At 74.6% G+C, this 225,992-nt stretch carries 128 protein-coding genes and 3 pseudogenes; 65 read left to right on the top strand and 66 right to left on the bottom strand.

The window, feature by feature from the left end; translation table 11 throughout:
• Window positions 1–135 precede the first annotated feature (135 nt).
• From ABZ836_RS13580 to ABZ836_RS13545, 8 genes are all read right to left on the bottom strand, one after another.
• Entirely contained in the window at window positions 136–1,749 is a 1,614-nt protein-coding gene (locus ABZ836_RS13580) for a FadD3 family acyl-CoA ligase (protein ID WP_356136137.1), read from the bottom strand.
• A 269-nt stretch (window positions 1,750–2,018) separates the two neighbouring features.
• The gene (locus tag ABZ836_RS13575) at window positions 2,019–2,804 is read right to left on the bottom strand and encodes a 2-keto-4-pentenoate hydratase (protein WP_361141904.1); all 786 of its coding nucleotides are present in this window, start codon (window positions 2,802–2,804) and stop codon (window positions 2,019–2,021) included.
• A 21-nt stretch (window positions 2,805–2,825) separates the two neighbouring features.
• The gene (locus tag ABZ836_RS13570; RefSeq protein ID WP_356136133.1) at window positions 2,826–3,656 is read right to left on the bottom strand and encodes a MaoC/PaaZ C-terminal domain-containing protein; all 831 of its coding nucleotides are present in this window, start codon (window positions 3,654–3,656) and stop codon (window positions 2,826–2,828) included.
• A gap of 112 nt (window positions 3,657–3,768) precedes the next feature.
• Window positions 3,769–4,542 (bottom strand): SDR family oxidoreductase, encoded by a 774-nt coding sequence (locus ABZ836_RS13565; RefSeq protein WP_361141902.1) that lies wholly within the window; start codon window positions 4,540–4,542, stop codon window positions 3,769–3,771.
• A gap of 135 nt (window positions 4,543–4,677) precedes the next feature.
• Window positions 4,678–5,730, bottom strand: coding sequence for a 4-hydroxy-2-oxovalerate aldolase (dmpG, locus tag ABZ836_RS13560; protein WP_361141900.1), 1,053 nt, complete (start codon window positions 5,728–5,730; stop codon window positions 4,678–4,680).
• A 27-nt stretch (window positions 5,731–5,757) separates the two neighbouring features.
• On the bottom strand, window positions 5,758–6,666 hold the full coding sequence (locus ABZ836_RS13555) for an acetaldehyde dehydrogenase (acetylating) (protein WP_356136127.1): 909 nt from the start codon (window positions 6,664–6,666) through the stop codon (window positions 5,758–5,760).
• Between the two features lie 50 nt (window positions 6,667–6,716).
• Window positions 6,717–7,754, bottom strand: a complete 1,038-nt coding sequence (locus ABZ836_RS13550) for a ferredoxin--NADP reductase (protein WP_356136125.1) — start codon at window positions 7,752–7,754, stop codon at window positions 6,717–6,719.
• A gap of 298 nt (window positions 7,755–8,052) precedes the next feature.
• The gene (locus tag ABZ836_RS13545; protein ID WP_356136123.1) at window positions 8,053–8,922 is read right to left on the bottom strand and encodes an alpha/beta fold hydrolase; all 870 of its coding nucleotides are present in this window, start codon (window positions 8,920–8,922) and stop codon (window positions 8,053–8,055) included.
• A 1,477-nt stretch (window positions 8,923–10,399) separates the two neighbouring features.
• Between ABZ836_RS13545 and ABZ836_RS13540 the strand changes: the two are divergent.
• Window positions 10,400–10,696, top strand: a pseudogene (locus ABZ836_RS13540) (IS630 family transposase); the annotation flags it as partial.
• A 390-nt stretch (window positions 10,697–11,086) separates the two neighbouring features.
• Here ABZ836_RS13540 and ABZ836_RS13535 read toward each other — a convergent pair.
• From ABZ836_RS13535 to ABZ836_RS13480, 12 genes are all read right to left on the bottom strand, one after another.
• On the bottom strand, window positions 11,087–11,602 hold the full coding sequence (locus tag ABZ836_RS13535; protein WP_361141897.1) for a hypothetical protein: 516 nt from the start codon (window positions 11,600–11,602) through the stop codon (window positions 11,087–11,089).
• Between the two features lie 122 nt (window positions 11,603–11,724).
• Entirely contained in the window at window positions 11,725–13,875 is a 2,151-nt protein-coding gene (locus ABZ836_RS13530) for a DNA/RNA non-specific endonuclease (RefSeq protein WP_361141895.1), read from the bottom strand.
• Entirely contained in the window at window positions 13,872–15,332 is a 1,461-nt protein-coding gene (locus ABZ836_RS13525; protein WP_361141893.1) for a PrsW family intramembrane metalloprotease, read from the bottom strand. The genes ABZ836_RS13530 and ABZ836_RS13525 overlap by 4 nt, the downstream gene beginning before the upstream one ends.
• 29 nt (window positions 15,333–15,361) lie before the next feature.
• Complete coding sequence (locus tag ABZ836_RS13520; RefSeq protein ID WP_361141891.1) at window positions 15,362–16,294, bottom strand: hypothetical protein; 933 nt, start codon at window positions 16,292–16,294, stop codon at window positions 15,362–15,364.
• Window positions 16,295–16,561: 267 nt separating this feature from the next.
• Window positions 16,562–16,906, bottom strand: coding sequence for a hypothetical protein (locus ABZ836_RS13515; protein ID WP_356136115.1), 345 nt, complete (start codon window positions 16,904–16,906; stop codon window positions 16,562–16,564).
• 614 nt (window positions 16,907–17,520) lie between these two features.
• Window positions 17,521–18,636, bottom strand: coding sequence for a tryptophan dimethylallyltransferase family protein (locus ABZ836_RS13510; protein ID WP_361141889.1), 1,116 nt, complete (start codon window positions 18,634–18,636; stop codon window positions 17,521–17,523).
• 218 nt (window positions 18,637–18,854) lie between these two features.
• Window positions 18,855–20,213, bottom strand: a complete 1,359-nt coding sequence (locus tag ABZ836_RS13505; protein ID WP_356136113.1) for a cytochrome P450 — start codon at window positions 20,211–20,213, stop codon at window positions 18,855–18,857.
• A gap of 1 nt (window position 20,214) precedes the next feature.
• Window positions 20,215–20,814: an ATP/GTP-binding protein gene (locus ABZ836_RS13500; protein ID WP_356136111.1), complete on the bottom strand. Its 600-nt coding sequence runs from the start codon at window positions 20,812–20,814 to the stop codon at window positions 20,215–20,217.
• Entirely contained in the window at window positions 20,789–21,166 is a 378-nt protein-coding gene (locus ABZ836_RS13495; protein WP_356136109.1) for a DUF742 domain-containing protein, read from the bottom strand. The genes ABZ836_RS13500 and ABZ836_RS13495 overlap by 26 nt, the downstream gene beginning before the upstream one ends.
• Window positions 21,163–21,564 (bottom strand): roadblock/LC7 domain-containing protein, encoded by a 402-nt coding sequence (locus ABZ836_RS13490; RefSeq protein WP_356136107.1) that lies wholly within the window; start codon window positions 21,562–21,564, stop codon window positions 21,163–21,165. The genes ABZ836_RS13495 and ABZ836_RS13490 overlap by 4 nt, the downstream gene beginning before the upstream one ends.
• Entirely contained in the window at window positions 21,561–22,793 is a 1,233-nt protein-coding gene (locus tag ABZ836_RS13485) for an ATP-binding protein (RefSeq protein WP_361141886.1), read from the bottom strand. The genes ABZ836_RS13490 and ABZ836_RS13485 overlap by 4 nt, the downstream gene beginning before the upstream one ends.
• Window positions 22,794–23,123: 330 nt before the next feature.
• Complete coding sequence (locus tag ABZ836_RS13480; protein WP_361141884.1) at window positions 23,124–24,455, bottom strand: NAD(P)-binding domain-containing protein; 1,332 nt, start codon at window positions 24,453–24,455, stop codon at window positions 23,124–23,126.
• 365 nt (window positions 24,456–24,820) lie between these two features.
• On the opposite strand from ABZ836_RS13480, the gene ABZ836_RS13475 reads away from it, so the two are divergent.
• Window positions 24,821–27,208 carry a SpoIIE family protein phosphatase gene (locus ABZ836_RS13475; protein ID WP_361141882.1) on the top strand — a complete coding sequence of 796 codons (2,388 nt, stop codon included), beginning with the start codon at window positions 24,821–24,823 and terminating at the stop codon, window positions 27,206–27,208.
• A gap of 147 nt (window positions 27,209–27,355) precedes the next feature.
• On the opposite strand, the gene ABZ836_RS13470 is transcribed toward ABZ836_RS13475, so the two are convergent.
• The 11 genes and pseudogenes from ABZ836_RS13470 to ABZ836_RS13420 all read right to left on the bottom strand — a co-directional run bounded on the left by ABZ836_RS13470 (window position 27,356) and on the right by ABZ836_RS13420 (window position 37,679).
• Complete coding sequence (locus ABZ836_RS13470; protein WP_356136141.1) at window positions 27,356–29,665, bottom strand: FtsX-like permease family protein; 2,310 nt, start codon at window positions 29,663–29,665, stop codon at window positions 27,356–27,358.
• Between the two features lie 98 nt (window positions 29,666–29,763).
• Window positions 29,764–30,453, bottom strand: a complete 690-nt coding sequence (locus ABZ836_RS13465) for an ABC transporter ATP-binding protein (RefSeq protein ID WP_361141880.1) — start codon at window positions 30,451–30,453, stop codon at window positions 29,764–29,766.
• Window positions 30,450–30,974, bottom strand: a complete 525-nt coding sequence (locus ABZ836_RS13460) for a PadR family transcriptional regulator (RefSeq protein ID WP_356136139.1) — start codon at window positions 30,972–30,974, stop codon at window positions 30,450–30,452. The genes ABZ836_RS13465 and ABZ836_RS13460 overlap by 4 nt, the downstream gene beginning before the upstream one ends.
• Before the next feature lie 159 nt (window positions 30,975–31,133).
• Window positions 31,134–31,442 (bottom strand): annotated as a pseudogene (locus tag ABZ836_RS13455) (hypothetical protein); the annotation flags it as partial.
• A gap of 24 nt (window positions 31,443–31,466) precedes the next feature.
• Complete coding sequence (locus tag ABZ836_RS13450; RefSeq protein ID WP_356136097.1) at window positions 31,467–31,823, bottom strand: beta/gamma crystallin domain-containing protein; 357 nt, start codon at window positions 31,821–31,823, stop codon at window positions 31,467–31,469.
• A 156-nt stretch (window positions 31,824–31,979) separates the two neighbouring features.
• Window positions 31,980–32,672 carry an urea ABC transporter ATP-binding subunit UrtE gene (gene urtE / locus ABZ836_RS13445; protein ID WP_356136095.1) on the bottom strand — a complete coding sequence of 231 codons (693 nt, stop codon included), beginning with the start codon at window positions 32,670–32,672 and terminating at the stop codon, window positions 31,980–31,982.
• Window positions 32,673–32,677: 5 nt separating this feature from the next.
• Window positions 32,678–33,487, bottom strand: a complete 810-nt coding sequence (gene urtD / locus ABZ836_RS13440) for an urea ABC transporter ATP-binding protein UrtD (protein WP_361141878.1) — start codon at window positions 33,485–33,487, stop codon at window positions 32,678–32,680.
• Complete coding sequence (urtC, locus tag ABZ836_RS13435) at window positions 33,484–34,665, bottom strand: urea ABC transporter permease subunit UrtC (RefSeq protein ID WP_361141876.1); 1,182 nt, start codon at window positions 34,663–34,665, stop codon at window positions 33,484–33,486. The genes urtD and urtC overlap by 4 nt, the downstream gene beginning before the upstream one ends.
• Window positions 34,662–35,546, bottom strand: a complete 885-nt coding sequence (gene urtB / locus ABZ836_RS13430; protein WP_361141874.1) for an urea ABC transporter permease subunit UrtB — start codon at window positions 35,544–35,546, stop codon at window positions 34,662–34,664. Before urtB ends, urtC begins: the two co-directional genes overlap by 4 nt.
• Window positions 35,547–35,616: 70 nt before the next feature.
• Window positions 35,617–36,870 (bottom strand): urea ABC transporter substrate-binding protein, encoded by a 1,254-nt coding sequence (gene urtA, locus ABZ836_RS13425; RefSeq protein WP_361141872.1) that lies wholly within the window; start codon window positions 36,868–36,870, stop codon window positions 35,617–35,619.
• 356 nt (window positions 36,871–37,226) lie between these two features.
• Complete coding sequence (locus tag ABZ836_RS13420; protein ID WP_356136085.1) at window positions 37,227–37,679, bottom strand: VOC family protein; 453 nt, start codon at window positions 37,677–37,679, stop codon at window positions 37,227–37,229.
• Between the two features lie 263 nt (window positions 37,680–37,942).
• Here ABZ836_RS13420 and ABZ836_RS13415 point away from each other — a divergent pair, with 263 nt between their 5' ends.
• The 4 genes from ABZ836_RS13415 (at window position 37,943) to ABZ836_RS13400 (ending at window position 54,247) form a co-directional block, all read left to right on the top strand.
• Complete coding sequence (locus tag ABZ836_RS13415) at window positions 37,943–44,236, top strand: amino acid adenylation domain-containing protein (RefSeq protein ID WP_361141870.1); 6,294 nt, start codon at window positions 37,943–37,945, stop codon at window positions 44,234–44,236.
• Window positions 44,237–44,343: 107 nt separating this feature from the next.
• Window positions 44,344–51,732 (top strand): amino acid adenylation domain-containing protein, encoded by a 7,389-nt coding sequence (locus ABZ836_RS13410; protein ID WP_361141868.1) that lies wholly within the window; start codon window positions 44,344–44,346, stop codon window positions 51,730–51,732.
• Window positions 51,729–52,958 (top strand): cytochrome P450, encoded by a 1,230-nt coding sequence (locus ABZ836_RS13405; protein ID WP_361141866.1) that lies wholly within the window; start codon window positions 51,729–51,731, stop codon window positions 52,956–52,958. Before ABZ836_RS13410 ends, ABZ836_RS13405 begins: the two co-directional genes overlap by 4 nt.
• Window positions 52,959–52,999: 41 nt before the next feature.
• Window positions 53,000–54,247, top strand: a complete 1,248-nt coding sequence (locus ABZ836_RS13400) for an MFS transporter (protein ID WP_356136079.1) — start codon at window positions 53,000–53,002, stop codon at window positions 54,245–54,247.
• A 15-nt stretch (window positions 54,248–54,262) separates the two neighbouring features.
• Here the strand turns inward: ABZ836_RS13400 and ABZ836_RS13395 are convergent, their stop codons facing one another.
• The 3 genes from ABZ836_RS13395 to ABZ836_RS13385 all read right to left on the bottom strand — a co-directional run bounded on the left by ABZ836_RS13395 (window position 54,263) and on the right by ABZ836_RS13385 (window position 60,970).
• Window positions 54,263–57,178 carry an AAA family ATPase gene (locus ABZ836_RS13395; protein ID WP_361141864.1) on the bottom strand — a complete coding sequence of 972 codons (2,916 nt, stop codon included), beginning with the start codon at window positions 57,176–57,178 and terminating at the stop codon, window positions 54,263–54,265.
• A gap of 285 nt (window positions 57,179–57,463) precedes the next feature.
• Window positions 57,464–57,679 carry a hypothetical protein gene (locus ABZ836_RS13390; RefSeq protein WP_356136075.1) on the bottom strand — a complete coding sequence of 72 codons (216 nt, stop codon included), beginning with the start codon at window positions 57,677–57,679 and terminating at the stop codon, window positions 57,464–57,466.
• 159 nt (window positions 57,680–57,838) lie between these two features.
• Window positions 57,839–60,970 (bottom strand): type 2 lanthipeptide synthetase LanM family protein, encoded by a 3,132-nt coding sequence (locus ABZ836_RS13385; protein WP_361141862.1) that lies wholly within the window; start codon window positions 60,968–60,970, stop codon window positions 57,839–57,841.
• Window positions 60,971–61,418: 448 nt separating this feature from the next.
• Here ABZ836_RS13385 and ABZ836_RS13380 point away from each other — a divergent pair, with 448 nt between their 5' ends.
• Complete coding sequence (locus ABZ836_RS13380; RefSeq protein ID WP_356136071.1) at window positions 61,419–62,033, top strand: LuxR C-terminal-related transcriptional regulator; 615 nt, start codon at window positions 61,419–61,421, stop codon at window positions 62,031–62,033.
• Window positions 62,030–62,680, top strand: a complete 651-nt coding sequence (locus ABZ836_RS13375) for a response regulator transcription factor (RefSeq protein WP_361141860.1) — start codon at window positions 62,030–62,032, stop codon at window positions 62,678–62,680. Before ABZ836_RS13380 ends, ABZ836_RS13375 begins: the two co-directional genes overlap by 4 nt.
• A 414-nt stretch (window positions 62,681–63,094) precedes the next feature.
• Here the strand turns inward: ABZ836_RS13375 and ABZ836_RS13370 are convergent, their stop codons facing one another.
• The 3 genes from ABZ836_RS13370 to ABZ836_RS13360 form a co-directional block, all read right to left on the bottom strand.
• Window positions 63,095–63,829: a peptidase E gene (locus ABZ836_RS13370; RefSeq protein ID WP_361141858.1), complete on the bottom strand. Its 735-nt coding sequence runs from the start codon at window positions 63,827–63,829 to the stop codon at window positions 63,095–63,097.
• 244 nt (window positions 63,830–64,073) lie between these two features.
• A complete protein-coding gene (locus tag ABZ836_RS13365) occupies window positions 64,074–64,796 on the bottom strand; it encodes a 4'-phosphopantetheinyl transferase superfamily protein (protein ID WP_356136065.1) in 723 nt (240 codons plus the stop codon).
• Between the two features lie 172 nt (window positions 64,797–64,968).
• Window positions 64,969–65,220 carry an MbtH family NRPS accessory protein gene (locus tag ABZ836_RS13360; protein ID WP_356136063.1) on the bottom strand — a complete coding sequence of 84 codons (252 nt, stop codon included), beginning with the start codon at window positions 65,218–65,220 and terminating at the stop codon, window positions 64,969–64,971.
• 257 nt (window positions 65,221–65,477) lie between these two features.
• On the opposite strand from ABZ836_RS13360, the gene ABZ836_RS13355 reads away from it, so the two are divergent.
• The 5 genes from ABZ836_RS13355 to ABZ836_RS13335 all read left to right on the top strand — a co-directional run bounded on the left by ABZ836_RS13355 (window position 65,478) and on the right by ABZ836_RS13335 (window position 73,193).
• Window positions 65,478–67,799 (top strand): lantibiotic dehydratase, encoded by a 2,322-nt coding sequence (locus ABZ836_RS13355; protein WP_361141855.1) that lies wholly within the window; start codon window positions 65,478–65,480, stop codon window positions 67,797–67,799.
• Window positions 67,799–69,397, top strand: coding sequence for an amino acid adenylation domain-containing protein (locus tag ABZ836_RS13350; protein ID WP_361141853.1), 1,599 nt, complete (start codon window positions 67,799–67,801; stop codon window positions 69,395–69,397). The genes ABZ836_RS13355 and ABZ836_RS13350 overlap by 1 nt, the downstream gene beginning before the upstream one ends.
• Window positions 69,394–70,443 carry a pyridoxal-phosphate dependent enzyme gene (locus ABZ836_RS13345; RefSeq protein ID WP_361141851.1) on the top strand — a complete coding sequence of 350 codons (1,050 nt, stop codon included), beginning with the start codon at window positions 69,394–69,396 and terminating at the stop codon, window positions 70,441–70,443. The genes ABZ836_RS13350 and ABZ836_RS13345 overlap by 4 nt, the downstream gene beginning before the upstream one ends.
• Window positions 70,440–70,697: an acyl carrier protein gene (locus ABZ836_RS13340; protein ID WP_356136055.1), complete on the top strand. Its 258-nt coding sequence runs from the start codon at window positions 70,440–70,442 to the stop codon at window positions 70,695–70,697. Before ABZ836_RS13345 ends, ABZ836_RS13340 begins: the two co-directional genes overlap by 4 nt.
• Window positions 70,698–70,907: 210 nt before the next feature.
• Window positions 70,908–73,193, top strand: coding sequence for a lantibiotic dehydratase (locus ABZ836_RS13335; RefSeq protein ID WP_361141849.1), 2,286 nt, complete (start codon window positions 70,908–70,910; stop codon window positions 73,191–73,193).
• 115 nt (window positions 73,194–73,308) lie between these two features.
• Here the strand turns inward: ABZ836_RS13335 and ABZ836_RS13330 are convergent, their stop codons facing one another.
• Both ABZ836_RS13330 and ABZ836_RS13325 read right to left on the bottom strand, forming a co-directional pair.
• A complete protein-coding gene (locus ABZ836_RS13330; RefSeq protein ID WP_361141847.1) occupies window positions 73,309–75,111 on the bottom strand; it encodes a stealth family protein in 1,803 nt (600 codons plus the stop codon).
• A 315-nt stretch (window positions 75,112–75,426) separates the two neighbouring features.
• The gene (locus tag ABZ836_RS13325) at window positions 75,427–75,744 is read right to left on the bottom strand and encodes a hypothetical protein (protein ID WP_356136049.1); all 318 of its coding nucleotides are present in this window, start codon (window positions 75,742–75,744) and stop codon (window positions 75,427–75,429) included.
• 616 nt (window positions 75,745–76,360) lie between these two features.
• Between ABZ836_RS13325 and ABZ836_RS13320 the strand changes: the two genes are divergently transcribed.
• From ABZ836_RS13320 to ABZ836_RS13280, 9 genes are all read left to right on the top strand, one after another.
• Window positions 76,361–78,928, top strand: coding sequence for a hypothetical protein (locus ABZ836_RS13320; RefSeq protein ID WP_361141845.1), 2,568 nt, complete (start codon window positions 76,361–76,363; stop codon window positions 78,926–78,928).
• Window positions 78,925–82,872, top strand: coding sequence for a DUF6603 domain-containing protein (locus ABZ836_RS13315; RefSeq protein WP_361141844.1), 3,948 nt, complete (start codon window positions 78,925–78,927; stop codon window positions 82,870–82,872). The genes ABZ836_RS13320 and ABZ836_RS13315 overlap by 4 nt, the downstream gene beginning before the upstream one ends.
• Window positions 82,869–88,127: a hypothetical protein gene (locus ABZ836_RS13310; protein WP_361141842.1), complete on the top strand. Its 5,259-nt coding sequence runs from the start codon at window positions 82,869–82,871 to the stop codon at window positions 88,125–88,127. Before ABZ836_RS13315 ends, ABZ836_RS13310 begins: the two co-directional genes overlap by 4 nt.
• A 311-nt stretch (window positions 88,128–88,438) precedes the next feature.
• On the top strand, window positions 88,439–93,304 hold the full coding sequence (locus ABZ836_RS13305; RefSeq protein WP_361141840.1) for a hypothetical protein: 4,866 nt from the start codon (window positions 88,439–88,441) through the stop codon (window positions 93,302–93,304).
• Between the two features lie 89 nt (window positions 93,305–93,393).
• A complete protein-coding gene (locus ABZ836_RS13300; protein ID WP_361141838.1) occupies window positions 93,394–95,061 on the top strand; it encodes a hypothetical protein in 1,668 nt (555 codons plus the stop codon).
• A gap of 138 nt (window positions 95,062–95,199) precedes the next feature.
• Complete coding sequence (locus tag ABZ836_RS13295; protein ID WP_361141836.1) at window positions 95,200–96,030, top strand: DUF4097 family beta strand repeat-containing protein; 831 nt, start codon at window positions 95,200–95,202, stop codon at window positions 96,028–96,030.
• Window positions 96,031–96,084: 54 nt separating this feature from the next.
• A complete protein-coding gene (locus ABZ836_RS13290) occupies window positions 96,085–97,725 on the top strand; it encodes an ABC-F family ATP-binding cassette domain-containing protein (protein WP_361141834.1) in 1,641 nt (546 codons plus the stop codon).
• A gap of 333 nt (window positions 97,726–98,058) precedes the next feature.
• Window positions 98,059–100,932, top strand: coding sequence for a lectin (locus ABZ836_RS13285; protein WP_361141832.1), 2,874 nt, complete (start codon window positions 98,059–98,061; stop codon window positions 100,930–100,932).
• A gap of 31 nt (window positions 100,933–100,963) precedes the next feature.
• The gene (locus ABZ836_RS13280) at window positions 100,964–102,736 is read left to right on the top strand and encodes a lectin (RefSeq protein ID WP_356136030.1); all 1,773 of its coding nucleotides are present in this window, start codon (window positions 100,964–100,966) and stop codon (window positions 102,734–102,736) included.
• Window positions 102,737–102,811: 75 nt separating this feature from the next.
• On the opposite strand, the gene ABZ836_RS13275 is transcribed toward ABZ836_RS13280, so the two are convergent.
• The 4 genes from ABZ836_RS13275 to ABZ836_RS13260 form a co-directional block, all read right to left on the bottom strand.
• Entirely contained in the window at window positions 102,812–103,498 is a 687-nt protein-coding gene (locus ABZ836_RS13275) for a transglycosylase SLT domain-containing protein (protein WP_356136028.1), read from the bottom strand.
• A gap of 352 nt (window positions 103,499–103,850) precedes the next feature.
• Window positions 103,851–104,822 carry a polyphosphate kinase 2 gene (gene ppk2, locus ABZ836_RS13270; RefSeq protein WP_356136026.1) on the bottom strand — a complete coding sequence of 324 codons (972 nt, stop codon included), beginning with the start codon at window positions 104,820–104,822 and terminating at the stop codon, window positions 103,851–103,853.
• A 27-nt stretch (window positions 104,823–104,849) separates the two neighbouring features.
• A complete protein-coding gene (locus ABZ836_RS13265; protein WP_356136024.1) occupies window positions 104,850–105,092 on the bottom strand; it encodes a DUF6411 family protein in 243 nt (80 codons plus the stop codon).
• A gap of 192 nt (window positions 105,093–105,284) precedes the next feature.
• Window positions 105,285–105,908, bottom strand: coding sequence for a helix-turn-helix domain-containing protein (locus tag ABZ836_RS13260; RefSeq protein WP_356136022.1), 624 nt, complete (start codon window positions 105,906–105,908; stop codon window positions 105,285–105,287).
• 312 nt (window positions 105,909–106,220) lie between these two features.
• Here ABZ836_RS13260 and ABZ836_RS13255 point away from each other — a divergent pair, with 312 nt between their 5' ends.
• Both ABZ836_RS13255 and ABZ836_RS13250 read left to right on the top strand, forming a co-directional pair.
• On the top strand, window positions 106,221–107,429 hold the full coding sequence (locus tag ABZ836_RS13255; RefSeq protein ID WP_356136020.1) for an acetyl-CoA C-acetyltransferase: 1,209 nt from the start codon (window positions 106,221–106,223) through the stop codon (window positions 107,427–107,429).
• A 58-nt stretch (window positions 107,430–107,487) separates the two neighbouring features.
• Window positions 107,488–109,653, top strand: a complete 2,166-nt coding sequence (locus tag ABZ836_RS13250) for a 3-hydroxyacyl-CoA dehydrogenase NAD-binding domain-containing protein (RefSeq protein WP_356136018.1) — start codon at window positions 107,488–107,490, stop codon at window positions 109,651–109,653.
• On the opposite strand, the gene ABZ836_RS13245 is transcribed toward ABZ836_RS13250, so the two are convergent.
• Window positions 109,644–110,372, bottom strand: a complete 729-nt coding sequence (locus tag ABZ836_RS13245; RefSeq protein WP_356136017.1) for a helix-turn-helix domain-containing protein — start codon at window positions 110,370–110,372, stop codon at window positions 109,644–109,646. The two genes, ABZ836_RS13250 and ABZ836_RS13245, sit on opposite strands and share 10 nt — an antisense overlap.
• 199 nt (window positions 110,373–110,571) lie before the next feature.
• Between ABZ836_RS13245 and ABZ836_RS13240 the strand changes: the two genes are divergently transcribed.
• The 4 genes from ABZ836_RS13240 to ABZ836_RS13225 all read left to right on the top strand — a co-directional run bounded on the left by ABZ836_RS13240 (window position 110,572) and on the right by ABZ836_RS13225 (window position 116,217).
• Complete coding sequence (locus ABZ836_RS13240) at window positions 110,572–111,801, top strand: oxygenase MpaB family protein (RefSeq protein ID WP_361141828.1); 1,230 nt, start codon at window positions 110,572–110,574, stop codon at window positions 111,799–111,801.
• A 120-nt stretch (window positions 111,802–111,921) separates the two neighbouring features.
• On the top strand, window positions 111,922–113,145 hold the full coding sequence (locus tag ABZ836_RS13235) for an oxygenase MpaB family protein (protein ID WP_356136013.1): 1,224 nt from the start codon (window positions 111,922–111,924) through the stop codon (window positions 113,143–113,145).
• Window positions 113,146–113,321: 176 nt separating this feature from the next.
• Window positions 113,322–115,628 carry a molybdopterin cofactor-binding domain-containing protein gene (locus tag ABZ836_RS13230; RefSeq protein WP_361141826.1) on the top strand — a complete coding sequence of 769 codons (2,307 nt, stop codon included), beginning with the start codon at window positions 113,322–113,324 and terminating at the stop codon, window positions 115,626–115,628.
• Window positions 115,629–115,740: 112 nt separating this feature from the next.
• On the top strand, window positions 115,741–116,217 hold the full coding sequence (locus ABZ836_RS13225; RefSeq protein WP_356136009.1) for a (2Fe-2S)-binding protein: 477 nt from the start codon (window positions 115,741–115,743) through the stop codon (window positions 116,215–116,217).
• A 51-nt stretch (window positions 116,218–116,268) separates the two neighbouring features.
• On the opposite strand, the gene ABZ836_RS13220 is transcribed toward ABZ836_RS13225, so the two are convergent.
• The 3 genes from ABZ836_RS13220 to ABZ836_RS13210 form a co-directional block, all read right to left on the bottom strand.
• Window positions 116,269–116,772, bottom strand: coding sequence for an N-acetyltransferase (locus ABZ836_RS13220; protein ID WP_356136007.1), 504 nt, complete (start codon window positions 116,770–116,772; stop codon window positions 116,269–116,271).
• Window positions 116,773–117,005: 233 nt separating this feature from the next.
• Entirely contained in the window at window positions 117,006–118,130 is a 1,125-nt protein-coding gene (locus ABZ836_RS13215; protein ID WP_356136005.1) for an acyl-CoA desaturase, read from the bottom strand.
• 7 nt (window positions 118,131–118,137) lie between these two features.
• Window positions 118,138–119,193, bottom strand: a complete 1,056-nt coding sequence (locus tag ABZ836_RS13210) for a ferredoxin reductase (protein ID WP_356136003.1) — start codon at window positions 119,191–119,193, stop codon at window positions 118,138–118,140.
• Between the two features lie 86 nt (window positions 119,194–119,279).
• Between ABZ836_RS13210 and ABZ836_RS13205 the strand changes: the two genes are divergently transcribed.
• From ABZ836_RS13205 to ABZ836_RS13170, 8 genes are all read left to right on the top strand, one after another.
• Window positions 119,280–120,419 carry a helix-turn-helix domain-containing protein gene (locus ABZ836_RS13205; RefSeq protein ID WP_356136001.1) on the top strand — a complete coding sequence of 380 codons (1,140 nt, stop codon included), beginning with the start codon at window positions 119,280–119,282 and terminating at the stop codon, window positions 120,417–120,419.
• A gap of 962 nt (window positions 120,420–121,381) precedes the next feature.
• Window positions 121,382–122,641, top strand: coding sequence for a cytochrome P450 (locus ABZ836_RS13200; protein WP_361141823.1), 1,260 nt, complete (start codon window positions 121,382–121,384; stop codon window positions 122,639–122,641).
• Window positions 122,642–122,867: 226 nt separating this feature from the next.
• Window positions 122,868–124,295, top strand: coding sequence for a serine hydrolase domain-containing protein (locus tag ABZ836_RS13195; protein WP_361141821.1), 1,428 nt, complete (start codon window positions 122,868–122,870; stop codon window positions 124,293–124,295).
• A gap of 361 nt (window positions 124,296–124,656) precedes the next feature.
• Entirely contained in the window at window positions 124,657–143,535 is an 18,879-nt protein-coding gene (locus ABZ836_RS13190; protein ID WP_361141819.1) for a non-ribosomal peptide synthase/polyketide synthase, read from the top strand.
• A gap of 14 nt (window positions 143,536–143,549) precedes the next feature.
• The gene (locus ABZ836_RS13185) at window positions 143,550–163,913 is read left to right on the top strand and encodes a non-ribosomal peptide synthase/polyketide synthase (protein WP_361141817.1); all 20,364 of its coding nucleotides are present in this window, start codon (window positions 143,550–143,552) and stop codon (window positions 163,911–163,913) included.
• A gap of 115 nt (window positions 163,914–164,028) precedes the next feature.
• A complete protein-coding gene (locus tag ABZ836_RS13180; RefSeq protein ID WP_356138127.1) occupies window positions 164,029–164,232 on the top strand; it encodes an MbtH family NRPS accessory protein in 204 nt (67 codons plus the stop codon).
• Window positions 164,233–164,355: 123 nt separating this feature from the next.
• Entirely contained in the window at window positions 164,356–164,886 is a 531-nt protein-coding gene (locus tag ABZ836_RS13175) for a GNAT family N-acetyltransferase (protein WP_361141815.1), read from the top strand.
• Complete coding sequence (locus ABZ836_RS13170; RefSeq protein ID WP_361141813.1) at window positions 164,883–165,734, top strand: alpha/beta fold hydrolase; 852 nt, start codon at window positions 164,883–164,885, stop codon at window positions 165,732–165,734. The genes ABZ836_RS13175 and ABZ836_RS13170 overlap by 4 nt, the downstream gene beginning before the upstream one ends.
• On the opposite strand, the gene ABZ836_RS13165 is transcribed toward ABZ836_RS13170, so the two are convergent.
• Complete coding sequence (locus ABZ836_RS13165) at window positions 165,715–166,512, bottom strand: VOC family protein (RefSeq protein WP_361141811.1); 798 nt, start codon at window positions 166,510–166,512, stop codon at window positions 165,715–165,717. The two genes, ABZ836_RS13170 and ABZ836_RS13165, sit on opposite strands and share 20 nt — an antisense overlap.
• A 100-nt stretch (window positions 166,513–166,612) precedes the next feature.
• Window positions 166,613–169,483, bottom strand: a complete 2,871-nt coding sequence (locus ABZ836_RS13160; RefSeq protein ID WP_361141809.1) for a glycoside hydrolase family 3 C-terminal domain-containing protein — start codon at window positions 169,481–169,483, stop codon at window positions 166,613–166,615.
• A gap of 360 nt (window positions 169,484–169,843) precedes the next feature.
• Between ABZ836_RS13160 and ABZ836_RS13155 the strand changes: the two genes are divergently transcribed.
• The 6 genes from ABZ836_RS13155 to ABZ836_RS13130 all read left to right on the top strand — a co-directional run bounded on the left by ABZ836_RS13155 (window position 169,844) and on the right by ABZ836_RS13130 (window position 178,362).
• Window positions 169,844–171,535: an extracellular solute-binding protein gene (locus ABZ836_RS13155; protein ID WP_356138137.1), complete on the top strand. Its 1,692-nt coding sequence runs from the start codon at window positions 169,844–169,846 to the stop codon at window positions 171,533–171,535.
• Window positions 171,536–171,561: 26 nt separating this feature from the next.
• Complete coding sequence (locus ABZ836_RS13150; RefSeq protein ID WP_361141807.1) at window positions 171,562–172,617, top strand: ABC transporter permease subunit; 1,056 nt, start codon at window positions 171,562–171,564, stop codon at window positions 172,615–172,617.
• On the top strand, window positions 172,614–173,567 hold the full coding sequence (locus tag ABZ836_RS13145) for a carbohydrate ABC transporter permease (protein ID WP_356138141.1): 954 nt from the start codon (window positions 172,614–172,616) through the stop codon (window positions 173,565–173,567). The genes ABZ836_RS13150 and ABZ836_RS13145 overlap by 4 nt, the downstream gene beginning before the upstream one ends.
• 173 nt (window positions 173,568–173,740) lie before the next feature.
• Entirely contained in the window at window positions 173,741–175,726 is a 1,986-nt protein-coding gene (locus tag ABZ836_RS13140; RefSeq protein ID WP_361141912.1) for a beta-galactosidase, read from the top strand.
• Window positions 175,723–178,011, top strand: coding sequence for a glycoside hydrolase N-terminal domain-containing protein (locus ABZ836_RS13135; protein WP_361141805.1), 2,289 nt, complete (start codon window positions 175,723–175,725; stop codon window positions 178,009–178,011). The genes ABZ836_RS13140 and ABZ836_RS13135 overlap by 4 nt, the downstream gene beginning before the upstream one ends.
• A 219-nt stretch (window positions 178,012–178,230) precedes the next feature.
• Window positions 178,231–178,362 carry a hypothetical protein gene (locus ABZ836_RS13130; RefSeq protein WP_361141803.1) on the top strand — a complete coding sequence of 44 codons (132 nt, stop codon included), beginning with the start codon at window positions 178,231–178,233 and terminating at the stop codon, window positions 178,360–178,362.
• Between the two features lie 12 nt (window positions 178,363–178,374).
• Here the strand turns inward: ABZ836_RS13130 and ABZ836_RS13125 are convergent, their stop codons facing one another.
• Window positions 178,375–180,420, bottom strand: coding sequence for a glycoside hydrolase family 31 protein (locus ABZ836_RS13125; RefSeq protein ID WP_356131631.1), 2,046 nt, complete (start codon window positions 180,418–180,420; stop codon window positions 178,375–178,377).
• Window positions 180,421–180,532: 112 nt separating this feature from the next.
• A complete protein-coding gene (locus tag ABZ836_RS13120) occupies window positions 180,533–181,645 on the bottom strand; it encodes a LacI family DNA-binding transcriptional regulator (RefSeq protein ID WP_361141801.1) in 1,113 nt (370 codons plus the stop codon).
• Window positions 181,646–182,274: 629 nt separating this feature from the next.
• Here ABZ836_RS13120 and ABZ836_RS13115 point away from each other — a divergent pair.
• A complete protein-coding gene (locus tag ABZ836_RS13115) occupies window positions 182,275–184,926 on the top strand; it encodes a cellulose binding domain-containing protein (protein ID WP_361141910.1) in 2,652 nt (883 codons plus the stop codon).
• Between the two features lie 93 nt (window positions 184,927–185,019).
• Here the strand turns inward: ABZ836_RS13115 and ABZ836_RS13110 are convergent, their stop codons facing one another.
• Window positions 185,020–185,433, bottom strand: coding sequence for an organic hydroperoxide resistance protein (locus ABZ836_RS13110; RefSeq protein ID WP_356131637.1), 414 nt, complete (start codon window positions 185,431–185,433; stop codon window positions 185,020–185,022).
• Window positions 185,434–185,541: 108 nt separating this feature from the next.
• Here ABZ836_RS13110 and ABZ836_RS13105 point away from each other — a divergent pair, with 108 nt between their 5' ends.
• From ABZ836_RS13105 to ABZ836_RS13095, 3 genes are all read left to right on the top strand, one after another.
• Window positions 185,542–186,033 (top strand): MarR family transcriptional regulator, encoded by a 492-nt coding sequence (locus tag ABZ836_RS13105; RefSeq protein ID WP_356131640.1) that lies wholly within the window; start codon window positions 185,542–185,544, stop codon window positions 186,031–186,033.
• 122 nt (window positions 186,034–186,155) lie between these two features.
• On the top strand, window positions 186,156–186,311 hold the full coding sequence (locus ABZ836_RS13100; protein ID WP_361141799.1) for a hypothetical protein: 156 nt from the start codon (window positions 186,156–186,158) through the stop codon (window positions 186,309–186,311).
• Window positions 186,312–186,439: 128 nt separating this feature from the next.
• Complete coding sequence (locus ABZ836_RS13095) at window positions 186,440–187,381, top strand: glutathione S-transferase C-terminal domain-containing protein (protein ID WP_361141797.1); 942 nt, start codon at window positions 186,440–186,442, stop codon at window positions 187,379–187,381.
• A gap of 63 nt (window positions 187,382–187,444) precedes the next feature.
• Here the strand turns inward: ABZ836_RS13095 and ABZ836_RS13090 are convergent, their stop codons facing one another.
• Together ABZ836_RS13090 and ABZ836_RS13085 are read right to left on the bottom strand one after the other, a co-directional pair.
• Window positions 187,445–189,403, bottom strand: coding sequence for an FAD/NAD(P)-binding protein (locus tag ABZ836_RS13090; protein ID WP_361141795.1), 1,959 nt, complete (start codon window positions 189,401–189,403; stop codon window positions 187,445–187,447).
• Window positions 189,400–190,404, bottom strand: coding sequence for an amino acid ABC transporter permease (locus ABZ836_RS13085; protein ID WP_361141793.1), 1,005 nt, complete (start codon window positions 190,402–190,404; stop codon window positions 189,400–189,402). Before ABZ836_RS13085 ends, ABZ836_RS13090 begins: the two co-directional genes overlap by 4 nt.
• A 639-nt stretch (window positions 190,405–191,043) precedes the next feature.
• Here ABZ836_RS13085 and ABZ836_RS13080 point away from each other — a divergent pair.
• The 5 genes from ABZ836_RS13080 to ABZ836_RS13060 all read left to right on the top strand — a co-directional run bounded on the left by ABZ836_RS13080 (window position 191,044) and on the right by ABZ836_RS13060 (window position 197,271).
• Complete coding sequence (locus tag ABZ836_RS13080; RefSeq protein WP_361141791.1) at window positions 191,044–192,015, top strand: ABC transporter substrate-binding protein; 972 nt, start codon at window positions 191,044–191,046, stop codon at window positions 192,013–192,015.
• 38 nt (window positions 192,016–192,053) lie between these two features.
• The gene (locus ABZ836_RS13075) at window positions 192,054–192,869 is read left to right on the top strand and encodes an amino acid ABC transporter ATP-binding protein (RefSeq protein ID WP_361141789.1); all 816 of its coding nucleotides are present in this window, start codon (window positions 192,054–192,056) and stop codon (window positions 192,867–192,869) included.
• Between the two features lie 97 nt (window positions 192,870–192,966).
• Entirely contained in the window at window positions 192,967–194,229 is a 1,263-nt protein-coding gene (locus tag ABZ836_RS13070; protein ID WP_356131658.1) for an LLM class flavin-dependent oxidoreductase, read from the top strand.
• Window positions 194,226–195,650 carry an NtaA/DmoA family FMN-dependent monooxygenase gene (locus tag ABZ836_RS13065; RefSeq protein WP_361141786.1) on the top strand — a complete coding sequence of 475 codons (1,425 nt, stop codon included), beginning with the start codon at window positions 194,226–194,228 and terminating at the stop codon, window positions 195,648–195,650. The genes ABZ836_RS13070 and ABZ836_RS13065 overlap by 4 nt, the downstream gene beginning before the upstream one ends.
• A gap of 58 nt (window positions 195,651–195,708) precedes the next feature.
• Complete coding sequence (locus tag ABZ836_RS13060) at window positions 195,709–197,271, top strand: amino acid permease (RefSeq protein WP_356131664.1); 1,563 nt, start codon at window positions 195,709–195,711, stop codon at window positions 197,269–197,271.
• 89 nt (window positions 197,272–197,360) lie between these two features.
• On the opposite strand, the gene ABZ836_RS13055 is transcribed toward ABZ836_RS13060, so the two are convergent.
• Window positions 197,361–198,032: a lytic polysaccharide monooxygenase gene (locus tag ABZ836_RS13055; protein ID WP_361141784.1), complete on the bottom strand. Its 672-nt coding sequence runs from the start codon at window positions 198,030–198,032 to the stop codon at window positions 197,361–197,363.
• Between the two features lie 222 nt (window positions 198,033–198,254).
• On the opposite strand from ABZ836_RS13055, the gene ABZ836_RS13050 reads away from it, so the two are divergent.
• Window positions 198,255–198,731, top strand: a complete 477-nt coding sequence (locus ABZ836_RS13050) for an Appr-1-p processing protein (RefSeq protein ID WP_356131670.1) — start codon at window positions 198,255–198,257, stop codon at window positions 198,729–198,731.
• Between the two features lie 16 nt (window positions 198,732–198,747).
• On the opposite strand, the gene ABZ836_RS13045 is transcribed toward ABZ836_RS13050, so the two are convergent.
• The 3 genes from ABZ836_RS13045 to ABZ836_RS13035 form a co-directional block, all read right to left on the bottom strand.
• Window positions 198,748–199,416 carry a class I SAM-dependent methyltransferase gene (locus ABZ836_RS13045; RefSeq protein WP_361141782.1) on the bottom strand — a complete coding sequence of 223 codons (669 nt, stop codon included), beginning with the start codon at window positions 199,414–199,416 and terminating at the stop codon, window positions 198,748–198,750.
• Between the two features lie 26 nt (window positions 199,417–199,442).
• The gene (locus ABZ836_RS13040; RefSeq protein ID WP_361141780.1) at window positions 199,443–200,321 is read right to left on the bottom strand and encodes a fructosamine kinase family protein; all 879 of its coding nucleotides are present in this window, start codon (window positions 200,319–200,321) and stop codon (window positions 199,443–199,445) included.
• An 89-nt stretch (window positions 200,322–200,410) separates the two neighbouring features.
• On the bottom strand, window positions 200,411–201,652 hold the full coding sequence (locus ABZ836_RS13035; RefSeq protein WP_361141908.1) for an MFS transporter: 1,242 nt from the start codon (window positions 201,650–201,652) through the stop codon (window positions 200,411–200,413).
• Window positions 201,653–201,869: 217 nt separating this feature from the next.
• Here ABZ836_RS13035 and ABZ836_RS13030 point away from each other — a divergent pair, with 217 nt between their 5' ends.
• Together ABZ836_RS13030 and ABZ836_RS13025 are read left to right on the top strand one after the other, a co-directional pair.
• Window positions 201,870–202,523 (top strand): ThuA domain-containing protein, encoded by a 654-nt coding sequence (locus ABZ836_RS13030; protein WP_356131679.1) that lies wholly within the window; start codon window positions 201,870–201,872, stop codon window positions 202,521–202,523.
• A 114-nt stretch (window positions 202,524–202,637) separates the two neighbouring features.
• Window positions 202,638–203,576 carry a DUF72 domain-containing protein gene (locus tag ABZ836_RS13025; protein ID WP_356131681.1) on the top strand — a complete coding sequence of 313 codons (939 nt, stop codon included), beginning with the start codon at window positions 202,638–202,640 and terminating at the stop codon, window positions 203,574–203,576.
• Here the strand turns inward: ABZ836_RS13025 and fahA are convergent.
• Genes fahA through ABZ836_RS13010 form a run of 3 tightly spaced genes read right to left on the bottom strand, consistent with a single transcriptional unit; the run spans window position 203,545 to window position 206,841 of the window.
• A complete protein-coding gene (fahA, locus tag ABZ836_RS13020) occupies window positions 203,545–204,747 on the bottom strand; it encodes a fumarylacetoacetase (protein ID WP_361141778.1) in 1,203 nt (400 codons plus the stop codon). The genes ABZ836_RS13025 and fahA overlap by 32 nt on opposite strands.
• Before the next feature lie 25 nt (window positions 204,748–204,772).
• Entirely contained in the window at window positions 204,773–205,645 is an 873-nt protein-coding gene (locus ABZ836_RS13015) for a hypothetical protein (RefSeq protein WP_361141776.1), read from the bottom strand.
• Window positions 205,642–206,841, bottom strand: a complete 1,200-nt coding sequence (locus tag ABZ836_RS13010) for a cupin domain-containing protein (RefSeq protein ID WP_356131690.1) — start codon at window positions 206,839–206,841, stop codon at window positions 205,642–205,644. The genes ABZ836_RS13015 and ABZ836_RS13010 overlap by 4 nt, the downstream gene beginning before the upstream one ends.
• 267 nt (window positions 206,842–207,108) lie before the next feature.
• On the opposite strand from ABZ836_RS13010, the gene ABZ836_RS13005 reads away from it, so the two are divergent.
• On the top strand, window positions 207,109–207,795 hold the full coding sequence (locus ABZ836_RS13005) for an IclR family transcriptional regulator (protein ID WP_361141774.1): 687 nt from the start codon (window positions 207,109–207,111) through the stop codon (window positions 207,793–207,795).
• Window positions 207,796–207,901: 106 nt separating this feature from the next.
• Here ABZ836_RS13005 and ABZ836_RS13000 read toward each other — a convergent pair whose 3' ends face one another.
• From ABZ836_RS13000 to ABZ836_RS12990, 3 genes are read right to left on the bottom strand one after another with little or no spacing between them, the layout of a single operon-like run.
• Entirely contained in the window at window positions 207,902–209,398 is a 1,497-nt protein-coding gene (locus ABZ836_RS13000; protein ID WP_356131696.1) for a tripartite tricarboxylate transporter permease, read from the bottom strand.
• 1 nt (window position 209,399) lies between these two features.
• Window positions 209,400–209,981, bottom strand: a complete 582-nt coding sequence (locus ABZ836_RS12995) for a tripartite tricarboxylate transporter TctB family protein (RefSeq protein WP_356131699.1) — start codon at window positions 209,979–209,981, stop codon at window positions 209,400–209,402.
• Window positions 209,978–210,961, bottom strand: a complete 984-nt coding sequence (locus ABZ836_RS12990) for a tripartite tricarboxylate transporter substrate binding protein (protein WP_356132185.1) — start codon at window positions 210,959–210,961, stop codon at window positions 209,978–209,980. Before ABZ836_RS12990 ends, ABZ836_RS12995 begins: the two co-directional genes overlap by 4 nt.
• Window positions 210,962–211,351: 390 nt before the next feature.
• On the opposite strand from ABZ836_RS12990, the gene ABZ836_RS12985 reads away from it, so the two are divergent.
• The 3 genes from ABZ836_RS12985 to ABZ836_RS12975 all read left to right on the top strand — a co-directional run bounded on the left by ABZ836_RS12985 (window position 211,352) and on the right by ABZ836_RS12975 (window position 215,768).
• The gene (locus tag ABZ836_RS12985) at window positions 211,352–213,001 is read left to right on the top strand and encodes an ATP-binding protein (protein ID WP_356131702.1); all 1,650 of its coding nucleotides are present in this window, start codon (window positions 211,352–211,354) and stop codon (window positions 212,999–213,001) included.
• Window positions 212,998–213,771, top strand: a complete 774-nt coding sequence (locus ABZ836_RS12980) for a response regulator (protein ID WP_361141771.1) — start codon at window positions 212,998–213,000, stop codon at window positions 213,769–213,771. The genes ABZ836_RS12985 and ABZ836_RS12980 overlap by 4 nt, the downstream gene beginning before the upstream one ends.
• Before the next feature lie 77 nt (window positions 213,772–213,848).
• Window positions 213,849–215,768: an FAD-binding oxidoreductase gene (locus ABZ836_RS12975; protein ID WP_361141769.1), complete on the top strand. Its 1,920-nt coding sequence runs from the start codon at window positions 213,849–213,851 to the stop codon at window positions 215,766–215,768.
• A 125-nt stretch (window positions 215,769–215,893) separates the two neighbouring features.
• Here ABZ836_RS12975 and ABZ836_RS12970 read toward each other — a convergent pair whose 3' ends face one another.
• Window positions 215,894–216,364, bottom strand: a complete 471-nt coding sequence (locus ABZ836_RS12970) for a DoxX family protein (protein ID WP_361141767.1) — start codon at window positions 216,362–216,364, stop codon at window positions 215,894–215,896.
• Window positions 216,365–217,082: 718 nt separating this feature from the next.
• Here ABZ836_RS12970 and ABZ836_RS12965 point away from each other — a divergent pair.
• The 4 genes from ABZ836_RS12965 (at window position 217,083) to ABZ836_RS12950 (ending at window position 222,731) form a co-directional block, all read left to right on the top strand.
• Window positions 217,083–219,584 (top strand): glycoside hydrolase family 2 protein, encoded by a 2,502-nt coding sequence (locus tag ABZ836_RS12965; protein WP_361141765.1) that lies wholly within the window; start codon window positions 217,083–217,085, stop codon window positions 219,582–219,584.
• Window positions 219,581–220,630: a LacI family DNA-binding transcriptional regulator gene (locus ABZ836_RS12960; protein WP_356131716.1), complete on the top strand. Its 1,050-nt coding sequence runs from the start codon at window positions 219,581–219,583 to the stop codon at window positions 220,628–220,630. Before ABZ836_RS12965 ends, ABZ836_RS12960 begins: the two co-directional genes overlap by 4 nt.
• A gap of 20 nt (window positions 220,631–220,650) precedes the next feature.
• Complete coding sequence (locus ABZ836_RS12955; RefSeq protein ID WP_356131719.1) at window positions 220,651–221,382, top strand: peptidase E; 732 nt, start codon at window positions 220,651–220,653, stop codon at window positions 221,380–221,382.
• A 95-nt stretch (window positions 221,383–221,477) separates the two neighbouring features.
• Window positions 221,478–222,731 carry an MFS transporter gene (locus ABZ836_RS12950; RefSeq protein ID WP_361141763.1) on the top strand — a complete coding sequence of 418 codons (1,254 nt, stop codon included), beginning with the start codon at window positions 221,478–221,480 and terminating at the stop codon, window positions 222,729–222,731.
• Between the two features lie 57 nt (window positions 222,732–222,788).
• On the opposite strand, the gene ABZ836_RS12945 is transcribed toward ABZ836_RS12950, so the two are convergent.
• Window positions 222,789–223,622 (bottom strand): pentapeptide repeat-containing protein, encoded by an 834-nt coding sequence (locus ABZ836_RS12945; protein WP_361141906.1) that lies wholly within the window; start codon window positions 223,620–223,622, stop codon window positions 222,789–222,791.
• A 461-nt stretch (window positions 223,623–224,083) separates the two neighbouring features.
• Here ABZ836_RS12945 and ABZ836_RS12940 point away from each other — a divergent pair, with 461 nt between their 5' ends.
• The 3 genes and pseudogenes from ABZ836_RS12940 to ABZ836_RS12930 all read left to right on the top strand — a co-directional run.
• Window positions 224,084–224,179: a putative leader peptide gene (locus tag ABZ836_RS12940; RefSeq protein ID WP_356131724.1), complete on the top strand. Its 96-nt coding sequence runs from the start codon at window positions 224,084–224,086 to the stop codon at window positions 224,177–224,179.
• A gap of 291 nt (window positions 224,180–224,470) precedes the next feature.
• Complete coding sequence (locus ABZ836_RS12935; protein ID WP_361141761.1) at window positions 224,471–225,880, top strand: sulfatase-like hydrolase/transferase; 1,410 nt, start codon at window positions 224,471–224,473, stop codon at window positions 225,878–225,880.
• 17 nt (window positions 225,881–225,897) lie between these two features.
• Window positions 225,898–225,992: pseudogene (locus ABZ836_RS12930) on the top strand (5'-methylthioadenosine phosphorylase); the annotation flags it as partial.

Here is a 225,992-nt window from a genome sequence, read left to right as displayed (position 1 = left end):
GTCGGCGGGTTCAACGTCTACCCGGCGGAGGTCGAACAGGTGCTGGCCGACCACGACGCCGTGGCCGGGCCACGCGCGTGTCACCGGGGGCGCTCGGACCGGATCGTTCTCCGCCGTCGGGCGGGGCGCGGTTCGTCAGCCGGCCGGCAGCGCCGCCTTGTCGATCTTGCCGGAGGCGTTGCGGGGGAGTTCGTCAAGGACGACCACCTCGCGGGGGACCTTGAAGTTGGCGAGCCGGTCACGGCACCAGCCGACCAGGGCGTCCGGGTCGGCCCCGGCGCCCGGCCGGGCCGTCACGTACGCCCGCCCGACCTCACCGAGCCGCGCGTCCGGGACCCCGACCACGGCGGCCTCGGCCACGGCGTCGTGGTCGGCCAGCACCTGTTCGACCTCCGCCGGGTAGACGTTGAACCCGCCGACCACGAACATGTCCTTGGAGCGGCCGGTGACCACCAGGTTGCCGCGCTCGTCGAGATGGCCGATGTCGCCGGTGGCCAGCCAGCCGTCCGCGTCGACGGCCGCCGCGCTCGCCCCCGGATCGTCCAGGTAGCCGAGCATCACGTTGTAGCCGCGGACCATGATCTCGCCGTCCTGCCCGGCGGCCGGCTCACGGCCGCCCGCGTCGGCGATCCTCACCTCCACGCCGTCGATGGGGCGCCCCGCGGTCAGCGCCACGGTCTCCGCGTCGTCGGACGCCGAGCAGACGGTGACCGTGCCGCAGCACTCGGTCAGTCCGTAGGCGGTGAGCACCTCGGGGAACAACTCGGCCCGCATACGGCGGACCAGGGAGACCGGCACCACGGCGGCCCCCGTCACCGCCAGGCGCAGGGACGACAGGTCGAAGCGCGTCCGGTCGGGGGCGTCCAGGAGCTCGGTGTAGACGGTGGGCGGGCCGGGCAGGACGGTGATCCGCTCGGACTGGACGGTGCGCAGGACCCGCCGCACGTCGAACACCGGGTGCAGCACCATGGTGGCGCCCCGCAGCAGGCAGGCGAGCACGCCGGCCTTGTAGCCGAAGCAGTGGAACAGCGGATTGACGATCAGGTAGCGGTCGCCGCCGGTGAGCCCGGTCCGCCCGGTCCAGCCCCGGTAGGTGGCGAGGTTCTGCCGGTGCGTGGTCAGGGCGCCCTTGGGCCGGCCCGTGGTGCCCGAGGTGAAGAGCAGGTCGGACGGGTCGTCGGGGCGCACCGAGGTGGTGCGGTGGGCGGCCTCGGCATCCGGCCGGCGGGCGCCGAGGGCGAGGAAGTCGTCCCACGACAGGGTGCCGGGGCGATCGGCGCCGTCGAGCGTCACCACCCGGGTCAGGAGGGGAAGGGACGGCACCGGACACCGGTCCTGCACGGACGACCGGCTTCCCTGGTGCTCGCCGTCCCCGCCCAGCATGGCCAGGTAGTCCTTGCCGAGGAAGCCGTTCTCGACGAACAGCAGCCGGACCGCCCCGCGTTCCAGCAGCCAGCGCGCCTCACCGCCCTTGTAGCGCGTGTTCACGGGGACCAGCACCGCCCCGGCCGAGGCGACGGCGAAGGCGGCCACCACCCAGCGGTGGCTGTTGGGAGCCCACACCGCGACCCGGTCGCCGGGGCGCACTCCCAGCTCGATCAACGACTTCACCGCCGCCATGACCCGTTCGCGCAACTGCGTCCAGGTCAGCCGGACGCCGCCGTCCACCAGCGCCTCCCGGCCGGGGAAACGGTCCGCGGCGAGGTCCAGGGCTGCGGGGATCGTCAATGGGGGCTGGGTGTCGCTCATCTGGTCTCCGGGAGGGACGGTGCGCGGGGTGGGTACGGGGCGAAGAGGGGAGGCGAACGGCGCGCGAGGGCCGCGCCGTTCGCCGGTCGGAGGGCCGGCGGCAGTGGCTGCCGGGACGCGACCGCGGGACGTGCCGCGCCGCCGGAGCTCACTCGTCCCGCCGGTGGTGGTGTGACGATTCAGCAGACCCCGTCGGCGGCGGCGGGAGCGAGTACCGTCCCACTCACCGGTACGACGGGACGGTCGATGACCTCGCCCGGGGCGGACGCTCAGACGAAGACGGCCGACACGGATCCGAGCCCTGCGAACTCGGCGCGGAACTCGTCCCCCGGCCCCACGTCCACCGCACGGGTGCACGATCCCGGCAGCACCACGTGACCGGCTTCCAACCGCACCCCGTAGGAGGCCACCTTGCGGGCCAGCCAGGCGACCGCCTCGGTCGGATCGCCCAGCACGGCGCCGGTGTTGCCGCGGGCGACCTCCTCGCCGCCCTGACGGAGCACGACGGCGATGTCGGCCGGATCGAGCTCGGCGGGACTCACCCGGGCCGCCCCGAGGATCACGCCCGCCGACGAGGCGTTGTCGGCGATGGTGTCGGCGAGCCCGATCCGCCAGTCCTTGATCCGGCTGTCGATGAGCTCGATGCTCGGCACGAGGTACTCGGTGGCGGCGAGGACGTCCGCCGTGGTGCAGCCCTCGCCGGGCAGGCCGCGGCCCAGCACGTACCCGATCTCGACCTCGATCCGGGGCCGGCAGTACCTGCCGACCTCGACGGGCACTTCCTCGGGCAGCACCATGTCCGAGAGCAGATGGCCGTAGTCGGGTTCGTCGACGCCCATCATCTGCTGCATGACCTTCGAGGACAGGCCGACCTTGTGCCCTCGGACCGTGACGCCGTCACGCAACTGCCGTCGGATGTTGAGCAGCTGGATCTCGTACGCGTCGGTGACGTCGATGCCGGGGTACAGATCGGTCAGCGGGTCGACCGGCGCCCGGTCGAGCTGTGCTGCCCGGAGCAGGTCGGCGGCCTCAGCGCGCTGCGCGGGGTCGAGCATCAGGGTTCTCCTCATGGTCGTTCAGGGGTGTGCGAGGGCGTTCGGAGCACCGGGGGCGAAGCGGGCGTGGCCGCCGGAGAGCACCGCGCGGCCGTCCTGGCAGGACGCCTCGAAACGGACGCCCGCACGGTTCTCGCTCCAGCCCCGCAGGGAGAGCCGGTCGCCGGGAAAGACCGGCGCGGCGAACCGGGCCTCCAGTTCCAGCAGGTCCGCGGGGTGCCTGCCGAGGGTGTCCGCCAGCGGCAGCAGGGCGGCGGCGAGGGTGCACAGCCCGTGCAGGAAGGGACGGGGCATGCCCGCCGCCTCGGCGGCAGCCGGGTCGATGTGCATGGCGTGCCGGTCGCCGAGCAGCCGGTAGAGGGCCGCCTGCCGGGCATGCGTGACCACGGCCGCCGTGTGCTCGGCGGGCCGGTCCGGGCGGCGTGGCGCGGACGGTCCGCGGTCGCCGCCGAAGCCGCCGCGGCCCGGGGCGAAGAGGGACCAGGACGCCGTGAAGAGTTCGCTGGACACCTCCACCTCGAAGACGGCCGCAGAGCCCTTGTCCCAGACCTCGGCGACCCGCGCGGACATCGTCAGTTCACCCGAGGCCGGCAAGGGTCCACGGACCACCAGCCGCTGGCCGCCGTGCACGGCGGTGGTGGTGTCGAAGGCGCCGAGCCCGCCGAGCGCGTCGGGCGCCCACTGGGCCAGGGTCAGCGCGAAGGTGGGGAGCACGCGCAGGCGCTCCTCGTACACGAGATCCAGCCGGTCGGCGGCCGCGCCGACCGCGAGGGCGTACAGGATCGCGTCGCGTTCGCTGTAGGAGACCGTGCGGGTGCCCAGGTCGTGGCCACGCCAGGGGGATGCGTTCATGGGTTCGGCTCCAAGGATCGGACCGCTGATGTGGATGCCGGTGCCGTGGTCGGTCGTCCCGGGCCTTGGCGGGGGACGACCGGCACCGGGGGGACGGGCCCGCGGCGGGCCGTCAGTCGAAGTTGGCCTGACCGCCGTCGAGCGGGACCGTGGCGCCGGTGAGATATCGGGCGTCCGGGCCGCACAGCATCACCACGGCCCGCCCGATGTCCTGCTCGCAGTCGCCGACGTAGCCCAGCGGGATGGTGGCGCAGAACTCAGCGGCTTCCTCGGGGAACTCCTCCTGCCACTTCGCGTAACCGGGCGACATGGCGTGCGGGGCGATGGAGTTGACCCGGATCCCGTCGGGGCCCCACTCGTGGGCCGCGGCCCGGGTCAGTGAGCGGAGGGCGGACTTCGCCGCCGCGTAGGCGCCGTAGGTGCTCAGGTCCCAGCGGACCATGACCGAGGTGACCAGGTTGACGACCGAGCCGGCGCCGCTCCGCTTGAGGTACGGGTGGGCGGCCTTCATCAGCGCGAAGGCCGCGAACGGCCCGCTCGTGAAGCCCAGGCGGAACTGCTCGTCGTCCATCGACAGCAGCGGGCCGAAGCTCCCCGTGTAGGCGTTGTTGACCAGGATGTCCAGGCCGCCGAAGCGTTCGGCGACGGCCTCGACCACACCGGGCAGGCGGTGCGTCTCCACCAGGTCCACGACGAACGGCTCCGCGGCGGCCCCTCGGGCGCGCAGCACCTCGCAGGTCCTCTCCAGCTTGGTCGCCGTCCGTCCCAGGACGGCGACCGAGGCGCCCTCGGAGGCGAGGGCGAGTGCGATGCCCTGGCCCACGCCCTGCCCCGCGCCGGTGACGAGCGCCACCTTGCCTTCGAGGCCGGTTCCCGCATGTCCCATGTCGTTCCTCCTCCAGCTCGGCCGCGGCAGGCGGTCGTCGGTGATCGCCTCCTCCGCGGTGACACAGATACGGCCGCGGTCCGGTCCGCGCACTCGCGGTCCGTCCCGTTCCGCGCGACGGTCATCCCGCTCCGCCTACTTCCGCGGGGCGGCCCCGGCGGCGGTGCGGTCCCTGGCCGCGAGGCCCACGGCGATCTCGATGAGCTGGTCCTCCTGGCCGCCGACGAGCTTGCGTCGCCCCGCCTCCAGCAGGATCTCGGCGCCGGACACCCCGTACTTGTCGGCCTGGCGGGCGGCGTGCTTCAGGAAGCTGGAGTACACGCCGGCGTAGCCCATGGTCAGTGACATGCGGTCGAGCAGGCATTCGCCGTCCATCACGGGGCGGACCACGTCCTCCGCGGCATCGATGATCTTCAGTACTTCGATTCCGGTGCGTATGCCCAGGCGTTCGGCGACGGCGGCGAACGCCTCCACGGGCGTGTTGCCCGCACCCGCGCCGAACCGGCGGGTCGACCCGTCGATCTGGGTCGCCCCGGCGCGCACGGCGAGCACCGAGTTGGCCACGCCCAGGCCCAGGTTCTCGTGGCCGTGAAAGCCGACCTGGGCGTCGTCGCCGAGCTCGGCGACCAGGGCGGCGACGCGGTCGCTCGTCTCCTCCATGACGAGGGCGCCGGCGGAGTCGACGACGTAGACGCACTGGCAGCCGGCGTCGGCCATGATGCGGGCCTGCCGGGCCAGCTCCTCGGGCGGTCGGCTGTGCGACATCATCAGGAACCCGACCGTCTCCAGGCCCAGTTCGCGGGCGAGACCGAAGTGCTGGACTGCGATGTCGGCCTCGGTGCAGTGGGTGGCGATCCGGCAGATCGAGGCGCCGTTGTCGGCCGCCTCGCGGATGTCGTCCTGAAGGCCGAGGCCGGGCAGCATCAGGAAGGCGATCCTCGCCCGACGGGCGGTCCTCACCGCGGCCTTGATGAGCTCCTGTTCGGGGGTGTGGCTGAAGCCGTAGTTGAACGAGGACCCGCCGAGGCCGTCGCCGTGCGTGACCTCGATGACGGGCACGCCCGCCTGGTCGAGGGCCGCCACGACCGAGGTGACGTGGTCGACGGTGAACCGGTGCTGCTTGGCGTGCGAACCGTCGCGGAGGGACGAGTCGGTGACGCGGACGTCCAGGTCGGTGCTGAAGGACATGACGGGTGTACTCCTGGTGAGCGGGGATCAGGTGCCGGTACGGCGGGCGGCGATCCGCCGGGCGAAGCCCTCGCCGACCTTGGTGGCGGCGGCGGTCATGATGTCGAGGTTGCCGGAGTACGGGGGCAGGAAGTCGCCCGCCCCCTCGACCTCGAGGAACACGGCCACGCGGGCGAGTCCGCCGGTGACCGCGCTCGGCTCGTCGAACTGCGGCTCCGTGCGCAGCCGGTAACCGGGCACGTAGGCGGCCACCTCGGCGACCGTCTCGTGGACCGACGCGGTGACGGCGGCGCGGTCGGCGTCGGCGGGGATCGCGCAGAAGACGGTGTCCTGCATGAGCATCGGGGGTTCGGCCGGGTTGAGGATGATGATGGCCTTGCCCTTGGCGGCGCCGCCGATGGTCTCGATGCCCCGGCCGGTGGTGCGGGTGAACTCGTCGATGTTGGCGCGGGTGCCGGGTCCGGCGGACGGCGAGGCGACGCTGGCGACGATCTCCGCGTAGGGCACCTCGGTGACCCGGGAGACGGCGTGCACGATCGGGATGGTCGCCTGTCCGCCGCACGTGATGAGCGAGACGTTCGGCGCGTCCAGGTGCTCGCCGAGGTTGACCGCGGGCACCACGGCGGGGCCGACGGCGGCCGGGGTCAGGTCGATGGCCTGGATGCCCAGGGCGGCGTACTTGGGGGCGTTGGACCGGTGGACGTACGCGGAGGTGGCCTCGAAGACCAGGTCCGGGCGCTCGACACCGGAAAGCAGCGGGTCGACGCCGTCGGCGCTGGTGTGCAGCCCGTGGTCGGCTGCACGCTTGAGGCCCGGGCTGTCCACGTCGATGCCGACCATCCAGCGCGGCTCGATCTCCCGCGAGCGCAGGAGTTTGTACATCAGGTCGGTGCCGATGTTGCCGGAACCGACGATCGCGGCGGTCGCCTTGGTCACTTGTCGAACCTCATCCGGGTCGGGGAGTGAAGGGAGGGGGCAGGGGGCGGTCAGCCGTCGTAGGTGACCTTGAGCCGGTCGCTGACCGGTCGCGCCTGGCAGGCGAGGACTATCCCGTCGGCGAGGTCCTGTGCGTCCAGGACCTCGTTGCGCTCCATGACCACCTCGCCCTCCACGAGGACGCAAGCGCAGGCGCTGCAGGCGCCTTCCCGGCAGGAGTACGGAGCGTCGACTCCCGCCCGCAGGAGGACGTCGAGAAGGGATTCCGTGCGAGGCCAACGGACGGTCCGGCTCACCCCGTCCAGCTCCACCTCGGCGGTGCTGACGGGCCCCGTGGTGTCCGGTCCGGGCCCGTCGGCCGGCGGCGCGAACGGGTCGCCGGTGAGGGAGGTGAACCGCTCGACCGTGATCCGGTGCGGCGGCACACCCAGGTCGGTGAGCGCGCCCGCGGTCAGGTCCATGAAGGGACCCGGCCCGCAGACGAAGACGGTTCGGGCGGCGTACGGTCCGGCGAGGGCACGCAGGCCGGATGCCGTGGGCCGGCCCTGGAGGGACTCCAGCCAGTGCAGCACGGTGAGCCGGTCGCCGTGTTCCCGAGCCAGGGCGGCCAGTTCGTCCCGGAAGATCACGGATCGCTCGTCGCGGTTGGCGTAGACGAGGGTGACCGCGCCGCTGCCGGCGTGCAGGGCGGAGGCGAGGATCGACATGACCGGTGTGATGCCGCTGCCGGCCGCGAGCAGCAGGAAGTCGTCGTCGAGCGAGTCGGGTGTGAAGGCGCCCGCGGGACGCAGCACTTCAAGAGTGTCACCCTCTGCCACGTTGTCGCAGATCCAGTGGGACGCGTAGCCCCCGGCCGTGCGCTTGACCGTGATCTTCGGCAGCTCGTCGCGTACCGGGGAGCTGCAGAGCGAGTAGCACCGTGCCACCGAGCTGTCCCGGTCGGAGGGTATGCGGAGCGTGAGGAACTGCCCCGGCCGGTAGGCGAAGGCCGCCCGGTCCTCCTCGGCGGGCTCCAGCACCAGCGAGTGCGCGTCGTCCGTCTCCCGGATCACCTTCGCGACCCGTACGGTCAGGGGTCCGGCGTTCACGAGGCACCTCCGGGGAGTGACGGGAGTACGGGTGACGGGAGCGTGACGAGCACGGTGGAGGGGGCGAGGACGGTGCGGGACACGGCGTGTTCGTCCGCCGCCGCGGACGCGGTGACGCTCGGGTCCGCAGCCCGGGTGGAGACGGATCGACGCACGGCTGTCGTGGCCCCGGGCGCGCACGGTGGGGCTGCAGCAGTCCCGGACGCCGCCGAGGACGCCGGTGCGCCGCCGTGCTTAGCCACCTTCTCGTTTACGACGGAGGCGGGCTCCTTGCCCCGGACCTGCCGAACCGCGGGGCTCACGCCTCGTCCTCGCGCGTCAGGAAGGCGAGGACGGTGCTCTCCCAGGCGGCCTTCTGCTCGATCATCACCCAGTGCCCGCAGTCGGGGAAGACGTGCAGTTCCGCGTCCGGGATGGTGCGCATCGGCAGGATCGCCATGTCGACAGGGCTGACCCGGTCGTCACGGCCCCAGGTGAGCAGGGTCTTCGCCCGCAGTCGGTGCAGCATCGCCCAGTAGGGCGCCTCGTCGGAGGCCGCAGCCGCGGCGGCCTGCGCCGCGAAGGCCTCGCTGCCGTACATCCGGCGGGCGGCGGCGAGCGTCTCGGGATCCGTCGCCTGGGCCCAGCGCTCCTCGACGAGATCCTCGGTCACCAGCGACGGGTCGTACACCATGGAGTGCAGCCAGCGCACCAGGGCCTCGGGGGAGGGGTTGTCGGTGAACTCGGTGAGCAGCTTGATGCCTTCGCCCGGCCCCGGACTGAACACGTTGGGGCCGACGCCGCCGATCGTCACCAGGCGCCGGACCCGGTCCGGCTGCTCCAGCGCGAACCGGGCGCCGATGATGCCGCCCATGGAGTTGCCGATGACATCGACCTGCCGCAGCCCGAGCCCGTCGAGGAACCGGGTCACTGCCGAGGCCGCGGTCACCATGGGGTGGCCGTCGACCGGGTCGCTGACCCCGAACCCCGGGAACTCCAGCACCAGACAACGGAAGTGTTCTGCGAACGTTCCCAGGTTGCCTCGGAAGTTGCGCCAGCCGGTCACTCCTGGTCCCGATCCGTGCAGCAGCAGCAAGGGCGGGCCGTCGCCGGCCTCGTGGTAGCGCAGAACGCCGTGCTCGGTGGGGAGTTCGCGCAGTGTGGAGTCGTGGCTCAGCTCCGTCATCATCCCTGCCCTTGTTTCGACTTCGTTGACCGACGGTTTCCGGGACGGCCGCCGGGTGCGGGCGGCCACGGGAGACGTGATCGATTCCTGGACGGTAGCCCGGGTGGAGGTGCCGGGCGGCGGGTGTCCCGGTCAGTGGGAGGCGGGCGGCGCCGCACACGAAGCCGCTGTGCGGCGCAGTGTCGGTGAGGGAACGGGGACGGTGCCCACGTGCGTGTCCAAGGTGAGGAAGCGGTGGCGCGGACCACTTAGGGGTGGCTGACGGCGGCACGGTGATGGCGCGTACTGGTTCAGAACAACTGCACATGGCTTGGCCAGGAGTGTTATCGAGTGGCAAGCCCGCCTGGCGGTACTCGTTGACGAGGCCGCCGACGGTCTGTTTGCGCTGGATCCGGGGCGTGGGAAGAGGTATGACGTCGGGGTCGTCGAGCGGTGCGAGACGCCATGAGCTTCCTTGCCGACCGGCGCAGGGAAACCGCTATGCCTACGCCGGGGACGATCCCATCAACAACATCGACCCCGCCGGACGCTCCTTCCTCAACGACTTTGCCGGTTTCCTGGACGACTCCACTGACCGGATGGGAGCCGCAATCGGGTGCACGTCCGGGATCGCCGCTGCAGCAGAAACGGGAGCCATAGCGTACGCACTGCGGTTGGCGTGGAGCCGTTGCGGGTTGCAACAACGCCGAAATCCGCACCTACGGGTAGCAGGCAAGAGCATCGCAGTAAGATTAGTGAATTCCTGGGCCAGGACACCTCTCCGCTGGCCCAGCAACCCGCTGGCGGCGAAATGCCACTCATCGCATTCGGGGCCGTGGGTATGAGATGTGGATCGATTCTGGAAATCTTCGTCATGTCGGCCCGACGGAAGATTCGCTCCTGACTGCTACTCCGGACTTCACGGCCATGGTGCGACGGTCACCGGGTACCCCGTAGTGCTTCGCGACGGCTTCACTGGTATTGACCTGCGACGTCTGTGAGCGGTCGGACTGTTCGCTCGTGCTCGTTGACAAGGCCAGCGACGGCTCGTCAGCGCTGCGCGGCTGCAGGGAAGGACGCCACGTCCGGGTGATCACGAGGCGCCGCAGTCAGCTGTGTACGAGCTGTCCTTGAGCGGCCACGAGCGGATCGTTGGCGGGCGACTACTGAGGCTGAACTCGTAAGGTCGCGTTCGGCTGACCGGCTGCCGCTCTGTGCGAAGTCGCCAAAGGGCCGGCCGCCCGTGGCTGGGAGGACCAGCGCTGGACACTGGGCCGGATCAAGACGGTGATCGGTCGGCGCTTCCACGTGGCCTACACCGTCCAGGGCGTGCGCAAGCTCCTGGTCCGCAACGGTTGGTCGTGCCAGGTCCCCGCCCCCGGGCCCTGGAGCGGGACGACGAGGCCGTCGCAGTCTGGGCCAAGGAGGTCTGGCCCTGCGCGGAAGACTCGCGGCGGCCCGTGGAGCCTGGCTCGTCTTCGAAGACGAAGCCGGCTTCTCCATGACGCCGCCGCACGCGAAAACGCGGTCCCGGCGAGGCCGCACCCCGGTGGTGCGCGTCCGCGGCCGCTCCCGCAGACGCATCTCCATCGCCGCGCTGACCTGCTACATACCCGGCCAGAGATTGCGACTGATCTACCGGCCCCGCCGCGACGACGGCAACCGCGACGGACGCAAGAGCTTCTCCTGGCGCGACTACTGCGACCTGCTCATCGCAGCCCACACCCGGCTCGGCGGACCGATCGTCCTCGTCTGGGACAACCTCAACGTCCACAAGGCAGCAGCGCTGCGGGAGTTCGGGGATACGCCGGTGACCTCACTGTGCGTTCTCGCGAGTGAGCTGGAGGATCAGCTTCTTGAACGCTGTCTTGGTGGCGGTCGTCCCGTGCGGGCGTGCTGAGCGCTGTAGTCCAGGTGCGGCGATTAACCCGCGGTGCCACGCCAGTAGGGTCCCGGGGGCGACCGGGAAGACGTCGCGCCAGCGGCGCCACGGCATCAGGCTGGAGAGCGAAGCCAGCCAGAACCGGTCTGCGGACTCGTAGCGGACCGCACCGGTGATCTGACGGCGCGGCAGCACAGTGTCGTGGCGGAGCACGAGCAACTCCGCGTCCTTGGCGGTGCCCGCGGCGGAGCAGCACTCCGGGGACGGACAGCAGCTCGCGAGTCGTCCTGTGGAGCTTCGTAGGGATCACGGTGGACGGGCAGCATGCGCCCCCTCCATCACCTCTTCGGCCTCCTCCAGCGCGTCGGTGGCCACCTGGTGCAGTTCCGGGCCCAGCATCGCGACGGACTCCCGGAGGAAGACGACGACCGCTTCGGATGAATCCGCGAGTTGAGGGATCAGGTAGCAGACCTCGCGGAAGAGGTCGGCGTCCGTGCCGTCGGCCTGCCTCAGCAGGTGGGGGAGCACGGAGAGGATCTCGTGCCTGCAATACCCCGCGACGTCCACGCTGCCGTCCTCCGACGCCGCTCGCGCAAGCGTGTTCCTGGCGTTCAGGACGGATTCGAGGAGGCTCACCGCCTCCGGTGTCACAGGTGTCCCGGAGGTCTCAGGGGCGCGCTGTAGATGGTGTTTTCCGGCCGCGCCCCCTTCCGGACGAGATAATCCCCGCACCAGGTCTTCCGCGCAGAAGTCACCGGCTCCGGTCTTCTTGAGACCCACCGCGACCTCCCCGGTGCGGATGTCGACGCCCGCCGACCCCATGGCGTATTCCTGATCTCGGTACCGGACATCGTTTCGCGCATCTCGTCGAGCTTGTCCGAGAGGGCCTGGTTCGCCTTGGCCGACGCCTCGTCGTAGGTGAGCCGAGGCAACGCTGAAAGAGTTCAGTGTCGGAACGGTTCCACCCGGATCACCCTCCAATCGTGCGGCCGGACGCGTCCGAAGCCGTCTTCCGGGAGATTCACGAAGGCCCTGGGTGGCTGGCGCACTCCCTCGACAAGGTAGGTGACGAGCATTCCGCTCGGGGTGCGGGAGACCCGGGAGTTGCCGAGTGTGTCGTAGTAGGGAAGCTCGACCGTCATGGAGATCTTCTCGCCGCCACGCTTCATTCGCCTGTCCAGCTCGTATTCGAAACGGCCCCAATTTTCGAACGCCGTCCTTTCCACCCGCGCGTGATTCAGGCCATCCAGCATGGCAACAATGTTTATTTTTTCGCCCGGGCCACCGAATATTTTTGCGAAGATGTGCCCTCCCACAAACTTCACCTTCAAGAACTCGCCCTTTCGCTCATCTGTCTCTGCATTTTTCGCCACCTTATGGCGACTTGCGCCATGGCGCTCCAGAGCGCCGGTGGCGAGGACGGTCCTCCCCGCTTCGTCGGTGATGTAGGTGAAGCGGTCGTTCACGTGGTAGATGCAATTGGGGCGAGGCTCCTGCAGTTCCGGATTCGGTTGACTTTTCCCCCGTGTGGCGCTCTGCTGAATTCTGTGTCCGGACAGCGTCCAGATCTCCACGATGTTCCCGAGCCCGTCGGTACGATAGGTGGCTTGGTAGGTGGCGCCGTTCTGGTGTTCGTGTGTGACCACGTAGTCGGTGTTCGGCTCCTTCACGCTGTTCTGGAACGCGAAGCGATGCCCCATGGGCAGTCGGCCTGGGACAGTGCGCACCCTGGTCCGGGTCGCCTCGGGGCGCTCGGGTGGCCCTGGGGAGATGAGCGCCTTGGCCCTGGCGGTGGAGAGGGCGGAGCCACTGGGCGTTGCCTGGCCGGCGAGCCCCCGGGCGTCGAGGAAGCGACGTGCCTCCATGGCCCCGGAAGCGGCCCGCTGGACCCGGCCGGCGGCATGGAGAGCTTCGAAGCTCATTTCATGGGTGCGAAGAGCCACCCGGCGGCTGCGTGCAAGGCTGAAGGACTGGCGCCTGCCGGTCGGCGACGGCAGAAGGTGGGAAACCTGGTCGGCGATCCGGGTGAACTCGTTCGCCGCCAACTTCATTTCCGGAGCTGCTAATTTGCCGAGGGCGGAATGCAGGACTCTGTGGCTGCGCAGCGTCATCGCATTGGCGTGCCTCACCAATTCCTCGGCCGCTTGCTCGAGATCGGTCGACGGCGTTCCAGCCGCTTGGTGGTTCTGTGCTGCCTGATTGACCCTGAAGGCGACCTCGTGTGCGCGCGCGGCCGCATCACGCGCTGCCCGGAATGCAGCTATCCAGTTTCCTCTTTTCACCTGCTCTGCCGCCTGCACCGCCCGGAGTGCGATATGCACCAATGTCAGACGATCGTGCGCAGAGGAGGCCAAGGTGATTGCTTGCGTCGCTTTCTGGACAGCATCATTCAGGGTGTCAGCCGCCGACTGTGCGGTGGACTGAAAGTCCGTAGGGTTGCCGGCCACCTCGAGGGCGGCCCGGAGAAGGCTCTGATGCTCCGTTTCCGCCTGCCTGAACGACTGCTGCCCCTCGTTCAGCTTGCTCTCGGCTGCGGCAAGGTCCTGACGTGCCGAGTCCAGAACGACGGCGACATGCGCCTGCGTCCCCGCCCGGGCGAGTGCGGCGTTCGCACGGGTGTAGTACTTCTGTGTCGCACTGATGGCCTGCCGAGCGTCGTTCACGACCTGTTGGGCCTCATGACGGGGGGCCGCCATGAGGGTGACCACTTGCTCCGCGGCCTTGGAGGCTTCCTCCACCCGTCCCTGACCGCTGCGCTCGACGACTCGTGCGGCCGCTTCTTGCAGCGCCTCCCCGAGGGCGGGCCCTTCGCTCTGCGGTTGCTTCAGGGCGTCGACGTACGTGGCGAGCTCCGACGGAGTCATCACACCGCTGGTGACGCCACGCACAGCCATGACCAGGGCGGTGATGGCGACGCCGGTGGCTATCGTCGCTGCTCCACCGACAGCCGCGGCGGCGCCGCAGCTGCCCGCCGGTGACGGGGTCGCGCTGTCATAGCTGACGCCGCAGGCCACAGCGCTGTCAGCCAGAAGGAGCAGGAATGCAAGCGTACTGGCGAGCGCGGTCGCCGCTCGGGTCACGACGGTTCTGATCACGTCAGCGCCTCCGCGGATCGCTGCTGGGGACCTTCGAGAAGCTGATCGTCCTTCAGCGCGAGGATGTGAAGGCGCAGGGTAGGTCCGTCGGGAGCCCGCCGGTCGGCCTGCCCGCGGGATGCGTGCCACAGGTGCGTGGCGAGGTCGAGCTGGGCAGCGTGCAGCGCCCTGAGCCTTCGGTAGGCGGCCAATCCGTACCGTCGCAGGACAGTGACAGCCAGCCAGAGACGCCGGACCGGGCTGAGCAGGACCGGCGCCTCCACATCGGTGACAGCGCCGTATCCCGACTGTGCTTCCGCGGCCAGTGCCTGCGAGAGTCCGGCCGACTGCTCTCGTATGCCGCGACGCAGCATCATCACGTACAACGCCACCACCGGCCCCTGGAAAACGATCAGAGCGAGGGGCTGGAGCAGGAGCGTGTCGATATTCGGGTCCAACGGGATGTCCTGCTTGACCTGGCCGACCCAGCGGAACATGACGTTACTGGTCGCGTGCGCCCCGGCGGCGGCCACGAAGCCGCAGACGACGGCGAAACGCCGCGAACGAGCATCGTCCAGTTGCCTGGCCAGGCCGAGTCCCGCCCCGAAGAGCGCCGAGAAGGCCGTGTGCGCGGCCATCAGTCCGAGGGACTGTCGCATCCAGTACTGGAACTCCGGTGCTGCCGCGGCGGCGCCCATGTACTCGACGGATTCGGCGAAGTTGAAGCCCAGACCGGCTGCTGCCCCCAGGACGATGCCGGAGACCACACCGTCGACATGGCGGCGGAACAGGATGCACACGATCGCGACTCCGGCGCCCTTGCCCAGTTCCTCGAAGACGCCGGCGTTGAAGAACGCGCCGGTCATGACCTGGTGCCGGATCTCCAGGACGTTCCCCGCGTCTCCGAAGTAGTAGGGGGCGTAGTCCATGTACCAGATGTTCATGCTGCTGCCGAACCCGCAAGCGACGAACGCGCCCCAGGCGAAGGTGGCGAGCAGCAGCCAGGCGGGCATCCGCCGGAAGCGCTGCATACGGTGGACGGCCCACAACGCGAATGCTGTGCTGGGCACGCACACCAGAAGCACGGCCGCGTTGTCGACCATGGTCCAGGCCGGGAAGAGAGTGAAGGGCAGCAGCAGCGCGGCGAGCACGACCAGGTGCGCACCCCGGGTACGGACCTGCCGCGGCGTAGCGTCCTTCTCCGCGACCCGTTGCACGGCCAGGGTCGCCCCGGCAAGCAGCGCTACGGCCCAGCCGGCGACCACGCTCCACAGCACCGCGCGCGGCAGTACCGGCATCAGAGGCGAGAACAGCCCGATCGCCGGATCCGAATCGTCGGTCCTGGGACGCGCGAGGTCGATGAGGATCTCTGCCCCGTACGCGGCGGACATCAGTGCGGCAATCACGAGCACACGTCGCATCCTGTGGTCGTGGTCCACCTGTTCGGGCAAATCTTCGACACCTGTTCCGTCCGGCACGGGCAGTGCCTCGACTCCTGTTCCGCTCGTCACCGCGCACCGCCCAGCGGGGACGGTCCCCCTGCGGCGGCCTGCTCCAGCCTCGGCAGCTCGGGGGCCCCCGGTGGCGCGTCAGGCACCGGGCCGTCGGTGGGTAGACCGGGCAGGGTGGGGAACCCCGGGCTGTCGGGTATCCGGAATGTCTGGTCGGCCTCCACGGCGTAGCCCACGAGCACCCCGACGCCGGCCATCAAGACGCCCAGCGACCCGCACACCGCCATCGTCCGCAGTTGCCCCCCGGGCTCCGTCTGACGGGGCGGACTGTCCTGGGAGGCCGTGGCCGGCGGCAGGGTGGAAAGCGGATCCGGAGTCGAGGCCAGAGCGGCGGTTCCGCGTGCCGCGAGCGCGGCGAACACTGCGGCGAGGAGATATCCGGCGCCGGGGAGCCAGGCGTAGGCGGTCATCCGCACACCAGGTTCCAGTGTCGCTGCGAGGACGCCGATCGCGGAGAGGTGCAGCGCGCCGAGTCCGACGAGGAATCCGACGACGAACCAGCGGTAGATCCGGTACGCGCGGCACACCAGGGCGATCGCCGCCGCCAGGGTCAGCGCCACGACTCCGGCGATCACGGCCGCGTAGATCATGCCTCGCCGCTCCTCGTAGGGCTGACTGTAAGCGGCGTCCTGGAGGGCTCGCTCGATCAGGGCCGCATCCAGCAGGGCGACAGGCAGCAGCGCGGCAGCAGCAGCCGTGAAGCGTGTCCACCGGCCCCGTACTCCCGCCGTCGTCGCCAGCAGGAACGCGATAACCGCCCACCCGAGGGTGGTCGCAGTCAGGTAGAGCTCCGCGACTGGATGAATCACGCCCTCGACGTAGTACTGCAGGCCGTCGCCGCCCGGGAAGGTGCGCTGCTGTTGGGTGTCCTCCCCGCCCGTCGCCCAGGGCAGTACCGAACTGAGCGCAGTGGCCAGAGTCGCCCACACCGCACCTAAGAGCCCTAATGACCGCATCCCCCGAGATGTCATGACCAGCACAATAGACCGTCGATACCGCAACCGCACCGCACATTGCCGTGACAGAGCTGAGCTCCCCCTGTTCCCGTGCATACACAGCGAGGTTGGGCTCCCTGGTGAGGCTGCGCCGAACACGGGACCGCTGCGCTCTCGCCCCCGCAGCGCAACCACCCGCTGTCATGTTCAGGGGGAACTGCAACCGATGCGGTCGCACCCGGGTGGAGACCGGTTCCGGAGTCAGCCCTTCGGCGGCGAAGCCAGAATGATGTCGGAGACGTCCCAGCCGCCTCTGACGGCGGGTCCGTTCTGCCCCATCGTGCAGGCGGCCGCCGATGTCGAGTCCGTGGGCGTCCACTCGCCGTACACCCGCATCGGCGGTTTGTCGTCGGAGACCCAGCAGTCGACCCAGACCCGGAAGTATCCGGTTCCGCCCGTGCAGGTCACGAGGAAGGTGTAGAAGGACTGGTAGCGCTCGGGGACGCACGTCTTCGGCAGTGCCTGTGCGGTGCTCGCACCGACGCCGACGAGGGTGAGCGCGGCCAGGATGGCCGCGGTGAGTAAGGCGGAGATGCTTCTGCGCATGCGGGGCTCCTTCGCGGGGTGTTGCCGCCCGGGCGGAGGCGGAGCTGATGGCGCTGTGCAGCAGTGTCGCAGGGGGAAATGCAGCGGACAACGGGTCGCGACGTGGCCCGCGGGGTCGCGGTCGACCTGCCGGGATCCTTCGCCCCGCGGGTCGGATCGGCGATCTTCTCCTGCTGCCGGACGGGGGCGAGCGGCTTGGCGCCCTCCGGGCGGACCGTGGCAGCGGGCAGCGGTCCGCGCCGATCGTGCCGTCCGCCGCCCCCCGTTTCCCTCCCGCCGGGAGTCCGGAGGACCCCCCACCAGGCGCCGGTCAGCGAGGACGTCGGCATTCTCGCCACCGCGGCGGACGCGCCGTGCGTGTACTGGCTGTTGGGCGGGGCGGACCCCCAGTTGTTCACCACCGCCCGGAGCGTCGAGGACGGCATGCGCGTCGTCGCCGGCCTGCCCTCCAACCACTCTCCCGTCCCCGCGGGCCGGGTACGCCGCCGTCGCGCTTCTCCGTCGGCGGCCAGGCCAGGACACACCTGTCCCCGGATGCGTCGCGTGCCGGCGCACCGCTTCGGCCGGGGGCGGCCGACGCGGTGCGCCGGCCGGCGGGCGGGGGCCGCGGCCGGTCAGGCGCGCGGGTTGGGAGGGCGGACCTGGTACGCCTCGGAGGACAGGTAGACGGTCACCCGGGGGGATCTGCCCTGCTGGTGGGCGACGCCGAGGTAGGCGATGAGGCCGACGCCGTCGCGCAGCTGGCGGGAGGTGAGGGCGGAGAGGGCGTGGCGGAGAGGTGACGGGTCCATGCCGTGACGGGTGAGGACGGTGACGGCCCTCTTGAGTGCCTCGCCGTCGTGCCGGACGTAGTCGCGGACCGGGACGTAGAGGGTGAAGCCGGTGGGGCGGCCGGCGGCGGTGTCGGTGAAGGCGTGGCAGGTCTGCACGGGCCGTCGGCCGGGGAGGAGGCATGCCCCGTCGTCCCCGGCGGGGTCGGTTCCGGTGGCGGCGTGGAGGAACGCCTGGATGCCGACGGGCCGAGGACCGCCGTCCATCCGGGACAGGGCTCCGGCCCCGCCGGCGGACAACTCGTGGTGGGCGAGGTAGACCTTGGCCCGGGGCTCCTCCCAGTCCCCGAGGTCGAGGGCGAAGAACAGGTGCCGGTCGCCCGGCGGCAGGACGTCGGAGGCGTCCTCGTGGCCGAGCCGGCGCAGCGCCTCCCGCACGGTGGCCGCGGCCCGCTCCGGCCCGGACGCGGCGGGATTCAGATAGACCTTGACCTTGGGCACGCCGCTGGGCCGCAGCTCCAGCGCGATCCACAGGGCGAACGCGCCCTGCGGGTCGGCGGGCAGGAAGAGGTCCGCGAGCTCGTCGAGGCGTTCGGTGGAGAAGTTCCACCGGCGGGCCATGTCCCGGACGGCGCGCAGCCCCGCCCGGCCGTTGCGTGCGAGGTCGGCGCGGCCGAAGCCCGGTTCCAGGAGGACGCGCAGGGAGGGGGCGCCCCGGGAGGAGAAGGAGAGCGAGAACTCCACCGGAGTGTGGTCGTCGGAGAGGTGGGACAAGGTGGGCGGCCGCAGGTGCAGGGGACGGCGGGCGACCGGGCCGAGCGCGGACAGTAGCGCCTGCGTGGAGGACCGTGCGTCGTCCTCGTCCATGCCGATGGCCCGGGCCAGCCGCAGCAGCTGGCCCCCCGTGTGCTCGCCGAGGGTGAGGGACGAGGGCGGACCCGCCGGGGTCCGCCGGGTCATCGGCCGGAAGGTGTCGCCGGACGCCGAGCGGGCAAAAAGATACCCGCCCCGGGAGGCGGGTATCCGCGGTCGCGGCACGGAGGCCGACGGTATGGGATCGGCGACGACCGATCTCTGCTTCACGACATCTCCTCAGCTACGCGCGTTGTCTTCGCGAGCTGCCTACCCGAAGGACAACAGGAGCATGCAGTGAAGTGATCATTTTCGTGCAGAGTCCGTCATTTGGAGAGCCAGGTGAGGAACTGGCTCCACACGCCGCCCCGCCGCTCCGGAGCGGGTTCCGCCGCGGCCGACGGCCGGTCGGAGGATGTCCGGTCGCCGGAACCCTGCTCGTAGGCCGGGCGGGCCGGCTTGAGCGGCGTGAACCGGGCCGGCAGCGCGGTCAGGCCGCGGTTGAACGGACCCGGCCGCCACACCAGGCTGTCCTCGGGGACCGCGAGTTCGACATCGGGGAGCTGGTTGAGCAGGTTCTCGACGGCGGCCATCGCGATCTGCCGGGCGGGATCCTTGGACGGGCAGGCGTGCGGACCCGCGCTCCACGCCAGGTGGGCCCGGCTGCCGGTGCCCCGGCGCGCGGACTCCAGCGCCGGGCTGCCGTTGGCGGCGGCGAAACTGACCAGGACGAGATCGCCCTCGCGCAGCTTCCGGCCGGCGAACTCGACGTCGTGGGCCGGGTAGTGGGCTGCCAGGTTCTGCATGGGAGGGTTCTCCCACAGGGTGTCCTCGAGCGCCTCGTCGATCAGGCCGCCCTTCTGCGCGTACCCCTCGTGGGTGAGTATTCGGTGCAGCGTGTTGCCGATCAGGTTGCGCAGCGGCTCGTTGCCCGCGACGAGGAGCAGGGCGAGCTGGTGGACCATCTCCTCGTCGGTGAGCGCCGCCTCGTGCCGCATCAGCCAGGAGGTGACGTCGTCCCCCGGCCGGGACCGCTTGAGCGCCACCAGTTCGCCCACCGCGCCGAACAGCACCTCGACCGCCCGCTCCGCGTTGACGCCGTCGAACATGCCGGTGGCGCCGAACAGGACCCGGTCGCCGATGTCGGCGGGGCAGCCGAACAGCTCGTTGAACACGAACAGGGGAAGCTGCTTGGCGTAGTCGGCGAGCAGGTCGGCCGAGCCGCGGGAGCCGAACTGGGCGAGCAGGTAGTCGGACACCTTCTCCGTGGTCTGCCGCAGCCGGCGCGGCTTCACCTGGGCCAGGCTCTCCGTGATCGTCTGCCGCAGCCGCAGGTGCTCCGAGCCGTCGCTGAACATGCAGTTGGGACGGTACGCCAGCACCGGTACGACCGGGCTGTCCGGCGGGATGTGGCCCTCGTTGAACTCCCGCCAGCGGCGGGCGTCCTTCCGGAAGGTGACGGAGTCCTGGAGGAGCTGCCGGGCCGAGGTGTGGTCGGTGACCAGGGTGGCCTCCACCCCCGGGGCGAGCTCCACCGGCGCGGCGGCACCGAAGTGCCGCAAGTAGGCGTAGTACGCGCCCGGATCGGACGCGAACTCCGGGCCGTACAGCGGGACCGGCGCTCCCGAACCGTGGGCCGGGCAGCCCGGCGGGGGCGTGGGGACGCCGGTGTCGTGGATGGTCATATCAGTTCCTGATCTTGCGGTCCAGCAGGTGCTGGACGAGGGTGATCAACGCATCGGCCGACGACTTCTCGTCGCGTGCGTCGCAGGTGACGACCGGGGTGTCGTCCAGCAGGTCCAGGGCTTGCCTCAGGGCCGCCACCTCGTGTCCCGGCGTGCCGTCGAAGCGGTTGACGGCGATGGCGTAGTCGAGGCCGTAGTGCTCGATCAGGTCGATCACCGGGAAGGAGTCCGCCAGCCGCTCGGGGTCGACCAGGATCAGGGCGCCCAGCGCGCCCCGGGCCATGTCCTCCCACAGCTGCACGAAGCGCTGCTGCCCGGGCGTGCCGAACAGGTACAGCACCACCCGGTCGCTGAGGGTGAGCCGGCCGAAGTCCATGGCCACCGTGGTGGTGGATTTGCCCCGGACGCCCTTGAGGTCGTCGACCGAGGCGGAGACCTGGGTCATCGTCTCCTCGGTGGACAGCGGCTCGATCTCCGAGATGGTGCCGATGAACGTGGTCTTGCCGACCGCGAAGTGACCGACGACCAGGATCTTGACCGGGGTCCGGGTCGCCCCGTCCCGGATGTACGCCGTGTCATCCAAACTTGGCGCGAAGCCCACTGAGCACCTCCTCGATGAGTTCCCGGTCGGCGGCTTCGGCCCGCCGCACCGGCGGACGGATGATCACGTGGCCGCCCTCCTTGAGGGAGGCCAGCAGGATGCGCACCACGCCCAGCGGCAGCCGGGTGTGGCCGGCGAGTTCCGCGACGGACAGGTAGCCGGCCGAGCAGATCTCGAGGAGGCCGCGCTCCTCGGGGGACAGACGTGCCGCCTGCTGCCCCTGGTCGGGGGCCGCCGTGACCAGGGTGACCAGCGAGAAACGGCCCTCCTGCGGTAAGGCCCGCCCCTTGGTGATGACGTAGGACCGCACCAGTTCCGGGGTGTCCGGCTCCTGCCGGTCGTGGCCGGTCATGAGCTGCCGCCGACGTCCTGGCGGGCCGGCGAGGTCAGTTCCTTGCCGAGCCGGCCGACCAGTTGCTGCATGCGGAAGGTGATGTCCTGCATGTCGACGTCCGGCAGCGCCGAGACACCCAGGTACGCGCCCTCGCCGGCGGAGATCAGGAACACCCATCCGCCGCTGAACTCCACCACCGTCTGCCGCCACAGCTGGTCCGGTTCGTCGCAGAAGAAGCCCAGGGAACGGCTCAGGGACTGCATGCCGCTCATGGCGGCGGCCACCCGGTCCGCGTCGTCCCGCTGGAATTCGTTCGTCCGGGCCATCAGCAGGCCGTCGGCGGAGATCAGGACGGCGTGCAGGGCCCCGGGAATCTCCAGGGCGCTGTCCAGCATCCATGACAAGTTGTCGTTCACGATTCCTCGTGCCCTTCACTGCTCGTCGTGCGTGTGCCGTTCGTGTTCCCCTCCGGGGAGGGCTGGGTCGCCCGGCCGGACCGGGTACCGCGCTGGAAGGCGCCCATGATCGCCGCCTTCTCGGTGTCCGAGCGCTCCGGTGCCCGCGGTGCGGTGCCCCCGTCGTCCCGGACGATCGTCATCGGCCGCTTCCGGCGTCGCTGGGGCAGGCCGTGCGCCCCCACGACGGGTTCGGCCGCGGGCGCCGACGCGCCCAGCTCCGCCGCCGGGACGGACGCGGACGCCGGCCGGGTGCCGGCCGCCGGGACGGGCTCGGCCGTTGAAGGGGCCGCCGGGCGGGCCGGCGTCCTCCTCTCCGGCATGCTGGTGAGCAGGTCGTGCGGCAGCAGGATCACCGCGCGGACGCCTCCGTACGGGGAGGACGAGTCGACCGCCACCTCGAAGCCGAACTTCTCGGCGAGCACTCCGATCACGGCGAAGCCGAACTGGGGCGGATTGCCGAGCCCGGCCACACCGGTGGCCCGCTCGGTGGACAGCAGCTTCTCGGCGCGGGCGCGTTCCTCGTCGCTCATGCCGACACCGGCGTCGTCGACGACGATGCAGACGCCCTTCGGCACGGTCCTGATGTTGATCTCGACCACGGTGTCCGGGCTGGAGTAGCTGGTCGCGTTGGCGAGCAGCTCGGACAGGGCCAGGGCGACCGGCTCGACCGCACGGCCGACCACGCGGTAGTCGACCTGGGAGAGGATCTCCACCCGGCGGAAGTGCCGGATCCGTCCCTGCGCGCTGCGCACCACGTCGTACACCGAGGCGGGATCGCGCCGGCCGCCCAGCCAGCCGTCGCACAGGACCGCGATGGACAGGGCGCGGCGGCCGAACTGGGCGTTGGTGTGGTCGACCTCGAGGAGGTCCTCGAAGATCGGCGAGTCCCCGTGCTTGGCCTGCAGCCGGGACAGCACCAGCTGCTGCTCCGCGGCCAGGCCCTGCAGGGTGCGCATGGCGGACTTCAGGACGGTCCTGGTGTCCTCCTCGGCCTGCTCGCGGGCTTCCTGCAGCGACTTCGCGTGGTCGTCCTCGAGCTCTGCGTTCCGGCGCTCGAGCCTGCGGGTCTCCTCGTGCAGCACCGCCAGACGACCGCGCTGCCCGCGGATCACGGCGACCGTGGCCAGGGCGAGGGCGAGCACGACGAGAAAGGCCCAGAACCAGGGGCTCTGTATGGATTCCGTCATAGGACTTTCTTCGGGGGAGGGGGGCTGATGACCTGCCTGCGGAGTCCTGTGGACGCGGGCCGGTCCGGCCTGGCCCGCGTGAGGGCATGGCGGCGGACCGGCCGGGTGAGGAGCCGTGCCTGGGGTCGGAGAAGCCGTGTCGCGTGCCTGCATCTGCCCCGCAAACGCGGTGATCTTAACAGCACGGTTCTGCAAACAATCCGTCAAAACATTTACGGGACGGATTAGTTGGGTACAAGACGTGACCGCTTCCGGGGTGGGGGCCTGTCGGCGGGAGCGTCGCGGCTGCTCCCACCCCTACGGCTCCCCACCACGGAGCCGTGCCGGCGGTCAGCGGGTGGCCGGAAGGTGTTCCCCTGCCTCCGGCGACGGGAGGAGGCCCTCCAGCTCGCGCAGGTAGGAGCCGACGTCCACCTGGACCGAGGACCCTTCCGACAGTCCGTACCGTGCGTCGATGCCGGTCAGGTGAGCGTCGATCTCCTCCCGCATGCCCTCCTCCGACGGCAGCGCGGCCTTCCCCGACACCACCTCCGCCAGCCAGCGGGCCTGGGCCTCCACCAGGCGGGTGATGGAGCCCACCGGCCGGATCAGCCCGACGAAGTGGAGGCCGGGCCGGTCCGGCGAGACCACCCGCCGGTAGAGCTCGACCGCTCCCCGCGGGCCCCGGGGGCACCCCTCGGGCAGGAACGGGAAGTGCATCCGGTACCCGGTGCAGTAGACCACCGCGTCCGCCTCCTCCGCGGTGCCGTCGGCGAACACCACCCGGTCCCCGTCGAAGGACGCGACCGCCGGCCGGGGGACGACCATCCCGTGCCGGATCCGGCTGAGTATCTCGTCCGAGATCGTCACCGCCGAGGAGAAGACCGGATGATCGGGTTCAGGGAGCCCGTAGTCCGACATCCGCCCTCGCGCCACCCGCAACGCCGTCTCCACGAACTGCCGCTGCTCGGCGAAGGGCATCGCCGAGAACCACGGCGCGACGGCTATCTCGTCCACCGGCAGCCCGAAGAGCTGCTTGGGGATCACGTGCAGTCCCCTGCGCACCGAGAGCAGGGTCCGCGACGCGTGCCGGGAGAGGTCCGCCGCGATGTCCACCGCCGACGCGCCCAGCCCCACCACCACGACCTTCCGGCCGGCGAACTCGGCACCCGTGCGGTAGTCCAACGAGTGGAGGATCCGCCCCCGGAAGTCCTCCGCCCCCGGCGGCAGCGGATCCGGCAGCACCGGCTGCGCGTGGTGCCCGGAGGCGACGATCACCTGGTCGAACCTCCGGGTGACCAGGACGCCGTCCGCGTCACGGCTCACCACCGTCCAGCCGCGATCCGGGTCCTGCTCCACGGAGACCACCTCGGTCCGCAGCTCCACGTCGTCCAGCACCCCGGCCCACTCCGCGAAGGACCTCAGGTAGGCGGCCATGTCGCTGTGGCGCGGGTACAGGGGGTAGGACGCCGGCATCGGGAAGCCGCTGAACTCGGTCAGCCGTCTGGTGCTGTTGAGGTGGAGCGCCAGATACCCCGGCCCGCGTTCACCGGCCTGGGGCTGACGCCAGATCCCGCCGACGTCGGGCGCCTTCTCCACGCACACGAACCCCACCCCACGGGCCTTCAGGGCATGCGCCACAGCCAGCCCCGACAGCCCCGCGCCGATCACACAGACACTCAACGTTTCTCCCTCGTCGATCATGAACACGCAGTCACTGCCCATCCGCGTCCCGCTGCACACCCGGATCGGTCCCTGGTGCGGTAAGGCCCGCGGCCGTGGGGCCGGTGACCGGCCGGGTGACCGACCCGGGGAGCGGCGGGCGGGGACCGCACACGGCCATCCGGCGCAGGCCGGACCCGCCACCCGGTGTCGTTCGGCGCGCCGGGCGTGCGCGTCCCGCCCGCCGTGCTGGCATGACAGGCGGCCGGGCCACGGTCAGGCACGGCAGTCCGCAACGCTTCGCAGGCATGGAACATGGAGAGTGAGGCGACTTCGTGGGTCCGACGGTGCAACCCCCGGCGACGAACCTTCCGCCGGGCGGACCGGTGGCTCTCCTGGTGGACGCGGACGGCGTGGTGAGGCAGTGCACGGACACCGTGCGGGACCTGACCGGCCGTGGACGGCAGGAGGTCGTCGGACGGCCCCTCGACGAACTCGTCGTCGACCCGCCCCGTTTCACGGAGTGGGCCGGTCACGACGGGCCGAGCGAGTTCGGCGCGGTGCTCCGGCACCGGGACGGACACCGCGTCGAGGTGTTCGCGTCCCTGGTGCGACTGCCCAGGGACGACGCGCGGCCCTTCCTGTTCCTCCTCGTGCCCGCCGAGCACGCCCGGCGCCACCGGCAGGGCCGGGACCTGGCCAGGGCCCTGCTCGACCAGGACAGGGTCGGCCTGATCCTCCGCGACGCCACCCCCGAGGACGGCTGGCCGCTCGCCAACCCGGCCTTCTTCGGCCTGCCCGCGTCCGCCCAAGGAAGCCCCTCGCTCGCGGACGCCCTGGTGGACGAGGACGCCGAAGCGATCGGGGCACGGCTGAGGGAGGTCATGCGGACCGGAGAGCCGCTGGTCGACTTCGAGCACGCCGCGCGTCGGCGGGGCGAGCCCACCGCCGAGCGTCAGGTCTCGGTGTCGGCGTTCCGCCTCCACGACGCGTCGCGACGGCCGAGCGGAGCGGCGGCGGTGTTCACCGACGTCACCGGGCAGTTCGTCGCCCGACAGCGGCTGACCCTGCTGCACGACGTGGCGCACCGCCTCGGACAGTCGCTCGACGTCACCCGCAACGCCGAGGAACTGGCCTCCGTCCTGGTACCCGACTTCGCCGACCACGCATGCGTGGACCTGTCCGACACGGTGCTCGAGGGTGGTGACGCGGCCCGTCTGGAGCCGGGCACCGTCCTGCGCCGTGCCGCCGTCGCCACGGCGGCCGGCCCCTGGCCGGCCGAGGTCCTCCCGCCGGGCGGCACACGGCGGGTCCGGGACGTCGAGAGCGAGGCACTGGCCGCGGGCACCCCCGTGGTGGTGCCCGATGCGGCGGACCCCGCCGACACCGGCCCCGTCGACCGCGAGGGGACGCAGCCGCTCTTCCCCGCCCCGGCCGCCTCGGCCGTGTTCGCGCCGCTGCTCGCGCGCGGCCACGCCTTCGGCGTGCTGGGCCTGTGGCGCGGCCCCGACCGGCAGCCGTACTCCGAGGCCGACGTGCCCCTCGTCGAGGTGATCGCCTCCCGGGCGGCCCTGAGCCTGGACAACGCCCGGCGCTACCGCCGGGAGCGCGACACCGTCGAGACGCTCCAGCGCAGTCTGCTGCCCGCTCCGGACGCGCGCATGTCCGCCGCGGAGACCGCCGGCGTGTACGCGCCGGCCCACACACCCGCGGGCACCGGAGGCAGCTGGTACGACGTGGTCCGCCTGTCCGGGACCCGGATCGCCCTCGTGGCGGGCAAGGTCGTCGGCCACGGCGTGCACGCGGCCGCCGCCATGGGGCGGCTGCGATCCGCCGTGCACGCCCTGGCCGATCTGGACCTCGAGCCCGCCGAGCTCCTCACCCACCTCGACGACATGGTGGCCCGCCTCGGAGAGAACGACCGGTCCGAGGGCCCCTCGGTCGCGGGGGGCCTGCGCGGCGCGACCTGCCTCTACATCACCTACGACCCGGTCACCGGGGAATGCCACGCGGCGTCCGCGGGGAACCCCGGTCCCGTCCTCGCCCGCCGGCAGGCGAGCCCCGTGCCCGAAACGGTGGTGCGACCGGGACGGCGGCTCGGCAGCGGGGACGGGAGCGAGCCGTACGCCGCGGCGCAACTGGTGCTGCAGCCGGGTGACGTCCTCGTCCTGCACAGCGGACCACCGGCCGGTGCCGAGCAGGAAACCGCCCCGGAGCGGAGGCGCTCGCAGGACAGCGCCCTCGCCGCCGCGAGCGGCGACACACCCTTGGCCTCCATCGCCGAGGACCTGCTGCGCGACCTCCACCGCACTCCGCGCCCGGAGGACGTCGCGCTGCTCCTCGCCCGCGTCGACCGGATCCCGCCCGAACGGACCGCGTACTGGGAGTTCCGGGCCGAACTCGACCAGGCGTCCCGGGCACGGGAGCTGGCCACCGCGAAGCTGGCCGAGTGGGGGTTGGACGACATGGCGTTCACCACCGAGCTGATCGTCAGCGAGATGGTCACCAACGCCATCCGCCACGCCGGCGGACCCATCGGCCTGCGCCTGGTCAGGGACGACCGTCTGGTGTGCGAGGTCTCCGACCCGAGCCAGGCCCAGCCGCACCTGCGCCGTGCGCGCATGTCCGACGAGGGCGGCCGGGGCCTGTTCCTCATCGCGCAGCTCGCCGACCGGTGGGGCAGCCGGTACACCGCCGGCGGCAAGACCATCTGGACCGAGCAGAACTACCCGTCCGGCACGCGGGGTGACGCGCCCGCCGACGTGGAGCGCTGAGGTGCCGCACGCGTGACGGCACACGCGTGACGGCACACGCGTGGAGGCACACGCCACCGGCTCGCGCGGGAAGCCGGTGCGGGGCCGGTGCGCACGACGAGCGCAGGCCGCAGCAGGGGCCCCGCCCCGAGGGGCCCCTGCTCCGGGCTACTCTGTGCGCAGCCCCTCCGGCCGCATCAGCCGCAGCAGCGGGGGCAGGCTGAGGAGGGTCACCGTCAGGACGACCGCGGCGCCGATGCCGGTCATGGCGAGGACACCGGTCCAGTCGACGCGGACCGGGGTGGCCGTCATCCTCAGGAGCACCGTGCCCAGCGTCAGACCCACGGCCGAGGCCAGCAGCAGGCCCAGGGCGATGGGGATCGCGGTCTGCCACAGCACCGACAGGCTCAGCGTGCGGCGCCGGGTGCCGAAGGCCACCAGGGCCGACAGCAGCTTCCTCCGCTCCCGCAGCTGCTCCAGCTGCGAGACCAGCAGGCTCGCGCCGATCAACGCCAGCACGCACGCCGCTCCGACGAACAGACCGGTGCGGATGGCGTCGAACCGGCCGGAGCGCTCCGTCTCCGCCCACGTCGCGGTCCCCGCCAGCGGCTCGACGGCCGCCGCGGCGTTCCGCACCCGGTCGTGGACGTCCGGTACCGACTCGTCCAGCCTGAGGTAGGCGTGCCCCTCGAGGGCCGGCGTCAGAGTGTCCGGCGCGGCCTTCGGCGTGATCAGGACGCCGCCCCGGTCGGTCCCGGCCAGCAGACCGTGACGCGGCTTCGCCGCCTTCAGGGCCTGCGGCACCGTCCAGGGGATCTCCAGGCTCTTCGGGCTGCCCGCGTACGACGGGTCGAGGTACAGCGTCCGTCCCGGCGCGGCCAGCTTCGCCACGTCGACCCCCGTGTCCCACTCGGCGCCGTGGACGGCGAACACGTCACCGTCGACGCACGAGGGCAGATCGGCGATCTCCCGCAGCGCGGTACAGCCGCCCACCGTCACGGTCGTGCTGACCGCCGGGTCGCGGGCGCGGTCACCGAGGTGGCCCTCGGAGTAGTCGAACACCTCGTTCACGCCCCCGGTGTCCCGCAACCTCTCGGCCACCGGGGCCACCGGCACGGCGTTCGGCAGGGACACCTCCATCTGCGCCCACGCCACGTCCTGCCCGGTGGACCTCGTGTAGTCGTCCTCGGCGCCCGCGAACAGCATCTGGAGGGCGATCGCCCCGGCGACGGCCACCGCGATGCCGTTGACCATGCGGGCCGCCGTACCGCTGCTCATCTGCAGTCGGCGCACGGCCAGCTGCCAGGCGACGCCGCCGCCACCGAGCCGGGCGACGACCGACTCCACGATCCACGGCAGCAGCGCGGTCACGCCGACCAGGAGCAGCACCACACCGCCGGTCACCTGGTACTGGTTGAAGTCCCCGTTGTCCCGTCCGTCGCCGATCATCGGGTGGAGCAGGGCCAGCCCCGCGAGCGGCAGCAGCAGCCGCCACCACAGCCGCCGCCGGGGCGGCCGGCCCGCGCGCACCACACCGAGCGGCTCGATGGCGACCCCGCGCAGCGCCAACAGCGTCACCAGCACCGCCGTCGCCGGCACGGCCACCGCGACCAGCAGGGCGAGCAGCGGCGAGGGGTTGAGGTAGCTCGGGAACACGCTGACGTGGAACACCTCGGCGGTACCCGCGAGCCGGCGCCCGACCATGAAGAACCCGGCGCCGAGGACAAGCCCCAGCGTCGCGCCCGCCAGCGCCTCACCGGCGGCGATCCGCCGGGTCATGCCGCTGTCGGAGCCCACCAGCCGCAGCGCCGCCAGCCGCCGGTCCCGCCGCTCCCCGCCGAACCGCACCGCCGCCGCGATGAAGACCACGACCGGCATCAGCAGCACCACGAAGACGACCAGGATCAGCAGGAGCAGCACCGGGTCGGACCGCTCGGAGGCCGGATTCGGGTCGCCGTATCCGTCGACGCGGACGATCCGGCCGCCGTCGATGTGCGGCGCGAGCCCTTCGGCGCCCCGGTAGAAGGCGAGTTCGGCCGAGCCGATCAGCCCGCTCTCCCCGATGGTGCCGACGATCCGGTCCGGCAGCCGCTCGCGCAGCAGCGCGCCGGAGTCCGACTCCAGCAGCTCCTTCAGCGCGGGGGAGACCACCATCTCTCCCTTCGCCGGGAACCGCGTCACCCCCGGAGGCAGCGGTGCCCGCGGCCCTTCGGGTTCCAGGGCCCGGCCCCGGACGGTGTCGTCGCGGAAGTCCGAACCGACGTTGGCGACCACGAGGGTGTCGTCGGCCTTCGGCAGGCGCTCGGCGACGTAGGTGATGTCGGTGCGGGCGGCCTCCCGCTCCTGGCGGACCGCGAGCGCGTTGGGCAACGCCGTCGTCAGCAGGAGCAGCGCCACGCCGAGCCCGACGCCGACCGCCGTCAGCACCGTCCGCGTCCACCCCTCGCGCCCGCCGGTGAAGGCGAAGCGGACGCCCATGGCCAGGTCCGCGGCCACGCGCCGCGTCCTGCTCCGTCCGTCCGGTGCCGGTCCCGGCGGCCGGGTCCGCGGCGGTTCTCCCGTGGACAGGCTCAGGCTCATACGGCGCGCTCCATGTTCCTGGACCTGCCGTCCCGCACCACGATCTCGCGGTCGGACCAGGCGGCCACCCGTGCCTCGTGGGTGACCAGCACGACGGCGGCGTCGGTGGAGCGGGCGGCGTCCGTGAGCAGTTCCATCACGCGCTCGCCGTTGAGGGAGTCCAGGGCGCCGGTCGGCTCGTCGGCGAAGAGCACGCGCGGGTCCGTGACCAGCGACCGGGCCACCGCGACCCGCTGCCCCTGGCCGCCGGAGACCTCACCGGGCCGCTTCTTCCTGAGGTCGTCGACCTCCAGACGCTCCATCCAGGTCAGCGCGGCGCTCTCGGCCTCCTTGCGCGGCCTGCCGTTCAGCCGCAGCGGCAGGGCGACGTTCTCGACGCACGTCAGCTCCGGCACCAGTTGCCCGAACTGGAACACGAAGCCGAAGTCGGAGCGCCGGAGCGCACTGCGTTCGGCGTCGCTCATGGCGGACAGCTCCCGCCCGCCGTACATGATCGTCCCCGAGTCGGGCGTGACGATCCCGGCGAGGCAGTGCAGCAGCGTCGACTTGCCCGACCCGGAGGGCCCCATCACGGCGACGACCTCGCCCGGGTGGATCGAGAACTCCGCGCCGTCGAGGGCGAGGGTGGGGCCGTAGGCCTTGCGGAGCCGCTCGGCCGAGAGCAGCGAACCCGTGGGAGGGGTCATCGGGCCACCGCCTCACGGAGCTTGTCGAGGCGTGCCGCGGTGAGCTCCAGCCAGCGCAGGTCGGCCTCCAGGTGGAACAGCGCGTGGTCGCAGATCAGCTGGTCGGCGAGGTCGCCCTTGCGCTTGCGCTCGGTGAGGACGCGCATGCTGCGCAGGTGTTCCGAACGCTGCGTGTCGAGGACGTCGCCGGCGTCGCGACGGGTGAGCAGCGCGAGGACGACCTTCGTGTACAGCGTGGACTGGAGGTACGGCTCGGGCTTCTCCGGCGTGGCGAGCCACCGCTGCACGTCGGTGACCCCGGCGTCGGTGATCGCGTACCGCTTCCGCTCGGGACCGCTGCCCGCCTCGACGCCGTCGACGACGACGAGGCCGTTCTTGAGCAGGCGGGACATCGTCGAATAGACCTGGCCGTAGTGCAGCGGCCGGTCGTGACCGAACTTCTCGTCGAAGGCGCGCTTGAGGTCGTAACCGTGGCGCGGCCCGGACTCCAGGAGTCCCAGGAGTGTGTGACCGATGGACATGACCGGGACTCTACACCGTGTGTATACATGCCGTGTATACGCACGGTGCGCAGAGGAGGGCCGCTCGCGCGGAAGCCCTGGTCGGAGGCGATTGTCACGGTTCCGCCCGGACGCCCGGACAGTGCGTGCCGTTCCCCGGGTGCCGTACAGGACGACGACATGGCCGGTGTCGGCGACGGTCTCGCCGTCGGTGTCCTCGTGGGGATCACCGGCGACGAGATCGTCGTAGCCGTCGCCGTCGAAGTCACCGGCGGCGAGGGTCCGCCCGTGGGCCTGGTGGTTCTCGGTCGCGGGGTCGGTGAGGGTGGCGCTGCCCGAGATGCCGGCCGCCGACCCCCGGAGGATCTGGACCGCGCCGGCCTCCGCCTCGCCCTCGACGTCCTCGCCGGGGACGCCCGCCGCGAGGGTGGCTCGGGGGACCCTGTCGCTCGGGCCGACGTGTCCGGCAGGGTCAGTGAAGGGGAGCACCGGCCTGGGCGACAGGCGCTCCGCTCACAGGATCTCGATGGCGTTGATCTTGGGCGGACGGTTCGGGTAGGTCACCACCCGGTGCCGCGGAATGTTCACCACGGAGCCGTTGGCGTCGTGGAGCCGCACGTCGTTGTTGCCCGTGGAGATCTTGTCGATCCACCACCCGCCGAAGTCGAGCCTGCCGGCGTTCGCGTAGCAGTCCTCGCTTCTCAGGCCCGTGCTGTGGTGCGACTGGATGCGCAGGAAGTCCCCCTGCTCCGCGCAGCTCACCTCGTTGATGGCGTACGCGGTGCCGGTGGGCACCACCAGGGTGAACGTGGTCGCCGCGGCGAGCGCCACCGCCGTGCCGAGCCCCGCCTTCTTCGTCTTGGAGATCATTTCGTTCCTCCGTCGATCGCGGATGCAGACGTCATGCACCGCATGATCGTGCCGCTGCGCCATGCATCGTGTAGCCGCCACGCATTGCCGTCCCCTGATCGGACGAGTCCGGGCGGCCGCGCGCCAGGGTGAGGGCGGCGGCAGCGCGAGGCCGCCTCACACGCTGAGGGCCGTCCGGACCGCCTGTTCCGCGTCCGTTCCGCCGTCGCCGGAGGAGGTCACCCGGCCTGCCTCCAGGACGTGGTACCGGTGGGCCGCGCGCATGGCGAAGCCGACGTGCTGCTCCACCAGCAGCACGGACAGTCCGCCGCGCCGGGGGAGCGCCAGGATCGTCTCCTCGATCTCGGCGACGACGGAGGGCTGGATGCCCTCGGTCGGCTCGTCGAGCAGGAGCACCCGCGGCCGGGTGACGAGGGCGCGGGCGATGGCGAGTTGCTGGCGCTGGCCGCCCGAGAGGAGGCCGGCGCGGCGGCCGGACAGCTCGCGCAGCGCGGGGAACAGGTCCAGGGCCTCGGCGACGGCCGCCTTGCCGTCCGGGCGGCCGTCGGCGACGAGCCGGAGGTTCTCGGCCGTGGTGAGGTGGGGGAAGCACTGCTGGCCCTGGGGGACGTACGCCATGCCGCGGGCGACCCGCCGGTGCGGGGCCAGGCGGGTGATGTCCTCGCCGTCCAGGGTGACCGTCCCGTCGGCCGGTGCGATCAGCCCCATGGCGACCCGCAGAAGGGTGCTCTTCCCGGCGCCGTTGTGGCCGAGGACGGCCGCGACGCCGTCCTTCGGCACGGCGACGCTCACGCCGTGCAACACGGTGGTGCGGTCGTAGCCCGCCCGGACGGTGTGGATCTCGAGCATCGGCCTCACGCCTCCTCGGCGACGGGAACAGCGGGGTTCACGGGCCGCGGAGCCGGCTCGGGCCCGGGTGCGGCCGCCGGCTCGGAGGCCCGCCCGAGGTAGACCTCCTGGACCCGGGCGTCGGCCTGCACCTCGGCGACCGTGCCCTCGCTGAGGACCCGGCCGGCGTGCAGGACGCTGACGCTGCGGGCGAAGGAGCGCATGAAGTCCATGTCGTGCTCGATGACGACCACCGTGCGTTCCTCCGCGACCCGCTGCAGGAGCTCGCCGGTGGCCTCCCGCTCCTCGTGGCTCATGCCCGCCACGGGCTCGTCGAGCAGCAGCAGCCTCACGTCCTGCACCAGCAGCATGCCGATCTCCAGCCACTGCTTCTGGCCGTGGGCCAGCGTGCCGGCCGGCCGGTCGCGCAGTGCGGTCAGACCCGTGGTCTCCAGGGCCCTCGTCACCTGCTGGGGTACGCCCCTGCGGCGCCGCAGCAGGGTGAGCGGGCCCCGGTCGGCGCCCGCCGCGATGTCCAGGTTCTGCAGGACGGTCATTCCTTCGAACACGGTGGCCGTCTGGAAGGTGCGGCCGATCCCGAGGCGGGAGATGCGGTGCACGGGCCTGGAGAGGAGTTCCGTACCGCCGAAGCGCACGGACCCGGTCGCCTTCACCAGTCCGGTGACCGCGTCGACCAGGGTGGTCTTGCCGGCGCCGTTCGGGCCGATGAGGAAGCGCAGGTCGCCGGGGTGGACGTCCAGGTCGACCCCGTCGACGGCCGGGAAACCGTCGAACGTCACCCGCAGATCGCGGACGGTCAGTGCCTCGCCGCTCATGTGGTGCCTCCGGTCGTAGGGGCGGGGGTGCGGGACGGGCCGCGGCGTCCGCGCAGGACGGCCGGCAGCGAGGCCAGGCCGCCGGGCAGGAACCCGACCGCGAGGACGAACAGCAGTCCCTGGAGGTAGGTCCAGGCCGCGGGCAGGGCGTCGGAGAGGGTGCTCTGCGTCCAGGCCACGGCGACGGCGCCGAGCACCGCCCCCAGCAGTGAGGCCCGGCCGCCGACGGCGGCGCCGATGACGAAGCCGATGGACGGCACGATGCCGATCAGGGCCGGGGAGATGATGCCCACGGCCGGGACGAAGAGCGCGCCGGCCAGGCCCGCCATGCCGGCCGCGACGACGTACGCGACGAGTTTGACGTTGGCCGGGTTGTAGCCGAGGAAGCGGACGCGCTCCTCGGAGTCCCGCACGGCGACGAGGAGTTCGCCGTAGCGGCTGACGAACAGCTGACGGGCGGCGGCCATCATCAGGAGCAGGGCGGCGGCGATCAGGAAGTAGACGGTGCGCCGGTTGACGGGGTCGTTGAGGTCGTAGCCGAAGAAGCCCTGGATGTCGGTCAGGCCGTTGGTGCCGCCGGTGGTGGCCTGCTGGCCGATCAGCCAGATGGCCAGGGCGGCCGCCAGGGCCTGGCTGAGGATCGCGAAGTACGCCCCCTTGACCCGGCGGCGGAAGACGAGGAAGCCGAGCAGCGCGGCGACCGCCATCGGCAGCAGCACCGTGGCCGCCAGGGCGAAGACCGGGTCGGCGAACGGCTTCCACCACCAGGGCAGCGCGGTGGAGGTGCCGTACAGCTGCATGAAGTCCGGCAGGGTCTGGCCGGTGGTGGCGGCGTCGGCGAGCTTGAGGTGCATGGCCATCGCGTAGCCGCCGAGTCCGAAGAAGACGCCCTGCCCGAGGACGAGCAGTCCGCCGCGTCCCCAGGCGAGGCTGACGCCGACGGCCACGATCGCGTAACACAGGTACTTCGCCAGGAGGTTGAGCCCCGAGTCGGAGAGGAGCAGGGGGGCGGCGCCCATGAGCAGCACCGCTCCCAGGAGGAAGGCGCCGGGCACGCGCAGGCGCCGGAGCGGTGACGCGTCGGGCGCCGCCGCGGTGGCCGGGGGCGGGGATTGCGGCGGGGCCGGGGGGCCCGCCGGCACCGTCGTCGCGTTCGGCGGCGTCGTCTCCGTCGTCATGCCAGGCTCCTGGTACGCAGGGTGTACAGACCTTGGGGGCGCCACTGCAGGAAGGCGACGATCGCCACGAGCACGACGACCTTCGCGACGCTCACAGTGGTCGAGTACTCCAGCACCGACTGCAGCACGCCCAGCACGAACGCCGTGATGACGCTGCCCTTGAGCCTGCCGATGCCACCGACGACCACCACCAGGAAGGCGTCGATGATGTAGTTGGTGCCCATCGTCGGACCGATCGGGCCCACCAGGGTGAGCGCCACCCCGGCCACACCCGCCAGGCCCGAGCCGACGAAGAACGTCGTGCGGTCCACCCGGCCGGTCGCGATGCCCGAGACCTCGGCCAGGTCGCGGTTCTGCACGACCGCCCGGATGCGGCGTCCGAGGGACGTCAGCCGGAGGATCAGCGTGAGGCCGAGGACGCACAGCAGGGCGAGGCCGAGGATGAACAGCCGGTTGTTGGCGAGGGTGACGCCCGCCACGGAGACGTTGCCGGTCAGCAGGTCCGGGGCGGCGGTCTGGACGTTGGGGGCGCCGAAGACGTCCCGGGCGAGCTGCTGGAGCATCAGCGAGACGCCCCAGGTCACCAGCAGGGTGTCCAGCGGCCGCGTGTAGAGGCGCCGGACGAGCAGCCACTCCAGGAGAGCGCCCATGGCGCCGGCGACCAGGAAGGCCAGCGGCAGTGCGACGAGCAGGGAGACCCCGGCGCCGCCGACGTACTGCTGCAGCACGTAGGTGGTGTAGGCGCCGGTCATGATGAACTCGCCGTGCGCCATGTTGATCACCCCCATCTGACCGAAGGTCAGCGTCAGGCCGAGGGCGATGAGCAGCAGGACGGCGCCGATGCTGACGCCGGTGAAGGACTGGTTGAGGACGACCGTCATGGAGCGGCTCCGGGTCGGGGGGGGCGAGGGTGCGGACCGTGCGCGGGTTCCCGCCGCGGCGGGGCCGGGCTCAGGAGAGGCCGGCCGCCCAGTCGTAGCCCTTCAGGTACGGGTCGGGCTTGATCGGCTTCCCGGAGTTCCAGACCTCTTCGATGAGGCCGTCCGCGCCGACCTTGCCGATCCGGGCCGTCTTGTGGACGTGCTGGGTCGCGCCGTCGACGGTGACCTTGCCCTCGGGCGCGTCGAAGGTGATGCCGTCGGAGGCCTCGCGCACCTTCTCGGGGTCGAAGGACCCGGCCTTCTCCACCATCGCCCGCCACAGGTGGACCGAGACGTAGGCGGCTTCCATCGGGTCGCTGGTCGGCTTGTCCTCGCCGTAGGCCGCCCGGTACGCCTCGACGAACTTCTCGTTCGCCGCCCCCGGGGTGGTCTGGTAGTAGTTCCAGGCCGTCAACTGGCCTTCGAGGTACTGGACGCCGATGCTCTTGACCTCTTCCTCGGCGATGGAGACCGACAGCACCGGAAGGCTCTTCGCCGTCAGGCCGGCGGACTTGTACTCCTTGAAGAACGCCACGTTGCTGTCACCGTTGAGGGTGTTGAACACGGCGTCCGCGCCGGCGTCCTTGACCTTGTTGACGATGGTGCTGAACTCGGTCGAACCCAGCGGCGCGTAGTCCTCGCCGAGCACCTCCATGCCGTTGGCCTCGGCGTACGCCCTGATCTCCTTGTTGGCGGTGCGCGGGAAGACGTAGTCGCTGCCGACCAGGTAGAGCCGGGTCAGGCCCTGCTTCCTGAGGTAGTCGAGGGCGGGGACGATCTGCTGGTTGGTGGTGGCGCCGGTGTAGAAGATGTACGGGGACTGCTCCATGCCCTCGTACTGCACGGGGTAGAACAGCAGCGACCTGTGCCGCTCGAAGACCGGCTTGACGGCCTTGCGGCTGGCGGAGGTCCAGCAGCCGAAGGTGGCGACGACCTTGTCCGCGGTGATCAGGGTCTGCGCCTTCTCGGCGAAGGTGGGCCAGTCGGAGGCGCCGTCCTGGCTGACCGGCTCGAGCTTCTTGCCGAGCACGCCGCCGTCCGCGTTGATCTCCTCGACCGCGAGCAGCAGTGCGTTGTGGACGGTCACCTCGCTGATGGCCATGGTGCCGGAGAGCGAGTTCAGCAGCCCCACCTTGACGGTGTCGCCCGAGGTGTCGGCCTTGGCGCCGGCGGCCGGGGACGCGTCGCCGCCGGTCTTGGCGCCGCACGCGCCGAGCGCGGCGGAGACGCCGAGGACGGATATGCCCGTCAGGAGAGATCGCCTGCTGATGTCGAACCCGGACATGCAAACCTCCTTGTCCGCCGCTGAGGACGGTACGAAGCGAGTGGAAGACCCTGCGGAGCGATGGAAGGAGTGGAAGCCGTGGATTGCACGCGTTCCAGGTGCGGCGACGTCGACGCGCGATGCCCCAGCCGTTCCGGGGGTGACCTCCGGGCTGGTCGCTGACGTGCGTCCACAGCCTGGGGCGCGACTGTTGCGCTCGCGTTTCCCCGCAATTGATGAACCGTTTCCACCGGGGCGGGGCAGGCCCCGGGGTCACGCCGGTTCGACGGGCCCTGCCCGGCCGCCGCCCTGCCCGGCCGCCGCCCGGCCGAACTTGCCGCCCTCGCCGCGACGGGCGCGGATCTGCTCCCGCCCGGTTACGCCGTTCCGGCGGGCGGGTCGGCGAAGACCCCCTCCAGCATTCCGGTGGCCTGGCCGACCTCGATCAGGTACCCGTCGGGGTCGCGGAGGTAGCAGCGCAGCTCGGCCTTGCGGTCGAGGGGCGGGGTGAGGAACTCCGCGCCCTTGGCGCTCCAGTCCCGGTGGCAGGCCGCCACGTCCGCCACGCGGATGTTGAGGAATGCCGACGCGGTACGGGGATCACCGGGGGGCCGCAGGGTCACGTCGGGCTTGTCGGGAGTGGGCCCGCCGCCGGGGTTCATGATGATCCAGCCGTTGGCGAGCCGGACGATGCACGGGTTCTCCTCCAGCACCACACTGCCGCCCAGGACGTCCGCGTAGAAGGCGCGCGACCGGGCCACGTCCCGCACGGTCAGGAAGTGCGTGAGGAGCACCCCGGTGACCGGGGCGGGCAGGTCCTCCCGTCGCATGGCGGGCCCTTTCTCCTCGTCGGCGGCTTCGCGGCGCGCACACCGGGACGCGGCGCTCGCTCCGGTCCATGGTGCACCGGGCGCCGCGTCGCGCGCAGCGCGAGAGCCGCTGGTGTCGGCCTTCCGGGCGGTCCGGCCTCCCTCCGTCACCCCGCCGGCCCCGCTCCGGCAACCCGGTCTGCGTCCGGTGCTGCTTCTTCTTCCCTATGGAGCCCCGCCCCGCCGACGGCAGTCTGCTGGAAAACACGGCTTGGAGGCTCACAGTGACAGCAGGACCGGCCCCCGAGAGGGCCCTGGACGGCGTCGACACCCGCACCGCATCCTTCGCCCAGCGCCGACTGTGGTTCATGGACCAGCTCGCCGGTTCCTCCAGTGGGTCGATGCTCCCGCTGGCGCTGAGGCTCACCGGGGCCCTGGACGTGGAGCGGCTGCACAGCTCGCTGTCGGCGATCGTGGACCGGCACGAGGTGCTGCGCTCGCGGTTCACCGCCGTCGACGGCGAACCCGTGCAGGTGGTCGACGCCCCGGCCGGCGTCGCCCTGGAGCGCGTCGAGGTCAGCGGCCCGCGGGAGCTGTACGAGCGGTACCTCGGGCGGCCCGTCGACCTCGCCGCGCAGCACCCGGTCCGCGCCGTCCTCGCCCGCGTCGCCCCCGACGAGCACCTGCTGCTCGTCGAGGTGCACCACATCGCCGTCGACGGCTGGTCCTGGGGCGTCCTGCTGGAGGAGCTCGCCGCCGGGTACCGGGGGGACGCCGTCGCCGCGCCCGCCGTCTCCTACAGCGACCTCGCGCGCGCCCAGACGGAGCGCCTGAGCGGGCCGCGTCTGGAGCGGATGCTCGCGTACTGGCGTGAGCGGCTGTCCGGGGTCGCACCGCTGGACCTGCCGACCGACCGGCCGCGGCCGCGCACCTGGGACGGATCCGGTGACGTCGTCCGGTTCGACCTGCCCGCCGACGTGGTCACCGCCGTCGACGCCTACGCCCGCTCCCGCCGCGCCACCCGCTACATGTTCCTGCTCACCGCCTACCAGGCGCTGCTCGGACACTGGGCCGGCCGCGACGACGTCGCCGTGTGCAGCACCCTCGCCGAACGGTCCCGGCCCGGCGCCGCCGGACTCATCGGCCCCCTGGTGAACACCGTCGTCCTGCGCACCGACCTCGCCGGAGCCCCCAGCTTCGCCGGACTGCTCGACCGGGTGCGCCGCAGGGTCCCCGTCGACCTCGCGCACGCCGAGGCGCCCTTCGACCTCGTCGTCGGCGCCGTCGGCGGACCCCGCGACCTGTCCCGGCACCCCCTGGCGCAGGCCTCGTTCACCCTCCTCAACGCGCCGATCCAGCCGGTGCGGATGCCCGGCCTGGACGTCGCCCTGGTCGAACCGCCGCTGTCCGAGACGCCGTTGGACGTCTTCCTCGACCTCACCCTGCGCGCCGACGGCAGCATCGCCGCCCTTCTCCAGTACGCCACCGCCCTGTTCGACGCCGCCACCATGCGCGCCTTCGCCCAGGCGTACGCCGCCCTGGTGCGGGCGGTGCTTGCCGCCCCCGACACCCCCGTGCGGGAGCTGCTCCGCGCGCTCCCCGCGCGACCGGGTGCCCTCGCCCGGCCCCGCCCCGACTGGCACCGCGCCCCCGACCGCCCCGCCGGCCCGGCGCCCGACCTCGCCTTCTCCGGCGCCCCCGAGGCGATCGCGCTGAGCTGCGGCGACCGGAGCGTCACCTACGCCGAACTCGACGCCATGACCGGAGGACTCGCCGCCGCCCTGCGGGACGCCGGAGTCGAACCGGGCGGCGCCGTGGGCGTGCTGCTGCGCCGGGGGCCGTGGTCGGTCGCCGCCATCGAGGGCATCTGGCGCGCCGGCTGCGCCTACGTGCCCCTCGACCCCGAACTCCCCGCCGAGCGCCTGCGGTACATGGCACGCCAGGCCGGCCTCGCCTGCGTCCTCACCGACGCGACGACCGCGGCCGACGCCGGCGGTCTCGCCCCCGTCCTCCTCGACACCGGCGCCGTCGCCCCCGACGCCGACGGCCCCCGGCGCCGGCCCCACCCGAGGGAGCTGGCCCACGTCATCTTCACCTCCGGCTCCACCGGCCGCCCCAAGGCCGTCGGCGTCGAGCACGCCGCCCTCGCCTCCCACGTGGCCGCCGCCCGCGAACGCCTGGGCATCACCGCCGCCGACCGCGTCCTGGCCTTCGCCTCGTTCTCCTTCGACGCCTCCCTCGACCAGGTCCTGCCCGCCCTCACCACGGGCGCGCGCGTCGTCATGCGCCCCGACGAGCCGTGGCTGCCCACCCAGGTCCCCGAGATCGTCCAGCGGCACGGCCTGACCGTCGTCAACGTGCCGCCCACCTACTGGGCGGAGCTGACCCTCTCCCTCGACCGCCGGCTCGCCGCCGCGCTGAGCGGCCTGCGGCTGCTGGTCCTCGGCGGCGAGAGCGTCCCGCCCGACACTCTCGCCGCGTGGCGTGCCGCCGTGCCCCACGTCCGCGTCTGCAACGCCTACGGCCCGACGGAGACCACCGTCACCGCCACGACCTACGACGCCGACGACCCGCCCGCGCACACCGTGCCCATCGGCCGGCCGTTGGGGGAGCGGCGCGTGTACGTCGTCGACGGCGACGGCGAACCCGTGCCCGTCGGCGTCGGAGGCGAACTCCTCATCGGCGGGACCGAGGTGGCGCGCGGCTACCTCGGGATGCCCGCCCTGACCGCCGACCGCTTCGTGCCCGACCCGTTCGGCCCGCCCGGCGGACGTCTCTACCGGACCGGCGACATCGTGCGCTGGACCGCGAGCGGCGAGCTGGAGTTCCTCGGGCGCCGCGACGACCAGGTCAAGATCCGCGGCTTCCGCATCGAGCTCCAGGAGGTGGAGACGGTGCTGCGGGCCTGCCCGCAGGTCGCCCAGGCCGCCGCACGCCCCGACCGCGCCACCGGCCTCAGCCTGATCGGCTACGTCGTGCCCGCCGAGGACGGCGGACCGGCCCCCGACCGCGTCGCGCTGCGCGCCTGGTGCGCCCGCCACCTCCCGCAGCACGCCGTCCCCTCGGACTTCGTCGTCCTGGACGCCCTGCCCGTCGGCGTCTCCGGCAAGCTGGACCGCTCCGCGCTGCCCGACCCCGCGCACACCCGCGGCCCCTCCGGGCCCGCCTACGCCGCGCCGCGCGACGAGACCGAGCGGATCGTCGCCGAGGTCTGGGCCGACGTCCTGGGCCTGGACCGGGTCGGCCTCGACGACAGCTTCTTCGACCTCGGCGGACACTCCCTGCTCGCCACCATGGCCGTCTCCCGGATCGCCCAGCGCCTGGGCCGCGAGGTCGAGCTGCGCACCGTCTTCGAACACCCCACCGTCCGCGGCTTCGCGCCCGTCGTGGCCGGCGCCCGGGTCTCCGGGGCCGCCGACGTGGTGCCCGTCGACCGCGACCGGCCCCTGCCGCTGTCCTTCGCCCAGGAGCGGCTGTGGTTCCTGGACCGCACCTCCGACACCGGCGAGTCCTACCTCCTCCGGTACTGCTGGCGCGTGCGCGGCGGCCTGGACCGCACCGCCTGGCAGCAGGCCCTGGACGACCTCGTCGCCCGCCACGAGGTGCTGCGCACCGCCCTCATCGAGCGCGACGGCCGCCCCGTCCAGGAGGTGTGCCCGCCGGTCGGCGTCCCGCTGCACTGGGAGCGGGCGCCCGAGGCCGCCGAAGGACGCGACCGCGTGGCCGAACTGCGCCCGCGCGCCGCGGCCTTCGCCACCCGCCGCTTCGACCTCGCCCGGCCGCCCCTGCTGCGCTCGGGCGTGTGGGAGCTCGCCGACGACGACCACGTCGTCCTGATCAGCCTGCACCACGCGGTGACCGACGGCTGGTCCAAGAACGTCCTGCTCGACGAACTGGCCCGGCACTACCACGCCCGCCTGCGGGGCCGGGGCGCCGCGCTGCCGCCGCTGCCCGTGCAGTACGGCGACTTCGCCGTCTGGCAGCGCGACCGTGCCGACAGCGGCGCCATGGAGCCCCAGCTCGCCTACTGGGAGGCCACGCTCGACGGCGCGCCCGTGCTCGACCTGCCCACCGACCGGCCCCGCCCCGCCGCGTTCACCGGCAGGGGAGGAGCCGTCGAGATCGACCTGCCCCACGACCTCGTCGGCCGGGTCGACGACCTGGCCCGGGAGCACGGGGCCAGCCGCTTCATGGTGCTGCTCGCGGCGGCGCAGGCCGTGCTCGCCCGCTGGACCGGACAGGAAGACATCTGCGTCGGCACCCCCGTGGCCGGCCGCGACCGGCTCGAACTGGAGCCGCTGGTCGGCTTCTTCGTCAACACGGTCGTCCTGCGCACCGACCTGTCCGGACGGCCGACCCTCGGCGGCCTCGTCGACCGTGTGCGGGACGTCGTCCTCGGCGCCTTCGGCCACCAGGAAGTGCCGTTCGAGAAGGTCGTGGAACGGCTGCGGCCCGAACGCGACCTGTCGCGCAACCCGCTCTTCCAGGTCATGGTCGACGTCCAGGACTCCGCGGGCGGCGGCTCCGCGCTGCCCGGCCTGGACGCCGACGACCTCGCCCTGCCGTGGAGCTCGGCCAAGTTCGACCTGACCGCGACCTTCGTGGTCCGGGACGCCGGGTTCGCCCTCAACGTGGAGTACGCGGCCGACCTGTTCGAACCGGCCACCGCCGTCCGCTTCGCCGAACACGTGGGACGCCTCCTGCGGACCCTCGTCGACTCCCCGGACACCCGCGTCGACGAAGCGCCCCTGCTCTCGCCGGAGGAGCGCCGCGACCTGCTCGCCGCCGCGGGCCACGACGCCCCGCCGGCGCCGCCCCTCGCGGTGGCGGGACGGCCGGAGGCCACGGCCGTCGCCTGCGAGGGGACCACCCTCACCTACGCCGCGCTCGACGCCCGCAGCGGCGGGATTGCGGCAGCGCTCGAGGCCGCGGGCGTCTCCCCGGCGGATCCGGTCGGCGTGTGCGTGAGCCGGGGTGCCGGAGCCGTCGCCGCCATGCTCGCCGTCTGGCGGGCCGGCGGCGTGTACGTCCCGCTCGACCCCCACCTGCCGGCCCGGCGGCTGGAGTACATGCTCCGGGAGGCCGGGGTGCGGCACGTCCTGTGCGACGCGGCCACCCGCGCCACCGTGGACGCCCTGGACGCGCGCCTCGTCGACCTCGACGACGCGCCGCCCCGCACCGACGGCCCGCGCCACGCCCCCCGGCCCGACGACCTCGCCTACGTCATCTTCACCTCGGGCTCCACCGGCACGCCCAAGGCCGTCGGCGTCGCGCACCACGCCCTGGACGCCCATGTCGCCGCCGCCCGCGAGCTGTTCGCGCTGACCGACCGGGACCGGGTCCTCACCTTCGCCTCGACCTCGTTCGACGCCTCGCTCGAACAGATGCTGCCCGCGCTGAGCACCGGCGCGAGCGTGCACGTACGGCCCGACGAGATCTGGGCCCCGGAGGAACTGGCCGAGCGCGTCGCCGAGGCCGGGATCACCGTCATGGAACTCACCCCGTCCTACTGGGCCGAGGTCGTCGCCCGCCTGGACACGCTGGCGCCCCGCCTGCGCACCCTGCGGCTGCTGGTGACCGGGGGAGAGGCGCTGCCCGCGGACCCGCTCGAGCGGTGGTTCGCCCACCTGCCCGGCGTCGCGGTCGTCAACACCTACGGGCCCACCGAGGCCGTCATCTCCGCCACCGCGCACACGCTGCGGGCCCGGCCGGACGGCCGGGTGCCGATCGGGCGGGCGCTGGGCGGCCGGCGCACCTACGTCGTCGACGCGCGCGGCGACCTGGCCCCGCACGGCGTCCCCGGCGAGCTCCTCGTCGGCGGTCCGGAGCTGGCGCGCGGCTACCTCGGCAGGCCCGCCCTGACGGCCGAGCGGTTCGTGCCGGACCCGCACGGCGGACCCGGTGCCCGGGCCTACCGCACCGGTGACGTGGTGCGCCGACTGCCGTCCGGGGAACTGGAGTTCATCGGCCGCAACGACGACCAGGTCAAGATCCGCGGCTTCCGGGTCGAGCCCGGCGAGGCCGAGGCCGTCCTGCGCGCCCACCCCGGCGTGCGCGGCGCGGCCGTCGTCGTCCGCACCCTCAACGGCGGACCCGCGCTGGTCGGCTACGTCGCCGGGGACGGCCTCCTGGAGGAGTCCCTGGCCACCCACTGCCGGGCCCAGCTGCCGCACTACCTCGTCCCCTCGGCGTTCGTCCTGCTCGACGCCCTGCCCCTGACCGTCCAGGGCAAGCTGGACGCCAAGGCGCTGCCCGAGCCCGAGGTCCGCGAGGCGCCCGCCCTCGTGCTGCCGCGGACGCCGGCCGAGACGGTCGTCGCCCAGATCTGGTGCGAGGTCCTCGACCTGCCCCGGGTCGGCGTCCACGACGACTTCTTCGCGCTGGGCGGCCACTCCCTGCGCGCGGTGTCGGTCGCCTCCCGGCTGCGGACCGCCTTCGACTGCCCCTTCCAGGTCCGCGACCTGTTCGAACACCCCACGGTGGAGCGGCTCGCCGCCGAAGTGGAACGCCGTCTGCTGGAGCTGATCTCGCAGATGAGCGACGACGAGATCGACCTGTCCCTGACCGCCGAACTCTGACCGCCGGACCCTGACCGCCGGCCCCCGGACGGCCGGACCCCGACGGCCGTCCGGTCCACCCCCCCGCCCGCAGCTCTGCCCCAGACCCTGAGATTCGGAGTGCCCTCATGACCACGTCCGACGTGCGCCCCGGCCCCCTGCCCGCAGGCGGTGGCCTCTCCCCGGCCGCCCGGCGGCTGCTGGAGCAGCGGCTGCGCGGCCGATCGGCCGCCCGCGACGACGGCCCCGTCCGCGTCCGGCCCCGCCCGGAGCGGACCCCGCTCTCCCCGGCCCAGCAGCGCCTGTACTTCCTGGACCGCCTGGACCCCGGCGCCGCGACCTACCTGCTGCCCGCCGCCTGGCGGCTGCGCGGCCCCCTGGACGTGCCGGCCCTGCGCGCCGCCCTCGCCGACCTCGTCGTACGGCACGAGCAGCTGCGCGTCGTCTTCCCCGAGCACGAGGGCGTTCCGTACCAGCGCGTCCTGCCGGCCGGCGGCGCGGTGCTCGACGTCGTCGACGCGGCGGTGGCCGACGAGTCGGACCCGGTTCCGGCCGGGGAGACGGACGTCCTCCCGGCCGGCGCCGCCGCCCGGCAGGTGGACGCCGCCGTCCACGCCGCGGCCCTGCGCCCGTTCGACCTCGCCCGCGAAGCCGCCTTCCGCGCCACCCTGGTGCGCGCGGCCGACGACGACCACGTCCTCGTCCTCGCCATGCACCACATCGTCTCCGACGGCTGGTCCCTCGACGTCCTGGTGCGGGACCTCGCCGAGCTGTACCGGGCCCGGCGCGAGGGCCGCGACGCCGAACTGCCCGAACTTCCGCTGGAATACGCCGACTACGCCATCTGGCAGCGCGCCGCCGACCAGGGCGAGGCCCTGGACCACTGGACCTCGCGGCTCGCCGGACTGACCCCGCTCGACCTGCCCACCGACCACCCGCGCCCCGAAACGCCCTCCAGCCGCGGCGCTGTGCACACCGTCACCCTGCCGGCCGCCCTGACCGACGGCCTGGCCGCCCTGGGGCGCACCGCCGGGACCACGCCCTACATGACCGTGCTCGCCGCCTTCCAGGCGGCGCTCGCCTTCCACAGCGGTCAGCACGACATCGCCGTCGGCACCGTCGTCGCCAACCGCGAGCGGGCCGAGACCGAACAGCTCGTCGGGTTCTTCGTCAACACCCTGGTGATGCGCGGCGACTTCGCCGACGACCCGACCCCCGCCACGCTCCTCGACCGTACCCGCGACCGGGTCCTGGAGGCGTTCACGCACCAGTCGCTGCCCTTCGAGAAGGTCGTCGAGGCGCTCAGCCCCGAACGCGATCTCGCCCGCAACCCGCTGGTGCAGGTGCTCTACACGCACACCGAGTCCGGGGCGGGCGCCCTCGCCCTCGGGGAGGCCGAGGGCGCGCCGTACCGCATCGGGCTCACCACCGCGAAGTTCGACCTCACCCTCGACCTGCGGGAGGGCGACGGGCGCACCGAACTCGCCTTCGTCTACCGCCCCGACCTGTTCGAGGAGAAGACCGTCGCCGCGCTGGCCCGGCACACGGTGGCCTTCCTGGAGGCGTTCCGCACCCGCCCCGACGCGCCCCTGAGCACCGTGGACCCGCTCACCGCCGCCGAACGCGCCCACCTGCTCGGTCCGGACGGCCCCGCCCGCCGGATCGAGACGCCCGCCGCGCCGCCGCGCACCGCCGCGGACCGGCTCGCCGGACACATCGCCCGCACCCCCCACGCGCGAGCCGTCACCGGCTCGGGCCGGAGCCTCACCTATTCCGAACTCGACGTGCGTTCACGGGCGTTGGCGCGACGGCTGCGCGCGGCCGGCGTCACCCCGGGCGACCTGGTCGGTGTCTGCTTCGACCGCACCCCCGACCTCGCCGTCGCCCTCCTGGCCGTCTGGCGGGCCGGAGCCGCCTACCTGCCGCTGGACCCGACGCACCCCAGGGCGCGGCGTGAGTACACCGTCACCGACTCCGGCATCCAGCTGATCGTCACCGACGCGAGCACCCGCGACGCGGTGGAGGGCCTTCCCGTCCGGCTGCTGGAACTGGGCTCCGCCGACGGGGAGTTCGCCGAGCAGGACTCCGCCGAGCAGGACTCCGTGGTGCAGGACTCCGTGGCGCAGGATACCGCCGGAGAGGCCGTCACCGGGGAGGACGCCGCCGGAGAGGGCATGGCGTTCGCCGACGTCCTGCCCGCCCACGACGACCTCGCCTACGTCATCTACACCTCCGGCTCGACCGGCCGCCCCAAGGGCGTCGAGGTCACCCACGGCAACCTGGCCTGGCTGCTGGGCGCCGCCGACCGCCACTTCGCCTTCGGCCCGGCCGACGTGTGGACCCTGATGCACTCGCCCGCCTTCGACTTCTCGGTGTGGGAGCTGTGGGCCCCGCTCGCCACCGGCGGACGCGTCGTCGTCCTCACCGGGGACGAGGTGCGCGACCCGGCCGCCGTGCACCGGGTGCTGCGCGAGGAGGGCGTCACCGTCCTCAACCAGACCCCGGCCGCCTTCAAGGGCCTGCGCGCCCACCTCGCCCAGGACGGCGCCGACTTCACCGACCTCGCCCTGCGGACGGTCGTCTTCGGCGGCGACGCCTTCGACGTGCGCGACTACCGCGACTGGTTCACCGCCCCCGGGCCGCGGCCGGAGCTGGTCAACATGTACGGCATCACCGAGACCACCGTCCACGTCACGATCCGCACGATCACCGAGGACGACGTCCACGGCGACGTCCGCTCGCCCATCGGCCACCCCCTCACCGCCGCCCACGGCTACGTCCTGGACGCCTGGGGACGCCTCGTCCCGCACGGCACCGTCGGCGAACTCCACGTGGCCGGCGGGGGAGTGGCCCGCGGCTACCGCAACCGGCCCGAGCTGACGGCGGAACGCTTCCTGGACGACCCGTTCGGCGGCCCCGGCTCCCGCATGTACCGCACCGGCGACCTCGTGCGCGTCCTGCCCGACGGACAGCTCGCCTACGTCGGCCGCGCCGACCACCAGGTCAAGATCCGCGGCTACCGGATCGAGCCCGGCGAGGTCGAGACCGCCCTGCGCGCCCTGCCCGGCGTCGCGGACACCGCCGTGGTGGCCCGCCGCGAGGGCGGCGCCGCCCGCCTCGTCGCCCACGTCGTCACCCCCGAGGGCCGCCCCCTGGACGCGCCCGCCCTGCGCGAGGGACTGCGGCTGACGCTGCCCGAGTACATGGTCCCCGCCCTGTTCGTCCGCCACGAACGCCTGCCGCTGACCGCCAACGGCAAGGTGGACCGCGCCGCCCTGACCGCCCTGCGCCCCACCACCGCCCAGGCATCCGCCCACGTCGCCCCCGAGGGGCCGACCGAGCAGGCCCTGGCGGAGGTGTTCGGGCAGGTCCTGAGTGTGGAGCGGGTCGGCCGCACCGACAACTTCTTCGACCTCGGCGGCGACTCCATCCTCGCCCTGCGCCTGGTCGGCGTCGGCCGGCTCGCCGGACTCGGCTTCTCCGTCGCCGACGTCTTCCGCGCCCGCACCCTCGCCGACCTCGCCGAGCTGGTCACCGACGCCGCCGACGTCCCCGAGCCGGTCGCCCCCTTCTCCCTCGTCGACCCCGCCGACCGGGACCGGCTGCCCGACGGCCTCGCCGACGCCTACCCGCTCACCATGCTCCAGGCCGGCATGCTCCACGAGATGCTCGCCGACCACCGGCGCGGCGCCTACCACAACGTCACCGACCTGAAGATCACCGTCCCCGAGGGCTTCGACGCGGCCGCGTTCCAGTCCGCCGTCGACGCCGTCGTCGCCGCCCACCCGATCCTGCGGACCTCCGTCGACCTCGTCGGGTACCGCGAACCCCTCCAGCTCGTCCACCGCGCGGCGCACCTGCCCGTCGGCTACACCGATCTGCGCGGACTCCCCCGCGAGGAGCAGCGCGAGCGGCTGCGCCGGTTCGTCGACGCCGAGTTCGACCGTCGCTTCGCCCTCGCCGCCGCCCCCCTCGTCCGCATCCACCTGCACCACGTCACCGACCACGACCTGCGCCTGGTCCTCACCGACTGCCATGTCGTCCTGGACGGCTGGAGCCTGACCTCCCTCGTCGCCGACCTGCTGGCCCTGCACCGCGAGGCCGTCACCCAGCGCACCGCGCCGCGCCCCCCGAGCGTTCCGGCCTTCGCCGAGTACGTCGCCCTGGAGCGGGCCGCGCTCGCCGACGACGACTCCCTGGCCTACTGGCGCGACCGGCTCGCCGCTCTGCGCCCGGTCACCCTGCGCCGGCGCACCGAGGCGGCCGCCGCGGACGGTCCGCCGGTGCACGAGGTGCGCCGCTCCTACGCCCACCTCGCGACACGCATCGGACGCCTCGCCAAGGAGGCGGGCGTGCCCCGCCGCACCGTGCTGCTGGCCGCCTTCCACCACACCATGAGCCTGTTCGCCGACCGCGACGACAGCGTGCGGGGCCACAGCATCGGCCTGGTCACCAACGGCCGCCCCGAGGTGCCCGGCGCCGACCGGATGCGCGGACTGTTCCTCAACACCGTGCCCTTCGGGGTGGAGCGCCCGCGCGGCGACTGGCTGACCTACCTGAGGGACGTGTTCGGCGCCGAACAGGAGATGCTGCCGCACCGCCGGGTCCCGCTCGTCCGCATCGCCCAACTGCGGCCCACCGAACCGAACCTGACCGACACCGTCTTCAACTACGTCAACTTCCACCGTCTGGCGCACGACTCCTGGGACGACTCCCTGGAGATCGCCCGCACCATGTTCCCGCTGCTGGTCAACGCCAGTGTCAACGCCTTCACCCTCGACGCCGACCCCGAGTACGTGGCCCCGGCCACCGCCGAACAGGTCGCCGACGTCTTCGTCGCCCAGCTGGAGGCGATGACCGCCGACCCGCACGCCCGGATCCGCCGGCCCGCCGCCACCGGCGCCGCCCGTGAGACGGTCCTCGGCTGGGCGGCGGGCCCGGACCTGCCCTCCTCGCCGCTGCTGTTCCACGAACACGTCGCCGGATGGGCCGCCCGCACCCCGCACGCGGTCGCCGTCGAACACCGCGGACAGACCCTCACCTACGCCGAACTCCACGAGCAGGCCGAACAGATCGCCCGCCGCCTGCGGCTGCTCGGCGTCGGACCCGAGAGCGTCGTCGGCATCTGCGTCGACCGGGGGCCGGACTGGGTCCGCGCCGCGCTCGGCGTGCTGCGCTCCGGCGGCGCCTTCGTCCCGCTGGACCCCCAGCACCCCACCGAGCGCCTGGCGTTCATGGCCGAGGACAGCGGCATGCGGGTGCTGCTGACCCAGCGGGCACTGGACGGCACCGTCCCCTTCGACGGCCCCGCCCTCCACCTGGACGTGCCCGCCGAGCCGGTCGGACCGGTGCCCGGCCGGGAGCCCGACGCCGACACGTTCGCCTACCTGATCTACACCTCCGGCTCCACCGGCGTCCCCAAGGGCGTCGCCATCGCGCACGGCGGGCTGTCCAACATGCTCGAAGGCCAGCGCGACCTGGTCGACCCGACCCCCGAGGACCGCGTCCTGCAGTTCGCCTCCTTCGGCTTCGACGCCTCCATCCTGGAACTGACCTGGTCCCTCGCCAACGGCGGCCGGCTGGTCACCGCCCCCAACGAGGACCTGCGCCCCGGCCCCGACCTGGCCCGCACCCTGCGCGAGGCCCGCATCACCGGCGGCATGCTCCCGCCCAGCGCCCTGGCCGTCCTCGGCGAGGACACCTTCCCCGACCTGCGCGTCCTCCAGGTCGCGGGCGAGGCCTGCCCCGCCGAACTCGCCGACCGCTGGTCGCGGGGCCGCCGCTTCCAGAACGTCTACGGCCTCACCGAGGCCACCGTGTGGTCCGTCGCCACCGACCTCGCCCCCGGCCGGGGCCGGCCGGCCGTCGGCACCCCGATGCGCAACACCCGCGTCCACGTCCTCGACGACGACCTCCGGCCCGTCCCGGTCGGCGTCCCCGGCGAGATCCACCTCGGCGGACAGGCCGTCGGCCGCGGCTACCTCGGCCGGCCCGGCCTCACCGCCGCCACCTACGTCCCCGACCCCTACGGCGGTCCCGGCGAGCGGCTGGTCCGCACCGGCGACCTCGGCGCCTACCGGCCCGACGGCACCGTCGAATGGCTCGGCCGCCGCGACGCCCAGGTGAAGCTGCGCGGTTACCGCATCGAACTCGGCGAGATCGAGCACGCCCTGCGGCAACTGCCCGGCGTCCGCCAGGCCGTCGTCCTGCACCGCACCGACCTGCCCGGCGGGGAACCCGCCCTCGTCGCCTACCTGGTCACCGACGACGCCGGCCGGCACACCCCCGAGACGCTGCGCGGCGCCCTGCGCACCGGACTGCCCGCCTACATGGTGCCCTCCCGCTTCGTCCTCCTCGACGAGATGCCCGTCAACCGCAGCGGAAAGATCGACCGGCGGGCGCTGCCCCTGCCGCCCGCCGAACTCGGCCAGGACGAGACCGAGTACGTCGCCCCCTCCACCCCCGCCGAGCGGATCCTCGCCGAGATCTGGCGCGAGGTGCTGGGCCTGTCCCGCATCGGCGTCCACGACGACTTCTTCCGGATCGGCGGCAGCTCCCTGTCCACCGTCCGCGTGTCCCTGATGGCCGCGGGACGCGGACTGCCCGTCACCGTCGGCGACCTGATCGAACACCCCACCCTCGCCCGCCTCGCCGCGCACGCCACCCGCGCGGTCGGCGCCGGACTGCCCCGGACCGTCACCTCCGAGGTGCGGCTGCGCGAGGGCGACGGCGAACCCCTGTGGTGCGTGCACCCCACCGGCGGCAGCGCCGCCTGGTTCGTGCCGCTCGCCCGCGCCCTCCCGCCCGGCCGCCCCGTCCACGCCTTCCAGGCCCGCGGACTGCTCGGCGGCGTCGACCCCAGCACCGTGACCGGCATCGCCGCGAACTACGCCGCCGAGATCACCGACCGCGCGGCGCCCGGCCCGCACGCCCTGCTCGGCTGGTCCATGGGCGCCAACATCGCCCTGGAGATGGCCACCCAGCTGCACCAGTCCGGCCACCCCGTCGCCCCGCTCGTCCTCATCGAGCCCTACCTGCCCAACCCCGCCGCCCGCGCCCGCCTCGAAGGCGTCACCCGTGACCTGCGCGAGGCCCAGCGCCAGCGCGACCGGCTGCGCGAGATGCCCGACTCCCCGCAGCGCGACCGCGCCACCGCCGAACTCACCGCCACCCTCCTCGGCGCCGGCATGAGCCCGGCCGAGGCCGCCCTCGTCGAAGGCGCCCCCATCGAGGTGTGGTACTCCCTGCTCGCCGCACTCGCCGCCTACGAGGTCCGCCCCTACCCCGGCCACCTCCACCTCGTGGTCGGCAGCGAGGCCGCCGACCTGCCCCGCGGCGTCCCGATGCCCGGCCTCGACGTCGACTTCGACACCTACGTCGAACGCTGGCGGGCCACCGCACGCGACGGGCTCACCCTGCACATCAGCGAGGGCGACCACATGTCGATGATGGCCGAGCCCCAGGTCACCGGCATCGCCGACCTGCTCGCCGCCCTGGAGACCGGAGAGGCCCGATGACCACGTTCGCCCCCGCCCCCACCGAGCGCTACCTCCTCGCCCCCGACCTGGTCGCCGACCCCTACGGCCACCTCGACGCCCTGCGCGACAGCGACCCCGTGCAGTGGAGCCCGCTCCACCACGCCTGGCTCGTCACCGGCTACGACGAGGTCATGCGCTGCCTGCGCGACCGCGCCGTCTCCGCCGACCGGGTCCGCCCCCTGATGGACGCCGTGCCGCAGGGAGCCCGCGAGGACGCCGAGCGCGCCTTCTCCATCCTGTCCCGCTGGATGGTCTTCAACGACCCGCCCCAGCACCGCCGGCTGCGCCAGGTCTTCCAGGAGGCCTTCGCCGCCCGCGCCGTCACCCGCTACAGCGCCTTCACCGAGAAGGTCACCCGGGCCGTCCTCACCCGGAAGGCCCCGCCCGGCCGCGGCGGCGACCTCATGGCCGACGTCGCCAAACCGCTGCCCGCCCTCGTCTTCGCCCGCTGGCTCGGCATCCCGCCCACCGACGGCCCCTCCTTCTGGTACTGGAACGCCCGCGTCGCCGACCTCGTGCTCGGCACCGCCCAGGAGGAGAGCGAGTACCGGGCCTCCCTCCAGGCGCTGGTGAGCCTGGAGGACTACCTCGGCGCGCTCGTCGAACGGCGGCGCGCCGAGCCCGGCGACGACCTCATCAGCCAGGTCCTCGCCGAGGGCCGCGTCGGCGACACCGTCAGCGAGCAGGAGTTCGTCGGCATGCTCACCCAGATGGCGTTCGCCGGCGGGGAGACCACCAGCAACCTCATCGCCAACACCGTGCTGGCCCTCCACACCCGCCCCGACCAGCTCGCCGCCGTGCGCGCCGAACCGGACCTGGCCCAGGGCGCCGTGGAGGAGACCCTGCGCCTGGACGGGCCGTCGAAGATGTCCATCCGCACCGCCGCCCAGGACCTCGAACTCGGCGGCCACACCCTGCGCGCGGGCGACCGGATCTTCCTCGTGACCGCCGCCGCCAACCGCGACCCCGCCCGCTTCCCCGACCCGGGCCGCTTCGACGTCACCCGCAGCGGCGCGACCCACCTCGGCTTCGGCTTCGGCGCCCACTTCTGCATCGGTGCCGCGCTCGCCCGCCTCGTCGCCGTGTGCGCCGTGCGCACGCTCGTCCGCGAGCGGCCCGGCCTCGCCCTCACCGACCCCGCACGGCTCTCCTGGCAGCCGTCCCTGCTCAACCGCAGCCTCACCGCCCTGCCCGTCCACTACTGACCGGACCGGACCGCACACGTCCCCCGAAGAGAGGCACCCCCATGGCCACGACCCTCGCCGCGGACCGCCCGCGGCTGTGGGCGCCCGCCCGGCACCGTTCCTTCCGCCTGCTGTGGACGGGGCAGGCGCTCTCCCTGCTCGGCGACGGATTCAGCGTCGTCGCCTTCTCCTGGATCACCCTGAGCCTGACCGGCTCCACCCTCACCCTGGGGTACGTCCTGGCCTTCCAGGCCGTGCCCCGCGCCCTGCTCACCCTGGTCGGCGGCACCCTCGGCGACACCTGGTCCACCCGCACCCTCATGGTGGCCTCCAGCTGGACCCGCAGCGCCCTGATGGCCGCCGTCGGCATCGCCGGCCTCACCGGGCACCTCACCGTGTGGATGCTGTGCGCGGCGGCCGCCGCCTTCGGCGCCGTCGACGCCTTCTTCCAGCCCGCCCGCGTCTCCATCCTGCCGTCGGTCGTCGACGAGGAACTGCTCGCCCCGGCCAACGCCCTGCTCGGCGCCGGCGCGCGCACCGCCGCCGTCCTCGGCCCCGCCGTCGGCGGTGTCGTCATCGCCCTCACCGAGGCGCCCATCGCCTTCCTCGTCGACGCCGTCTGCTTCGCCCTGTGCGGACTGTGCGTCGCCCGCATCCGCACCCGCCCCCGGCCCGACAAGCCCAAGGCCGCGCCGGAGGAGAAGGGGCCCTCCCTGGGCGCCCGCATCCGCGAGGGCGTCACCTTCACCCTGCGCGACCCGCGCCTGCGCACCATCGTCGCCCTCGACACCGCGGTCAACTTCTGTTACGCGGGCCCCTTCACGGTCGGCTTCGCCACCCTCGCCGACCAGGTGCTGCGCGGCGGCTCGGCCACCCTCGGCGTCCTCAACGGAGCGCTGGCCGGCGGAGCGGTCCTCGGCACCCTCGTCGGCGGGGCGGTCGGCGGACGGCCCCGCGTCGGCCTCCTGGTCGCCGGCCTGGCCGGCTGGCTGGGCGCCGGGATGGCCGTCCTCGGGCTCGCCCGAAGCACCCCGGTCGTCATCGCGACCGTCCTCGCCATGGGCTTCGCCATCGGCTACCAGGGCGTGTTCGGACTGAGCTGGATCCAGCGCAACATCCCGCAGGACGTCCTCACCCGGGTCGTCTCCGTCGACATGGTCCTCGGCTACGCCGCGGCCCCCCTGTCGCTGATCCTGTGCGGGGCCCTGGCCGGGACGGGACACCTCGCCCTGTTCGGGGTGGTGGCCGCGGTCCTGGCGGTCACCGGGCTCGCGGTGCTCGGATCACGGGCGGTGCGGGAGATGCGCTGAGCCGTCCGGGGCGGCTCAACCCGAGCGCAGGGCGGCCGACCGCGCGCACAGGTCCGCGCGGTTGGCCGCCCCCGTCTTGGTGATCAGACTGGCGATGTGCTTCTCCGCCGTCCGGGGCGAGATGAACAGCCGATCCGCTATGTCCTTGTTGCTGAGCCGCTCCGCCAGCAGCCGGAACACGTCGAACTCCCGGACCGTCACCCCTTGCGTGCGCAGCTGCTCGGGAATGCCGCTGGTGCCGCTGCGGTGCTGGTGCACCGGGGCGCCCAGACGGCGCAGCCCCGCCCGGCAGGCGCCGGTGACGGCCGCGACGTCCCGCTCGTGGAAGTAGTGTTCGGCGCGCCGCAGCCAGACCACCGGGTCCCCCCAGCCGTCCTGGTGCGCGGCGTCCGCGATCAGCCGCAGCCCCAGGTGCTGGGCCAGCGGATACGGCTCGGCCGCCGCCAGCGCCCGCTCCACGGTGGCCGCCGCGTCCGCGCCGGCCCCCTCCCGGCCCAGCAGGACGGCTTCGGCGAGGTGGACGAACTGCCGGTTCCAGCGCATGCGGGCCATCGCCGTCGCCGTGATCTCCGCGTGCCGGGCCCGGTCGGCGTCGCCTTCGAGCACGTCCAGCAGGAGCCCCAGTCCGTGGGTGCCGCCGAGGTGGTAGGTGGAGGGGTTGTCCGCCTCCATGGCCTGCACCGCCACCAACTCCTCGCGGGCCAGCCCACGGTTCTCCTCGAGCAGCGCGCAGAACGCCCCCGCCAGGCCCCTGGTGAGCGGCTCCTCCTGAGAACCGGCGCCGTCCCACTCGGTGAACGCCGCCAGCGTCGCCTCCATCGCCTGCCGGTCCCCGCGGTGGGCCTCCAGCGCGGCCTGCGCCATCAGCACGTACCGCACGGCCGGGGCCAGCCGCAGCCGGCGCACGACGGCCAGGCACTCCGCGGCCGCCTCGCGCGCCGCGCGGTCCTGACCGCGCAGCACGGCGTCCAGGACGAGGATGCCGTCGACGGTGTGCACGATGTTCACCGAGCCCAGCCGCAGCGCCTCCTCACGGGCCGACAGCAGCCCGCCGGTGTCGCCCTCGGCCAGCCAGGCGTTGCCGCCCATACGGGTCGCCGCGTACATGCGCTGCAACGGCAGCCGGTGCCGCTCGGCCGCGTACATCGCCTGCCGGAGCATGGCCTCCGACTCCTGCGGGTCCCGTTCGCGGGCGACCGTGGCGAGCAGTTCCCAGGCCTGGCAGGCGACGGCCGGCAGGCCGTGGCGCTCGGCCGTGTCGGCGGCGGAACGCGCCAGCTTCTCCGCGTGCTGGGTCCGGTCGGGGCCGGGGGTGTCGAGGGCGAGGTAGGCGGCGGTGACGTCCACGGCCGCCGCGGTGGCCTCGTCGGGGGTGCCCGCCAGCACCTCGCGTGCGCGGACGACCTGCCGGTTGCCGTCGTTCCACCGTCCCGCCGTGTGCGCCACCTTGGCCAGCCGGGCGTGCAGCGTCGCCAGCCGGACCGGGCTCAGCCCCTCTCCGCCGAGCGCGTGCAGGTCGTCGACCAGGTCGAAGGCGCGGGCGAAGTCACCGGCCTCGGCGAGCGCGGGGAGCAGGTTCTCCAGGGCGGCGGCCCGCGCCTGCGGATCGCCCCCCTCGGCGAGCAGCGACTCGGCCCGGCTGAGCAGGGTCACCGCCGAGTTCAGGGCGCCCGCCGCCAGGGCGCGACCACCGGCGTCGGCGTAGAGCAGTCCCGCCTCGACCCGGTCGCCGGCCTCGCAGCGCAGACCGGCCGCCAGCGCGCACCAGTCCCCCTCCAGCGCCGGATGCAGCTCTTCCACGGCCTGGGCGCCCCGCCGGGCCAGCTCCGCGCGCTGGCCCGGCGTCATCTGCGTGAACAGGGCCTCCAGCGTGGGGGAGTGGCGGAAGGAGTACCAGTCGGGCGCGGGTTCGTCGGGGACCACCAGGCGGGCGGCGACGCCGGCGTGGAGGTGGCCGAGCAGGGTCCGGTCGTCGACCCCGGTGACGCGCTGGAGCACCGAGAGCGGGAAGCGGCGGCCCAGGACCGCGGCGGCCGACATCAGCGTCAGCCCCTGCGCGCCGAGCCGGTCGATCCGGCGCAGGATGCCGCGGGCCAGCGTCGAGGGAACGTCACGGCGCAGGTCGCCGACGGCGTGCCAGCCGGCGGGACCCTGTACCAGGGCGCCCGAGCCGATCATGGACTGGAGCAGTTCCTCGACGAGGTAGGGGCTGCCCGCGCTGTCCTCCCACAGCCGGTCGAGGACCTCGGCGGGGACGTCGCCGGGGCTGTCCACGCCGAGCTGGGCGGTGATCACCTCATGCACCTGCGGACGGGACAGCGGCGGCAGTTCCACCACGGTCGCGGCCCCGCGACGGCGGGCGGACTGCGCGAGGTCCAGCGCGTCGCTGATGTCGGTGCGCACGGTCGCCACCAGGAGCACGGGCGTGTAGGCCAGGTTGTCGACCAGGTACTCCAGGACACCGAGCGTCTCGGGGTCGGCGTCGTGCAGGTCCTCCAGGAGCAGCAACTGACCCTGGCCGCGTCCGGCCGCGATGAGCAGCCGCAGCACGGCCTCGCCGAGGATGACCATGGAACTGCTGTCGCGTTCCCCGGTGTCCCAGTCCGGGATCAGCCGCCCCAGCACCGGCCGGTAGGGGCCGAGCGCGAGGTCGTCCATGGGCTCGCCGCCGCGGAACAGCGACATCAGCGCCTCGGTGAGCGGCCGGAACGGCACGGCGGGACCGGTGGTGCTGCTTCGGCCGCGCAGCACCCGCATCCCGGAGCCCACGGCCTGGCCCACCGCCTCCGCCGCGAGCCGGGACTTGCCGACCCCGGCCTCGCCGACCAGGAAGACGACGCTGCCCATGCCCTGCCTGGCGTCGACCAGGGAGCGCTCGAGCTGGGCGAGTTGGTGGTCCCGCCCGACCAGGGAAGGCGTATGGGAACGCATGAACGCTGATGATAATCGGCCGGGTCGGTCGGGGGCAGGTCGCGCCGGGGTCGAGGTCGACCACATGCGCGCCGGAGGGAGCGGGAGGGAGCGGGAGGGAGAGCCGGGTGGAGCCGGAGGGGGAGCCGGGTGGAGCCGGAGGGGGAGCCGGGTGGAGCCGGGTGGAGTCGGGCGGGCCCGTACGGCGGCCGACCGGTGACCGCTCGCCGGGCGCCCGGAGACGCCGCGGCGCGGGCCCGCCGTGGCGGGCCCGCGCCATCACGCCGAACAGCTCGAGGCCGCTGGTCAGTTGGGGGCGGAGACCGAGGTGTCCAGGCTGCTCAGCGTGATGACGATGCCGCTGGTGAGGACCATGCCGGCCAGCACACGGGCACGGGCGCAGGCGCGGTTGCGACCGGAGAGGCTGATGCCGCCCACGGCGTCCTGCTCGGTGTGCGCGGTCTCGGCGGATTCGACGGCGGTGAACTCGGCGGAGTCGGCGGCGGCGAGGTGCTGGTCCATGACGGTGGTCCCTTCTGGTGGTCCCGTGCGGGGGCCCGGGTTCGGATGCGGGGAGGTTCCGTGGTGCTGACGAGCGCGTGACGCGGGTGGTGCGGGTGGTGCGGGCGGAACGGGTGGCGCCGAAGGTGCCGGCGCCGGTGGGGCGGTGGTCGGGGCGGGTCAGTGGTCCGGGTGGTGCAGGAGCAGGACCGACGGGACGGTCCCGGGGTGGGCCAGGCGGAGCAGTCCGTAGCCGATGCCGGCGAGGCCGGTCATCAGCCCGGGGGAGGGGACGTGGTCGGGGGTGGCGCAGCGGTGGCCCTGTGCCTCGACGAGCGCGAGGACGTGACCGGTGTGCCGCCGGAGCGCCGAACGGGCCGTGCTGTCGCCCCGCCCGGCCAGGACGGTCAGAGCCTCCAGCCGGCCGAGGGCGCCCTCGGCGAGGCTGAGGTCGGGGCCGACGGGAGCGTCCGCGAGCCGGACGGAGGCCTCCAACGAGCGCGCGTCGTCCGGCAGGCGCACCGGATCCGGCAGTCCGGTGGCGGCCCGTCCGGCCAGCCCGTGCGACCAGGAGAGGTCCGCCGGGTCGCCGTGGTGCGCACCGGAGTCCAGCAGGGCGACGGCCGCGCGCTCGGCGCGGGCGGCCCGCTCGGGCCGGTGGCCCGCGTGGCGCCGCAGCGCCCAGGCGATGCCGGCGGCGCCGTCGGCGAAACCGGCGGACGACGGGGCGTCGGAACCGGCCACGGCGGACCTGACCGGGTCCTCGGGCAGGGACCCCGGCAGCAGGTCCGCGACCTGGTCCGCCAGCCGCAGCGCCGCCGGATCCCCGGTGGCCTCGTACGCGGCGACCGCTGCGGCCAGGGCTCCCGCCCGCCCCTGGGCCAGACCGGGGACGGCGCAGGCGGCCGCCGCGTGCCCCAGGGCGGTGAGCGCGTCCGGCAGACACGCCCGCAGTCCCTCGTCGAGGAGCGCCGCCAGCCGGACCAGGGCGTACACGATCCCGCCGAGTCCGTCGTAGGCGCCGGGGCCGGCGGCCGCGCTCAGCTCGGGGTCCTCGGCGAGCGCCTTGAGCAGGGCCGGCAGCGGACGCACCGCCTCGCGGGCCGCCGCGCCGTAGCGTCCCGAACCGGTGAGGGCCTCGGTGTGGGCGAGGAACAGGGCGACTCCGCAGTAGCCCTGGGCCAGGCCCGCCCCCATCGGCAGGACGGCCCAGTGGTCGCCCGACACCCGCTCCAGCCCGATCCAGTTGGTGCGGGTGCCGCCGCGGACCGCGCGGGCCGCGATCTCGTCGGCGATCCCGCAGGCGGCGGCCAGCAGCCGGGACGGTTCCGGCGCCACCGGCGGCACGGGGACCGGCGTGAGCTCCGACCGGGGCCGGCCCAGCGGTGAACCCGCCCCGCGCACCGCGAGGGTGGCCGAGATGATCCACTCCTGGTCGAGGCAGTCGACCTCCTCCATGCGGCCGATCTTGTCGCGCACCGCGGCCACGGCCGCCACCGGCAGGACACCGCGCAGCAGGGCGCCGTCGTCGGCGGTCACCGCCGTGCCGGTGGGCCGGTGGGTGAAGAAGGGGACGTCACCGCGCCACAGCGCCGCCGTCTCGTGCTCGGCGAGCCGCTCGCGCGCCGGGTCCTGCGCGGACTCCGTCCACAGCACCGCGAACACCCCCTCCCGGGCCAGGGCGTTGCCGAGCAGCGCCGGGTGGGTGGACTCCTCCAGCAGGGTGGCGTACAGCCGGGTCGCGCGGGCGATGAGCCGGGCCGGGCGGTCGCCCCATCGGGTCAACGGGCCGTCCTCGGCGAGCAGTTCGCCGCGGTGGGCGGCGATCGCCGCGTAGGCGGCGCGGAACCCCTCCAGCAGGGCCGCCGTGTGGTCGGCTCCGGCGAGCGAAGTGCCCTGCGGCAGCGGATGGTTCTGCGCGGCGGGGCTGGCCAGCAGCCCGCGCACCGCCCGCATCGTGTCCAGTCCGGTGTCCTCCCAGCGCAGGCCCTCGCTGGGGAAGGTGCCGTCGGTGTCCCGGCCGAGCGCGGAGATGTCCAGCGCGCCGTGCTCGCCGATGAGCAGGTGCGGGAGCAGGCAGGTGCGGTGGACGGAGGCGGCCAGCGCGTCCGCGGCCGGGTCGGCGCCCGCCGTGAGTGCCTGGCCGAGGCCGGTGTGCAGCAGCGTCTCGGCGTCCACCAGGACCGGCTGGTCACCGTGGGCGATGACGTTCTCGTAGTGCATGTCGGCGCCGTCCACCGCGTACAGCAGGGCCAGCAGGGCGCCTTGGCGGCGGTAGAAGGCGTCGGTCTCGGTGACCGAGGAGCACCAGCGGTGCTCGACGAACTCCAGCCAGCCGTGGGACTCCCGGCGCAGCGTGCGCGGGGTGCGCAGCCCCAGTCCGGGGACCTTCGCGTTGAGCCAGGAGACCAGGTCGTCGAGGAGGGCGTGCTGGTCGAGCGGGCGGGGCTTGTGGACGAGGCGGCGGCCGTCCGCGAAGTGCAGGACCGCCACCGACCGGTTGCCCTGGTGGGCGTCGCCGCGGCCGAGGTCCACGCGGACCAGCGGGCCCGGCGTCCGGCCGTCGAGGAGGACGGCGACCAGGTCGGCGCGGTCGGACCGGAAGCGGGCGACGAGTTCGGCGGCGGCCTCCGTCGCGTCCAGCGCGGTCCGGCTCAGCATCCGCGCCAGGACCGGGTAGGAGGTGAACAGGGACGACAGTCCGCGCCGGGTGCCGGCCTGCGCGACGAAGAAGGCGAACCGCTCGCGCGGGCCGGCGCCCGCCAGGCACCGGGAGCGCCGGGCCCGGTGCAGCTCCTGGGTCAGGGTGCGGGCGGCGAGCCGGACCAGCTGGTGGGTCAGACGGCGGGTGAACGCGTCCCGCCACACGGTGGCCTCGGCGTCCGGGACGTCGGCCATCCGGTCCGCGAGGCGGGCGGCGGCCGTGGAGACCAGAGGACGCACGGCCGGCGCGAACGCGTCGGGACCCTCGCCGCCGACTTCGACGTCCGGCAGCCCCTCGGGGGCCGCGGCCAGCACCTCCTCCGCGTACGACGCCCAGTCGGGCTCGACGGTCCGCTCCGCCAGACGCTCGGCGGGCTCGGCGGCCAGGGCCGCCGCCGTGGCGTCGTCCACACCCAGCCGGTTCAGCCGGAGGGCGAAGCCCTCGGCGTCGCCGACCGTCCAGGGCAGCGGCCCGGCGGCGCCGGTCGCGGCGGCCGGCCCGGGGAGCCCGGGGGCGGCGAGCCGCTCCGTGAGGGTCAGCGCCGGGGCCCACCAGGTGGCGGGGAGTCCGGTGCTCCGGGGAGTCGGGAGGCTGGCGGTGTCGGTCACGAGAAGAAGGTCGCAGACCTTCCGCACCCCCCACATGGGTAACCGTCCCCCATATTCTCCCCGTCCCCTCCCCATGGGTGGGGACGTGGCGGACGGCGCCAGGAAACCGCAGGTGGGAGGGCATCCCCCACGGGCGCGCGTGACGTGCGGACCGCGGGCGCGACGGGCCGTGCGGGCACGGGACGGGCATCCGTGCGGGTGCGCCTCCCCATGCCCGCCCCCCGGAGGGCCGGTCGGCGCCGCCGCCCGGGGCGCCACGGGGCCTGCGCACCCGCCCGAACGACCGCCCCACCCCCACGACCCGGGCGCCCGGACGCGCCCGGCGCGCAAATCTGGGGGTCCGTCTACCGATGCCCCGGCGGTCATGGGGGAGGCACGGTGTTCCCCAGTCCCCACGCCAGACCGCCCGCTCAGTCGAAGGGGCGCACGAACCTCCAAGGAGCAGCAGATGGGAGCACCCGTACCTGTCAGTGTGGTCGCACTCGACCCGGTGCTGGAGGCAGGCATCCGCGCGACCCTGCTCGTCCGGCCCGAACTGACCGTGTGCGAACCCGCCGACGCGCGGGTCGCCGTCCTCACCGTCGACCGCCTCGGCCCCGCCGAGTTGGACATGGTGCGCGCCACCCGCACCCAGCCCCAGCGCCCCGCCGTCGTCCTGGTCGCGGGCGCCCTCGCCTCCGGGGACGTCCTGCACGCGCTCGCCGCCGGCGCCCGGGGCCTGCTGCTGCGCCGTGAGGCCGACGCCTCCCGCCTCGCCCACGCGGTGCTGGCGGCCTCGCGCGACGACTGCACCCTGCCCCCCGGCCTGCTGGAGGAACTGCTGGACCAGCCGGAAGCTCCCGTGCGCGGCTCCGGCGGCAGCTGGAGCGAGGGCATGCTGTCCGAGCGGGAACGGTCGGTGCTGCGCCTGGTGGCCGACGGCCACGAGACGGCGGAGATCGCCCAGCGGCTCGCCTACTCGCCCCGCACCGTGACCACCGTCGTGCACGACATCACCCAGCGCTTCCGGCTGCGCAACCGCGCCCACGCGGTCGCCTACGCGCTCCGGGCGGGCCTGCTGTGACCGCCACCCTGACGGCGCCGCCCGTCACCGCGACGTCCTCCGGCGCCACGGCCACGGCCACGGCCGCCCCCGCCGTCGTGGTGCGGGTCGTGCCGGCGCCGGGCGCGGAACGGGTCCGCGCCCTCGCCGAACGCGCCGGACTCCGGTCCGCCGCCGACGAGCCCGGCTCCTGCGTCACGGTCACCGTGATCGTCGCCGCCGACGCGGACCAGGCGTTGCGCGCGCCGCGCCCGCACGGGCCGCTGCTGTTCGTCTGCGACAGCGTCGCCCCCGAGGCGCGGCGGCGGATCCTGCGCGCGGGAGCGGTCGTGATCGGCGCGGCCGAACTGGCCGAGGAGACCCTGCTCAGGGCCGTCCACCGGGCCGCGCACCCCCATCCGAGCATCCCCTACCCGGAGTTGTCCGGGGTGCTGAGCACCGGCTGCCGTGCGGACGGTCCGACGCGCCGGGAACCGCCGGCCCTGACGGCACGGCAGACGTCCGTCCTGCGGCTGATGGCCGAGGGCCACGGCAACGCGGACATCGCGCTGCTCCTCGGCTGCTCCGAGCACACCGTCAAGAACGTCATCTACGAGCTGATGACCCGGCTCCAGGCCCGCAACCGCGCCCACGCGGTCGCCCGCGCGGTACGCCAGGGGCTGGTCTGAGGGCGGTGCGATGCCGCTGCGAACCCGGGGCCGACCCCGGGCCGGACCCGGTCCGATCCTGGGCCGGACCCGGTCCGATGCCGGGCCGGACCCGGTCTGATGCCGGGCCGGACCCGGTCTGATGCCGGGCCGGACCCGATCCAATCCCGGGTCGATCCCCGTCCAATCCCGGGCCGATCCCCGTCCGGACCCGGTCCAATCCCCGTCCGAACCCGGGCCGATCCCGGTCTGCTCCCGACTGCCACCCGGTCCGATCCCGGTCGGGGGACGGGCGCGGGGCGGGTGCGAGGGGTGCGGGGGTGCTCATGACGCGGGGTACGGGAACGCGCGGCCCCGGTACGAGGGTGCCGGGACCGGCCGGCCGTCGCCCCGTGCCGTCGCGCGCTGCCCGCCCCCGCCGGCACGGGGCCGGGGTCACGCCGACGGAAGCAGGCGCGGCTCGATCCGCTCCTCCACGGCCCGGCCGTCCTCCCGCCGCACCACGTACGCCGCCTTGCGCGGCGACTCCGCCACGGCCTCGACGAGTTCGGTGCCGCGGTAGACCAGACCCACCCCGTCGTCGGTGCAGTGGGCCTCGGCGAACGTGCCGTCGGCGACCAGCCGGTGGATCAGCGGGCGGCGGCCCTCGTCGGAGTCGTAGTGCACGCCGTTGCCGTAGGGGAGCAGCGCCAGTCCGTCGGTGACGGCGCGCAGTTCGGGGCCGAAGGAGTCCGTGGTGCCGCCCTGGTACCAGCAGATGGAGCCGGCGCTCACCCCGGCGAGCACCACCCCGGACCGCCAGGCACGCCGCATGATCGCGTCCAGGCCGTGGACCCGCCACACGGCGAGCAGGTTGGCCACCGAACCGCCCCCCACCCACACCACGTCCTGGTCGAGCACCGTGGCCTCGACGTCCTCGACGTTGGGCATGGGGAACAGCTGGAGCGGAGTGAGGTCGTAGCCCGCCGCCCGGGCCGCCTCCGAGACCCGTGCCGTGACCATCTCGGCGTCACCCGCCGCCGTCCCCACGTGGAGGACGCGCGGCCGTCGGCCGTGCGCGCCGGAGAGGTCGACCGCGTGGTGCACCAGGGAGTCGAAGAGCAGCCGCGTACGTCGGCCGGGGCGGAAGCCGCCCGAGGTGGCGACGATGGTGGGTCGGGGCGCTGTCACGGGCGTGATCGTATTCCGCTCGCCACGGTGGAAGACGTGAGTTTTTCGTGAAGGCGGCGCGCGGGTCGGGCCTCTCGGGACGCAACGCCCGTACGCCCGCGCGCCGTTCCGGCTCGGGCGCGACGCCCGCTCGGACACCACTCCCGCCTGCACACGACGCCCGCTCGCCCGCGGCCCCGGCGAAACGCCGACAGCGCGGCGGGGAACGGTGATCGACCGTTCCCCGCCGCGCCGCCGCGCGCGGTCAGCAGGTGCGCAGTCCCACCGCGGCCGCGTAGCCGGAGGGGACCAGGACGTCGCGCACCTCCCAGCCCGGCGCCGGGTCCGCGGGCGCCGGGCCCGTGCCCAGGTAGTCGAGCGCGGGGTTGCGCACCAGACCCGTGCCCAGGCCCTTGAGGTAGGCCTCCTTGCGCACCCAGGCGCGGGTGAACGCGGCCGGCCTGCCGTAGGCGGGGAGCCGTGCCAGCTCGTCCGCCTCCGCCCGGTGCAGCGCGGACTGGGCGCTGAGCATGACCTTGACGGTGGCCAGCTCCTCCACGTCCACCCCGACCGGCGCCGGCGCGAGCGCCACCAGCACCAGGCCGCCGCTGTGCGACAGGGAGAAGTGCACCCCCGACGCGGACAGCACCGGCCGCCCGTGCGGCCCGCCGCAGCCCGCGCAGGGCTCACGGGTCAACGCCAGGGCGTCGGCCCGCACCCCCGTCACGACGCTCAGCACGTTCCGCAGCGCCGCGTGGGCGACCACGTAGGCGTCGCGGTCCCGGTCGTGCCGGAAGGCGCCGGCACGGGCCCGCTCCTCCGCGTCGAGAACCTCGCGGGCGTGCCGCAGGGTCTGCTCGTCCTGCTCCGCGACCCGTGCCAGATACAGCTCCAGCGGGGCACGCAGGGCCCGCGGGCCCTGCGTGGCGGGTCCGTCCCGCAGCCCCGACAGGTCCAGCACCGCCGGACACAGCCGTTGCGGCAGCACCGGCGGCGCACCGGACCCGGACAGCAGAACTCCCGGCGACGCGGCACCCGGCGTCGTGGCACCCGGCGTCGGGGCCCGTGGCGGCGGGGTTCCCGGCGTCGGGACACGGGACGTCAGGGCCCCTGGTGGCGGGTCGTGGGCCGAGGGTCCCGGGAGCCTGCCCGGGAGTCCCTCAGGCATGTGCCCCGGCCAGCCGCCGGCGCAGGCTCAGCGGACGCATGTCCGTCCAGATCACGTCGATGTGGTCCAGGCACTCCTGCCGGCCGCCGCGCACCCCCTCCGGGTACCAGCCCGCGGGCAGCTCACGGTCCGCCCGCCAGATCGAGTACTGCTCCTCGTCGTTGCGCACCACGAGGTACTCCTCGTCGGTGTCCGGGCGGACCTCCTCGGCGTCCGCGCCGTTCGCGAAGTCGGGTTGCGTCACGGTGAACCTCCCGCGGGTGATGGCGCCGGCCGCAGGTCACGGCCGACGCCGACAGCGTGCACCGGGCCCGCGCACCGAGGTCAGGGACGAACACGCCGACCCCGCGGCACGTGTTGCTGCCGGATCTTCTCTGTCGGCGCGCCCCCGCCGCGCGGGACCGTGCTGCCAGGCCGGAGAACCCGGCGAACCCGGGGCGGACCACCGTCCGCCCCGGGGCCGGTCGCCTCCCCGCACCCCCTTTCCGGAAGGAGCACGCGATGTCGGACGAGCACGCACCTGTCCTGTTGCCGGGCGGAGGCTGGCGGCTGTGGGAACACTTCGCGCTGCGCGGTCCGGGCTTCCCGGCCGACGGCGTGCTGCGCCTCGCCCCGCCCGGACTGGCCGAGGCGGCCGACAAGTTCGGGCCCGGCGCCCCGTTGGCCGGCCCCGAGTGGACCGGTTTCACCGAGGAGCTGGCCGCCGCCGCCGTGGACACCGCCCGCCACCTCCAGGAGGTCGCCGCCCGGCCCCGCTTCCAGGCGGCCCTCGCCTGGCAGAACCCGGCCGTGCTGCGCACCGGCATCGCGCCGTTCCTGCGCTGGAACCCCGACACCGACAAGCGCAGCAGCATGCCCCGCCAGCGCGAGGAACTCGTCGCGCACTACTGGCAGCGGTTCTGCGTGAAGAACGACACCATCGGCTTCTTCGGCCCCGTCGGCTGGGGCCGCTGGGACCTCGCCGCGACGGACGCCGTCTCCACCCGCGCCGGAGACACCTTCCTCGCCGCGAGCGCCGTGTACTTCTCCGGCTGGGCGATCGACGCCCTGGCCAAGGTGCTCGGCGAGGACCCCGCGCTGATGCGCTGGATCCCGCCGCGCCGCGTCTCCATCGTCCGCACCGCCGGCACCACCGTGCGGGTGCCCGGACGGCCCGCGCAGCAGGTGGCGGAGCACGAGGCGGCCGTCCTGGCGCTGTGCGACGGGACCCGCCCGGTGCCGGAGATCGCCGCCGCCCTCGGCCGCACCGAGGACGGGACCGCCGCTGCCGTGCGGGAGCTGGCCCGCCGGCGCTGGGTGCACTGGCGCCTGGAGGTGCCCGCGGACACCCACCCCGACCGCGCCCTGCGCGCCATCCTGGAGCGGGTCCCCGACGAGGAGGCCCGCGACCGCGCCCTCGCCAAGCTGGCCGTCCTGGAGCGCGGGCGCGACGCCGTCGCCGACGCGGGCGACGACGCCGAGGCGCTGACCCGCGCCATCGGCGCCCTGGAAGCCGACTTCGCCACCCTCACCGACGCCGAGGCCCAGCGCGCCAAGGGCGCCCGGACCGCCCCCTGCCGCGGACTCGTCTACTCCGACACCCGCCGCGCCGCCACCGCCACCGCCGGGCCGGGCCTGCTCGCCCACCTGGAACCCCTCCAGCTGTGCCTGACCGCCGCCCGCTGGATGACCAACCGCTTCGCCGACGGCATCCGCGCCCGGCTGCGCGCCGTGTACGACCGTCTCGCCGCCGAGGGCCCCGTCGACCTCGCCACCCTGTGGCTGCACACCCTGCCCTCCCCGCACCCCGAGGCCGGCGCCCTCATCGACGCCGTCCAGGGCGAACTGCGCGCCAAGTGGGCGAAGTTGCTGGACATCCCGTCCGGCGCCCGCCGGGTCCGGCTGACCACCGCCGAGCTCGCCGCCCGCGTCCGCGAGGAGTTCGAGGAGCCCGGCGACGGCTGGTCGCTGGCCCGCTACTTCAGCCCCGACGTCCTCGTCGTCGCCGAGGACGAGGCGGCGCTGGCCCGCGGGGACGTGGAACTGGTGCTGGGCGAGATGCACAGCGCCCTCAACACCATGGGCGCCTCCCTCTTCGTCCACCAGCACCCCGACCGCGACGAGCTGATCACCGAGACCGGCCGCGACTTCCCCGGCCCCCGGCTGCTGCCCATGCTCGCCAAGGAACTGCCGCTGAAGTGGTCCACCCGCAGCCGCCCCTCCCTCGACCGCGACCAGGACCACTACGTGGCGCTGGTCGACCAGACCGGAGACCCGTACCGCCCGCGCACCGCGCTCGGCGCCGACGTCCTGGTGGAGGACGTCGACGGCAGGCTGACCGTCCTGCTCCCCGACGGCACCCGCTACGACCTCCTCGACGCCTACGCCAACACCCTCACCCAGCGCGTGATGGACCGCTTCACCCTGCGGCCCGAGGGCGACCACACCCCGCGGATCACCGTCGACCGCATGATCCTGGCCCGCGAGACCTGGCAACTGCCCGTCGCCGAGCTCGACTTCGCCGACGAGAAGACCGAGGCCGCGCGCTTCGTCCGCGCCCGCCACTGGCAGCGCCGCCACGACCTTCCGCGCTTCGTGTTCGTCGTCTCCCCGACCGAACCCCGCCCGTTCTACGTCGACTTCGACAGCCCCGTCTACACCACCATCCTCGCCAAGGCCGCCCGCCGCCTCGCCCGCACCGACCCGGACGCCCGGCTCAAGGTCAGCGAAATGCTCCCCACGCCCGAACAGGCCTGGCTCACCGACACCGACGGCCGGCGCTACACCTCCGAGCTCCGCTTCGTCGCCGTCGACCGGACCGTCACCGCCGAGGGGGACCGGTGATGCGCACCCTCGCCGACGACCTCGCCGAACACGCCGCACGGCACCCGGACCGGATCGCCCTGGACACCCCGGACGGGCCCGTCACCTACCGGCAACTCGAGCGGCGGACGCTGGAGCTGACCCGACTGCTGCGCGCACACGGGGCACGCCCCGAGACCGTCTGCGCCGTCGCCGTGGAACACGGCCTGGACGCGGTCGCGGCCATGACGGCCGTCCTGCGCTGCGGCGCCGCCTTCCTCACGCTGGACGTCACCCAGCCGCGGGACCGGCTGGCCGCCTTCGTCCGCAGCGCCGGCGCCCGCCTCCTGCTGACCACCACGGCCCACGCCGACGCCCTCGAACTCGGCCTGCCGGCGCTCCGGTTGGACGCCGCGGGTACCGGAGCGCCGAACGCGACGGCCGCCGGCGGCTCCCGCGACGCGGCGTCCGGCGGCCCGTGGGACGAGGCGTCCGGCGGCCCGTGCGACGAGGCGGGCACCGGCACCTCCGGCACCTCCGCCACCTCCGCGTTCCCGCCCGTCGACCCCCGCGCCCTCGCCTACGTCAGCCACACCTCCGGCAGCACCGGCGAGCCGAGTCCCGTGTTCGTCGAGCACCAGGCCCTCGACACCTACCTCCGGGACACCGCCCGCGCCTTCGGGCTCGGCCCGGACACCGTCGCCCTGCAGACCGCACCGCTCGGCTACGACGCCTCGATCCGTGACACGTTCGCGCCCCTGCTGGCCGGGGCCCGCGTCGTCCTCGTGGAGCGCGCGCGGCTGCTCCGCCCCGCCGATTTCGTCCGCACGGTCCGCGATCACGGCGTCACCGCCCTGCTCAGCGTCACCCCGTCCTTCCTCACCCACCTCGCCGGACAGCGCGACCTGCCCGATCCGCTGGCCGGCGTCACCCTCGTCGCGTCCAGCGGCGAGTCGCTGCGGCCCTTCCTCACCGCGGGCGGCCGGTCCCTCGTCCCGGGCCGGCTGATCAACCAGTACGGGCCGACCGAGTGCACCATGACGACCACCCGCCACGACGTCCCGGCGGACCCCGACCCGGCCCACGACGTCGTCGGCCTGCCCCGGACCGGCGCCACCGTCCGCGTCCTCGGCCCCGAGCTGGTCCCCGTCCCCGACGGAACCGTGGGCGAGGTCTACATCGGCGGCACGGGCCTCGCCCGCGCGTACGGAGGGCTCCCGGCCCGCACGGCGGCCGCCTTCCTCCCCGACCCCTACGGTCCGCCCGGTTCCCGCATGTACCGCACCGGCGACCTGGGCCGGTGGACCCCGCAGGGGCTGCGCTACGAAGGCCGCGTCGACCGCCAGATCAAGATCCGCGGCTACCGTGTGGACCCCGCCGAGGTGGAGGGCGCGCTGCTCACCCACCCCGCAGTGAGCGGAGCCGTCGTCACCCCGCACACCGACGACCGGGGCCGCGTGTACCTGGCCGCCCATGTCACCGGCGACCACACGATGCCGGACGCCGCTCTGCGCAGCCACCTGGCCCGCACCCTGCCCCCGCACCTGATGCCGCGCCGCTTCCTGCGCCACACCGTCCTGCCCACCACCCGTGGGGGCAAGGCGGACCGTGGCCGCCTGGTCGCAGGGAGCACCGCATGAGCACACCGACCACGACCGGCCGCCCGACGACGGGCCGCCCGACGGCCACGGGCCGCCCGGCCACCCTCGCCGGCGTCCCACACCCCACGCTCCGCGTCCACGGGCCCGCCGACCCCGACCTCGCCGTCGCCGCCGCCCGCATCGCGCCGCACACCGTGCGCACGCCCCTGCTGTCCGGTCCGGCGACCACGGTCCGCGGTCCACGCCTGCTCCTGAAGGCCGAACACCTCCAGACCGGCGGCTCCTTCAAGGCACGCGGCGCCGCCAACGCCGTCCTCGCCCTCGGAGCCGACCGCGTCGTCACCGGTTCCTCCGGCAACCACGGCATCGCCCTCGCCCGCATCGCCCGCACCCTCGGCCTGGAACTCACCGTCGTCCTGGCCGCCGGCGCGTCCCGCGCCAAGGCCGCCGCCATCCGCGCCCTGGGCGCACGGATCGTCCAGGTCGGCGGGGGAGTGGCCGAACGTGAGGAACGTGCCCGGACGATCGCCGAGACGACCGGCGCCGCCCTCGTCCCCTCCTCCGACCACCCCCTGGTGATCGCGGGCCAGGGCACGGTCGGCGTCGAGCTCCTCACCGACGCCCCCGACACCGAGACGGTCTACGTCCCCGTCGGCGGCGGCGGCCTCCTGGCCGGCGTCTGCCTCGCCGCCGCCGGACACCCCGTCCGCGTCGTCGGCGTCGAACCCGCGCTCACGCCGCGCTACGCCCGCTCCCTGGCGGCCGGACACCCGGTCCAGCTGCCGCCCACCCAGACCGTCGCCGACGGCCTGCGCGGCCAGCGGCCCGGCCACTTCACCTACCCGATCATCCGCGACCGGGTCGACGACCTCGTAGCCGTCGGCGAGGCCGAGATCCTCGCCGCGGCCGCCCTCCTGCGCCGCCACGGGGTCGACGCCGAACCCAGCGGCGCCGTCGCCCTCGCCGGAGCCCTGCGCGACGGCCGCCGCCGCGAAGCCGCGGTGGCCGTCGTCTCCGGCGGCAACACCACCGCCCGACTCCACACCCTCACCGCAACCACCACCCTCCGGAAGGACATGCCATGACCGAGAACACCGCCGTCGCCGTCAGCACCCTCGACCTGCTCGTCGACATCTTCCGCGACGTCCTCGACCACCCCGACCTCACCCCGGACACCGACTTCTACGAGTCCGGCGGCGACTCCCTGACCGCCTTCCAGATCACCGGCCGTCTCCAGGAGGCGCTGGGCTCCGACGACATCCCGGTCTCCCTGGTCTTCGCGTACCCGACCCCGCGCGACCTCGCCGAGGTCGTCGACGCGGACTTCGGCCGCGGCTGAGGGGAGAGCCGGTGCGGCGGGATCCCGCGGTGCCCGCGCCTCCCTGACGTCGTCCGACAGGCGCGGGCACCCGGGCCGCCGGCCCGGCCCGGACCCACCACCCCCACCACCCCACCATCCCGGTGAAGCCGCAGCGTCACGATGCGGCGCGGCCACCCACGACCACATCCCCTGATCCCGTGCACGCGTCCGCGTCAAAGGAGTGCCGTCATGTCCGAAGACCTCGCGCCGTACCTCGGCCGCTGGCGCCTGTGGAACCAGTTCGCGCTGCGCGGGCCGGGGTTCCCGGCCGACGGTGTGCTCCGCCTCGCCCCGCCCGGGCTCGCCGAGGCCGCCGACAAGTTCGCCCCGGACACGCCGCTGTCCGGACCCGACTGGGAGGCCTTCGCCGCCGAACTGGGCACCGCCGCCGTGGAGACCGCGCACGTCCTCCAGGAGGTCGCCGCCCGGCCCCGCTTCCAGGCGGCCCTGGCCTGGCAGAACCGCCCGCTGCTCGGTTCCGGCATCGCGCCGTTCCTGCGCTGGAACCCCGACACCGACAGGCGCAGCAGCATGCCCCGCCAGCGCGAGGAACTCGTCGCGCACTACTGGCAGCGGTTCTGCGTGAAGAACGACACCATCGGCTTCTTCGGCCCCGTCGGCTGGGGCCGCTGGGACGCCACGGCATCCGGCGCCCACATTGACCCGGGTACCGGTCTGATCGCCGACTCCACCGTCTACTGGGCGAGTTGGGGCATCGACGCGGTGGCCAGGATGCTGGACGCGGACCCGGCGCTGCGGGAGTGGATCGCCCCGAGAGCGGTCCCCTTCGTCGTGCTGAACGGGAACGAGGTGCGCGTGCCCGGCCGCCGCCCGACGGCGGTGTCCGACTCCGAGGCCGCGGTCCTCGCCCGCTGCGACGGTGTGCGCCCGGCCCGGGACATCGCCGCCGACCTCCCCGGCGTCGACGTGGCAGGCACACTGAACGACCTGGTGGCCCGCCGCTGGGTGACCTGGCGGCTCGAGGTCCCGGCCGGCACCCACCCCGAACGCGCCCTGCGCGCCTGGCTGTCGACCGTCGGCGACCCGGACCGCAGGCGACGCGGCCTCGACGCCCTCGACCTCCTGGAGCAGGGCAGGGCGAAGGTGGCGGCGGCCACCGACGAGACCGCGCTCCTCACCGCACTCCAGGAACTGGAGCGCGACTTCACCGAACTCACCGACACGGCCGCGACACGCGAGAAGTCGGCCTCCACCGCCCCCTGCCGGGCCCTCGTCTACAGCGACACCCGGCGCTCGGCCACCGCGCGCCTCGGCCCGGCCGTCGTGGAGGCGCTGTCCCCGCTGCGGCTCCTGATGGACAGCGCGGGCTGGCTCACCGCCCGGCTGGCCGCCGTCGTGGAGACCGAGATCCGCTCGGTGCACCACCGCCTCGCCGCCGGCGGCGACCCGGTCGACCTGGCCTCCTTCTGGTTCGCCTGCCTGCCCGTGCTGCACGGCACCGCCCGTACGGCGGCGGGCGAGCTGCAGCGGGAGTTCGCCGAGCGCTGGCAGCGGATCCTCGCGGTCCCGGACGACGCGCGCAGGGTCACCCGGCAGGTCGCCGACCTCGAGGAGTCTGTGCGGCGGGAGTTCGCGGGCGGCGGGGGCTGGACGGCGGCCCGCTACCTCAGCCCGGACGTCATGCTGGCCGCCGACGGCCCCGAGGCCGCCGCCCGCGGTGACCTCACCCTCGTCCTCGGCGAACTCCACCTGGCCGCCAACACCTTGGGCGCCTCGCTCTTCACCCATCAACACCCCGACGTGGACGAGCTGTTCGCCCTCACCGACCAGGACCACCCCGGCCCCCGTCTGATGCCGCTGATCCCCAAGGAGCACCGCTCCCGGCTCTCCGCCCGCGTCCGGCACACGCTGGTGCGCCCGGAGGACTACCAGGTCGCCCTCACCGACTTCACGGCCGACCCGGCCCGCCCCCGCGCCGTCCGCAGCGCCGACGCCCTGGTCGAGGAACGGGACGGCGCCCTCGTCGTCCGGCTGCCCGACGGCGCGGTGTTCCCCGCGATCGACGTCTTCTCCCACGTCCTGACGACGCTGTCGATGGACCTCTTCCAGCCGCTGCCGCCGGCCGCCCACACACCCCGGGTCACCGTCGACCGCATGGTCATCGCCCGCGAGTCCTGGCAACTGCCCGCCGTGGAGGCCGCGTTCGCCGACGACAAGGACGAGGCCCGGCGCTTCGTGCGGGCCCGCCACTGGCGCACCCGCCTCGGCCTGCCCCGCTTCGTGTTCGTCGTCTCCCCGACCGAGTCACGCCCGTTCTACGTCGACTTCGACAGCCCGGTCTACGTCACCATCCTCGCCAAGGCCCTGCGCCGACTGGCCCGCAAGGACCCCTCCGCCACGGCGACGTTCACGGAGATGCTCCCGACCCCGGAACAGACCTGGCTCACGGACGACGAGGGCCACCGCTACACGTCGGAGCTGCGGTTCGTCGCGTTCGACACCCGGGGGGAGTGAGCCGGGGGGGGCGGGGACGGAGAGGGGAGGCGGCTCGAACCGCCGCTTCCCCTCTCCGTCCCGCCGGAGGCTTCATCGCCGCATGGGAGAGGTCCCCCGGTCGCCGGGCCGGGCGTCAGGCTTCGTGCTCGAAGCGGCTGGGGAAGGGGAAGTAGGTCTCCAGGAACGCGTGGAGCGTTTCGGTGACGTCCTGCTGCCGCTCCGGCGGGGTGTTGACGTCGTTGAGGCAGAAGAAGTCGAAGCCACGGGTCTCGAGCAGCTCGGCGAGCCTCTCGGCGGATTCCTCGCGCGCCACGTCGACGTACCGCAGTTTGTAGCTGCCGGGCACCGCGCGGCCGGTGAGGTAGGCGTGGTGGTGGTGGAGGCTGGCGCCCATGGCGATGTCGGTGACGTCGCGGAACCGGGAGGCGCTGGTCCGTTCGACGTCCTCGCGGAAGAGCTCCTCGATCTCGCGCATCACGGCGCGGATCTGCGGGTGCGGCGTGTGCATGAACTTGTTGACGGCGAAGCGTCCGTGCTCCGCGAGCAGCAGCCGCCGGACGTTCTTGCCGGCGGAGTTCGGCGCGGGTTCGTCGCCCAGCGGCGAGCCGAGGCCGTACTGGAACGGGGAGAACGGCAGCTTCGCCACGCCGTTGCCGTGGAAGAAGTGCTCCCCGGTGATCGGGCGGCCGACGAAGACGTCGTCGTTGAAGTAGAGGTAGCGCTCGGAGAGGCCGTCGATGTGGTGGAGCTGGGTGCCGATGGCGTGGGAGTTGAACACCGGCAGCACGCTGGTGTCGGAGAAGATCTCCTTGTGGTCGACGACCTGCACGCCGGCCGCGGAGGTGTCCAGCCACGGCGGGGTCTGCCCGTCCGTGACGATGTAGACGTTCCGGACGAACGGCGCGTACATCTCCAGCGAGCGCAGCGAGTACTTGAGCTCGTCGTGACTGGTGTAGCGGGAGGCGCCGGTCTCCCGCGCGTGGATGCGGCGCGGAGCCGCGGGGCCCCCGCGGTAGGCCTCCCGCTGTGCGGCGAGCTGAGGATCGGAACCGTCCACCCAGGTGTAGACGACGTCGATGTCGAAATCGACCTTCTCGATGGTGGGCCGGAAGAAGTCCCGGAAGGTGGGGTGCGGGCGGCCCTGTATGGGCAGAGTCGCGGGTATTCGGGCCTCCGCGGTGACCGTGTCGGAGACCGCGTTCGGCCGGGGCGCGACGAGCGTGCCGGCGAGCGCGCTCTCGGGGAGCTGCGTGCGCAGGGAGGACAGCCGCTCCGCCGCCTTGCCGGCGGCCTCCTCGTCGTCCGCGGAGTCGCGTGCCGCCAGCAGGGCGGCACCGTCCTGCCAGAACTCGACGTCGCAGCCCTCCGTGAACCCGGAGAGGACCTGGCCGGAGGGGCCGAGCTGCAGCTCGGTGAAGCGGATGACGCGGGAGCGCTTGAGGGCGGCGGGAAGCGACCCGTCGGCGTAGAGGGTCGCGTCCTCGGGCCAGGCGCTGGTGCCGGGCTTGCCGGCGTACAGAGGAGCGTTCCCGTACAGCTCGCGCAGGGCGGTCAGGAAGGCCTTCCTGTCCTCCAGGCGTACGCCGACCACGTGACGCCGCGGCGACCGCCCCGGCACCAGGAAGTACTGCACACCGGCATGCGTCAGCGCGTCGGTCACCAGGTGCAGATGCCGGGCGCGGGCCGACTGGGCTGTGAACGAGGTCACGGTGCGGCCGTAGTACGTGTCGCCGTTCACGGTCAGCGCGGTGACCTCGGGGTCGGCCTCGAGCATCGCGGCCCGCCGCTGCGCGATCCGCGCCTCCTTCGCCTCTCTCGCTTCCGCCTGCCGCCGGGCCTTCTCGGCAGCGGCGGCCTGCAGCCGCTCACGCTCCCTGCGTGCGCGGACACGGCTCGGCAGGACGCGCTCGGCAGCGCTGAACACGGCGGAGGGCATGAAGCGACCCGATCATGAAGAGAAGGTGAATCGAATGCAAATCTAGTCAGGAGATTACCTGTGGATGTCAAGTATCGACAGATTGCGTGCGGATCTCGATGGCGTCCGGTCGGACTCGGACGCCGACGGGCTGAAGGACTGCCTGGGCGGTGGCTTGGGGGTGGTCCCGCCCCTTCACCCTGACCTGGCACGACTCCGAGACCGCGCGCCGCGCGCCGGCCGACGGAGCTCGTGCGGCTCCTCGAACGGCGCGGCGTCACGGTCGTGCTCCGGTGAGCCGCAGGCGCCCCAGCGGCATCGGCGAGGGCGCTCGGGCTATTCCAGAAGGTCGGTGACGTACTCGCGCAGGTGCGGGGCGGTCGTCGTGAGGTCCCTTTCCCGCAGCGGGGCGAGGTGGGCGAGTTCGACATGGCCGGTGGACGTCAGTTCCGACAGGGCGTTGAGTTGCGACTCCAGGGCGGTGTCGTCCTCCTCGGTGGCGGCGAGCGAGGCCAGCAGCGTGGCCAGCGAGGCCGCCTGGGCCGGCGCGTACCAGCTCAGCAGGTCGGTGACCCCGTCGGCGGCGCGTGTTCGGTCCCTCGGATCGTCGGAGAGGACCGCACGGGCGATTGCGGTGAATTCCCGGGCTTTCACTGCTGCGCGCTTTCGTCGGTACGGCACGGGGAATCGCGGGGGCCAGGAATACGGGTGGCACCGGCCGCGTCCGAACGGGTCAGGTCCGTCCCGTCGCCGCCCACGGCCGTCGCCTGTTCCACGGTCCCCGCCCTCCCGCGTCCTGAAGCACTCCCCGCACCGTGCACCGTGGATCAGGACGCACCATCGCGGGAGACGGTTCGCTCCCACGGCCGGGTCCGCCCCGGTCAAGGACGCTGCGGACGCCGGCGCACCTCGTCGAGGGACGTGACATGGGAGGGCGTGGGGCTCGGCGGAACCAGCCCCTCGTGGGGGCCAGGCGCTCTTCGGGCGGCGATGTGTATCAACTCGGCCCGCCCGCGCTCCACATGGTGCAGTCGTGAAGCTGGCGTGAAGTAGCTGTAGTGGAGTTGGGGACCGGATTCGTCCATATCTCTTGCCATATGCCGCCTTCGTCGTGACGATTGCGTGAAGAAGGTCATCACGTCGCCCTTGTCCACTTGTGTGACGTGTGCTCGACCGCCGCGGCCGACCACCCGGCGGTGCTCCGGCGCGGGGGGACTCCGCCGTGCCCTGAAGCGGAGGAATCATGGGGGATTCGGGGGTCGGTGGCAGCATGCCCGCACTGCCGTCGCTGGACGTCGGGAAGCTGCCGCTGGTGCTCGCCGGGCCGATGGTCCGGCGGGTGGACGAGGCGGGCGTGACCGTCTTCCTCGCGCTCAAGGCCGCCCGCAAGGTGACGCTGGAGGTGTTCACCGGGAGCAGCGGACCGCTGCCGGAGGCGGTGGCCCACGGCACCGCCGTCACCACGAGGATCGGCGAACACCTGCACGTCGTGGCGGTCACCGCCCGCCCCGCGTCGGCCGGTGCGCTCCGGCCGGGGACCGTCCACCGGTACACCGTGCGGTTCTCCGCGGACACCGCCGCCCCGGACACGCCGGTTCCCACCGGCGCGCCCGGCCTGTTCGACGACGGCATCGTCCACGCCAAGGGGGACCAGGCGCGCGCACGCCTCCTCTACGGGGGCGGCGCGCCCGACCGGCCGAGCTTCGTCACCCCGCCCGACCACCCGTCGAAGCTGCGCCTCTTCCACGCCTCCTGCCGCAAGCCGCACGGCCCCGGACTGGACGCCCTGGCCGTCCTCGACCAGGTCCTCGCGGCCGACATCGGCAGGCCGGCCCACCGCCCGCAGCAGCTCTTCCTCACCGGCGACCAGATCTACGCCGACGACGTGGCCGAGGTGATGCTGCACATGTGCACGCAGTACGGGCGCGTCCTGCTGGGCCGCGACGAGACCTTCCCGACCCTGCCCCGCGAGCACCGGCTGCTGCTGATGAAGCCCGGCAAGCGGCAGCAGCTCACCGTCGAGGACTTCCACCTCACCAGCGACGTGGGGCACTCGCACCTGCTCACCCTCGGTGAGTTCTATGTCATGTACCTGCTGTGCTGGTCGGACACCCTGTGGCCCGAGGGATTCGACCTGCGGCTGCTCTTCCCGCAGTTCTACGAGGACGACTACCGGACCATCGGCAGTCCGGACCCCGACCAGGCCGACAAGCTCCGGTTCGCGTACTCCTTCCGCAGGAAGTCGCTGGGCGTCTACAGGGAGTTCCTCGACCGGTGCGGCCACATCAAGAACTTCCGGGAGACGGTCCCCGACGTACGGCGGGCGCTCGCCAACACGGCGACGTACATGATGTTCGACGACCACGAGATCACCGACGACTGGTACATCGCCTCCTCCTGGGTCGACGACGTCTGCTCCACCGACCACGGCCGGCGGTTCCTCGCCAACGGCCTGGCCGCCTACGCGGTCTTCCAGCACTGGGGCAACGCCCCCGCGGCCTTCGGCCCGGGACCCGAGGGCGAGGCCGGACGTGACCTGCTGACCGCCCTGGCCCGGCCCGACCACACCGCGCCCGGCCCGGCCGCCGTCATCGCCCGCCGCACCGGGGTGCCCACCGGCACCGCCTCCGGCCGCATGGTGCGGGAGGACGGTTCCCTGCCCTGGCACTACAGCGCCGACTGGCCCGCCCACCAGCTCGTCGCCGTGGACACCCGCACCCAGCGCGTCTTCCGCGGCGGCCCCAAGGACTCGCCGGCGCTCTTCTGGTCCGACGCCTCCTACCGGGCGATGCTCGAATCGGCCCCCGACCGGGGGACCGAGAAGGTCACCGTGCTGCTGTCGCCCTGCCCGGTGCTCGGCCACCCGCAGATCGAGGAGATCGCCCAGCCGGCGATCAGGAAGTACATGGAGACGGGCTACCTCTGGCAGGACTGCGAGGCCTGGTGCCACGACGAGGACGCCTTCCAGAAGTTCCTCGCCCGCCTCTTCGGCCAGGCCGCACCCGGCCCCGACGGTGTCCGGCGGCGTCGGGTGATCTCCCTGGGCGGCGACGTCCACTACGGCTTCGCGGTGCGCATGCGCTACGGCGCCACCAACCCCTACAAGGCGCCCGCGGGCAAGGTGCGCGGCGTGCTCGCCCAGCTCACCGCCAGCGCCCTGAAGAACGAGTCGGGCGGCACGAAGACCCTGCAGACCCTCGGCTACGCCCTCACCGCCCCCTGGGCCACCCACCTGGGCTGGAACGTGCCGCCGGGCGGCAGGATCGCCGTCGACGTGGAGGGGCTGCCCGGCGACCCCCCGCAGCGCACGCTGCTCACCAGGTCGCCCGGGATCGTCAAACCACCGCGCGGGCGGAGGGTGCTGAGCCCCGCGCCCGACTGGGAGTGCCTGTACGAGTACGTCGAGCACGACGACCCCATGGCGGCACCCCGCCCCAACGCGACGATCCCCGTCGCGTTCCCGCCCGACGACCCGCGCCAGGCCGTCGCCGACTACGCCGCCGCCTCCGGCAACCACTTCGCCTACCTGGTGAAGGGCACCGGGCGGGCGATCGTCGGACACAACAACATCGGCGAGGTCACCTTCACCTGGGGCGCCGGCGACGACAAGTCCGTGCGCCAGACCCTGTGGTGGCGGTTCGACGGGCAGAGGACGGCCGCCCCGCTCACCCGCTTCGTCCTCCCGCTGCCCCTCGGACCCGACGCCGGGACGCTCGCCCCGGACGCCCACGCCCCCGGCGCCCACGGCGCCGCACCCGGCCTCGACGGGGCCGCCCGCGGGGCCGCGCCGTCGACCGGCCCGGAGGGCCTCCCCGCGAACGAAGGGACGCAGGCATGACCACCCCGGCAGACATGACCACCCCGGCAGGAGTGACCGCCCCGGCCGGCACGACCACCCCGCAGGAGACCCCTTCCGCCGCCGAGGAACGGCCCGCGGCGCCCGCCGGGGCCACCGACGGCCAGGCGGCCCTGGTGGAGGAGGTGCTGCGGCTGATCGAGCCGCTCACCCACTCCGCCGCCAACCCGATGGCGCTCGCCCGCTTCCTCGCCGCGACCGGCTGGCGGCCCGAGGCCGCCGGGGACGAGGCCGGGGAACAGGTCGCCGCCTGGCTGGAGGACGTCGCCGGTGTGGTCGGCTCCCTGCAGCAGGCGGTGGAGCACCCGCCGCAGGACCTCGACGGCCTCAAGGACCTGCTGGAGACCGTGGGCGAAGCCGTCCAGGTGGTGCGCACCGTCCCGCCCGCCCTCACCGCCCTCGACCCCGGCCGGTTCGCCGAGGACGTCGTCCAGCACCTGGTCACCGACTGGCTGCGGCTCCACCACCCCCTGCTGCGCTCCGTCCTCCTGCTGCTCGGCGTGCTCGTCGAGGAGGACCCCGCCTCCGGCGGAGCGGCGGGGGAGGCCGTGACCGGTGCCGAGGGCGCCCTCGTCCGGGTTCCGGCGGCCCGGGACCGGCTGCGCCCCGAGCGGCTGGTGGAACTGGTCCGCGACCCCGTCGGAGCCCTCCGGGACCTCTACCTGCCGGACGGGCTCGCCGACGAGGAGGCCGCCGACGCCTTCGCCGCGCTCCTGCTGCCCCGGCTCGCCGACCTGCTGCGCGCGCTCGGCCTCGACGACGTGCTGGCCGGCCTCGGCGACACCGGCGGCACCGACCTGACACCCGCCTCGGTGGCCCTCGGCCGCCGGATGCTCACCTTCCAGTTCCCGGTGCTGCCCTCCGCCCCCGCCACCGGGACGGCCGTCACCCTCGGCGCCACCCTCGGCATCGGCTCGGCCGGGACCGGTGACCTCGGCGCGGTCCTCGTCCCCCGCGGAGCCGCCGCGTTCCAGCGGCAGTTCGGGGAGTGGGTGCTGCGCGCGGACCTCGCGGGGGCGGGCCCGGCCGTCGCGCTCGGCCCGGGCGGCGTCACCTTCTCCGGCGGCGCTCCCACCGGCGGACGTGCCGAACTCGGCGTGGAGCTGAGCAAGGGAGACGCCTCGGGCGGCGGCCAGGAACCGCCCGCCCTGCTGCTGGGCAGCGCCGACGGCACCCGGCTGGAGATCGGCTCGTTCCGCGCCTGGGTACGCGCCGTCCTCGAACAGGGCCGCCCCGGTGAGCCCGACCCGTCCGACGTCGAGATCGGCATCGCCGCCGACAAGGCCGCCGTGGTCGTCTCCGGCGGCGACGGCGACGGCTTCCTCGCCTCCGTCCTGCCCGCCGACGGACTGCGCACCGAGTTCGCCCTCGGCCTGCGCTGGTCCCGCCGCCGGGGCCTGACCTTCACCGGCGCCGGCGGCCTGGACGCCGTCCTGCCGGTCAACGCCCGCCTCGGCCCCATCGAACTCGTCTCCGTGCGGCTCGAGTTGCACGCCGACGCGGAGAGCGAGGAGATCACCGCGCGGGTCGGCGCCACCGCCCGGCTCACCCTCGGCCCGGTCACCGCCACCGTGGAAGGGATCGGGCTGGAGGCCGGCCTGTCCACCCGGGACGGCAACCTCGGCCCGGTCGGTCTCGGCGCCGGCTTCGCCCCGCCCAAGGGCGCCGCGCTCGAGGTCGCCGCGGGCCCCGTCACCGGGGGCGGCTACCTCTTCTTCGACGAGGCCAAGGAGGAGTACGCGGGCGTCCTCGCCCTCCAGCTGGAGAGCATCGCGCTGACCGCCGTCGGCCTGCTCACCACCCGGATGCCCGACGGGGCGGACGGCTTCTCGCTGCTGATCCTGGTGTGCGCCGAGTTCACCCCGATGCAGCTCGGGTTCGGCTTCACGCTCAACGGCGTCGGCGGCCTGATCGGCATCAACCGCTCCGTCTCGGTGGACACCCTGCGGGCCGGCGTCCGCACCAAGGCGCTCGACTCCGTCCTCTTCCCCCACGACCCGCTGGCCCGCGCCCCCGAGATCGCCGCCACCCTCGGCGCGGTCTTCCCGCCCACCCCGGGCCGGCACGTCGTCGGCCCGATGGCGCGGATCGGCTGGGGCACACCCACCCTGCTCACCCTCGACCTCGCCCTGCTGCTCGAACTGCCCACGCCGGTACGGCTGGTGCTGCTCGGCAGGCTGCGGATGGCGCTGCCCACCGAGGAGCGGGCCGTGGTGGTCGTCAACATGGACGTCCTCGGGGTGATCGACTTCGAGCGGGGCGAGGCGTCCGTCGACGCCACCCTGTACGACTCGCGGATCGCCGCCTTCGCGCTCACCGGCGACATGGCGATGCGGGCCCGCTGGAAGGGCGGGAGCAGCTTCGCGCTGTCGGCCGGCGGGTTCCACCCGCGCTTCCAGCGCCCGGAGGGATTCCCGGAACTGCGCCGCCTGGCGATCTCCCTGCTGAACGGCGACAACCCCCGGCTGCGACTGGAGGCGTACTTCGCGCTCACCTCCAACACCGTGCAGTTCGGCGCCCGTCTGGAGCTCTACGCGGCCGCGCTCGGCTTCAGCATCGACGGGATGCTGTCCTTCGACGCCCTGGTGCAGCTCGAACCGTTCGGCTTCCAGGTCGACATCGGCGGGCGCCTCACCCTCAAGCGGGGCAGCCGCACCCTGATGGGCGTCGGCGTGGAGGTCGCGCTCTCCGGCCCCACCCCGTGGCACGTGCGCGGCAAGGCCCGCTTCGAGATCCTCTTCTTCAGCGGTGAGATCAGCTTCGACCGCACCTTCGGCGCCCGGGGAACCCCCGCGGCACTGCCCGCGGCGGTCGACGTGGCCGCCAAGGTCGAGGAGGCGATGGCCGACCCCCGCAACTGGACGGCCCAGCTCACCGGGCCCGGCCGTACCGTCGTCACCCTTCGCCGACTTCCGGATGCCGAAGGCCAGTTGCTGGTGCACCCGCTCGGCGGGCTGTCGTTCACCCAGCGGGTGGCCCCGCTCGGGCTCACCCTGCAGCGGTTCGGCGGGGCGCCCGTGACAGGCACCCGCCGGCTCGACCTCGACCCCGAGCTCACCGTTGAGGACGCCGACCCCGCCACGGCGACCGCGCCGGTCCCGCTGCGGCTCACCCCCACTCGGGACCACTTCGCGCCCGCCCAGTTCCTCGACCTGACCGACGAGGAGAAGCTCTCCGCGCCCTCCTTCGAACGCCTGGTGGCAGGCGGCACCGCCGAGGGAGCGCTCGCCACCGGCCGGGAGGTCGACGGCGTGCACGGCTCCGCGCTCGGCTACGAGGAGGTCGTGGTGGACGGCCCGCACCGCACCGCCACCACGGCCACCGCCACCGCCACCGCCACCGCCGCCGCGGTCGCCTTCGCCGACGGGCCGGCCGAACCCTTGCCCGCCGCCGCCCTGCGCACCGCGGCCTCCCCGGCCGCCCGCGCCGCCACCCGCCGCGCCGGACGGCAGGGCTTCGCCGCCCGCCCGCGCACCCTGGGCGTGCGCGACACCGGCTGGACGGTCCTCGGCGCGGACGCCGCCGGCCCGGCCGCCCGCACGGCCCGCGCCACCGGGGCGCCCACCCCGGTCCGCGCCGCCACCTGGGCGGAGGCCGCCGAACTGCGCCGTACCCTCCACCGGTCCGGCGGCCAGGACCTGCGCCTGGTTCCCGACACGCCGGACCTCGCCGCCGCGGACCTGGCGGCACCGGACCTGGCGGCACCGGACCTCGCGGCCCCCGACCCCAGTGGCGGCCCCGACCTCACGGCGGTCGACGTCCGCGCCACCGGGACCGCCGCCGCCGGGGCCGCGTCAACCGGGACCGCCGCCGCGCGGATCCCGCCGGACGCCAGGACCGCAGAGCCCCAAGGGCCCCAAGGGCCCCAAGGGCCCCGAGAGCCCCACCCCACGACCGACGAGAACACCGCCGGAGGCACCCGTTGAGCGGCCTGACCTTTCTCTCCTGGGTCCGCGAAGGACTCGCCGCCGCCGGCGGGGCGCCCGACACCGGGGCCGGCGCCATGGACGCGCGCAACCACGTCGTCCTGCGGCCCCGGCTCACCGGCCGGACCCCGGTGGACGTGCCCGCCCGCCTGCTCGGCCCCGGGGACGTCACCGGCGTCGACGCGGCACAGGTCCTGAGGACCTTCCCCGCGCCCGGCACCTCCGACGCGGAACCGCACCTGTTCCCCGCCGTCGAGTTCGACCGCCCCGACCTGCCGTGGATGTTCACCCCCGCTGGGGCGGGCGAGCAGGACCGGCTGCGGCCCTGGCTGGTGCTGGTCGTGGTGGAGGCGGACCGGGCCGCCCTGCTGCCCGCGGCCGCCGCCCTGCCCGTGCTGCGCTGCGAGGTCGACCGGCTGCCCGACCTCGCCCAGTCCTGGGCCTGGGCCCACGCCCAGGTCACCACGGAGGACGGCGACGGCCCGGCCGAGGTGGACCGGCTGCTCGCCGGGGAACCGGACCGCACCCTCTCACGGCTGGTCTGCCCACGGCGGCTCCGCCCGCACACCCGCTACCTGGCCGCCGTGGTCCCCGCCTTCGAGGCCGGACGCCTCGCGGGCCTGGGCCTGCCCGTCCCCGAGGGGCCGCTCACCCCGGCCTGGCCGGCCCCCGACGCGCCGGCGGCGGGCGGGCCCGCCGAGATCGACCTGCCCGTCTACCACCACTGGAGCTTCGGCACCGGCCAGGACGGGGACTTCGAGTCCCTGGTCCGCGCCCTGACCCCGCGCGCCCTCCCCGGCGACGTCGGCACCCGCCCCCTGGACGTCGGCGCCGCCGGGCACGGCCTGCCCGCCCTCCCCGACGGACACCCCGGCCGCGTCCTCGACCTGGAGGGAGCCCTGCGCGGCGCCGGCACCGACGCCCGGCCCTGGGACAAGGACACCGCGGCCGCCTTCCGCGCCGCCTACACCGACGTGCTCGACAGCGGCCCCGGCGGGACGGAACTCACCCCGCCGGTCTACGGCGCCGCCCAGGCCGGCCGCGCGGCCCTGCCCTCCCCGCAGGCCGGCCCCACCTGGCTGCGCGAACTCAACCTCGACCCCCGCCACCGCGCCGCCGCCGCGCTCGGCGCCGAGGTGGTGCGCCGTCACCAGGAGGACCTGGTCGCCGCGGCCTGGGACCAGGCCGCCGAACTGCGGCGCGCCAACGAAACCCTCAGACAGGGCCAGCTGGCCCGTACCGTCAGCGACCGGCTGCACCGCAGGCTCCCCGGCGCCGCACCGCTCGGCACCCCGGCCGCCGACGACGCGGCCGACGCGCGGCTCCTGCAGATGACCGCCGCCGCCCGCGCCGCCGTCCGGTTCGGCTCCGGCACCGCCGCGGGCGAACTGGCGCGCAACAAGGAAGCCGCCGCCGCCCTCGACCCCGCCCTGCGGCGCCTGCTGCGCCCCGGTGGCCCGGTCGCCCGCCGCGCCGCCGCCACCGGAACCCGTTCCACGGGCGCCGACACCGCCGTCACCGGCCTGGCCGCCGCGCTGGCCCGCCGCACCGAGCGGGCGGTGCCGGAACTGGCCACCCCGCCGGGACTCAGCGGCGTGGAGGACCTGCCCGGCGAGGAGGACTTCGACTCCCTCACCGAGGACCGGCTCACCACCCGCTGGTGGGAGGAGAACCCCACCACTCCCCGCGAAGGCGTCGACCCCGTCACCCCGGTGATCCGCTGGGTCGGGGCCGGCCTGAGCAACAGGGTCTTCGTGGTCACCACCGACGGCCGGCTGATGTCCCGGGTCACCCAGGGCGACACCCACGGCTGGGTCGACCACGGCACACCGCCCGGCACCACCGCCTCGTCGTCCCCGGTCGCCTGCCAGGACCTGCACATCTTCGTCACCGGCGCCGACGGCACCCTGTGCCAGCTCTTCTGGGACGGCGACCGCTGGGTGTGGCTCAACCACGGCAGGCCCGGCACCGTCCCGGGCAGGCCCGGCACCGTCCCGGTGAACGACGGTGACGGCGCGCTCGCGGCCGTCGTCCGCCGCAGCCCTCCCAGCGGCCCCACCAACAACCAGTACCTCAACCAGACGGTCTACTGCACGGCCACCGACGGCGTCCTGCACGCCCTCAAGGGCAAGGGAGCGAACTGGACCTGGGAGGCCGGCCGCAAGCCCGGTGACCGAAGCATCCGCGGCGTCCGGGTGGTGGGCCCCTGGGCGCTCAACCTGCTCGACACCGACGGCAGGCTGCTGCGGTGGGCCGACGAGGGCAGCGGCTGGACCGCCACCCCCGTGCCCGGCTTTCCGCTGCCCCCCGTCTTCGACGTCTGGCGGGGCGTGCCCGACGGCACCGGTGTCGACAAGAACATGGGCGCGGGCGTGGACGGGGTCCTCCAGATCAGCAACAAGTTCCTGCTCGGCCTCATCCGCTGGGAGCCCGTCCAGGGCGCGCCCGGCGTCGCCGGGATGCTCGGCCGGACCAAGGACGACCGGACCCTGGTCTGCACCCCCGACGCGCGCATCCTGGCCGTCGCCTTTTCCACCACGTTCGACAGCGTCGTCGTCGGCGGCGGCCGCATACCGGGCGTGCCCGACCAGGGCCTGATCGCCACCGTCTCGGGAGACGTCGTCCACGCCGTCGCCGGCGGGGAGCTGTGGCACGCCGACCTCGGCCGCGGCAACACCTGGCGCAACCTCGGCCGCCCCGTCTTCGGCGGCAAGGGCGCCCTGGAGGCCGCCCCGCCGCGGGACATCCGCTGGCGGCCCCAGCTCGGTTTCTTCTCCAACCTCCTGGTCGGGCACGTCGACGCCCCGGCCGGCGCCAACACCCCCTACCTGCGGGTGGGCCGGGCCACCGACTTCGACGCCACGGTCCGCGGAGGATGGTCCCTGAAGCCCGGACTCGGCGGACGGATGACCCACGAGGTCACCCAGGGATTCGGCGTCGCCGCCGCCGACATGGACAAGCCGAGAAACGGCCGCCCCGACGTGGTGCTCTTCTGGATCGAGGAGACCCGCAACGGCGACACCGACGGCAACTTCGGCCGCTACGCCATCGGCCGGGACCTCGACGCCAACGGCGACCCCACCCGGTGGGTCGGTCCGGTCGCCATGCCCAGCCCGATGTCCACCCCCACCGGCTCGGGCGGCGCCCTCACCGAGTACGTGCACGTCGGCGGCGGAAGCTGCGCCCTCGCCGACCTCGACGGCGACGGCAACCAGGAACTGCTCGTCGTCTACCTCGGCGGGTTCACCGGCAACCGCCGCCTCTTCCTGCGGATCGGGTGGAACATCGACCCCGACACCGGTCTCGCCCGGGGCGGCTGGGAGGACTCCGTCGAGATCCCCTGGCCCGGCCGGCCCTCGGAGGCCGCGCCGCGGGTGCGCGCCGTGGACGTCGCGGTCGCCGACCTCGACCACGACCTGCGCCCCGAGCTGATCGTGATGCTGATGGAGGAGAACGGGGGCCAGGTCACCGGCTCCTACCGGGTCGGCTGGAAGATCAACGCCCGTGGCAGGGTCACCGGCGGCTGGAGCAACCCCCGTGCCATACCCGGCAGTTGGCCGGCCATCGCCGGAGCCGGCATCGCCGTCGCCGACTTCTCGGGCAGCGAGAAGCCCGACCTGGCCGTCCTGGTCGTGGAGGACGGCCCCACCGCGAACTCCGCCACCTACCGCGTCGGCTGGGACGTCGAGGGCGCCGCCGGACCCCGTGCCTGGTCCGACGCCATGCCGGCCCACCAGGGCGCCTGGTACGGCTGGCTCAACGAGGGCGCCGGCCTGGCCGTCGTCGACCTGCCCGACTCCACCGCCCAGCGGCGCACCACCATCACCTCCAACTTCCGCACCGCCGCCAGGGCCCACCAGCGCGCCCTGCTCGCCGCCCAGGCCCGCGCCGTCCGCGGCGACGAGCCCGTCGTGCCGCTCAGCGGCGTCGCCGACGCGGTCCGCGCCGCCACCGACCCGGAGCGGGCCGTCACCGGCCGGGTCGCGGCCCGGATCGACGGAGCGGACCTCCTCGGCGGAACCCTGCCCGACCCGCTCGGCCCGCTCCTCGCCCCGCCCTCGTTCGACCGGCCGATGGCCGAACTCCTCACCGGACTCGGCGCCGACCACCTGCTGCCCGGAGCGGAGAACGTCCCGCCCGAGACGGTCACCCTGCTGCGCGCCAACGGGCCCTTCATCGAGGCGTTCCTGGCCGGAGCCAACCACGAGCTCGGCCGGGAGCTGCTGTGGCGGGAGTTCCCCACCGACCGCACCGCCACCTCCTTCCGCCACTTCTGGGACGCCCGCGGCCTGTACGAGCCCGGGCAGGAGCCGCCGGACGTGCCGCCGATGCGGTCCTGGCAGCGGTTCGCCCGCCTCGGCGAGACCCTGCGGCGCCCGCCCGGCGGGGACGATGCCGTGGTGCTGCTGATCCGCGGCGAACTGGTGCGGCGCTTCCCGTCCCTCGGAGTGCACGCCCGCCGGGCGCTGGCGCCCCACACCCCCGGCGGCCCGCGCCGCCTCGCCCAGGACCGGACCGACCCCGTCTTCCAGGGCGCCGTCGGCGAGGACGTGCTGTTCCTGGGCTTCCCGTTCACCGCCGCCGACGCGCTGGGGGAGCACGACGACGGCCACGGCTTCTTCTTCGTCTTCGAGGAGCACCCCGGGGCGCCCTCCTTCGGCCTGGACGTCCCGCCCGCCGACGCCGCCTGGGGAGTGCCCCCGGCCGCCTGGCAGGACGCCGGCTGGGCCGCGCTCGCCGGTTCGCGGGAGGAACTCGACGCGCTCCGGCACGTCGACACCACCGCGCTGGACGGCATCCCCAGGCCGGTGCGTCCCGGGGAGAGCGCACCGCCGCAGGTCTGGGGCCGCAACGCGGCCGCGATGGCCCGGATCACCCTCCAGCGGCCGGTCCGGGTCGCGTACCACGCCTCCGCCCTGCTGCCCGCCCACGGGCCGGGTCTGCGCGTCACCCACGTCCGCAAGCGGATCCCGGGCAGCGACCAGGTCTTCGTCCGCGAGATCGCCGGCCGGTACCCCGACGGCGGCTGGTGGACCCTGTCCGCGGTCGAGGCGCTGGACGCCCTCGACGCCCGGCAGTCCTTCTACATCGAGACCCAACCCGGCCACCGGGCGTCGCTCACCTCGGTCTCCGACGGTTCCGGAGGCCGCCACCTGCGCACCACCGCCGACGAGAACACCACCGACAACCTGCTCTCCCTGCCGCCCATCCCCGACGAGGCCTACCGGCCCCGCCCCGCCCTCCCGTCCCGCTGACCCCTCGGTCCGGGCCCCGCCCAGGCACCTCGCCCGCCGACAGCCCTCTCGCCCGCCGCCCGACGGCCCCCTCGCCCGACGCCCGACGCCCGACACCCGCCGCCGACGCACCACCGCCACCGGCCCGTCGGCGCCGCACCGCCTGCGAGGTCCTGCCGACCGGGACCCCCCACCGGCCGGAACCCGGCCCGCCCGCCTGCCGGGCACCGCCCCCGCCCGTCACGCGTACGGGCGCGGGGCCGGCCGGCGGGCCCGGGTCGCCGCCGTGCCCACCCACCCGACCACCACCCACGCCACCTGGACGGACGCCGATGACCGCACCGACGCCCCCGGCCTGGACCCTCAGCACCGCGTTGCCCGTGGTGCTGCTCCCGGTCCGGCTGGAGACCCGCTTCACCGCCACCGAACTCCTCGTCCGTGTCTATCCGGACGAGATCCACGTCGACACCCACGAGGCCCCGCTCACCGAGGACGAGGACCTCCACGGCCGCCGCTACTGGCGGACCGTCTGGGAGGCCCGCGGCGACGCGCCCACCGAGGAGGCCGCCTGGACGGAGCTCACCGGGCGGTTCGGGGCCGAACGCGCCGGATGGATCGCCCGCGTCTTGGAACCCGTCAACCCGCTCGAACGCCCCGAGCCCGGCGACGGCGCCGCCGCGGCCCCGCGCTTCCCCGACCCCGGCCCGCACCGCGAGGCCGCGTGGACCCGGCGGGCGGTGGCCCGCGCGCTGCCCACCCGCTGGTACGTCGTCGGACGGCCCAAGGAGGCCGGCGCGCCCGCCGTCACCCGCGTCACCCGCCCCGTCGCGGGCCCCTCCGGCGGCCCCCTGCCCGTCGGACCCGCGCCCACCGCCGACCTGGAGGACCTCGACCCCGCCGCGCCCCCCACCGACGAGGCCACCCGCTGGCTGGTCGACTTCGCCGCCGCCGAGGCCGTCGGCATGGCGGTCCGCCTCCCGCGCGGCACCGGATACGCACAGGTCCTCGCCTACGGGGTGCACGAGGGCGGCGCGGAGACCGCCACCGCCGAACTGTCCGCCCTCCTCGAGGCCCAGTACCACACCCGGGGGCTGGGCTACGTCCCGCCCGGCTCACCCTCCAACAACACCGCCACCGCGACCTCCCGCTACAGCCGCGACGACCGGCAGACGCACGCCGCGTACCGCGTCGGGATCGCCGACCGGGCGCCCGCCGACCCGGAGAGCAACGCCAGGACGACCTGCCGGGCCCTCGGCCTGCAGCCTGTCACCGACCTCGACGGCGTCAGGGGCCCCGACGGCATGAACCGCCCCGCCCCGCTGTCCCGCGCCCGCGACGCCCACCGCCACGACCAGGCCGCCGCCCGCCACATGGCCACCGCCCTGTGGGAGGCGACCTGGGGCTACTACCTCGCCCAGTTCGGCGAGGGCCACTTCACCGACACGCAGATCCGCGGCGCCCGCGAACACGCCCGGCGCTTCCTGCGTCCCGGCGGCCCGCTGCCCGCCCTGCGCGTCGGCGCCCAGCCCTACGGCCTGCTGCCCGTGCTGGCCCTGGACCGGTGGACCGACCTGGAGGGCGCCGGCCTCGGCACGCCACCGCTGCCGCCGGCCGTCCCCGCCTTCCTGCGCACCCTGCGCGACCGCGTCTGGGCCCCGTCCGCCGCCGACCCGGCGGCCGTTCCCCGCATCACCCGCGGCGCGGCCGGCCGGCACACCGTCGCCGAGATCCTCGGCATGGCCCCCACCGCCCGGCGCGTCCACGCCCGCAGCGGCCTCGGCGCCGACTACGTCACCGCCCTCTGGCGGTTCGGCCCGCTCGCCCTCAACGACCAGTGGCGCACCGGCCTGGCCTCCCAGACCGCCTCGCTCTCCGCCCGGCTCGGGCTGCCCCGCTGGGAACTCGGCCCCGGACGCCTGCTGTTCGCCAAGGAGTCGTGGCCGCTCGACAACCCCTGGACCGACGCGCCCGCCGGCACCCCCGGAGGAACCCCCGCCGAATACCTCGCCGCCCTCGCCACCCCGGTCCACCCGGCGCCCGCGTGGGCCGGGGTCCCGTCCGTCCAGGACCGCGGCAACCTGCCCTGGGCGCGCTGGTGGCACGACCTGGGCAGCGGCCCCGCCGCCGCCACGGCCACCCCGCTCCTCTACCGCCTGGTCCGGCACTCGCTGCTCGCCGAGTACGCCCGCGCCGTGGACGTCGTGCTGGGCACCGGCACCGCCGGCCGGCGCGAACCCGAGGTGGTCGACACCGACCCGGCGGCGCCCACCACCACCGTCTGGCACCGGGCCCGGCACACCGTCCCCGGCACCGGGCTGAGCGCCGACACCTACCTGTGGACCGACGCCGCCCGGCAGCGCCCCGAACTCGCCCCCCTGTACCAGGCGCTGGAGTCCGCCCGTGCGCTCGCCGCACGGCCCTCCGGCGAACTGGAGCTGCTGCTCGCCCAAACCCTGGACGCCACCTCCCACCGCCTGGACGCCTGGATCACCTCCCTGGCCACCCGCCGCCTGGAACACCTCCGCAGCCGCGTCCCCACCGGCAGCCACCTCGGCGGCTACGGCTGGCTGCTGGACGTGGTGCCCCGCTCCGCCGCGGCGGCCCAGGTTCCCCCCGAGCGCCGCCCGGAAGGGGAGAGGACCGACCCGCTCGCGGCCCCCGGCGACAGCAGGCCGTGGACCCTGTTCGCCGCCGACGGCACCGCGGGCCCCGTCCACGCCCCCTCCCTCGCCCAGGCCACCACCGCGGCCCTGCTGCGCGCCGCGCAGCGCGCCCACGGGGACCGGCCGGACACCCCCACCGCCGTCGGTCTCACCTCCACCCGGGCCCGCACCGCCGCCTGGCTGATCGACGGCGTCCGCCAGGGCCGGCCGCTCGGCTCCCTGCTCGGCTACCGCTTCGAACGCGCCCTGCAGGACCACCCGTCGGGCACCCTCGCCTCCTGGACCGACCGCTTCCGGGAACTCGCCCCCACCACCGCCACCCATGTCGCGCACGACGGGGCGGTGGAGGAGCGCGTGGTCGCCGAGGACGTCACCGACGGTCTGCGGCTGCACCGCCGCCGCGCCGCCGGCCGCCTCGACCTGGTCCGCACCGTCGGCGTCCCGGCCGGCTCCACCGCCGAGATCGCCGCGCTCACCGAGGTGCTGGACGACCTGGACGACGCCGTGGACGCCGTCGCCGACACCCTGCTCGTCGAGGGCGTCCACCAGGCCGCCCAGGGCAACCCCGTGCGGGTCGGCGCCACCGTCGACGCCATGGGCAACGGCGAGGCCCCGCCCCCGGAACTCGAGTCCCTGCGCACCCCCCGCCCCGGCGACGCCGTCACCCACCGGGTGATCGTCCTGCTGCCCGACCCGGCTGCCACCCCGGCCGCCCAAGGGCCCCGCGCCCTGGCCAAGGACCCTGGCGGCGGGGCGGGGGAGACCCCGCCGATCCACGTGCCGCAGCCGCCGGAGGACGACGGCTCGCTCCCCGGCGGCGGCATCGCGGTCCCGCCCCCGCAGGAGAACCCCGGCCCCGTCCCGCCCGGCGGCCCCGTCCCGGTCCCGCTCCCGGACGACGGCCCCGGCGGCCCCGGCGGGGGCGACGACGGCCCGGGCGGCCCCGGCGGCGGATCCGGCGGCCAGGACCCGGCCCCGGCGCCCGTGGGTTCCGTCTGGCCCGCCGACCCGGCCACCCAGAGCCGCGCCCTGGCCGAACCCGCCCTCGACGCCTGGCTGGCCGGACTGCTGCCCGACCCGGCCGGCCTCACCCTCACCGTCCGGCTGACCGACGGCACCACCCGCGCCGTTCCCCTCGCCGGGCTGCCGCTGTCCCCGCTCGACCTGCTCGCCCTCGGCCTCTCCCCGGACGCCGTCCCCGGCTCCGACCTCGAACGCCACCTGCTGCAGCACGCCGACACCCGGCTCGCCGCAGACCGGGTGGCCGCCCGCCCGGTCGCCGTGGTCGCCGACGAGGACGGACTCGGCCTGCTGCTGGAGACCGTCCGGGCCGCCCGCGAACTCCTGCGCACGGCACGGCCGTTGCGCCCCGCCGACCTGGCCGCCCCGGAGGCCGCGCCCACCGGGGCGAACGGCACCGGACCGGACGGCACCGGAGGGGACGGCAGCGAGCCGGCCGACCCGGCCCTCACCGCCCGCGCCCTGGCCGTCCGCGCCGTCGTCGACCAGGCCGCGGCCGACCTCGCCACCCCGGCCGACGTGCCCGCCGCCCTGCGGATCGACGCCCACCACCGCGGCCTCACCACGGCCGGCCTGCTCGGCGTGCCCGCGGCGGCGCCCCCGCTGCGGCCCCGCCCCGGCACCCCGGCCGACCGGCTGGCCGAACACGCCGCCCTGCTGGGCTCCCTCGCCGCCACCGTCGCCCCGGAACTCCACCGTCGCCTCGCCCGCGCGGACCGGTCGGCCGCCGCCCGCACCGCCGGCGCGATCACCGCCCGGCAGTGGGCCGAACAGACCCTCACCGCCCTCCTGGGCACCGACCTCGTCCTGCTGCCCTCCTTCGACGCCCCACCGCCCGGCGACCTGAGCGACTCCCTCGCCAACGCCGACACCCTCCTCGACGGCGACCCGCACGCCCCCGTCGGCTGGCTCACCCGCCTCGGCCGGGTCCGCCGCGGCGTGGAACGCCTGGTCACCACCCTCGGCTACGCCGAGGCACTGCAAACCGGCGACGCCCTCACCGCGGTCGTCGCCCAGACCCCCTACACGCCCCCCGGCCAGGACCCGGACGGCGTGGAACGCTGGGCCGCCCTGCCCTCCGCCACCGGCGGCAGCCCCGGCGCCCGGCTCTCCCTCGTCCTGCACACCCCGGGCACGCCCGCGCACGGGGAACTGCTCACCGGCCGCCTGCGCGGACTGGTCGTCGACGAATGGACCGAGGTGGTGCCCCGCACCGAGCAGACCACCGGACTCGCCCTGCACGTCGACGCCCCGGACGCCGCGCCGCCGCAGGCCGTCCTGCTCGCCGTGCCCCCGGACGCCTCACCGACCTGGACGCCCGAACTGCTGGGCGCCACCGTCGAGTCGGCCCTCGAACTCGCCAGGCTGCGCGCCGTCGACCACGAGGCGCTGCACCCCGACAGCCCCACCGCCGTCGCCGACATCGGGCAGCTCGCGCCCGCCGCCGTCCTCGCCGCCAACGTCGCCCACCGGGACGCCGTCGCCACCGACTTCACCCGGGGCCTTCCGCAGTAGGCCCGGACAGCCGGGCGGTCCGGCGGGAACGGACCGCGACGGACCGTCCGGCCCGATCCGGGAGTCCCCGGAGACAGGAGCGTCACCCCATGCCCTCCATCACCAGCTGGACGCGGCTCGAACCCCGTGCCCGCACCGGCGACCTGCGGCCCTCGCTGGAGGCCCAGGTCCACGACCCCGCCTGGATGCTCGCCCGCCAGTGGCAGCTCGGCGAGTTCCTCGGCGACGACGCGGGCAGCCCCGTCTGGGTCCGGGTCCGCGGCCACGCCGACCGCGTCACCCGCTACCGCCCCGGCCCCGCGACCGGCCCCGGCGTCCCCTACCACGGAGCCGCCCCGCTCGAGGCGCTCGCCGAGGCCGAACCCGGCGGCCCCCGCTCCACCGCCGCCGACCTGCGGGCGGGCGCCGAGAGCGGCCAGCACCTGCTGCGCCTGCTGCGCGCCGCCGGCCTCCCGGCCGAGGCCGTCGCCCACGCCGTCACCCTCCTCCTCGACGACTACCCGCTCGGCCTCACCGGCGAGGAAGGAGCAGCCGACGAGGCCACCGCGCGCTACCTGACGGTGCTGCGCGGCCGCGTCCCGGACGGCAACGCGGTCGCCTTCACCCTGCACGCCTCCCCGCCCACCGCCGCCGAACCGATGTGGGGTCTGCCGCCCGAGGCGGTCCCCGTCCTCGAGGACTGGCTCGCCTGGTACGACGAACGCCACCTCACCGCCCCCGCCACTGGCCCGGACACCTGGGACCCGGAGCGACTGGAGTACCGCTTCTCGGTCGGCCTGGCCGAGGGGACCGCCGAGACGACCCTGACCGCCGACGCGTACCAGGGCGGCACCCTCGACTGGACGGACTTCACCGCGGCCGGGGCGACCGGACTGGCCCCCGCGCCGGCCCGCACCCCCCTGCTGTCGACGACCTTCCCCGCCCCCGTCCGCTTCCCCGGCATGCCCGCCCGCCGCTTCTGGGAGTTCGAGGACGCCCGGGTCGCCCTCGGCCAGGTGGAGGCCGCGCCGTCCGACCTGGCCCGGATGCTGGTCGCCGAGTTCGCCACCGTCTACGGCAACGACTGGTACCTGGTCCCGCTGGACGTCCCCTCCGGCTCCCTCACCACCATCACCTCCGTGGTCGTGGGCGACACCTTCAGCTCCGAGCTCGGCGGCCCCACCCTGCTGCCGCTGCCCGGCGCCGGAACCGGCGACGCCCACTGGTCCCTCTACACCCTCGGTACCGCCACCGGCGGCCGCCGTCCCGGGCTGTTCGTCCCGCCGGTCACCGCGGGCTCCCTGGAGAGCGAGCCGCTCGAAGAGGTGCTGCTGGTGCGCGACGAGGACGCCAACCTCGCCTGGGCCGTCGAACGCCGCGTCCCCACCCCGCACGGCGCCACCCTCGACCGCGCCGCCGCCCCGCCCCCCGAGGCGCCCGCGCCGCCGTCCGCCGGGACCCTGGCCTACCGGCTGCGCACCGAGGTCCCGGCCAACTGGCTGCCCCTGGTGCCCGTCGAACCCCGCCCCGGCGCCTACCGCCTGCGCCTGTCCCACCTCGACGGGGCGACGCCCCTCGGCCGTCTGCTCGACCCCGGACTCCCCGGCGCCTACGAACTGTTCGCCGAGGAGGTGCCCAGGGAGGGCCTCACCGTGACCCGGGCCCACCAGTACGCCCGCGGCTCCGACGGCCGCGGCGTCCTGTGGACCGCCCGCCGCACCCGCCCCGGCCGCGGGGGAGCGGCCTCGGGCCTCCGCTTCGACGTCGTGGAGGAGTGACCCCTCGGGGGGCGACCTGCCCGGGGCGACCCGCCGTGCCGACCGCCGACCGCGCCCCCGACCGCCGACCGCCGGCCGCGCACCCGCCACGGCCGGCGCGAGGGTGTGCCGTTCGGTCGTCGCGGGCATACGCGGCCCATGACGCCATCGCCGAGCGGACCGTGCCCCTCCCGCCGGGGCCCGGCCCCCCGTCACGGCGGCGGGGGCCCGGGACTGCGCCGCGGCGGCCGTGCGGCCTGGGCCGGATGCGCCCTGCTCCTGCTCTGCGCCCTGACCGCGTGCGACCGCGACGGAAGTGACGGGGGAGACCTCTTCGGCGGAGCCGCCCTGGCGGACGGCAGCCGTCTCCTCGTCACCACCGAGGGCGGCGTGCGCGTCGTCGGGACGGACGAGGAGCACGTGACGGTCGACGAGGCGACGCCCGCCCGCTGGGACGCGGACGGGACCGTTCCCACGCTCGACCTGCTCTGCGATCACGGTGACCGGCGGACCGAGGAGAACTGCGGCGGCATGCCGCTCGTCCAGGTGCCCGCCGGCGTCACCCTCACCGTGCGGGCCCGCAACGCCGGCGTCGAGGTCGACGGGGTGCGCGGCCGGCTGACCCTGAGCACCGTCAACGGCGACGTCACCGTGCACGACTCGGGCACGAAGGGCGCCCGCCTGCGCCTGGAGACCCGCAACGGCTCCGTCCGCGCCGACGGCCTCGCCGCCCGCGGGGTGAGCGCGGAGACGGTCAACGGCGACGTCGACCTGCGCTGCTCGACCTCGCCCGCGACGCTGGACGGCGTGACGCGCAACGGCTCCGTGCGCGTGACCCTTCCGGCCGGCCCGCCCTACGACACCGACGCGAGCACCGTCAACGGGCGGTCGGTCGTGGACGTCCCCGCCCCGGCCGCCGGCTCCGCGGACGACAGGCGCCGGCTGACCCTGCGCACCGTGAACGGTGACACCGAGGTACGCCGGGGCTGAGGGACGGACGGCCGACCGAGGGCCACGCTCCCGTTCGTTAGGATCGGCCCCCTGATGACTGCCACCCTCGTCGCCAAGGAACTCGCCGCCGGACACGGTGACCGCACCCTCTTCAGCGGGCTCGACCTCGTCGTCGCGCCCGGAGACGTGATCGGTCTCGTGGGCGTCAACGGCGCCGGCAAGTCCTCGCTGCTCCGCCTGCTCGCCGGGCTCGACCGGCCCGAGGAGGGCGAGCTCCGGCTCTCCCCGCCCACCGCCACCGTCGGCCACCTCCCGCAGGAACCCGAGCGCCGCGCCGGGGAGTCCGTGCGCGCGTTCCTCGCCCGGCGCACGGGGGTCGCCGACGCCCAGGCCGCGATGGACGCCGCGACGCAGGCGCTGGTCGACGGGGCACCCGGCGCCGACGACGCCTACGCCGAGACCCTGGAGCGCTGGCTCGCCCTCGGCGGCGCCGACCTGGACGAGCGGGCCGAGGAGGTCGCGGCCGACCTCGGCCTGACCGTCGGCCTCGACCTGCCGATGACCGCCCTCTCCGGCGGGCAGGCCGCACGCGCGGGACTGGCCTCGCTGCTCCTCTCCCGCTACGACGTCTTCCTGCTCGACGAGCCCACCAACGACCTCGACCTCGACGGCCTGGAACGCCTGGAGCGCTTCGTCTCCGGGCTGCGGGCCGGCGTCGTGGTGGTCAGCCACGACCGCGAGTTCCTGATGCGCACGGTCACCAAGGTCCTGGAACTGGATCTCGCCCAGCAGCGGATCAACCTCTACGGCGGTGGGTACGCCTCCTACCTGGAGGAGCGCGAGCGCGCCCGCCTGCACGCCCGCGAGGAGTACGAGGAGTACGCCGACAGGCGCTCCGCGCTCGAGAGCCGTGCCCGGACGCAGCGCGCGTGGATGGAGAAGGGCGTCAAGAACGCCCGGCGCAAGGCCACCGACAACGACAAGGCCGGCCGCAAGTTCCGCAGCGAGGCCAGCGAGAAGCAGGCGGCCAAGGCCAAGCAGACCCAGCGCATGATCGAGCGTCTCGACGTCGTCGAGGAACCCCGCAAGGAGTGGGAGCTGCGGATGGAGATCGCCTCCGCGCCGCGCTCCGGCTCCGTGGTGGCCTCCCTGCGCGACGCCGTCGTCGTCCGGGGCGACTTCTCGTTCGGGCCGGCCACCCTGCAGGTCGACTGGGCCGACCGGGTCGCCATCACCGGCGCCAACGGCGCGGGCAAGTCCACGCTGCTCGCCGCGCTCCTCGGCAGGCTGCCGCTGGACTCGGGCCACGCCTCGCTCGGTCCGGGCGTCGTGGTGGGCGAGGTGGACCAGGCGCGCAAGCTCTTCCACGGCACGGAGAGCCTGCTGGACGCCTTCTGCGCCGCCGTCCCCGAGACCGAGCCCGCCGACGTGCGCACGCTCCTCGCCAAGTTCGGCCTGCGCGCCGCCCACGTACTGAGGCCCGCGACCACGCTCTCGCCCGGCGAGCGCACCCGCGCGGCCCTCGCCCTGCTCCAGGGCAGGGGGGTCAACCTGCTGGTCCTGGACGAGCCGACCAACCACCTCGACCTGCCGGCCATCGAGCAGCTGGAGTCGGCGCTGGAGGCGTACACGGGGACGCTGCTCCTGGTGACCCACGACCGGCGCATGCTGGAGGCGGTGCGCACCACGCGCCGGATCGAGGTCGCCGCCGGCAAGGTCACCGAGGCCGGCTGACGCCGGAGGGCCCGTCCCGGGCCCGGCGGACCGCGCCCGGGACGGGCCCCGTACACCGCCGGTCCGTACGAGGGCCGCCCACGTGCGCCGATGAGGCGTCCGGCGCCCGGCCGGGGGAGCGGCCCGGTGATTCACTTTGTCTTGCTGCGGGAAAAAGTTCCGGCATCCCCTGCGCTCCGGGTTCCGGGGCAGGCGAAAGCCCGCTAGCTTCCTTTGTAATGCACCGGTCACAGAGAGCTCGGGCCGGTGGTTGAGGCGCGACGGCGCGCGCCTGTGCTCCTCGTGGCGGTCCGTCCGGACCTGCCGTCATCCCACCTCCCTGGGGAGAACTCTGTGCGCACGAGACCGCTCGGACATGGACGGAGCCGCCTGCTGTCGACCGCGGCGGCCGGCGTCCTCGCACTGCTGCTGACCACCTCCCCGGCCGCGGCCCAGCCCGACGGCCCGGCCGGGCAGGACCGCTCCCGGGCCGCGGACGGGGCCGCTGCCGCCGCCGTCGGCGACTTCCAGCAGGTCACGCTGGCCAAGGGCGTGGCCGAGACCGGTGAGCCCATGACGCTCGCGGTGCTGCCGGACCGTTCGGTCCTGCACACCTCGCGCGACGGAACGCTGCGTCTGACGAACGCCGCGGGCACCACCTCCGTCGCGGGCAAGCTGGACGTCTACAGCCATGACGAGGAGGGCCTGCAGGGCGTCGCCGTCGATCCCGGATTCGCGTCCAACCGGCACGTCTTCCTCTACTACGCCCCCAAGCTCACCACCCCGGGCGGTGATGCGCCGTCCGACGGGGCGGCGGCGGACTTCGCTCCCTTCGACGGCGTCAACCGGCTGTCCCGGTTCGTCCTCAGGACCGACGGGACGCTCGACCTCGGCAGCGAGAAGAAGATCCTCGACGTGCCCGCCTCCCGCGGCACCTGCTGCCACGTCGGCGGCGACATCGACTTCGACGCGCAGGGCAACCTGTACCTGTCGACCGGCGACGACACCAACCCCTTCGCCTCGGACGGCTTCACCCCCATCGACGAACGCGCCTCCCGCAACCCGGCCTTCGACGCTCAGCGCTCCTCCGGCAACACCAACGACCTGCGCGGCAAGGTCCTGCGCATCAAGGTCGCCGCGGACGGTTCGTACACGATCCCGAGCGGCAACCTCTTCCCGCCCGGCACGGCGAAGACCCGGCCGGAGATCTACGCGATGGGCTTCCGCAACCCGTTCCGGATGAGCGTCGACAGGGCGACGGGCGTCGTCCACCTCGGCGACTACGGGCCCGACTCCGGCACCGCCGACCCGGCGCGGGGGCCGGAGGGACAGGTCGAGTTCAACCGCATCACCGAGGCGGGCAACTACGGCTGGCCGTACTGCACGGGCAGCAACGACGCCTACACCGACTACAACTTCGCCACCGGCGCGTCCGGCGCGAAGTTCGACTGCGCGGCGCCCAGGAACAACTCGCCCAGGAACACGGGGCTGACCGACCTGCCGCCGGCCAAGCCCGCCTGGATCCCCTACAACGGCACCTCCGTCCCGGAGTTCGGCGGAGGCTCCGAATCGCCCATGGGCGGCCCCGTGTACCGGTACGACGCCGGCTCCGCCTCCGAGGTGAAGTTCCCCGAGGAGTACGACGGGGACTTCTTCGCCGGGGAGTTCGGCCGCCGGTGGATCAAGCGCATCGAGACCGGCGGCGGCACCGTCCAGTCCGTCAACCCCTTCCCCTGGACCGGCACCCAGGTGATGGACATGGCCTTCGGGCCGGACGGCGCCCTCTACGTCCTCGACTACGGCACCGGCTACTTCAGCGGCGACGCCAACTCCGCCCTGTACCGCATCGAGCACGTCACCGGCGGGTTCGCCCCGACCGCGCAGGCCTCGGCCAGCGTCACCTCCGGGCAGGCGCCCCTGGCCGTCTCGTTCTCCTCGGCGGGCAGCTCCGACCCGGACGGCGACGCCCTGCGGTACGCCTGGACCTTCGGCGACGGCGGCACCTCCACCGCGGCCGACCCGTCGCACACCTACACCACCAACGGCCAGTACACGGCGACCCTGAGGGTGACGGACGCGACCGGCAAGACCGCGACGGCGTCCGTGCAGGTCACGGTGGGCAACACGGCGCCCAAGGTCACGCTCGACCTGCCCGTGGACGGGAGCATCCACGACTTCGGCGACGCCATCCCCTTCAAGGTGACGGTGACCGACCCCGAGGACGGAACGATCGACTGCTCCAGGGTGAAGGTCACCTTCGTCGTCGGGCACGACAGCCACGGCCACCCGCAGACCTCGACCACGGGCTGCGAGGGCAGGCTCCAGACCCTCGCCGACGGCGAACACGACCCCAACGCCAACATCTTCGGAGTCGTCGACGCCGAGTACACGGACAAGGGCGCTGGCGGCCGGCCCGCGCTGACCACCCACGACCAGCACATCACCCAGCCCTCCCAACGCCAGGGCGAGCACTACTCCGGCTCCTCGGGAGTCCAGGTCGTCACCCACGCCCCCGCCCACGGCGGCAGGACCGTCGGCCACATCGAGAACGGCGACTGGATCTCCTTCAAGCCCTACGCCCTCGGCAACGCCACCCGGTTCACCGCACGCGTCTCCTCCGCCGGTGTCGGCGGCACCATCGAGGTACGCGCCGGATCCCCGACGGGAACCCTGCTCGGCACCGCCACCGTGCCGGTGACCGGCGGCTGGGAGACCTTCCAGGACGTCACGGCGAACCTGGGCAACCAGCCCGCCGGCACGACCACGCTCCACCTCGTCTTCAAGGGCGGCAGCGGCTCCCTGTTCGACGTGGACGACTTCTCCTTCACCACCTCCGGCGCCCCGTCCCGCTCGGGTGAGGTGAAGGGCGTCAACGGCAAGTGCCTGGACGTCGACGGGGCGCAGACGGCGGACGGGACGAAGGTGCAGATCTGGACGTGCAACGGCACGGCGGCGCAGCGGTGGACGGTTCCGGGTGACGGGACGCTGCGGGCGCTGGGCAAGTGCCTGGACGTGTCCGGGGGCGGCGGTGCCGACGGGACGAGGATCCAGTTGTGGACGTGCAACGGCACGGGGGCGCAGGTGTGGAGCGCCCAGGCCGACGGCACGGTCCGCAACCCGGCCTCGGGCAAGTGCCTCGACGCCTCCGGCGGCACCTGGAACGACGGCACGGCGGTCCACCTGTGGACCTGCCACGCCAACGCCAACCAGAAGTGGACCCTGCCCTAGTCCGTCCCGCCCCGGAAGGGAGGAACCGATCATGCGTCACACCACCAAGGCGGTCCTCGGCCTGTTCACGGCCGCCGTGCTCTCCCTGATGCCCCAAGCCGTCGCACTGCCGGCGGAGGAGAACCGTTCCGCCACGGTGCCGCGGTCCGAGGCCGCCGACACGCGCGCCGCCGCCGACCCCGCGTACGGGATCCTGGTCTTCTCCAGGACGGCGGGCTTCCGCCACTCCTCGATCGACGACGGCATCGCCGCCCTGCGGGAACTCGGCGCCGCCAACAACTTCACCGTGGACGCCACCGAGGACGCGCAGTCCTTCACCAGCGGCAACCTCGCCCGGTACAAGGCGGTCGTCTTCCTGTCGACGACGGGTGACGTGCTGAACGCCACCCAGCAGACCGCCTTCGAGCAGTACATCCGCGGCGGCGGCGGATACGTCGGCGTCCACGCCGCTGCCGACACCGAGTACGACTGGCCCTTCTACGAGGGCCTGGCCGGCGCGCTCTTCCACTCGCATCCGGCGATCCAGTCCGCCACCGTCGAGGTGGAGGACCGCGCCCACGACGCCACCGCCCATCTGGGCGGCACCTGGCAGCGCACCGACGAGTGGTACAACTACCGCACCAACCCGCGCACCACCGCCCGCGTCCTGGCCTCCCTCGACGAGTCCAGCTACTCCGGCGGCACCATGTCCGGCGACCACCCGATCGCCTGGTGCAAGGACTACCAGGGCGGCCGGGCCTTCTACACCGGTGGCGGCCACACCGACGAGTCCTACTCCGAGGCGTCGTTCCGCAGGCACGTCCTCGGCGGCATCCGCTGGGCCGCCGGGATGACCGACGCCGACTGCCGGCCGGAGACGGGCTACACGCCCCTGTTCGACGGCTCCTCCACCACCGGCTGGCGCCAGGCCGGACCCGGCGCGTTCACCCTCGCGGACGGCACGCTCACCTCCACCGGCGGGATGGGCCTGTACTGGTACTCCGCCCAGGAGTTCACCGGCGACTACTCCGTCAAGCTGGACTGGAGGATGGCCGGCGACGACAACTCCGGCGTCTTCCTGGGCTTCCCGGCCTCCGACGACCCCTGGACGGCGGTGAACAACGGGTACGAGATCCAGATCGACGCCACCGACGCCGCCGACCGCACCACCGGCTCCGTCTACGGCTTCCGCTCGGCGGACATCGCCGCACGGGACGCCGCGCTCAACCCGCCGGGGGAGTGGAACACCTACGAACTGAGGGTGACGGGCGAGCGGCTGGAGATCTTCCTCAACGGCCGGAAGATCAACGACTTCACCAACACCGACCCGGCGCGGAGCCTGCGGCAGGGGCACATCGGCATCCAGAACCACGGAGCCGGCGACGACGTGTCCTTCCGCGACATCCGCGTCAAGCACGGCGGCGGAGGCCAGCAGCCCGGCCCCCGCTCGGGTGAGGTGAAGGGTGTCAACGGCAAGTGCCTGGACGTCGACGGGGCGCAGACGGCGGACGGGACGAAGGTGCAGATCTGGACGTGCAACGGCACGGCGGCGCAGCGGTGGACGGTTCCGGGTGACGGGACGCTGCGGGCGCTGGGCAAGTGCCTGGACGTGTCCGGGGGCGGCAGTGCCGACGGGACGAGGATCCAGTTGTGGACGTGCAACGGCACGGGGGCGCAGGTGTGGAGCGCCCAGGCCGACGGCACGGTCCGCAACCCGGCCTCGGGCAAGTGCCTCGACGCCTCCGGCGGCACCTGGAACGACGGCACGGCGGTCCACCTGTGGACCTGCCACGCCAACGCCAACCAGAAGTGGACCCTGCCCTAGCGCTCCTCGCGCGGTGGGAACACGGAAGGGCGGCGCCCCCGGTGGGGGGCGCCGCCCTGCGGTGTCCGTGTCCGCTCAGTACGCGCTGTTGACGTTGTCGATGGTGCCGTACTTGTCGGCCGCGTAGTTGGCGGCGGCGGTGATGTTGGAGACCGGGTTCCAGATGTCGTGGGGGGTGCCCTCGACGTGGTAGGCCTCGAAGGTCGGCGGGATCACCTGGAGCAGGCCCTTGGACGGGACGCCGTTGATGGCGTTGATGTCCCAGTCGTTGATGGCCTTCGGGTTGCCCGAGGACTCACGGATGATGTTCTTGTGCAGCCCGTGGTAGGTGCCCGGGATGCCCTTCTCCTCCATGATGTCGAGCGACTCGCGGATCCAGCCGTCGAGGTTGTCCGGGTAGACCTTCTTCGCGGGCTGCGCGGGCTGCGCGGGCTGCGCGGCCTTCTCCGCCGTCACGGGCCTCTCGGCCGTCGCCGGCTTCTGGTACGCCACCTGCTGGACCTCGACCCGGTCGGCGGAGCGGCTCACGGCCTGGGCGGCGCGCTCGCCGACGGCCTCGTCCGTGGCGGCGGACAGTGCGGTGGCGGTGGTGGCGGTGGTGGCGACGGAGGCCGCGGGCTCGGTGGCGGCCTGGGCCGGCTGCTGGTCCGCGGTCGTGGCGAGACCGAACGTGGTCGCCGCGGCGAACGCGGCGAAACCGCCGGCGACGCCCATCTTCTGGATCTTGGTGGTGGTGGGGGCGGTGAAGGTGAAGTTGCGCATGGGGCACCTCTTCGACTCGGCGCGGAAGTCGCTCCTCGGTCGGTGTCCGCACGCTGCGGACCAGGGGGTGCCCTCATTGGCACGGGGGTGCCGCGGTCGGAGGACGCGGCTTGCTGAGCGACGAGAGCAATTCTTAGCCGCGGCGAAATCGCAAAGCAAAGGTGTGATCTACGACGCCGGATCGTAGAGCGGTCCCGGCGACTCGCCGCGAAAGGCGCGTCATCGCCGCTCAGGGCGGCCGGTCGGCCGCTCGCGCCCCCGAAGCTCCTTCGTACGTGACGCACGCCCCGTGCCTGCCCTCACAGGCACGGGGCGCCGTCGTCGCGCGGAGTTGCCGAAGCAACGCCCTCCGTCAGGTCTTGCGGGGCTCGTCCTCACGGCCGGGGTGCAGCCCGGGGCCGTGGCGGTCGCCGGCGAGCGGAGTGGGGGAGAGGTCGGCGGGTTCCTCGCCCGGCTCCAGCAGGGTGTCGGCCGGGCCGACGATCAGCTTGTCCGGGGTGCCCACGACCTCGTGGTCCTTGGTCGGGTAGTCGCAGCGGTGGAGCAGGCTGCGCATCGCCTCCAGCCGGCCGCGCCGCTTGTCGTTGTTCTTCACCACCGTCCACGGGGCGTGCGGCGTGTCCGTGGCACGGAACATCTCGACCTTCGCCGTCGTGTACTCGTCCCAGCGGTCCAGCGAGGCCAGGTCCGTCGGCGACAGCTTCCAGCGGCGGACGGGATCGACCTGCCGGATGGCGAAACGGGTGCGCTGCTCGGCCCGGGAGACGGAGAACCAGAACTTCACCAGCAGGATGCCGTCGTCGCTGAGCATCCGCTCGAACAGCGGAGCCTGCCGCAGGAAGCGCTCGTACTCCTCCTCCGTGCAGAAACCCATGACCCGCTCGACGCCCGCCCGGTTGTACCAGGAGCGGTCGAAGAAGACGATCTCACCGCGGGCGGGCAGGTGGGACACGTACCGCTGGAAGTACCACTGGCCCGCCTCCCGCTCGGTGGGCTTCTCCAGGGCCACCACGCGGGCGCCACGAGGGTTCAGCCGCTCCGTGAACCGCTGGATCGTGCCGCCCTTGCCGGCCGCGTCCCGGCCCTCGCAGACCACCACGATCCGCTGGCCGGTCTCCTTCACCCACCGCTGCATCTTCAGCAGCTCGATCTGCAGGGCCCGCTTCTGCCGTTCGTACTCGGCCCTGCGCACCTTCCTGTCGTAGGGGTGGTTCTCCTGCCAGGTCTTGATCGGGGTGCCGTCGGCGTTGAGCAGGATCGGCTTCTCCGGCCGTTGCTCGTTCACGGTCAGGCCGTCGAGAAGTTCGTCCTCGGGCTCGTCCACTTCGTCCTCTCCCGGTGGTCGGAACGGTCAGAACGGCAGGCGTCGGCGTGCCCGCCGACCGGCGGAACCGCTGCGTCCCACGGCACGCGAACTGGAGCTGAAGGGCTTGCTGAGCAGGCGCCCCAGCGGGCCGGGCGCCTTGGAACCGGTGCGCGAACCCGCTCCCAGCGCGCGCTGCGCGCCGTTCTGCGGGTGCCGGGACAACCGGGGGAGCAGGAAGGCGAGCACGGCCAGGACGACACAGGCGGCTATCACGCCGACAATCATCACGCGGAACTCCTGAGGTAGGGACGGTTGAGCCGGATATGCGCCGCGTGTCGCCTACGACCCGCGTGCGTCACCCGCTTGCCCGCTCACGCCCCGACCAGTCGCCCTCCGCTCCACCGTGACCCTTCCGTCCCGGTCGGCCGCCGGGCCCGCTCCCGCCGCGGCACCCCTCCCTGACCAGGGGTGTCCGGCGCCTCAGCCGTCGTCGCGGAGTGCGGGGTGCACCGTGTGCAGCAGGTGGAGCACGGTGCGCGTCAGGATGACGTGGAGGTCGCCGCGGCTGAGGGCGCCGCGGACCAGCCACTCCCGGGAGGCCGCCTTCAGCATGGCGCCGCTCGCGCGGATCATCGCGCGCAGCTTCTCCCGGCCCTCGGTCACGTCGGTCATCATCGCGGCCTCGAGGATGTAGTCGGTCGCGATCTCGTCCGCCTCCAGCCTGATCCGCTCGATCTCCGGATCGTTGCCGAGGGTCTCTAGCCCGATCGCCGACAGCCACATCTCGCGGTTGCGCTCGACGACCTCCAGCCACCGGTCGACGCAGATCGACAGCCGCTCCTCGGCGGTCGTGGGCGGCAGGCGCTCGGACACCGAGGGCGGGACCACCAGCATCTGGCGCACCACCTCGAGGTAGAGCTCCCGCTTGCTGCCGAAGTAGTGGTTGATCAGCGCGCGGGCGACGCCGGCCTCGGCCGCGATGTCCGAGGTGGACACCGCCGTGTAGCCGCGCGCCCCGAAGAGCCTGCGGGCCACGCCGAGGATCTCGGCCCGCCGGGCGTCCGGCTCCATCCTGCGTCGCTGCGTCCGGTGCTGACCACCCATGCCTGTTCCTTGTCGTCGTGCGTCGTGCTTCCTGGTGCATCGTGCCGGATCGTGCCCGATCTACCGGGCGGCCCTCACGATGGGACGGTGCTGGCGAAGTGTCAATAGCACGCGCAGGACCCGCTGCGGCTCGCGTCGGCCGTTCCCGGATCCCCTGGCGGGTATGGGCAGTGGGGTCGGTCCAACACTATTGACACACCGACAATATCTGCTTACCTGTCACCCGCCGGGATGCGCCGCGAGCCGCTGTGCGGCGGTGGCCGCCGGTTCGGGAAGGAGAGACGTCCCCCCGTGTGAAGAAAGCAGAGGACAGTGACCGAAGCCTTCATCTTTGACGCGATCCGCACCCCACGAGGCCGGGGCAGGAACGGCGCGCTGCACCACGTCAAGCCGCTCTCCCTGGTCACCGGGCTGATCGACGAACTCCGCCGCCGTCACCCGGGACTCGACCCCGGCCGGATCGACGACCTCGTGCTCGGGGTCGTCTCACCGGTGGGTGACCAGGGCATGAACATCGCCAAGACCGCGGCCCTGGCCGCCGGACTGCCCGACCAGGTGGCCGGCGTCCAGCTCAACCGCTTCTGCGCCTCCGGGCTGGAGGCCGTCAACATCGCCGCGCAGAAGGTGCGTTCCGGGTGGGAGCACCTGGTGCTGGCCGGCGGTGTCGAGTCCATGTCGCGGGTTCCGATGGGCAGCGACGGCGGGCCGATGGCCACCGACCCGGAGACCGCCTACGACACGTACTTCGTCCCGCAGGGCATCGGCGCCGACCTGATCGCCACCCTGGAGGGCTTCACCCGGGAGGACGTCGACGCCTACGCCCTGCGGTCGCAGGGGCTGGCGGCGGCGGCCTGGTCCGGCGGGCACTTCGCCAAGTCCGTGGTGCCGGTCCGCGACCGCAACGGCGTCGTCCTGCTGGAGCAGGACGAGCACCCGCGCCCGGACACCTCCCCGGAGGCGCTCGCCCGGCTGAAGCCGTCCTTCGCCGACATCGGCGACCTGGGCGGATTCGACGCCGTGGCGCTCCAGAAGTACCACTGGGTGGAACGCATCGACCACGTCCACACCCCGGGCAACTCCTCGGGCATCGTCGACGGCGCGGCCCTGGTCCTGGTCGGCTCCGAACGGGCGGGCGCCGAACTCGGCCTCACCCCCCGCGCCAGGATCCTCGCGACGGCGGTCAGCGGGGCGGACCCCACCATCATGCTCACCGGCCCGGCCCCCGCCACCCGCAAGGCGCTGGACGCGGCCGGGCTGTCGGTGAAGGACATCGACCTCTTCGAGATCAACGAGGCCTTCGCCTCGGTGGTGCTCAAGTACGTGTACGACCTCGGTCTGGCCTGGGACCAGGTCAACGTCAACGGCGGGGCGATCGCCATGGGGCACCCGCTCGGCGCCACCGGGGCGATGCTCCTCGGCACCGTGGTGGACGAGCTCGAACGCCGCTCCGCACGGCGGGCCGTGGTCAGCCTCTGCGCCGGTGGCGGCATCGGGATCGCCACCGTCGTCGAACGCCTCTGACCGGCCGCGACCCGTACCCGCGAGCCGTCGTACCCACCCGGAAAGGAACGCCGTACCGATGCCGGACACACAGATGATCAGCTGGGAGCAGGGCGCGGACGGAGTGGTCGTCCTGACCATGGACGACCCCGGCCGGCAGGTCAACACGATGAACCAGACGTACACCGAGGCGATGGAGGCGACCGTCGCCCGCCTCGAGGCGGAGCGGGAGAACATCACCGGAGTGGTGCTCACCTCCGCCAAGAAGAGCTTCTTCGCCGGCGGCGACGTCGGCTTCATGAGCAAGGCGGAGGCGGAGCACGCCGAGGAGATCAGCGAGCTGTGCGGGGTCCTGCAGGGACAGCTGCGCCGCCTGGAGACGCTGGGCAGGCCGGTCGCCGCCGCCGTCAACGGCACGGCCCTCGGCGGTGGTTACGAGATCGCCCTGGCCTGCCACCACCGGGTGGCCCTGAACACCCCGGACAGCCGCATCGGCCTGCCGGAGGTGACCCTCGGTCTGCTGCCCGGCTGCGGCGGCGTCAGCCGGACCGTGCGGCTCCTCGGCCTGGAGAAGGCGTTGACCGACGTCCTGCTCCAGGGCCGGAAGTACCGGCCCGAGCAGGCGCTCGCCAAGGGCCTGGTGGACGAACTCGCCGACTCGCGCGAGGAGTTGCTGGAGAAGGCCCGCCGGTGGGTGCTCGACCACCCGGACGCCGTCCAGCCGTGGGACGCCCAGGGCTACCGGATGCCCGGCGGCGCCCCCTCGCACCCGAGGACGGCGGCGGCCCTCCCGGCCTACGCGGCCAACCTGCGCAAGCAGTTGAAGGGCGCCGACCTGCCGGCGCCGCGCAACATCCTCGCCTGCGCCGTCGAGAGCGCCCAGGTCGGCATCGACGACGCCATGAGGATCGAGACCTCCTACCTGGTCGACCTGATGACCGGCCAGGTCGCGAAGAACATGATGCGGGCGTTCTTCTACGACATGCAGCACATCGCCGCCGGAGGCAGCCGCCCGCCCGGCCACCCCACCCACACCGCGCGGAAGGTGGCCGTCCTGGGCGCCGGCATGATGGGCGCCGGCATCGCCTACTCCTGCGCCGCGGCCGGACTGGACGTCGTCCTCAAGGACGTCTCGTCCGAGGCCGCCGAGAAGGGCAAGCGGTACGCGGAGAAGGTGCTCGCCAAGGCCGTCGGCCGCGGCCGGACCTCGCGGGAGGACGCCGACCGGGTGCTGGCGCGGATCACCCCGGCGGTGCGGGTCGAGGACCTCGCCGGGTGCGACCTGGTGATCGAGGCCGTCTTCGAGGACCCGAAGCTCAAGCACGAGGTGTTCGCCGAGATCGAGGACGTCGTGGCGCCGGACGCCGTGCTGGGGTCCAACACCTCGACCCTGCCCGTCACCGGGCTCGCCGAAGGGGTGAAGCGGCCGGAGGACTTCATCGGCCTGCACTTCTTCTCCCCGGTCGACAGGATGCCCCTGCTGGAGATCGTCGTCGGCGAGCGCACCGCCGACGCCACGGTCGCCAAGGCGGTCGACATCGCGCGCCAGATCGGCAAGACGCCCATCGTGGTCGACGACAGCCGCGGGTTCTTCACCAGCCGGGTCATCGGCAGGTTCGTCGACGAGGCCGTCGCGATGGTCGGCGAGGGGCTGTCACCCGCCTCCGTCGAGCAGGCCGGCTCCCAGGCCGGCTATCCGGCGCCGCCGCTGCGGCTCCTCGACGAGCTGACCCTGACCCTGCCCCGCAGGATCCGGGAGGAGACCAAGGCCGCCGTCCTGGCCGAGGGAGGACAGTGGACCGCGCACGGCGCGGAGCCCGTCGTCGACCGCATGATCGACGAGTTCGGCCGCGGCGGCCGCTCCTCGGGCGCCGGCTTCTACACCTACGAGGACGGCCGGCGCACCGGCTTGTGGCCCGGACTGTACGAGCACTTCACCGTGGCGGGACGGGAGATCCCCTTCGAGGACATGAAGGAGAGGATGCTCTTCGCGGAGGCGATCGACGCCGTCCGCTGCCTCGACGAGGGTGTCCTGCGGTCCGTGGCCGACGCCAACGTGGGCTCGCTGCTGGGCATCGGCTTCCCCCCGTGGACCGGAGGCGTGCTGCAGTACGTCAACGGCTACCCGGGCGGCCTGCCCGGCTTCGTCGCCCGGGCACGGGAGCTGGCCGAGCGCTACGGGGAGCGCTTCGAGCCGCCGGCCTCCCTGGTGGCCAAGGCGGAGAAGGGCGAGACCTACGAGTGACCCGCGGGCGGTGGCCCGAGCATCGGCACCAGGAACCGCCGGGCCACCGCACGGAGCTGCTCCTCGTCGTCCAGGTCGACGACCCGGCTGGGGACGACCAGCAGGGAGGCCGAGATCCGCACCATCATCTCGGCCACCAGGTCCACGTCCACGCCGTCGGCGACCTGCCCCGCCTGCTGCTCCTGGCGCAGCCGGCCGGCGACGAACTGCTGCACCACGGAGAGGGTGCGGCCCCCGTCGTTGGTCATCGACGGCACCACGGAGTCAGGTTCGGCATCGATCAGGCCGCCGATCAGGGGGTTGCCGCGGATGGCCTGGAGCGAGCTGACGAAGCCGAGGACCACCCGGTCGGCGACCGTGCGGGCTCCCCGGACGTCGGCGGAGAACCGGTCGAAGTACCGCCGGAACTCACGGCGCACCACCTGCTCCACCAGAGCGTCCTTGGAGGCGAACCGGCGGTACACGGTGATCCGGGAGACCCCGGCCCGCCGGGCCACGTCCTCCATGCTGGACCGCCGGATGCCGAGCCGGCGGAACTGCTCGAAGGCCGCGTCCAGCACCCGGGTGGTCGTTTCGTCGTGGTCCTCGGCCGGTTCCGCGGCCTCGCTGAGCGCCCGCTCCAGCACGGAGGGCGCGAAGGCCGAACCGGGGAACGGGGCGGGCGGGGCGGGCACCGGCACGGGGCCGGACACGGCTGCTGTCGGGAGTGCGGGTTCCACGGGTCCCCTTCTCAGGATGCGTTCCGGTGGGCCGGGCCGGAAACCGCCGGCTGCCCCGACGGGGCGGCCTCCTCCGGAAATTGTGCACCAGAGTCTGGCGCACCGCTTCGGGTTGTGCTTCCCTCGGTGATACGAAGGAACAGGAACTGTATCAGGGTACCAATTCCCCGGGCCGAGCCGCCTCGAAGGAGAGTTCGGAATGGACCACCTCAGCAGAAGGAAAATGCTGATCGCGGGAGGAGCGCTGGGCGCGTCAGGGGTCTTCGGCGCGGCGTCCCCGGCGACCGCCCGGTCCTCGTGGACATGGGCGCCGAGCGGGTCGGTGGCCGGCTCGGGCTCGGCGACCGACCCCCAGTGGGTGTGGGACGACGAGGCGGACCAGCTCCTCGGCGACGTCCTGCGGCGCGGGGACGTGCCCCGGGTCAACGCCGCCCTGCGCACCTGGACCCGCAACGACCAGCCGGTCCCGGCCGATCTTCCGCAGGACGTGCGGGAGTTCATGGAGCAGGCCCGCCGGCTCCCCTCGTGGGCCGACCGGGACAAGCTGGAGACGGCCGCCCGGTTCAACAAGACCCGCGGCTTCTACCTCAACATCCTCAACGGGATCGGCGGCGGCATGCTGAGCACCGCCATCCCGCGTGAGGCGCGCGCCGTCTACTACTCCCAGGGCGGCGCGGACATGGAGGACCGGGTCGCGAAGACCAGCAAGCTGGGCTTCGCGGTCGGCGACCTGAACGCCTACCGCCCCGACGGGAAGTGCGTGGTCGAGGCGGTCAAGACCCGGATGGTGCACGCCGCCGTCCGCAACCTGCTGCCGCGGTCGCCCGGCTGGTCGCAGACCAGCGGCGGCCAGACCATCCCGATCAGCCTCGCGGACATGCTGGTCACCTGGCACAGCCTGCCGACCTACACCATGCGCAAGATGCGTGAGTGGAAGGTGCCCGTCACCGCCGCCGAGTGGGAGGCGTACCTGCACGTGTGGCAGGTCACCGCCCACCTGCTCGGGATCCGCGAGGACTACATCCCCGCCACCTGGGCGGCGGCCGAGGCCCAGTCCGACCAGCTGCTTGAGCCGGTGCTCGGCCCCACCCCCGAGGGCGTCGAGCTGACCGACATCCTGCTGGGCCAGCTCGCCGAGCAGACCAGCCCCGGCGGCCTCGACCGGCCCCTGGTCAACGCCTTCGCCCGCTACCTGGTCGGCAACCGGATCGCCGACTGGGACGGCATCCCTCGGGAGCCGTTCTGGGAGGCGGCGATCAAGACCGCCTGGCCCCCGCTGGTCGCCGCGCGCGAGGGCCTGATCAAACTTCCCCTGGTGCCGCAGATCGCCTGGACGATCGACGAGGCGGCACGCCAGTACATCCTCTTCTACCTCAGCAAGGGCGAAGAGGTGCACATCGAGATCCCCGAGGCCAACCGGCCCTTCTGACCGCCGCCGCACCACCCGCACCGCCATGGCGCCGCCGTGTCCCCGGCCCGGGGACGGGGCGGTTCCCGGCGCGGTGCGGTCGTGGTGCGGTCCCCCCATCCGAATCACGGAGGTTCGACCATGGATCAACTCAGCAGAAGGAAGATGCTGATCGCGGGCGGAGCGCTGGGTGCGCTCGGGGTGATCGGCGCCGGGTCCCCGGCGACCGCCCGGTCCTCGTGGGACTGGTCGCCCAGCGGTTCGGTGGCCGGCTCCGGCTCGGCGACCGACCCCCAGTGGGTGTGGGACGACGAGGCCGACCAGGTCATCGGTGACGTCCTGCGGCGCGGCGAGGTGCCGCGCGTCAACCAGCTGCTGCGTGGCTGGATCCGCAACGACCAGCCGCTGCCGTCCGGACTCCCCGCCGACCTGCGGGACTTCATGGAGAGCGCCCGCCAACTGCCGGCGTGGGCCGACCGCGCCAAGCTGGACCTCGCCGGCCAGTTCAACGTGAAGAAGGGCATCTACACCGGGGCCCTCTACGGGCTCGGGAGCGGTCTGATGAGCTGCGCCATCCCCCGGGAGGCGCGCGCCGTCTACTACTCCAAGGGCGGTGCGGACATGAAGGACCGCATCTCCAAGACCGCCCGCCTCGGGTACGACGTCGGCGACCTGGACGCCTACCGGCCCACCGGCTCGATGATCGTGACCGCGGTCAAGACCCGGATGGTGCACGCCGCGGTGCGCAACCTGCTGCCCCAGTCGCCGGGCTGGTCGCAGACCAGCGGCGGCCAGACCATCCCGATCAGCCTCGCGGACGTGATGGTCACCTGGCACAGCCTGGCGACGTTCGTGAACCGCAAGCTGGGCGACTGGAAGGTGCGGGTCACCCCCGCAGAGTCCGCCGCGTACCTGCACGTGTGGCAGGTGACCGCCCACATGCTCGGTGTCCGCGACGACTACATCCCGGCCACCTGGGACGCGGCGAACGCCCAGTCCAAGCAGCTCCTGGACCCGGTGCTCGGCCCCACCCCCGAGGGCAAGGCGCTGTGCGAGCTGCTGCTCGACATCATCGCCGACGTCGACGGGGGCCTGACCCGTCCGCTGGTCGCCGGCTTCTCCCGCTACACCCTGGGCGACCGCCTCGGCGACTGGATCGGCCTGGACCGGGAACCGTTCTGGACGCCGACCATCTCCACCGTCTGGCCGATCCTGGTGGCCTTCCGCGAGGGCCTGGTCGGGCTCCCGCTGGTCCCGGCGGCGGCCTGGACGGTCGAGGAGTTCATCCGCAAGTTCGTCCTGCTCTTCCTGTCCGAGGCGCAGTACGACCCGATCGAGATCCCCACCGCCAACCGGCAGTTCTGAGCCGGCCGGGCGGCCCGCCGCCGTACGGGCTGCGGCCGTACGGGCAGTGCCCGCGCACCAGGGGCACGGCACACATCACCTGAACCGCACGCACACCTGAACCGCATGTTCCCCCGGTACCGTCGAGCCCCATCGGCGTGACAGGGGCATGGCGAATCACTCGCGATGGGATGGCAATGAGCAGAGCTGATCGTTCGTCCGGCCACGGGTCCGCAGCGCACGAGGTCGGACGACGTCGGTTCCTCGGCTACGTGCTGGCGGCGCCCACCCTGGTGGCCGCCGCCGAGATCGGGCAGGCGCCGCCGGCCGCGGCCGGCATCCCGTCCCCCGAGATCACCGAGATCCTCGATCTGAACGATCTGATGACCGTGGCGGCCCTGCCCACCTCCGGCCTGATCACCGTCGAGGTCCGGCCGGACGGCACCGTCTCGTTCGCGCTGCCGCGGGCCGAGGTCGGGCAGGGCATCACCACGTCGACGGCCATGCTGATCGCCGAGGAGATGGACGTCCCGCTGGAACGGGTGCGGGTCTCCCTGGCCGACGCCCGGCCCGAACTGCTGTTCAACCAGCTCACCGGCGGCTCCAACACCACCATCTCCACCTACGTCCCGATCCGGGTCGCGGCCGCCGTCGCACGCACCCGGCTGCTGCGGGCCGCGGCGGCCGAGTTCGGCACGGACGTCGCCGGCCTCACCCTGAAGGACGGCACCGTCACCGGCCCCGGCGGCCGCCGCCTCGGCATCGGAAAGCTCTCGGCGAAGGCCGCGAGCATCTCCCCGGAGCGGGTCTCCGTCCAGCTCAAGACGCCGGACGAGTTCACCGTCATCGGCCGGCCGCAGCGCAGGGTCGACGCGGTGGAGGCGGTCACCGGCCGCAAGAAGTTCGCCATGGACCTCGACGTGCCGGGCGCCCTGCCGACCATGGTCTGCCGCCCGCCGACCATCAACGGCAAGGTCGGCCCGGTGGCCAACCGCGCAGAGGTCCGCGCCATGCCGGGCGTGACGGACGTCGTGGACATCTCCACCGGTGTGGCGGTCCGCGCCGAGACGTTCGGGCAGTGCATCGACGCCGTACGGGCCCTGCGGGTGTCCTGGAGGCCCGGCACCGCGGAGGGCAAGTCCGACCAGTCGGTGCTGCGCCGGCTGCGGGACGTCGAGCCGCCGCTCGGGCTCCCGCCGGTGACCCCGCACGTGGAGGGGTTCTTCACCTTCCAGTTCCGCAGCAACAGCGCGCTGGAACCCAACTGCGCGGTGGCCGACGTGCGCAACGGCCGGGCGGAGATCTGGGCGTCCCTGAAGTCGCCCATCGTGGCCCGGCAGACCATCGCCGCCAAGCTGGGTCTGCCGCTGCACGCCGTCGACGTGCACGTCACCGAGGGCGGTGGCTCCTTCGGGCGCAAGCTCTTCTTCGACGCCGCGCTGGAGGCCGCCGAGGTGTCCCAGCGGACCGGCAAGCCGGTCAAGCTGATGTGGCACCGCGCCGACGACTCCCGCCAGGGGCGCACCCATCCCATGGCGACCTCCCGGGTGCGCGCCGCCTACCTCGGCGACACCGTGCTCAGCTACCGCCAGCGGCACACCAGCGTCTCCACCGACCTGGGCCACGGACTGGGGGAGATCATCACCTCCCTGGCCGCCCGCCTGCCGGTGGGCGACATCGGCTTCTCCGAGACGTTCTTCCAGCTCTCGCAGTCGATGCCGTACGAGTTCGGCGTGAACAGCCGGCTGCTCGCCGAGACCGACAAGAGCTTCAACACCGGCAGCATGCGCAACGTCTACTCACCGGACGTCACCTGCGCCCGGGAACTGATCGTGGACCGGCTGGCCGCCCGGATGGACAAGGACCCGTACGCCTTCCGGCACGACTTCCTCAAGGACCGCCGCGCCCGGGCCGTCCTCGACAAGGTCGCCGAGGCCGGTGACTGGGGGCGGACCATGCCGCCCGGCACCGCCCAGGGCATCGCCTTCCACAACGAGTACCACGCGCACAGCGCGGTGCTGGTGGAGATCGACTGCCGCCCCGAGACCGTGAACCGGCCGATACGGGACGGGGTCGCCGGCCCCCGCGTCACCAAGGTCGTCCTCGCGGTGGACGTGGGGCTGACCGTCAACCCGCGCGGCCTGGAGGCCCAGATGATGGGCTGCGTCATGGACGGCATCGCCCTCACCCTGACGTCCAGCCTCCACCTGCGCGACGGCCACTTCCTCGAGGCCAGCTGGGACAACTACTTCTACACCCGGCAGTGGAACACCCCGCGCGAGCTGGAGATCATCGTCATGCCGTCCACCACCGACGAACCCGGTGGCGCCGGCGAACTCGGCGTGGCCGCCTCCATGGCCGCCGTCGCCTGCGCCTACGGCCGCGCCACGGGCTCCATGCCGACCACCTTCCCGATCAACCACGGCACCCTGTCGTTCGAGCCCAAGCCGACCGTTCCCCCCGTCCCGGAGTCACCCACCGACGGCCTGCGGCACGCCCGCTGACGCTGCGGCCCGCCGCCCGGCGGGCCCGGCCGGCCGGCGCCGCCCGCCGGTTCCGCCCGCCCCACCAGTGAACGTCCGGCCCGGACCGGCCGGAGAAGGAGACCGACACCCCGTGCCCGAGTACACCTTCCGCCTGAACGGCGAGCAGGTCACCGTCGACGTGGCCGGTGACGTACGGCTGTTGTGGGTCCTGCGTGACGTCCTGGGCGTCACCGGACCGAAGTACGGCTGCGGCATCAACGTCTGCAAGGCGTGCACCAGCCACCTCAACGGCCGGGCCGTCAACCCGTGCGCCGTCCCCGTGCGGGACCTCGGGCCGACCGACGAGGTCACCACCATCGAGGGCCTCGCGGACACCGTGGACGCGGACCTCCACCCCATGCAGGAGGCGTGGCTGGACCACGACGTGGCCCAGTGCGGCTACTGCCAGCCCGGCCAGATCATGGCCGCCGTCGCCCTGGTCCGCCGGGTCGCGGAGGAGGGCCGCCAGGTCACCGACGCCGACCTCGACGGCATCCGCAACATCTGCCGCTGCGGCACCTATCCCCGCATCCGGGCGGCGATCAAGGACGGCGCGCGGCGCATGTGACCACCGGTCCGCACCGCGGACCCGGCGCGGCAGGAGTCCACCGGCCGCCGTTCAGGCGGCAGGAAGCTCCGGCAGGGCCAGCCAGTCCGTCCAGGAGAGGTCGCGGCCGACGAAGCGGGGCCGCTCGAACGGCCAGTCGGCGGCGATCCACCGCGGCACCAGCGCGTCGAGCTCCCGCTCCAGCTCGCCGCCCACCAGTTCGTCCACCACCCACCAGGAGATCTCGCAGTCCGCGCCGGCCCGCTCCGGCGGGTCGATGTAGACGCAGCCCAGCAGAGTGGTTTCCGCCGCGTCGAACAGCGCGTAGTTGAAGGACTCGTGGGCGGCGATCTCCCGCTCGTGCCGCAGCAGGTCGGCCCGGTCGGCCTCGTAGGTCATGGTGGCGGCGGGCCAGCCCCAGGCGGGGCCGTAGATGCTCCACAGCCGCTCGCGCGAACCCATCACCGCCGGGTAGTCCAGCGGGGTGTCGGCCTCCCGGATCGGCCGCAGGTGATGTTCACCGCCCGGCAGCGGTACCAGGACGGGGTGGACGAAGTCGTCGGGGAGCCAGCTCATGGGGCCCGACCGTAGCAGCGCGCGGCCCTCCGCCTCCTCGCATTTTCCGGCGGGGGCGCCGTGCGCGCGCAGCCGCAGGGGAGTGAGGCGTCCGGGGCGGCGGCACCTCGGCCGTACGGGCGGCAGGCGCACGGGACGCTCCGCGAAGCGCTGTCCCGGCCCGGTCGTCGAACCGGCCGAGGACGGGCCGCGCGGGACCCGTCCTCGGCGCGCCTACGCCGCCGGTTCCGGGATCAGGCCGCGACGAGCTCCCGCTCGCGCTCGCGGTCCGGCGTGCCCGCCTTGGGCTTCCTGTTCGGCAGCGAGAGCCGGACGACCTTGCGCCACGCGGAGAACACCTGCTTGGGCAGCGGCCCGGTGACGTACTCCAGCTCGTACTTCTCGAACAGCGCCCGCACCTTCACCGAGACCTCCGCGTACCGGTTGCTCGGCAGGTCCGGGAAGAGGTGGTGCTCGATCTGGTGCGACAGGTTGCCGGTCATGAAGTGCATGGCCTTGCTGCCGCTGATGTTCGCCGAGCCCATCATCTGGCGCAGGTACCACTGGCCGCGCGTCTCGCCCTTGATCGACCGGCGCTCGAAGACCTGCACGCCCTCCGGGAAGTGCCCGCACATGATCACCGAGTGGGACCAGAGGTTGCGGACGATGTTCGCGGTGAACGTGGCGGCGAGCGTGGTGAGGAACGACGGGCCCGACAGCAGCGGGTGGATCACGTAGTCCTTGAGCACCTGCTTGCGGATCTTGCGGCCCACCGCCCTGGCCTGCGCCCGGAACTCCGGGTTGTTGCGGCGGCGCTTGTGCAGGTTCTTGCCGAGCTCCAGGTCGTACGCGGCGATGCCGTACTCGAAGAAGCAGGCGTTGATGAAGTTCCACAGCGGCTGGCCGAGGTGGAAGGGGCGCCACTTCTGGTCCTCGTCGACGCGCATGATGCCGTAGCCGAGGTCGTTGTCCTTGCCGATCACGTTCGTGTACCTGTGGTGCAGCTCGTTGTGCGAGTGCTTCCACTGATCGGCCGGCGAGACGTGGTCCCAGTCCCAGGTGGTGGAGTGGATCTTCGGGTCCCGCATCCAGTCCCACTGGCCGTGCAGGACGTTGTGGCCGATCTCCATGTTGTCCATGATCTTCGCCACGGACAGACCGGCGGTGCCGACGATCCACGCGGGCGGGAAGAACGAGAACAGCAGCACGCCCCGGCTGGCCAGCTCCAGCGTGCGCTGCGCCTTGATGACCTTGCGGATGTAGGCCGCGTCCTTCTCGCCGCGGTCGGCGAGCACCTCGTCGCGGATCGCGTCCAGCTCGCGTCCGAGCTCCTCGATCTGCTCCGCGGTCAGGTGGGCGGTGGGGTCGATGGCGGTCAAGATGCTCCTACCGTTCGATGTCGCAGGGGCCCGCAGCGGCGGACACGCAGGTCTGGATGAGGACGCCCGGCTCGGCCTCGGTGATCTCGCCGGTGCGCAGGTCGCGGACGGCGCCCGCCTTGAGGGGCGAGACGCAGCCGAAGCAGATGCCCATACGGCACCCGGCGGGCATCAGCACGCCCGCCTCCTCGCCGACGTCCAGCAGCGGCGTGGCGCCGTCCGCGTCGACGGTGGTGCCCGTGGTGCTGAAGGTGACCTCGCCGCCGTCGCCGGCGACGACGATGCTGGGCCGGAAGCGTTCGGTGTGCAGGCGCTCCCGGACGCCGTGCCCGCCCCAGTGCTCCTCGGCGGCGTCCAGCAGGCCGGCGGGTCCGCAGGCCCAGGTCTCGCGCTCGGCCCAGTCGGGCACGAGCTCGCCGAGGCGGGCGATGTCGAGCACGCCGTCCGTGGCGGTGTGCACCTCGGTGAGCCGGAGCTTCCCGTCCGCGACCAGGCCGTGCAGCTCGTCGCGGAAGATCACGTCCTGCGGCCGGGGCGCGCAGTGGACCATGACGACGTCGTCGATCGCGGTGTCGCGCAGCATGCCCATCACGGGCGTGATGCCGCTGCCGGCCGTCAGGAAGAGCACCTTGGCGGGCCTGGCCCGCGGCAGCACGAAGTCACCGGTCGCCTGGTCGAGGTGGATCAGCGTGCCCGGCTTCACCTTGCGGACCAGGTGGTTGCTGACCTTGCCGTCCGGGATCGCCTTCACGGTGATCGTGATGCGGCCGTCCCGGCGGCTCGTCGGCGAGGTGACGGAGTAGGCGCGCCACAGGCGCACCCCGTCGACGTCGACCCCGACCCGCACGTACTGACCCGGCGTGTGGCCGCGCCAGCCGCGACCCGGTCTGATCACCACGGTCGCGGCGTCGGCCGTCTCGGGGCGCACGGCCTCGATGCGCCCCCGCAGGTCCGCGCCCGCCCGCAGCGGGCTGACCAGGTCGAGGTAGTCCGACGGCAGCACCGGCGTCGTGACCATTTCCAGCAGTTTCCACGCCCTGCTGCGCAGGGCTGTACTCGTCATGTCTCCAGCTTGCTGCGCCGCAGGCGTAAAGTCCTGACCGTAGGACGTAAATTTGATCGGCAGAATTGTTCGCGGGGAACAAAAACGTGAGCCACGCAATCCGGAGGGCCGGCGAACTGGCCCTGGACGAGACGACGGTCGCCGCGCTGCGGGCGGCGCTGAAGACGACCGCCGACGAGGTCGTCCAGGCGATCATCGACGAGGTCCCTCCCTACGCCAACGCCCTCTCGGGCCACATGGGCGCCACCATCCGCCGGGCCGTCCGCACGGCCCTGGGACACTACCTGGACCTCGCGAGCGGCAACGCCACGGGCGGCGACGGCGGCGACGCTGCCTACGAACTGGGCCGCGGCGAGGTGCGCGACGGCCGGTCGATGGACGCCCTGCTCAGCGCCTACCGCGTCGGCGCCCGCGTGGCCTGGCGCTGCCTGGCGGCCGGTGCCGTGCCCGCGGGGCTGCCCGCCGCCGACGTCGCCAAGTTCGCCGAGCTGACCTTCGCCTACATCGACGAGCTCTCCGCCGCGAGCGCCGCGGGCCACGCCGACGAGCTGGCCGCGCGGGGCAGGGAGCACGAGCGCCACCTGGAGCACCTGGCGCGCGACCTCCTCGCCGGCGCCGGCCCCGACGTGCTGCTGACCTCCGCCCAACGGGCCGGCTGGCAGCCCCCGGTCTCCCTGACCGCGGTCCTGCTGCCCGCCAACCAGGCCAGGCCCGCCTACCGCGCGCTCGACCCGAGCACCCTCGTCCTCGACGACCTGCCGGACGCCACGGGCGTGCTGCTCGTCCCGGACGCGGACCGGCCGCACCTCCTGCGGCAGTTGACCGACCGCGCCGCCGTGGTCGGCCCGGCCCGGCCGTGGACCCGCGCGTCCGCCTCCTACGCGCGGGCCGTGCGCGCCCGCTCCCTCTCCTGCGACATCCGCGACACCGAGGACCACCTGCCCGAACTGGTGCTCAGCGCCGACGTGGACGCCTTCGCGGACCTGCGCGCCCGCGCCCTCGCACCGCTGCGGACCCTGCCCGACGCGACCGCACGACGGCTGGAGGAGACCCTGCGGGCGTGGCTGCTGCACCAGGGGCGGCGGGACGAGGTCGCGGCGGCGCTGTTCGTCCACCCCCAGACGGTCCGGTACCGGATGACGCAACTGCGCGAACTCTTCCCGGACCTGGCGTCGCCGCAACGGGTCCTCGAGCTGACCCTCGCGGTCGGCCTCCGCACCGGCTGACGCGTGGACGTTTTCGGGGAGGCGTGGCCGGGCCGCGTCCGGTCCGGAGCGGGCGGGCCCCGGGGCCGTGGTGGTCCACCGCGACCCGGACGGCGGACCACCCGTCGCCCGCGGACGAGGGCGTCCAGGACACGGACGTCCGCCTCGCGGCGGAGCACCTGCTGGACCACCTCGCGTGGAGGTCCCGGCACGACCCGGCGTGGGCCTCTCCCCTGGGCGGAAGCTGAGGGACCGGCCCCGACCGGGTCAGCTTCTCCGGCGGTCGCCGCCCGGCCCCGCGACGGCCGGAAGACGGTCCGTCCCCGGCCGTCTTCGCGCCGCGCACCGTCGTTCTCCCGCCAAAAACGCTTCGGGCGTGCCGGGATGGACAGAGACGCGTTTGGGGGTGCGGGGGAGGGGCACCTGAGCGCCCGGCCTCGGAGAGTGCGGAGTGTCACGACCGCATGCCGCAGGGTGAAGAGGCGATGTGACCAATCTGAAAATATGAAGTAATGAATGGAATTGCGCCACATCGTCGAACTGCCTGCGAATGGGCGGGATGTGTGCGTAGGCTCTGTCCGTGTTCGGAAGTACTGACCACAGACCGTTCACGTTTCGCCAGGTTCGCGCACGGAGGCCCGACCGGCCCCGCGTGGACGCCGGGCGGAATTCCTCTGGGGGAGTGATGATGGCGGCCTGCTCCGCGCGGCGGTCCAGCCGGCCCGGCACCGGGACGTCATGTCCCCAGGCGTCGCGCCGCGTTCGACCGCCCGGGCAGCCGGCGGACGGGCCCGGCCCGACGCCGCGACATCCTGGCCCCCCGACCGCCGCACCGCACCGGTGACGCCCGGCCGACGCCGGTGGAAGCGCCCCCGCCGGCCGTAGCGCTCGCGTCAAGCCGGTCCGCCCCCGGCCCCGCCGCACACACCCGCAGCCGACACCCGTGGCCACGCCATGGCTGTGTGCCCACAGAGGGAGAAGAAGTGACCAGCAGCAGTCGACCGTCCGACGCGCCCTTACCGTCCGGCCCAGCACGGTCGGGCGCGGCCGGGACGGCGGAGCCCCCGCTGTTCGACGCCCTGTCCGCGCGGTGGAGCGCCCTGCACGAGAAGGGACCGGTGCTCCACGACGAGGCGCAGGGCGTGTGGCAGGTCGTGGACCACCAGGGGGTGGGGGCGGTGCTCGCCGACCCCGCCACCTACTCCTCGGACATGTCCCCGATCGCGCCCGCGCAGGAGGACTTCGACGCCTTCCGGCAGGGCAACTTCGTCGGCATGGACCCGCCGCGCCACCGCCAACTGCGGACGCTCGTGAGCCAGGCCTTCACCCCGAGGGTCGTGCAGGGGCTCGTCCCGCGGATCGAGGAGGTCACCACCCGGCTGCTGGACGCCGTGGCCGACCGGGACCGCTTCGACCTGGTCGACGCCCTCGCCCACCCGCTGCCCGTCGTCGTCATCGCCGAACTGCTCGGCGTCCCGGCCGAGGACCACCCGCTGTTCCACGAGTGGGCGAGCGTCATGTTCGACGGTGAACTGATCGGCGAGGCACCGGACATGGCCGACCTGGAACAGGCGCTGGAGGCCGTCGCCCCCACGGTGCGGGAGATGAACGGATACGTCCTGGACCACATACGACGCCGGCGCGCCGCCCCCGGCGACGACCTCACCAGCCGACTGCTGCACGCCGAGGTCGACGGCGAGCGCCTGGCCGACCAGGAGATCGTCGGCTTCGTCGCCCTGCTGCTGATCGCCGGGCACATCACCACCACGGCGCTGCTCGGCAACGCCGTCCTGACCTTCGACCGGCGCCCCGGCCTGCTGGACAAGCTGCGCGCCGACCCCGAGCTGCTCCCGCCCGCGCTCGAGGAAGTGCTCCGCCTGCTCCCGCCGTTCCCCGAGGTGGGGCGGCGCACCACCCGGCCGGTGGTGCTCGGCGGTCACGAGATCCCGGCCGACGCCCTGGTCATGGCCCATCTGGGAGCCGCCAACCGGGACCCCGCCCGGTTCGCCGACCCGGAGTGCTTCGACGTCTCCCGCACCCCCAATCCTCACCTGTCCTTCGGACACGGGATCCATTTCTGCCTCGGCGCCCACCTCGCCAGACTCGAGGCACGCATCGCCGCCCGGTCACTGCTCGAACGGTTCCGCACGGTGGCGGTCGCGTCCCACGACGAGGTCGTCCACCGGAACCCGGCCGTCATCGTCGGCGTCCGCCACCTGCCCGTCGAGGTCACCCACAGGTAGCCGAACCCGTCGGCGTCGCACGGTGCCCGCGCACCGCGTGCGCCCCCGCGGCCCGCGTTCCCCGTGCCGACCGGACCGTCCCCCTGAGCCGGCCGGCACGTCCCCGCGCGAGCCGCAGTCCCCGACCGCGGTCCCCGGCCGATGCCCCCGGCCGTGGTCCCTGAGCCGCCGTACCACCTGAGCCGCAGTTCCACCCGAGCCGCAGTCCCCAGGAAGGTCCCGCTCCATGCAGTCCATACCCCCCACCCGGATCGTCGAGAGGCGGCCGTCCCCCGACCGCCGCACGCTCCAGAGCCGCCTCGACGACCTCGCCCGCACCCACCGGGTGCCGGGCGCCCAACTCGCCGTCCACACCGGCGGCCGCACGATCGCCGTGCACACCGGCACCGCCGACGCCGGCACCGGCACGCCCTTCACCTCCGACACGGCCGTCCCGGTCGGCTCGGTCACCAAGCTCTTCACGGCCGCCGCCGTCCTGCTGCTCGCCGACGACGGCGACCTGGACCTCGACGAGCCCGCGGCCGCCACGCTGCCGGAGCTGCGCCGCTTACCGGAAGTGACCGTCCGCCACCTGCTCAGCCACACCGCGGGCCTGCCGTCCGGGCCCGGCTCCGACGCCGTCGCCGGCCGCACCGCCGCCCGCGTCCTCGCCGAGGTCTGCACCCCCGGCGACCTGCTGTTCGCCCCGGGCACCGGCTTCTCGTACTCCAACGCCGGATACCTGGCCGCCGGCCGGCTGATCGAGGAGATCACCGGCATGACCTGGCGGGAGGCCCTGCGGACGCTGCTGCTCGACCCGCTCGGCATCCGGCCCGCCTTCCTCGGCGGCCCCGCGCCCGACCGGCCCGTCGCCTCCGGCCACGCCCGCAACACCGCCTCCGGCCGACTGCTGCCCGTCACGCAGAACCTCGCCCCCGCCGAGGCGCCGGCCGGGGCCCTGCTCGCCGGCGCCCTCGACCTGCTCGCGCTCGGCAGGGCGCTGAACGGCGACACCGCCGTCCTCCCGGACACGGTCACCGCGTCGGTGCGCCGGCCCGCCCCCGGCACCGACCCGGGCTCCCTCGCCGACGCCTGGGGACTCGGCGCCGCCCTCTTCCACGGCGACGACGGCTGGTGGTGCGGCCACGACGGCAACGCCCAGGGCACCTCCTGCCACTTACGCGCCGACGCCCGCACCGGCACCGTCGTCGCCCTCACCGGCAACGCCTCCTCCGCCACCGCCCTCTGGCGGGACCTCACCGACGAACTCGGCGAACTCACCGGCCTCACGGTGCCCGCCGGACCGGACCCGTCCGCCCCCACGGGGCACCCCCTGGTGCTCCCGGAGGCCGTGGGCGCCTACCGCAACGGCGCCACCGAGTACCGGATCGGGATGGACGACTTCGGCCGCCCCGTCCTCTCCGTCGACGGCGACCTGCCGCTTCCCCTGGTGTGCTACGCCGACCTCCGCTTCGACCTCGTCGACCCCGCCACCGGCCGCCGCGAACCCGGCGGGCGCTTCCACCGCGACGCCGTGACCGGCGACGTCGACCGGGTGCAGATCTCCGGCCGCACGGCCCGCCGCGCACGCGACGGGTCGGCGGACCCCCGCACGCCGTTCGCCCGCGCACACCACGTCTCCCGGCCCGGCCGCCCGGTCCGGGCGGACCGGTGACCGCGGCCCCGGCCGCCGAGCACGGGCCGGTGCGGGCCCGCTCCCCCCGGAGCGGGCCCGGCACCGCGGCGCCCGCCGCCCCCGCGCCGCGCGGTCCGGCCGGCCCGCCCGCCGCTCCGGCCCGCGCCGACCGCTCGACGCCGTCACCGCCCACCGCCTGACGCCGTCCCCGGCCCCCGCCGGCCACGCCGCCCCCGGTTCCGACCACCGGGGCCGGCACCGCCGTCCCCGCTGCACCTCCGTCCCGCTGCACCCCTCCCCGTGCGGACCCGCCGCACCGCCGGGGCGTGCCCGACCCTGCCCGGGGCCGGCGCGCCCGCGCGGTGAGCCGCGCCCACCGAGCTTCTGAAGGACTGCCCCCATGACGGACCCGCAGGACAAGCCCGCTCCGGCGTCCCCCCTCCCGCAGGCCGGCCGTACCGTCCCCCCGGCTCCGCGGGACACCGCCCCGGACCAGCCGCTCGGCACCGCCCCGCTGCCGGAGGACGCCGCGGACGTGCCGCCGGGCGCCCCGCAGGTGCCGCCGCGCGCGCCGTACCCGCCGCTCGGCGAGCTGTTCACCGCGTGGGCGGCCCGCACCCCCGAGGCGCCCGCGCTGACCGACGGACGCCGCACCTGGTGCTACCGGGACCTCGCCGAGCGGGCCGCACTCCTCGCCGAGGACCTCCGGCGGCGCGGCGCGGGGCCCGAGGCAGTGGTGGCCGTGGTCCTGCCCCGCTCACCGGAACTGATCGCCGCGGAGCTGGCCACCGCCCTCGCGGGCGCCGCCTTCCTGCCCGTGGACCCCGACTACCCGGCCGAGCGGCGGGCCCTGATGCTCACCGACGTCCGCCCCGCCGTCGTCCTCGACGACCTCGCGGCCATCCGCCGGATGATGGACGCGCCGGCCGGGGCCGCCACCCCGGCCCCGCCCGCCCCCACGCGGGTGGGACCGGACCACGCCGCCTACGTCATCCACACCTCCGGATCCACCGGCCGCCCCAAGGGCGTGACGGTCACCCACCGGGGGATCGGCGGCTTCGCCGCGGCCGCCGCCGACCGGTACGCCGTGGGGCCGGGCGACCGGGTCCTGCAGTTCTCCTCGCCCAGCTTCGACGCCTCCGTGCTGGAGCTGTTCATCTCGGTGCTCTCCGGGGCGACGCTGGTCGTCCCCCCGGGCGGCCCCTGGCTCGGCGACGAACTCGCCGCCGTCCTCGACGAGTTCCGCATCAGCCACACGCTGATCCCGCCCGCCGCGCTCGCCACCCTGCCCGACCCCGGACCGGACGGCCTGCCGCACCTGCGGACGCTGATCGTCGGCGCGGAGGCCTGCCCGGCCGCCCTGGTCGACCGCTGGGCACCCGGCCGGCGGATGATCAACTCCTACGGCCCCACCGAGGCGACCATCGTCTCGACCTGGACCGGCCCGCTCGCCGCCGGCTCCGGCGCCCCGCCCATCGGCGCCCCCCTGCCCGGCGTCCGCGCGCACGTGCTGGACGCGGCGATGCGCGAGGTGGCGCCCGGCGCGGACGGCGAACTGTACGTCGGCGGGGACGGGGTGGCCCGCGGCTACCTGGGCCGCCCCGGGGCGACCGCCGCCCGCTTCGTCGCCGACCCGTTCGGCCCGCCGGGCTCCCGCCTCTACCGCACCGGCGACCGCGCCCGGCGGCGTGCCGACGGCGACCTGGAGTTCCTCGGCCGCGCCGACCGGCAGGTCAAGATCCGGGGCTTCCGCATCGAACCCGGCGAGGTCGAGGCGGCGCTGCTGCGGCACACCGCCGTGCGCGAGGCCGTGGTGGTGGCCCGCGAGGACGAGCCCGGCCGGCGACGGCTGGTCGGGTACGTCACCCCCGCGGACGCCCAACAGCCGCCGCTGCCCGACGCGTTGCGCGCGTCCCTCGGCGCCTCGCTCCCCGCCCACCTGGTGCCCTCCGCCCTCGTCGTCCTCGACGCCCTGCCGCTCACCCCGCAGAACAAGGTCGACCACCGGGCCCTGCCCGCCCCCGCCCCCACCGCCGCCTCGGGCCACGTGCCGCCCCGCACGCCCGCCGAGCGCGCGCTGGCCGCCGTCTGGGCCGAGGTGCTCACCCTGGACACCGTCGGCGTCGAGGACGACTTCTTCGACCTGGGCGGCGACTCGGTCCTCGCCGCGCGCACCCTCTCCCGCGTCCGCGAGGAGCTCGGCGTGAAGCTCTCGGTGCGGGACGTGTTCACCGCCCGCACCGTCGCCCGGCTCGCCCCGCTCCTCGACGCCCCGTCGGCCACCGCGCCGGCCGAGCCCATCGCACGGGCCCCGCGCGACCGGCCGCTGCCGGTGTCCAGCGCCCAGCGCCGCCTGTGGTTCCTGCACGAACTCGACGCCGACGGCGCCGAGTACAACACCGGTGTCGCCCTGCGGCTGCGCGGCCCGCTGGACACGGGCGCGCTCCACCGCGCCCTGCGGCACCTCACGGCACGCCACGACTCCCTGCGGACCACCTTCACCACCGTCGACGGCCACGCCGCGCAGCGCATCGCGCCCGAGGCCGAACTGCCCGTGCGCACCGCGGACATCGGCACCCTGCCCGCCGAGCGCCACGAGGCGGAGACCGAGCGCCTGCTCACCGAGGAACTGCGCCGGCCCTTCGACCTGACGGCGGGCCCGCTGACCCGTGTGCTGCTGGTGCGCCGCCACGACACCGACCACGTGCTGCTGCTCGCCCAGCACCACATCGTCACCGACGGCTGGTCCGTCGGCGTGCTGGTCCACGAACTGACCGCGCTCTACCGGGCGCAGGCGGGCGGCGGGCCCGACGGGCTCCCCGAACCCGGGCTCCAGTACCCGGACTACGCCGTGTGGGAGCACGAACGGGAGGCGGCCGAGGCCCGCTCCGGCGACCTCGCCCACGACCTGGCCCACTGGAGGCGCACGCTGGCCGGGGTCCAGAACCTGGACCTGCCCACGGACCGGCCGCGCCCGGCCGTCCGCACCACCGAGGGCGCCGCGCACCGCCACCGCCTCCCCGCCGACCTGGTCGACCGTGTGCGGCGCTCGGCCGGACACCGGGGAGCCACCCTGTTCACGATGCTCGCCGGGGCGGCCGCCGTGCTGTTCTCGCGGTACTCCGGGCAGCGCGACGTCGCGTTCGGGACCGTCACCGACGGGCGCGGGCGGCGGGACGTGGAGGAGACCACCGGCTTCTTCGCCAACACCGTCGTGCTGCGCACCGAGGTGGACGACACGCTCACCGTCAACCGGTTCCTGGAGTCCGTGCGGTCGACGGTGCTGGACGCCTTCGCGCACGCCGGGGCGCCCTTCGACCGGGTGGTCGAGGAACTCGCCCCGCCCCGCGACCCCGGCCGGACGCCCCTCGTCCAGGTCCTCGTCGTCCAGCAGACCCCGCTCGCGTTCCCGCCGCGGGTGGCCGGCCTGCGCGTCGAGGAGCACCCGCTGCCCCGGCCCGCGGCCCGCTTCGACCTGGTGCTGGAGTTCACCCCGACCGCCGACGGCGGCTGCGAGCTGACCGTCGAGTACAACACCGGCCTCTTCGACGCGGGCACCGCCGCCCGGTTCGGCCGCCACCTGCACCGCCTCCTCGAAGGCATGGCCGACGCGCCCCACCGGACGCTCGCCCAACTGCCCCTGCTCACCGAGGACGAGCACGCCGCCCTGCTGCGGGACGGCACCGGACCCGACGCCGGTGCCGGGGAGGAGGGGGAGGACGACGGCGCGACGCTGCCCGCGCTCTTCGCGGCGCAGGCGGCCCGCACCCCGGACCGCACCGCCGTCGTCTGCGGCGACACCCGCCTGGACTACGCGGAGACCGACCGCCGCGCCGGCCGCCTCGCCCAGCGGCTCACCGCCCTCGGCGCCGGACCGGAGCGCCTGGTGGCCCTGTGCCTGCCCCGCACCGCGGACCTCGTCCCCGCGCTGTGGGCGGTCCTGCGGTCCGGCGCCGCCTACCTGCCGGTCGACCCCGGCTACCCGGCCGAACGCGTCCGCCTCATGCTCGCCGACGCCGCCCCGGCGCTCGTCCTGGCGAGCCGCGACACCGTGGACGCGCTGCCGCCGGGCTGCGAGCCGCTGATCCTCGAGGACTGCCTGGCCGGCGACACGGACACCGCACCGCACGGCGCTCCCGACGCCGCAGCCCTCGCCGACGGCGCCGACGCTCTCGACGCCGCAGCCCTCGCCGACGCTGCCGGAACCGGTGGCCCCGACCGGCCGCTGGACCCCGAGAGCCCCGCCTACGTCATCTACACCTCCGGCTCCACCGGCCGGCCCAAGGGCGTCGTCGTCACCCACCGCGGCGTCGCCCGCCTGGCCACCTGGGCCGCACGGCGGTTCGCCGGCCGGCTGGACCACGTGATCGCCTCCACCTCGCTCAACTTCGACGTCTCGGTGTTCGAGCTGCTGTGCCCGCTGGTCGCCGGCGGCACCGTCGAGATCGTCCCCGACCTGCCCGCCCTCGCCGACGCCCCCGGGCCGCGGCACGCCGGGCTGATCAGCGGCGTGCCCTCCGTGATGTCACGGATGCTCACCGGGACGGGCACCGGCACCGGAACCGCCGCCGGCCCGGCCGTCACCGCGGACACCGTGGTCCTCGCCGGGGAGGCGCTGCCCGCCCAGACCCTCCACGACCTGCGCCGCACGATGCCGGGCAGCACGATCGCCAACCTGTACGGCCCCACCGAGGCCACCGTCTACGCCACCGCCTGGTTCGCGGGCGACGAGGCGCCCGAGCACGCGCCGCCGATCGGCAGGCCGGTGGCCCGCACCCGCGCCTACGTCCTCGACCACCTGCTGCGGCCCCAGCCGCCGGGTGCCCCGGGCGAGCTGTACCTCGGCGGCGAAGGACTGGCCCGCGGCTACCTGCGCCGCCCGGGACTGACCGCCGCCCGGTTCGTCGCCGACCCGTACGGCGCCCCGGGCGACCGCATGTACCGCACCGGAGACCTGGTGCGCCGCACCGCCGACGGTGAACTGGAGTACCTGGGCCGCACCGACGACCAGGTCAAGGTGCGCGGCTTCCGCATCGAACTCGGCGAGGTCGAGGAGGCGCTGCGCGGCTGCCCCGGCGTCGCCGAGGCCGCGGCCGCCGCACCGGCCGGCGACGGCCACCGCCGCCTCGTCGGCTACGTCGTCCCCGTGCCGGGCGTCACGGTCGACTCGGAGACCGTCCGCCGGACCCTCGCCGGAACCCTGCCCGACCACATGGTGCCCTCGGCGGTCGTGGTGATCGACGCCCTGCCGCTCAACCCCAACGGCAAGCTGGACCGCGGCCGGCTGCCCGACCCGGGCCCCGCCGGCCGCGCCGCGGCCCACGTGGCGCCCCGCACGCCCACCGAGCGGACCCTCGCCGCCATCTGGGCCGACGTGCTGCGCGTCGAACGGGTCGGCGCGGACGACAACTTCTTCTCCCTCGGCGGCGACTCCATCCTCAGCATCCAGGTCGTCGCCCAGGCACGGCAGGCGGGCCTCGCCCTCACCTCCCGGGACCTCTACCGCCACCAGACCGTCGCCGCCCTCGCCCGGTGCGCCGACGCCGCCGCCAAGGACCGCCCCGCCGAGCCGGCCGCCGGAGCGGTACCAGCCACCGGTGGCGCGCCGCTGACGCCGATCCAGCACTGGCTGTTCGACACTGCGGGCGAGCGGGCCGGCCACTTCGCCCAGACGCTGTCCCTGGAGGTCGGCGACGACGTCGACGAGGCCGCCCTGGAGGACGCCCTCAACGACCTGACGGGCCACCACGACGCCCTGCGCTCACGGTTCCTGCCGGGCGACGGCGGCCACGGCGGCCACGGCAGCGGCGACGGCGGCAGCGGCGGCGACGGCGGCGGCCACGGAGTCCGGTGGCACGTCGAGGACCACGCCCCCCGGCTCGTCCTCGCCCGCCACCGCGGGCCCGACACCGACCTGCCGCACCACGGCCCCTTCGACCTGACCCGCGGGCCGCTGCTGCGCGCCGTGCTCCACGACCGCGGCCCGGGCCGGGCGCCCGTGCTGCACCTCGCCGTGCACCACCTGGTCGTCGACGGCGTCTCCTGGCGCGTCCTCCTCGACGACCTCGACCGCGCCTACCGCGCCCGCCGGGACGGGCGGCACGGCGCCACCGCGCTGCCGCCCAGGACCTCGCCGCTGCGGCAGTGGGCCCAGCGCCTCGCCGCGTACACGGCCGGGGGAGGGTTCGCCGAGGAGGCGGCCTACTGGCGGAACGCCACCGCCGGTGCGGGCCACACCCTGCCGGCGGACCGGGAGGGCGCGAACAGCTACGCCTCCGCCCGCGCGGTCACCGTCCGGCTGACCGCCGAGGACACCGCCGCGCTGCTGCGCACCCTCCCCGAGACCTACCGCACCCGCGCCAACGACGTGCTGCTGGGCGCGCTCGGCCGCGTGCTGTGCGCCTGGAGCGGGCACGACCGGGTCCTGGTGGACGTCGAGGGCCACGGCCGCGAGGAACTCTTCGCCGACGTCGACACCAGCCGCACCGTCGGCTGGTTCACCACCCGCCACCCGGTCGCCCTCGCCGTGCCGCGGGACGCCGACTGGGACGCCGTCCTCAAGCAGGTCAAGGAGCAGCTGCGGGCGGTGCCCCGGCACGGCATCGGCCACGACGCGCTGCGCCACCTCGCCGGCCCCGGCGCCCTGCCCGACGCCCCCGCCGCCCAGGTCAGCTTCAACTACCTCGGCCGGTTCACCCCGCCGGGCGGCCCGGACGGCCTGTACCGCGCCGTGTTCCGCCCGCTGGACCTGGACGCCGACCCCCGCGCACGGCGCCCCCACCCCCTGGAGGTCGTCGGCCGGCTCGACGAGGACGCGCTGGAGTTCACCTTCTTCCACTCCACCGAACTGCACGACGAGCGCACCGTCACCGCCCTGGCCCGGCAGTACGCCGACGCGCTCTCCGCGCTGGCCCGGCACGCCGGGCGCCCCGGCGCCGCCGGCCGCACCCCCTCGGACTTCCCGCTCGCCCGCCTCGACCAGGCGGCCGTCGACCGGATCACCGGCGACGACCCGGCCGGCGTCGAGGACGTCCACCCGCTCACCCCCACCCAGGCCGGGATGCTCTTCCACGGCATCTCCCAGGAGGACAGCGGGGTCTACTTCCACCAGCTCACCTTCGTCCTCGACGGCGTCCCGGGCCCGGAGGCGCTGGCCCGGGCCTGGCAGCAGGTGACCGACCGCACCCCGGTGCTGCGCTCCCACGCCGTCTGGCAGGACGTGCCCGAACCGCTGCTGGTGGTGCGGCGCGAGGCCGCCGTGCCCGTCACGCACCTGGACTGGAGCGGCCTCGGGGAGGACGCCCGCGAGGAGCGGCTGACGGAACTGCTGGACGCCGAACGCGAGCGCGGCATCGACCTCGGCCGGGCCCCGCTGCAGCGGCTGACGCTGGTGCGGCTCGCCGAGGGCAGCGTCCGGGTGGTGTGGTCGTTCCACCACCTCGTGCTCGACGGCTGGAGCCTCTTCCACGTCCTGTCCGACGTGTTCGCCGCCCTCTCCTCCCCGGCCGGCGCGGCCGTGCCCGAGCGCCGGCCGTTCCGGGACTACGTGGCCTGGCTGCGGGACCGCGACCGGGACGAGGCCGAACGGCACTGGCGGGAGCGGCTGGCCGGCCTCGCCGAGCCCACCCCCCTGCCCTACGACCGCGAGCCGCGCGAGAGCCACCGCGCCGAGTCCCGCGAGGCGCACCACGCCGTCCTGCCCGCCGGAACCACCCGGGCCCTGCGGGAACGGGCCAGGAACGCCGGCATCACCCTCGGCACCCTGGTGCAGGGCGCCTGGGCGATCCTGCTCGGCCGCCACGCCGGCCGCGACGAGGTCGTCTTCGGCACCACCGTCTCCGGCCGCCCGCCCGAGCTCGACGGGGCCGAGGCCATGACCGGCCTGTTCATCGCGACCCTGCCCACCCGCACCACCGTGCCCCGCACCGGAACGCTCGGCGACTGGCTGCGCCGCCTCCAGCACGCGCAGGGCGAGGACCGCCGCCACGACGGCGTGCCGCTCACCCGCATGCAGGCGTTCACCGGACTGCCCGAACGAACCGCCCTGTTCGACAGCATCGTCGTCTTCGAGAACTACCCGGTGGAGGACCGCCTGGCCGCCGCCCACGGCCTGACGATGAGCGGACTGCGCGGCGTCGAGACCACCAACTACCCGCTGAGCCTGGTCGTCGAGCCCGGCACCGAACTCTCCCTGACGCTGGGCTACGACCCCGAGCTCTTCGACGCCGCCACCGCCGGACGGCTCGCCGGGTACCTCACCGTCCTCCTCGAGGGCATGGCCGACGGCCTCGACGACGCCCCGGGCCGCCTCCCGCTGCTCACCCCCGCCGGCCGCGACCGGGCGCTCCGCGACGGTCGCGGCCCCGCCGCCGCACCCGTCACCACCACGGCCGCCCTCTTCGCGGCGCAGGCGCGGCGCACGCCGGACGCGGTCGCCGTGGAGGCCGGCGCGGGACCCGACGCCGTGACCCTCACCTACCGCGAACTCGACGCGCGGGCTCAGGAGCTGGCGGCACGTCTGGCCGCGCTCGGCGTGGCGGCGGAACGCCCCGTCGGCGTGCTGATGGAACGCTCCGTGCCGCTGGTCCTCGTCCAGCTCGCCCTGGCGCGCACCGGAGGCGTGTACGTGCCGCTGGACGGGCGGGCGCCGCGGGAGCGGCTGCGGCGGATGCTCGCCGAAGCCGGCGCGGACCTGCTGCTCACCGACGCGGAACACGAGGCCACGGCACGGGAGGCGCTGCCCGCGGGCAGCGTCGTCCGCGCCGACCGCCTCCCCGAGGGCCCCCGCGGCCCGCTGCCGGCGCCGCCCCACCCGGACAACGTCCAGTACCTGATGTTCACCTCCGGCTCCACCGGCGTCCCCAAGGGCGTCGCCGTGCGGCAGCGGGACGTGGCCGCGCTCGCCCAGGACAGCGCCTTCGCCGGGCACGAACGGGTCCTGGTGCACTCGCCGCACGCCTTCGACGCCTCCACCTACGAGCTGTGGGTGCCGCTGCTGCGCGGCGGCACCGCCGTGCTCGCGCCGCCCGCCGAGATCGACGCCGCCGTGGTCCGCCACGCGGTCACCGAGCGGGGGGTGCGCCACCTGTGGCTGACGGCCGGCCTGTTCCGGCTGCTCGCCCAGGAGGACCCCGGCTGCCTGCGCGGCGCCCGCGAGGTGTGGACCGGCGGCGAGGCCGTGCCCGGCGCGGTGGCGCGCCGCGTCCTCGACGCCTGCCCCGGCCTGACCGTCGTCGACGGGTACGGCCCCACCGAGACCACCACCTTCGCCACCCGCCGCCCCTTCACCGCCGGTGAACCGCTGCCCGCCGTGCTGCCCATCGGCCGCCCGCTGGACGGCACCCGGGTGTACGTCCTCGACGACGCCCTCCAGCCGCAGCCGCCGGGCGTCCCCGGCGAGCTGTACATCGCCGGCGCGGGCGTGGCGCGCGGCTACGCGGGCCGCCCCGGCGCGACCGCCGCCCGCTACCTCGCCGACCCGTTCGCCGGACCGGCCGGCGAGGCCGGCGGCCGGATGTACCGCACCGGCGACATCGTGTGCCGGACCCCCGACGGCGAACTGCGGTTCGTGGGCCGCGCCGACGGCCAGATCAAGATCCGCGGCTTCCGCATCGAGCCCGCCGAGATCGAGGCCGCGCTCACCGCGCACCCGGCGATCGCCGAGGCCCTGGTGTCGCCGTACGAGCACGCCGGCGTCAAGCGGCTCGCCGCCCACCTGGTGCCCGCCCCGGACGCCGAGGTCCCGGACGCCGCCGGGCTGCGCGACCACCTGTCGGCCGCCCTGCCCGACTACATGCTGCCCGCCGCGTTCGTCACCGTGCCGGAACTGCCGCTGACCGCGAACGGCAAGGTGGACCGCCGCCGCCTGCCCGACCCCGTCCTCCCGGCCCAGGACGACGCCTACCGGGCCCCCGCCACCGACGCCGAGCGGATCCTCGCCGACGTCTGGGCGGAGCTGCTCGGCGTCGAACGCGTCGGCGCCGACGACAACTTCTTCATGCTGGGCGGCGACTCGATCCTCGGCATCCAGGTCGTCTCCCGGGCCCGCGCCGCCGGACTGACGCTCACCCCCCGCGACCTCTTCCGCCACCCCACCGTCGCCGCCCTCGCGGCCGCCGCCCGCACCACCGGCGGCACCGCCCCCGCGATCGCCGGAACGGAGCCGGTCACGGGGGACGTCGGCCTCACCCCCGTCCAGCACTGGTTCCTCGACGGCGACCCGCGCCGCCCGGAGGTCTTCGACCAGTGCGTGACCGTCGAGACGCCCCGCGACGTCGACCCCGACGCCCTGGACCGCGCGCTGCGCGCCCTGTGGACCCACCACGACGCGCTGCGCTCCCGCTTCACCCGCGGCGCGGACGGCGCCTGGCGGCAGACCTGCGCCGCGCCCGGCGAGGAGCCGCCGCCGCTGCTCGAGGTGCACGACCTGGCCGGCCTCGACGAGGAACGGGCACGGCGGGAGCGGGCCCGCGTCACCGACGCCGCGCACCACGGGTTCCGGCTGGAGAGCGGACCGCTGCTCACCGCCCGCCTGTTCACCGGGACCCCCGCCCCCCGGCTGCTGCTCGCCGTGCACCACCTGGCCGTCGACGGCGTCTCCTGGCGCATCCTCCTGGAGGACCTGGAGACCGCGTACGGGCAGGCCGTGGCCGGGCGTCCGGTCCGGCTGCCGGAGCGCACCACCTCCGTCGCGGAATGGGCCCGCCGGCTGCGCGAGCACACCGCGCGCGGCGGGTTCGCCGCCCGGCGAGACCACTGGGAGACGGTCGCCCGGCACTGCGCCACGCCCCTGCCGGTGGACGCCGACGGCGGCAACACGGTCGCCGACACCGGCACCGTCACCGTGCGGCTGGACCGCCGGAACACCGACGCCCTGCTGCGCCAGGTGCCGGGCGTCTACCGCACCCGCGTCGACGACGTCCTGCTCACCGCACTCGGCCGGGTGCTCGCCGACTGGACCGGACGCGACGGCGTGGCCGTCACCCTGGAGGGCCACGGACGCGAGGACGCGCTCTTCGACGACGTCGACCTCTCCCGCACGGTCGGCTGGTTCACCACCCTGTACCCGGTGGTCCTGAGCGTGCCGCAGGGCGACTGGGGCGCCGCCCTGAAGTCCGTCAAGGAGCACCTGCGCGCCGTCCCGGACCGCGGCCTCGGCCACGGGGCGCTGACCCGCCTCACCCGCGACCTGCCGGCCACGCCCGTGCCCGGCATCAGCTTCAACTACCTGGGCCGCTTCGACTGGAGCGCCCGCGACGGCGCCCTGGTGCGGTCCGTGCCCGGCGGCCTGGACGGCGCCGACGCCCCCGAGGCCGAACGGCCCCACCTGCTCGACGTCGTCGCCCGGGTGGAGGACGGCGAGCTGGAGATCGGCTGGCACCACAGCCGCGGCCGGCACCACCGGGAGACCGTGGAGCGCCTGGCCCGCGGCATGGTGCGGGCCCTGGAGGAGATCGTCGGCCACTGCGCCCGCCCGGACGCCGGCGGACGCACCCCGTCGGACTTCCCGCTGGCCCGCCTCGACCAGGAGACCGTCGACCGGGTCGTGGGGGACGGCCGCGCGGTCGCCGACGTCCTCCCGCTCACCCCGATGCAGGCCGGCATGCTCTTCCACGGCCTGCTGGACCCGGCCGGCCGCACCTACCTGAACCAGGTCCAGTTCACCCTCACCGGGGTCACCGACCCGCGGGCCCTCGCCGACGCCTGGCAGGCCACCGCGGACGCCAACCCGGTGCTGCGCACCCGGCTGGTGTGGCAGGAGACCGCCGAACCCCTCCAGGTGGTGCAGCACCACGCCGCCGTGCCGGTCGTCCACCACGACTGGACGGGCCGGAGCGAGGACCGGTGCTCGGCGGATCTGGACCGGCTGCTCGCCGAGGACCGGCAGGCCGGCGTCGACCTCGCCGCCGCGCCCCTGATGCGGCTGACGCTCATCCGGCTCGGCCCCGACCGGGTGCGGGTCGTGTGGACGTTCCACCACGTGCTGCTCGACGGCTGGAGCGCCGCCCAGGTCTTCGACGAGGTCGCCGAACGGTACGCGGCCTCGGCCGCCGGGCGCCGCCCCGGCCTGCCCGAACGCGCGCCCTTCGCCGGCTACCTGGGTTGGCTCGCCCGCCAGGACGGCGCCGCGGCCGAACGCCACTGGCGCGAGACGCTGGCCGGGTTCACCGCCCCGACCGCACTGCCCTGCGACCGCCGCCCCGCCGAGGCGCACCGCGCCTCCTCCTCCGAGACCGTCCACGTCACCCTCGACGCGCGGGTCTCGGCGCGGCTCCGCGAGGTCGCCCAGCGGGCCGGACTCACCCTCAACACCGTGCTCCAGGGCGCCTGGGCGCTGCTGCTGTCCCGCTACGGCGGCGGCGACGACGTGGTGTTCGGCACCACCGTCTCCGGCCGCCCCGCCGACCTGCCCGGCGTGACCGGCATGGTCGGCCTGTTCATCAACACCCTGCCCACCCGCGTCCGCGTCGACGGAGGCCGAAGGCTGCTGGAGTGGCTCGGCGAACTGCAGGCCGCCCAGTCGGAGTCCCGGCGGCACGAGTTCGTCTCCCTCGCCCAGCTGCGGAGCTGGAGCGACGTCCCCGGCGGCACCCCCCTGTTCGACAGCATCGTCGTCTTCGAGAACTACCCGTTCGACGGCGACGCCCTGTCCCGCCTGGGGCTCGCGCTCACCCAGGAACGCGACATCGAGCCCACCGAGTACCCCCTCGGCGTGGTCGTCGCCCCCGGCGACACCCTGTCCGTCTCCCTCGACCACGACCCGGCCGTCTTCGACCGGGCCACCGTCGAGGGCTTGGGCGCGAGCCTGCGCACCCTGCTGACCGGGATGGCCGCCGACCCCGACCGCCGCCTGGACGACCTGCCGCTGCTGGCCCCGGGGGAGGACCGCGCCCTGCTCGAGCGGTACGCCGGGGCGACGGCCGGTGCGACGGCCGGGGCGGACGCGCCGGGCCGCACCCTGCCCGAGGCGTTCGCCGGGCAGGCGGCCCGCACCCCCGACGCCCCCGCCGTCCTCGCCGGGGACGAGGAGCTGACCTACCGTGAGCTCGACGAACGCTCCAACCGGCTCGCCCGACTGCTGATCGAGGCGGGCGCCGGACCGGAACGCTTCGTCGCGCTCGCCCTGCCGCGCACCGCCGAGCTGATCGTGGCGCTCCTCGCGGTCCTCAAGAGCGGCGCCGGCTACCTCCCCGTCGACCCCGGGCACCCGGCCGAACGCGTCGCCCTCCTCCTCGACGACGTGCGGCCCGCCGTCGTCGTGACCGGCACCGCCACCGCGGGACGCCTGCCCGACGGGCCGTACCCGCGGCTGACCCTTGACGACCCGGAGACCGCCGCCCGCCTGGCCGGCGCGTCGCCCGCACCGGTCGGCGACGACGAGCGGCGCGCTCCCCTGCTGCCGCAGCACCCGGCGTACGTCATCCACACCTCCGGCTCCACGGGCCGCCCCAAGGGCGTCGTGGTCGCCCACTCCTCCCTGCCGGCGCTGACCGACTGGGCCGCCTCCGAGTTCACCGGGCGCGGGCTCTCCCACGTGGTGGCGTCCACCTCGCTCAACTTCGACGTGTCGGTGTTCGAGATCTTCGCACCGCTGGTGACGGGCGGCCGGGTGGAACTCGTCCGCGACCTGCTCGCGCTCGCCGAACGCCCCGGACCGTGGCGGGCCGGCCTGATCAGCGCCGTGCCCTCCGCGCTCGGCCGGCTGCTCGCCGAGGACGCCGTCCACGTCGGCGCGGACACCGTCGTCCTGGCCGGCGAGGCGCTGCCCGCCCGCACCGTGCGGCAGGTCCGCGCGGCGGTGCCCGGCTGCCGGGTGCTCAACGTCTACGGCCCCACCGAGGCCACCGTCTACGCCACCGCCTTCACCTGCGACCCCGCCGACCCCGACCGCGAACCCCCCATCGGCCGCCCCGTCGGCGGCACCCGCGCCTACGTCCTGGACGCCCGGCTGCGCCCGGTGCCGACCGGCGCCCCGGGCGAGCTGTACCTCGCCGGGACCGGCGTCGCCCGCGGCTACCTCCGGCGTCCGGGGCTGACCGCCTCCCGCTTCCTCGCCGATCCCTACGGCCCGCCCGGCGCCCGCATGTACCGCACCGGCGACCTGGTGCGCCGCGCCGCCGACGGCGAACTGGTCCACCTCGGCCGGACGGACGACCAGGTCAAGGTGCGCGGCTTCCGCATCGAACTCGGCGAGGTGGAGGCCGCGCTGGCCGGCCACCCCGACGTGGCCGCCGCGGCCGCCCGGGTCGTCGACCACGAAGGACACCGGCGGCTGGTCGGCTACGCCGTCCCGCACCGCTCCACCGGCTCCCTGGACCCGGCCGCGGTACGCGACCACCTCGCCGGCACGCTCCCCGCCCACCTGGTGCCCTCGCTCGTCGTCCCCCTGGAACGGCTGCCGCTCGGAGCCACCGGCAAGCTGGACCGGCGGGCCCTGCCCGAGCCGGTGTGGTCCGCCCCGGACGCCGCCGGATCCTCCCGCCCGCCGCGGCCCGGCGCCGAGCAGACCCTCGCCGCGATCTGGTCCGAGGTCCTCGGCGTGCCCGAGGTCGGCGCCGAGGACAACTACTTCGCCCTCGGCGGCGACTCCATCCTCGGCATCCAGGTCGTCTCCGCCGCCCGCCGCGCCGGCCTGCGCCTGACGCCGCGGCACCTGTTCACCCACCCCACCGTCGCCGACCTGGCCGCGGCGGCCGAGCAGGCACCCGCCGCCGAGGCCGTCGCCGAACAGGGCCCGGTCGTGGGCCCGGCACCGCTCACACCCGTCCAGCACTGGCTGCTCGACGGTCTCGGCGGCGACCCCGCCGACTTCACCCAGTCGGTCTCGTACCACGTCGACCCGGCCACCGACCCGGAGCTGCTGCGGGCGGCGCTCGCCGCGGTCCTGGACCACCACGACGCGCTCCGCATGCGCTACGAACCGGACGCCGCCCCCGGACAGCGCCAGCACGGCACGGAGCCCGGCGCCGCACCGCACCTGGAGGTGCACGACGCGCCGCCCGAGGAGGTCGCCCCGGCCCTCGCCGCCGGCTTCGACCTGCGCACCGGCCCGCTGCTGCGCGCCGCGCTGTGCCGCCCCGGCGACGGGAGGCGGCCGGTGCTGCTCCTCGCCGCCCACCACCTGGTGGTCGACGCGGTGTCCTGGCGGATCCTCCTGGAGGACCTGGACGCCGCCTACCGGGCGCTGCGCGCCGGGGGCACGCCCGACCCGGGGCCGAAGACCACCTCGTTCCGCGCCTGGGCGACCCGCCTCGCCGCGCACACCGCGGCCGGCGGCTTCGACGCCGAACTCCCTTACTGGCGCGGCGTCGAGGCGACCGACCTGCCGAGGGACCGGGACGGCGGGAACACGGTCGCCGACGAGGAGTCCCTGACCGCCGCCCTGGACGAGGAGGACACCCGCCGCCTGCTCCAGGAGGTTCCCGAGGCGTACCGCACCCGCGTCAACGACGTGCTGCTGTGCGCCCTGGGCCGGGTCCTCGCCCGCTGGACGGGCCGCGACCGGGTGACCGTCGCCCTGGAGGGCCACGGCCGCGAGGACCTCTTCGACGGGGTCGACCTCTCCCGCACCGTCGGCTGGTTCACCGCCCTGTACCCCGTCGCCCTGGACGTGCCGCGCTCCGCGGACACCGGCGGCGCGCTGAAGTCCGTCAAGGAGAACCTGCGGGCCGTCCCGCACGGCGGGATCGGCCACGGGGCCCTGCGCCACCTGCGCGGGACGGACGGGGGGACGGACCTGCCGCCGCTGCCGCAGATCTCCTTCAACTACCTGGGCCGGCAGGACTGGCACGCCACCCCGGGCGGCCTGCTGCACTCCCCGTACGACGGCCTGGCCGGCGGCATGGACCCGCGGGCGCCGCGCCCGCACCTCGTCGACGTCCTCGGCCGGGTCACCGACAAGCGGCTGGAGTTCACCTGGTCGTACTCGCGCGAGGTGCACCACCGCGACACCGTGGCCCGGCTCGCCGCCGAGACCGTGGAGGAACTGCGCGCCCTGGTGCGGCACTGCGCCACCCCGGGCGCCGGCGGCCGCACCCCGTCCGACTTCCCGCTGGCCCGCCTCGACCAGGCCACCGTGGACCGGCTGGCCGGCACCGGACGCGACGTCACCGACATCCACCCCCTCACGCCCACCCAGGCGGGCATGGTCATGCACGCCCTGGACGAGCCGGGGGAGGGGCTGTACGTCGAGCAGATCACCTTCGTCACCGACGGCGTGCGCGACCCGGCGACACTGGCCGCCGCCTGGCAGCACGTCGTCGACCGCACGCCCGTCCTGCGCACCTCCGTCGTCCTCCAGGGCGTCCCCGAGCCGCTGCAGGTCGTGCACCGGGCCGCCCGGCTGCCCGTCACCCACGAGGACTGGTCGCACCTGACCGAGGAGGAGCGGGAGGAGCGGCTGGCCCGGCTGCTGGACGAGGACCGTGCCCGCGGCATGGCGCTGGCACCCGCGCCGCTGACGCGGATCGTCCTGATCCGGCTCGGCCCGGACGAGGTGCGCGTGGTGTGGACCTTCCACCACCTGCTCCTCGACGGCTGGAGCGTCTTCCACGTCCTCGGCGACGTCCTGACCGCCCACGCCGCGCTCGCCCGCGGGGAGGAGCCGCGCCTGCCCGAGCGGCGGCCGTTCTCCGACTACGCGGCCTGGCTCGCCGCCCGCGACACCGCCGGCGCCGACGAGCACTGGCGGCGCGTCCTGGGCGACCTCACCGCGCCCACACCGCTGCCGTACGACAGCAGGCCCGCGCCGGGCGCCCCGGCCCGCTCCGGCACCTGGCTGTCGCACCGCCTCGACGAGGAGGACAGCGCCCGGCTGCGGGAGTTCGCCCGCCGCCACCGGCTCACCCTCAACACCGTCGTGCAGGGCGCGTGGGCGCTCCTGCTGTCCCGGCTGAGCGGCACGCACGACGTGTGCTTCGGCACCACCGTCTCCGGCCGCCCCGCCGACCTGCCCGGCGCGGACACCGTCACCGGGCTGTTCATCACCACCCTGCCCGCCCGGGTCGCCGTCGACGGCCGGGCCCCGTGCGCCCGGTGGCTCGAGGAGCAGCAGCGGGCGCGCGCCGAGGACCGGCGCTTCGAGCACCTGCCGCTGACCCGGATGCTCACGGCGAGCGGACTGCCCGACGGCACCCCGCTCTTCGACAGCCTGATCGTCTTCGAGAACTACCCGGTCGGCGACGCGACCGCCGGCGCGCAGGGCGTCCGGGTGCGCGGACTGGACGCGCGCGAGGCCACCAACTACCCGCTCACCGTGGTGGTGTCGCCCGGCGACCGGCTCGCCGTCGAACTCGGCTACGACCCGCGGTACTTCGAGGAGACCACCGCCGCCGCCCTGGCCGGACGGCTGCTGCACCTGCTGCGCCGCCTCGCCGTCGCCGACGGGTCCACCCCGCTCGACGACCTCGACGTCCTGCCCCCGGAGGAACGCGCCCGGGCACTCGGCGGACCCGCGCGGCCCGCTCTCGCGCCGGTGACCCCGGCGACCCTGCCCGCCCTGGTCGAGGCGGCCGTCGACCGGTGGCCCGACGCGCCGGCCCTGAGCGCCCCCGGCCTGGAACTGACCTTCGCCGACGTCGAGGAACGGGCCGACCGGCTCGCGCACCGGCTCATCGCCCGCGGCGCGGGACCCGGCACGCTCGTCGCGCTCGTCCTGCCCCGCTCGGCGCGGATGGTCCTCGCCCAGCTCGCGGTGGCCAAGACCGGCGCGGCCTTCCTGCCCGTCGACCCCGGCTACCCCGGGGAGCGGATCGCGCTGATGCTCCGCGACGCCGCGCCCGCCCTCACCCTCCACGCCGACGAGGTCGACGCCCTGCTCACCGGTCCGGCGGGAGCCCCGTCCGGCGACGTCCCGGGCCACCGGCCCACCGACGCCGACCGGATCCGCCCCCTCGACCTCGACGACCCGGCCTACGTCATCTACACCTCCGGCTCCACCGGCACCCCCAAGGGCGTCGTGGTCACCCACCGCGGCCTCGCCGCCTTCGCCGCCGCCGAGGCCGCGCACTACCGGGTCGGCCCCGGCGACCGCGTCCTGGCGTTCGCCACCCCCAGCTTCGACGCCTCCGTGCTGGAGCTGTGCATGTCCCTGCCGCACGGGGCCCGGCTCGTCGTGCCCGAATCCGGCCCGCTGCTCGGCGCGCGCCTCGCCGAGGTGCTGCGCGAGCGGCGGATCACCCACACCCTGTTGCCGCCGGCCGCGCTCGCCACCGTGCCGCCGGACACGCCCGGCACCCTGCCCGACCTGAAGACCCTGGTGGTCGGCGCCGACGCCTGCCGGGCCGAACTGGTCGCCCGGTGGGCCCCGCACCACCGGATGGTCAACTCCTACGGCCCCACCGAGGCCACCGTCGTCGCCACCTGGTCGGACCCGCTGGAGCCCGACGGCACGGCCCCGCCCATCGGCCGCCGCCTCCCCGGCACCCTGGCCCGCGTGCTGGACGCGCGCCTGCGTCCCGTCCCCGACGGGGTGCCCGGCGAACTCTGGCTGGCCGGGGACGGCCTGGCCCGCGGCTACCTCGGCCGGCCCGGCCTGACCGCCGCCCGGTTCACCGCCGACCCGTACGGCCCGCCCGGCAGCCGCATGTACCGCACCGGCGACCTGGTCCGCCGCGACGCCCGCGGCGAACTGCACCACCTGGGCCGCACCGACCACCAGCTCAAGCTGCGCGGCCACCGCATCGAGGCCGGCGAGGTCGAGGCCGTCCTGGTGCGCCACCCGGCCGTCCTGGACGCCGTGGTGAGCGTCCGCGAGGACGAGCCGGGGCTGCCCCGGCTGGTCGCCCACGTGCTCGCCGCGCCCGGCACGCAGCCGCCCGCCGCCGCGGCCCTGCGGGCCCACACCGCCCGGACGCTGCCCGGCCCCATGGTGCCGTCGGCGTACGTGGTGATGGACCGCTTCCCGCTGACCGGGAACGGCAAGACCGACCGGGCCGCCCTGCCCGCGCCGGAACCCGGGCCCGAGCACCCGCGGGAGACCGGACACGTCGCCCCCCGCACCCCCACCGAGGAGGCGCTCGCCGTCATCTGGGAGGACACCCTGAACACCCCCGTGGGCGCCGAGGACGACTACTTCCTGCTGGGCGGCGACTCCCTGCGCGCCCTGCGGATCGTCACCCGCGCCAACGACGCCTTCGGCGTCGCCCTCACCCCCCGCGACGTGCTGGTGTCCCGCACCGTCGCCGCGCTGGCGGAACTGGTGGAGGACCAGGTGCTCAGCGAACTCGAGGCCGCCGCCCGTGGCGCCGGCGCATCCGACGAACTCCCGAACGAGCGGTGAAGGACCCCACCACCATGACGTCTTCGAAGCAGAACCGCGCCGACGCCCTCCCCGACGACCTCCGCGAGGCGCTGCGCCGGCGGCTCGCCGGAGGGGCCGCGGCCGGGTCCGCCGCCGCCTCCCGGCGGGAGATCCCGCGCGCCGACCGCACCCGCCCGCTGCCGCTCTCCCACGCCCAGCAGCGCCTGTGGTTCCTGGACCGCCTGCGCCCCGGCGACGCCCGCTACAACAGCGCCGTCGCCCTGCGGCTCACCGGAGCGCTGGACTGCGACGCGCTGAGCCGGGCCCTGGACCTCGTGGCCGCCCGCCACGAGGCGCTGCGCACCACCTTCGCGGAGGGCGAGGACGGCCGCCCCGTCCAGCGGATCCACGAACCGGCCCCCGTGCCGCTGCCGGTCCGCGAGGTGGCCCCGGAGGCGACGGAGGCCGCCCTGCTCGCCGAGTACACCCGGCCCTTCGACCTGGGCACCGGACCGCTGCTGCGCGCCCTGCTGCTCCGCGAGGCCCCCGGCGCGCACGTCCTGCTGCTGACGGCCCACCACATCGTCACCGACGGCTGGTCGATGGGCGTCGTCCTCGAGGAGCTCTGCACCGCCTACGAGGCGCTCGCCCACGGAGAGCCGGTGGACCTGCCGCCGGTGGCCGCCCAGTACCCGGACTTCGCCGTGTGGCAGCGCGAACAGCTCTCCGGCGACCGTCTCGAGCGCGAACTCTCGCACGGGGTGGAGCGGTTGCGCGGGGCCGTGCCGCCCGCGCTGCCGCTGGACCGGCCGCGGCGCGGCGAGGAGTCCGGCGCGGGCGCGGTGCACGCCTTCACGGTCCCCGCCGACGTCACCGCCCGGCTGCGCGCCCTCGCCGCCGAGCAGCACACCACCCTGTTCACCGCCCTGACCGCGGCCTGCCAGGCCCTGCTGGCCCGCTGGTCCGGGCAGGACGACATCACGGTCGGCTCCCTCACCCCGGGCCGCCCCCGCACCGAACTCGAGCGGGCCGTCGGCTTCTTCGCCTCCACGGTCGTCCTGCGCACCCCGGTCGACGCGGCCGGTTCCTTCCGCGACCTGCTGGCGGCCGCCGCCGACACCGTCAACGACGCGTTCGCACACGGCGACACCCCCTTCGACCGGCTGGTCGAGGCCGTCGGAGCGCCCCGCGAGGCGGGCCGCAACCCGCTCTTCGACGTGATGGTGCTGCTGCACCCCGCCCCGCCCGCCGCCCCCGCCGTGCGGGGCCTGGCCACCGCGCCGGTGACCGTGCCCCGAAGGGCCGCGACCTTCGACCTCAGCGTCGAGTTCGTCCCGGACGGCGAGGCGTTGACCGGGCTGCTGGAGTACCGCACCGACCTGATCGACGCGGACACCGCCCGCCGGACCGCCGACCAGCTGGTGCGCCTGCTCACCGGGGCCGCCGCCGAACCCCACCGCCCCCTGGGCACGCTCCCGCTGCTCTCCGAGGAGGAGGTGCGCCGGGTGGTCCGGGAGTTCAACGACACCGCCCGCCCGGCCCCCGCCGCCCTCCTGCCCCGCCTCTACGAGGACCGCGCCGCCCGCACCCCGCACGCCACCGCGCTGGTGGCCGGCGGCGAACGCCTCGACCACGCCGCGCTCGACGCCCGCGCCGCCCGCCTCGCCCGCCACCTGGCCGCCCGCGGCGCCGGACCCGAGCGGCTGGTCGCCCTGCGCCTGCCCCGGACCGCCGACATGATCACCGCGATCCTCGCCGTGTGGAAGGCGGGCGCCGGCTACCTGCCCCTCGACCCCGCCCTGCCCGAGGACCGCGTCCGGTACCTCCTCGACGACGTCCGCCCGGCCCTCGTCCTCGACGAGGCCGCCGTACGCGAGGCCCTGCGGGAGGAACCCGCGGCGCCCGCCGGGGCCGCCGGACCCGCGGGAACCGCGCCGCCCGTGGCCCGGTTCCCCGAGCCCGACCCCGAGCACACCGCCTACGTCATCCACACCTCCGGCTCCACCGGCCGTCCCAAGGGCGTCGCCGTCTCCCACCGCTCCCTGGCCAACCTGCTCGCCGCGCACCGCGCGGGCTTCGTCGCCGACGCCGGCGGCGGGCCGCTCACCGTCGCCCTCACCGCCTCCTTCTCCTTCGACACCTCCCTGGAGGGCGTGCTGCTGATGGCCGACGGCCACCCGCTGCACCTCGTCGACGAGACGACCCGCAGGGACCCGGCCGCCCTGGTGGAGTACGTCGTCCGGCACCGGGTCGACTTCCTCGACCTCACCCCCTCCTACCTGCGCCAGCTGCTGCCCGCCGGTCTCCTCACCGACGAACGCCACCGCCCGCGGGTGCTGATGATCGGCGGCGAGGCCATCGGCCCCGCCCTCTGGCGCGAACTGGCCGCCCACCCGGACGTCGCCGCCTACAACTTCTACGGCCCCACCGAATGCACCGTCGACGCCCTCGCCTGCCGCGTCACGGACGAGGACCGCCCGCTGGTCGGCCGGCCGCTGCCCAACACCCGGGCGTACGTCCTCGACGACCGGCTGCGGCCGGTGCCGCCCGGCGTCGGGGGCGAGCTGTACCTGGCCGGCGAGCAGGTGGCCCGCGGCTACTTCGGCCGGCCCGGCCTGACCGCGGCCCGCTTCCCGGCCGACCCGTTCGGCCCGCCCGGCAGCCGGATGTACCGCACCGGCGACCTGGCCCGCTGGACCGGCGACGGCCGCATCGACCACCTGGGCCGCGTCGACGACCAGGTGAAGGTGCGGGGCCACCGCATCGAGCCCGGCGAGGTCGAGGCGGCGCTGCTCGACCTCCCCGGGGTGACCGCCGCGGCCGTGACCGCCGCCGCCGACGACCGAGGCCACACCCGGCTCGCCGCGTACGTCGTCCCCGCGGGCGCGGGCGCGGGCGCGGGCGTGAGCGAGAGCGCGGGCGTGGGAGCCGCGGGCACCGCGGAAGCCGCGGAGTCCGCCCTCACCGGCGCCGCGCTGCGCGCCGCCCTGCTCCGGGTGCTGCCCGAGCACATGGTGCCGTCCGCCTTCACCGTCCTCGACGCCCTGCCGCTCACCACCAGCGGCAAGCTGGACAAACGCGCCCTGCCCGCCCCCGACTTCGGCGCCGGCACCGCGCGGGGCGAGCACGTCGCCCCCCGCACCCCCGCCGAGGAGACCCTGGCCGCGATCTGGGCCGAGGTGCTGGGCGTCGCCCGCGTCGGCGTCACCGACAACTTCTTCGAACTGGGCGGCGACTCCATCCTCAGCATCCAGGCCGTCTCCCGCGCCCGCGCGGCCGGCCTCCCGCTGTCCTCGCAGGACGTCTTCCGCCACCAGACCGTCGCCGCCCTCGCCGCCGCCGCGACCGGCCGCGCCCCCGCCGACCCGGCGCCCAGGACCCCGCACCTCACCGGGCCCGCTCCGCTGACCCCCGTGCAGGAGTGGTTCCTCGCCACCCACGGACCCCTGCGCCACTTCAGCATGTCGGTCCTCCTCGACCTGCCCCACGACCTCGACGAGACGGCCCTGGAGCGGGCGGTGGAGGCGGTGGCCGCCCGCCATCCCGCGCTGCGCACCCGGTTCGCCCGCACCGACGGCGTCTGGCGGCAGCACCCCGGCGAGGGCCCGGCCACCGGACTGCTCACCCGCCACGACCTGTCCGCCGCGCCCGACCCGGCCGCCGCCCAGGAGGAGGCCGCGGCCGACGCCCGCGCCGCCCTCGACCCGGAGACCGGCGCCCTGCTGCGGGCCGCCCTGCTGCTGCCCGCCGCGGCGGGGGAGCGCCCGCGGCTCTTCGTGACCGCCCATCACCTCGCCGTGGACGGCGTCTCCTGGCGCGTCCTGCTCGCCGCCCTCGAACAGGCCTACCGGCAGGCCGCGGCCGGTGAACCGGCCGCCCTGGAACCGGAGGCCGTGCCGTTCGCCGCATGGGCCGCGCACCTGGCCGAACGGGTCAGGGACGGCGACCTCGACGCCGACCTGGCCCACTGGACCGCCGAGACCGCCGGGGAACGCACCCCGCTGCCGGTCGACCGGCCCGGCGCCCCGCGCGCCGCGTCGGTGCGCACCGTCCGTGCGAGCGTCGACCCGGCCACCACCGAGGCGCTGCTGCGCCGCGTGCCCGGCGTCTACCGCACCCGGGTCGACGACGTCCTGCTGAGCGCGCTGGGCCGGGTGCTCGCCGACTGGGCGGGCGCCGGACGCGTCACCGTCCTGCTGGAGGGCCACGGACGCGAGGAGATCGGCGAACCGCTCGACCTGTCGCGCACCGTGGGCTGGTTCACCGCCCAGTACCCCGTCACCCTGGCCCCCGCCGGACCGGCCGGCTCGCCCGACTGGGGCGCCACCCTCAAGGCCGTCAAGGAGAAGCTGCGGTCCGTTCCCCGCCGCGGCCTGAGCTTCGAGGCGCTGGCCCGCCTCGCCCCGACCGACGACCCGGCCGTCCGCGCGCTCCGCGGGACGCCCCCGCCCGAGGTGTCCTTCACCTACCACGGCCGCTGGGAGTCACCCGGCTCGGGCGACTTCGCCCAGACCGCCCCGGTGCCCGGCCGGGAGACGGCTGCCGACGAGCCCCTGGACCACCTCCTCGACGTCTCCGCCGCCGTCGTCGACGGCAGCCTGGAGATCACCTGGCACTACAGCGAGGACGTCCACGACGAGCGGACCGTGCGCCGGCTCGCCGACGGCATGGCCTGCGCCCTCGCCGCGATCGCCGAGCACTGCGCCCGCCCCGGCGCCGGCGGCCGCACCCCCTCCGACTTCCCGCTCGCCCGGCTCGACCAGGCGGCGGTGGACCGGCTGGTGGGCGACGGGCGCGGTGTGGAGGACGTCCTGCCGCTGACCCCGCTGCAGGAGGGCATGCTCTTCCACCGCCTGGTCGGCGGCCCCGACGACGTCTACCTGGACCAGGCGTCCCTGCTGCTCCAGGGCGTGGCCGACCCGCGGGCCTTCGCACTCGCCTGGCAGCGCGTCACCGACCGCACCCCCGCGCTGCGCACCTCCGTGGTCTGGGAGGACGTCCCCGTGCCCCTGCAGATCGTGCACCGGCACGTCGAGGTGCCCGTCACCCACCTGGACTGGCGGGAACTCGACCCCGCCGAGCGCGCCGTCCGGCTGACCGAGCTGTGCGAGCGCGACCTAGCCCGCGGCATCGACCTCACCACCGCCCCGCTGACGCGGCTCACCCTGATCCGGCTGCCGGACGCCGGGCTGCGCCTGGTGTGGACCTCCCACCACCTGATCCTGGACGGCTGGAGCCTGGCCCAGGTCCTCACCGAGGTGTGCGAGGAGTACGCCGCCCTCACCACCGGCAGCGAGAGCCGCCCGCCGGTACGCCGCCCGTTCGGGGACTACGTGCGCCTGCTCGCCGAGCAGGACGACGGAGCCGCCCGCGACCACTGGCGCGGCGTGCTCGCCGGGTTCGCCACGCCCACCCCGCTGCCCGCCGACCGGCCGCAGGGCCACGGCCACCAGGCCCGGTCGGCCGCCCTGCACACGGCCGGACTGTCCGACGAGGTCTCCGAGCGGCTGGCCCGCACCGCCCGCGAGGCCGGCCTCACCCTCGGCACCGTGGTGCAGGGCGCCTGGGCACTGCTGCTCGCCCGGTACGCCGGCGAGGACGACGTGGTGTTCGGCACCACCGTATCCGGCCGCCCCGACGAGCTGCCCGGCGCCGAGTCCATGGTCGGCATGTTCATCAACACCCTGCCCACCCGCGTCCGGGTGGACGCCCGCCGCCCGGCCGCCGACTGGCTGCGCGACCTGCAGCGGGAGCAGGCCGAGGCGCGCCGCCACGCCGCGGTGTCGCTGGCCGAGCTGACCGCCCTGAGCGACGTGCCGCCGGGCAGCCCGCTCTTCCACAGCATGGTCGCCTTCGAGAACTACCCCTTCGACGAGGCCCGCACGGCGGGCGCCGGGGTGCGCCTGGCCGAGGTGTCCTCGCGGGACGCCACCAACTACCCGCTGGTCCTGCGCGCCTTCCAGGGCGAGCGGATCGGCTTCGACCTCGCCTACGACCCCGCCCTGTTCGACGCCGGGACCGTCCGCGCCCTCGCCGGGCGGCTGGGCCTGCTGCTGACCGGGATCGCCGCCGACGCCGGCCGCCCGCTGCGCGAGCTGCCCTGGACCACGCCCGCCGAACGCCGCCTGCTCACCGGGGGCGACGACAGCGCCGCCCCGGCGTCCCTCCCCGGCGCGGCTCCGGCGTCCTTCCCCGCCGCCGCCCGCGAGTCCCTCCCCGGTGCCGCCCCTGGCACCGCGCACGGGCGTCCCGGCGAGACCCTGGTCGACCTCTTCGAGGCGCGGGCCGCCCGCACCCCCCGTGCCGTCGCCGTCACCTGCGCCGGCGAGCACCTGGACTACGCGGCCCTGGACGCCCGCGCCAACCGGCTCGCCCACCGCCTCGCCGAGGCCGGCGCGCGCCCGGAGCGCTTCGTCGCCCTCGCCCTGCCCCGCGGCCTCGACCAGGTCGTGGCGATCCTCGCGGTGCTCAAGACCGGCGCCGCCTACCTGCCCGTCGACCCCACCGCGCCCGAGGAGCGCCTGACCGGCATCCTCGACGACGCCCGCCCGGTGCTGCTGGTGACCACCGCGGAGGCGGCCCACCGGGCCCGGGGCGGCGGCGTTCCCGTGCTGCCGCTGGACGCCCCGGACGTCGCCGCCGACCTCGCCGCCCGCCCCGCGACCGGGCCCCGCCCCGACCGGAGGCCGCTGCCGGAGCACCCCGCCTACGCCATCTACACCTCCGGCTCCACCGGCCGCCCCAAGGGCGTGGTGGTCCCCCACGCCAACGTGGTGCGGCTGTTCGGCAGCACCGCCCACTGGTTCGGCTTCGACGAGCACGACGTGTGGACGCTCTTCCACTCCTACGCCTTCGACTTCTCGGTGTGGGAGCTGTGGGGCGCGCTGCTCCACGGCGGCCGGCTCGTCGTCGTCCCCGACGACGTGGCGCGCTCCCCGGAGGACTTCCTGCGGCTCCTCGCCGACGAGCAGGTCACCGTCCTCAACCAGACCCCCTCCGCCTTCTACGCCCTCCAGCGGGCCGACGCCGAACACCCCCGCCACGGCGACCGGTTGGCGCTGCGCACGGTGATCTTCGGCGGCGAGGCCCTGGACGTCACCCGGCTCGGCCCCTGGTACGCGCGGCACCCGCAGGACGCGCCGCGCCTGGTCAACATGTACGGCATCACCGAGACCACCGTCCACGTCACCCACGCGCCCCTGCACGGCGCGGAGCGCGGGGCCGCCGCTGCCGCCGGGACCATCGGCGTCCCCATCCCCGACCTGCGGGTGTACGTCCTCGACGACACCCTGGCCCCGGTGCCGTACGGGGCGGTCGGCGAGATGTACGTGGCGGGGCGGGGACCGGCCCGCGGCTACCTGAACCGGCCCGGCCTGACCGCCGCGCGCTTCCCGGCGGACCCGTACGGCGCGCCGGGCAGCCGGATGTACCGCACCGGCGACCGGGCCCGCCGCCGCGCCGACGGCACCCTCGAGTACCTGGGCCGCGCCGACCAGCAGGTCAAGATCCGCGGCTACCGCGTCGAACTCGGCGAGATCGAGGCCGCGTTGCACACCCACCCGGGGGCGGCGGCGGCCGCCGTGGACGTCCACGAGGACGCCTCGGGCACGCGCCGACTCGTCGCCTACGTGGTGGCCCGCGGCGGTGGCGACGCCGGTGCGGAGGAGGCGGGTACCGGGCAGGCCGGGGCCGCAGCCGCCGCGCCGGACGCCGCCGTACCGGACGCCGCCGCGCTGCGCGCCCACCTCCAGCAGTCGCTGCCGTCGTACATGGTGCCCGCCGCCTACGTGCCCCTGGCGGAACTGCCGCTGACCGTGAACGGCAAGCTGGACCGGCGCGCGCTGCCCGCCCCCGGCCCCGACGGCTACGCCGCCCGCGGCGACCGCGTCCCGCCGCGCACCCGCGCCGAGCGCCTGGTCGCCGACGCCTGGGCGGACGTCCTGGACATCGGCCCGGACGGCGGAATCGGCGCCGACGACGACTTCTTCACCCTCGGCGGGGACTCCCTGCTCGCCGTGCGCGTCACCGCCCGGCTCCGCACCGCCTTCGGCGGCGACGTGTCGCCCCGGCTGCTCTTCACCCACCCCACCGTCGCCGCGCTGGCCGCCGCGCTCGGCGACCCCGGCGACAGCGCCTCCGCCGAACCCGTACCGGCCCTCGCGCCGGACACCCCGGCCCCGCTGTCGTACGCCCAGCAACGCCTGTGGTTCCTCGACCGGTTCGAGCCGGGTTCCACCGAGTACACCACCCTGTCCGTGCTGCGGCTGCGCGGACCGCTCGACGAGAAGGCGCTGCGCTCCGCCCTGGACGGCCTGGTGGACCGGCACGAGACCCTGCGCACCGTCTTCACCGAGCAGGACGGCGACGGCGCCGCCCGGCAGGTGGTCCTCCCGCCGCGGCCGGTGGAGCTCCCCGTCGACGACCTGGCGGGGCACGGCGACAGCGCCCTCGACACGCTGCTCGACCGCGAGGCCGCCGAGCCCTTCGACCTCGCCACCGGCCCGCTGCTCCGCGCCCGCCTCGCCCGCCTCGGCCCCGACGACCACGTGCTGGTCCTCGCCGTGCACCACATCGTCACCGACGGCTGGTCCGTCGCCGTCCTCGGCCGCGACCTGAGCGAGCTGTACACCGCCGCCCACCAGGGCCGCACCCCCCGGCTGCCCGAACTCCCCATCCGCTACGCCGACTTCGCCGCCTGGCAGCGCTCCCGCACCGAGGACGCGGAGCGGGACCTGGCCCACTGGCGGCGCGTCCTGGACGGGCTGGAGCCGCTGGAGCCGCCCACCGACCGGCCCCGCCCCGCCGTCCGCACCCGCGACGGCGCCCTCGTCACCTTCGAGCTGCCGGCCGCGCTCACCGACCGGCTGCGCGAGACGGCCCGTTCGGCCGACGCCACCCTCTTCATGACCCTGCTGACGGCCTGCCAGGTCCTGCTGTCCCGCTGGACGGAGCAGGAGGACATCGCCGTCGGCACCGTCACCGCCGGACGCGACAGGGCCGAACTGCACGACATGGTCGGCATGTTCGTCAACACCCTGGTCCTGCGCGCCCGAATCCGCCCCGACCTCTCCTTCCGCGCCCTGCTGGAGCAGGCCAGGGAGGTCGTCCTGGACGCCTTCGCGCACCAGGCGGCGCCCTTCGAGCACCTGGTGGACGCGCTGGGACCGGAGCGGGACACCAGCCGCACCCCGCTCTTCCAGGTCATGGTCGCCCTGCACAACCTCGGCGCCCGGACCCCCGACCTGCCCGGCCTGGACGTCGAGCCGGTGACCCCGCCCGTCCGGAACGCCACCTTCGACCTGGCCTTCGACTTCGTCGAGCACGACGGGGGCGTCACCGGCCACCTGGAGTACAGCACCGGCCTGTTCGACGAGGAGACCGCGCGCGCTCTCGCCGCCCGGCTCCGGCTGCTGCTGGAGGCGGCGGCCGAGGACCCGGAGCGGCCGGCCGGCGACCTTCCGCTGCTGACCGACGGGGAGCGGCGGCAGGTCCTGCACGCATGGCAGGGCGCTTCGCAGGCCGTGCCCGACACCACCTTCACCGCGCTGTTCGAGGAGCAGGCCGCGCGGACGCCGCACGCCACCGCCCTGGTCGCCGGTGACGCCACGCTGGACCTCGCCACCCTCAACGCCCGCGCCAACCGGCTCGCCCACCACCTGATCGCCCTGGGCGCCGGCCCCGAGGAGGTCGTCGCGGTGCGCCTGCCCCGCACCGCCGACCTGCCGGTCGCCGTCCTGGCGGTGCTGAAGGCCGGGGCCGCCCCGCAGTGCCTCGACCCCGACCTGCCCGACGAGCGCGTGACGGCCCTGCTCGAGGACACCGGGGCGCGCACCGTGCTGACCCCCGGGACCCTGCGCGCCGTGGAGTGGGACCGGCTGCCCGACCACGACCCCACCGACGCCGACCGCCGCCGCCCGCTCGACCCGCGCCACACGGCGTACGTCATCCACACCTCCGGCTCCACCGGGCGCCCCAAGGGCGTCGCCGTCGAACACCGCCAGCTGGTCAACCTGTGCCTGGACCACCGCGACGGCCTCCTCGCCCCGCACACCGCGGGCGGCCGCCGGCTGCGCGCCGCGCTCAGCGCCTCCTTCTCGTTCGACACCTCCTGGGAGGGGATGCTGCTGCTCGCCCTCGGCCACGAGGTGCACCTGCTCGACGAGGACACCCGCCGGGACCCCGACGCCTTCCGCGCCCTGGTCGCCGACCGGCGGCTCGACTTCGTCAACGTCACCCCCTCGTTCCTGCGCGAACTCCTCGCCGCCGGGCTGCTCGCCTCCGGCCGCCACCACCCGGAGCTGCTGCTCGTCGGCGGCGAGGCCGTCGACACCGCCACCTGGCGGCAGCTCGTCGCGGCGGCCGGCCTCGGCGTGACCGCGTACAACATGTACGGCCCCACCGAGACCACCGTCGACGCCGCCTACGCCCGCTGCGCCGACAGCCCCGGCCGGCCGGTGATCGGCCGGCCCGGCCGCAACCTGCGGGCCTACGTCCTCGACGGCCGCCTGCGCCCGGTGCCGCCGGGCGTGCCCGGCGAGCTGTACCTGGCCGGGCCGCAGGTGGCCCGCGGCTACCTGGGCCGCCCCGGAGCGACCGCCGCCCGCTTCCTGCCCGACCCGTTCGCCGGGACCTCCGGGGACGGCACCCCCCTGCCCGGCGCCGGGCACGGAGCGAGGATGTACCGCACCGGCGACCGCGTCCGCCGCGACGCCCACGGGCGGCTCGAGTTCCTCGGCCGGGCCGACGACCAGGTCAAGATCCGCGGCTTCCGCATCGAGCCCGGCGAGGTGGAGGCCGCGCTCCTGGCCCACCCCGGCGTCGCCGACGCCGCCGTGGCCGCCCGCGAGCACGCCGGCCGCACCCTGCTCGTCGCCTACCTCGCGCCCGCCGCGGACCGCGTCCCGCCCGCCGACGAGCTGCGGGTCCTGCTGCGCCGCACCCTGCCGGACCACATGGTGCCCGCCGCCTACGTGCCGCTCGCGCGGATCCCGCGCACCAGCGGCGGCAAGACCGACCGCCGCGCCCTGCCCGCGCCGCCCGCCCAGCCCGACACCGCCACCCCCTACGTGGCGCCGCGCCCCGGCGTGGAGGAACGGCTCGCGGCCCTCTGGGCGGAGGTCCTCGGCGTCGAACGGGTCGGCGCGCAGGACAACTTCTTCGCCCTGGGCGGGGACTCGATCCTCAGCATCCAGATCGTCTCCCGGGCCCGCCGGGCCGGTCTCGCCCTCACCACCAAGGACGTCTTCCGCCACCAGACGGTCGCCGAACTCGCCCTGTGCGCGGGCGACCCGGGCGACCCGGCGGTGACCGGCGCGGAGGCGGAGGCGCCCACCGAGGCCCCGCTCACCCCCATCCAGCGCTGGTACCTCGACGGCCGCCGCCCCGGCGACCGGCTGCGCTTCACCATGACGCAGCGCTTCGCCGTCGCCCCGGACACCGACCCGGAGACGGTGCGGCAGGCGGTCGAGGCCCTCGTGGCCCACCACCCGGCCCTACGTACCCGGTTCCGCCGGACGCCGGACGGCTGGCGCCAGGAAGTCCTCCCGCGGGCCCGGCACCAGGTGTTCACCCATCACGCCGGCCCGGTGGGGGAGACCCGGATCCAGCAGGCGGTGGACGACGCGCAGGCCTCCCTCGACCCGCTCGAGGGACGGACGGTGCGCGCCCTGCTCCTCGACGGCGACCCCCGGCAGCTCGTCCTCACCGTCCACCACCTCGCCGTCGACGGCGTCTCCTGGCGCATCCTGCTCGCCGACCTCGAGACCGCCCACCGCGCCCTCGTGGAGGGGCGGCCCGTCACGCTCGACCCGGTGGGCACCGCCCACACCACCTGGGCCACCCGGCTGGAGGAGCACGCCCGGTCCGGCGCGCTGGACACCGACCTCGCCTACTGGGAGGCGGCCGCAGGCACCGCTCCGGCCGATCCGCCGGCCGGCCGGAGCGGCCCCAACACCCACGGCACCGCCGCCACCCTCACCGTCGCCCTGGACGCCGAGGAGACCGACGCGCTGCTGCGCCGCGTCCCCGACGCGTACCGCACGCAGGTCAACGACGTGCTGCTGAGCGCCCTCGGCCGCACCCTGGCCCGCTGGTGCGGCGGCGACACCGTCCTGATCGGCGTCGAGGGCCACGGCCGCGAGGACCTCTTCGACGACCTGGACCTCTCCCGGACGGTGGGATGGTTCACCGCGGAGTTCCCCCTCGCGCTGACCGTCGACCCCACCGCCGGCTGGCACGACACCCTGCGCTCGGTGAAGGAGCAACTGCGCGCCGTGCCGCGCCACGGGATCAGCCACGGCGCCCTGCGCCACCTGGTGCCCGGCAGCCCGCTCGCCCACGGCCCGCGGCCCTGGATCGGCTTCAACCACCACGGACGCTGGGACACGGGCGGCGGACCGGGCGACGGACTGCTGCGGGCCCAACTGCCCCCGGCGGGCCGCGACACCGACCCCGACGAGGAACGCCCCTACCTGCTGGACGTCACCGGAGTCGTCCAGGACGGCCGCCTCGAACTCGGCTGGACCTACCCGCCGGCCGTCCACGACGAGGCCGTCGTGCGCCGCCTCGCCGAGGAGACGCTCACCGCCCTGCGGGAGATCGTCGCCCACTGCGCCCGCGAGGACGCCGGCGGCCGCACCCCCTCCGACTTCCCGCTCGCCCGCCTCACCCAGCGGCAGCTCGACCGCCTCGTCGGCGACGGACGCCGGGTGGCCGACGTGCTGCCGCTCACCCCGCTGCAGTCCGGCATGCTCTTCCACGGCCTGGTCGGCACCGCCGACGCCTACGTCGACCGCATCGCCGTCCGCCTTTCCGGCGTCGCCGACCCGCAGGCCTTCGCGGACGCCTGGCAGGAGGTCGCCGACCGCACCCCCGCCCTGCGCACCAGCGTCCACTGGCAGGGCCTCCCGCACCCGGTGCAGGTCGTCCACCACCGCGTCCGACTGCCCGTCACCCACAGGGACTGGCGCCGCCTGACGCCCGCCGAGCGGGACGAGGCGACCGAACGGCTGCTCGCCGAGGACCGCGCCACGGCCCTGGACCTCACCCGGGCACCCCTCACCCGCCTCACCCTGGCCGCGCTGCCCGGCGACGAGGTGCTGCTCCTGTGGTCCACCCACCACATCGCCCTCGACGGCTGGAGCAGCGGCCAGCTGCTCACCGAGGTGTGCGAACGGTACGCCGCCCGCACCGGGGGCCCCGCCGCCGCGCCGCCCGCCCGCAGGCCGTTCGCGGACTTCCTGCGCTGGCTGGCCGAACGCGAGGAGAACGACGCGGCCGCCGCCGAACGGTACTGGGCCGGTGTGCTCGACGGCTTCACCGAGCGCACCCCGCTGCCCTACGACCGCACCCCGGCCGAGGCGCACCGGGCCCGCTCCGCGGCCACCGTCCACCGGGAACTGGACGAACGCCTCTCGCGCCGGCTGCGGGAGGCGGCCGCCCGCGCAGGGATCACCGTCAGCACCGTCGTCCAGGGCGCCTGGGCGCTGCTGCTGGCCCGCGGCGGCGGCCGTGACGACGTCGTCTTCGGCACCACCGTCTCCGGCCGCCCGGCCGAACTGCCCGGCGTGGAGACCATGATCGGCATGTTCATCAACACGGTGCCCACCCGCGTGCGGGTGCCGTCCGGCGGGGTGCGTCACGGCGGCACCCGGCACGGCGGCGTGCGGGAGTGGCTGCGCGGTCTGCAGGAGGAGCAGAGCGAGGCGCGTCGCCACGACTTCCTCGCCCTGCCCCGCATCCAGGCCACCGGCCGGATCCCGTCCGGCAAGCCCCTCTTCGACAGCATGGTGGTCTTCGAGAACTACCCGGTCGACGAGTCCGCCGCCGCCCGCACCGGCGTCGTCGTCGAGGAGGTGCGGCCCGAGGACGCGACCTCGTTCCCGCTGTGCCTGCGCGCCCACCTCGGCGACCGCCTCGGCCTCGACCTCGCCTACGACCCCGGCCTGTTCGACGCCCCCACCGTCGAACGCGCCGCCGCCCGGCTGTCGGTCCTGCTGACCCGGCTCGCGGACGGCCTGGAGACCGACACCGACGTCGACGGTCTCGGAGCGCTCACCGAGGACGACCTGCGGACGCTCGAGCACTGGAACACCACCGCCCGCAGCACCCCTCCGGGCAGCCCGGTCGGCCTCTTCGCCGGCCAGGCGCGCCGCACCCCCGACGCCGTCGCCGTCGACGACGGACGGCGCGGCGTCACCTACCGGGAGCTGGACGCCTGGTCGGACCGGCTGGCGGCACGCCTGCTGGCGGACGGGGTCGCCCCGGAGGACCGCGTCGCCCTGCTCATGGACCGCGGTGCCGAACTCGTCGTGGCCCAGCTCGCCGTGCTCAAGGCGGGCGGCGCCTACCTCCCGGTGGACTCCCGCGCCCCGGAGGAACGGCGCCGGGCCCTGCTCGCGCAGGCCGGAGCCGCCGTCCGGCTCACCGCCGAGGACGTGACCGCCTGCGCCGCGGAACGGCCCGGCACGCCGCCCGCCGCCCTGCCGCCCGCCGACCCCGACCGCCTCGCCTACGTCATGTTCACCTCCGGCTCCACCGGCCTGCCCAAGGCGGTCGCCGTGCGCCACCGGGACGTGGCCTCCCTCGCCACCGACAGCCGGTTCGGCGACGGCGTGTGCGCACGGGTGCTGCTGCACTCGCCGGTGGCCTTCGACGCGGCGACCTTCGAGGTGTGGGCCCCGCTGCTGACCGGCGGCACCGTGGTCGTCGCCCCGGACGGCCCCGTGGACGCGGCCCTGCTGCGCCGCCTGACCGCGGGCGGCGGCCTGACCGCGCTGTGGCTCACCGCGGGCCTGTTCCGGCTGCTCGCCCAGGACGCCCCCGACTGCTTCGCCGGCCTGCGCCAGGTGTGGACCGGCGGCGACGTCGTCCCCGCGGCGGCCGTACGCCGCGTCCTGGCCGCCTGCCCCGGCCTGACCGTCGTCGACGGGTACGGCCCCACCGAGACCACCACCTTCGCCACCTCCCACGCCCTCGCCGACGCCGGCGCGGTGCCCGGCACCGTACCGATCGGCCGGCCCCTGGACGACCTGCGCGCGCACGTCCTGGACGCCCGGCTGCGCCGCGTCCCGCCCGGCTGCCCCGGCGAGCTGTACCTCTCCGGGGAGGGCGTGGCCCGCGGCTACCTCGGCCGGCCCGGCGCCACCGCCGCCCGCTTCCCCGCCGACCCCTACGGGCCGCCCGGCGGCCGCATGTACCGCACCGGCGACCTCGTCCGGCGGCGCCCGTCCGACGGCGCGATCGAGTTCCTCGGCCGCGCCGACGACCAGGTGAAGATCCGCGGCTTCCGCGTCGAGCCCGGCGAGGCGGAGGCCGCGCTGGCCGCCCACCCCGGCGTCGCGGACGTCGCCGTGGTGGCCCGCGAGGACGCGACCGGGGCCAAGCGGCTGGTCGCCTACGTCGTCGGCGAGGCCGGCGAGGTCCCGGACGGCCTGCTGGAGTCCGCCCGTCTCACCCTTCCCGACTACCTCGTCCCCTCCGTCGTCGTCCCGCTCGCGGCCCTGCCGCTCAGCGCCAACGGCAAGGTGGACCGCGCCGCGCTCCCCGCCCCCGCCGAGGGGGCGCGCCGCCCCGACCACGCTCGCGTCGCGCCCCGCACGGAGGCGGAACGACGCACCGTCGAGGTCTTCGCCCAGGTGCTCGGCGGTGAACGCCCCGGCGCGGAGGACGACTTCTTCCTCCTCGGCGGCGACTCCATCCTCAGCATCCGCCTGGCCGCACGCCTCGCCGAGGAGTTCGGGACCGACGTCTCCCCGCGCGCGGTCTTCGACCACCCGACCCCGGCCGCCCTCGCCGCCCTGCTCACCGGACCCGGTGCCGCCCCCGCGCGGCCCGGCCCGACCCCGGTGCCCCGCGATCCGGCGCCCCCGATGTCCTACGCGCAGCAACGCCTGTGGTTCCTGGAGGAGTTCGCGCCCGGCGGCGCCGAGTACGTCACCGCGCTCGCGCTGCGCCTGCGCGGCCGCCTGGACACCGGCGCCCTCGCCCGCGCGCTGCGCGGACTGGTGGCCCGGCACGAGTCGCTGCGCACCACCTTCGACTCCGCCGACGGCCACGGCGTGCAGATCGTCCACCCGCCGCAGGACGTCCCGCTGCCCCTGCACGACCTGTCCGCGCTGCCCGAGGCCGAACGGGCCGCACGGACGGCGGACCTCCTCGCCGCCGAACGCACCCGCCCCTTCGACCTGCGCCGCGGCCCGCTGCTGCGCACCGCGCTGGTGCGGCTGTCCGGCGACGAACACGTGCTGGCCCTGGTGATGCACCACATCGTCACCGACGGCTGGTCGAACTCCGTCCTCACCGGCGACCTGTTCCACCTCTACCGCGCCGAGACCGACACCGGCGGCGGCGCGGGCTCCGGCGGCGGCGCGGACACCGGCGGCGGCGCGGGCTCCGGCCCGGGTGTGGGGGAACTCCCGCCGCTGCCCGTCCAGTACGCCGACCACGCGCACTGGCAGCGCACCGCCCCCGGCGCCGTCGCCGAGGAGCACCTGGCGTACTGGAAGGAGCAGTTGGCCGGCGTCGAACCGCTCGACCTGCCCACCGACCGGCCGCGCCCGCCGGTCCGCACCTCGGACGGCGCCTCCACCCGCCTGGTGCTGCCCCCGCACACCGCCCGCCGGCTGGCCAGGACCGGGCAGGAGCGCGGCGCCACCCTGTTCACCACCCTGGTCGCCGCCACCCAGGCCTACCTGGCCCGGCTGTCCGGCGGACGGGACATCGCCGTCGGCACCGTCACCTCGGGCCGCGACCTGCCCGAGACCCAGCGCCTGGTCGGCTTCTTCGTCAACACCCTGGTCCTGCGCTCGCACGTGCGGCCCGAGCAGCCCTTCCCCGAGTTCCTCGGCGACGTCCGGCGGACCGTCCTCGACGCCTTCACCCACCAGGACGCGCCCTTCGAGCAGGTGGTGGACGAGGTGCGGCCGGAGCGCGACACCAGCCGCACCCCGCTCTTCCAGGTGATGGTCGCCCTGCAGAACACCCCGCCCGCCCGGATCGACGTCCCCGGCCTGGAGATCAGCGACGTCGCCACGGGGCTGCGGCACGCCGCGTTCGACCTCTCCTTCGAGTTCGCCGAGACGGACGACGGCGCCCTGCACGGCCTGCTCACCTACAACACCGGCCTCTTCGACGCCGCCACCGCCGAGCGCATGGCCGGCCAGCTCACCACCCTGCTGACCGCCCTCGCCGAGGACCCGCACCGGCCGCTGGGCGCCCTGCCGCTCACCACCGGCGCCGAACTCCAGGCCCTGCTCGACCTGGGGCGCCCCACCGCCCGCCCGGTCCCGGCCGCCACACTGCCCGACCTGTTCGAACGGCAGGCCGCCCGCACCCCGGACGCGGTCGCCCTGGCCGAGGGCGGGAGGACCTGGACCTACGCGGAGACCGACCGGGCCGCCAACCGGCTCGCCCACCGGCTCATCGGCCGCGGCGTCGGCCCCGAGACGGTGACGGCCCTGGCCCTGCCCCGCGGCGCGGCCACGGTCGTCGCCCAGCTCGCCGTCACCAAGGCCGGCGGCGCCTTCCTGCCCGTCGACCCGGCCTACCCGCAGGAGCGGCGCCGGTTCATGCTCCGCGACGCGGGCGCGGCCGTCGTCCTGGACGACCCCGCCGAGATCTGGTCCGGCGACGGCCCGGACACCGCGCCCACCGACGCCGACCGCACCGCCCCGCTCACCCCCGCCCACCCCGCCTACGTCATCCACACCTCGGGCTCCACCGGCACCCCCAAGGGCGTCGTCGTCACCCACGGCGGACTCGCCGCGTTCGCCGCGGGCGCCGCCGAGCGGTACGCCGCCGGTCCCGGCGACCGGGTGCTGCAGTTCGCCTCGCCCAGCTTCGACGCCTCCGTCCTGGAGCTCTGCGTCTCCCTGCTCACCGGCGCCACCCTGGTGACCGGCGAGGAGGGGCCCCTGGTCGGCGAACGGCTGGCCGAGGTGCTCGCCGGACGGCGCGTCAGCCACGCGCTGATCCCCCCGGCCGCCCTCGCCACGCTCCCGCCGGAGACCGCCGCGTCCCTGCCCGGCCTGCGCACCCTGATCGTCGGCGCGGAGGCCTGCCCCGCCGACCTGGTGGAGCGGTGGGCCCCCGGCCGCCGGATGATCAACTCCTACGGGCCCACCGAGGCCACCGTGGTCGCCACCTGGACCGGCCCGCTCACCCCCGGCGGGGGCGCCCCGCCCATCGGCGGCCCGGCCGGCGCCACCCGCGTCCACGTCCTCGACGCCGCCCTGCGCCCCGTCCCGCCCGGCGTGCTCGGCGAGCTGTACGTGGCCGGCCCCGGCCTGGCCCGCGGATACCTCGGCAGGCCCGGCACGACCGCCTCCCGCTTCCTGCCCGACCCGTTCGGGGCCCCGGGGGAGCGGATGTACCGCACCGGCGACCTGGTGCGGTGGGACGCCGACGGGCAGCTCCGGTTCGCCGGCCGCGCCGACGCCCAGGTCAAGCTCCGCGGCTACCGCATCGAACCGGGCGAGATCGAGGCCGCCCTGCGCCGCACCGGCCGGGTGCGCGACGCGGTCGTCGTCGTCCACGACGACGCGGCGACCGGCACCGCACGCCTGGTGGCCTACCTCGTCCCCGCCGAGCAGCCGCGGGCGCCGCACGGGCCGCGGGCGCCGCACGACCCGCACGAGCTGCGGGAGGAGCTGTCGCGGCAACTGCCCCCGCACATGGTGCCGTCGGTCTTCGTGCCGCTCGACCGCCTCCCGCTCACGCCCAACGGCAAGCTGGACCGGCGCGCCCTGCCCGCCCCCGGCCCCGCCACCGCGCCCGGCGGGCCGCGCACCGCACCGCGCACCGACACCGAGCGGCGCGTCGCCCGGATCTGGGCCGACGTCCTCGGCGTGCCGGAGGTCGGGACCGACGACAACTTCTTCCACCTGGGCGGCGACTCGATCCTCAGCATGCAGGTGGTCTCCCGGCTGCGCGGCGCGGGCCTGCACGTGACCACCCGTGACCTGTTCGCCCACCAGACCGTCGCCGCACTGGCCGCCGCGGTCCGCGACGACCCCCAGGACGGCGGCGACACCGGCCCGGTCAGCGGCGACGTGCCGCTCACCCCCATCCAGGAGTGGTTCCTGACCACCCCGCGCGCCGCCCACCACCACTTCAACCAGTCCCTGCTCCTCGAACTGGGCGACGCCCCCGACCCGAAGGCCCTGGAGACCGCCCTCGCCGCCCTGCTCACCCACCACGACGCGCTGCGCATGCGCTTCACCCGGGACGCCGACGGCTGGCACCAGTTCAACCCGCCGCCCGCCGACCCCCCGGAGGACCTGCTCGTCCCGTACGACCTGGCCGGCCTGACCGCCGACGAGGCCGACACCGCGATGGAGCGGGCCGCCGACGCCCTGCACGCCGGGTTCGACCTGGAACGCGGACCGCTGCTGCGCGCCGCCCTGTTCACCGGCGCCCAGGACCGCCCCGCGTTCCTCCTCCTGGTCGCCCACCACCTCGTCGTCGACGCGGTCTCCTGGCGGATCCTCCGCGACGACCTGGAGACGGCCTGGCGGCAGGCGGCCGCCGGCGAACCGGTCGCCCTGGGGGAGCGCACCACCTCCTACCGGGACTGGGCCCGCGGACTCGCCGCCCACGTCGCCGGCGGCGGCCTGGACCACGAGATCCCGCACTGGGAGGACGCCACCGCCGCCGACCCCCTGCCCGGCCCCGCGGTCACCGAGGCCGGCGCGTCGCGGGCGCTCACCGTCGAACTCGACGAGACCGACACCGAGGCCCTGCTGCGCTCCGCCCCCGCCGCCTACCGCACCCGGGTCAACGACGTCCTGCTCGCCGCCTTCGCCCTCGCCCTGGCCCGCTGGACCGGTACCGAGCGGGTCCGCCTGGACCTGGAGGGACACGGCCGCGAGGACCTGCTGGACGGGGTCGACCTGTCGCGCACCGTCGGCTGGTTCACCACGGTCCACCCCGTCGCGCTGCGCGTCGACGACCCGGACGACCTGGGCCCCGGCCGCGACTGGCGGGCCCTGGTGAAGTCGGTGCGCCGCCAGTTGCGCGCCGTGCCCGGCAACGGCCTCGGCTTCGGCGCCCTGCGGACCTTCGGCCCGCCCGCGGTGCGGGAGCGGCTCGGCGGTTCCCCGGCGCACGGCCAGGTGGTCTTCAACTACCTCGGGCAGTGGGACGCGCGCCCGTCCGACGGCACCGGCGGCACCGGCGGCGGCACCGGCGCCGACCCCGGGCCGGTCCGCGCCGCCCACGGCGGCTTCGGCCAGGACCACGACCTCCGCGACGGCGGCTCCCACCTGCTGGAGGTGGTCGGCGCGGTGCAGAACGGCCGGCTCGCCTTCACCTGGCACCACCGCCCCGCCGTGCACGACACCGACACGGTGCGCCGTGTCGCCGGCGAGTTCACCGCGGCGCTCGGCCACATCGCCCGGCACGCACGGGGGGTGCGCTGAGGTGCGCCCCGCCCGGGCCCGCTGCCCGCCCCGCCGGGCGGGCCCCGGCCCACCAGGCGTGCAATTGCGCCAACTGCTCCCGAAATCCCCCGCATTGACAACGGAAGGCAGGAAAATGGACGAGAACACCCGCTACCAGGTGCTGCGCAACGACGAGGAGCAGTACTCCCTCTGGCCCGTGGACATCGAGGTGCCCGCCGGCTGGCAGCCCGTCGGCAAGGAGGGCACCGAGGCCGAGTGCACCGCCTACGTCGACGAGGTCTGGACCGACATGCGCCCGCGCAGCCTGCGCGAGCGGATGGAGAACGCCGGTTCCTGACCCCGTGCCGCCGGTGGGGCGCGGAGGCAGGCCGCCTCCGCGCCCCACCGGGCCCGTCCCGTCCCTCCCGCCCCGCCGGGCGTCACCCGCCGTCCGCACCCGCCGTCGAGACGAGGAGACCTCATGCCCATGCCCGTCCTGCGCACCGAGCGCCTGGAGTTCCTGCCCTACCGGCCCGAGCACGAGGACGCCTTCGTGGCCCTGCTGCGCGACGAGGAGGTCTGCCGCTGGATGGGCCAGGACCGCGTGCCCGAGGAGGACATCCGGCGGATCTTCCGCGCCATCCTCACCGACGTCTACCCGACCCGGCTGTTCGACGTGTGGGGCGTGTGGCACGGGCAGGACCACATCGGTCACGCCGAGGTGAAGCGGACCGGCAACGTCGACGGCCACGAACTCGTCGTCGCCCTCGCCCCCGGTCACTGGGGCAAGGGCCTGGGCACCGAGGCGGTCCGCGGCCTGATCCGGCACGCCGCCGACAACCTCGGGCTCGAGAAGGTCTACGGGATGGTCGGCGCGGAGAACACCGCCAGCCTCGCCATGTCCCGCCGTCTGGGCTTCGTCCCCGTGCGCGACGTCGTCGGGGACGACGGCACGACGACACGGATGCTGATGCTCCCCACCGCCCCCTCCGGTCAGGACGCCCCGGCATGACCCCGGACCCGGACGTCCGCGCGGCCCGCCCCGACCTCCGCGTCCCCTGGTTCCGGCACCACCGGACCGGGCGGCCGCGGCTGCGGCTGGTGTGCTTCCCCCACGCCGGGGGCACCGCGGCGGTGTACCGCACCTGGCCGCAGGGGCTGCCCGAGGAGGTGGAGGTCCTCGCCGTCCAGTACCCGGGACGGCAGGACCGCCTCACCGAGCCGTGCGCGCGGTCCATGACCGAGCTCGCCGACGCCGTCACGGCCGCCCTCGGCCCCTTCCTGGACCTGCCGGTGGCGCTTTTCGGCCACAGCATGGGCAGCGCCGTCGCCTACGAGGTGGCGCTCCGGCTGCGGCGCGTGCCCGGCGCGCGGACCGTCGCGCTGTTCGTGTCGGGGCGGCGCGCGCCCCATCTGGGGAACCGGGTGCCGGTCGCGCTCGACGACGCCGGACTGCTGGAGTCCGTCCGGCGGCTGGGCGGCCCCGACGCGTGGGCCTACGAGCATCCCGACATGGGCGACCTGCTCCTGCCGTCGCTGCGGGGCGACCACCGGCTGCTGCACGGCTATCGCCCCGATCCGCCGGCCGAGCGGCTGCGCGTCCCCGTCACCGCCTACGGCGGCGACCGCGACCCCGTCTGTCCGGTGGGTGACCTGGACACCTGGGCGGAGGTCACCGACGCCGGACACCGGACGGTGGTCCTCCCCGGCGGCCACTTCTACCTGCGGGAGCGGGAGGAGGAACTCCTGGCCCACCTCTCCTCCCGCCTCACCCCGCCCGCCCGGCCGGATCCGGCCCGCGCGGGGCCTCTCCGGGACGGGCGCGTGCCCCCCGCGGAGGTCAGCCCTCCGCGGGGGTGAGGACGACGAAGTCCGCGGTGGACGGGTCGAGGCAGACGGCCATCCGGCCGACGCCCTCCGCGGTCTCGGGACCCATCTGGATGCTGCCGCCGTTCTCGGTGACCCGGGCGACCGCGGCGTCGCAGTCGGTGACGTTGAAGACGGGGTGCCAGTAGGGCCGGCCGTGCGCCAGGCCGAGGTGTTCGGCGGGGAGCTCCATGACGCCGCCGTGCATCCGCTCCTCGGGGAGGCCGGCGGGGGTGATCATGGAGTACGTGCCCCCGCCGCCCGGCAGGTCCATGTCGCTGAACCGCCAGCCGAGGACCTCGCCGTAGAACTCCTTGGAGGCGGCCGCGTCGCTGGTGTACAGCTCGGTCCAGGAGAGCGAACCCGGCTTGTCGACCAGGTCGACGCCCTTGGTGGTGCCCGGCTGCCAGACCGCGAACTGGCCCCCCAGGGGATCGTCGTACTGCGCCATCCGGCCCCACTCGTCGAGGTCCCGCGGGGGCACGCGCACGGTGCCGCCCGCGCGTTCCACCGCCGCCGTGGTGGCGTCCGCGTCGGTGACGCTGTAGTAGATCATCCAGGCCGGACGGGCGCCCTCCTCGGTGAGCCTGCCGAGGCCGGCGACGGTCCTGCCGTCCTTCTGGAACATGCCGCCTTCCATGTCCTCGCCCTCGCCCATGGACCGGTAGTCCCAGCCGAGCACGGCCCCGTAGAAGGACGCGGCGGCCCGGACGTCGGGTGCGCCGAGGTCGAGCCAGCAGGGGGAACCGGGGGCGAAATCGTTGGTGATCATGGCGATGGTCCCTTTCGCGGATTCCGTACGGATCCAGCCTGGCACGGGGGACCGGGGCCCGCCTGTCAGCGGGAGCGCCGCGGAGGGCCGCCGGGGTTCCTCAGACGCTCCCGCGGGCGGAGAAGGTGACCCGGGCCAGCCGCAACGGCCCCCGCAGCCGCAGGCGCAGGTCGCGCACCCCGGCCAGGACGCCCGGGTCGAGGGGCGCGCGCAGGGTGACGTAGGCGTAGCGGTCCTTGGTGGGCTCCGGCGGGGTCAGGGTGGCGAGGGCGGGGCCGTCGTCGACGGAGAGGCCGACGGTGCCGTCGCCGGACACCTCGACGGCCACCCCGTCCACGCCGTCGCCGAAGTCGCAACCGCGGAAGAGCAGCTCGCCCGGGCCGGAACCGGTCGTCGTCACCGCGTCGCCGGCCGTCCTGGTCCGGTCGACGATCAGCGTGCCGCTCTGCTCGTCGTAGCAGGCCGCGTCGAGGCCCTGCGCGAGGACGGGGCGCGGGCGGGCGGGCTCGCCGGGCAGCCGCACCACGCACCGCAGGCGGACGTCCTCGCTGGAGGCGCCGGCCAGCAGCTCGTAGCCGCCCGGCTCCACCCGGAGGCGGCCGAGGGCCACGTCCCACAGGGCGAAGGCGGACATCGGCACCTCGAAGGAGAGGGCGGCCGTCTCCCCGGGCGCCAGCGTCACGCGGCGGTGGGCGACCAGCTCCCGGCGCGGACGCGGGACCGAGGGGTCCACGGCGCGGACGTAGAGCTGGGCCACCTCGTCGGCGGTGCGGTGGGCGGAGGTGTTGGTGACGGTGAACGCGACGCGCACGGCGGCGCCGTCCGCGTCCGGGAGGGCGGTCAGGCCGTCGTAGGCGAAGGACGCGTAGGACAGGCCGTGCCCGAACGGGAACAGCGGTGCGCCCCGGAAGTACAGGTAGGTCTGGCCCGAGCCGATGACGTCGTAGTCGAGGAGGGGCGGCAGGTCGGCGTCGTCGGCGTACCAGGTCTGGGGCAGCCGGCCGGCGGGGGAGACGTCGCCGGCCAGCACGCGGGCCAGGGCGGTGCCCGCGGCCTGGCCCCCGTGCGCGGTCCACAGCACACCGGGGACGTCCGCCACGTCCGGCGCGTACGGGTAGGAGGAGGTCAGCGCCAGCACGGTGGCCGGACGGGCGGCGCGGGCCGCGCGGAGCAGCCGCTCCTGCTGGGCGGGGAGCCGCAGCGTGGTCCGGTCCTCGGTCTCCCGCCCGTTGATGTGCGGGTCGTTGCCCGCGACCACCACGACCACGTCGGCGGCGGCCGCGGCCCGGGCCACCGCCTCCTCGCCGCGCTCGGTGACGACCAGGTGGAAGACCTCGGGGGTCCCGTCCGCCACCCGCACGCCGTCGGCGTCGGCCCGCACGGGGAGGCCGGTCGCCAGGTGGCGCAGGAGGTGGCCGTCGCCGTGCGGTTCGAGCCGGAAGGTCTCCCGGACGACCCACCCGCCCGGCTGGTCGGCGGAGGCCCGGACGAACCCGTCCTCCGCCGCCGAGAGGTGACGGCCGTCGGGCGCGCGCAGCGTCAGGACGCCGTCCCCCCAGTCGACGAGGGCGAACACGGTGCCGGTGGCCGCCGTGGTGAGCGGCGGCAGGTCGGTGCGCCCGGCGAGCAGCGCCGGGTCGAGTGCGTCCTCGGCGCCGCCCGCGGGCGCCGCGGTGTCGTCCGGGGCGGGCGGCACGTGCAGGAACGCGCCGGAGGAGGTCCGCAGCACGACCCGGTCCGCGCCCTCCGCGAACTCCACGTTCGCGGCCCCGAACCGTTCGCGGAGGCCGTCGAGCGGGGTGGAGCGGTGCAGGAGGGAGCCGCTGTACCAGTCCAGCTTGCACTCGTCGGCCAGCAGCCCGACCACCGCGATCCGCGCGCCCGGGGCGATCGGCAGCACGCCGTCGTTGCGGAGCAGGACGACCGCCTGCTCGGCCGCCTCCCGCGCCAGCTCCCGGTGCTCCGGCGTGTCGAAGGCGTGGTCCCCGGCGTGCGGCCCCCCGTCCGGGTCGAACTCGCCGAGCCGCAGCCGCACCGACAACTGGCGGAGCACCGCCCGGTCGACGTCGGCCTCGGTGAGCAGCCCCAGCTCCAGTGCGCGCGTCAGCCGGGCGACGGTCGGCGCGCTGTCCGTCCCGTGGTCGGTGAAACTGTCCACGCCGGCGCGCAGGGCCGCCGCGACGGCCTCCTCGTGGGTGTCGTGGTAGTGCTCGGAGTCCACCAGGTTCGACGGCGCGCCCGCGTCCGAGCAGACCAGCAGGTCCTCGCCGGTCCAGGTGCGCAACGGGTCGTCCAGCAGCGGGGACACGTGGTTCGGGCGGCCGTTGACCAGGTTGTACGCCGGCATCACCCCGGCCACCGCGCCCGCCCGCACGGTGTCGCGGAAGGCGCGCAGGTCGTACTCGTGCAGCACCCGGGGCCGCACCGAGCTGGAGCTGGTGTCGCGGTCGGTCTCGTTGTTGTGCGCCAGCCAGTGCTTGAGCACGGGGGCGGTGCGCCAGTGCATGGGGTGGTCGCCGCGCAGCCCGCGGGTGTAGGCCGTGGCGATCGCCGAGGTCAGGTACGGGTCCTCCGCGTAGCCCTCCTCGTTGCGGCCCCACAGCGGGTGGCGCAGCAGATTGACGGTCGGCGCCCACACGTTGAGTCCCACCCGGTCGTCCGCCCGGCGCATCGCCCGGATCTCCCGGGACACCGCCTCGCCCACCCGGCGCACCAGCGCCGGGTTCCAGGTGGCCCCCAGGCCGACGGACTGCGGGAACACGGTCGCCGGACCCGCCCAGGCCACCCCGTGCAGCGCCTCCTGGCCGGTGCGGAAGGCGGCGACGCCCAGCCGTTCCACGGCCGGGGCGTACTGGTGCAGGAAGCGGATCCTCTCCTCGGGAGTCAGCCGCGACAGAAGATCCGCGGCGCGCCGGGCGAACGGCAGGAGCGGATCGCGGAACGGCGGCCCGGACGGAGTGGATGCGGTCACGTGGAGTTCCCCCAGCGGCTGGGCGGGCGAGGACTTTCGAAGCGCTTCGATGCTCGACGGAGCCCTCCACGGGTGTCAAGGGAGCGACCTCGGCCGGAAACGTCCTGCCGCCGACACAGCACCCGACACCGCGTGTTGGGACGGCCCGTCCCCGGCTCCCACGAATATTGACGGCCGGTCTTGTGCGCCTCCGGGTGTTCACCTAACCTCGCTCCACATCGAAGCGCTTCGACGACCGGGTCCGCGCCTCCCCGCATGCCCTCCCGCCGGACGAGCGCCTCCGTTCAGCCAGTTCCGCCGAAGACACCGCAGCCGACGGCCACCGCTGGGTGTCCTGGTGCGCCACGAAGGGTTGACGCAATGACGCCGCACGCCCCCCGCACGTCCGCCGGTACCAGCAGGAGGAGCTTCCTCGCCTCGACCGCCGCCGTCACCGCGGCGATGGCCGGAGGGGCGCCGCTCCTCACCGCCTGCGGCGGCGGAGGGCGGCAGGAACGCAAGGAGGGCGCCACCTCCGGGAAGGACGCGCAGAAGCTCCTCCCCGCCTTCGTGGCCTCGAACGTCGTCACGCCGGACCTGCCGGCGAAGAACGGGTCGGCGGCCGGCTTCACCCGGGCGATCCCCTCGGCCGAACTGAAGACCTCGGTCCCCCGCAAGCTGGGCAGCGGCGGGAGACTGACCGTCATGTCGCCCTTCTGGGGCACCCCGCCCCCGGGCGACAACCCGTACTACCGGGCGATGGACGAGGCGGCCGGGGTGCGGGTCACCTGGCAGAACCAGGACGGCGTCACCTACGACCAGAAGCTGGGCGCGGTCCTCGCCTCCGACACCGTCCCCGACGTCGTGGTCGTCCCCGGCTGGAACCTGATGGGCCGCATACCCAGCGCCGTCAACGCCAAGTTCGCCGACCTCGGTCCCTACCTCTCCGGCGACAAGGTCAGGGAGTACCCGAACCTCGCCGCCGTGCCCACCGAGGCCTGGCAGCGCGGCATCTTCGGCGGGCGGCTCCGCGGCGTCCCCATGCCCGCCCCCTACGTCACGGACATCGCGCCCCTCTACCGCAAGGACGTCTTCGACGAGGAGGGGTACGACCTCCCCACCAGCCCCGACGCGTTCCTGTCCTGGGCCCGGGAGGCCACCGACGCCAGGTCCAAGCGCTGGGCCTGCGACGACATGAAGTGGACCGCGTTCAACGTCTTCGGCGTCCTCTCCGGCAGCGACAAGGCGCTCTGGTGGAACCTGGACGGCGACCGACTGGTCAACCGCGTCGAGACCGAGGAGTACCTCGAGGCCCTGGAGTGGACCCGCAAGCTCTACGCGGCCGAGGTGGTCCACCCGGACGCCGTGCAGGGCAAGGCCGGCGGCCAGCCCGGAGACCGCTTCACCGCGGGCGAGGTGCTGGTCTACAGCCAGAACATCTCCGACTGGTGGGGCAAGACCGCCGAACAGCGCACCCGCCGCGGCGACTTCGAGATGGGTGCCTTCGACATCTTCGGGGCGGACGGCGGCGACCCCACCCTCTGGGCGGTCCAGCCGGCCAACATCTTCACCTTCGTCTCCGGCGAGGCCACCGAGCAGCAGATCAAGGACTTCCTCGCCCTGTGCAACTTCTGCGCCGCGCCCTACGGCACCGAGGAGTTCATGCTCACCGCCTACGGCGTGGAGGGCACCCACTGGGAGATGAAGGACGGCCAGCCGGTCAAGACCACCCAGGGCGTCAACGAGGTCAACGGCGCCTACGACTACACCGGCAACCCCGCCCCCTACATCGCCTATCCGGACCTGCCCGACGTCACCCGGGCGATGGTCGAGTGGCAGCAGCGCATGGGCGCCTTCACCAGGAAGTCGTCCTTCTTCGGCCTCACCGTCACCGAGCCGGCCCGCTGGTCCAACCTGGCCGACGGGTTCGAACAGCTCGAGGACGACGTGGTCCGCGGCCGCAAGAAGATCAGCGACGTCCAGCAGGCCGTGTCCGACTGGCGGAGCAAGGGCGGCGACGGCCTGCGCGACTGGTACCGCAAGCTGCTCGACGACAACGGCTCGGCCCGCTGACCGGACGCCGACGCGAGGAGAAGGCCGTGTCGCACAGCACCGTGCCGAGGAGCACCGCGCAGGAGGAGACCCCCGAGGAGCCACTGCCCCCCACCGGGGGCCGGGGCCGCCGCGGCGGGCGCCGTCGCCGCGGCGGGAACCGCGAGGACGGCGGCAGGTCGAACCGGCGGCTGCGCTGGCGGCGCGACCGCACCCTGATCCTGATGACCGTGCCGGCCCTGCTGCTGGTCCTGGTCTTCAACTACATACCGATCCTCGGCAACGTGGTCGCCTTCCAGGAGTACGACCCGTACCTCAGCGAGAACGGCTTCGTCGCCGTCCTGGAGAGCCCGTGGATCGGCTTCGAGCAGTTCGAGCGGATCTTCGCGGACTCGGCCTTCTGGCACGCCGTGCGGAACACCTTCGTGCTGTTCCTCCTGCAGCTCGTGCTCTACTTCCCGATCCCCATCCTGCTCGCGCTGCTCATCAACAGCGTGGTCAGGCCCCGGGTGCGGGCCGTCGCCCAGGCGATCATGTACCTCCCGCACTTCTTCTCCTGGGTGCTCGTCGTCACCGTGTTCCTGCAGATCTTCGGCGGCGCGGGCATCATCGCGCAGACCCTCCGCCAGCACGGCTACGAGGGCTTCGACCTGATGACCGACCCGGAGATCTTCAAGTACCTGGTGACGCTGCAGACGGTCTGGAAGGACGCCGGCTGGGGCATCATCGTCTTCCTCGCCGCCCTCTCCGCGGTGCCCCACGAGCTCTACGAGGCGGCCGCCATGGACGGCGCCGGACGCCTGCGGCGGCTGTGGCACGTCGCGCTGCCCGCCCTGCGCCCGGTCATCGCCCTGCTGCTGGTGCTGCGGGTCGGGGACGCCCTCACCGTCGGCTTCGAACAACTGCTGCTGCAACGCCAGGCGGTGGGCGTCGAGGCGTCCGAGGTCCTCGACACCTACGTCTGGTGGAACGGCATCCGCAACCAGGACTTCGGCTACGCCGCCGCGGCGGGCCTGATCAAGGGGGTGGTCGGCCTGGCCCTGGTGCTGACCGCCAACAAGGTGGCCCACCTCATGGGCGAGCAGGGGGTGTACCGGAAATGACCGCCGTCCACGACACGGCTCCCGGCCGAGGACCCGCGGGGAAGCGGCCCGGCCGGTGGGCCGCCCCGCCCCGCCCCGCCTGGGAGGAGGAGCCGACCCGCGCCGGTCAGGCGGGCAAGGGGCTGGTGCTCGGCCTGGCCTGCCTGGCGATCCTCTTCCCGCTATGGATCGTCGTGGTCACCAGCCTCCAGACGAAGGAGACCATCGACGCGGCCGGCGGCCTGGTGGTGATCCCCGAGAGCCTCACCTTCGTCGCCTACCAGGAACTGCTGGGCGGCGGCCAGGTCCAGCGCGCCACCCTCGTCAGCGTGGGCGTCACCGTGGTCGGCACCCTGTTCAGCATGACGGTGTCCGTGCTGTGCGCCTACGGACTCTCGCGCAGCGGCTCCCTCGGCCACCGCTGGATCCTGATGACCCTGCTGGCCACCATGTTCTTCGGCGCCGGCCTGATCCCGACCTACCTGCTGGTCCAGGCGCTGGGCCTCACCGACACCTACCTGGCGCTCATCCTGCCCAGCGCGGTCAGCGTCTTCAACATCCTGGTGCTCCGGGCGTTCTTCATGAACATCTCGGCGGAACTCATCGACAGCGCACGGATCGACGGGGCCGGGGAGTGGCGCATCCTGTTCCGCATCGTGATCCCGCTGTCCCGCGCGGTGCTCGCGGTCATCGCCCTGTTCTACGCGGTGGGGTACTGGAGCGCCTGGTTCAACGCGTCGATCTACCTGACCGACCAGGACATGATGCCGCTGCAGAACGTGATGATCCAGCTCGTGCAGAAGGAGGAACGGCCCGTCGGGCTGTCCGCCCAGATCAACACCGGGCAGCTGTCGCCGCTGGCCGTCCAGATGGCCGTGATGGTCCTGGCGCTGCTGCCCGTCGCGGTGCTCTCCCCCCTGGTCCAGAAGCACTTCAAGAAGGGCATGCTCACGGGCGCGGTCAAGGGCTGACCCGCCCCACCGGCCGCACCCGCACCCGTCCGCCGGCCCTGTCCCGGGCCCTTCCTCCGGCCCGCCCGCCCGCTCCCCGCTGCCCGTTTCCCGCTGCCCGCTCCCCGTTTCCCCGCACTCCGCTGCCCGCCCCCCGCTCCCCGCTCCCCGAGAAGGAGGTACCCGCCGTGGCCGTGCCCCCCTCCGCCCGGCCCACCCCGGCCGACGTCACCCGCGGCCGTCTGCTCTTCGGCGGCGACTACAACCCGGAACAGTGGCCCGAGGAGACCTGGCGGGAGGACGTGCGCCTGATGCGGGAGGCCGGGGTCAACACCGTCACCGTCGGCGTGTTCTCCTGGGCGCGGCTCGAACCGCGGCCGGGGGAACACGACTTCGGCTGGCTGGACCGGGTGATGGACCTCCTGCACGGGGCCGGCGTCGGGGTCGTCCTGGCCACCCCCACGGCCTCGCCCCCGCCCTGGCTCGGCCGGCTCCACCCGGACACCCTGCCCCGCGACGAGGACGGGCACCTGGAACGGTGGGGCGGACGCCAGCACTTCTCCCACTCCAGCGCCACCTACCGCCGCCACGCCGCCGCCATCACCGAGGCCCTGGCCGCGCGCTACGCCGGCCACCCCGCCCTCACCCTGTGGCACATCAACAACGAGTACTGCACCTACGACTGGGGCGACGAGGCCGCCGCCCGCTTCCGCACCTGGCTCCGCCACCGCCACGGCACCCTGGACGCCCTCAACGAGGCCTGGGGGACCGCCTTCTGGAGCCAGGGCTACGGCGACTGGGCCGAGGTGCTGCCGCCGCGCCGCACGCACTACCTGAAGAACCCCGCCCAGGTCCTGGACTTCCGCCGTTTCACCTCCGACATGCTCCTGGAGTGCTTCACCGCCGAACGCGACATCGTCCGCCGCCACACCCCGCGCGTGCCGGTCACCACCAACGTCATGCCGCTGTGGGAGGGCGTCGACGCCTGGCGCTGGGCACGGGAGGAGGACGTCGTCTCCGTCGACCTGTACCCCGACCCCCGTGACCCGCTCGGCGCCCAGTACGGCGCGCTGGTGCAGGACATGACCCGCTCGCAGGCGGGCGGCGGGCCGTGGATGCTGATGGAACAGGCCGCCGGGGCGGTCGCCTGGCGCGGCGTCAACCACCCCAAGCCGCGCGGCCTCAACCGCCTGTGGTCCCTGCAGGCCGTGGCCCGCGGGGCGGACGCCGTCTGCTACTTCCAGTGGCGCCAGTCCCGGCAGGGCGCCGAGAAGTTCCACTCCGGCATGGTCGGCCACGCGGGGGAGCACGGCCGCACCCACCAGGAGGTCCGCCGGATCGGCGCGGACCTGGCCCGCATCGCCCCGCACGTCGTCCCCGGCCGCGTCACCGCCGAGGTCGCCGTGCTGCACGACTGGCACTCCTGGTGGGCCGGCGAGCACGAGGGCCGGCTCTCCCGCGAGGTCACCCTGCCCGTCGTGCTGCGGGCCTGGCACCGCGCCCTGTGGGAGGCCCACCTCACCACCGACTTCGCCCACCCCGAGCACGACCTGACCCGGTACCGGATGATCGTCGTCCCGCAGCTCTACCTGCTCACCGACGCGGCCGTCGACAACCTCGTCGCACAGGTACGCCGCGGCGCCACGCTGGTCTGCGGCTTCCTCACCGGCGTCGCCGACGAGGACGACCGGGTGCGGCCCGGCGGCATGGACCCGCGGCTGCGCGAGCTGTTCGGGATCCGCACCCTGCACGAGTGGTGGCCGCTGGAGGCGGGGGAGACGATCCCCTGCGAGGGCTTCCGCGGCACCCTGTGGTCGGAGGAACTCGAGGGCGACGGCACGGCCGACGCGACCACGCCCTACCGCGGCGGCGAACTCGACGGCCTGCCCGCGGTGCTCCGCAAGGGCACCGCCTGGTACGTCTCCACCCTCCCCGAACCCGCGGCGCTGCGCGCCCTGCTGACCCGGATCGCCACGGGCGCCGGCGTCCGCCCCGTCCTCGACGGACTGCCGGAGCGGGTGGAGGCGGTCCGCCGCGGCCAGGCGCTCTTCCTGCTCAACCACGGCGCCGGACCCGTCACCGTGGAGGTGCCCGGAACCCACCGCGACCTGCTGACCGGGACCACCCTCACCGACCGGGTCACCCTGCCGCGGCACGGCGTCGCGGTCCTGCGGCCATGAGCACCGGTCCGGTCCACGGCGCCACCGGTCCCGTCCACGGCACCTGGGAACCGCGCCCCGCCGCCCGCTGGGAGGACGCCTTCCTGGCCGGCAACGGCCACCACGGCGCCCTGGTCCACGGCGACCCCCACGACGAACGGGTGATCGTCACCCACCACGCGCTGGTCCGCCCCGACCCCGACGGGGAGGACACCCGGGACCGCCTGCCGCCCCGTGTCGCCCACCTCCTCCCGGCCGTCCAGGACCGCCTGCTCGCCGGCGACCTCCACGCCGCCGACGAGCTCACCGACGGCCGCCCGCTGCGCTGGATCCGCCCCTTCCACCCGGCCTTCCAGGTGCGCCTGCGCCGCCCGGACGCCACAGGCACAGGCACAGGCAAAGGCACAGGCGCACGCACAGGCGCAGGCGCCCGCCACGGCTACCGGCGGGCCGTCGACTTCGCCACCGGCGAGGTGCGCGTGGACTGCGGCGGACACACCGCCCGCCTGTTCGTCTCCCGTGCCGACGACGCCGTCGTCCAGCACCTCACCGACCCCGGACCCGCCCTCGACGTCCTCCTCGACCACCGCCTGTCCGGCGCCCCCGCCGCGGCCGACGCGCTCCACCGCCACGTCCGCACCCCCGAGGGGGCCCTGCTCGGACTGCGGGTGGGGTACCCGGGCAGTGAGCGGGCCTACACCGGCGTCACCCTGGTCACCGCTACCGGCGGAACCGTCACGGTCACCCCCGAGGGCATCCGGGTGGAAGGCGCGCGGGAGGTGCTGCTGCTCACCCGGGTGCGGCGGCACACCGGGGAGGCAAACCTGCCGGCCGAGGGGCGGGCCCTGCGCGCCCTGACCGCCGGGCGGGCCGACGCGTACCCGGCCCTGCTCGCCCGCCACCTCACCCTGCACCGCACCGCCTACCGCCGGGTCTCCCTCGACCTCTCGGCCGATCCCGCCGAACGCGCCCTCAGCGGCAGCGCGTTGCTGCGCCGGCCGGACAGCCCCGCCCTGGCCGAGCGGCTGTTCGCGGCCGGCCGCTACCACCTGCTCTCCTCCAGCGGCCTCAACCCGCCCCGGCTCACCGGACTGTGGACCGGCGAGTGGGACACGGCCTGGTCCGGCGGCTTCACCACCGACGCCAACCTCAACCTCCAGACCGCGTCCGCCACCGCGGCGGACCTTCCCGAGGTCACCGAGGCACTGGCCTCGCTGGTCCACCGCCAGCTCCCCGACTGGCGCGACAACGCCCGCGCCGTCTTCGGCGCCCGGGGAGTGGTCGCCCCGGCGCACACCGACGGCGAGTCCGGTCACGCCTACCACTTCGACCGCGACTACCCGCTCCACCTGTGGACGGCCGGCGCCGACTGGCTGGTCAAGCCCCTCGTCGACCACGACGAGGCCCGCGGCGCACACGACCCGCGGACCACCGCCGTCCTCGCCGAGATCGCCTCCTTCTACGAGGACTTCCTCACCCGCACCGACGAACACGGCCGGTGGGCCGTGGTCCCCTCCTACTCGCCCGAGAACCGGCCCGACGGCGGCGGCCCGGGCGCCGTCGACGCCGCCATGGACCTCTCCGCCGCCCGCCACGCCCTGCTGACGGCCGCGGACCGGCACCCGGAGCACGCGGCCCGCTGGCGCGCCGTCGCCGCCCGGCTGCCGCCGCACCGGACCAACGCCGACGGCGCCCTCGCCGAATGGGCCCGGCCCGGCCTGCGGGACGCCTACGACCACCGGCACCTGAGCCACCTCTACGGCGTCTGGCCCCTCGACGAGATCGACCCCCACGACACCCCCGCGGCGGCCCGCGCCGCCCACCGTGCCCTCGCCCTGCGCGGCGCGGAGAACGACTCCGCCCACGGCCACCTGCACCAGGCGCTGATCGCGGCCCGCCTGGGCGACGGCGGCCGGGTGGCCGCCGCGCTGGCCCGGGTGCTCCACGGGGATTACTTCCACGCCTCGCTGATGAGCTCGCACTACCCGGGCCGCGACGTCTACAACGCCGACGCCGCCCACACCCTGCCCGCCGTGCTGATCGAGGCGCTGGTGCGGTCCACCCCCGACCGGCTGGTCCTGCTGCCCGCCCCGCTGCCCGCCCACCCCGCCGGCACCCTGCGCGGCGTCCGCACCCGCTTCGGCGCGACGCTCGACCTCACCTGGTCCCCGGAGGGCGGCACGGCGGTCCTGCGGCCCTCCCGCACGCACCGCGTCGACCTCAGGACCCCCTCCGGCGCGCAGGTCCTCCACCTCGTCGCCGGCCAGGACCACGTGCTCACCCTGACCGGCCCCCGGCCGCGGTGAACCGCCGGCCCGGACGCACTCCGGTGCTTGCGCCCGGCCATCCGCGAGCTCGCGGAGTCACCGGACCGCTCGCACTCCGCGGTCGGCCGGACGGGTCGCCGCCCTGCGCGAGGAGGGTGCGGTCACCTCCGGGCCGGGTCCCGACGCCCGCACCCCCAAGGAGGCGTCGCGGGCCCGAGCCCGGCGACTTCCGTCCTGGCGGTCGCCGCCGTGGCCGCGGTGAACGCGCCCCTGCGCGCCTGCCGCACCCCGCCCGCCCCCGCGCAGCCGCGCGAGAAGCCGTCCGCCCCCGCGCAGCCGCCCGCCCCCGCGACCGCCGACGGGGCGGCGACCGCGGGGGAGGGGCCCTGAGCCGCCGGCCGCCTACGCCTCCCGCACCGGCAGGGTGGCCCCGTCCCGCAGGAACAGCGGCAGGCGGTCCAGCGGCGCCTCGACCGTCACGGACGCGCCGCCCGGGTACACCTCACCCGTCCACGCGTCCGTCCAGAGCGCGCCCGAGGGGAGGTACGCCTCGCGCGCGGTGGCCCCCGCCTCCAGGACCGGCGCCACCAGGAGGTCCCGGCCGAAGAGGTACGCGTCGTCCACCGACCACGCGGCCTCGTCGCCGGGGAACTCCAGGAACAGCGGCCGCATCACCGGCAGCCCCTCCTCGTGCGCCTCCCGCATGACCTCCAGGACGTAGGGCTTCAGCCGCTCCCGCAGACGCAGGTACCGGGCCAGGATCGGCCCGGCCTCCTCGCCGTAGGACCAGACCTCGTTCGGCCCGCCGGTCATGTCCGGCCCCAGCGGCATGCCGGGCTCGCGGAAGCCGTGCAGCCGCATCAGCGGGGACAGCGCGCCGAACTGGAACCACCGGATCATCACCTCGCGGTAGGCGGGGTCGTCCGGGTCGCCGCCGTGGAAGCCGCCGATGTCGGTGTTCCACCAGGGGATGCCGGAGAGCGAGGTGTTGAGGCCCGCCGCGATCTGACGCCGCAGGGTGGCGAAGTCGGTGCCGATGTCGCCCGACCACAGCGCGGCCCCGTACCGCTGACTGCCCGCCCACGCCGAGCGGTTGAGGGTGATCACCTCGTCCACGCCCGCGGCCGTCAGCCCCTCGTGGAAGGCCCGGGAGTTCTCCGCCGGGTAGAGGTTGCCGACCTCCAGCCCCGGACCCGCCCAGTAGCGCAGGTTCTCCGGGAAGCCCGGCTTCAGTTCCGGCTCGCAGGCGTCCAGCCAGAACGCCGTGATGCCGTACGGATCCAGGTAGTTCTCCTTGATGCGGGACCACACGAACTGCCGGGCCTCGGGGTTGGTGGCGTCGTAGAAGGCGACCTGGACCGGTGTGGCGACCTCCTTGTCCGGCCAGTCGGCGTGGGCCATCGGCCCGTACTGGGTGCCGATGAACAGGCCGCGCTGCTCCATCACCGGATGGTTCTCGCTCAGCGGCGACACCGACGGCCACACCGACACGACCAGCTTGACGCCGAGTTCCTCCAGCTCGCGGACCATGGCCGCCGGGTCCGGCCACTCCTTCGGGTCGAACCGCCACTCGCCCAGGTGCGTCCAGTGGAAGAAGTCGCAGACGATGGCGTCCAGCGGCAGCCCTCGCCGCTTGTACTCCCGTGCCACGGCCAGCAGTTCGTCCTGGTCCCGGTAGCGCAGCTTGCTCTGCCAGAACCCGGCCGCCCACGCGGGCAGCATCGGGGTGCGGCCGGTCGCCGCGCTGTACCGGCGCTGCGCGTCGGCGGGCTCGCCGGCGGTGATCCAGTAGTCGATCTGCCGCGCCGAGTCCGCCACCCACCGGGTCCCGTTGTGGGCGAGCTCGACCCGTCCGACGGCCGGGTTGTTCCACAGCAGGGTGTAGCCGCGGCTGGAGGTGAGTACCGGGACGCCGACCTCGGCGTTGCGCTGCACCAGGTCGACGACCAGGCCCTTCTGGTCCAGCCGGCCGTGCTGGTGCTGGCCCAGGCCGTACAGCCGCTCGTCGTCGTAGGCGGCGAACCGCTGCTCCAGCCGGTGGTGCCCGTTGCCCACGGCGGTGTACAGCCTCGGGCCGGGCCACCAGAAGTGGGCGCGTTCCTCGGCGAGCAGTTCCGTTCCGTCACCGGTGCGCAGGAACCGGACCATGCCCTCGGCGTCGACCTCCGCCGTCAGCGCGCCGACGGTGAGGCTGCCGCGGCCGTCCCGCACGCGGACGGTGCCCTCGGCGGGCGGGGCCTCGGGCAGCAGGGCTCCGGGCAGGTCCGGCAGCACCGGTCCGCCCAGCCGGGCGCGCACCCGGACGGCGTCGGGGCCCCAGGGCTCGATGCGGACGGTCTCCTGGCGGCCGCTCCACTCCAGCGCGCCGTCCCGCTCGCGCAGCGTGCCGACGGTGGGGGAGGACTGGGCGAGGCTGACCTTGGGCTGTGTCTCGGCATGCTGGGTCACGAGGCGTGCTCCTGGAGGAGTGGAGACATGGACGTGGCGCCCTGCGGGCGGACGAGCGGGGCCGGAGGCGGGTGGGGCCGGAGGCGGGTGGGGCGGACGGAGGAAGGCGGCGCTACGGCAGGCTGTTCGACGCCGGGCCGGAGCTCGCCCGGACGGTCAGTTCCGGGGCGAGGAGCACGACCTCGTCCTCGACCCGGCCCCGGAGCTTGGCGACCAGCTGCTCCACGGCGTGCCGGCCCATCTCCTGCGCCGGGATGGCGACGGAGGTGAGCCGGACCGAGCCCTGGACGGCGACCTGTTCCGGGCAGACCGCCACCACCGAGACGTCCTCGGGCACGGCCTGCCCCCGCTGCCGCAGCAGGGCCAGCAACGGCTCGACGGCCGACTCGTTCTGCACGACGAACCCGGTGGTGCCCGGACGTTCGTCGAGGATCCGGGACAGGGTCACGGCCGTCGAGTCGTACCCTCCCGCACACGGCCGGTGCAGCAGCCGCAGACCCAACTCCCGGGCCCGGCCGCGGAGTCCGTCGAGGGTGCGTTCGGCGAAGCCGGTGTGCCGCTCGTAGACCGCCGGTGCCTCGCCGACGACCGCCACCTCACGGTGCCCCAGCGTCGCCAGGTGCTCCACGCACAGCGCGCCGGTGGCCCGGAAGTCCAGGTCGACGCAGGTCAGGCCCGTGGTGTCGGCGGGCAGCCCGATCAGCACCGCCGGCTGCACCATCGCCGGGTCGGGCGCACCGGGGGAGGCCGCGCCCGGTGAGGCCGCGCCCGCGGGGGTCGCGCCCGCGGGGGTCGCACCCGGAGGGGTCGCGCCGCCGCCGCGGAGCAACGGCAGCCGCTCGTCGTCGAGTTCGACGTCCATCAGGATCATGCCGTCGGCGAGACCGCTGCTGGTGACCCGGCGCACCGCGTCGGGCCCCTCCTCGCCGGTGAGCAGCAGGACGTCGTACCCGTGGGTGCGGGCCGTGGTGGCCACCGCGATCGCGATCTCCATCATCACCGGCACGTACATGTCGGTGCGCAGCGGCACCATCAGCGCGATGATGTTCGACCTGCTGCTGGCCAGGGCACGCGCGCCGGCGTTGGGGTGGTAGCCGAGCTCGCGGATGCTGCGCTCGACCCGCTGCCGCGTCCCCGCGGAGATGGACCGCTTGCCGCTGAGGACGTAACTCACCGTGCTCGCCGAGACTCCGGCGTGCTGGGCGACCTCGGCGAGGGTGACCATCCAGCTCTCCCAGCATTGTGAAGCGCTTCGACCCGGCGCGTGGACAGGTCCGCGAGATGTGCGGGTGGTCCGACAGTAGCTCCAGCGACGGTGGGTGTCCAGAGTCAGTCGAAGCGCTTCGACGATCGGCCCCGCCGCAGGTCCGGCGCCGGTGACGTGCGGGTGCCGCCGTCGAACGCCTTCGACGGTGCGGACGTCTTGACTCCGCGACGGGCGGCCCTCGACAGTGGGAGCGCTCCCAGTCGCACGGCGTCGTCCGGGGCGGGCCCCGCCCGCGCCTCCCGCGCCCGTGCCGGGAGGCACCACCCGTACGCCGGGCCGGGCGGGCGATCTCCGTCCCGCGCCCGGCGGGTTCCGCCCCGCACTCCCCATCCAACTGCCCCGGCCCTCCCGCGGGCGGCGGCACCGCCCTGGCCAGGAACGGGCCTCCGCGGTGTCCGCCGCGGGCTCCCGCCGCGAGGGCGGCCGGCGCGACGAGGAAGGAACGACCAGTGCACGAGTCCCCTCCCGCCACGGGCGGAGCGCTGCCCCCGAGCGCCCCGCGGGCCGGCCGCCCACGGCCGGCCCGCCGCACCGCACGAAGACTGGGCGGCGTCCTGGCCGCCGCCGCGGGGCTGCTGTGCGCCCTGGTGCCGGCCGCCGCCGCCCGGTCCGACGCCACCGCCGGACCCGGCGCCGCGCCCCGCGCGGCGGCCGCCACGGCCGACTGGAAGAACGTCCGCATCGACGGCGGCGGCTTCGTCCCCGGCATCGTCTTCAACCGGTCCGAGCCGGACCTCGCCTACGCCCGCACCGACATCGGCGGCGCCTACCGCTGGGTGGAGTCGACCAGGAGCTGGAAGCCGCTGCTGGACCACGTCGGCTGGGACGACTGGGGCCACACGGGCGTGATCGGCCTCGCCTCCGACAGCGTCGACCCGGACAAGGTCTACGCGGCGGTCGGCACCTACACCAACGACTGGGACCCCGGGAAGGGCGCCGTGCTGCGTTCCTCCGACCGGGGCGAGACCTGGTCCAAGGCCGACCTGCCGTTCAAGCTGGGCGGCAACATGCCCGGCCGCGGCATGGGGGAGCGGCTGGCCGTCGACCCGCACCGCAACAGCGTGCTCTACCTCGGAGCGCCCAGCGGCAACGGCCTGTGGCGCTCCACGGACAGCGGCGCGACCTGGTCGAAGGTCACCTCGTTCCCCAACCCGGGCACCTACGTCGCCGATCCCGGCGACACCGGCGGCTACGGCAGCGACATCCAGGGCATCTCCTGGGTCACCTTCGACGAGACCACGGGCAGCGCGGGATCCGCCACCCGGACCCTCTACGTCGGCGTCGCCGACAAGGAGAACAACGTCTACCGGTCGACCGACGCGGGCGCCACCTGGTCACGGGTGGCCGGCCAGCCGACCGGACTCCTCGCGCACAAGGGCGTCCTGGACGCGGAGAACGGCTACCTCTACCTGCCGTACAGCGACACCGGCGGCCCGTACGACGGCTCCACCGGACAGGTCTGGCGCTACGACACCGGCAGCGGCGAGTGGACCGACATCAGCCCGGTGCCCGCCGCCGACACCCACTTCGGCTACAGCGGGCTGAGCGTGGACCGGCAGAACCCCGGCACGGTGATGGTGACCGGCTACAGCTCCTGGTGGCCGGACACCCAGATCTTCCGCACCACCGACAGCGGGGAGACCTGGACCAGGGCCTGGGAGTACAGCTCCTACCCGAACCGCTCCAACCGCTACACCATGGACATCTCCTCGGTGCCCTGGCTCGACTGGGGCGCCCACCCGACACCGCCGGAGCAGACCCCGAAGCTGGGCTGGATGACGGAGGCGCTGGAGATCGACCCGTTCGACCCGGACCGGATGATGTACGGCACCGGCGCGACGATCTACGGCACCGAGAACCTCACCGACTGGGACAGCGGCGGCAAGCCCGTCATCGAGCCGATGGTGAAGGGCCTGGAGGAGACCGCGGTGCTCGACCTGATCGCCCCGCCCTCCGGCGCCACCCTGATCAGCGGCCTGGGCGACGTCGGCGGCTTCCGCCACACCGACCTTTCCGCGGTCCCGGCGACGATGTTCCAGTCGCCCAACTTCACCTCCACCACCAGCCTGGACTACGCCGAGACGAACCCGAACACCGTGGTCCGGGTGGGGCACGTGGAGAGCGGCGCCCACGTCGCGTTCTCCTCCGACAACGGCGCCAACTGGTGGGCCGGCACGGACCCGTCCGGGGTGACCGGCGGCGGCACCGTCGCCGTGGCGGCGGACGGCGGCCGCTACGTGTGGAGCCCCGAGGGCGCGGGCGTGCACACCGGCTCCGGCTCCGCCTGGACGGCGTCCACCGGCATCCCCGCGGGGGCGGTCGTCGAGTCGGACCGGGTCGACCCGAAGAAGTTCTACGGCTTCAAGGGCGGCGCCTTCTACGTCAGCACCGACGGCGGCGCCACCTTCGTCAAACGCGCCTCCACCGGGCTGCCGGCCGAGGGCGACGTCCGCTTCAAGGCGGTGCCCGGCCGCGGCGGCGACATCTGGCTGGCCGGCGGGAAGGAGGGCGGGACCTACGGGCTGTGGCACTCCACCGACTCCGGCGCCACCTTCACCAAGGTGGGCGGCGTCCAGGAGGCCGACACCGTCGGCTTCGGCAAGGCCGCTCCGGGCGCCGCCTACCCGGCCCTCTACACCAGCGCCCGGATCGACGGGGTCCGCGGCATCTTCCGCTCCACCGACGCGGGCGCCAACTGGGTCCGGGTCAACGACGACGACCACCAGTGGGGCTGGACGGGCTCCACCATCACCGGCGACCCGCGCACCTACGGACGGGTCTACGTCTCCACCAACGGCCGGGGCATCGTCTACGCGGACACCGCCGCGATCCCCGCGCCCACCGACCCGACCGACCCGCCGGACCCGACCGACCCGCCGGACCCCACCGATCCGCCGGACCCGACCGATCCGCCGGACCCGGAGGGCGACTGCGCGGTGGAGTACCGGGTCACCAACCAGTGGCAGGGCGGCTTCCAGGCCGAGGTCCAGCTCACCAACACCGGTGGGACCGCCTGGAAGGGCTGGAAGCTGGGCTGGTCCTTCCCCGACGGGCAGCGCGTCACCCAGCTCTGGAACGGCTCCCACACCCAGAGCGGCGACCGCGTCACCGTCACCGCCGCGTCCTGGAACGCCGAGGTCGCGCCCGGCCGTTCGGTGACCGTCGGCCTCACCGGCACCTGGACCGGGAGCAACGGCGCGCCGGACGCCTTCACCCGGGACGGGGCCGCCTGCGGCTGACCGCCCCCTCGCGGTCCGCTCCGGCCGCACGGACGCCGATGCCCCGCCCGGGAACCGCCCGGGCGGGGCATCGGCGCGCGGCGCGGCCGCCGCTCACTCGATGACGAGCTCGACCGGGATGTTGCCGCGGGTCGCGTTGGAGTACGGGCACACCTGGTGCGCCTGCTCCACCAGCGTGCGGCCCGTCTCCGCGTCCACGGACTCCGGGAGCTCGATCCGCAGGGTCACCGCCAGGGCGAAGCCCGGGCCGTCCTTGCCGATCGACACCTCGCCGGTCACCGCGGCGTCGGAGACGTCCACCTTGGCCTGCCGGCCCACCGCGCCGAGGGCGCTGGCGAAGCAGGCCGCGTAACCGGCGGCGAAGAGCTGCTCCGGGTTGGTGCCCTCGCCGTTGCCGCCCAGTTCGCGCGGCGGCGCGAGCTGGACGTCCAGCTTCCCGTCGGACGCCACGGCGCGGCCCTCGCGGCCGTGGGTGGCGGTGGCTACGGCGGTGTAGAGCGCGTCCATGCGAAACCCCTTCGTCCAGGCGGCGGGACCGGACGGTGCCGCCGCCATTAATTGAAGCACGCAATTCAATTGTGTGCAATCAAAATGTGGGCGGGCTACCCTGGCCCCATGGACACCCCGCACGCCGGCGGCCCCGCCGACCGGGAGAGCGAGCCCGGCCTCGACGACGCGCTGCTCCTCGACAGCCAGATCTGCTTCTCCCTGAACGCGGCCTCCCGCGCGTTCACCGCCGTCTACCGCGTCGTCCTCAAGGACCTCGGGCTCACCTATCCGCAGTACCTGGTCATGCTGGTGCTCTGGGAGGAGGGCGCCACACCCGTCAAGAGCCTGGGGGAGCGCCTGCGGCTGGACTCGGGCACCCTCTCGCCCCTCCTGAAGCGCCTCGAGGCGGCCGGCCTCGTCCACCGGCGGCGCTCCGCCGCCGACGAGCGCTCCGTGCACATCCACCTCACCCCCGAGGGCGCCGCCCTGCGCGACCGCGCCGGCCAGGTCCCCCACCGCATCGCCGCCGCCACCGGCTTCGACCGGGAGGAGGCGCGGACCCTGCGCACCCTGCTCGCCAAACTCACGGACGCCCTCGACGAGGCCGCCCTCCGGTAGACGCGCGCCCCCGGGTCTTCCCAGCCGGTGAGACGTCCGGCCGCCCCGTGCCAGGTGTCTTGACGCGCTCCGCGCAGGGGCAGACACTCCCTGCAAGGAACCTGGTGAACCGGTGGGGAGTCATGGGCCGTTCTGTGCCGGACCGAGGGAGCGACACCGTCCGTGTCGCCGTCCGGCCGCTGCCCCTGCTGACCTCCCGCCGCCACATCGATCTGATGCGCGTGTGCAGCGCGGCGGGACACCCGCGCCACGGCGTCACCGCCCCCGGCCACGCCTGACCCGCCGTACCGGACCGCGTTCCGGGCCGCGTCGTACCGCCGCGCGCCACGGACACCCGCGGACGCCGTCGCACGCCCGCGCACGGCGCCGCCCCCGCGCATCGCAGACCGAGTCTCCAGGGAGACGTATGTCCTCCGCGTTCCCGCTCCCCGCCCCGTCCCGTTTCCGCGGCAGGATCGGCCGCGACGCCCGCAGCGGCTACTACGCCGCGGCCCGCCGCTATCGGCTCCACCTCGCCCTCTCGTGTCCGGACGGCCTGCGGATCGCCGTCACGCACAGCCTGCTCGGCCTCGGCGACACCCTTCCCGTGACCCTGCTGCCCGCAGTGCCCGACGCGCCCGGCGGCGGACACCGGGCACTGCGCCCGCTGTACGAGGCCAGCTCGCACGCCTACGCCGGTCCGGCCGTCGCGCCCGTGCTCAGCGACAACTGGACCGGGCGGATCGTCAGCACCCACGCCCCCGACATCCTGCGCGACCTGGTCGCGCGGTTCGGCGGACACGGCCCCGACCTGCGGCCGCACGGCGTGGAGGAGGAGCTGGAGGACGTGCGCCGCCTCTGCGCGGAGGACATCGGCGAGGCCGCGCAACGCGCCGGGCAGGCCGACCCGCGCACCGACATCGGCATCGGCACGAGCACCGGCACCGACATCGGCACGGGCACCGGCACGGACGCCGCGGCGCGGCGCGACGCCGCGGCGGCCATCCTGCTGCGCACCCTCGGCGTCCTCGAACGGCGCCTCGCCTTCCGCAGGTTCATGGTGGGCGGGCACATCACCCTGGCCGACGTCGACCTGTGGGTGGCCCTGGTGGAGCTCGACACCGTGCACCGCCACCACCTCGACGCCGTCGCGGTGCACCGGATCGCCGACCATCCCCGGCTGTGGGCCTACGCGCGCCGGCTGGCCGCGCACCCGGCCTTCGGCGCCCACCTCGACCTGGACGGCATCGCCCGCAGGCACCACGCCCACTGCCGGGGCGAGGAGGCCGCGGGCGCGGCCGTGCGGATCGTGGACTGGGACGCGCACACCGGCCGGCAGCGGCCCGAGGCGGCCCGGCGGACAGGCTGACCGTCCGGCGCGGGCGGACACCCGGCCGGGCCCCGTGGGTCTTCCGGAGCCCGGCCGGGACGCTCAGCGCGACCCCTGGACCACGGCCGGGGCGGGGTCCGAGGCCAGTGCGCGCAGCAGGGCCCGGGCCGTGGCGTCGTTGAGCCGGAAGGCGGGGGCGTCGGTGAGCGGCCGGGCGAAGGCGGCGACGGCGCGCTGGTTGGTCGGCGCCCCGAGGGCGACCCGGCGGGGGTGCGGGCGCCCGCCCAGCCGGGGGTCGACCAGCCGGCCGTCCGCGGGCGAGACGCTGAGCAGCCCGGAACGGTGCGTGTGGGTGCGGTCCGTCAGGACCTCCTCGGCGACCGCCCCGCGGACGTCGAGGTCCCTCAGCAGCGGGTCGGTGGTGCGCCGCAGCGAGGGGGCGGGCAGGCGCGCCTCGACCAGACCGGTGGCCCGCACGAGGTGCCCCGGCACCGTGGGGCTGGTCGCGGTGAACACGCCGGCCTCCTCGTCGGTGCCGATCAGTGGCTCCGCGCCCACGAACCGGACCACCCCGGCCCGCGACAGCGCGTGCAGTTGCCGCAGCCGGAAGCCGGGCGGGCCGGAGGCGAGCGAGTTGAAGAAGCCGTTCCACCAGCCGTCCAGGTCACGGGCGACGGTACGGGCCGTCAGGGCTCCTGTCTCCACCAGGCGGGGAAGCTGACCGTACACGGAGAGCAGCGCGAGGAAGGCGCCGAGGTCGGCGCTGTGCGCCGGGTCGGCCCGCCGGGCCACGTCGCGCGCGACATGGCCGCGCAGGTACTCCTGGAACGCCTCCGGGGAGGAGAACGAGAGGCCGGCCAGGGGGCGGTCGAGGGCCTCCAGATCGAGCCGGTCGGCCGGGTCGGGGACGGCGGCGGCGACCAGCGCGCGCATCTCGGCCGTGTACCAGCCGAGTTCGTCGAAGGCGGCCTCGAAGTCGGCCCAGGCGACGGTGGTGCGGTCCGGATGGGCGAGGAAGAGCTCGTGGTAGTGGCCGTAGCCGATTTCCTTCGCCATCAGCGGCCAGACGTCCCGCCGGAGGTCGAGCGGACCGGCCGCGGCCGACCGTGCCACCTGCGCCGGTCCGAAGTACCGGGGCAGCGGGGGCCTCGGTCCCTGGAGCCGGTAGTGCGTCTTGGAGCGGTACGGGACGCCGCGCCGGGACGCGACGTGCAGCACCGGTTCACGGCCGGACGGACGGTAGGCGAGCGTGCCGCCCGGCTCCCGGCGGTACGTGCCGCCCCGGCCCTCGGTGAGCAGGGACACCAGATCGACGAAGGCCAGCCCGAACCCGCGGACCAGGACGTGCTGCCCGGGCCGCACCGCGGACAGGTCGACGTCCGCCGTGTAGGCGGGCGGCAGGTGGAACAGGCCGTGCCTGCGGGCGAACGCGGCGTGCGTCCGGTGCTCGGCCGGCGGCGCGGAGTCCAGGTGCCCCTGGGCGAGGACGACCAGGTCGGCGGTGAGCGGCAGGTCGCGGCCGGCCAGGTGGAGCCGCTGCGGGCCGTCGGGCGGGCCGGTGACGGAGGTCGCCGTGGTGGCGTGCCACTCGACCCGTACCCACGGCGGGAGTTCGGCCAGGACCCGCCGGAACACCCAGTCCAGGTAGGCGCTCTGGGCGCGGCGGGTGGGGAAGTCCGCACCGCCCAGGGAGCGGAGCTCGGCGAGGACCTCGGGGTCGGCGGGCTCGGCGTACGGCTCGTGCCGTGGACCGCGCCCGGAGAACTGGGCGGCCCACGCGGCCAGGGAGGGACCCGGACGCACCGGCCCCTCCACGGTGGACGACTCGTCGGTGAACATGGTGACGTCCTCCGCCATGGAGTTCATCCGCAGCAGCGGCGACTGGTCGTGCCGCCAGACCCGCCCGGGGCCCGGCGGGTGCGGATCGACCAGGTGGACGTGGAGCGCACGCCGCCGAGGCCAGAGCTCGGCGAGGTTCGCCGCGATCCGCTCCAGCAGTCCCGTGGCGCGCGGACCCGCCCCGACGACGGCCAGCACGGCGGGACGTCCGGCCGCCGTCACCGCGCACCGCCGGAACTCCGCACGGCCGCACGCGACCGCCGTGCCAGCCGGCCCAGCCCGTCCGCGAGCCGCCGCACCGGGGTGCGCGGCAGCGCGCGGGCCGACCCGCGCGCGTAACGGCGCTCGACGTAGAACTGCCCGACGCTCAGGACGCTGGTCACCGCGACGTACCAGAGGGTGGCCACCATCAGCAGCGGGATCACCTGGTAGGTCTGGTTGTAGACCAACTGCACCGAGAACAGCAGGTCGTGGACGGCCAGCACGCTCACGATGCTGGTGCCCTTGAGCGTGCCGATCAGCATGTTCCCCGCGGTGGGGACGATCGACCGCATCGCCTGCGGCACCACGATCCGGCGCAGCGTCCGCCACCGGCCCAGGCCCAGGGCCCTGGCGGCCTCGGTCTGGCCGTCCTCCACCGAGAGGATCCCGCCGCGGACCACCTCGGCGGCGTACGCGGCCTCGTGCAGGGTCAGGCCCACCACGGCGGTGAGCGTCGGCCCGAGCAGGTTCACCGTGTCCACGCTGACCAGCTGCGGCCCGAACGGCACGCCGAGTCCGATCCGCGGGTACAGGGCGCCGATGTTGAACCAGAACAGCAGCTGCACCAGCAGCGGAGTGGACCGGAAGATCCACACGAAGCCCCAACTTAGCGTCGACAGGACCGGATTGGAGGACAGCCGCATGACCGCGAGCGGAACGCCGAGCAGGAAGCCCAGCACCATCACCACGGCGGTCAGCCACAGGGTCAGCACCAGTCCGTCCAGCACGGCCGGGGTGGTGAGGTACCGGCCGACGACGTCCCACTGGAACGCGTCGTTGCGCAGTACCGAGTTGACCACCATGGCCAGGACCAGCAGCCCCAGGGCGCCGGCCACGAGGCGGCCGGGCCGTCTGCGCGGCACGATCTCGGGCAGCGCCTCCGGCGCGGCGGCGGGGCCGGGGGCGGCCTTCGGGGCCGAGGGGGACGGCGGAAGGGAGGCGGTACCGGTCGGGGTGACCATCGGATCCTCCGGGAGGGAGTCACGGGGCGTAGGGGACCGTCCCGGAACGCCGCTGGTGCGCCCGGGGAGGTTCGTCGTCACGCCCGGCGTGTCCCTCAACACGGCCGGTCCCACCACCGTATGCCCGTGTGCGGGCCCGCTGTCAACAAGTCCGTTGTGCGGACGCCCGGTTGACGAACCGTTCGGCGCGGTGCTCAATGGTCCGCATGAACTCCCGTCGGCAGCGCCTGGTGACGCGCGGCCACATCGACTTCGGTCGCGTGTGGTCCGCCTCGTGTCGCCCCTGCTGACCGGACTGTCGCAGGCCGTCCGGAACGGCCCGATCCCTCCCTCGGTGACCCCGTCGCGGGCCGAGCTCTCCCTGTCGCACCCCTGACGCACGGCCGGTGCCCCCGCCTGCCGCGCACCGCCGGCACGTGTCCGGACGAGGCCCACCGCCCGTCCGCCCGTCCCCGGCTCCCGTCGTCACGCGCTCCCACCGGTCCCTCGGGACCGCTTCCCGCCGTACGCCCCCGCGGAGGCAGCTCCGCACGCCGTGCCGCCTCCCGCACCGCCGGGCGACCTCGCGGCATCCCTCCCGTTTCCTCCCGTGCCACCCCGTTCCCTCCCGTCCCACCCGAGCGGAAAGGTTCTTGACCTGTGACCCACCCACGTACCCGAGGCGGACCGCGACGTGCCCTGACCGGACTGGTCCTGCTGTCCGTCCTCGGCCTGAGCGCGTGCGGGGGCGGTGGCGGCGGCACGGCCGCGGGGCCGGCCGGCCCCGCGGTGGCCGGTTCGCCCGCCCCCACCGGCGACCCGCTGGCCGGCGTGCGCGAGGTGGAGGCCGTCTCCGCCCTGCTCCCCGCCGACGTACGGGCCAGGGGGACCCTGCGGATCGGAAGCTCCGTCGGAAGCCCGCCCGCCGCCTACTACCCGAACGGGCAGGGCGAGCCGCCGGCCGGCCAGGACATCGACATCGCCGAGGCCGTCGCCCGCGTGCTGGGCATCGAGCTCCGGCGCGAGGACGCCGCCTTCGAGACCATCCTCCCGGCCCTGTCCAGCGGCAAGTACGACGTCGGCACCGGCAACTTCGGGGTCACCGCGGAACGGCTGAGGACCGTCGACTTCGTCACCTACGTCAACGACGGCCAGGGCTTCGCCGTCAAGAAGGACAGCACCCGGCTGACCGGCAAGGTCGAGGACCTGACCGAACTGTGCGGGCTCACCGTCGGCACCGGCGCGGGCACCACCTTCGAGGCCACCCTGAACGAGAACAGGGGCGTGTGCGCCGAGGCCGGGCGCGAGCCCTACGAGGTCAAGGTGTACGCCGAGAACGGGGCCGTGGTCACCGCGCTGCAGCAGGGCCGGATCGACGTCGTGATGTCGACCATCAACGGCCTGCGGTACCAGGCCGCGCAGCCCGCCGCCGGCACCCGCTTCCTCGGCGAGTACCACCGTCTCGACGTCGGCTTCGCCTTCAGGAAGGGCTCCCCGCTCACCCCGGCCTTCCGGGCCGCGGTCGACGAGCTGATCGACAGCGGCGTCTACGCCCGGATCCTCGAGAAGTGGGGCACCACCGAGTCCGCCGTCGATGAGTCACGCGTCAACCCGCCCGAGCAGCGGCCCTGACCCCCTGGCCATCACCCACCGCCCTCCGGAGGAACGGCATGAGCGACAGCACCAAGAGCCCCGCACCCGCTTCCGCACCCGCTTCCGCACCCGGTGACCTGATGCTGGACGTCCGCGGCGTCCGCAAGAGCTTCGGCGCCCTGGAGGTGCTGCGCGGCGTGGACCTGGCCGTCCGGGCCGGAGAGGTCACCGTCGTCCTGGGCCCCTCCGGCTCGGGGAAGTCCACGCTGCTGCGGACCATCAACCACCTCGAGAAGGCCGACCAGGGGTGGATCGGCGTCGACGGCGAACTGGTCGGCCACCGCCGGCGCGGCGGAAAGCTCCACGAGCTGAAGGAGAGGGACGTCCTGCGGCAGCGCACCCGGATCGGGTTCGTCTTCCAGAACTTCAACCTCTTCCCGCACCTCACGGTCCTGGAGAACCTGATCGAGGCGCCGGTCTCGGTGCTGCGCAGACCGCGCGAGGACGCCGTGGCCGCCGCCGGACGCCTCCTGGCCAGGGTCGGCCTGGCCGACAAGGCGGACGCCTACCCCCGCCGGCTCTCCGGAGGCCAGCAGCAGCGGGTGGCCATCGCCCGGGCGCTCGCCCTGGAGCCCAAGGTGCTGCTCCTCGACGAGCCCACCTCGGCACTCGACCCCGAACTGGTCGGTGAGGTGCTGGAGGTCGTCAAGGACCTCGCCAGGACCGGCACCACGATGGTCGTGGTGACCCACGAGATCGGCTTCGCCCGCGAGGTCGCCGACCGCGTCGTGTTCATGGACGAGGGCGTCGTCGTCGAGCAGGGGCCGCCCGCCGAGGTACTGGACAACCCGCGCCACGCACGCACCCGCGCCTTCCTCTCGAAGGTCCTCTGACTCCCGAAGGTCCCCCGACCTCCGTAAGCCCGTCCTCCGCCTCCCGAAGGTCCTCCGACCGCCCTCCGCAGACCACCCCTCTTCAGGAAGGCCGCCCATGCCCGCCTCCTCCTCGCCCCCCGCCGGCTCCGGGCCGGCGTCGCAGCCGCTGCACCTCGCCGTCGCACTCGACGGCGCCGGCTGGCACCCGGCCGCCTGGCGCGACCCCGGGTCCCGCCCCCGCGAACTCCTCACCGCCCGTTACTGGGCGGAGCTGGTGACCGAGGCCGAGCGCGGCCTGCTCGACTTCGTCACCCTCGAGGACGGCCTCTCCCCGCAGTCCTCGCACCCCACCCACCGGGACGACCGCACCGACCAGGTCCGCGGCCGGCTCGACGCGGTCCTGGTGGCGGCCCGCGTGGCCCCGGTGACCCGCCACATAGGCCTGGTCCCCACCGTGGTGACCACACACACGGAGCCGTTCCACATCTCCAAGGCGATCGCCACCCTCGACCATGTGAGCGGCGGCCGTGCCGGCGTCCGCGTCCGGGTGTCCGTCCGCACCGACGAGACCGCGCACTTCGGCCGCCGGACCCTCCCGCCCGTGGACCTCTCGGACCCCGGCGGTCCCGGCCCCCTCCCCGTCGTCGAGGAACTCTTCGACGAGGCCGCCGACCACGTCGAGGTGCAGCGCCGGCTCTGGGACAGCTGGGAGGACGACGCCGAGATCCGGGACGTCGCCACCGGCCGCTTCGTCGCCCGGGAGAAACTGCACCACATCGACTTCCACGGGCGGCACTTCAGCGTCAAGGGCCCGTCCATCACGCCGCGCCCGCCCCAGGGCCAGCCGCCGGTGACCGCGCTCGCCCACGCCACCGTGCCCTACCGGCTGGTCGCCCGCGCCGCCGACGTCGGCTACGTCACCCCGCACGACGTCGACCAGGCCCGTGCGATCACCGAGGAGATCCGCGCCGAGCAGGCCGCCGCCGGACGCGAGCACGAACCCCTGCACGTCTTCGGCGACCTGGTCGTGTTCCTCGACGAGACCCCCGCCCGGGCCGCCGCCCGACGGGACCGCCTCGACGACCTCGCCGGCGAGGAGTACACCTCGGACGCGGAGATCTTCACCGGCACCCCCGCGCAGCTCGCCGACCTGCTGCTGCAGCGGCGGGAGGGCGGCCTCACCGGCTACCGGCTCCGGCCCGCCGTCGCCGCCCGCGACCTGCGTGCGATCACCCGCGGTCTGGTGCCCGAACTCCGTTCCCGGGGCGTCTTCCGCCACGCCTACGAGGCGTCCACCCTGCGCGGACTGCTCGGCCTGCCCCGCCCCGCCAACCGCTACGCGTCCGCCGCCCGACCGGAAGGAGACCGCGCCGCATGAGCACCGCAGACCCGAACCGGGCGCACCCCAAGCGCGTCCACCTCGCCGTGCACTTCCCCGGCGTCAACAACACGACCGTGTGGAGCGACCCCGCCTCCGGCAGCCAGATCGACTTCAGCTCCTTCGTCCACCTGGCGCGCACCGCCGAACGCGCCAAGTTCGACTTCCTGTTCCTCGCCGAAGGGCTGCGGCTGCGCGAACACGGGGGCGAGATCTACGACCTGGACGTGGTGGGACGCCCGGACACCTTCACCGTGCTGGCCGCGCTGGGCGCGGTGACCGAACGGATCGGCCTGGCCGGCACCATCAACTCCACCTACAACGAGCCCTACGAGGTCGCCCGGCAGTTCGCGAGCCTGGACCACCTCACCGCCGGCCGCGCCGCCTGGAACGTGGTCACCTCCTGGGACGCCTTCACCGGCGAGAACTTCCGCCGCGGCGGATTCCTGCCCGAGTCCCGGCGGTACTCCCGCGCCAAGGAGTTCCTCGCCACCGCCACCGAACTCTTCGACTCGTGGACCGGCGACGAGATCGTCGCCGACCAGGAGACCGGCCGGTTCCTGCGCGACGCCCGGGCGGGCGCCTTCGCGCACCGGGGCGAGGAGTTCGACATCGAGGGCCGGTTCGACGTCCCCCGCGGCCCCCAGGGACGCCCGGTGATCTTCCAGGCCGGGGACTCCGAGGAAGGACGCGAGTTCGCCGCCTCCTCGGCCGACGCCATCTTCAGCCGCCACGGCACGTTCACCGAAGGCCGGGCCTTCCACGCCGACGTCAAACGGCGGCTCGCCCGCCACGGACGCACCCCCGACCAGCTGCTGATCCTCCCGGCCGCCACCTTCGTGGTAGCCGACACCGACCACGAGGCCGCCGAACTCGCCCGCGAGGTGCGGCGGCAGCAGGTCAGCGGGGCCACCGCCCTGCGGCACCTGGAGTTCGTCTGGAACCGCGACCTCTCCGGCTACGACCCGGACGGCCCGCTCCCCGACGTCGACCCGGTCGTCGGCGAGCACACGGTGGCCCGGGGCCGCGCGCAGGTGCGGATGTACCGCGACCCGCTGGCCACCGCCCGGGAGTGGCGGGAGCTGGCCGAGGCCAACAAGTGGTCCATCCGGGACCTGGTCATCCACACCGGCAACCGGCAGACCTTCGTCGGCTCCCCGCAGACCGTGGCGCGCACCGTCGACGAGTACGTCCAGGCGGACGCCGCCGACGGGTTCATCCTGGTGCCGCACCTGGTGCCCACCGGCCTGGACGTCTTCGCCGACGCCGTCGTGCCCCTCCTCCAGGAGCGCGGGGTGTTCCGCACCGAGTACGAGGGCACCACCCTCCGCGACCACCTCGGCCTCACCCACCCGGACACCCGTCCCGACCCCGACGCCCACCCCGACCCCGCCCCGGCCGGCCGGGCCGGGCACCGTTGACAACGGGTGTGGCGCACGCCACTCTGATCGCCCGTCGTCGTCGGTGAGGAGTCGCCGGGTGTCCGCACACGAAGGAATTCCGCCACAGACCGAGCCGGAGCGGGAGCCGGCGGCCGGGCCGGCGCCGGGGGTGGTGCTGGACGAGGACGCCGCCCGTCTCGCCGAGATGGGGTACCAGCAGGAACTGCACCGCGGGATGAGCGCGTTCTCCAACTTCGCCGTCTCGTTCTCGATCATCTCCATCCTGGCGGGCTGCATCACCTCGTACGGCATCGCGCTGAGGTCCGGCGGTCCCTCGGCCGTCGTGCTCGGCTGGGTGGTGGTCGGGCTCTTCGTGACCTGCGTCGCGCTGGCCATGGCGGAGGTGTGCTCCCGGTACCCCACCGCCGGAGGGCTGTACTTCTGGGCGGGTGAACTCGCCCGGAAGAACAAGCGGGCCTGGGCCTGGTTCGTGGGCTGGTTCAACTTCATGGGCGAGGTCGCGGTGACCGCGGCGATCGACTTCGGGTGCGCCACCACCTGGATGGCGTTCATGAACCTCGTCTGGGGCACCGAGGTCACCCCCGGCCGCACCTACCTGCTGTTCCTGGCGATCGTCCTGGTGCACGCGCTGCTCAACACCTTCGGCGTCCGGCTCGTCGCGCTCCTGTCCAACGTCTCCGCCTGGTGGCACGTCGGCGGCGTCCTGGTCGTCGTCGGGGCCCTGTGGATCCTGCCCGAGCACCACCAGTCGGCGGAGTGGACGCTGACCGGCTGGCACAACGCCACCGGGTGGACGTCGGGCCTGTACGTCTTCCTGATGGGCCTGCTCATGGCCCAGTACACCTTCACCGGGTACGACGCCTCCGCCCACGTGGCGGAGGAGACCAGGGGAGCGGCCCGCAGCGCGCCGCGCGGGATCGTGATGAGCGTGGTCGTCTCGGTCGTCGGCGGTTTCGTCCTGCTCTTCTCGATCACGGCGTCGATCCAGGACAGGACCCCGGCCGGCCTGGACAAGCTGGCCACCTCCAGCACCGGGCTGCCGCCCGCCCAGGTCTTCCTGGACGCGCTGAACAGCCCCGGAACCGCGAAGTTCCTGCTGTTCGTCGTGTGCGTCGCGCAGTTCTTCTGCGGCATGGCCTCGGTGACCGCCAACTCCCGCATGACGTACGCCTTCGCGCGCGACAACGCCCTCCCCGGCTCGAAGATCTGGGCGAAGGTCAACCCGCGCACCGGGACGCCCACCAACTCCATCTGGTTCTGCGTGACGCTCTCCGCGCTGCTGACCCTGCCGGCGCTGTTCAACACCACCGCCTACCTGGCGGTGACCTCGATCGCCGTGATCGGCCTGTACATCGCCTACGTCACGCCGGTGCTGCTGCGCCGCCTGCGGCGCGACGAGTTCGTCCCCGGCCCGTGGCACCTCGGGCGGTGGAGCGGGGTCGTCGGCTGGATCGCCGTCGGGTGGGTGGCGGTCATCTGCGTGCTGTTCGTGCTGCCGCCCGGCCGCCCCGTCACCGTCGACAGCTTCAACTACGCGCCGGTCGCGGTGGCCGTGGTCGCCCTGTTCGCGCTGGTGTCCTGGTACGCGGGGGGCCGCAAGCACTTCATGACCGGGCGGGACAACCTGCGGGAGCCGTGAGGCCGACCGACGTGTTCCGCCGGACCGCGCGGTCCGGCGGAACACGGCGGAGGGACCGACCGGGCCGTTCGCCCGACCGCCCGGTCCGCTCAGCGGAAGTTGACGTCGCTGCAGAGGAAGTACGTCTGGTCCATGTGCGAGGCCTGCCAGATCGTGTACACCACGGCACGCCCGCTGCGTCCGGGGAGGCTCACCGGGACGTTGTAGTCGGAGCCCGGGGCGTAACGGCTGGTGCGGGTGACCAGTTGGAGGTCGTTCCAGGTCAAGGGCCGGGTGACCGGGTCGAAGCCCTGCCGGGTGACGTAGACCAGGATGTAGTCGGCGCCGTGGCGGGCCTGGTCGTGCAGACGCAGGGTGAAGTCGGCGCCGACGTCGGTGGCCTTCCAGGCGCCCACCGCGTCCATGGCGTTGTACCGGCCGCCCTCGGCCCGGCCGCCGCTGCAGAGCTGGCCGTTGGGGACGACCGCCTGGAAGTTGCCCGCGGAACCGTTGCGGTACAGGCCGTTCCAGTTCCACATGGCGTTGGTGTCGGTCTGCCAGGCCTGCCAGCACATGGGGTCCTGCTGCTGCATGGCCGGGTTCTGGAAGTCGCTGCCCCAGCGCAGCCAGCAGCCGTAGTTGCGGGTGGCGGGATCGACCACCGACCCGTGGGCGTGGGCGGTGCCGTTCGACGGCACCAGGGAGAACAGCGCGGCCAGGACCAGGCCGAGCAGGAGGAACGGGGCGCGGCGTAACCGGCCGGCGGTGTCGGAGCGTGTCATGGGGGTCCTCTCGCGTACCAAGGGGGCTGTGTCCGTCAGGGGCTGTGTTTCCCAGGGGCTGTGTGCCGTCAGGGGTGGGAGCGCTCCCAACTCCAAGGTTGCGGACATGTCAAATCCGGGCAACGCGTGATTGCGCCACTTTCCGGCGGCGGCGCGAGCCTCCCCGTGCGGCCGGAGGCAAAGCGGTGGCCCGTGCCGCCCCGGTCGGGGCACCATGCCCCGGTGGAACTTCTGACGATCATCACGGGCGACGCGACCAACCCCCAGGCCCCGGGCCGGAAGATCATCGCCCATGTCTGCAACGACCTCGGCGGGTGGGGCAAGGGCTTCGTCCTGGCGATCTCCCGGAAGTGGTCCGAGCCGGAGCGGGCCTACCGCCGCTGGCACCGCGAGCGCGCGGGCAACGACTTCGGTCTGGGAGCCGTGCAGTTCGTGCCCGTCCGGCCGGACCTGGAGGTCGCCAACATGGTCGGCCAGCGCGGCATCCGGACCGGAAGCGGCGGGCCGCCCATCCGCTACGAGGCCGTCGAACGGTGCCTGGACGCCCTCGCCGCGCACGCCCTGGCCCGCGGGGCGTCCGTGCACATGCCCCGCATCGGCTGCGGCCTGGCGGGCGGCCGGTGGGAGCGGATCGAGCCGATCGTCACCCGGACCCTGTGCGCCCGCGGGGTCGCGGTCACCGTCTACGACCACGGCTGACGCGCGGGCCCGCCCCTCACCCGGGCCGCCGGGCCATCACCACCACACCCGGCCCGCTGAACTCGTCGTCAGGGAGCCGGAGTTCGGCGACCGAGCGCAGGCCCGCCCGCTCGATCAACGCGACCAGCTGTTCCGGCCGCCACCGGTAGGTGGTCCAGCGGACGGGGACACCCCCGTACGCCTCGGTCCGGGGGAAGTCCTCGTCGCCGACATGGGTGCCGGTGATGAGGTGGCCGCCCGGCCGCAGCGCCCGCGCGAACATGCCGAGGACCTGGGGGAGCACGTCGCGTGGCAGGTTGAACAACGACCACCATCCGAGCACGCCGCCCAACGACTCGCCCGCCAGGTCGAGTTCGGTGGCGGAGGCGACCTCGAAGCGGCACTCCGGGTGGAGCCGGCGCGCGTTCTCGACCATCCGGGGGGAGAGGTCCACCCCGGACACGTCGAGCCCGCGCTCGGCGAGGTAGGCGGTCACCGTGCCGGGCCCGCACCCGACGTCGAGGACGGGGCCGAGTCCGGCGACGCTGTCGGCGAAGGCGTCGACGGACGCCTTCAGCCACGGATGGCGGCGGATGTCGCCCATGCCCGTCGTGGCCACCATCTCGGCGTAGTTGTCGGCGACCCGGTCGTAGGAGTCACGGACCACGTCGAGATCGGCCGGCCGGTCGATGTGATGTGCACGCATCCGCACACGATAGGACGGCGGAACGGTCAGTCGCGGCGGAACGGCCTGACGAGCGCGCGGACCTGTTCCGCCGCCCCCCAGTCGTGGTCGAACATGGCGATCAGCGCGAGGCTCTGGCGGAGCTGGACGATCGGCATGCGGGCACGCCAGTCGCCGTCCAGGCCGGTCAGCTCCGCGTACACGTCGAAGAAGCGCCGTGCCTCCGGCGGGTGCGGCGAGCACCACAGGTGGGCCAGGTCCACCTCGGCCCACGTGTAGGAGACGGCCGGGTCGATGAACGCAGGCCGGCCGTCCTTGGTGGCCAGGACGTTCTGCGCCCAGAGGTCACCGTGCGTCAGGCAGGCGGGCCGGGGCGGCAGCAGGTCGGGAAGCCGGTCGCACAGGCGCTCCAGGGCCTGCCGGTCCCGCCGGTCCAGCGCCGCCCGGACCCGCGGCTCCCGCAGCCAGCGCAGCACACGCCGCCGGGCGAAGAACTCGAACCCGTCGTCGGTCCAGGCGTTCTCCTGCCGGTGGCGGCCGAGCCAGTTGTCGTGCTCCCAGCCGAACCGGTGGTGCGTCGTCGAGGTGTGCAACCCGGCCACCGCGTGCGCCGCCCGCTCCCAGAAGTCCTCCCGCGCGGGCCGCTCCCGCAGCACGGACAGCACGAGCAGCTCCCGCGTCACCAGCCGGACCTCCGGCGTGGTGAGCCCGCCACGCTCCCGCAGCACGGCCAGTCCCTCCGCCTCGGCGGCGAACAGGTCACCGTCCGGGACCTCGGCGAACGACTTGACGAACAGCGGCGTCCCCCCGGGCCGGACCGCCAGCCCGGACACCGCCGCCATCCCGCCCTCGACCGGCTCGACCCCCGTGACGTCACCGAACCCGGCGGCGTGGAGGCGCTGCAGCAACATCGACGTGGTCCGCACGCGGCGGACCCTACCCCGCCCCGGCGAGGCGGGGGAAGGCGCCCGCCGTGACGGCGACGGGCGAGGGGGACGCCGTGCCGGGGGTGGTTTCAGTGCGCGGTCTTCGTGAAGTCCAGGTCGGCGTGGCGGACGGCGCGGGAGGCGGTGGAGACCGTGGCGCCGAGCATGCTGATGCAGCCGAAGAGGAGGAAGGTGGGGCCGGCGCCCCACAGCTCCACCAGGAGGCCGAAGAGCGGGAACATCACCGGGGTGATGCCGACCGCGCTGAGCGCCTGGACGGAGGCGACCCGGCCCTGGAAGGCGAGGGCGGTGTTGGCCTGCATCAGGGCCATGGCCAGACCGCCGCAGAGGCCGGAGACCAGGCCGGAGACGAGCGCCACGGCGACCGCGAGCCCGAGGTCCGGCATGACGCCGATCAGGCCGATGCCGGCGGAGGCGACGAGCAACGTGATGTTGTGCCAGTGACCGGCGCGGGGGAAGCGGCCGCGCACGACGAGCAGCAGCGAGGTCGCGCAGACGCCGACGCTGAGGGCGGCGTTCACCCAGGCGCCGCCGGAGGGGCCCCAGCCGCGTTCCTCGGCGAGCACGATGACGCCGATCGCCATCGGCGGGACGCAGCCGATCATCGAGAGCAGCCCGGAGAGGACGAGCGGGCCGACGACGGGCTCGTGGCGCAGGTAGACGATCCCGTCGACCAGGTCGCGGCGGGCGGTGGAGTCCGCGGCGGGCCGCTCCTCGGGCGGCAGCGGGGCGAGCCGGACCGCGACCAGCAGGGGCACCGAGAGGACGAAGAGGACGCCGGTCACGGCGAACGCGGCGGCCGGGCCGCCGAGCCCCATCGCGAACCCGGCGAGCGGCGGACCGGCGATGTGGCCGGACCGCTGCACCAGATTGCGCAGGCTCTGCACCCGCATCAACTGGTCGCGGCCGGTGAGCCGGGGCGGCATCGCTCCGACCGCCGGCATGAACAGGGCGTCCACAACGCCGAAGACGAGGGCGAGCGCCACCAGCAGCCAGAGCCCGGGCGTGCTGAACGCGAGCACCGCGGCGGCCGCGAGGATCACCACGGCGCGGACCGCGTCGGAGGAGATGACCACCAGGCGCGGGCCGAACCGGTCGGCCATCACCCCGCCGCCCAGCATGAGGACGGCCCGGGGTATCGCGCCGACCGCCATCACCAGGCCGACCTGGGCCGGTCCGGCCACCTTCTGCGCGGCCCAGCCGAGCGCCACGAAGTAGGCGGCGTCACCGACCACGGAGAAGGTGTAGGCGACGAGCCAGCGCAGGACGTTGCCGTCCCGGTGCACCGGGGTGGAGGGGGCGACGGCCACGGTGGCGGCGGGCGGGGCGGCTGCGGAAACGGGTTCATCGGGGCGCGAGGTCACGAACGCGCATGATCTCCCACAACGTCCCCGCCCCACAACGGCATTGGGGTCCGGATGGCACGCCTCCCTTCGGGAAGGCGCTCTGGCACGGGGGTGCGGCAGGCCCTCACCCTGGTGTGGTCCGCGCGTCGCGCGTCGTCCGAGAGTTCTGGAGCAGAGCACCATGAGCCCGCAGATCCTGCTGTACACCCGCACCACCGACTACCGGCACGACTCGATCCCCGACGGCATCACCGCGTTCACCGAACTCGGCGCACGGCACGGCTTCACGGTGGAGGCGACCGAGCGGCCCGAGGCGTTCGAGGGGCGGGAGCTGGACCGGTTCGCGGCGGTGGTGTTCCTCTCCACCAGCGGCGAGGTCCTGACCGACGAGGGACGCGCCAACCTCACCGCCTTCCACCGGCGTGGCCGCGGCTTCATGGGCGTGCACGCGGCGGCCTGCACCGAGTACGGCTGGCCCTACTTCGAGACCCTGCTGGGCGCCCGCTTCGACCGGCACCCGGCGCTCCAGCCCGGCACCGTCGTGGTCGAGGACGCCGGCCACCCCGCCACCGGACAGTTGCCGTCCCGCTGGGAGTTCACCGACGAGTGGTACGACTTCCGCAGCAACCCGCGCCCCTCCGTCCGGGTGCTCGCGACCGTCGACGAGGGGTCCTACGAGGGCGGCCGGATGTCCGGCGACCACCCCGTCGCCTGGTGCCACGACAACGACGGCGGGCCGGTGTTCTACACCTCCCTCGGCCACACCCGCGAGGCCTTCGCCGACCCGCTGTTCCGCTCGCACCTCCGGGGCGGGCTCAGGTCGGTCCTGGCCTGAGCGGCGCGGGACCGCCCGGCCCGGTCGCCGCGGTCACGCCCGCGGCCGGGCCGCGGCGACCGTCGGCAGCGGCCGCCCCGTCTGCCCCCGGAAGTCCGGGGTAACGGCAGGGCCATGGGTGAGATCCTCGTGGGCACGTGCTCCTGGACCGACCGCGCGCTGGTGGGCAGCGGCTGGTACCCGCCGGGGCGGCGGGACGCCGAGGGACGGCTGCGGCACTACGCCGAACGGTTCCCCGTCGTGGAGGTCGACGCCTCCTACTACGCGCTCCCCTCCGAGCGGAACAGCCGCCTGTGGACCGAGCGGACCCCGGACGGCTTCGTGTTCGACGTGAAGGCGTTCTCGCTGCTCACCGGGCACCCCACCCGTGCCGCCGTGATGCCCGAGGGACTGCCCGCCGACGCGCGGGACGCGGGCGTGCTCGACGCGGTGTGGGCCCGGTTCGCCCAGGGCGTCGAGCCGCTGCGCCGGGCCGGACGGCTGGGAAGCGTGCTCTTCCAGTTCCCGCCGTGGTTCCGGCCCGGCCGCCGCGCGGAGGCGTTCCTCGCCGGCACCGCGCGGCGGACCGAGGGCTGGCCGCTCGCCGTGGAGTTCCGGCACCCGGCGTGGTGGCGGGAGGACCGGGCGGAGGCCACGCGTGCGCTGCTCGCGGAGTACGGCATGGCCGCGGTCGCCGTCGACATGACGCAGACGCTGTCCGCCTCCGTGCCGCCCGTCACCCCCGTCACCTCCCCGCGCCTGTCCGTGGTGCGGTTCCACGGACGCAGCACCGCCTGGGGGGCCGGAAGCAAGGAGGACCGCTTCCGGCACGCCTACGACGAGGAGGAACTCGCCGAGTGGCTGCCGCGGTTGACCGCCCTGGCCGAGCGGGTCTCCTGCCTGCACGTGCTGTTCAACAACTGCTGCGGCGACACGGCCGTCCGCAACGCGGAGACCATGGCCCGGCTGCTCGCGCGCCCGGACACGGCGGGGAGCGGCGCGGGGACACGCCGGGACACGGCGGGGAGCGGCCGCCGTGCCGTCACCCGGCCGCCGGAAGGATCCGGCCGGTGACCGAGCCGAATCCGATGGTCACCCCGTCGGCGCCGGGCGCGGTGGCGGAGATGGACACCTCGTCGCCGTCCTCGAGGAAGGTCCGCGTCGTCCCGTCGGGCAGCTTCAGCGGCTCGGCGCCGCCCCAGCTCAGCTCCATGAAGGAGCCCCGCTGGTCCGCCTCCGGGCCGGAGACGGTCCCGGAGGCGTAGAAGTCGCCGGTGCGCAGCGAGGCGCCGTTGACCGTCATGTGGGCCAGCATCTGGGCGGGCGTCCAGTACATGGTGGCGAACGGCGGGGTGGCGACCAGGTGCCCGTTGAGCCGGACCTCCAGGGTGAGGTCCAGGCCCCAGTCCTCCCGCTCCGCCAGGTACGGCCGCAGCTCGTGCTCGCGCTCCGGCGGCGCCACCCGCGCGGCCTCCAGGGCGTCCAGCGGGACGACCCAGGGGCTGACGGACGTGGCGAAGGACTTGCCGAGGAACGGGCCGAGCGGCACGTACTCCCAGTTCTGGATGTCGCGCGCCGACCAGTCGTTGACCAGGGTGACGCCGAAGACGTGCTGCCGGAAGTCCCCGACGGGGACCGGGCGGCCCAGCTCGGAGGGGACGCCGACGACGAAGCCGACCTCGGCCTCGATGTCCAGGCGGGCGGACGGGCCGAAGCCCGGCAGCGCACCGGCCTCGGCGGGCCGCCGCTGCCCGTGCGGGCGGACCACCGGGGTGCCGGAGGGCACCAGGGTGCCGGCCCGGCCGTGGTAGCCGATCGGCAGGTGCTTCCACTGGGGGGTCAGCGGGTCGCCGCCGGGGCGGAACATGCGGCCGATGTTGGAGGCGTGGTGCTCGGAGGCGTAGAAGTCGACGTAGTCGGCGGCCTCGAAGGGCATGGCGAGGTCCACGTCCGCCTGCGCGAACAGGTGGGGCTCGACGGCGGGCCGGTGGGCCTCGTCGGTCAGCAGCCGGGTGATCCGGGCGCGCACCTCCTGCCAGCGGGGGCGGCCCTGGGCCATGAAGGCGTTGAGCGAGCCCCGCGCGAAGACGTCGTCGCCGAGGGCGGCCGCGAGGTCGAGGACCTGCTCGCCGACGGCGACGCCGACCCGGGCGGGGCCGCCGCCCTTCGGGGCGAAGACGCCGTAGGGCAGGTTCTGGATCGGGAACGGGGAACCGTCGGGGACGGGGACCCAGGTGGTGGTCATCGGTGGTCCTTCACAACGAGGTGGTTCAGGAGGTCGGGCGGAGGGCCGGGCCGAACAGCCGCAGGGCCTCGCGCACGGGCGCGGCCGTCGAGCACGACCCGTAGGAGACCAGGGCCCGGCGCGCGGCCACGGCCTCCTCGGCGGTCAACCGCTCGGCGAGGCGCACCAGTTCGGCGGCGTCCTCGGTCTCCAGGACGTCCCGGACGGCGTGCCGGTCGCCGCCGGAGGCCGCGACGGCGGTGGCGAGCAGCAGGTTGAGGTAGCCGTGGTGGGTGAAGCCGGTGGCGGCGGAGGTGTGGCGGACCGCCTCGTGGAGCCCGGCCGTCGCCTTGAACGGCACGCCCGCGGCGACACAGGCGGTGACGAACCCGGCCACCTCCCCGGTGCCCGGGAACAGGTCGGCCCGCACCCCGCCGCAGCGGAGCTTGGCGCCCAGCGGCCGGGCGCCGGCCCGCCGCGCCAGCTCGGTGAGCAGCGGTTCCGGACGGGCCCGCCCCACCGGCTCGGCGTACAGGGGGACGTGGTCCGGCACGTCCTTCAGCTCGGCCAGCAGCGCCTGCAGCGCGGACGCCTCCTCCTCGCCGAAGGCGGCCAGCGGCGCCTCCACCAGCGCGAGCCGCAGCCGCGGGTCGGCGGCGATCTCCGCGCCCGCCGCGGCCAGGTTCCCGGCGCCGCGGTCGGCGATCAGCCCGAGCGCGAACACCTCGCCCTCGCGCAGCAGCCTGCGCACCTCGCCCACCCGCGAGGCGGGGACCAGGAAACGGTGCGTGTGCATCGCCGCGTCGGCCTCGGCGTCGGCACGGTGGCGCTCCACCGCGCGGTCCATGGGCAGCGAGGTCGGCGGGAACAGCCCCGCGTCGTCGACCAGGGCGGCCAGCAGTCCGGGCGGCACGCTCATGCGCGGCGGCCTCCCGCCCAGCTCCAGGCGTAGGCGCCGTCGTCGCAGGCCAGTCCGCCCTCGCCGAGCTCCAGCGGGCGGAAGGTGTCGACCATGACGGCGAGCTCGTCGAAGAACTCGGCCCCGATGGACCGCTCGTAGGCCCCCGGCTGCGGCCCGTGGGCGTGACCGCCGGGGTGCAGCGAGACGGAGCCCTGGCCGATGCCGGACCCCTTGCGGGCCTCGTAGTCGCCGCCGCAGTAGAACATGACCTCGTCGGAGTCCACGTTCGAGTGGTAGTAGGGCACCGGGACGGACAGCGGGTGGTAGTCCACCTTGCGCGGCACGAAGTTGCAGATGACGAAGTTCTGCCCCTCGAACACCTGGTGCACGGGCGGCGGCTGGTGGATCCGGCCGGTGATCGGCTCGAAGTCCTCGACGTTGAAGGCGTACGGGTACAGGCAGCCGTCCCAGCCGATCACGTCGAAGGGGTGGTGGGCCTGGAGGAACCGGGTGCCGACGATCTCGCCGCCGGAGCCGCGGTGCTTGACCAGGATCTCGACGTCCGTGCCCTCGCCCCGGACCAGTTCGGCCGGGCCCCGCAGGTCGCGCTCGCAGTACGGGGCGTGCTCCAGGAACTGGCCGTAGCGGGAGAGGTAGCGCTTCGGCGGGGCGATGTGGCTGTTGGCCTCGACGCAGTAGGCGCGCAGCGGTTCCTCGCCCCGCGGGATCCAGCGGTGGGTGGTGGCGCGGGGGACGACCACGTAGTCGCCGGCGCGGGCGTCGAGGACGCCGAAGACGGTCTCCACGCGGGCGGCCCCGGACTCCACGTAGACGCACTCGTCGCCGACGCCGTTGCGGTAGAGCGGGGACGGCTTCCCGGCCACCACGTAGGAGATCCGCACGTCGGCGTTGCCGAGGACCAGACGGCGGCCGGTGACCACGTCGGTGTCCTGCCGGGCGTCGTCCTTGAAAAGCTCGTGCAGCTTGAGATGCCGCGGCTTCATCGGGTGGTTGGGCACCGTGCGGGTGTCCGGCAGCTCCCACACCTCGGAACCGGTGATCGCCGACGGGATGTGCCGGTGGTACAGCAGCGAGGAGTCGGAGGAGAAGCCCTCCTCGCCCATCAGCTCCTCGAAGGCGAGGTCCTCGCCGTCGGGACGGAACTGGGTGTGCCGCTTCGGGGGGATGGTGCCGAGGCTGCGGTAGTGGGCCATGTCCCGGCCTCCTTTCGGATGGGTGCTTCGTCGTTCAGCGTGCGTCGTCATGGGCGCCGGCGGCGGACGGCGCACCGGCGTGCGCGTCGCTCCGGCCCCCGCTCCGGGCGGTGTCCGGGGGTTCACCCCTCCCACTTGTTGCAGATAACGAAACGCTCCACTATGAAGGTTGCAACACGATGCGAGCGGCGGGGTCGCCCCGTCAAGGGGGCCGGCCCGAAAAGATCTCCCGCCGCCGCACCGAGGACCTGGTGGGAGGGGAGACGCATGGCGGCGGAAGGCTCGCAGACGCTGGAGCGGGGCCTGATGGTGCTGCGCATGATCGCCGAGGAGCGCGACGGGCTGACGGCCAGTGAGGTCGGCGCCCGGCTCGGGGTGCACCGCTCGGTGGCCTACCGGCTGCTGACCGCCCTCGTCCGGCAGGGCTTCGCGGCCAAGGACGGCGCCCACCGCTACCGGGTCGGGCTCGCCTTCTTCACCCTCGCCGAGCTGACCCGCCCCCCGCTGCTGGACGCCGCACGGCCCGTCCTGCGGGACCTGGCGGCCGAACTCGGCGTCACCGCCTGCCTGGTGGTGCCCGAGGGCCAGGAGGCGGTGGCCGTGGCCGTGGTCGAACCCCCCGGCCCCGGCGCCCGCCTGTCCTACCGCGTCGGCAACCGCGACCCGCTCGACCGCGGCGCCGGCGGCCTCGCCCTGCTGGCCGCCGGGCCACCCGCGGCGGGGGAGCCCGACCGGGTGGCGGAGGTGCGGGACCGGGGCTACGCACTGACCCGCGAGGAGATCATCCCCGGCGTCTTCGGCGTCGCCGCGCCCGTCGTCCGCCGGACCCACGAACAGCCGGCCGCCGTCACGACGCTGACCCACCGCGAGGAACTGGCCGAACAGGCGGTCCCCGCCGTCCTGGCGGCCGCCCGGCGTCTGTCCCGCGCCCTGGACACCCCGGGGCCCCGGTGAGCGGCACCGGCGGACACCCGGGGCCCCGGTGGGCGGCACCGGCCCGGACGCACGACGAGCGCGTGCCCCCGCCGTCCGGCGGGGGCACGCGCTCGTCGGCAGCGGGTCAGCTCCGGCGCGTCCGCGTCCGCCTCACCACGCGGCCCAGCAGGGGCCAGACCAGCAGCAGGACCACCACCGCGTAGACCGTCACCGAGAACGGCGTGTTCACCAGCCCCGTCACGCTGCCGTCGCTGATCTGCAGCGCCCGGCGCAGCTGCTGCTCGGCGCCCGGACCGAGGATCACCCCGATCACGGCGGGCAGCACCGGGAGCCCGTAGCGCCGCATGCCGAACCCGACCAGACCGATGGCCAGCAGGATCACCAGGTCCACCACCTCGCCGCCGACCGCGTACGCGCCGACCGCGGCGAAGAAGAGGATGCCCGCGTACAGGTAGGGCCGCGGGATGCGCAGCAGGCGTGCCCACACCGGCGCCAGCGGCAGGTTGAGCGCCAGCAGCAGCACCATGCCGACGAACAGCGAGGCGATCAGCCCCCACACCAGCTCCGGCTCCCGCTCGAAGAGCAGCGGCCCCGGCTGGATGCCGTAGCTCTGGAACGCGGCCAGCATCACCGCGGCGACCGCCGTGGTGGGCAGGCCCAGCGTCAGCATGGACACCAGGGTGCCCGCCGCCGACGCGGAGGCCGCCGACTCCGGCCCGGCCACGCCCTCGATGGCGCCCTTGCCGAACTCGTGCCGGTGCTTCGAGAGCCGCTTCTCCGTCACGTACGACAGGAACGTGGGGATCTCCGCGCCGCCCGCCGGGATCGCGCCGAACGGGAACCCGATGAACGGGCCGCGCAGCCACGCCTTCCAGGAGCGGCGCACGTCCTCCCGGCCCAGCCAGGGGCGCCCCGCCGGGATCGCCCTGGCCGCGCCGCGCCGCAGGTGCGCCGCCACCCACAGGGCCTCCCCGATGGCGAAGAGGCCCACGGCCACGATCACCACGTCGATGCCGTCCGCGAGCTGCAGCGAGCCGAACGTCAGCCGCTGCTGTCCGGTCATCCGGTCCAGGCCCACCATGCCGACCGTGAGGCCGATCAGCAGGGAGGCCGTGCCCCGGATGCGGGAGGAGCCGAGCACCGAGGTCACCGCGATGAACGCCAGGACCATGAGGGCGAAGTAGTCCGGCGCCCCGATGTCCACCGCCAGGCGGGCCACCACCGGCGCCAGCGCCACCAGCAGCACCGTGCCGACCAGGCCGCCGGTGAAGTGGCCGATCGCGGCCGCGGCCAGCGCCTGCCCGCCGCGCCCCGCCTTGGCCATCGGGTTCCCCTCCATCGCCGCCACCACGGCGGCGCTCTCACCGGGGGTGTTGAGCAGGATGGAGGTCGTCGAGCCGCCGAACATGGCGCCGTAGTAGATGCCGGCGAACATGATGAACGCGCCCACCGGCTCCAGCCCGTAGGTCACCGGCAGCAGCAGGGCCACCGCCATCGCGGGGCCGATGCCCGGCAGCACGCCGATCGCCGTGCCCAGCAGCACGCCGACCGCGGCCCACAGGAGGTTCACCGGGGTCAGGGCGGTGCCGAAGCCGTCCATCAGGGAGTTGAGGGCATCCATGTCACAGCACTCCCATCAGCGGGCCGCCCGGCAGCGGAACCCCGAGCAGGTTGTCGAAGACCACGAAGGTCGCCAGGGACAGCACGGCGGCGATCAGCGGGTCCCGGTCGAGGCGGCGGCTGCCCAGGGCGAAGGCCGAACCCCAGAACAGCAGGGCGCCGGCGACCGGGAAGCCCAGCGGCTCGATCAGGACGGCCGAGCCGAGGAAGATCCCCGCCAGCAGCAGGACGGTCCGCCAGTCCGCGGGCGCGGACAGGTCCACGTCCTCGCCCGCCTCGGCCTCGCCGCGGCCGCCGCGCAGCACGTCGACCGCGAGCAGGACGGCCACCAGCAGCAGCGCCGCGCCCACCACCAGCGGCATGGTGGTCGGCCCGACCGGGCCGCGGCGGGCGATGTCGACGTGCATCGTCAGGGCGTCGGTGAGCACCAGCCCGCCGAGGACCGACAGCAGGAGGCTGACGCCCAGCTCCGAGTGGCGGGCCGCCCAGGAACGGGGCTCGCGCCCGCCGTCGCCCGGCTTCGCGGAGGCCTCGCCGTGTCCGGCGGAGGGCCCGTCGGGAGTGGGATCCAGGTCGGCGTTCACAGTCCCAGCTCCTTCAGCACCGACACCACGCGCTCGTCCTCGGACGCGAGGAAGTCGCCGAACTCGTCACCGGTGAGGAAGGCGTCGTCCCAGCCGTTCTGGCGCAGGGACTCCTGCCACTCGGGGGAGCCGTGCAGTTCCTCGAAGAGTCGGACCAGCTTGGTCCGTTCCGCCTCGGACAGGCCGGGCGGGGCCACCACGCCACGCCAGTTGGTGAAGTTCACGTCGTAGCCCGCCTCCTGGAGCGTGGGCGCGTCCAGGCCGTCGATCCGCTCCGGACCGGTCACCGCCAGGAGCCGCAGCTCGCCCGCCTCGATCTGGTCGAGGTACTCGCCGACGCCGGAGACGCCGAAGGCGACCTTGTTGCCGAGGATCGACGCCAGCAGCTCTCCGCCGCCGTCGAACGGCACGTAGTTGACCTGCTTGGGGGGAATGCCGGCCGCCTCCGCCATCAGCATGGGGGCGAGGTGGTCGGGGCCGCCGGGGGAGGACCCGCCGCCCACCGGGAGCTTCGCGGGATCGGCCTTCCAGGCGTCGACCAGGTCGCCGACGGTGCGGTACGGGGAGTCCTTGGCGACCACCACCACGTCCTGTTCCTCGGTGAGCCGGGCGATGGGGGTGGTGTCGGCCAGGGTCTTCGGGGCGTCGTTGGAGCGGGCGGCGCCGACGACGCCCAGCCCCATGGACATGGCCAGCTTGCCGTTGCCGTGCTCGCCGACCAGCCGGCTCAGGCCGACGGTCCCGCCGGCGCCGGGCAGGTTGAACACCTCGATGCCGTGGGTCAGTCCGGCGTCCTCGGCGTTCTTCGCCGCGGTCCGGGCCGTGATGTCGTAGCCGCCGCCCGGCGTGTTCGGGACCATGAAACGCAGGCCCGGGATGCGGGTGCCGGTGTCGGCGCCGTCGTCGGGGCTCAGCAGCGGCGGTCCGAGCAGGACGAGCAGGGCGGCGCCGAGCAGGGCGAGGGGGGTGCGCGGACGCACGAGTGCCACCACCTGTCGGTCGTAGGGGGACGGGGAAGGGCCTCATGATGCCCACCGGCCGCCCCGGAGGTCTCTCTTGCGGAACCAACGGTGGTTCTGTTCCTTGTGGTCACGGCCGTTGCGGTCGCCTTGGCCGTCACGTCATCGTGGCCCACGGCGTGGTCGCCCGCGGCCCGGTGGTCGCGGGCCCCGGGTCGCGTACGCCGGCGGTCCCGCGTACCGCCGCCCTGGTCCGGGGTGACGGGTCCGGCGGCGCGTCACGGCCGGTCCGCTTCCCACCAGCCCTTTTCATCCGCGCGACACGGCTGCATCATGGACGGCCCCGGCACCCCGCGCGTCCCCCCACCCGCGTCATGCCCCGCTCGTGCCGGAGGAGAGATCGAGTACGCCGTGTCCGTCCCCTTCCGCCGCCAGACCCTCGCCGGCGAGATGCTGGTGCTCCAGCTCGCCATCGTCGTGGTGGTGCTGCTGGCGGTGGCCTGCGTCTCGCTCGCCCAGTCCGAGGCGACCTTCCGCCGCGTCGAGGGCCGCCGGGTCACCGCGCTCGCCGAACAGCTGGCCGCCAACCCCCTGGTCCGCAGCCGTCTGCTCAGCGCCACGCCCCGCGAGGGCCTCGCCCCGCTGGTCGACTCCACCCGCACCCACTCCGGCGTCACCTCGGTGACCGTCGCCGACGCCGGCGGCCGGATCGTCGCCGCCACCGACCCCACCCTGCTCGGCGACCCGCTGCCCCGCGGCGAGGGCGCGGGATCCGGCCGGGGCTGGTCCGGCAAGGTCGACCACGGCGGGCACCCGGAGCTCGCCGCCCAGGTACCCGTCCTCGGGGCCTCCGCCGAGAACCTCGGCCGCCACCTCGGCACCGTGCACGTGGGGGAGAAGGACCCCACGGTGTGGCAGCGGGCGAGCGGGGCGTCCTCCTACCTGCTCGTCTACCTCGGCGTCGCCAGCGCGCTCGGGGTCGCCGGGTCCTGGCTGCTCGCCCGCCGGGTCAAGCGGCAGACCCTGGGACTGGAACCGCGCGAGATCGCCGGCCTCGCCGAACACCGCGAGGCCATGCTCTACGGCATCGCGGAAGGCGTCGTCGCCCTCGACCCGCAGCACCGCGTCACCCTCGTCAACGAGGTCGGCCGCCGCCTGCTGGACCTTCCCGACGGCTGCGTCGGACGGAGCCTCGACGAACTCGGCATCGAGGGCCGCCTCCGCGACGTCCTCGCCGGGGCGCCGCCGGAGGCGGACCGCCGCACCGACGAGGTGGTCGTCCGCCAGGGCAGGGTCCTGGTGATGAACCGGATGACCGTCGAGAAGGACGGCCGCGCACTCGGCTCGGTCACCACCCTCCGCGACCGCACCGAGCTCGCCCGGCTGGAGCAGGAGCTCGGCTCCTTCCGCAGCACCTCGGAGCTGCTGCGCGCCCAGGCCCACGAGTTCGCCAACCAGATGCACACCGTCTCAGGGCTGGTCGAGATCGGCGCCCACGAGGAGGTGGTGCGGCACATCCGGGCGCTGACGCGGCGGCGGGAGTCCCTGGACATCACCCTCAGCCGCCGGGTCCGCGACACCGCCGTCGCCGCCCTGCTCGCCGCCAAGGGCTCGCAGGCCGCCGAACGCGCCGTCACCCTGCGGATCTCCGACCGCACCTCGCTGGACCGCCTCGCCCCCGAGGACGCCGCCGACGTGGCCACCGTCGTCGGCAACCTGGTCGACAACGCGGTGGACGCCGTCGCCGCGCAACCCGACCGCCAGGGCCGGGTGGAGGTGGAACTGCGGCAGGACACCACCGGCGTGGTGATCGAGGTCCGCGACTCCGGCCCCGGCGTAGCGCCCGGCCTCGCCCGCGAGGTCTTCGAGCACGGTTTCACCACCAAGGCCGCCCGCGAGGGCGGACGCGGCATCGGCCTGGCGCTGACCCGCCTGGTCTGCGAGCGTCACGGGGGCGAGATCTCGGTGGCCAACGCCGAGGACGGCGGCGCCGTCTTCACCGCCCGCATGACCGTCAGCCACCTCGACGACGCGGTGGCGGAAGGAGCGACGACCCCATGACCCGTCCCACCGGACCCTCCGGTGTCCCGCCGGAGCCGATCGACGTCCTCGTGGTCGACGACGACTTCATGGTCGCCCGGGTGCACCGCGCGTTCGTGGAGGACGTCCCGTCCTTCCGGGTCGCCGGGGTCGCCGGGACCGGGGAGCAGGCGGTGGCCGCGGTCGCCGAACTCCGGCCCGCCCTGGTCCTCCTCGACCTGTACCTGCCCGACATGTCCGGGCTGGACGTCATCTCCCGGCTGCGTGCCGCGGGCCACGACTGCGACGTGATGGTGGTCAGCGCCGCCCGGGAGGCCGAGACGGTGCGCGGCGCGGTCCGCCAGGGCGTCGTCGACTACCTGCTCAAGCCCTTCGCCCGCGACGACCTGCGCGCCCGGCTGGAGCGGTACGCCGCCCGGCGCCGCCGCCTGCTGGAGACGGTCGTGCGCGGGCAGGCCGACGTGGACCGGGTCCTGGCCGGCGCGGCAGCCCCCTCGCCGGCCGTGGCCGCGCTGCCCAAGGGCATGAGCGTGGAGACCGCCGAACTGATCGAACGCGCGCTCCGCGAGGCCGACGGCACCCTCTCGGCCGGCGAGTGCGCCGCCGTCACCGGCCTCTCCCGCGTCAGCGCCCGCCGGTACCTCGAGCACTTCCACGCCCTCGGCACCGCCGAGGTCTCGCTCCGCTACGGCGCCACCGGCCGCCCCGAACGCCGCTACCGGTACGCCGGCCGGGCCGGCGCGGCGGCCCCGGCGGCCCCGGCCGCCGCCGAGGGGGCGGCCGGGGCCTGACAGCCGGACGCCCCGGCGCCGCGGCACGGGACACCGATCCCGCACGGCCCGGGACAAGGACAGCGAGGCGGAAGCCCATGCCGCGACCCGCCGTCGCCCGGCCCCGCGCCCCTGCGCGGCCTGCGGCGGCCTCGAGCACGCCGGAGCGCCCGGCTGCGCCCGGCTGCGCCCGCTGCGGCGCACTGGTGGACGGCATCCTGGAGGACGCCTGGGCCGCCTTCCTCCGCCGGTGGGACGCCCGCACGCCGCAGGACGCCGACGACCTCGCCGCCATGGTGGCCGCCGAACCGGACCGCCACGACCGGCGCGTGGTGGACGCCGCCCTCGACCGCCCGAACTGCGCCGCGTGCGCGGCCGCGCACGGCAGCGGTCCCCTCGGCCGCGTCGATCTCCTCCCGGCCACCGCCGAGGCCCGGCGGCTGAGCGCCCGGCTCCAGGGAGCCTCCCCGGCGGACGCGGCACGGGCCGTCGCACGGACGACGGCCCCGCCCTTCCCCGGGGCCCGGGCACGGGCCCACGCGGCTCGCGTCCCGTGCCGAGCGGGGGGACGCTGGGAGTGGGAGGTGATCCGCATGGCTGTGGAGGACAGCCGTCCGGCCGAAGTCCCCGTCTCCGCCGTCGAGGCGCTCCGGAGCGTCCTGCGGGGCACGCTCATCCGCCCCGACGACGCCGCGTACGCCTCGGCCCGGCGGCTCTGGAACGGCATGATCGACCGGCGGCCCGCCCTGGTGGTGCGCTGCGAGACCGACGAGGACGTCGCCGCGGCGATCGGCTGCGCCAGGGAGTACCGGCTGCCCCTCTCGGTACGGGGCGGCGGCCACGGCGTGGCGGGGCAGGCGATGTGCGACGGCGGCCTGGTCGTGGACCTGTCCCGGATGACCGAGGTCGACGTCGACCCGGTGGCCCGCACGGCGCGGGCCCAGGGCGGCTGCACCCTGGGCCACGTGGACCGGGCGACCCAGCGCCACGGTCTCGCCGCCCCCCTCGGCGTGGTGTCGGAGACCGGCATCGCCGGCCTCACCCTGTCCGGCGGCATGGGCTGGCTCCGCCGTGCCCACGGCCTGAGCTGCGACGCGCTGCTCTCCGCCACCGTGGTCACCGCCGACGGCAGCGTCCTCGCCGTCGACGCGGACCACCACCCCGACCTGTTCTGGGCCCTGCGCGGTGGCGGCGGCAACTTCGGCGTCGTCACCTCCTTCACCTACCGGCTCCACCCGGTCGGCCCCGAGGTGCACCTCTGCAACGTCACCTACCCGGCACGGCACGCCCGCGAGGTGCTGCGCCGCTGCGCGGACCACCTGGCCCGCACGCCGCAGCGGAACGGCCCCGCGCCCCTCGGCGTGCTCGGCCGGGTCCCGCCCGACGAGGCGCTGCCGGCAAACCTGCACGGCGAGCCGTTCGTCGCGCTGCTCGCCCTGCACCCCGGCGACCCGGCCGAGGGCGAGGAGGCCCTCCGCCCCCTCAGGGAGATCACCGAACCGCTCTTCGACCTGAGCGGCGCGACCACCTACCTGGACGCCCAGACCCTGCTCGACGAGGAGTACCCCGACGGCGCCCGGTACTACTGGAAGTCCGTCACCCTGCCCGGCCTCGGCGACGAGGTGGTCGACGACCTGGTGCGTCACGCGGCGAGGGCGCCGTCGCCCGCCTCGACGGTCGACGTCTGGTTCCAGGGCGGCGCGATGGCCGGCGCGCCTCGGGAGGGCACCGCCTTCACCGGCCGGGACGCCCCGTACCTCATCGGCATCGAGGGCAACTGGCAGGAGCCGGCCGACTCGGAGCGGAACGTGGGCTGGGTCCGCGACACCTTCGCCGCCCTGCGCGCGTACTCCGCGGGCGGCATCTACCTCAACTTCCCCGGCTTCCTCGAGGAGGGCGAGCAACTGGTGCGCGAGAGCTTCGGGGACCACTACGAGCGGCTGGCGGCGGTCAAGGCGGCGTACGACCCCGGCAACCTCTTCCGCCTCAACCCCAACGTCTCCCCGAAGGCCGGGTGAACCGGCCCGAGCCGCCGGCCGGCGTGCGGCGGCTCGGGCCGTCGGGGACGTGGGGCCTGCCGCGGGCTCCGCCTGTCGGCAAGGAGGGCGCGGCAGGAGCAAGGGGGCCCAGCAGGCCAGGGGGTTCAGGTGGTGCTGACGGGGCGCGCGTCCTGGTCCGCCGCACGGCGGGTGGGCTCCCGCCGCAGCGCCGTGTCGAGGGCGAAGGCGCCGGGACCGATGAACGCGATCAGCAGGAACGCCCAGCAGAACATGACGGACGCCTCCCCGCCGTTCACGATCGGGAACAGACCGTTCGACTGATGGACGATGAAGTAGGCGTACGCCATCGAGCCGGAGCAGACGACGGCGGCCACCCGGGTGAAGAGGCCCAGGGCCACCAGCGCTCCGCCCGCGAGCTGGATGGCGGCGGCCCACCAGCCGGGCCACTGCAGGGTGGGCACGGTGCCGCCGCCGTGGGCGCCGCCCAGAACGCCGAAGAGGGACGCGGCGCCGTGACAGGCGAACAGGAAACCGACCACCAGGCGGAAGGCGCCCTGCGCCACGGGGGTCGCCGTGCGTAACAGCTCGGGGGGTTCGTTCGACGGCACGCTCATGACTCGCTCCTAGTGGGGGATTGGAGAAGTTTACGTTTGGACGATCATGTTCTGATCGTTCATTCAACCCTCGAACGGAGAATAGCGACGCCCACCAGCCGAGCACATGTTCCCCAGCCGCCATTCCTTCCGGCACGCCTTCGGTACGCGGACCACTCGCACCCTGCGGAACGGCCCTCGCACGAGGCGTCCACGATCCGTGCGCATCGGGGCGGGCGGCGCGTACGCCGCGTTCCGCAGGCGCGGTGGACCCGGCGGGCGGAGCGCGCCCCGGTCACCGCGTTCGCCCTGCTCCGGCCGCCTTCCCGGCCGTCGCCCCGGACCGGCCCGTCGGAGCGGAGAGCGTATGTGTAGCGTCCAGCGTGTTCGCATACCGACGATCACCCCCGGCCGCACCGGCGCGGAGCGGCCCGACGAGGAGGAGACGCCGTGCTCGGACTGCTCGGTTTCTCCACCGAGTTCGCGGAGACCGCGCAAAGCGAGGCGGGGCTGACCGGGGTCCGGCTCCGTCCGGTGGTGCCAGGAGTGAACCGGTAAAGCGGAGGGACTCCTCCGGGCGGGCGGCGTCCGCGCGTCGGTGCGGCGGCAGCCGCTGATTCGGGGGCGGGTGCGGACGTCCCCAGGTGATTTCCGGGGCTGGACCGGTTCACCCGCGGCCGTTAGGTTGAGCGCGCTGCTCACCTGTCAGGCACGCGCGCCCTGCCGAAGGAGTCCGCCCATGAAGGAACTCGTCCAGCTCGCCGACGGCTGGAGCCTCGACCACGACGGGACCCCCCTGCCCGCCCAGGTGCCCGGCTGCGTCCACACCGACCTCCTCGCGGCCGGTGTCGTCCCGGACCCCTACCTCGGCCTGAACGAGAAGGAGGTGGCCTGGGTGGGCCGCAGGGCCTGGCGGTACACCCGGGACCTCGCGCAGCGGGAGACGGCGGCGGGAGAACCGCACGAGCGGACCGATCTGGTCTTCGACGGCCTGGACACCGCCGCCGTGATCAGCGTGGACGGGCAGGAACTGGGCCGGACCCGGAACATGCACCGGCGCCACCGCTTCGACGTCACCGGCCGGCACGGCCTGCTGGAGGTCGCGTTCGCCTCCGCCTACGACGAGGCCGCCGCCGTGCGCGAGGCGACGGGGGAGCGGCCCAACGTCTACCCGGAGCCCTTCCAGTACATCCGGAAGATGGCCTGCAGCTTCGGCTGGGACTGGGGGCCCACGCTGGTCACCGCCGGCATGTGGCGGCCGGTCCGGCTGGAGCGGTGGTCGACCGCGCGCCTGGCGCGGGTACGGCCCCTGGTGACGGTCCGCGACGGCGTCGGCAGGGTGGAACTGCACGTGGACGTCGAGCGCACCGAGCGGGGCGCGGACCGCCGCCTCGAGGTGCGCGCGCACCTCGGCGGCGTCCACGCGCGCACCACGCTGGACGGGAACACGGCCGTCCTGACCCTCGAGGTGCCCGGCGTCGAGCTGTGGTGGCCGCGCGGCTACGGCGAGCAGCACCTCTACGACCTGCACGTCACCCTGGCGGAGGAGGGCGCGGAGCCCGACGGCCCCGCGGCCGAGCCGCTCGACTCCTGGACCCGCAGGACCGGCTTCCGCGACGTCGTGCTGGACCGGGCCCCCGACGAGCACGGCACCCGCTTCACCTTCGTCGTCAACGGCGTGCCCGTCTTCGTCCGCGGCGTGAACTGGATCCCCGACGACGTCTTCCCCTCCCGCGTCACCCCCGGGCGCTACCGCGCCAGGCTGCGGCAGGCGGCCGAGGCCGGCGTCGACCTGGTGCGGATCTGGGGCGGCGGCATCTACGAGGACGACGCCTTCTACGAGACCTGCGACGAACTGGGCCTGATGGTCTGGCAGGACTTCCTCTTCGCCTGCGCCGCCTACCCCGAGGAGCAGCCCCTGCGCTCCGAGGTGGAGGCCGAGGCCCGGGAGAACGTCGTGCGGCTGATGCCCCACCCGAGCCTGGTGCTCTGGAACGGCAACAACGAGAACCTGTGGGGGTTCCGCGACTGGGGCTGGGAGCCCGAACTCGACGGCGACTCCTGGGGCGGCGGCTACTACCTGGACCTGCTGCCCCGTGTCGTCGCCGAACTCGACCCCACCCGCGCCTACACCCCGGGCAGCCCCTGGTCGGGCTCCTGGGACCACCACCCCAACGAGCCCGCGCACGGCACCCACCACTCCTGGGAGGTCTGGAACCGCCGGGACCACGCCGAGTACCGCGACACGGTTCCCCGTTTCGTCGCCGAGTTCGGCTGGCAGGCACCGCCCACCGTCGCGACCCTGCGGCGCGCGCTGCCCGGCGAGGACCTCGCCCCCGACTCGCCCGGCATGCTCCACCACCAGAAGGCCGAGGACGGCAACGGCAAGCTGCACCGTGGACTGGCACGCCACTTCGCCCCGCCCCAGGGCGACTTCGACCGCTGGCACTACCTCACCCAGGTGATGCAGGCCCGCGCGGTGGCCGCCGGGATCGAGCACTGGCGGTCGCACTGGCCGGTGTGCGCGGGGACGGTGGTCTGGCAGCTCAACGACTGCTGGCCGGTGACCTCCTGGGCCGCCGTGGACGGGGACGGCCGCCCGAAGCCCCTCCACCACGAGCTCCGCCGCGTCTACGCGGACCGCCTGGTGACCCTCCACCCGGGCGACGACGAGGACGGACCGGTGCTGGCCGTGATCAACCAGTCCGCCGAGCCCTGGACCACCGCGGTGACCCTGCGCCGCCTGCGCGCCGACGGCGCCACGATCGCCGAGCGCGTCCTCGACGTCACCGTGGGCCCGCGCGCGGTGCACCGGCACACCGTGCCGCGCGACCTCGTCCCGGACGCGGCGTCCGCGAAGGAGTTCCTGGTCGCCGACGGACAGGCGGGCCCGGCCGCCCCGGCGGGAGAGGACCGTCCGGCCGCCCTCCGCGCCGTCCATTTCCCCGTCGTGGACAAGGAGTTCGCCTATCCCGCACCGCGCTACGAGGTGGCCGTCGAGCGGGCGCCGGCCGGTGAGGAGGACGGCGTCGGTGGCGGTAATGTCGAGGTCGTGGTGACTGCACGCACTCTGGTACGCGACCTCCTCCTGCAGGCGGACCGGCTGGGCCCGGACGCCGTCTGCGACACCGGTCTGCGGACCCTGCTGCCCGGCGAGAGCCTGCGCCTGCGGGTCCGGCACGCCGACCGCACCGACGCCGAGGCCGTGCGCGCCGCCCTCTTCTGCGTGGAACCCGCGTGAGCACACCCCCACGCGTCACCATCAAGGACGTCGCCGCCGCGGCGGGGGTGTCCAAGGGAGCGGTCTCCCTGGCCTTCAACAACAAGCCGGGAGTCTCCGAGGCCACCCGCGACCGCATCTTCGCCGTGGCCCGGCAGCTCGGCTGGGCGCCCAACTCCGCGGCGCGCAGCCTCTCCCGGCAGTCGGTCGGCGCCGTCGGGCTGGCCCTGTGCCGGCCCGCTCGGCTGCTCGGACTCGAGCCGTTCTACATGGAGTTCGTCTCCGGCATCGAGAGCGTCCTCGCGGAGCGGGACTGTTCGCTGCTGCTGCGCCTGGTCGGCTCCCTGGAGGAGGAGGTCACGCTCCAGGAACGCTGGTGGCGGGAGCGCCAGGTGGACGGCTCGATCCTGGTCGACTTCCACCAGGAGGACCCGCGCATCGGCCCGCTCCGCGAACTGGGGCTGCCCGCCGTGGGCGTGGGGCACCCCGACCTCACCGGCGGGCTCCCGTCGGTGTGGACCGACGACGCCACCGCCGTCGCCGAGGCCGTGCGCTACCTGGCCGCCCTCGGCCACCGGCGCATCGCCCGCGTCGGCGGCCCCGGCGACCTGGGCCACAGCCGGATCCGCGCGGCGGCGTTCGAGCGGACGATGCGGGAACTCGGCCTGGACGGCGGCCGGCACGTCGGGACGGGCTTCTCCGGGGAGGAGGGGGCCCGGGCGACCCGGATGCTGCTGGCCGGCCCGGAGCGCCCCACCGCGATCGTCTACGACAACGACATCATGGCCGTCGCCGGACTCGGCGTCGCCGCCGAGATGGGCGTCTCCGTGCCGGACGACCTGTCGCTCCTGGCCTGGGACGACTCGCAGTTGTGCCGCCTGACGCATCCGACGCTGTCGGCCATGAGCCACGACGTGCACGCGTTCGGCGCGGAGGTGACCCGGATCCTCTTCGACGTGCTGGCCGGGCGGCGGTCCACCTCCCGGCCGGTGGCGACGCCCACCCTGGTCCCGCGCGGATCGACCGCGCCTCCCCGCGCCCAGCCGCATTGCCCGGCGGCTCCCTGACGGCCGATACGATCATCGGCATGACGGCAGCGGAACCGACCATCCTGGCCACCTCCGGCGGACACCGCGTCGGGGACCGCACCCGGGTCACCTTCGACGCCCTGGTGCACCACGCGGTCGACCTCTCCGGGGTCCACGGCCGGCGTCCGCGGGTCATGTACGTCGGAACCGCCATCGGGGACGCCGAGCACTTCACGGCCCGGATGAGCGAGGCCGCGCGGGTCGCGGGCTTCGACCTGACGCCGCTCCACCTGTTCCCCATGCCGAACCTCGAGGACGTCGAGGGAACGGTCCTCGAGCAGGACGTCGTGTGGGTCATGGGCGGCTCGGTGGTCAATCTGCTGGCGGTGTGGCGGGCCCACGGCCTGGACCGGGTCATGCGCCGCGCCTGGAAGGCCGGTGTCGTGCTCAGCGGGGTCAGCGCGGGATCCCTCTGCTGGTTCCGGGGCGGGGCGACCGACTCCTTCGGACCGGAACTCCGCCCGGTCACCGACGCCCTCGGTTTCCTGCCCCACGGCAACGGCGTGCACTACGACTCCGACGAGGGCCGCCGCCCGCTGATCCACCGGATGGTCGCGGACGGCACCCTGCCCACCGCCCACTGCACGGACGACGGCGTCGGCCTGGTGTACCGCGGGACCGAACTGGTCGAGGCGGTCACCGAGATCCCGGGCAAGGGCGCCTACGTCGTCGAGCGCGACGGCGACACGGCCGTGGAGCACCGCCTCGAACCGCGTGACCTGACCGCCTGAGCCGTGCCCGGGCAGGACCACAAGCTGCGTGTACATGGCATCCTTTGCGCGGCGGCGGCCCCGGCCGGGAGGGCAGCCGCAGGGGAGGGGACGAGATGACGCGCACAGGCGGAAAGCCGTGCGGCCGCACGGCCGAACGGCGGCGGATCGGCGTGCTGGTGCTGGGCAACCTGCTCGGCGGCGTCGGCGTCGCGTCCGGCATCACGGTGACCACGCTGCTGGTGGAGCGCCTCGGAGCCGTGGAACTCGCCGGTCTGGGCCAGGCGGTCGGCGTGCTGGGCGCCGCGGTGGCGGCCGTGCCGCTGGCCCGGCTGGCGGCGAGCCGCGGACGCCGCTGGTCGCTGGGCGTCGGCTACGCGATCGCGGCCCTGGGCGCGGCCCTGGTGGTCGCCGCGGCGACGGCCGGGCAGCTCGCCCTCGTCATGGCCGGGTTCTGCCTCTTCGGCGTCGCCTCGGCCTGCAACCTGCAGACCCGGTACGCCGCCGCGGACGGCGTCGCGCCCGAGGTGCGGGCGCGCACCATGGCCGTGGTGGTGTGGGCGACCACGGTGGGCTCGGTCGCCGGGCCCAACCTCACCTCCGCCGGGCAGGCCGTCGGCGAGTCCCTGGGCGTCCTCGGACTGGCGGGGCCGTACCTGCTGTCCGGGGCGGCGTTCGCCGGGGCCTGCGCCCTGGTCGCGCTCCTGTACCGCGGTGACGGCGGCAAGGCCGCCCAGGACCTGACCGCGGGGCCCGCGCCCGCCTCCCTGGGAGCGCTGGCCGCGCTCCGCTGGACGGCGCGCCGCCCCGACGCGCTGTTCGCCGTGGTCCTGCTGGCCACCGCGCACTCCACCATGATCATGGTCATGGTGATGACGCCGCTCCACATGCAGCACCACGGGATGTCCCTGCGGATCGTCGGCGTGGTCATCAGCGTGCACATCGCCGCCATGTACGGGCTCAGCCCGCTCTTCGGCCGCCTGGCCGACCGCCGGGGCCCGCTGCCGACCGCGTTCCTGGGCATCGGCGTCCTGTTCGCCGCCGTCGCCCTCGGCTACGCCGCCGCGTCCGGCGGCGGCGAGGCGCTCACCGCGACGGCCCTGGTGGTGCTCGGTCTCGGCTGGTCGCTGTCCACCCTCTCCGCCTCGGCGCTGCTGGCCGCCGTCGACGACGACCGGGTGCGGGTACCGCTCCAGGGCGCCGCCGACGCGGGGATGAGCTACGCCGGAGCCGCCGTCGCCGCGCTGGCCGGACCCGTCCTGGCCTTCGGCGGCTTCCGCGCCGTCAACCTCGCCGGCGCCGCCCTGCTGCTGCCCGCCCTGGCCCTGGCCGTCCTGCTGGCGCGACGTCAGGCACCGGCAGCCGCCTGAGCCGCCCGGCCGCGCCCCATCGCGCCCCGCCGCGCCCCGCCGTGGGGCATGAGCGCCTCAGCGGGCCGGGGCGGGGTCCGCGGTGTCGCCCGGTGTGCCGGTCCCGCGCCAGTGCGCGGGCCTGCTCAGCCGTTCGGGCACCCGGGTGGACGCGTCGCCCCTGGCGGCGTTGAGCTGGGCCTGGGTGACGAACAGGGCGCCGGTGAGGTCGGCCCCGCTCAGGTTCGCGCCCCGCAGGTCCGCCCCGATGAGGTCCGCGTCCCGCAGGTCCGCGCCGCCGAGGTCGGCGGCGACCAGCAGGGCGCCGCGCAGACTCGCGCCCCTGAGGTCGGCGCCGGCCAGACTCGCCCCGACCAGATCGGCGCCGCGGTGGTTCCTCCGGCGTCCCGGCACCCTCGCGCGGGTCAGCTCGCCGGCCCTCAGCAGCAGCGGGTTCACCTCGCCCCGCAGCGCGTCGACGTCCAGCGCGACGATCGACTCGGCGCTGCCCCGCGTCAGGCCGTCCACCCGGGCCAGCGCCCGCCGCAGTTCCCGGTGCACCGGGCGGGCGGGGGCCAGGTCCAGCGCCTCCGTGACGTACCGGAGCAGTTCGTGCAGCTGCCGCATCACCGGGAAGACCGCGAACATCGACCGGGCCGTCTCCGGTGAGCGCCGCCAGTCGGCGCCGCCGAAGGTGACCCGGGAGACCTTCTGCCCGGCGCCGTGGCAGTCGAAGACGGTGCAGCCCTGGTAGCCGCTGTCGCGCAACCGGGCGTGGATGCCGCAGCGGAAGTCCTCCCGCAGGTTCCCGCACGGCTGCCCGGCGGGCTTGTCGGCGGCGAAGTCCGCGGACCGGGCGAAGGGCAGCGCCACGCAGCACAGGCCGAAGCAGTTCGCGCAGTCGGCCCGCAGCTCCTCGCGCTTCGGGCCGTTCCCGGTGCGCGGCTCCTCGCGGTCCGGGCCGCTGCTCCCGGAGCGCGGCGGCGTCCGGTCCCGCGACCCCGGCCGGGGACCGTTCCGCGTCTTCCTCTTCCCGGCGGCGCGGTCCTCGCTCCGGGGGGCCCGCTGCTCGCCGCCGCGGGTGCGCTCACGCTCCTCCGCGCGGCCCGGACGGCCCTGCCCGCCGGTCGGGGAGGATCTCCGGCGCCCGCCGGGGGACGCGGGCTTTCCGTGCTGTGCGGACACCGTTGACTCCTGTCGTGACTGCTACGGGCCGACGGCCGCCGGCTGCGGCGGCGTCCGGAAGCCGGTCACATCCTCGCAGAGGCACGGCAGCCCGTTCGACCGGCGGCCGGTCCGTTCCGCGGATCCCATGTCCACCGGCTGGACAGCCCGTTGACGCACCGGCGGCACCCCTGGCATCGTCCCCGCCCATGAGGCCCGTTGCCGATCATCCGCAGGCGCCCGTCGCGCTGGTCGCGCGGCGGCACGTCGACCTGTGCCGTCAGTCCAGCGCCATCTGTCGCTGACCCCCGGGCCTTCTCCCGTCCCATCCTCGCGTCCCGCCGCGCCCGCGTTCCGGTCCTCTCCGTTCCCGGACCTCCGGCCGCCGCGACGACGGTTTCCCGGGTGCCGCTCCCGCCGTGCTGAGGTCCCTGCCGCTGCAGGGGTCTGAGTCCCGCGCGTCCGGCCGCATCCGTGGCATCCGGGTGCGCTCTCCGTACCCGCCCGTCCGGGTGCGCTCCCCGCACCCGGCGCCTCCCTTGTCGACCCCTGGGCGCGCCCGTCTCCCGCGGGCGCGCCGTATCGAAGGATTCCCCATGCCCGAAATATCCCGTCGTGCCTTCGGTGGCCTCGTGGGCGCCGGCGCCGTCGGCACGGTCGCCGCCACCACTGTCACCGCCACCGCCGAGGCGGCCGGCCGCGCCCCCGCCGAGCGTCCCTTCCGGGCCCGTCCCGGCTCCGGCTCGGGCAGGCGCCCGAACGTGCTGTTCATCCTCGGCGACGACCTGGGCTGGGCCGACCTGTCCTCGTACGGCGCTCCGCACATCAGAACGCCGCACCTCGACCGGCTCGCCGCCCAGGGCGTGCGCTTCACCAACGCCTACTCGGGCTCCGCGACCTGCTCCCCGACCCGCTTCAGCCTCTACACCGGCCGTTTCCCCGGCCGCACCAAGGGCGGCCTGGCCGAGCCCATCGGCAACCGGACCCAGGGCCTGGACCCCCACCACCCCACCCTGGCCTCCCTGTTGAAGAAGGCCGGCTACGACACCGCCCTCATCGGCAAGTGGCACTGCGGCTGGCTGCCGGACTACAGCCCCACCAAGTCGGGCTGGGACGAGTTCTTCGGCAACTTCGGCGGCGCCCTGGAGTACTTCTCCAAGCTGGGCCAGCTCGGTGACTACGACCTCTACGAGGGCGACGCCACCTACCAGGACCTCCGTTACTACACCACCGTCCTCACCGAGCGCGCCGTCGAGTACGTCGGCCGCGAGCACCACCGGCCGTGGCTGCTCAACCTCAACTTCACCACCCCGCACTGGCCGTGGACCGGCGAGGGGGACGAGGAGGCCGGCGCGGAGATCGCCGCCCGGATCCGCGCCGGGAACGTCCTGGGCGCGCTCCGCCACGACGACGGCGGCTCGGTGGAGAAGTACCGGGAGATGGTGGAGAACCTCGACGCCGCCGTCGGCAAGGTGCTCACCGCCCTGCGCCGCTCCGGGCAGGAGGACAACACCGTGGTGGTCTTCGCCAGTGACAACGGCGGCGAACGGTTCTCCTACCAGTGGCCGCTCAGCGGCAGCAAGTCGCAGCTCCTGGAGGGCGGCATCCGGGTGCCGACCATCCTGCGCTGGCCGGACCGGATCGGCGCGCGCCAGGTCAGCCACGAGCCGGTGTACTCGCCCGACTGGACGGCCACGCTGCTGGAGTTGGGCGGCGCCCGGCCCGACCCGGCCTACCCCCTGGACGGCCACAGCTTCGCCGGATACCTGCTGCGCGGCGAACGCGTCCCCGAACGGGACCTCTTCTGGCGCATCCGGAACAACCGGGCGCTGCGACGCGGCGACTGGAAGTACTACCGCGACGCCGCCGGCAAGGACCACCTCTACAACCTCGCCGCCGACGAGCGCGAACAGGCCGATCTCGCCACCGAACGCGCGGACCGGCTCGCCGAGTTGCGGACCGCCTGGGAGCGGATCAACGCCGGACTCCTGCCGTACCCCTCCTGACGGCTCCTCCCCGGACTCGGGTGTTCGCGGCCAATGTGGGCCGCCTGCGGGACGTCCTCTTCGACCTGGTGGCGGCGCTTCCGGCGACGGACCAGCGGACCTGCCTCTGCGC

The organism is Streptomyces sp. NPDC047130, from assembly GCF_040643475.1.
Lineage (GTDB): Bacteria > Actinomycetota > Actinomycetes > Streptomycetales > Streptomycetaceae > Streptomyces.
The sequence above is the reverse complement of the archived record's forward strand: the minus strand, read 5'-3'. Positions and strand labels throughout refer to the sequence as shown.

What these genes read in the sequence shown, in the direction of transcription:
- ABZ836_RS13580 (WP_356136137.1), bottom strand. Translation starts at nt 1,749, where the DNA reads ATGAGCGACACCCAGCCCCCATTGACGATCCCCGCAGCCCTGGACCTC.
- ABZ836_RS13575 (WP_361141904.1), bottom strand. Translation starts at nt 2,804, where the DNA reads ATGCTCGACCCCGCGCAGCGCGCTGAGGCCGCCGACCTGCTCCGGGCA.
- ABZ836_RS13570 (WP_356136133.1), bottom strand. Translation starts at nt 3,656, where the DNA reads ATGAACGCATCCCCCTGGCGTGGCCACGACCTGGGCACCCGCACGGTC.
- ABZ836_RS13565 (WP_361141902.1), bottom strand. Translation starts at nt 4,542, where the DNA reads ATGGGACATGCGGGAACCGGCCTCGAAGGCAAGGTGGCGCTCGTCACC.
- dmpG (WP_361141900.1), bottom strand. Translation starts at nt 5,730, where the DNA reads ATGTCCTTCAGCACCGACCTGGACGTCCGCGTCACCGACTCGTCCCTC.
- ABZ836_RS13545 (WP_356136123.1), bottom strand. Translation starts at nt 8,922, where the DNA reads ATGATGACGGAGCTGAGCCACGACTCCACACTGCGCGAACTCCCCACC.
- ABZ836_RS13535 (WP_361141897.1), bottom strand. Translation starts at nt 11,602, where the DNA reads ATGGGGTCGGCGGGCGTCGACATCCGCACCGGGGAGGTCGCGGTGGGT.
- ABZ836_RS13515 (WP_356136115.1), bottom strand. Translation starts at nt 16,906, where the DNA reads ATGCGCAGAAGCATCTCCGCCTTACTCACCGCGGCCATCCTGGCCGCG.
- ABZ836_RS13510 (WP_361141889.1), bottom strand. Translation starts at nt 18,636, where the DNA reads ATGACCCGGCGGACCCCGGCGGGTCCGCCCTCGTCCCTCACCCTCGGC.
- ABZ836_RS13505 (WP_356136113.1), bottom strand. Translation starts at nt 20,213, where the DNA reads ATGACCATCCACGACACCGGCGTCCCCACGCCCCCGCCGGGCTGCCCG.
- ABZ836_RS13495 (WP_356136109.1), bottom strand. Translation starts at nt 21,166, where the DNA reads ATGACCGGCCACGACCGGCAGGAGCCGGACACCCCGGAACTGGTGCGG.
- ABZ836_RS13485 (WP_361141886.1), bottom strand. Translation starts at nt 22,793, where the DNA reads ATGACGGAATCCATACAGAGCCCCTGGTTCTGGGCCTTTCTCGTCGTG.
- ABZ836_RS13470 (WP_356136141.1), bottom strand. Translation starts at nt 29,665, where the DNA reads ATGGGCGTCCGCTTCGCCTTCACCGGCGGGCGCGAGGGGTGGACGCGG.
- ABZ836_RS13465 (WP_361141880.1), bottom strand. Translation starts at nt 30,453, where the DNA reads ATGACCCCTCCCACGGGTTCGCTGCTCTCGGCCGAGCGGCTCCGCAAG.
- ABZ836_RS13460 (WP_356136139.1), bottom strand. Translation starts at nt 30,974, where the DNA reads ATGTCCATCGGTCACACACTCCTGGGACTCCTGGAGTCCGGGCCGCGC.
- ABZ836_RS13450 (WP_356136097.1), bottom strand. Translation starts at nt 31,823, where the DNA reads ATGATCTCCAAGACGAAGAAGGCGGGGCTCGGCACGGCGGTGGCGCTC.
- urtE (WP_356136095.1), bottom strand. Translation starts at nt 32,672, where the DNA reads ATGCTCGAGATCCACACCGTCCGGGCGGGCTACGACCGCACCACCGTG.
- urtD (WP_361141878.1), bottom strand. Translation starts at nt 33,487, where the DNA reads ATGAGCGGCGAGGCACTGACCGTCCGCGATCTGCGGGTGACGTTCGAC.
- urtC (WP_361141876.1), bottom strand. Translation starts at nt 34,665, where the DNA reads ATGACGACGGAGACGACGCCGCCGAACGCGACGACGGTGCCGGCGGGC.
- urtB (WP_361141874.1), bottom strand. Translation starts at nt 35,546, where the DNA reads ATGACGGTCGTCCTCAACCAGTCCTTCACCGGCGTCAGCATCGGCGCC.
- urtA (WP_361141872.1), bottom strand. Translation starts at nt 36,870, where the DNA reads ATGTCCGGGTTCGACATCAGCAGGCGATCTCTCCTGACGGGCATATCC.
- ABZ836_RS13420 (WP_356136085.1), bottom strand. Translation starts at nt 37,679, where the DNA reads ATGCGACGGGAGGACCTGCCCGCCCCGGTCACCGGGGTGCTCCTCACG.
- ABZ836_RS13410 (WP_361141868.1), top strand. Translation starts at nt 44,344, where the DNA reads ATGACCACGTCCGACGTGCGCCCCGGCCCCCTGCCCGCAGGCGGTGGC.
- ABZ836_RS13405 (WP_361141866.1), top strand. Translation starts at nt 51,729, where the DNA reads ATGACCACGTTCGCCCCCGCCCCCACCGAGCGCTACCTCCTCGCCCCC.
- ABZ836_RS13400 (WP_356136079.1), top strand. Translation starts at nt 53,000, where the DNA reads ATGGCCACGACCCTCGCCGCGGACCGCCCGCGGCTGTGGGCGCCCGCC.
- ABZ836_RS13395 (WP_361141864.1), bottom strand. Translation starts at nt 57,178, where the DNA reads ATGCGTTCCCATACGCCTTCCCTGGTCGGGCGGGACCACCAACTCGCC.
- ABZ836_RS13390 (WP_356136075.1), bottom strand. Translation starts at nt 57,679, where the DNA reads ATGGACCAGCACCTCGCCGCCGCCGACTCCGCCGAGTTCACCGCCGTC.
- ABZ836_RS13380 (WP_356136071.1), top strand. Translation starts at nt 61,419, where the DNA reads ATGGGAGCACCCGTACCTGTCAGTGTGGTCGCACTCGACCCGGTGCTG.
- ABZ836_RS13355 (WP_361141855.1), top strand. Translation starts at nt 65,478, where the DNA reads ATGTCGGACGAGCACGCACCTGTCCTGTTGCCGGGCGGAGGCTGGCGG.
- ABZ836_RS13350 (WP_361141853.1), top strand. Translation starts at nt 67,799, where the DNA reads ATGCGCACCCTCGCCGACGACCTCGCCGAACACGCCGCACGGCACCCG.
- ABZ836_RS13345 (WP_361141851.1), top strand. Translation starts at nt 69,394, where the DNA reads ATGAGCACACCGACCACGACCGGCCGCCCGACGACGGGCCGCCCGACG.
- ABZ836_RS13340 (WP_356136055.1), top strand. Translation starts at nt 70,440, where the DNA reads ATGACCGAGAACACCGCCGTCGCCGTCAGCACCCTCGACCTGCTCGTC.
- ABZ836_RS13335 (WP_361141849.1), top strand. Translation starts at nt 70,908, where the DNA reads ATGTCCGAAGACCTCGCGCCGTACCTCGGCCGCTGGCGCCTGTGGAAC.
- ABZ836_RS13330 (WP_361141847.1), bottom strand. Translation starts at nt 75,111, where the DNA reads ATGCCCTCCGCCGTGTTCAGCGCTGCCGAGCGCGTCCTGCCGAGCCGT.
- ABZ836_RS13320 (WP_361141845.1), top strand. Translation starts at nt 76,361, where the DNA reads ATGCCCGCACTGCCGTCGCTGGACGTCGGGAAGCTGCCGCTGGTGCTC.
- ABZ836_RS13315 (WP_361141844.1), top strand. Translation starts at nt 78,925, where the DNA reads ATGACCACCCCGGCAGACATGACCACCCCGGCAGGAGTGACCGCCCCG.
- ABZ836_RS13305 (WP_361141840.1), top strand. Translation starts at nt 88,439, where the DNA reads ATGACCGCACCGACGCCCCCGGCCTGGACCCTCAGCACCGCGTTGCCC.
- ABZ836_RS13300 (WP_361141838.1), top strand. Translation starts at nt 93,394, where the DNA reads ATGCCCTCCATCACCAGCTGGACGCGGCTCGAACCCCGTGCCCGCACC.
- ABZ836_RS13295 (WP_361141836.1), top strand. Translation starts at nt 95,200, where the DNA reads ATGACGCCATCGCCGAGCGGACCGTGCCCCTCCCGCCGGGGCCCGGCC.
- ABZ836_RS13290 (WP_361141834.1), top strand. Translation starts at nt 96,085, where the DNA reads ATGACTGCCACCCTCGTCGCCAAGGAACTCGCCGCCGGACACGGTGAC.
- ABZ836_RS13280 (WP_356136030.1), top strand. Translation starts at nt 100,964, where the DNA reads ATGCGTCACACCACCAAGGCGGTCCTCGGCCTGTTCACGGCCGCCGTG.
- ABZ836_RS13275 (WP_356136028.1), bottom strand. Translation starts at nt 103,498, where the DNA reads ATGCGCAACTTCACCTTCACCGCCCCCACCACCACCAAGATCCAGAAG.
- ABZ836_RS13260 (WP_356136022.1), bottom strand. Translation starts at nt 105,908, where the DNA reads ATGGGTGGTCAGCACCGGACGCAGCGACGCAGGATGGAGCCGGACGCC.
- ABZ836_RS13250 (WP_356136018.1), top strand. Translation starts at nt 107,488, where the DNA reads ATGCCGGACACACAGATGATCAGCTGGGAGCAGGGCGCGGACGGAGTG.
- ABZ836_RS13240 (WP_361141828.1), top strand. Translation starts at nt 110,572, where the DNA reads ATGGACCACCTCAGCAGAAGGAAAATGCTGATCGCGGGAGGAGCGCTG.
- ABZ836_RS13235 (WP_356136013.1), top strand. Translation starts at nt 111,922, where the DNA reads ATGGATCAACTCAGCAGAAGGAAGATGCTGATCGCGGGCGGAGCGCTG.
- ABZ836_RS13230 (WP_361141826.1), top strand. Translation starts at nt 113,322, where the DNA reads ATGAGCAGAGCTGATCGTTCGTCCGGCCACGGGTCCGCAGCGCACGAG.
- ABZ836_RS13220 (WP_356136007.1), bottom strand. Translation starts at nt 116,772, where the DNA reads ATGAGCTGGCTCCCCGACGACTTCGTCCACCCCGTCCTGGTACCGCTG.
- ABZ836_RS13210 (WP_356136003.1), bottom strand. Translation starts at nt 119,193, where the DNA reads ATGACGAGTACAGCCCTGCGCAGCAGGGCGTGGAAACTGCTGGAAATG.
- ABZ836_RS13195 (WP_361141821.1), top strand. Translation starts at nt 122,868, where the DNA reads ATGCAGTCCATACCCCCCACCCGGATCGTCGAGAGGCGGCCGTCCCCC.
- ABZ836_RS13190 (WP_361141819.1), top strand. Translation starts at nt 124,657, where the DNA reads ATGACGGACCCGCAGGACAAGCCCGCTCCGGCGTCCCCCCTCCCGCAG.
- ABZ836_RS13185 (WP_361141817.1), top strand. Translation starts at nt 143,550, where the DNA reads ATGACGTCTTCGAAGCAGAACCGCGCCGACGCCCTCCCCGACGACCTC.
- ABZ836_RS13180 (WP_356138127.1), top strand. Translation starts at nt 164,029, where the DNA reads ATGGACGAGAACACCCGCTACCAGGTGCTGCGCAACGACGAGGAGCAG.
- ABZ836_RS13175 (WP_361141815.1), top strand. Translation starts at nt 164,356, where the DNA reads ATGCCCATGCCCGTCCTGCGCACCGAGCGCCTGGAGTTCCTGCCCTAC.
- ABZ836_RS13170 (WP_361141813.1), top strand. Translation starts at nt 164,883, where the DNA reads ATGACCCCGGACCCGGACGTCCGCGCGGCCCGCCCCGACCTCCGCGTC.
- ABZ836_RS13165 (WP_361141811.1), bottom strand. Translation starts at nt 166,512, where the DNA reads ATGATCACCAACGATTTCGCCCCCGGTTCCCCCTGCTGGCTCGACCTC.
- ABZ836_RS13155 (WP_356138137.1), top strand. Translation starts at nt 169,844, where the DNA reads ATGACGCCGCACGCCCCCCGCACGTCCGCCGGTACCAGCAGGAGGAGC.
- ABZ836_RS13145 (WP_356138141.1), top strand. Translation starts at nt 172,614, where the DNA reads ATGACCGCCGTCCACGACACGGCTCCCGGCCGAGGACCCGCGGGGAAG.
- ABZ836_RS13135 (WP_361141805.1), top strand. Translation starts at nt 175,723, where the DNA reads ATGAGCACCGGTCCGGTCCACGGCGCCACCGGTCCCGTCCACGGCACC.
- ABZ836_RS13120 (WP_361141801.1), bottom strand. Translation starts at nt 181,645, where the DNA reads ATGGTCACCCTCGCCGAGGTCGCCCAGCACGCCGGAGTCTCGGCGAGC.
- ABZ836_RS13110 (WP_356131637.1), bottom strand. Translation starts at nt 185,433, where the DNA reads ATGGACGCGCTCTACACCGCCGTAGCCACCGCCACCCACGGCCGCGAG.
- ABZ836_RS13105 (WP_356131640.1), top strand. Translation starts at nt 185,542, where the DNA reads ATGGACACCCCGCACGCCGGCGGCCCCGCCGACCGGGAGAGCGAGCCC.
- ABZ836_RS13100 (WP_361141799.1), top strand. Translation starts at nt 186,156, where the DNA reads ATGGGCCGTTCTGTGCCGGACCGAGGGAGCGACACCGTCCGTGTCGCC.
- ABZ836_RS13095 (WP_361141797.1), top strand. Translation starts at nt 186,440, where the DNA reads ATGTCCTCCGCGTTCCCGCTCCCCGCCCCGTCCCGTTTCCGCGGCAGG.
- ABZ836_RS13085 (WP_361141793.1), bottom strand. Translation starts at nt 190,404, where the DNA reads ATGGTCACCCCGACCGGTACCGCCTCCCTTCCGCCGTCCCCCTCGGCC.
- ABZ836_RS13075 (WP_361141789.1), top strand. Translation starts at nt 192,054, where the DNA reads ATGAGCGACAGCACCAAGAGCCCCGCACCCGCTTCCGCACCCGCTTCC.
- ABZ836_RS13070 (WP_356131658.1), top strand. Translation starts at nt 192,967, where the DNA reads ATGCCCGCCTCCTCCTCGCCCCCCGCCGGCTCCGGGCCGGCGTCGCAG.
- ABZ836_RS13065 (WP_361141786.1), top strand. Translation starts at nt 194,226, where the DNA reads ATGAGCACCGCAGACCCGAACCGGGCGCACCCCAAGCGCGTCCACCTC.
- ABZ836_RS13055 (WP_361141784.1), bottom strand. Translation starts at nt 198,032, where the DNA reads ATGACACGCTCCGACACCGCCGGCCGGTTACGCCGCGCCCCGTTCCTC.
- ABZ836_RS13045 (WP_361141782.1), bottom strand. Translation starts at nt 199,416, where the DNA reads ATGCGTGCACATCACATCGACCGGCCGGCCGATCTCGACGTGGTCCGT.
- ABZ836_RS13030 (WP_356131679.1), top strand. Translation starts at nt 201,870, where the DNA reads ATGAGCCCGCAGATCCTGCTGTACACCCGCACCACCGACTACCGGCAC.
- ABZ836_RS13025 (WP_356131681.1), top strand. Translation starts at nt 202,638, where the DNA reads ATGGGTGAGATCCTCGTGGGCACGTGCTCCTGGACCGACCGCGCGCTG.
- fahA (WP_361141778.1), bottom strand. Translation starts at nt 204,747, where the DNA reads ATGACCACCACCTGGGTCCCCGTCCCCGACGGTTCCCCGTTCCCGATC.
- ABZ836_RS13015 (WP_361141776.1), bottom strand. Translation starts at nt 205,645, where the DNA reads ATGAGCGTGCCGCCCGGACTGCTGGCCGCCCTGGTCGACGACGCGGGG.
- ABZ836_RS13010 (WP_356131690.1), bottom strand. Translation starts at nt 206,841, where the DNA reads ATGGCCCACTACCGCAGCCTCGGCACCATCCCCCCGAAGCGGCACACC.
- ABZ836_RS13005 (WP_361141774.1), top strand. Translation starts at nt 207,109, where the DNA reads ATGGCGGCGGAAGGCTCGCAGACGCTGGAGCGGGGCCTGATGGTGCTG.
- ABZ836_RS13000 (WP_356131696.1), bottom strand. Translation starts at nt 209,398, where the DNA reads ATGGATGCCCTCAACTCCCTGATGGACGGCTTCGGCACCGCCCTGACC.
- ABZ836_RS12980 (WP_361141771.1), top strand. Translation starts at nt 212,998, where the DNA reads ATGACCCGTCCCACCGGACCCTCCGGTGTCCCGCCGGAGCCGATCGAC.
- ABZ836_RS12975 (WP_361141769.1), top strand. Translation starts at nt 213,849, where the DNA reads ATGCCGCGACCCGCCGTCGCCCGGCCCCGCGCCCCTGCGCGGCCTGCG.
- ABZ836_RS12970 (WP_361141767.1), bottom strand. Translation starts at nt 216,364, where the DNA reads ATGAGCGTGCCGTCGAACGAACCCCCCGAGCTGTTACGCACGGCGACC.
- ABZ836_RS12965 (WP_361141765.1), top strand. Translation starts at nt 217,083, where the DNA reads ATGAAGGAACTCGTCCAGCTCGCCGACGGCTGGAGCCTCGACCACGAC.
- ABZ836_RS12955 (WP_356131719.1), top strand. Translation starts at nt 220,651, where the DNA reads ATGACGGCAGCGGAACCGACCATCCTGGCCACCTCCGGCGGACACCGC.
- ABZ836_RS12950 (WP_361141763.1), top strand. Translation starts at nt 221,478, where the DNA reads ATGACGCGCACAGGCGGAAAGCCGTGCGGCCGCACGGCCGAACGGCGG.
- ABZ836_RS12940 (WP_356131724.1), top strand. Translation starts at nt 224,084, where the DNA reads ATGAGGCCCGTTGCCGATCATCCGCAGGCGCCCGTCGCGCTGGTCGCG.
- ABZ836_RS12935 (WP_361141761.1), top strand. Translation starts at nt 224,471, where the DNA reads ATGCCCGAAATATCCCGTCGTGCCTTCGGTGGCCTCGTGGGCGCCGGC.